This is a genomic window from Thermogemmata fonticola, assembly GCF_013694095.1.
Lineage (GTDB): Bacteria > Planctomycetota > Planctomycetia > Gemmatales > Gemmataceae > Thermogemmata > Thermogemmata fonticola.
In genome coordinates this window covers 57,672-254,785 of record NZ_JACEFB010000005.1, presented here as the reverse complement: position 1 = coordinate 254,785, position 197,114 = coordinate 57,672, and the positions used below count along the sequence as shown (strand labels likewise).

General features: G+C 58.2%; 145 protein-coding genes and 1 pseudogene (1 of these 146 only partly in view). 53 read left to right on the top strand and 93 right to left on the bottom strand.

Features of this window, described 5'->3' with window-relative positions; genetic code table 11:
- Nucleotides 1-62: 62 nt before the first annotated feature.
- The 8 genes from H0921_RS09540 to H0921_RS09505 form a co-directional block, all read right to left on the bottom strand.
- The gene (locus H0921_RS09540; protein WP_194537829.1) at nt 63-3,449 is read right to left on the bottom strand and encodes an Ig-like domain-containing protein; all 3,387 of its coding nucleotides are present in this window, start codon (nt 3,447-3,449) and stop codon (nt 63-65) included.
- A 213-nt stretch (nt 3,450-3,662) separates the two neighbouring features.
- Nucleotides 3,663-5,138 carry a pyruvate kinase gene (gene pyk, locus H0921_RS09535; protein WP_315851870.1) on the bottom strand — a complete coding sequence of 492 codons (1,476 nt, stop codon included), beginning with the start codon at nt 5,136-5,138 and terminating at the stop codon, nt 3,663-3,665.
- Between the two features lie 434 nt (nt 5,139-5,572).
- Nucleotides 5,573-5,815: a 30S ribosomal protein S18 gene (gene rpsR, locus H0921_RS09530; protein ID WP_194537828.1), complete on the bottom strand. Its 243-nt coding sequence runs from the start codon at nt 5,813-5,815 to the stop codon at nt 5,573-5,575.
- A 313-nt stretch (nt 5,816-6,128) separates the two neighbouring features.
- The gene (locus tag H0921_RS09525) at nt 6,129-7,415 is read right to left on the bottom strand and encodes a TIGR03943 family putative permease subunit (protein WP_194537827.1); all 1,287 of its coding nucleotides are present in this window, start codon (nt 7,413-7,415) and stop codon (nt 6,129-6,131) included.
- A 63-nt stretch (nt 7,416-7,478) separates the two neighbouring features.
- Nucleotides 7,479-8,447 carry a permease gene (locus tag H0921_RS09520; RefSeq protein ID WP_194537826.1) on the bottom strand — a complete coding sequence of 323 codons (969 nt, stop codon included), beginning with the start codon at nt 8,445-8,447 and terminating at the stop codon, nt 7,479-7,481.
- A 166-nt stretch (nt 8,448-8,613) separates the two neighbouring features.
- Complete coding sequence (locus tag H0921_RS09515; RefSeq protein ID WP_194537825.1) at nt 8,614-9,600, bottom strand: metal ABC transporter permease; 987 nt, start codon at nt 9,598-9,600, stop codon at nt 8,614-8,616.
- Nucleotides 9,591-11,240 (bottom strand): aminotransferase class III-fold pyridoxal phosphate-dependent enzyme, encoded by a 1,650-nt coding sequence (locus H0921_RS09510; RefSeq protein ID WP_194537824.1) that lies wholly within the window; start codon nt 11,238-11,240, stop codon nt 9,591-9,593. Before H0921_RS09510 ends, H0921_RS09515 begins: the two co-directional genes overlap by 10 nt.
- Before the next feature lie 161 nt (nt 11,241-11,401).
- Entirely contained in the window at nt 11,402-12,691 is a 1,290-nt protein-coding gene (locus tag H0921_RS09505; protein WP_228499308.1) for a Gfo/Idh/MocA family protein, read from the bottom strand.
- 648 nt (nt 12,692-13,339) lie between these two features.
- Between H0921_RS09505 and H0921_RS09500 the strand changes: the two genes are divergently transcribed.
- A complete protein-coding gene (locus H0921_RS09500) occupies nt 13,340-18,427 on the top strand; it encodes a hypothetical protein (protein ID WP_194537823.1) in 5,088 nt (1,695 codons plus the stop codon).
- Nucleotides 18,428-18,488: 61 nt separating this feature from the next.
- On the opposite strand, the gene H0921_RS09495 is transcribed toward H0921_RS09500, so the two are convergent.
- The 7 genes from H0921_RS09495 to trhA all read right to left on the bottom strand — a co-directional run bounded on the left by H0921_RS09495 (nt 18,489) and on the right by trhA (nt 29,045).
- On the bottom strand, nt 18,489-19,742 hold the full coding sequence (locus H0921_RS09495) for a M16 family metallopeptidase (RefSeq protein ID WP_194537822.1): 1,254 nt from the start codon (nt 19,740-19,742) through the stop codon (nt 18,489-18,491).
- A gap of 118 nt (nt 19,743-19,860) precedes the next feature.
- Nucleotides 19,861-20,019 carry a hypothetical protein gene (locus H0921_RS09490; RefSeq protein WP_194537821.1) on the bottom strand — a complete coding sequence of 53 codons (159 nt, stop codon included), beginning with the start codon at nt 20,017-20,019 and terminating at the stop codon, nt 19,861-19,863.
- 105 nt (nt 20,020-20,124) lie between these two features.
- Entirely contained in the window at nt 20,125-21,393 is a 1,269-nt protein-coding gene (locus H0921_RS09485) for a M16 family metallopeptidase (protein WP_228499336.1), read from the bottom strand.
- A 29-nt stretch (nt 21,394-21,422) separates the two neighbouring features.
- Nucleotides 21,423-22,061, bottom strand: a complete 639-nt coding sequence (locus H0921_RS09480) for a GNAT family N-acetyltransferase (RefSeq protein ID WP_194537819.1) — start codon at nt 22,059-22,061, stop codon at nt 21,423-21,425.
- A gap of 132 nt (nt 22,062-22,193) precedes the next feature.
- Nucleotides 22,194-26,477 carry a neutral/alkaline non-lysosomal ceramidase N-terminal domain-containing protein gene (locus H0921_RS09475; RefSeq protein WP_194537818.1) on the bottom strand — a complete coding sequence of 1,428 codons (4,284 nt, stop codon included), beginning with the start codon at nt 26,475-26,477 and terminating at the stop codon, nt 22,194-22,196.
- A 434-nt stretch (nt 26,478-26,911) separates the two neighbouring features.
- On the bottom strand, nt 26,912-28,213 hold the full coding sequence (locus H0921_RS09470; RefSeq protein WP_194537817.1) for a hypothetical protein: 1,302 nt from the start codon (nt 28,211-28,213) through the stop codon (nt 26,912-26,914).
- 115 nt (nt 28,214-28,328) lie between these two features.
- Nucleotides 28,329-29,045 carry a PAQR family membrane homeostasis protein TrhA gene (trhA, locus tag H0921_RS09465; protein WP_194537816.1) on the bottom strand — a complete coding sequence of 239 codons (717 nt, stop codon included), beginning with the start codon at nt 29,043-29,045 and terminating at the stop codon, nt 28,329-28,331.
- 285 nt (nt 29,046-29,330) lie between these two features.
- On the opposite strand from trhA, the gene H0921_RS09460 reads away from it, so the two are divergent.
- A complete protein-coding gene (locus H0921_RS09460) occupies nt 29,331-30,584 on the top strand; it encodes a serine hydroxymethyltransferase (RefSeq protein WP_194537815.1) in 1,254 nt (417 codons plus the stop codon).
- Between the two features lie 151 nt (nt 30,585-30,735).
- Nucleotides 30,736-31,167, top strand: coding sequence for a ubiquitin family protein (locus H0921_RS09455; RefSeq protein WP_194537814.1), 432 nt, complete (start codon nt 30,736-30,738; stop codon nt 31,165-31,167).
- Nucleotides 31,168-31,501: 334 nt separating this feature from the next.
- Here the strand turns inward: H0921_RS09455 and H0921_RS09450 are convergent, their stop codons facing one another.
- Nucleotides 31,502-32,668 carry a DUF6263 family protein gene (locus tag H0921_RS09450; RefSeq protein WP_194537813.1) on the bottom strand — a complete coding sequence of 389 codons (1,167 nt, stop codon included), beginning with the start codon at nt 32,666-32,668 and terminating at the stop codon, nt 31,502-31,504.
- Nucleotides 32,669-32,998: 330 nt separating this feature from the next.
- On the opposite strand from H0921_RS09450, the gene H0921_RS09445 reads away from it, so the two are divergent.
- Both H0921_RS09445 and H0921_RS09440 read left to right on the top strand, forming a co-directional pair.
- A complete protein-coding gene (locus H0921_RS09445) occupies nt 32,999-34,033 on the top strand; it encodes a DHH family phosphoesterase (protein WP_194537812.1) in 1,035 nt (344 codons plus the stop codon).
- Nucleotides 34,034-34,080: 47 nt separating this feature from the next.
- Nucleotides 34,081-35,241, top strand: coding sequence for a hypothetical protein (locus H0921_RS09440; RefSeq protein ID WP_194537811.1), 1,161 nt, complete (start codon nt 34,081-34,083; stop codon nt 35,239-35,241).
- 204 nt (nt 35,242-35,445) lie between these two features.
- Here the strand turns inward: H0921_RS09440 and H0921_RS09435 are convergent, their stop codons facing one another.
- A complete protein-coding gene (locus H0921_RS09435; RefSeq protein WP_194537810.1) occupies nt 35,446-36,423 on the bottom strand; it encodes a hypothetical protein in 978 nt (325 codons plus the stop codon).
- A gap of 268 nt (nt 36,424-36,691) precedes the next feature.
- On the bottom strand, nt 36,692-38,431 hold the full coding sequence (locus H0921_RS09430; RefSeq protein ID WP_194537809.1) for a hypothetical protein: 1,740 nt from the start codon (nt 38,429-38,431) through the stop codon (nt 36,692-36,694).
- Between H0921_RS09430 and H0921_RS09425 the strand changes: the two genes are divergently transcribed.
- From H0921_RS09425 to H0921_RS09415, 3 genes are all read left to right on the top strand, one after another.
- Nucleotides 38,430-38,576 carry a hypothetical protein gene (locus tag H0921_RS09425; protein ID WP_194537808.1) on the top strand — a complete coding sequence of 49 codons (147 nt, stop codon included), beginning with the start codon at nt 38,430-38,432 and terminating at the stop codon, nt 38,574-38,576. The genes H0921_RS09430 and H0921_RS09425 overlap by 2 nt on opposite strands.
- 133 nt (nt 38,577-38,709) lie before the next feature.
- Entirely contained in the window at nt 38,710-39,597 is an 888-nt protein-coding gene (locus H0921_RS09420; RefSeq protein WP_194537807.1) for an SDR family oxidoreductase, read from the top strand.
- Between the two features lie 227 nt (nt 39,598-39,824).
- Nucleotides 39,825-40,742 carry a hypothetical protein gene (locus H0921_RS09415; protein ID WP_194537806.1) on the top strand — a complete coding sequence of 306 codons (918 nt, stop codon included), beginning with the start codon at nt 39,825-39,827 and terminating at the stop codon, nt 40,740-40,742.
- Here H0921_RS09415 and H0921_RS09410 read toward each other — a convergent pair.
- Nucleotides 40,725-41,561: a segregation and condensation protein A gene (locus tag H0921_RS09410; RefSeq protein ID WP_194537805.1), complete on the bottom strand. Its 837-nt coding sequence runs from the start codon at nt 41,559-41,561 to the stop codon at nt 40,725-40,727. The two genes, H0921_RS09415 and H0921_RS09410, sit on opposite strands and share 18 nt — an antisense overlap.
- 22 nt (nt 41,562-41,583) lie before the next feature.
- A complete protein-coding gene (locus H0921_RS09405; protein ID WP_194537804.1) occupies nt 41,584-42,876 on the bottom strand; it encodes a glucose-1-phosphate adenylyltransferase in 1,293 nt (430 codons plus the stop codon).
- 357 nt (nt 42,877-43,233) lie between these two features.
- Here H0921_RS09405 and H0921_RS09400 point away from each other — a divergent pair, with 357 nt between their 5' ends.
- A complete protein-coding gene (locus tag H0921_RS09400) occupies nt 43,234-43,812 on the top strand; it encodes a hypothetical protein (RefSeq protein ID WP_194537803.1) in 579 nt (192 codons plus the stop codon).
- Nucleotides 43,813-43,862: 50 nt separating this feature from the next.
- Here the strand turns inward: H0921_RS09400 and H0921_RS09395 are convergent, their stop codons facing one another.
- Nucleotides 43,863-44,828, bottom strand: a complete 966-nt coding sequence (locus H0921_RS09395; RefSeq protein ID WP_194537802.1) for a GDP-mannose 4,6-dehydratase — start codon at nt 44,826-44,828, stop codon at nt 43,863-43,865.
- Between the two features lie 26 nt (nt 44,829-44,854).
- Complete coding sequence (gene gmd, locus H0921_RS09390; RefSeq protein WP_194537801.1) at nt 44,855-45,850, bottom strand: GDP-mannose 4,6-dehydratase; 996 nt, start codon at nt 45,848-45,850, stop codon at nt 44,855-44,857.
- Nucleotides 45,851-46,173: 323 nt separating this feature from the next.
- On the opposite strand from gmd, the gene larE reads away from it, so the two are divergent.
- The 5 genes from larE to H0921_RS09365 all read left to right on the top strand — a co-directional run bounded on the left by larE (nt 46,174) and on the right by H0921_RS09365 (nt 52,426).
- Nucleotides 46,174-47,052: an ATP-dependent sacrificial sulfur transferase LarE gene (gene larE, locus H0921_RS09385; protein WP_194537800.1), complete on the top strand. Its 879-nt coding sequence runs from the start codon at nt 46,174-46,176 to the stop codon at nt 47,050-47,052.
- A gap of 52 nt (nt 47,053-47,104) precedes the next feature.
- The gene (locus H0921_RS09380) at nt 47,105-47,374 is read left to right on the top strand and encodes a hypothetical protein (protein ID WP_228499306.1); all 270 of its coding nucleotides are present in this window, start codon (nt 47,105-47,107) and stop codon (nt 47,372-47,374) included.
- 675 nt (nt 47,375-48,049) lie between these two features.
- A complete protein-coding gene (locus H0921_RS09375; protein ID WP_194537799.1) occupies nt 48,050-49,120 on the top strand; it encodes a hypothetical protein in 1,071 nt (356 codons plus the stop codon).
- A gap of 243 nt (nt 49,121-49,363) precedes the next feature.
- The gene (locus tag H0921_RS09370) at nt 49,364-50,596 is read left to right on the top strand and encodes a S9 family peptidase (RefSeq protein WP_228499304.1); all 1,233 of its coding nucleotides are present in this window, start codon (nt 49,364-49,366) and stop codon (nt 50,594-50,596) included.
- A gap of 582 nt (nt 50,597-51,178) precedes the next feature.
- A complete protein-coding gene (locus tag H0921_RS09365; protein WP_194537798.1) occupies nt 51,179-52,426 on the top strand; it encodes an amidohydrolase in 1,248 nt (415 codons plus the stop codon).
- 139 nt (nt 52,427-52,565) lie between these two features.
- On the opposite strand, the gene H0921_RS09360 is transcribed toward H0921_RS09365, so the two are convergent.
- Entirely contained in the window at nt 52,566-53,405 is an 840-nt protein-coding gene (locus H0921_RS09360; RefSeq protein ID WP_194537797.1) for a hypothetical protein, read from the bottom strand.
- Between the two features lie 108 nt (nt 53,406-53,513).
- Between H0921_RS09360 and gluQRS the strand changes: the two genes are divergently transcribed.
- On the top strand, nt 53,514-54,482 hold the full coding sequence (gene gluQRS, locus H0921_RS09355; RefSeq protein ID WP_194537796.1) for a tRNA glutamyl-Q(34) synthetase GluQRS: 969 nt from the start codon (nt 53,514-53,516) through the stop codon (nt 54,480-54,482).
- Between the two features lie 52 nt (nt 54,483-54,534).
- Here the strand turns inward: gluQRS and H0921_RS09350 are convergent, their stop codons facing one another.
- Both H0921_RS09350 and H0921_RS09345 read right to left on the bottom strand, forming a co-directional pair.
- Entirely contained in the window at nt 54,535-55,626 is a 1,092-nt protein-coding gene (locus H0921_RS09350) for a hypothetical protein (protein ID WP_194537795.1), read from the bottom strand.
- Nucleotides 55,627-56,942: 1,316 nt separating this feature from the next.
- Nucleotides 56,943-57,302, bottom strand: coding sequence for an FHA domain-containing protein (locus H0921_RS09345; RefSeq protein WP_194537794.1), 360 nt, complete (start codon nt 57,300-57,302; stop codon nt 56,943-56,945).
- Between the two features lie 455 nt (nt 57,303-57,757).
- Between H0921_RS09345 and thrC the strand changes: the two genes are divergently transcribed.
- The 4 genes from thrC to H0921_RS09325 all read left to right on the top strand — a co-directional run bounded on the left by thrC (nt 57,758) and on the right by H0921_RS09325 (nt 62,376).
- Nucleotides 57,758-59,152 (top strand): threonine synthase, encoded by a 1,395-nt coding sequence (gene thrC, locus H0921_RS09340; protein WP_194537846.1) that lies wholly within the window; start codon nt 57,758-57,760, stop codon nt 59,150-59,152.
- A 200-nt stretch (nt 59,153-59,352) separates the two neighbouring features.
- Nucleotides 59,353-60,120, top strand: a complete 768-nt coding sequence (locus H0921_RS09335) for an SIR2 family NAD-dependent protein deacylase (RefSeq protein WP_194537793.1) — start codon at nt 59,353-59,355, stop codon at nt 60,118-60,120.
- Nucleotides 60,117-61,040 (top strand): bifunctional 5,10-methylenetetrahydrofolate dehydrogenase/5,10-methenyltetrahydrofolate cyclohydrolase, encoded by a 924-nt coding sequence (locus tag H0921_RS09330; RefSeq protein ID WP_194537792.1) that lies wholly within the window; start codon nt 60,117-60,119, stop codon nt 61,038-61,040. The genes H0921_RS09335 and H0921_RS09330 overlap by 4 nt, the downstream gene beginning before the upstream one ends.
- 148 nt (nt 61,041-61,188) lie before the next feature.
- Nucleotides 61,189-62,376 carry an AI-2E family transporter gene (locus H0921_RS09325; protein WP_194537791.1) on the top strand — a complete coding sequence of 396 codons (1,188 nt, stop codon included), beginning with the start codon at nt 61,189-61,191 and terminating at the stop codon, nt 62,374-62,376.
- A gap of 62 nt (nt 62,377-62,438) precedes the next feature.
- On the opposite strand, the gene H0921_RS09320 is transcribed toward H0921_RS09325, so the two are convergent.
- The 3 genes from H0921_RS09320 to H0921_RS09310 form a co-directional block, all read right to left on the bottom strand.
- Nucleotides 62,439-64,661, bottom strand: a complete 2,223-nt coding sequence (locus H0921_RS09320; RefSeq protein WP_194537790.1) for an SUMF1/EgtB/PvdO family nonheme iron enzyme — start codon at nt 64,659-64,661, stop codon at nt 62,439-62,441.
- A gap of 542 nt (nt 64,662-65,203) precedes the next feature.
- Complete coding sequence (locus tag H0921_RS09315; protein WP_228499329.1) at nt 65,204-66,157, bottom strand: DMT family transporter; 954 nt, start codon at nt 66,155-66,157, stop codon at nt 65,204-65,206.
- Nucleotides 66,158-66,466: 309 nt separating this feature from the next.
- The gene (locus tag H0921_RS09310) at nt 66,467-67,513 is read right to left on the bottom strand and encodes a DUF1559 domain-containing protein (protein WP_194537788.1); all 1,047 of its coding nucleotides are present in this window, start codon (nt 67,511-67,513) and stop codon (nt 66,467-66,469) included.
- 340 nt (nt 67,514-67,853) lie between these two features.
- Here H0921_RS09310 and hemP point away from each other — a divergent pair, with 340 nt between their 5' ends.
- Entirely contained in the window at nt 67,854-68,072 is a 219-nt protein-coding gene (gene hemP / locus H0921_RS09305) for a hemin uptake protein HemP (protein ID WP_228499300.1), read from the top strand.
- Between the two features lie 294 nt (nt 68,073-68,366).
- Here the strand turns inward: hemP and H0921_RS09300 are convergent, their stop codons facing one another.
- Nucleotides 68,367-69,338, bottom strand: a complete 972-nt coding sequence (locus H0921_RS09300) for a hypothetical protein (protein WP_194537787.1) — start codon at nt 69,336-69,338, stop codon at nt 68,367-68,369.
- 484 nt (nt 69,339-69,822) lie between these two features.
- Here H0921_RS09300 and H0921_RS09295 point away from each other — a divergent pair, with 484 nt between their 5' ends.
- The 5 genes from H0921_RS09295 (at nt 69,823) to H0921_RS09275 (ending at nt 76,384) form a co-directional block, all read left to right on the top strand.
- Nucleotides 69,823-70,545, top strand: a complete 723-nt coding sequence (locus tag H0921_RS09295) for a 3-keto-disaccharide hydrolase (protein ID WP_194537786.1) — start codon at nt 69,823-69,825, stop codon at nt 70,543-70,545.
- Between the two features lie 64 nt (nt 70,546-70,609).
- Complete coding sequence (locus tag H0921_RS09290; RefSeq protein ID WP_194537785.1) at nt 70,610-71,272, top strand: NADH-quinone oxidoreductase subunit J family protein; 663 nt, start codon at nt 70,610-70,612, stop codon at nt 71,270-71,272.
- Nucleotides 71,273-71,551: 279 nt separating this feature from the next.
- The gene (gene nuoK, locus H0921_RS09285) at nt 71,552-71,845 is read left to right on the top strand and encodes an NADH-quinone oxidoreductase subunit NuoK (protein ID WP_261345467.1); all 294 of its coding nucleotides are present in this window, start codon (nt 71,552-71,554) and stop codon (nt 71,843-71,845) included.
- Between the two features lie 150 nt (nt 71,846-71,995).
- Nucleotides 71,996-74,437, top strand: coding sequence for an NADH-quinone oxidoreductase subunit L (locus H0921_RS09280; protein ID WP_194537783.1), 2,442 nt, complete (start codon nt 71,996-71,998; stop codon nt 74,435-74,437).
- A gap of 72 nt (nt 74,438-74,509) precedes the next feature.
- Nucleotides 74,510-76,384: a complex I subunit 4 family protein gene (locus H0921_RS09275; RefSeq protein ID WP_194537782.1), complete on the top strand. Its 1,875-nt coding sequence runs from the start codon at nt 74,510-74,512 to the stop codon at nt 76,382-76,384.
- 140 nt (nt 76,385-76,524) lie between these two features.
- Here the strand turns inward: H0921_RS09275 and H0921_RS09270 are convergent, their stop codons facing one another.
- The 7 genes from H0921_RS09270 to H0921_RS09240 form a co-directional block, all read right to left on the bottom strand.
- Nucleotides 76,525-77,460: an ABC transporter permease gene (locus tag H0921_RS09270; RefSeq protein WP_228499298.1), complete on the bottom strand. Its 936-nt coding sequence runs from the start codon at nt 77,458-77,460 to the stop codon at nt 76,525-76,527.
- Between the two features lie 15 nt (nt 77,461-77,475).
- On the bottom strand, nt 77,476-78,558 hold the full coding sequence (locus H0921_RS09265) for an ABC transporter ATP-binding protein (protein ID WP_194537781.1): 1,083 nt from the start codon (nt 78,556-78,558) through the stop codon (nt 77,476-77,478).
- Between the two features lie 108 nt (nt 78,559-78,666).
- Entirely contained in the window at nt 78,667-79,926 is a 1,260-nt protein-coding gene (locus H0921_RS09260) for an AAA family ATPase (RefSeq protein WP_194537780.1), read from the bottom strand.
- Nucleotides 79,927-80,289: 363 nt separating this feature from the next.
- A complete protein-coding gene (locus tag H0921_RS09255; protein WP_194537779.1) occupies nt 80,290-81,591 on the bottom strand; it encodes an MFS transporter in 1,302 nt (433 codons plus the stop codon).
- Between the two features lie 4 nt (nt 81,592-81,595).
- Nucleotides 81,596-82,609 (bottom strand): bifunctional heptose 7-phosphate kinase/heptose 1-phosphate adenyltransferase, encoded by a 1,014-nt coding sequence (locus H0921_RS09250; protein ID WP_194537778.1) that lies wholly within the window; start codon nt 82,607-82,609, stop codon nt 81,596-81,598.
- A gap of 67 nt (nt 82,610-82,676) precedes the next feature.
- Nucleotides 82,677-83,744, bottom strand: a complete 1,068-nt coding sequence (locus H0921_RS09245; RefSeq protein WP_228499296.1) for a hypothetical protein — start codon at nt 83,742-83,744, stop codon at nt 82,677-82,679.
- A 165-nt stretch (nt 83,745-83,909) separates the two neighbouring features.
- Nucleotides 83,910-85,139 carry a patatin-like phospholipase family protein gene (locus H0921_RS09240; protein ID WP_194537777.1) on the bottom strand — a complete coding sequence of 410 codons (1,230 nt, stop codon included), beginning with the start codon at nt 85,137-85,139 and terminating at the stop codon, nt 83,910-83,912.
- Between the two features lie 736 nt (nt 85,140-85,875).
- Here H0921_RS09240 and H0921_RS09235 point away from each other — a divergent pair.
- Entirely contained in the window at nt 85,876-86,886 is a 1,011-nt protein-coding gene (locus H0921_RS09235; RefSeq protein ID WP_194537776.1) for a peptidylprolyl isomerase, read from the top strand.
- Nucleotides 86,887-87,022: 136 nt separating this feature from the next.
- On the opposite strand, the gene H0921_RS09230 is transcribed toward H0921_RS09235, so the two are convergent.
- The 23 genes and pseudogenes from H0921_RS09230 to argJ all read right to left on the bottom strand — a co-directional run bounded on the left by H0921_RS09230 (nt 87,023) and on the right by argJ (nt 114,345).
- Entirely contained in the window at nt 87,023-87,868 is an 846-nt protein-coding gene (locus H0921_RS09230) for a BON domain-containing protein (RefSeq protein WP_194537775.1), read from the bottom strand.
- Between the two features lie 302 nt (nt 87,869-88,170).
- Entirely contained in the window at nt 88,171-89,952 is a 1,782-nt protein-coding gene (locus tag H0921_RS09225; protein WP_194537774.1) for an ATP-binding protein, read from the bottom strand.
- A 336-nt stretch (nt 89,953-90,288) separates the two neighbouring features.
- On the bottom strand, nt 90,289-91,680 hold the full coding sequence (locus H0921_RS09220) for a DUF1501 domain-containing protein (RefSeq protein ID WP_228499294.1): 1,392 nt from the start codon (nt 91,678-91,680) through the stop codon (nt 90,289-90,291).
- Between the two features lie 153 nt (nt 91,681-91,833).
- Nucleotides 91,834-94,128 carry a DUF1549 and DUF1553 domain-containing protein gene (locus tag H0921_RS09215; RefSeq protein WP_228499292.1) on the bottom strand — a complete coding sequence of 765 codons (2,295 nt, stop codon included), beginning with the start codon at nt 94,126-94,128 and terminating at the stop codon, nt 91,834-91,836.
- A 295-nt stretch (nt 94,129-94,423) separates the two neighbouring features.
- Nucleotides 94,424-95,371 (bottom strand): 5-oxoprolinase subunit C family protein, encoded by a 948-nt coding sequence (locus tag H0921_RS09210; protein WP_194537773.1) that lies wholly within the window; start codon nt 95,369-95,371, stop codon nt 94,424-94,426.
- Nucleotides 95,372-95,422: 51 nt separating this feature from the next.
- Nucleotides 95,423-96,181, bottom strand: a complete 759-nt coding sequence (locus H0921_RS09205) for a 5-oxoprolinase subunit PxpA (protein WP_228499324.1) — start codon at nt 96,179-96,181, stop codon at nt 95,423-95,425.
- A gap of 157 nt (nt 96,182-96,338) precedes the next feature.
- Nucleotides 96,339-97,904, bottom strand: a complete 1,566-nt coding sequence (gene cysS / locus H0921_RS09200; protein WP_194537771.1) for a cysteine--tRNA ligase — start codon at nt 97,902-97,904, stop codon at nt 96,339-96,341.
- A gap of 100 nt (nt 97,905-98,004) precedes the next feature.
- A complete protein-coding gene (ispF, locus tag H0921_RS09195; protein WP_194537770.1) occupies nt 98,005-98,547 on the bottom strand; it encodes a 2-C-methyl-D-erythritol 2,4-cyclodiphosphate synthase in 543 nt (180 codons plus the stop codon).
- Between the two features lie 206 nt (nt 98,548-98,753).
- Nucleotides 98,754-99,824, bottom strand: a complete 1,071-nt coding sequence (gene moaA, locus H0921_RS09190; protein ID WP_315851869.1) for a GTP 3',8-cyclase MoaA — start codon at nt 99,822-99,824, stop codon at nt 98,754-98,756.
- A gap of 47 nt (nt 99,825-99,871) precedes the next feature.
- Complete coding sequence (locus H0921_RS09185; protein ID WP_194537769.1) at nt 99,872-100,324, bottom strand: molybdenum cofactor biosynthesis protein MoaE; 453 nt, start codon at nt 100,322-100,324, stop codon at nt 99,872-99,874.
- 274 nt (nt 100,325-100,598) lie between these two features.
- The gene (locus tag H0921_RS09180) at nt 100,599-100,874 is read right to left on the bottom strand and encodes a MoaD/ThiS family protein (protein ID WP_194537768.1); all 276 of its coding nucleotides are present in this window, start codon (nt 100,872-100,874) and stop codon (nt 100,599-100,601) included.
- Between the two features lie 30 nt (nt 100,875-100,904).
- The gene (locus H0921_RS09175; RefSeq protein ID WP_194537767.1) at nt 100,905-102,677 is read right to left on the bottom strand and encodes an ArnT family glycosyltransferase; all 1,773 of its coding nucleotides are present in this window, start codon (nt 102,675-102,677) and stop codon (nt 100,905-100,907) included.
- Between the two features lie 220 nt (nt 102,678-102,897).
- The gene (locus tag H0921_RS18320; RefSeq protein WP_194537766.1) at nt 102,898-103,962 is read right to left on the bottom strand and encodes a peptidylprolyl isomerase; all 1,065 of its coding nucleotides are present in this window, start codon (nt 103,960-103,962) and stop codon (nt 102,898-102,900) included.
- 302 nt (nt 103,963-104,264) lie between these two features.
- A complete protein-coding gene (locus H0921_RS17880; protein WP_228499316.1) occupies nt 104,265-104,525 on the bottom strand; it encodes a methylated-DNA--[protein]-cysteine S-methyltransferase in 261 nt (86 codons plus the stop codon).
- A gap of 290 nt (nt 104,526-104,815) precedes the next feature.
- A complete protein-coding gene (locus H0921_RS09160) occupies nt 104,816-106,510 on the bottom strand; it encodes an outer membrane protein assembly factor BamB family protein (protein WP_194537764.1) in 1,695 nt (564 codons plus the stop codon).
- Nucleotides 106,511-106,894: 384 nt separating this feature from the next.
- Nucleotides 106,895-107,395 (bottom strand): carboxypeptidase-like regulatory domain-containing protein, encoded by a 501-nt coding sequence (locus H0921_RS09155; protein WP_194537763.1) that lies wholly within the window; start codon nt 107,393-107,395, stop codon nt 106,895-106,897.
- A gap of 158 nt (nt 107,396-107,553) precedes the next feature.
- Nucleotides 107,554-108,306 carry a purine-nucleoside phosphorylase gene (locus H0921_RS09150; protein ID WP_194537762.1) on the bottom strand — a complete coding sequence of 251 codons (753 nt, stop codon included), beginning with the start codon at nt 108,304-108,306 and terminating at the stop codon, nt 107,554-107,556.
- Nucleotides 108,303-109,034: a cytidylate kinase-like family protein gene (locus H0921_RS09145; RefSeq protein ID WP_194537761.1), complete on the bottom strand. Its 732-nt coding sequence runs from the start codon at nt 109,032-109,034 to the stop codon at nt 108,303-108,305. Before H0921_RS09145 ends, H0921_RS09150 begins: the two co-directional genes overlap by 4 nt.
- 75 nt (nt 109,035-109,109) lie before the next feature.
- Nucleotides 109,110-110,084 (bottom strand): hypothetical protein, encoded by a 975-nt coding sequence (locus tag H0921_RS09140; protein WP_194537760.1) that lies wholly within the window; start codon nt 110,082-110,084, stop codon nt 109,110-109,112.
- A 47-nt stretch (nt 110,085-110,131) separates the two neighbouring features.
- Nucleotides 110,132-111,109 carry an ABC transporter ATP-binding protein gene (locus H0921_RS09135; RefSeq protein WP_194537759.1) on the bottom strand — a complete coding sequence of 326 codons (978 nt, stop codon included), beginning with the start codon at nt 111,107-111,109 and terminating at the stop codon, nt 110,132-110,134.
- A gap of 23 nt (nt 111,110-111,132) precedes the next feature.
- On the bottom strand, nt 111,133-112,068 hold the full coding sequence (locus H0921_RS09130; RefSeq protein WP_194537758.1) for a hypothetical protein: 936 nt from the start codon (nt 112,066-112,068) through the stop codon (nt 111,133-111,135).
- Nucleotides 112,065-112,979: pseudogene (locus H0921_RS09125) on the bottom strand (ABC transporter ATP-binding protein); the annotation flags it as partial. The gene H0921_RS09130 and the pseudogene H0921_RS09125, both read right to left, overlap by 4 nt.
- Before the next feature lie 160 nt (nt 112,980-113,139).
- Nucleotides 113,140-114,345, bottom strand: a complete 1,206-nt coding sequence (gene argJ / locus H0921_RS09120; protein WP_228499290.1) for a bifunctional glutamate N-acetyltransferase/amino-acid acetyltransferase ArgJ — start codon at nt 114,343-114,345, stop codon at nt 113,140-113,142.
- 225 nt (nt 114,346-114,570) lie between these two features.
- On the opposite strand from argJ, the gene pckA reads away from it, so the two are divergent.
- The gene (gene pckA, locus H0921_RS09115) at nt 114,571-116,145 is read left to right on the top strand and encodes a phosphoenolpyruvate carboxykinase (ATP) (RefSeq protein WP_194537756.1); all 1,575 of its coding nucleotides are present in this window, start codon (nt 114,571-114,573) and stop codon (nt 116,143-116,145) included.
- Nucleotides 116,146-116,189: 44 nt separating this feature from the next.
- On the top strand, nt 116,190-116,645 hold the full coding sequence (locus tag H0921_RS09110; protein WP_194537755.1) for a hypothetical protein: 456 nt from the start codon (nt 116,190-116,192) through the stop codon (nt 116,643-116,645).
- A gap of 28 nt (nt 116,646-116,673) precedes the next feature.
- Here the strand turns inward: H0921_RS09110 and H0921_RS09105 are convergent, their stop codons facing one another.
- The 4 genes from H0921_RS09105 to H0921_RS09090 form a co-directional block, all read right to left on the bottom strand.
- Nucleotides 116,674-116,991 carry a hypothetical protein gene (locus tag H0921_RS09105; protein WP_194537754.1) on the bottom strand — a complete coding sequence of 106 codons (318 nt, stop codon included), beginning with the start codon at nt 116,989-116,991 and terminating at the stop codon, nt 116,674-116,676.
- Complete coding sequence (ilvN, locus tag H0921_RS09100) at nt 116,988-117,494, bottom strand: acetolactate synthase small subunit (RefSeq protein WP_194537753.1); 507 nt, start codon at nt 117,492-117,494, stop codon at nt 116,988-116,990. Before ilvN ends, H0921_RS09105 begins: the two co-directional genes overlap by 4 nt.
- A gap of 157 nt (nt 117,495-117,651) precedes the next feature.
- Nucleotides 117,652-119,151: a hypothetical protein gene (locus H0921_RS09095; protein ID WP_194537752.1), complete on the bottom strand. Its 1,500-nt coding sequence runs from the start codon at nt 119,149-119,151 to the stop codon at nt 117,652-117,654.
- 75 nt (nt 119,152-119,226) lie between these two features.
- Nucleotides 119,227-120,504 (bottom strand): FG-GAP repeat domain-containing protein, encoded by a 1,278-nt coding sequence (locus H0921_RS09090; RefSeq protein WP_228499288.1) that lies wholly within the window; start codon nt 120,502-120,504, stop codon nt 119,227-119,229.
- 168 nt (nt 120,505-120,672) lie between these two features.
- Between H0921_RS09090 and H0921_RS09085 the strand changes: the two genes are divergently transcribed.
- On the top strand, nt 120,673-122,013 hold the full coding sequence (locus H0921_RS09085; RefSeq protein WP_194537751.1) for a hypothetical protein: 1,341 nt from the start codon (nt 120,673-120,675) through the stop codon (nt 122,011-122,013).
- Nucleotides 122,014-122,042: 29 nt separating this feature from the next.
- Here the strand turns inward: H0921_RS09085 and mscL are convergent, their stop codons facing one another.
- The 3 genes from mscL to H0921_RS09070 form a co-directional block, all read right to left on the bottom strand.
- Nucleotides 122,043-122,474, bottom strand: coding sequence for a large conductance mechanosensitive channel protein MscL (gene mscL / locus H0921_RS09080; protein ID WP_194537750.1), 432 nt, complete (start codon nt 122,472-122,474; stop codon nt 122,043-122,045).
- 37 nt (nt 122,475-122,511) lie between these two features.
- On the bottom strand, nt 122,512-122,736 hold the full coding sequence (locus H0921_RS09075) for a hypothetical protein (RefSeq protein ID WP_194537749.1): 225 nt from the start codon (nt 122,734-122,736) through the stop codon (nt 122,512-122,514).
- 147 nt (nt 122,737-122,883) lie between these two features.
- The gene (locus tag H0921_RS09070; protein ID WP_194537748.1) at nt 122,884-125,076 is read right to left on the bottom strand and encodes a hypothetical protein; all 2,193 of its coding nucleotides are present in this window, start codon (nt 125,074-125,076) and stop codon (nt 122,884-122,886) included.
- Between the two features lie 215 nt (nt 125,077-125,291).
- Here H0921_RS09070 and H0921_RS09065 point away from each other — a divergent pair, with 215 nt between their 5' ends.
- Nucleotides 125,292-126,746: a hypothetical protein gene (locus tag H0921_RS09065; protein ID WP_194537747.1), complete on the top strand. Its 1,455-nt coding sequence runs from the start codon at nt 125,292-125,294 to the stop codon at nt 126,744-126,746.
- Between the two features lie 206 nt (nt 126,747-126,952).
- On the opposite strand, the gene H0921_RS09060 is transcribed toward H0921_RS09065, so the two are convergent.
- Entirely contained in the window at nt 126,953-128,143 is a 1,191-nt protein-coding gene (locus tag H0921_RS09060) for an acyl-CoA dehydrogenase family protein (RefSeq protein WP_194537746.1), read from the bottom strand.
- A 282-nt stretch (nt 128,144-128,425) separates the two neighbouring features.
- Here H0921_RS09060 and H0921_RS09055 point away from each other — a divergent pair, with 282 nt between their 5' ends.
- Nucleotides 128,426-129,130 (top strand): hypothetical protein, encoded by a 705-nt coding sequence (locus H0921_RS09055; RefSeq protein ID WP_194537745.1) that lies wholly within the window; start codon nt 128,426-128,428, stop codon nt 129,128-129,130.
- Between the two features lie 42 nt (nt 129,131-129,172).
- Here the strand turns inward: H0921_RS09055 and glgA are convergent, their stop codons facing one another.
- Together glgA and H0921_RS09045 are read right to left on the bottom strand one after the other, a co-directional pair.
- A complete protein-coding gene (gene glgA / locus H0921_RS09050; protein ID WP_194537744.1) occupies nt 129,173-130,702 on the bottom strand; it encodes a glycogen synthase GlgA in 1,530 nt (509 codons plus the stop codon).
- A gap of 195 nt (nt 130,703-130,897) precedes the next feature.
- Nucleotides 130,898-132,238 carry a hypothetical protein gene (locus H0921_RS09045; protein WP_194537743.1) on the bottom strand — a complete coding sequence of 447 codons (1,341 nt, stop codon included), beginning with the start codon at nt 132,236-132,238 and terminating at the stop codon, nt 130,898-130,900.
- A gap of 1,229 nt (nt 132,239-133,467) precedes the next feature.
- Between H0921_RS09045 and H0921_RS09040 the strand changes: the two genes are divergently transcribed.
- Nucleotides 133,468-135,273 (top strand): sigma-70 family RNA polymerase sigma factor, encoded by a 1,806-nt coding sequence (locus H0921_RS09040; RefSeq protein WP_228499286.1) that lies wholly within the window; start codon nt 133,468-133,470, stop codon nt 135,271-135,273.
- Nucleotides 135,274-135,430: 157 nt separating this feature from the next.
- On the opposite strand, the gene H0921_RS09035 is transcribed toward H0921_RS09040, so the two are convergent.
- Complete coding sequence (locus tag H0921_RS09035; protein ID WP_194537742.1) at nt 135,431-136,072, bottom strand: hypothetical protein; 642 nt, start codon at nt 136,070-136,072, stop codon at nt 135,431-135,433.
- Nucleotides 136,073-136,340: 268 nt separating this feature from the next.
- Entirely contained in the window at nt 136,341-137,894 is a 1,554-nt protein-coding gene (locus H0921_RS09030; RefSeq protein WP_194537741.1) for a serine/threonine-protein kinase, read from the bottom strand.
- A gap of 524 nt (nt 137,895-138,418) precedes the next feature.
- Between H0921_RS09030 and H0921_RS09025 the strand changes: the two genes are divergently transcribed.
- The gene (locus H0921_RS09025) at nt 138,419-139,456 is read left to right on the top strand and encodes a hypothetical protein (protein WP_194537740.1); all 1,038 of its coding nucleotides are present in this window, start codon (nt 138,419-138,421) and stop codon (nt 139,454-139,456) included.
- Between the two features lie 231 nt (nt 139,457-139,687).
- Here the strand turns inward: H0921_RS09025 and H0921_RS09020 are convergent, their stop codons facing one another.
- Nucleotides 139,688-140,119, bottom strand: coding sequence for a BON domain-containing protein (locus tag H0921_RS09020; RefSeq protein WP_194537739.1), 432 nt, complete (start codon nt 140,117-140,119; stop codon nt 139,688-139,690).
- A gap of 485 nt (nt 140,120-140,604) precedes the next feature.
- Here H0921_RS09020 and H0921_RS09015 point away from each other — a divergent pair, with 485 nt between their 5' ends.
- Entirely contained in the window at nt 140,605-142,671 is a 2,067-nt protein-coding gene (locus H0921_RS09015) for a YXWGXW repeat-containing protein (RefSeq protein ID WP_194537738.1), read from the top strand.
- Nucleotides 142,672-142,781: 110 nt separating this feature from the next.
- On the opposite strand, the gene H0921_RS09010 is transcribed toward H0921_RS09015, so the two are convergent.
- Nucleotides 142,782-143,633 (bottom strand): phytanoyl-CoA dioxygenase family protein, encoded by an 852-nt coding sequence (locus H0921_RS09010; protein WP_194537737.1) that lies wholly within the window; start codon nt 143,631-143,633, stop codon nt 142,782-142,784.
- A gap of 251 nt (nt 143,634-143,884) precedes the next feature.
- Between H0921_RS09010 and H0921_RS09005 the strand changes: the two genes are divergently transcribed.
- Complete coding sequence (locus H0921_RS09005; RefSeq protein ID WP_194537736.1) at nt 143,885-145,102, top strand: response regulator; 1,218 nt, start codon at nt 143,885-143,887, stop codon at nt 145,100-145,102.
- 103 nt (nt 145,103-145,205) lie between these two features.
- On the top strand, nt 145,206-146,108 hold the full coding sequence (locus tag H0921_RS09000) for a S8 family serine peptidase (protein ID WP_194537735.1): 903 nt from the start codon (nt 145,206-145,208) through the stop codon (nt 146,106-146,108).
- Here the strand turns inward: H0921_RS09000 and dnaB are convergent.
- Nucleotides 146,103-147,503: a replicative DNA helicase gene (gene dnaB / locus H0921_RS08995; RefSeq protein ID WP_194537734.1), complete on the bottom strand. Its 1,401-nt coding sequence runs from the start codon at nt 147,501-147,503 to the stop codon at nt 146,103-146,105. The genes H0921_RS09000 and dnaB overlap by 6 nt on opposite strands.
- Nucleotides 147,504-147,870: 367 nt before the next feature.
- Here dnaB and H0921_RS08990 point away from each other — a divergent pair, with 367 nt between their 5' ends.
- Nucleotides 147,871-148,419: a putative molybdenum carrier protein gene (locus tag H0921_RS08990; protein ID WP_194537733.1), complete on the top strand. Its 549-nt coding sequence runs from the start codon at nt 147,871-147,873 to the stop codon at nt 148,417-148,419.
- 108 nt (nt 148,420-148,527) lie between these two features.
- Here H0921_RS08990 and rplI read toward each other — a convergent pair whose 3' ends face one another.
- From rplI to lpxA, 6 genes are all read right to left on the bottom strand, one after another.
- Nucleotides 148,528-149,106, bottom strand: a complete 579-nt coding sequence (gene rplI / locus H0921_RS08985) for a 50S ribosomal protein L9 (RefSeq protein WP_194537732.1) — start codon at nt 149,104-149,106, stop codon at nt 148,528-148,530.
- Nucleotides 149,107-149,337: 231 nt separating this feature from the next.
- The gene (locus H0921_RS08980; protein WP_194537731.1) at nt 149,338-149,847 is read right to left on the bottom strand and encodes a single-stranded DNA-binding protein; all 510 of its coding nucleotides are present in this window, start codon (nt 149,845-149,847) and stop codon (nt 149,338-149,340) included.
- A 459-nt stretch (nt 149,848-150,306) separates the two neighbouring features.
- Complete coding sequence (gene rpsF, locus H0921_RS08975; protein ID WP_194537730.1) at nt 150,307-150,831, bottom strand: 30S ribosomal protein S6; 525 nt, start codon at nt 150,829-150,831, stop codon at nt 150,307-150,309.
- Between the two features lie 149 nt (nt 150,832-150,980).
- The gene (pth, locus tag H0921_RS08970) at nt 150,981-151,790 is read right to left on the bottom strand and encodes an aminoacyl-tRNA hydrolase (protein WP_194537729.1); all 810 of its coding nucleotides are present in this window, start codon (nt 151,788-151,790) and stop codon (nt 150,981-150,983) included.
- A gap of 165 nt (nt 151,791-151,955) precedes the next feature.
- The gene (locus H0921_RS08965; protein WP_194537728.1) at nt 151,956-152,600 is read right to left on the bottom strand and encodes a 50S ribosomal protein L25; all 645 of its coding nucleotides are present in this window, start codon (nt 152,598-152,600) and stop codon (nt 151,956-151,958) included.
- A gap of 433 nt (nt 152,601-153,033) precedes the next feature.
- Nucleotides 153,034-153,891 carry an acyl-ACP--UDP-N-acetylglucosamine O-acyltransferase gene (gene lpxA, locus H0921_RS08960; RefSeq protein WP_194537727.1) on the bottom strand — a complete coding sequence of 286 codons (858 nt, stop codon included), beginning with the start codon at nt 153,889-153,891 and terminating at the stop codon, nt 153,034-153,036.
- Nucleotides 153,892-154,139: 248 nt separating this feature from the next.
- On the opposite strand from lpxA, the gene H0921_RS08955 reads away from it, so the two are divergent.
- Entirely contained in the window at nt 154,140-158,117 is a 3,978-nt protein-coding gene (locus H0921_RS08955; protein ID WP_194537726.1) for a WD40 repeat domain-containing serine/threonine protein kinase, read from the top strand.
- 230 nt (nt 158,118-158,347) lie between these two features.
- Here the strand turns inward: H0921_RS08955 and H0921_RS08950 are convergent, their stop codons facing one another.
- Both H0921_RS08950 and H0921_RS08945 read right to left on the bottom strand, forming a co-directional pair.
- Nucleotides 158,348-159,748 carry a NupC/NupG family nucleoside CNT transporter gene (locus H0921_RS08950; protein ID WP_194537725.1) on the bottom strand — a complete coding sequence of 467 codons (1,401 nt, stop codon included), beginning with the start codon at nt 159,746-159,748 and terminating at the stop codon, nt 158,348-158,350.
- A 97-nt stretch (nt 159,749-159,845) separates the two neighbouring features.
- Nucleotides 159,846-163,001, bottom strand: a complete 3,156-nt coding sequence (locus H0921_RS08945; protein WP_194537724.1) for a c-type cytochrome — start codon at nt 162,999-163,001, stop codon at nt 159,846-159,848.
- 749 nt (nt 163,002-163,750) lie between these two features.
- Between H0921_RS08945 and H0921_RS08940 the strand changes: the two genes are divergently transcribed.
- The 3 genes from H0921_RS08940 to H0921_RS08930 all read left to right on the top strand — a co-directional run bounded on the left by H0921_RS08940 (nt 163,751) and on the right by H0921_RS08930 (nt 166,791).
- Entirely contained in the window at nt 163,751-164,932 is a 1,182-nt protein-coding gene (locus tag H0921_RS08940; RefSeq protein ID WP_194537723.1) for a M24 family metallopeptidase, read from the top strand.
- Between the two features lie 92 nt (nt 164,933-165,024).
- Nucleotides 165,025-165,795, top strand: a complete 771-nt coding sequence (locus H0921_RS08935) for a TIGR04282 family arsenosugar biosynthesis glycosyltransferase (RefSeq protein ID WP_194537722.1) — start codon at nt 165,025-165,027, stop codon at nt 165,793-165,795.
- 507 nt (nt 165,796-166,302) lie between these two features.
- Entirely contained in the window at nt 166,303-166,791 is a 489-nt protein-coding gene (locus H0921_RS08930) for a DUF2203 domain-containing protein (RefSeq protein ID WP_194537721.1), read from the top strand.
- Between the two features lie 758 nt (nt 166,792-167,549).
- Here the strand turns inward: H0921_RS08930 and H0921_RS08925 are convergent.
- Nucleotides 167,550-168,608, bottom strand: coding sequence for an LOG family protein (locus tag H0921_RS08925; RefSeq protein WP_194537720.1), 1,059 nt, complete (start codon nt 168,606-168,608; stop codon nt 167,550-167,552).
- A 438-nt stretch (nt 168,609-169,046) separates the two neighbouring features.
- On the opposite strand from H0921_RS08925, the gene H0921_RS08920 reads away from it, so the two are divergent.
- Nucleotides 169,047-171,083, top strand: coding sequence for a preprotein translocase subunit SecA (locus H0921_RS08920; RefSeq protein ID WP_194537719.1), 2,037 nt, complete (start codon nt 169,047-169,049; stop codon nt 171,081-171,083).
- A gap of 95 nt (nt 171,084-171,178) precedes the next feature.
- Here the strand turns inward: H0921_RS08920 and H0921_RS08915 are convergent, their stop codons facing one another.
- From H0921_RS08915 to H0921_RS08895, 5 genes are all read right to left on the bottom strand, one after another.
- Entirely contained in the window at nt 171,179-172,231 is a 1,053-nt protein-coding gene (locus tag H0921_RS08915) for a class I SAM-dependent methyltransferase (RefSeq protein WP_194537718.1), read from the bottom strand.
- Between the two features lie 195 nt (nt 172,232-172,426).
- Nucleotides 172,427-173,005: a coiled-coil domain-containing protein gene (locus H0921_RS08910; RefSeq protein ID WP_194537717.1), complete on the bottom strand. Its 579-nt coding sequence runs from the start codon at nt 173,003-173,005 to the stop codon at nt 172,427-172,429.
- A 28-nt stretch (nt 173,006-173,033) separates the two neighbouring features.
- Nucleotides 173,034-173,702, bottom strand: coding sequence for an anti-sigma factor (locus H0921_RS08905; RefSeq protein ID WP_194537716.1), 669 nt, complete (start codon nt 173,700-173,702; stop codon nt 173,034-173,036).
- Nucleotides 173,692-174,237: an RNA polymerase sigma factor gene (locus H0921_RS08900; RefSeq protein ID WP_194537715.1), complete on the bottom strand. Its 546-nt coding sequence runs from the start codon at nt 174,235-174,237 to the stop codon at nt 173,692-173,694. The genes H0921_RS08905 and H0921_RS08900 overlap by 11 nt, the downstream gene beginning before the upstream one ends.
- Complete coding sequence (locus H0921_RS08895) at nt 174,234-175,034, bottom strand: MJ0042-type zinc finger domain-containing protein (RefSeq protein WP_194537714.1); 801 nt, start codon at nt 175,032-175,034, stop codon at nt 174,234-174,236. The genes H0921_RS08900 and H0921_RS08895 overlap by 4 nt, the downstream gene beginning before the upstream one ends.
- Nucleotides 175,035-175,399: 365 nt before the next feature.
- Here H0921_RS08895 and H0921_RS08890 point away from each other — a divergent pair, with 365 nt between their 5' ends.
- The 3 genes from H0921_RS08890 (at nt 175,400) to H0921_RS08880 (ending at nt 178,016) form a co-directional block, all read left to right on the top strand.
- A complete protein-coding gene (locus H0921_RS08890) occupies nt 175,400-175,957 on the top strand; it encodes a peroxiredoxin (RefSeq protein ID WP_228499284.1) in 558 nt (185 codons plus the stop codon).
- Between the two features lie 115 nt (nt 175,958-176,072).
- Nucleotides 176,073-176,321, top strand: coding sequence for a hypothetical protein (locus tag H0921_RS08885; protein WP_194537713.1), 249 nt, complete (start codon nt 176,073-176,075; stop codon nt 176,319-176,321).
- A gap of 420 nt (nt 176,322-176,741) precedes the next feature.
- Nucleotides 176,742-178,016: a PQQ-binding-like beta-propeller repeat protein gene (locus H0921_RS08880; RefSeq protein WP_228499282.1), complete on the top strand. Its 1,275-nt coding sequence runs from the start codon at nt 176,742-176,744 to the stop codon at nt 178,014-178,016.
- Nucleotides 178,017-178,154: 138 nt separating this feature from the next.
- On the opposite strand, the gene H0921_RS08875 is transcribed toward H0921_RS08880, so the two are convergent.
- The gene (locus H0921_RS08875) at nt 178,155-179,006 is read right to left on the bottom strand and encodes a DUF1559 family PulG-like putative transporter (RefSeq protein ID WP_194537712.1); all 852 of its coding nucleotides are present in this window, start codon (nt 179,004-179,006) and stop codon (nt 178,155-178,157) included.
- 292 nt (nt 179,007-179,298) lie between these two features.
- Nucleotides 179,299-180,294 (bottom strand): acyl-CoA desaturase, encoded by a 996-nt coding sequence (locus H0921_RS08870; RefSeq protein ID WP_315851868.1) that lies wholly within the window; start codon nt 180,292-180,294, stop codon nt 179,299-179,301.
- A gap of 280 nt (nt 180,295-180,574) precedes the next feature.
- On the opposite strand from H0921_RS08870, the gene H0921_RS08865 reads away from it, so the two are divergent.
- The 3 genes from H0921_RS08865 (at nt 180,575) to recD2 (ending at nt 184,817) form a co-directional block, all read left to right on the top strand.
- The gene (locus H0921_RS08865; RefSeq protein ID WP_194537711.1) at nt 180,575-181,345 is read left to right on the top strand and encodes a CoA-transferase subunit beta; all 771 of its coding nucleotides are present in this window, start codon (nt 180,575-180,577) and stop codon (nt 181,343-181,345) included.
- Nucleotides 181,346-181,659: 314 nt separating this feature from the next.
- Nucleotides 181,660-182,277, top strand: a complete 618-nt coding sequence (locus tag H0921_RS08860) for a hypothetical protein (protein ID WP_194537710.1) — start codon at nt 181,660-181,662, stop codon at nt 182,275-182,277.
- Nucleotides 182,278-182,396: 119 nt separating this feature from the next.
- Entirely contained in the window at nt 182,397-184,817 is a 2,421-nt protein-coding gene (recD2, locus tag H0921_RS08855) for an SF1B family DNA helicase RecD2 (protein WP_228499280.1), read from the top strand.
- Nucleotides 184,818-184,911: 94 nt separating this feature from the next.
- Here recD2 and H0921_RS08850 read toward each other — a convergent pair whose 3' ends face one another.
- Nucleotides 184,912-186,159, bottom strand: coding sequence for a hypothetical protein (locus tag H0921_RS08850; protein ID WP_194537709.1), 1,248 nt, complete (start codon nt 186,157-186,159; stop codon nt 184,912-184,914).
- A 667-nt stretch (nt 186,160-186,826) separates the two neighbouring features.
- Between H0921_RS08850 and H0921_RS08845 the strand changes: the two genes are divergently transcribed.
- Together H0921_RS08845 and H0921_RS08840 are read left to right on the top strand one after the other, a co-directional pair.
- A complete protein-coding gene (locus tag H0921_RS08845) occupies nt 186,827-190,324 on the top strand; it encodes an isoleucine--tRNA ligase (protein ID WP_194537708.1) in 3,498 nt (1,165 codons plus the stop codon).
- A gap of 139 nt (nt 190,325-190,463) precedes the next feature.
- The gene (locus tag H0921_RS08840) at nt 190,464-191,321 is read left to right on the top strand and encodes an inositol monophosphatase family protein (RefSeq protein WP_194537707.1); all 858 of its coding nucleotides are present in this window, start codon (nt 190,464-190,466) and stop codon (nt 191,319-191,321) included.
- A gap of 184 nt (nt 191,322-191,505) precedes the next feature.
- On the opposite strand, the gene H0921_RS08835 is transcribed toward H0921_RS08840, so the two are convergent.
- A complete protein-coding gene (locus H0921_RS08835; protein WP_194537706.1) occupies nt 191,506-192,768 on the bottom strand; it encodes a GTPase family protein in 1,263 nt (420 codons plus the stop codon).
- Nucleotides 192,769-193,093: 325 nt separating this feature from the next.
- Between H0921_RS08835 and H0921_RS08830 the strand changes: the two genes are divergently transcribed.
- Together H0921_RS08830 and H0921_RS08825 are read left to right on the top strand one after the other, a co-directional pair.
- Entirely contained in the window at nt 193,094-194,032 is a 939-nt protein-coding gene (locus H0921_RS08830) for an ABC transporter ATP-binding protein (RefSeq protein WP_194537705.1), read from the top strand.
- Nucleotides 194,029-195,225 carry an ABC transporter permease gene (locus H0921_RS08825; RefSeq protein ID WP_194537704.1) on the top strand — a complete coding sequence of 399 codons (1,197 nt, stop codon included), beginning with the start codon at nt 194,029-194,031 and terminating at the stop codon, nt 195,223-195,225. Before H0921_RS08830 ends, H0921_RS08825 begins: the two co-directional genes overlap by 4 nt.
- Nucleotides 195,226-195,306: 81 nt before the next feature.
- Here the strand turns inward: H0921_RS08825 and H0921_RS08820 are convergent, their stop codons facing one another.
- Nucleotides 195,307-196,440 (bottom strand): 5-(carboxyamino)imidazole ribonucleotide synthase, encoded by a 1,134-nt coding sequence (locus H0921_RS08820; protein ID WP_194537703.1) that lies wholly within the window; start codon nt 196,438-196,440, stop codon nt 195,307-195,309.
- Nucleotides 196,441-196,567: 127 nt separating this feature from the next.
- Here H0921_RS08820 and zwf point away from each other — a divergent pair, with 127 nt between their 5' ends.
- Nucleotides 196,568-197,114: the start of a glucose-6-phosphate dehydrogenase gene (gene zwf / locus H0921_RS08815; RefSeq protein ID WP_194537702.1), read on the top strand. It continues 908 nt past the right edge of the window; only the first 547 of its 1,455 coding nucleotides appear in the window; it begins with the start codon at nt 196,568-196,570; its stop codon lies off the right edge, out of view.

Genomic DNA, 197,114 nt, shown 5'->3' with positions numbered 1-197,114 from the left:
ATCACGTGGGTACCTCAGCTTTTTATGCTGAAGGCAGTGAGGTTTGGAATAGGTCCAGGCCCTCAATTGCGCATCAGGATGGCGCCCTCACCGTTACGCAGTGTGATTGTGGTGATAGGAGGACCGAGTGTTCCATCAGCTTGAAGGCGGCGGAATGTGCCTCCGAGGGAATGCGTGGTGGCTGTCGCATCATCCGTCGTTCCGTTGCCCACCCCCAAGGTATAGGAGAGGGGCTTGTACAACACGAGAGCTTTGCTGTAGTCCCGTGCGTAGATGCGATAACCGAGGCGGGGATTGGCGGGATCATTCCCGCTAGCGAACAGGCGCATCGAGCCAAGTGGTTGGCCGACATCAACTGCTGCGGCAGGCGACCAGTGTTCGCTCCAGGATGATGAGGGATTGTATCCTCCGAAAAACATGAGGAAGGTGCGCTGGGGATCGGCGAGCAGGTAGTAATAGGCCAGGGTGGCCAGTTGCGTTCGTGGATCGGTGGGGCTGGTAGCACCTGGGTGGCTGTCGAGCACCAGATAGGCAGAGCGGCCCGGCGCCAACCTTGCACTGACCAGATCGGCTACATCCAGCACCTGAGTCCAGTTGGTTTGGAGGGGGCGTAGTAAGAATTCCTCAAAGCTAGCGGCTGCGGCAGTGGTGAGAGGTACGGCATCGTAACCCCCGCCTGCGGTGTTGAGCATCACCCATTTCGGGGCAATGGCACGACTGATGGCGGCCACCAAAGCCGCAGAGTCAATGTCAAAGGCGGCGGTGGCTTCCTGTACGCTAATGCCGCTGAAGGGAACACGCCCAGTCGCATTGTCGAGGAATAAACCATCGGCTAAAGGGTTGGCTTGCAACAAGCGCAAGTGATAGTCCGCAGCCCAACGGCGGACGGCTACATCCGAAGGGTTGGTGACAAAGCGCATCTGCCCATAGTAGGGGTAGAAGAGTCGAGTTTCGTACACAAATCGTGCCTCGTATCCGGGGCGGCGGCGGGCATATTCTGTATCGTTGAGATAACCGTCGCCATCGCGGTCCGCTGAAGCGTCAAAGGCAGGGATGACGCCACTAGTTCCGCCATTAGCCTGGACATAATCTCGCCCGAGCGCACTCTGCCAGATGGCTTGGGCTTCACTCGTGCCGGCAGTCACGCGGAAGCGGACATAGTAGAGGCGCGGCCCTCCGGAGAGGGAGGCCGGTTGCCAATCCCGCGGGGGATCGAAAGTCAAACGGCCGTTCTGCCGCTGCCCCGCCGTTGTGTCTGCCAAGAGTGGCAAAGGTTTCCAGGAGACCACTTGTCCTTGGGCATTGACAGTGGCGGCGTATTCCCACACTCCGCTCCATCCGCTCTCTGCCGCTTTCTGCAAGGTTAGGTTGATCTCGCGAAATGGATCGGGATATCCCAAAGCTGTAGTGGTTCCCGCCCCTCCGAGGCGGACGCCGCTTCCCCCTCCGCGGGCTGCTGTCGTGACCGGAATGTTGTTACCCGCGGGAGTCGTTTGCACGGCGGACCAGAACCAGGTCACCGGCTGTGAAGCTGGACTGGAACCGCGGAACGGCGTCGCACGGGTCACATGGTAGAAGGCCAGCTCACGCGACACTCCCATACGATCCGCATAACTGAGCCAGTCTGTCAGCAGGTCTTGGTACAAATTCGAGACGTTGCTGTAGATCAACTGAGGTGTAGCCGGAGCGATTCGATCGATCAGGCTCAAATAGCGAATGTTCGGGACTACGAGGTCCACAGAGGTTTGCAGGAGCTGTTGTTCCACGCTGCCCATCGGGTTGCCGCTGTAAGCGAGCTGGGCGACGCGGATGTGGGGCAGATGCCGGGGAATATCGGGGACAAAAAGGGGGTCCTGACCGTCGTTTTGCGTCGTGAATGAATACTCCGCTACACCTAGGTTGCCTTCGCTATCGTAGGCCCGAACCTGAAGCAGGTGAGAACCGTTGGTTAGGGTGGCGGTGTCCACAGTCCAGCGAGCGGAAGCGTTGGGAAAGACTGCACGCAAAACCCCATCCAGCCGGAACTCCAGGCGGGTAATTGTGCCCGTTGCCACGGCCTGGAAGGTAACATCGCCGGAGAATGGGCTACTCCCTGATACAGGAGCGACCGTCACGGCCGGATTGCTGTTACTGTCAAGGGCATGAGCGCGGAAATCGTCGAAGACCAGAGTGCCAGCATAGGCCGCAGCTCGGATCAGACCAGCCTGCCCTCCGGAAGGCAGCGTTCCATCGCGTATCTCCAGAGCGAAGTCTGGAGTATCTGACCAGCTTCCATCCGCCGAGAGCCACTGTTGCGTATCCTCGCGGATGACAGCCACGCGCAGGCGGTCCCCGATGGCGCTCACTTGGAGGCGGACCCATTGATGGCTCAGCCACTGCTGAGACCGAAGGGTGCCCAAAACCACCTCCTGCCCTTGGGCGACGCGGATCAGCGACACTTCGACGCCCCGGCGCAATTGAGCGGCATAGTAGGTGGGAGTGCTACTGTTCCAACCGCTACCCCGGATAAACACCCGCGCAGGGATGAGGCTATCTGCATAGATCAGGGCTGAGGCGGCGACATCTGCGGGCCAGTTGATGTCAGGTCCAATAGCGGCAGCGGTAGTTGAGCCGCCTTCACTGGCTAAGGCACGAGGCAGACTGGCAGCGCGGGCCGATGTGACGGCCCAACTTCTTGCTGCCCCGGTCACGACCGGCTGCCAGCCCTCCGGCAAGGCACCCTCTGGGACGCGATCAAAGTTCTCAAATACACCCGGAGGTTGAGGGATTTGCCAGAGAAAATCATCGATGGCGACATCTCCGGTATAACGAGGCAGGCGTCCGATTCCTATGCTTCCGGTCTTAGGACACCAGCGGGTGGTGACGGTCAAGGCACTGGTTTCAGTGTTACTCCAGGTTCCTTGAGCGGTCAGATATTGTCCAGTATCCAGACGCACCACCTGCACCTGCAGTGTTGTTCCCTGTGGTCGAAGCCAAACCTGAACCCACCGATTTGAGAGATACGCCGCCGGGGTATTGCTGACTTTTCCCAATACCGTGGCCTGGCCATCGATCACTTCCAGCACTTCGACATTCAGTCCACGCGTGACACTCACCGCGAGGTAACTGGGAGTGGCTGAGTCCATGTTCGTACCGCGGACGAAGACATACACGGGCACGAGAGTGCTAGCCAACACACTAGCGGCCACCGCTGTGTCAGCAGGCAGAGTGAGCAGTGGTCCAGTCCAGCCCCCGCTGCGACTACTGCTCGCACTGCTAAGTAGGCCGATACTGCCGTTGATCCCCGCGGAGTTGGCTGTACGGAAGGAAGCAGCGGGTTCGTTACTGCTACTCCAGTTGTCCGGCAAAAGGGGTGGTGCGGTGGAGTCGAATGTTTCCACCATCCCTGCGGGAACTTCCCGACTTTCCAGGCATTCCAAGCGGAGGAGGGCAGGCGGGGTTTGCCTCATGGCCGGGTCGCTCCTCGACGGTGTGCGTCAGTGTGTGAGCTAATTCGGCCAAAGTGCTGGTCAACCCTCCATGAGAATGGGTCCGAGCCATCCCCCAGCATACCCAAGGGGTCAAGATGATGCGCGCAATATCTACAATGTGTCGGATCGTTACCCTTGCTGTAGGTGTTGATCTTGTTTCGACTGGCGAAAACTTCCCTGGAAATGGGGTGTTCAGGGTTCGGCGGGTTGACCTGCTGGGCCGACACGGAGCAATCGCAACGTCGGATGGCGTGGCCCGCCTTCGATAGGGTGACCTGCCATGACGACGACACGCTCTCCTAGAGTAACAACACCGGCGGCAAAGGCGTCCGCGACAGCGGCCGCCATGCGGTCTTGTCCTACCGTCACCGGGCGCATCAGCACACCCGTCACTCCCCAACTCAACGTCAATTGTTGGAGAACCGCCTGCCGGCTTGCCACCGCTATAATCCTCACCCAGGGTCGATGGCGGGCGACCAGTCGGGCTGTTCGACCCGTTACGGTCGGGATGATTAAGGCGGTGGCTTTTTCTTCAACCGCTAGTCGGCATGCGGTAGCCGTAAGTGGTTCCTCACCCTCGTGGAGGGCTGGTGGTGCCGGCACATCACCTCCCAAGGCTGCTCCGTTGGCCCGCATGTGCTGTTCTGTTTCCTCTGCGATCCGCACCATGTAGCGCACAGCATCTACGGGATACTGCCCCACTGCAGTTTCTCCCGAAAGCATCACGACATCGGTGCCATCGCAAATGGCGTTGGCCACGTCGCTGACCTCAGCCCGTGTGGGGCGGGGATTGCTCCGCATGGAATCGAGCATGTCTGTGGCGATGATGACTGGCCGAGCGGCTGCACGTGCCCAAGCGATGAGCCGCTTTTGCACCATGGGGACTTGTTCGAGGGGGATTTCGACACCCAAGTCTCCACGCGCCACCATGATGCCATCGAATGCCTGGAGGATGCTTTCGATCTGTTCTACGGCTTCCGGACGCTCAATTTTGGCTAAGAGGGGTGCTTCCAGACCCACTGCTGCACAGGCTGCACGCGCTGCTTCCGCAGCAGCAGCCTGGCGGACGAAAGAGAGCGCCACCCAATCCACCTTCTCCGCTGCGGCTACTTCCAAGGCTCGGCGATCCCGTTCCGTTACCGCGGGAAGTGACAGGCGGGTGTCCGGTAGATTGAGTCCTTTGTTCGGGCTGAGCATGCCGCCGATGGCCACGCGCGCTGCCAGCCATCGCCCTGCCCATCCTGTAGCCTCCCATTGCATCCGCCCATCATCCACTAAAAGACGCTGGCCAGGCCGAATCTCCGCCAAAACCTGTGGTTCGGTTACGCCCACCACGTGCGGTAAGCTCCGCCAATCGTCTCCAGGGGTCAGATAAATCCAGTCCCCCGACTGAAGAGATACTGGTGCTGGAAGCAACAGCCGTAACTTAGGACCCGGTAAATCTGCCAGTATGCCCGCGATCCGCCCGGTCTTGGCCGCTGCTTGGCGCCAGGCCCGAATGCGCCGAATGTGATCGTCTGGTGTACCGTGAGAGAAGTTGATTCGTGCGACATCTGCTCCCGCACTCAGCAAGGCTTCCAGTTTCTCTGCGCTATCCGTGGACGGTCCCAGGGTAGCAATGATCCGTGTCCGCCGCTGGTTATTCCTCATCACTTGGTCCCCATTCACAGAACTGTTCTCTGAGCGGCGAGGATTGCTTGTCTCACCAGCCCTACCCTTCCTGCACGCAAGCTCGCACCGAGCCGGAATAGTCGCGGTGTGAACAGTTTGTGTTTGTCTGGTCTCGCTGCCGAGGAGTGCTTATCATTCGCCGCCGATGCAGGGGGGTAGGTGTCGGCTGGTACTTTCCGTTCCGGAACTGCCGGACTCGGATGGCAAGTGCTTCCGGGGGAGAAACGACGGACACGGGCCGGTAGGCCGGCATGAGCTACTCCACTTCAGCTATGTGGAGGCACCGGGTGAATGATCCGAATCCCGGCTCATACTGAAAGCGATAAAGTTTACTCCACACAGACCAAATCAGTCCCGATGGCAAAGAAGTGCACCACGGGATTCACCACGGCAGAACTTCACCGGGCGGGAGGCCGCACGTCTCAGCGGGCCTACTCTCCGACGTAAGGAAGCAAGCCCATGAAGCGCGCCCGCTTGACGGCTTCCGCCATCGCACGCTGATAGGTGGCGCACAAACCGCTCCGCTTGCGCCCGAACAACTTGGCATTGCTCGTCATCATCTTCTTGAGATTGGCCACGTCCTTGTAATCGACAAAGGCCGGCCGAGGACACCCCTGCTTGGTGCAGTAACGGCACTGCAAATGACGGTGGCGTCGTAACTTCTTCGGTTGCATGATTTCCTCGCTCCTCTTCAAATCAAATTCCAGCGGTTCATTCTAATGGTTTATTCTCTTCCCGGAGGGCAGGCCATCCCTTCAGGCCATTCCGTGGGGGCGGAGGTTATGATGGCCGCTTCTGCCGAAAGTCTCCGTACCGACTTCCCCTTTATGCTGTACGTCTCATGGATTGGGCCGGGACGGAGCTGGATGGCGGACGAAATACCCTCTCGCCCGTGGCTATTCCTCACGGGAATAGTTAGCGTAGTGACCGCAATGACCGCGAAAAGAGGGGAGAGGATGAGGGAAACAATATAACCGCAAGGCACTGTTACAGCTCGTACTCCCCTTTCGGTTCGGTTTTGCGAACATCGGTGATGTCGGCCACTATGATGACGGGGAGATAGCGCTCCTGCCCCGGTACTTTGACAAATTGGATTTGTCCTTTGACTTCCACCCAATCGAAATCTTGGAAACCACTGAGGGCTTGGGGGACGACAATACGAACGCGTAGGGGCACCGTATCGGCGGCACAGCAAGTCATTTTGAGGCGGAAGAGGGTAAACTCCTTGTCCCCCAAGCGGCGAAAGCGGCCTTCCAAAATGGCGATCTGTCCCTGGAGGCTTTGCCGTTTGGCTTCGTCAAAGGCTGCATCATTGAGATCATTGAAGCGCATCCGCCGGCCCTCGCCGCTGAGAACCTCCAAGCGGGGCTGGCTGCCATCGGGTTTGCGTGTCTCGAGGAGCCGCAAGCCAGTCTTCGTCTTCAACGTCCGTTGAAGACTTCCGTCCTCTAAGGTTTTTTCTGCGACAACCTCGGCGTCTTTGGCCAACTCCTGGAGCAATTCTGTCCCGATGGACGATTCCTGACCCAGCATACGAAGCTGGCGTTCCTTGCTATAGGTGGCGTTGGGAAGACCGAGGAAATACAGGGACACCGGGAATATCAACACGAGCATACGGGCCATTACCCACGATAGATCGTGGCTGTGCCCGTGGTCGGCCTCGTGTTCGTCTTCTTCTTCAGCGTTTGCATCACTGCGATCCGGTTCGGGAGTGGGTTGCGAAGGCGAGGATTCCCTGCCAGTGGAACCATAGGAATCGCTTGCAGCAGAAGGTGAATCCGTCTGCGTAGGAACGCGCTCCTGCTCCCCATGAGAATGACCCTCGGCTGACGCGGGGAAATGCGTGTGCGCGGCATGAGTGCAACCGGGGTGGTGCTCGTGCTCGTGATGATGGTGGGCGTGGTCATGATGATGGTGTTCGTGCTCATGATGATGGTGGGCGTGAGAGTGCACGTGCAGATGGCCATCGTGGATATGCACATGGCCGGCATGAGCATGCACTTGGCTGGCTTCATGCCAAACGGCGACCGCCCGGAGAACCACCAGAGCCAAGATCGCAATGCCGCCACCGAGAACCCAGGCATGGAACTGCGGAGCCAGCAGATTATTTAGCATTCCGCCGCGATACATCTGAATGGCGACGAAGCCGAACAGACCCGCTACCAGAATGGTGAGCAACTGCTCTGTGAAATACGCACTGATGGCTTCACCATCGTGGTGATGGTGATGGTCTGAGTGGTCGTGAACTTGGGTCTGGTGATGTGCATCTGCCATAGTCTACATCTCGTGTCGTTTAAGAGTTTCGTAAGCTTAGTGGTAATCGTTCCTGGACGTTGGCTAACCAGGTAAACCCGTCCAGCCGTTGAGCTGGTAGATCAGGTGGACGATAGCGGTGTAGAGGAACACTTGCGTGGTCACCGCCACAAGGATGATCAGGATCAACCGGGGGCGGAAAATCCGGGTGTACATCATCATTAGCTTGATGTCCACCATCGGGCCATAGACGAGGAAGGCCAATTTGCCCGAAATGTGCAGGCTGGTGAAGCTCGCGGCGACAAAGGCATCCGCTTCACTACACAAGCACATCAGGGCTGCCAATAGCATCATACCGGCAATGACCAAGAGCGGAGCTTCCCGCGACAGGCGCTCGACTTCGTCCGGCGCGATATATTGCTTGGCCACAGCCGCCAACACGGCTCCTAGAATCAGAAACACTGTGATATCGACAAAATCGTGCAACGCGGTGGCCGATATATGACTGAGTCGCTGGAACAAGGATCGCCGTGGGGCGGAGCCGGAGGCGGAGGAGGTGGAAGATTGGCTCTTTCCTGGGGGGCCAGGATGTGCCAGAGGAGTCAGCAAATCGGCACCATACTTGCGGTACTGTCCGTGCACGATCAAGGCGGTGACCACGGCCACCAGAAACCCCAGGCCGCAGCGCAATCCCACCATTTCCGGTCCGATCTTGTGATCCCGGAAAGCAAACCAGGTACTGAAAATGACAACCATGTTGATGATCGGCCCGGCTAGCAGATAGGCGATGCAGCAGGCTAGGGGAAGTCCCTTACGCAGCAGCCGGCGCATGACGACGACGATTCCGCACTCGCACATCGGGAAAACGAGTCCCAAGCCAGCCCCTACCATGACGGAAGGGAGTAGGCGGGGCGGTAAAATGCGGGTGATGAATTGCTGGGGCAGAAACTCTTCCAGCACCCCAGCAACCATCGCTCCCACCACGATGAACGGCATCGCCTCCCACAAGATGGCGCTGAAGGTGAGCAGAAAATCCAGAAGCGTTGGATCCACGAGTCACCTCAATCCGCGAGCGGAAAATCACCGGCTCGAATCATCCCGGCGGGAGGAAGCACTGCCATACTTGCTCGACAACACGCAGGGATTATGGCGGTGGCTTCCTCACCGGGTTTCGTTCCGTTATTGGCATTGTCCGAAGGGCTGCGGCGGAGAGCAAGCCTCAAGAAGTCTCGTGGTGCAGGGGAGGGTGATCAGTCGGGTGGTCCGGCAGAGAGGAACAACCTAACAGCGGAGCGAGGCGGTTCCAGACCCGGCGTAGGACCATAGTGCCAAAAAAGAACACGACCGTCAGCACTACAATGAGACCACTGGGGCCAAAGGGAATCGGTTCTCCACCGCCCAAGCGTAGCTCGACACTGTTACGCAGCCCGAAGCCGAGCAGGCCGGCTCCCAGGCACAGAGCAATCGTGAGCCAAAACATTTGCCGCAGATTTCGGGCCAAATTGGCCGCGGCGGCTGCCGGTACGACCAACAACGCATTGATGAGCAAAGCCCCAACTGCCTTGATCGAAAGATTGACCACAAGAGCCAAAAGCACGATAAACAGGTAGTCGTTGAAGCGCGTGGGCAAACCGCGAGTGCGGGCCAAAGTCGTGTTGAAACTGGCGAAAACAATCTGATTGTACCGCCAGGCAAAGAGCGGCGCGACCAGGACCAGTACCAGGAGTAGAAGGAATAGGTCCTCATCGGGAATCAGGACCAAGTTGCCGAAAAGGAAGTACTCCGGGTTGAAGCTGCTCTTCACCGCCAGAATCTGGAAGAGCATTGCACCGAAGCCGATGGCAAAGGCGAAAAAGACTCCAATGACCGTATCGTGAGCCAGGCCGGTGCGTTCCCGAACGTAAACCATACCGATACCCGCGGCAATGCCGAAGGTGACCATGACGAGCGGCACGACCCAGGTGGCCACACTCCGATCGGCATGGGTGAGCAGTACGCCGAGATACCCCAAGGAGACGCCGGCGAAGGCACAGTGGGCCATCGCATCGGAGAAGAACGCCATGCGATTGCCGACGACCAGAGAGCCTACCATGCCGCAGAGAGTGCAGACGATAATGACAGCGAGCACTCCCTTGACAACAAAGAGTTCCGCCCCGCTTTGCTGGGCGAGCAGTTCGACCAGTTGGCCCAGGGCCTTTACGAGCATGGCAGGCACTTCTGGTGCAGGAGGGTTCGAGCGCCGAGGTGCAGGATTTGCAAAGCCTGTTGCGCCTGTTCCGCTGTAATGACCAGTGGCGGTGCAATCCGCACAACCTTCTTGGCGAGCGGTCCGAGAAGATGAACGCCTGGTTGCTTGGCTCCACTGCCGCGATAGGCAGCCAGAACGAAAGCATTGGCCCATTCGCTGGCGGACCGGCCATCATAATCCTGCATTTCCACACCCCACACCATTCCCCCTTTCTCGCCACGCACCGCTGCCACAAAGGGGTATTCCCGCAACGCGACCAAACCGGCTTCGATCTGCTCGGAGACGGGGCGCATCGCGGCCAGTACGTCCCGGCTCTGATATTCCGAGATAGTGGCGAGCACTGCGGCGCAACCGAGGGGGTGGGCGCTGTAGGTGTCCGAAGCATCGCCATAATTCAGCGCAGCGAATACATCCGCTCGGCCTGCCGCCGCCGCTACGGGAACACCATTGCCCAATCCCTTGCCCAACACCACAATATCTGGCTCTAAACCGTAGGTTTCAAAGGCGAAAAGCGATCCTGTCCGGCCGAAATTAGATTGCACTTCATCCAGAATGAATAAGATGTCGTTCTCCCGGCAGAATCGCTGCAAGAGTTGCAAGTAAGCCTTGGGAGGATGGAAGGAACCGCCGCCTCCCAGGTACGGCTCCGTGATCAGGGTGCCGATCTTGCGCCCAAATTGGTGAAGCACCTGCTGCAATTCCCGTTCGTAAGGAGTGGGGTCGAAAAACTGATCCCGCTGGCGGACATCCCGGCATTCCTCCATGGGGAACGAGATGAAGCGCACGCGGGGATCACGTTCCGGATCGGTCTCGCAGCCGGTGACGGCTTGGGCGAGTCCCTTTTTGCCGTGGAAGCCGTAGCGGGTGGCCAGGATCATCGGGCGATCACGCTGGAAGGCAAGCGCCGCCCAAAGGGCCTTTTGAATGGCTTCCGAGCCGGAGGCCGCCCACAGGACTTGCTCCAGCCGCCGTCCACCCGGACGGGATTGCAGCAACTGCACCAGAGCCTGCACGGCGTGGGCTTCCACTGCCGTCATCGCGTTGTAAGCCGTCAGTGGAACTGCTAGGCCGAACTCCTCCGCATTCCCAGGAACAATACCTGGCCTGGGTCCGGAGGCTGCCGATGGCCACCATTCCCCCTGGGAGGTGGTGTTACTGTCAGCGGAACCTGCCTCTGCTGGCACAGGCCAGCCCATGAGGGCAAACCACTTCCGTGTCCACGTCCGGGGATAGTGTCCCAGATTGGCTACCAGAACACCGGAGGTGAAGTCGTAGAGGGGGCGGCCATCGGCAGTCCACAGCAGGACACCACTGGCACGTGTGAGGGCAGCTTGCGTCGGGGTGTAGGTCCGCAGGGACTTGGGTTCCCCGAAGTGAAGGACATGCCGGATCCGATTCCCTTCAGGTTCCTCGGGGTGTTCGATCTGCGGGGGCAGCGTCGGCTGGGTGTGAATCGACCAGCCGAGGCCGCCTGCGTCCTGGGCGATGTCCGCAGAAGACACTGTGGTTCCATTCGCTTCGGCCAGGACGGATGTATTTTCCGCACGACGGGACAGTTCAGCGGTCCCAACCGACAAGGAATCACGGGCTGGTGTCATGGGCGTTTCCCCATCTGGGTATGTACGGGGTGACTGCTTTTAGGATAGCAGAGGCAAACAGGGTGCTAGGTCCCCTTCTTCTCCGCCGCCTCTCGTGGTCCGTATGATCGCTCTAGCGAGAAATTTGGGATGTCCATATCGCCTGCTGCGCCGCCAGGGAATCAGACGGAGGGGGCGTACAATACGACTTTCTCCGGGCAACCCGGCTCGTAAAGGACCAGCCCCCCATCAGGTCCATTGACTCGGACAACGCAGCCGGTTTTCCCTCGTGCAGCACGTTCCAGGATGGCCTCCAGGGCTTGCACGATGGCAACGCATCGCCGGTCTGCTGCAAGATCGTTATAGTCCAATTGCTGCATAGCGCGTAGCCTTTGGTCCCGTTGTTGGGGTGGCCCGCCGTACTCCACGTAGGCTACCTCCCGGAAAAAACGCTCCAGAACTTCAATCCCGTAACCCCGGCGGCGCCGCTGGCCCCAAGGCTCCAAAAATTCCGCATTATAATGATGGTTCGGCGTGATTTTGAATTCCCGAGGGTTATGCCCTTCGACCGTCACCTCAACCCCCCGCTTGCGTTGGTGAGCGTTCCAAACCCCATTGTCAAACCGGAACTGGACCTCCTGTTCCACGTAACCGGGGAAATTGTCGGGGTTGACCCAACTGGTATGGATGTCAAAGGCGGCCTCCCGCTGATCGGGGTGTCGATACACCACCTGAAGTTGGACCGAATCCCACGTATAACCATCCGGACTGCCCACCAATCCGCGCTGGCCAGTAGCCGTCACACGATCCAGCGACCAATCGGGGCCGAAGGTGAAGTCGATCAGCTTCAGGTAATGGACCGCGACATAGGTCGCCGGATTGCGGCCGTGAATCCATTCGGCGAATTGGCTGCCGCTGATGGATTTGGGTTCCAGCAGAGAGCAATAGCCGTTGTTGACGTGCCTCAGGATGCCGTCACAGACCAGGGTACGCAGGCGTTTGTGGTCCGGGTCCAGCAGTTTATGATAAACGACTTTGGCCAACACGCCTTGACGCTGAGCCAAGGCAACGAGTTCATCCAGTTCGCTCAAATTCAGAACCGAGGGCTTTTCGATCAGCACATGCTTGCCGGCTGCCAAGGCGCAGCGGGCTGGTTCGTAATGCCGATTATCTGGCGTAGCGATGCAGACCACCTCAAGAGGTTGACGAAGCAATTCCTTCAAGGCTTGAGCACCCGCCAGATTCTGGCACGAGGGAAAGAGGTTGGCCCGGTGTTGTAGGTATCGGGCAGCACGTTGACCCGTGCGGGACACCAAAGCAGCTAGCTGCACCTGCACCGGGCCGGTCGCTACGTCGTAAAGGGGCGTCTCTGCCGCGGTCTCGAAGAAGGGGGCATACGTCTCCTCGAATATCATGCCCACGCCCACCATTCCCACGCGGAGTTGAGGCATCGTTTGTGACGTAGTTCCCATGGGACACCTGCCCGAGGTTCCTTGTAATCCCTTGAAGACACCGGCTGCTGGGGCGCGGCTTACTTACTCACGCCAGCTCAAAGCTTCCTCTTGATTCTGGCTACTTGCGCTCCCCGTCTGGATTACCAGGTTATTTCTAGGAAATAGGCTAGTGGATGGTGCCTCAAAAAGTTCGGTAGCATGATCCTGAGCAGAAAACGGCCTGCCGGTAGTTAGGAAGGCAATCTCCCAGTCTACAGCCCAGCCATCCCAATTACAGCCCAGCTATCCCAAAAGTTCGTTCCCAAATGATATAGACACTCTCATGGCTGACCCGGCGGTTATCTGGGCCACGGGCGGTTAGAAATGGGTTCTCTCATGCGTCCATGCAAGTGAAGGCGTGCCGGACCTTGCTGGGGCGAAGGTACGCCATCCAACCCCAAGGGAAGTGAACCCTGCGGGAAGCAAAGGAACATTCCCCCAAATGGCGACCTTAGCAGGGTGGTCCGTCCGAGCCGAGGAAACGTCCTTGCCAAAGCCTCGAAGGTGCGTCACAATCCATACAACGAACCTTATGAGATGAGAAAGCAGAGGTTGAAGGAGTTGTGGGTGCCCGTCGAGGAAGTACCGGACCGCTGTGGCTAGCAAAAGCGAGACAGGGCTATGGTCATGAAACCACGCAGGGTGTGGACCTACCGAATCCGATATGGTGGTGCTTTGCTGCTCATAGGCGCTATAGCTCTGGTCATCGGCTGGAGCGACGTGCTCATTGGTCAGGTCCAAATTCAACTGGCTCAACCCCCGTTACCGGGCAAGCCGGATCAGCAGGACGAGGGCAAAAAAGACAAAGACCCGGCAGAAGAGCGGTCAGAGGATGAGGAGGACGTGCCGTTTTCCTTCCCCTACGATCGCAACGTGCGGAATTATTTGCAAGGTGCCCGTGAATACCTGGCGGGCTCAAAGCAGCCTCCGTGGCAGACCGTCACGGCGTTGTTGCAGAACATCCTGGAGTCCAAAAGCGATTCGTTTTACAGCACCTACTACACAGTGGGCGGCAAGAAGAAGTTGCATCGGGTCAGTGTGCGGACCGAGGCCAACCGGATTATCGCTTCTTTTCCGAAAGAGGGATTGGAGTTCTATCAACAGGCATACGGGCAGACTGCTGCCGCGCAGTTAGAGGAGGCCATCCGGAATCATTACGATCTGGCCCGCCTGACGGAAGTGTCTCAGAAGTACTTCCACACTCGTGCCGGCGGGGAAGCCACCGTGTTGCTGGCCTCCTTGTATTTGGAACGGAGCAATTACTTGGAGGCCGCTTATGCCTTTGAGCGCCTCTGGCAACGCCCCAATAGCGACGCGTTTAAGACACCGTTGACCCTGTTCAAAGCCGCGCTAGCCTTTCAACGCAGCGGCGATCCACGCCATGCCGAGTTGCTCAAAATTGTCTTGGCCGACCTTCAGCGACTCACCGAGCGCCGCGGGGGTTTGAAGATTGGCGAGCGGGTCTATACCTACCAGCAATTGCTTGCGGAGATTCAACGCCCTGTTGAAGGACTGAGGGTTGTTCAGACGCTCAGTGAATGGCCGATGCGCGGCGGAACACCCACGCGTAACGGCGTGACAGCGGGTGGACCGCCGTTTCTGGTCCCGTTATTCCAGTTCCGCCTCTTGCCCTACGCCAGCAGTCCTGCGGCTCAGCAAGCCAGCGATTGGATCCGAGTCCAATTGGAGGATTTGTACAGGCAGCCTACCCAAGGGAGTTCGCGGTCGGAAGTACGCCTGCCGGGATTTTTCCCGATCACCACGGGGGATGCGATTCTCTTCCGAACTTACGACGGAATCTATGCAGTGGCAGCACGGGATCAGGTGGTCCACGGCCGCGCGGTGCGCGCCGGAGAATTGCTCTGGGCTTCCCGCACGGAAGCGGGCTTGTTCCAACTGCTCTCCTCCGATGAATTTCAGGATGAATCCAACCCCGAATCGAAAATTCGGGGTTGGTGGGAGCAGATCAAACGGACACCGCTGTCGAGCATGCTTTACGAGAATCCGCTGGTCGGGAGTCTTTCGCACGATGGTGAATACGCCTATTACGTGGATGACATCTGGCTTGTGCCTCCCTCCACCCGAAGCGACCCCAATCTGGGAATTGTCGTTCCGCCAAGTTATCGCCGGGAATCGACGTTGGGCAAGTATGTCCACGCTGGGCAGTTAGTGGCCGTCAATCTCAAAACCGGCAGCCGGGTTTGGCAGTTGGGGCGAGTGATCGAGCATCGCTTCCCCGGCGATCCGTTACCGCCGCCCCTTCCCCCTCCCCTCAAGGAGGAGGAGGCGGACCAAGCGACCAGCGCTTTCCACCTGTGCTTGGATGCGATTTTCCTTGGCCCACCCTTACCACTCCATGGGAAGCTCTACGTGCTGATCGAACAAGCCGGTGTCATCCGCTTGTTGTGCCTGGACCCCTTCAACCTGGAGCCGGTACCGGGACGTCCGCACATCCGCACACCGGTGTTGCTTTGGAGCCAGCGTTTAGGCCAGCCGGCTCAAACCCTGCCCGACGATGCTGTGCGGCGTTTCCAATGCTGCCAATTGGCTGCTAGTGACGGCGTGATTGTTTGCCCGACCAACTCGGGAGCTGTCATCGCCGTGGACTTGATGTCGCACAGTTTGCTTTGGGCCTACGGCTACGGCCGGGCCCGTCGTGATACTCCAGTTAGACCGGGAGGGGGTGTTATCATCCGGCCCGGAGTCCCGCCGAACTACAACATGGGATTGAAAACAGACCGCTGGCATGCGGCTGTCCCGATCATTGCCTCCGGTCGGGTACTGTTATCCGCTTACGACTCAGACACCCTCGATTGCCTCGATCTGCGCACAGGGCGTCTGATCTGGTCCGTTCCCCGCGATGTCAACGATTTGTATGTGGGCGGTGTTATCAACGACAAGGTCATCGTAGTGGGACGGAATCAGGTGCGGGCCTACCACCTCTTCGGTGAGGATGTCCAGCAGCAACGCCCCCGCTTGGCCTTCGACGGCGTGGTTATTCCTACCCCGACTGGCCATGGCGCCGCAGGGAAAGGTGTGTACTACATTCCCGTCCGACCGGAGAATGCCGGCAAGGGAGAGAATCCCTCCGCGGAAATCTGGGCCATCGATGTCGAAACTGGAACGGTGCGATCAAAAACCGCGGCCCGCTTGATCGGCAACGACGTGGAACTGGCCCGCCTCGGCCTTGGAAATCTGGTCTACTTGGACAACCTAGTTATCGCTCAATCCGCCTGGGAACTGGCCGCCTACCCCTATCTGGAACAGAAACGCCAGGAAATGGATCGCCTCCTGGCGGCGAACCCGAATGACCCCATTGGCCTGATCACTCGCGGCGAGTTGCACCTCGACGAAGGCAAAATCCTCGACGCTATACGTGACTTTGATGCTGCCTTGCGGAACAATCCCCCCGAAGAAAAGCGGCTGTTACTGCGCGAGAAGCGTTACATCGCCCTTACGGAACTTCTCACCAAAGACTTCGCCGCCGCAGAAAATTATGTGAACGAATATCGGGCCTTGTGCGAGTTGCCGCCCGTGCCTGGCGAACTCCCTGAGGACAAAAACCGCCGCCTGGAGGAAACTGAACGGCGTTTGCGCAAATTCGAGTATCTCATGGCTCGCGGGCGGGAAAAGCAAGGCCGATTGGTCGATGCCTTTGAGCACTACCTGCGCTTGGCCCAACTCGGAGATGCTCAAAAACTCATCGACATGCCCGATGAACCGAATGTCCGCGTCCGTCCGGATGTCTGGGCACGGGGACGGCTGGAGGCTTTGCTTCAGAATCACACCAACGCCGAAGCTCGGCGCCAGCTCGAACAGCGTCTGCACCAGGAGTGGAGCGACATCCGCCAGAGCAACGATCTCCTCCGCTTGCGCCGCTTCGTGAGGATCTTCGGCCCGCATTCTCCTCTCGGAGCAGAGGCTCAGCTTTACCTGGTGGAACGCCTCCAGGAAACGCGCAATGCGGCGGACTTGCAGGAAGCCCAGCACCTGCTGTTGCAATTGCGGATCGCCGCTCCCGATCGAACCTTCCGCGCCCGCGCTATCGAACGCTTGGCTAGCATTCTAATCCAGCAGCGGCATCTGGAAGATGCTGTGGCCCTTTATCTGCAACTGGAGCGGGAATACCCAGATGTCGTGATCCGAGACAATATGACCGGGGCGGACTTTGCTATCCGTCTGCTGACGGACAAGCGGCTATTGCCTTACCTGGAGCCGCAACGCTATCCGCTTCCCGCTCGCTACAAGGCGGAGCTGCGGCAGGAACCGCAACCCATCCAGCCACAATTTGAATTGGAACCGCTAGGGGAATTGTTCCCCATGTATCGCCGATTCCGCTTTGTGCTCGATCAAACCGTTGCCGGAAACGGAAGCTGGTCCTTGCGGGTCTTTGACAAGGTGACGGGCAAGGAAGAAATGCGGTTTACCAGTATAGCGCCCCAAGCCACTTTCTACCTGCCCAACGGTTCGGGGGTGGCGCGGAGCCTCCAAGCCTGCGGACACCTCGTCCTGCTGCACTTTGGCTACATGATTTACTGCTACGATCTGAGCCGGGGGAAGGAAACCAAGACGGAATTGTGGAAAATCAATCTGCTGGGCGAAGGAAACGGCCCCAATCCGAATCGGGGCATCCAGGCCCAAATGCTGCCTAACGGCGATATCGTCATCCGTTACGACAATAATTACTCCATGACCGTCGGCAAAATGGCCGTGATCCAACCAAGCTATGTCGCGGTGCTGACCGCCAATGGACTGGAGGTCTGCGACCCCCGTTCCCTGGAGCAGCGTTTGTGGATCCGGCAGGACATCAAGGACCGTACGCACCTCTTCGGGGATGACCGTTATCTCGTCCTTGTGGAAACCAATCCGCAAGGCCGGCCTACGAGTATCCGCCTGCTCCGAGCAGTCGATGGCGCCCCTGTTCCCGAGGCTCCGGATTTGGGACCGACCCTCGCTGAGGCTACGAGTTTTATCATCAGCGGGACTCAGGCCCTGATTTCTCAGGGTGGAGGGGAGCAAGCGTTAATCATCCGCCGCTTGGACTTGGTTACAGGCAAAGAAATCTGGCGCAAAGAGTTTCCCGCCTCTGTCCTGCCTATCCAATCCCTTCGTGCGGAGTGGGTGGGTGCTCTTCACACTAAGGATGGGACTGCTACGATCGTGGATGCGCTGACAGGTCAGGTCCGAGCGACTCTCCGCATCGATGCTGAAAATCTGGAGGCGCACGTCAAGCCGTGCACCCGCGTCCAAATGCTCGTTGATCCCCAGCGATTCTACCTCGTTCTGGATCAAAACCCCAACAAGCCCGCTCCGAATGGCCGACGGCGAGCGAATATCGGGGGTGGGCAAAGCCTCAACGTCTTGAACATCAACGGGCCGATTTACGCTTTCGACCGAACCACCGGCCAGCGGCTCTGGTTCCATGGCGAGGGCGTATTGGAGCAGCATCAACTCGTGCTGGACCGCTTTGAGGAGCTTCCCGTGATCATTGCGGCGGTGCCCTGCCACAACCGCCAGGGTGCCATCACTTACCAGGCCACCGTGATTGAGAAGGACCGCGGGCGGCTGCTGTTCGACCAAACACTGCCCTGGCAGGGATTCTTCCAGAAGCTCGATGTCAACCTCAAAAACGGTGAAATCATGATCGGTACCTACAATCAACGCATCCGCCTGATTCCAGACGATTCACCGAGCCGTTCTGCCAGCCGGCCTTGAGTGACACGATTCGAATTCTCTGGGACAGCCCTGGATTCCCTGCGGTGAGGGCTTTGTGGACCTATACCGGCTGGGCGGTCAGGCCAAACAACTGGGTTGCTGGTCCAAAGGCCACTACAGTACAAGACTGGATCGGATAGAGATCAAGACAAGTGCGGATATCCTCCAATTGGACGGCTTCGTAGAGGCGAAGCTCCGTATCCAAATCATGATAGCTGCCGGTGGCCCACCACATTCTCGCAAGCGAAACCATGTGGCCCATGGGGCGCTCCGACACCCGCGCTACCCGCGAGGCAATTTTATTTTTAGCAATCTGCAACTCTTCGGCGGTAATGCCGTGACTTTGCACATCGTCGAGGATACGCTGGACCCGTTCGCGGTTGGCTTCCGTCTTCTCAGCCTCGCAGGAGTAGGAAACATGCAGGCAGCCGCTGCCGTCGTGTTCGTAGTAGTTGCAATCTGCGGAGTCGGCATGTCCCGGATCGACCAGCTCCCAATAAAGCCGGCTGAAGGTGCCATCTCCTAAGGTCATGGCCAGAATGTCGCAGGCATATCGCAAGGGGGAATCGGCCGGGGGTGCGGCAGTGAAAAGCATAACGTGTTCTTGCACTACCTTTTCGCGCGTGAGCACATAGGTGGCGGGAGGACGCCGCCATTCTCGCCGATCGGTGCGCTCGGAGTTGCCCCGGAACCACGCCGCACAGTGCTTTTCCGCAAGTTGGGCGATCTGCTCCCCACTGACCGGCCCGGCAACAGACAGAATGATATTCTCCGCCCCATAACGGCGCTGAAAGTAAGCGTACATCTGCTCCCGTGTTAGGGCTTGGATGCTCTCGAGACTGCCGAGCACGCTGTGGCCTAACGGATGCCCGTCGTAATACAGCTTGCGGGCATGTTCCCAAGCTACCGACTCCGGCACATCCTCGTACATTTTGATCTCTTCCAGAATCACTTGCTTTTCTGTGTCGAAATCTTCCTGACGGAGACTCGGACGGAGGATGTCCGCCAGGATGTCCATAGCCTGAGGCAGATATTCGGGCAGCACCACAGCATAAAAAACGGTGTTCTCTTCACTGGTGTAGGCGTTGTAGGCGGCTCCAATCCGGTCAAAGTCCCGATTGACATCCCACGCTGTGCGACGAGCAGTCCCTTTGAAGGCCATATGTTCTAGAAAATGAGAAACCCCAGCTTCATCTTCATTCTCATCGCGAGCGCCGGTATTGACGAAGAAGCCGAGAGCTACTGAGCGAGCCGTGGGAAGTATCTCTGCCAGCACAGTCAAGCCATTGGGCAATACAGTCTGGAAGAAAGGCATAGATCACCTCGCCGCAATGCGCACGTTTGGATTACGTACAATGGATCCATCATTCCTGTGTCTCGCCTCCAGCAGCACCCAAGAGTGTGGCTGCCTGAAGGCGCGGCTCGAACCAGTGTCAGGCATAACCCCGCTGCCAAAACACCCACCAGAGCACAGCGGCCAGCCAAAGGACAACTAGCCCGATGTAGGCGAACACATAGGGGGCTGCTACCTCATCCGCTTCGCGGGGCGTGGATGAAGCGGTTGAGGCGGTGTGGAGGGCGGTGTTTCTCATGGGCATCTCCAGCATGCGCAGGCATGTCTCATATTGGTCGTCAAGAGTAGTCGCTATCTCCTCCCGGTCATCGTTCCCCCGTGATCGCTTTCCTTCATCGGTTGGCTAGGGAGCCTTGGGAACGAAATTGGGTTGATAGGGGTGGCAGTACGGCGGCAAGGTCAACGGATGGGGTCCGAGAGTGGCCACTGTGACCGGCTCGCAGGGGAAGGCTCGCACATGCTCCAGGATCATCTCAGGGGTGAGTTGATCGATGATCTGTTGCATTTCATCGAAGGTACGGACCCGGCCGAGGAAAAACCAATCCGAGGCCATAATACCGGCACGGGATTTCGTCGATTCCTGTTGCATGATCAGGCCCGATTTGAGACCGGCTCGGATGCGGTCCACCTCATCGGCTTCCACCCCTTCCGCTAGGCGCCGCAGTTCACTTAACGTGACTTCCAGGGTCTGTTGTGCCCGATCCGCTCCGGTCCCCGCATAACCGACGATCGCAGCGACATGCCGGAATGTTTTGTGTCTCAGAGAAATCGAATAGCACAATCCCCGTTTCTCCCGAACCTCTGTGAAAAGGCGGGAACTCATTCCGCCGCAGAGAACCGCCTCGGCTGCCCGAGCGGCGTAATACTGCGGATGATTCACTGGCACGCTCGGATAGGCAAAAGCAATGTGGGTCTGATGCGTGTCTTTGAAGAGATGCCGGGAATAAGGTGTATGCGAACCGATGGCAAGTTCTGGCAGCGGTCCGGCAGGCCAATCGCCAAAGAGACGTTCTACCACGTCGCGTAGCGGTTCCCATTGGATGTCTCCCGCGACGGCCAAGATAATGCCGTTGGGTTTGACACATCGTTCATAGTGGTTTCGCAAACTCTCCGGGGTGACAGCACGAATGCCCTCAGCGGTCCCGTAGGAGTCCTGGTTCAGCGGCGGGGGAAAATGGCAATGGTGCAGTTCAATCCGGACCTGGGAGGAGGGGTTATCTTCGAGAGAGTCTAGGTCCTGGAGGGCGAGGGCTTGCACAGCGGGGAGTTCTTCCGGTGGCAGATGGGGACGGCGGAGAATGTCGGCATACACTTCCAGCACCGCGGGGAGATGGCGGGCTAGCATTGAGCATCCCAGATGCAAGGCGATGCGGCCGGCTGATTCCGAGCGATCTGTTCCCAGCGAATTGAGCACTGTTGACAATTCCCGGTGATTGCGGGACCCAGCGCCGCGGACGATCATTTCCGCGAGCAGGCTGCCTATTCCCCGCTGTTCCGGAGGATCGTAGGCCGAGCCGCCGGGGAGCAGGAAGTTGAAGGCCGCCGAGCGAACATGTTCCATCCGCTCCGCGATCAGAACCATGCCGTTGGCAAGCGTGTGCTGGAATAGCATCTGGCTCACAGGGCGTTCCATCCTCAGTATCAATTGGATGTCGCCGGGGGGAAAGACGGTTCCCCCGCTTCCGCAGGAGCACCTTCTCGATCGGCAGCTCCGCTGCATCCCGTTCCCGGCTTGCACGCGGCCCCTTCTCCTGCGATCGCTTCACGATACAGAGTTTTGTAGCAACGGAAATGGTGGCGGCGATACAAGTTCAAGGCAGCCTGATTGCTGGCAGTTACTTCCAGATAGACACGGCGGGCACCAGCCTGGTACAGTCCCTGCAAGCCGCGACGCAGTAAAGCGGTCCCCAAACCTTGTCCCCGGTGCGGCGAGAGAACTGCCAGATTGATGATCACCCCATGATCCCTGGTGTCCAAAGCGGCCTGGAGGCAGGCTACGTCTTGGCTGTTCTGGTAAGCGATCAACCAATTAGCCGCGGGACAGAAACCACGCCAGCGTGCCAAGGTACGAACGAGAACCAGACATCCGGTCACGGTCCCCAGCGACGGAAGTATGGTTGCATCAGGGGAATCCCGAAAACTCTCATACAGTACCGCGGCATGCCGTTCCACCACGGCGTCCGACCACGGCACCCAAACATATCCCGGCGGAAGCCGTACCTCCCACCCTGGCTCCTCAGACAAGGCACATTCCATCATGTAACGCTTGTGATACTTCACGCACGTTGTCCTGCAGAAGCCCATGTCAGATACTTTTTTCGTTCCTCGGCACGGGTGGGCGGATCATGAATCCTCGGCTTCCCCCGCTTGGGGCATTCGCCGGTTTCCAAGAGTCGGGCGAGGGAAAGAGCCTTACTGGTCCCGGCGCCCCGCGGTCCGCAGATAGGCGAGCAAGTTGGCTACGTCTTGAGGTTGGAGTTCTTTTTCCAGCCCTTCAGGCATCAGCGATACCGGAGTCGCCTGGAAGGAGAGGATCGCGGCACGCAGGAGGGTATCCTCCGCCCCATCAGGCCGTCGGAGCGTGATGCTGGTCGGAGTTTCAGCGGTAAGGATGCCGGTTAGGACTCGCTCATCGGCTGTGGTAATTTGGTAGGCCCGGTACCGTGGGTCCACTTCCCGATTGGGATCAAAGATAGCAATGAGGAGGTCCTCTCCGGATTTGTTTCCCAGTACGGCCAGCAAGTCGGGACCGACGGGATGGCCCACTCCGTCCAAGCGGTGGCAGGACGCACAGTGCTTTTGGAAGACCTGTTTTCCGGCGGCGGCGTCTCCCCGCATCTGCAAGGCGCCTTGATAAGCTGCAACCACGCGAGCGCGATCCGGATTGACGGCAAGCGACAAAACTGCTTGGGCTTTTTGCCGGACGGAGGCGGTGGGATGCGTGCGCAACTGCTGGACCTGGGCGGAGGATAACTCGCTGGCGGGCAATCGTCTTTGTTCAATGGCGCTCAACAAAGCCAGGATGCGATCCGGCCGGCTCAAAAGGATGTCCCGCGCCAGGGTGCGTGTCGCCGGAGGAAAGGCAGGATAACGTTCCAGGAGCAGAGCCGTCACGCGGGGGTCGTTATGGGAGGCCAAGGCCTGAAGCGCCGTCTGCTGAACCGTCGAGGGTACAGAGGGTTGGAGCGCTTGCTGGAGAGCCGAAAAGCTCCAATCCAAGGGAGCGTAGGCTAAAAGTCGTGCCGCAGCTAAGCGGGCGGGAAGAGAAGCCTGTTCATCCCCGACAGTGCGGCAAGCCTGCTCCAGACGTGCCTTGATAGTGGCGACTGCTTCTTGAGCATCTTGCGGAGGCTGCGCGAGCCACGCCGCCAGATTGATGCGCGCCTGCCGCATCCCCTGTCCCAAGCCTTCCAGCAGGTTGTGCTGGAGGGTCTCACTCCGCCGCTCCTTGGCGATCAGGCTGATGATAGTGGCGATTTCTCCGCTGTTTCCCCGCGCTCCGATCAAAGCAGCCAGCCTCTGGCACAGAACAAGAGGAGGGGACGGGTGGGCTATGAGCTTCTGGAGCAGCGGGATTTCCAGACCCCGGCTGGAGCTGAGAGCCGCCGTGACGAGCCAAGCGTCCGAATCCTGTCGCGTCAGTAGATGCTCCAGGACCTCTACGGCGGTGGAGGGGGGCAGGTAACCCGCGGTGAAAGCTAGTTGCAGCCGGACCATCGGGTCGGCGTCATTCTTGAGGCGTTGACAGGCCTGAACAAGTGAGGCGTGCTGTGGCAGAAGGGTTTCGGCCAGGCGCAGACCGTGTTCCCGCACCCCTGCTAAGGGGTCCTCCAGAAGAAGCAGAATATCCTCCGGGCGGAGCGCTCCCCAACCCTGTAAAGTCCAGGCGATGTTAACACGCGCCGGCCGGCCTCGCGTTTGCAGGAGCAATTGCCGCAGGCGAGGTGCCAGATGGGGAGTGGGATTTTCAAAGAAGAGACGTTGGGCGGTCATCCTTCGCCAGGGATTGGCATGAGCTAACTCCTGGGCCAGTTGTTCCGGGGTCAATTGTGTCAGGTCAGGGAGGGGGCTGACTTGGTATCCTTTCGGCGTGATGCGCCAGATGCGCCCGCGCCCGCGGCTTTCCAAGTTCAGTTGCTGCTTGATGTCATCGGGAAGGGATAGGGGGGTCTCGATAACTTCCCGGTAGAAATCGAGCACATAAAGGGCGCCTTCGGGTCCCACGGTGAGAAAAACGGGCCGGAACCAATTATCTGTGGAAGCCAGAAATTCGCGGTCCGCATAAGTCCGGACGGCACGGAAAAGGGAACCATGAGGGACCAAACGTTCGCGATGGATCAGATTGTTGGCCGGATCACAGACGAAGTTGTCGCCGTAGAATTCCGGGGGAAACAGATCGCCGGTGTAGATGCACGGGCTGCACGCGGAGGTGAAGTAACCTCCCGGCACCAATTCCGTAGTGGCGAAACGTCCCGCATCGCTTCCTCCCGCTCGTCGGGCTGTGCGTTCCACGCGCCATGGTTCAAACGGGGAAATGCGGAAGACGCGAGCCGCGGGACCATGCTCAGGAATATCGGCGGTGACCGCTGTCACAGGCAAGTGAGGATGGCGGCGCAAGTAGTGGTCGGGAAGCACGATTTGCCGTAGATGCTGGCTGTTGGTTGCCGTGAACCAGTGCTGAAAATCATCCGCGGTCAGCCCGTATTGTCCCCCACCGCTGGTCGGTTCCAGACTTGCCGGTATGTCTGGGCGGAAGCGCAAACCCCGATTCCGCAAACTCACTGCCGGAGATTGAGGCTTTTCGGCGGATCGGACAGTTCCCCCGTCATTGCCTGCACAGCCATAAACCCAATGGTCCACCCCCCACTGCAAACTGTTCACCATCTGCTGGATGTTAGCGAGGTTGAAGCCGGTGTACAGCACGCGCTTTTTATCCGCTACGCCATCCCCATCGGTGTCTTGCAGAAAGAGGATATCCGGTGCCACCGCAACTATGACGCCGTCTCGGTAGGGCGTGATCCCCATGGGAAAGCGCAATTGGTCAGCATAAATGGTGGACCGATCAAATCGGCCGTCTCGATCCGTGTCGATCAGGCAGCGAATGCGTCCGCGGGTTTCCGGGCCGGTTCCGACGCCTCCGTTGGGGTATCCTCGCATCTCGCAGACATAGAGGCGGCCTTTTGCGTCAAAGCACATGGCTACGGGATCGACCACGTCTGGCTCCGCTGCGACCAGTTCAATCTGGAATCCCTCGACGATGCGAAAGGAGGCGAGTTCCTCCTGGGGTGACAAGGGGCCGGGCGCCTGGGGCAGTTTGCCGGTGACCCCCGCCTGTTGTTTGACTTTGGTGATAATCAACTCCTCGATAGCGGCGCTCCATTTTCCCGGCATGCCATAGTAGATTTGCGAAAAGTCGGCTTCGTATCCCCCTTCTCGGAGCAGTCGCGCTGTGGGAATGTACGCCATGACGTCGTTGGCATAACCGGTGACCCATATTGCCGGCTTGTGCGGCAATTCCTTCTTCAATCGCAAGGCATAATCGACCACCACTTCGCCGCCTAAAGCCACCCAGTGAACCTGATCGCCCAACATCCAGGTTTGGACTGGGTAGTAGGGGTAGGTGTCTGAGATGCGCCCGCGGCTTTCCAGCTCTTGCAGCAGGCGCTGGGCGCGGCGTTGGACCGCCGGGTTCTTGCTCAACAGATCGGCATTGAGCTGCTCGCGAGTCGGGACTGCTTCGATCTTGAGGGTAATGGTGTCGTAACGGGTCGAAAAAGGCCCGCGGATCGTCTGGAGTTTTCCCAAGACGACCTTGCGTACCGCTTCGGCGAGTTCCTGTCCGTGCTTCTCACATAGCTCTAGAGTGCCTCGGGGATGGGGATTGGCATCTCCGCCACAGCCACTCCAGAACATGGCCACGGCTCCAGGAAATGCTTTCTCCACTTCGAGCTGAGCAAAACCGGCGTAATCCCCGCACCACTGATAGAAGCTCAGAGTGGTGTTATGACAGGCGTAACCGAACACGATGACCCAGGGTTTGCCATCACCTTGGCGCACGACCAATACCGGCACCGAGTGATCGACAGGACCTTCTCGATTGACCCCGATGACAATACCCTTAGGTGTCGGCTGGCGTCGATTGATGGCGAAACCGGCCGCTCCTTCGCCGAATTGGAGTTGCACCGGTTCGAGCTTCTGCACCGCGGAATCGATCAAATCGATCAAGTCCTGGGAGAGTTTGTCAGTGTACACTTCGACTTTGCGAGCCTCTTGAGGATTGAGGCCATACATGTCAATGAGATTGGCTCGGAGAACTGGTCCGCAATGCGTGTGAGAGGACGTAAGCATAATGGCGGAGCGGGGAATGCCGTGTTTTTTCTCGATAGCTTGAGTCACCTTTTCCGCCAACGGGCGTGGGATGCCGATTAGGTCCGTCGTGACCAGGATCAGTTTTTTGCCCTGCGCATCCTGGAGGCACAAGGCTTTGGCGTACAAGTCATGAACCTTGCCTTCTGCTGGTTTGTTCCGGGCGGCATAACCTGCCATCCACATTGGCTCCACAGGTGTGATGACCTTGACAGCCACACCCGCTTTGTATTCTCCCTCCGCGGCGACCCCGACGGCAGACGTGACATTCCAGACGCCACTGATCACCCAAGCGATCCCAGCGATGGACAGAAGCGTACAGGTGCGCATGATTTTCTTCCCCCATAGAGGAAAAACAGCGAGCAGCAAGATCAGGGTGCAGCCAGATTTTCTGGGGGGCCCTGTCGGGCAGCTCTGCTCGTCTGGGGAAATACCTCGCGGGTTCAGCCCCCACCCCCAGAGAATCTAGTTACACCCCAAGATCATACCCCAATGATTTTTCCTATTATCTCTGGGATTTTCATCATATCCTCGAAACCAGGCAGGGGACTGTTTTTAGATGTTCCGCTTCCCGGAGAACAGATACTAGGCAAGTCACGGAGTAACTGAAGCAAGAGGTCTTTATGGTTATCATGTTTTCCTAACATAAGGCCGGCAAGGAACACAGCATACCATAGAGATTTTAGTTCAGATTGCAGTATGGATATTTGCAAGACCCTACCGGTATCCGGAGCCTGGCGTTTGTTGCGGCCGTCCCGGAAGGATCATTCTCCCGGCGCTTTGCCGAGCAGTTCGCGGATGGTTCGCAAGAGAAGTTCTTCGCTTTCGGGGGCGGCCAAGGCGACTGTGGGTTCATAGCCGCCTTCGAGGAAGGCACGGGCTGTGGGAATGTATCCCATTCCGCCGTCGCCGTAAGCTACGGTGAACACGAAGGCATCTGGCCGCATCTTTTGGGCCGCTAGTTGATATTCGACAAAGGCTTCGCCTGGCAAGAATAGGGCGAGAATGCGGTTGTCGAAGTCCAGGCAGTTGATCTCAATGGGGATGTGCAAGCGCTTGCGCCACGCCAGTTGGAAGGCGGCGTTGTTGCGGCGGGCGGGCGGAGCTTTGGGGTCTTCCAGGACCTTGCGGCTGGCAGCGTCGCCGAATGACTCTTCCCGCCGCGCAGGAAAGCGGATGGCCTTGTACCGCCAGGACCAGCCGCGCAGGGGTTGCGTCGTGGTGGCTTTCCAGGCGGCTGCCATCGCCGCATGAATGCGATCCCGCAGCACCCCCCGATTCTCCTTGGCGCCGTCGTTGTACTTGCCGGCGGTGATGTTCCCGCCGCAACCGTTGAAATAGACCTGAAAAACGCCGGTTTCCTGCCGTCGTTTCTCTCGGGCCAGGCCGCAAAAATCGGCGCTGACCCGCCCGTCTCCGTAATAGCTCATGGGATGGCAGGCATAACTGTGCAGAGCCGCCAGAGGGCGATCCTCGTGCCAGAAGCTGATCGTGCGGAGTATGGGATCGATCAAGCCTTCCGGGGCGGCGCGGGCTTCGGGGTTTTTCGTGGCACTAGTCCGCACATACTGGACTTTGCCATCGGGTCCGAGTACCCGTCGATTCGAGGCTACCTTCTCGACCCGTGCCGCTCCGATGCCGATGTGCGTCCAGCGTTGGGCGCGGGGTAAGGACGCCTTCAAAGCTTCTGCACAGCGCTGCACGCAGTCGGAAAAAAACTTCAAATCCAGGGAATCGGGTGCCCCGGCAGCGGCGATCAGTTTCTGGGCTTCCAAGTCTGCAAACGGGGTATTATGCGGATGTACGCAATGCACCGATACATACTCCGGCACCGTATGGGCAGCGTCCGCGAGTGCCTGCCGCCACTGCCGGTAGGCTTCGTTGCGCAACCCTGTCCAGTCCACCGCACACAATACGATTGGCTTATCTCCGCCCAAAAGCACCACTCCCAAAGCCCGCAAGGGATCGTCCACCCCGCGGACCGGCTCAATCCATCCGCCGCAAAGAGGATGGCCCAGAGGAGGAGTCACATCACACTCGAAGGTCGCCACATGAAACACCGGCATGGCCCGTTACCTCAAACTTTGCATCGTCGGCTTGAGTTATATTCGCCTCGGCAAGTGGAGTGTGCAACCCGCCGTGAGCATCCTCCCATAGCCCGCGCTGGCTGCGAGGCTAGCCTTAGCATAGCCGATTTTGGCTAATGAAGTGAGTGGGCAAGACAGGATATTTTCCGCTGATGCCGCTTGGGGAGGCGCCTGGCCTCAGAAGTACGTGGCGAACGATGAAAACAAAAAAGGCCAAGCTGCCGGCGCTGTCGCAAAAGTGGAGCACCTCATGGGGGCCAATCCAACCGGGAATCAGCACGGGCCAGCGGCTTAGCTCGCACACCGCACCGAAGGTGTAGCAGGCAGCACCGAGCCAGGCCCAGTTCATCGCGCGCGCTCCCAACGCCTGGTAATACCAGCGGATCGGTATAATGCCGATCCACCCCATCGCCAAGTAGACCCCGACGACCAGAGTGTGGGGCGGCTTAGGCAAAGCCCAGAGGGACGCGATACCCAGGCACGCCATCAGCCAGACACCACCGAGGAACCATCGCCGCCACCGCCGCGGCAGCAGGATCGCCATGATGGGCGTGTTAGTCCCAGCAATGAGCAGATATATGGCTGATTGATCCAGCTTCTGGAACAACCGATGCTGGGCGGTGCTCTCGTAATACAACCCGTGGAAGAGGCCGCTTGCCGTGTAGAGTAACACCATACTCATGCCGTAGATCATCGCAACGGTTCGGGATGGCTGCGGAGCCAGGCGATACATCAGGGCAGTCGCGAACACGGCCCAGATTGCTGTGAGCAGGTGGGATAAGGAACTAACTGGGTCTCGCAATTCGATCACGTTGGTGCACCTCTACGATTGGCACGCCATGTTCTCTGGCCTCTTTTCACCGTTCCGATTCGATTGAGAGTATGGGGATAAATAGTAGTAGATATTGTTTCGGTTCGTCCTGTCCATAGAAAGTGCATTGTTTGCCGAAGGTCGCAGAACAAGTCTCGATTTGTCCCGTCCACCGGAGGGGTGTTGGCCGTAGAGCGGAATCGTCCCTCAGCCGTTGCCAGGAACTTTTGCTAAAACGACTCAACAAGCTGATAACGTGGACCGGAGTGAAGGAGTCCTGAATCCATGAGCGTGCTTGAGCAAGCGGATCCAGAAGTTTATGCCGCCATCGCTGGGGAACGGCGCCGACAGCAGTACGGCCTGGAGATGATCGCAAGCGAAAACTACACCAGCGCTGCTGTTCTGGAAGCCCAAGGGTCTGTTCTGACCAACAAATACGCGGAGGGGTATCCCGGCAAGCGTTACTACGGCGGTTGCGAATATGTGGATCAGGTCGAACGCTTGGCGATCGAACGGGCGAAGCAACTCTTTGGGGCGGCTCACGTGAATGTCCAGCCGCATTCCGGCGCGCAGGCAAATATGGCGGTCTTTTTCGCTGCTTTGCAGCCCGGCGACGTCATCCTTGGCCTGGATTTGGCTCATGGCGGCCACCTGACCCACGGCATGCGCTTGAATTTCTCCGGCAAATACTTTCAGGTGATCAGTTACGGTGTGCGCCGGGAGGACCACCGCATCGATTTCGACGACTTGGCTCGCAAGGCTAAGGAGCACCGCCCGCGTCTGATCATTGCGGGAGCCAGCGCCTATCCCCGGCAGCTCGACTTTTCCCGTTTTGCGGAAATCGCTGAGTCCGTAGGAGCGCTCTTGCTCGTGGATATGGCCCATATCGCCGGCCTCATCGCCGCCAAACTCCACCCGGACCCGGTACCTTACGCTCACTTTGTCACCAGTACGACGCACAAGACCCTTCGCGGGCCACGTTCCGGATTCATCTTGTGCCAGGCGGAATGGGCTGACCGCATCAACGCGGCCGTTTTTCCCGGCATCCAAGGCGGACCGCTCATGCACGTCATCGCAGCGAAGGCCGTGGCTTTTGGAGAAGCCCTCCGCCCCACCTTCCGAAACTATGCCGCCCAGATTATTGCCAATGCCCATGCCCTGGCGGAGGTTCTCTTACGTGCTGGATTTTCCCTCATCTCCGGCGGTACAGATACGCATTTGCTTCTGGTCGATGTGACAGCCAAGGGCTTGACTGGTAAGCAGGCGGAACAGCTCCTCGATGCAGCCGGCATCACCGTCAACAAAAATATGATTCCTTTTGATACTCGCAAGCCGTTCGATCCCTCAGGAATCCGCATCGGTACACCCGCTCTGACCACCCGGGGGATGAAGGAAGACGAAATGCGAAGAATCGGGAGCTGGATCGATCAGGTCCTATCCCATCCCGGAGATACCACTGTCCTGGAACGGGTTCGAGCGGGAGTCCGGGAATTGTGCGAGCAGTTTCCCGCTCCGGCAGAGAGTGCAAGAGCCTGCTGAGATGTTCTCCCCCGAAGAGGAAGCAGGGGGCTTGATCCTTCGGCTGTCAGGACCGGCATTGCTCCTTGACATCCCCGCACATGTGGTAAACTTCACACAAGAGTGTGCTCTCGGTTTGCTCTTCCAGTGCGTTCCGATTCTTTGAGTCAGTATGAATGCTGCCGTTATTGTCCTTTTATTCTGCTGCGGTTTGATCACCTTGGCCTTGGTGGCGGTGTACCTCCTCACATTTGCCTTCCGTTATGCTTGTGTCTTGTGCGGACTTCCCAAGCCGTCGATGTGGACGGCCTTTGGGATGTTGGTGCTGATCTGGATTTGCAAAACCGTCGCTGAGGCCATCATGAAAACGATGGTGGAGCAGGGATGCCAACGTTTTGGCTTACCGCCTTGGGAGGGCTGGTTGATCGTGTTCCTACTGGTTTTGCCTATAGACCTGTTGATCTCCGCTTCCATGCATGCCGTCTTTATGGGTATCCGCATCGGTAAGGGGATCGAAGTTTGGTTTGTGCAGTGGCTCATGATCGGCGCCATTCTCGCAGCCATCGCTGGGGTGGCGGCAGTCTACATCCTCGCCGCTGCCTAACATGTAATTCTCTCCGCTGCTAGCAACGAATAACTGCGGTGGCTTCCTGCGGGAAAGTGGGGTTGTCGGTTCTGACAAACTCGAATCCCTTCAGCGTGGGTTTGCGGGATACCTTAGCGGCCAAGTTCCTGCACTTCAACTTTCTCTTTGAGTTCTCCCCTCATTGGAATTGGCAAGGACGAAACAATGGTAGGAAGCAAAACGAAACAGGGCAGCCGTCAGACTGCCCTGGGGAAGCGAACGTTACGTTGTAGGCCGTATTCTCATTCCAGCCAATGAGAGTCTAGGACATTGGCCACAATTGGACGAATGCTAGAGGCTAAACTGCCGCTAACTACTTCGATGTGGACGGAGACGAGAGGAAGCTACTGTCGCCTGTGCGTAGTATCGTCTTTTGCTCCTGGTAGATTTCCACTTTGGAGTCCGTGGCGCCGATATTGACGGTCAACTCCCCTTTCAACTTGAGCGTGATTTCTGCTGAAACGATCCGCTGCGTTTTGGGATCGTAATAGATCACACCCTTGGGAGGTTGCTCTCCCATGCCTTTCGGTTGTTCCAATTTTCCTTCCTTAATGCGGAAGAATAGGCCATCGGTTCCCGGTTCTTTAGGAACGGTGTAGGTCACATCGGTCTCCACTTCAATCTTGTCGTATTCTTTCTTGCCTTCCTCTGTTCCGGGGCCGACATACTTGAATTTATACGTAACTTCGTACTTGCCGATGGGTCCCAAGGAAATAGCAGCTTTCTTTTCCCACGTATCCCCAGGCTTCCGCGGTGAATCCGGAACAAGGTAGAAGGTGGGGTCGCACATCTGCTTGAGGGAGTCATCCGTGACGATGTTGCGGAAGAGGCTATCCAATTGGTTATTCCCGCCGGAGAGTTTGCGAATAAATTCGTCCTTGCCACTCACCGCTTCCACCTTGAAGGCCTTGTCCAAGGTGACGACGAATTTGGTGCCGACGAGCTTACGGAAGAACTCCATCAGGGTCGGATTCCCAGCGGTGACACTGGCGTCCGGCTGCGTCGAATCGTAGTTGATCGTGTTGCCGGAAATGTCAATGCTGACCTTCAGCCCTTCCACTTCCTGTTCCAGTTCCCATTTTTCCCCCACTTGCTTTAGCGGATTCCACTTGAAGTAATAGGTGCTTTCCTGTTTCTGGGTCACATCCTGACCTTGTACTTTGATCACCTGGGATACTTGAGTTTTGAGTTCCTGGTAGAACTTCTTGTCCTTCTCGAACTTGAGTGCGAAAGTCCGGGCATTAGGATCCGCCTTTGGTTCCTCCTTTTTGGGTTCCTCCTTTTTCGGCTCTTCTTTCTTGGGTGTTTCCTTTTTGGGTTCCTCCTTCTTAGGTTCTGTCTTTTTCGGGTCCTGGGGGCTGGTGGTGGATTTCGCGGGCTGTTCCTGGGCGGGCGGTTGTGTTTTGACGTCTTGCGCCGCAGTGAAAGCGACGAACACCCCTAGGGCCAGCGAGGCAATCATCAGGCGGATCCGTGACACGGTGTCTACTCCTGCAATGGGACAAGCCCCCGGCTAAGGAAGGGGGGCAAGTCTTCGAGGTTAGGTGAGGCATACGGCAGTAACGTAACAGAGGTGTTGTACCTGTAAGCTGCGGAGAAGCAAGGCAGAAGCCGGAAAACTGGTAAACTGTTACACGTGCCGAGGAAAAGCGTCCAAGCGGTCTCGTCGTGGCTCATTAGAAACTAGCAGCGGCGTCGAACGAAGCGAAGTTGTGGAAGAAGGATAGCGGAGAGTAGCGGGTTTCCCTGTTCCGAATGGGAAGGGTGGACTACAATTCCAGCAACCCCACCGACCCTGGCGGAGCACTTTATGCCCGTGGACTGGTCTGGATTGGTGACCCTGTTGCGGCAACGGGATCGACCCTTGCTGATGACTCATGTGCGACCAGATGCCGATGGGCTAGGCTCCCAATTGGCCTTGTATGAGATGCTTCAAGTGATGGGGAAGCATCCGCGCGTGGCGATCGCGAGTCGTTTGCCCCCACGTTACGCCTTTCTGGACCCTGAGCGCCGGATCATCGAGGATTTCAAATCCGCCGACTGGCAGGACCGTGATTGCGTGCTGATCCTGGATACTGGGACTTGGGCCCAACTGGGGGATTTCGCAGATTGGCTTCGCCGGTCCACGCTGCCGCGGGTTGTTATCGACCATCACCGTACCCAAGACGATTTGGGCGGATTGGCGTGTGTCGATGTAACCGCAGAAGCGACAGGCCGTCTGGTTTATGAGTTGATTCAGGCGTTGGGTTTGCCGCTGCGACCGGGTGCGGCTCAAAATCTGTTCATGGCCCTGGCCACGGATACCGGCTGGTTCCGGCACGCCAACACGACGCCCAACACGTTCACCCTGGCAGCCACGCTCATGCAAGCAGGGGCACAACCGACCATCCTCTACGAGAAGCTTTACGAAACAGCAACTTTGGCACGCCTGCGACTCGTAGGTCTAGCCCTGGAACGCTTGCACATCGCCTTGGGCGGCAAAGTGGCCTATACCGAGATTTACCTGAAAGATTACCCGCTGACCGGGGCCGTACCAGGCGACACGGAAGAACTCATCAACTACCCCCGGAGCCTGGAAGGGGTGGAAGTAGCTTTAGTGTTCATCGAGCAAGCCTCCGGCGGAACCAAAGTCAGCTTCCGCTCCCGAAGTGTGGATATTTCCCGCTTGGCGGAACGTTTCGGAGGAGGAGGCCATCCCCTGGCCTGTGGCGCTACTCTTCCTCTACCTTTACATCAGGCACGGGAAACCGTCCTCGCTGCCCTCCAGGAATGGCTCCGTCCCTCGCCGTCTCCCGATGCTGCCAGCCCTCTGCTGACCTCCCCCCAGGAACCACCCCACCACTAAGCCTGCCTTCCGCCCGCCTGAGTGACGGACTTGTTGGAGACAGCACGATGTCGCATCTACAAAACAGCTTGACTCTCCGGTGTTTACCGGGACCCGCTCGCCTTGTCCTGACCGTCTTCTTGATCGCAGTGGGACTCGGTTATCTGGCTGCCCTTGTCCAGCTTCACGTGCAGGATAGCCGCAGTGGGACCCCTTTGCCTACCGTGGCCGATGTCATTCTCAAGTACACGGGCAAGCAATGGTTGGATACCGCCCCTCCGCCGCCGGTGAGCCAGCTTGAAAAGCTCATCATGGGGCCGATCGAAGGGGCGCCCTGGAATGGTACCGGAAGCATGGCCCCGGCCTTCTTCCACAAGGACGGAGCCGGTTTCAAACGGGAGTACGAGCAGGCGGACCCGGAGACGCAGAAGCGCCTCATGGCTGAACGTAACGGGGAACGCGAAGCCCTTCGCCTTTGGATCCGTACACCCGATGAGCAACGTCGGGCGGCCTACGAAGCCGATCGCTTCGTTCCGCCACCCCAAGCTGCTCCCACTCACATTACCCCGGATTATCGTCATCCCGACGGAGCGATTAAGGTCAAGTCGATCCTCAACGACCGCTGCGCCCGCTGTCATGCCGCCGGAGCTGAGCAAGAGAACTATCCCCTGGAAACCTACGAGCAAATTGCCAAATACCTGGTCGTTCCGCCGAGTATCGAAGTGCCGCCGGGAGGGGGTTGGGTCGCGGTGTCCACACCCATAAGTATCGAAAAATTGGCCCAATCCACGCATGCCCACTTGCTAAGTTTCGCTCTTCTCTTTTCCGCCACAGGCTTGCTCCTCGCCCTGACCGACTACCCCCCCCTGCTGCGATACATTCTCGCACCTTGGGTCCTGCTGGCTTTCTTGGCAGACATCACCTTGTGGTGGTTGGCGCGCCTCTCTGACCTCTACGGTCCGTATTTCGCCATGATGATCCCGCTGACAGGAGCCGTTGCGGCGCTGGGATTGACCCTCCAAATCCTCCTGACACTTTTCCACCTCTACGGCTCAAAAGGTAAGACTGTCTTGGGCGTTGTGCTTCTCCTGTTGGCATTGGTGGCTGTGTTTGTTTATGCTCAGCAAATCCGGCCAGCGCTCCAAGCGAAACGAGAACGTCTGGCGAATAATCCGCCAGAGTCTGCTCAGCCTTCTCCGCCTGCCGGCTTAGCTCCGAAAACGGACTAACCCAATTCGGCAGCTTAGTCCATACCAGATGGATAGGCCGGGAGAATGAAACATCATGGGGATTTGATGAATCTCGGAAATCCGATGAATTCAAGTCATTAATGACGTATTATTCCAAAGTAAAAATCCATCAGTATGGATATACTGATGGATTAATAGTACATCAGGTTAATGTATCAAAGTGGCTCTCATCTATCTAGCTCCTTATTGGGCTAGCTCTCCGCTGAAACCGATTTTTCCTCCGAACCCGCCAAATCCCCCGATGCCTCCAGCAATTCCCATCATATTGAATCCACCTATACCCATCATATTAAATCCTCCCATCCCCATCATTCCCATCATGTTGAATCCCCCCATGCCCATCATGCTAAATCCCCCCATTCCCATCATATTGAATCCACCCATCCCCATCATGTTGAATCCACCCATGCCCATCATGCCCATCATGCCTCCCATCCCCATCATTCCCATCATGTTGAATCCCCCCATCCCCATCATGCTAAATCCCCCCATTCCCATCATATTGAATCCACCCATTCCCATCATTCCCATCATTCCGCCCATGCCCATCATGCCCATCATGCCCATCATGCCCATCATGCCACCCATTCCCATCATTCCCATCATTCCGCCCATTCCCATCATGCCCATCATGCCACCCATGCCGCCCAGGTAGCCACCGGGGATAGTTGGCAGCATTTGAATACCACCTCCGCCGATGCCACCAAATCCACCGCCGATGCCACCAAATCCGCCGAACCCACCTCCGATGCCACCAAATCCGCCACCGATGCCACCAAATCCGCCGAACCCACCTCCGATACCGGCAAAACTCCCGAATCCACCTCCGATCTGAAATCCGCCGAATCCGCCTCCGATCTGGAATCCGCCTCCGATTTGGAATCCGCCGCGGTTACCAAAGTTCTGAAAGCCTTGAATGCCCTGATTCCCTTGGATCCCTTGATTTCCCTGGATGCCTCGGTTGCCTTGGATGCCTTGGATCCCTTGGTTTCCCTGAATACCAGCGGGGCGCCATTCACCGGGTGGAACATAGGGCAAAAAGCCGGGGCGAAGGGGACCTTTTCCCGGCTGAGCTTTCACACCTGTCACCCAAGGTACCACGGCACAAACGCTCATGACACCGACCACCATAGCCAGCCCACGGGGTAGAGTACGCAACATTGCTGCTCCTTCACCGGACAGAAAGGATGGTCCCGCAATTCGACAACGAAAAGGAAGCACCACCGGCATTGACCCTTGGGATGACCTGACCGCCAAGTCTCTCCCACCAGGGCAAGTATTGGTTCAGCATACAGGCTGACAAGAAAAATGCGCGGGGAAAATTTCAAAAAATATAAAAAAGTTGCTCCCGATCTACCTTTCCTTGCCATATCGGGTGTCTTGAACTGATGGGATTGATCAGGAGGGGAGAAAAAAGTGTAGGGTCGGTTTACTCTCCCAATCGGAAATCAAAAAACATTTTCAGGGACGCAAGGATCAGCCGATCGTAAAATCGTATCGTCAGCCGGAGTTGTTCTCCGCCCTCGAGCTGAATTTGGTATCCCATCATGCTATTTTTCTCTTGGCCAAGCCGGTTGCGCACTTGTTCGCCGACTTCTTCATCACCCGTGAGTATGGTTACCAAGGCGGCAAACTGTTTCGGTTGATAGTGCCACTCAAAGGCGGCTCCTGGACCTGGTTGCAGTTGGCTGATCTGTCGCAATATGGTCAGGGCTTCGGGTCCGACAGCTAAACCCAAGGCATCCGGACCGCAGGCGACGAAGAGGGCAGGGTTCTCACCGAAAAGTCGTTCACCGTGATCTCGCACTTCGGCAGGCAATAGGGGCCAAACCTTCAAACGGTGCACCGTCCATTCTCCGGCCTTGGCGGCATCCATCTCGAACATCGGTGCGAACGAGCGCTGCTGGGCCAGATGCTTCAACGCCTTCTCCACGTTCTTGGAACCACTGCAACTCAAAACCGCAGCGGCACTGTAATGGCCTTTGGCATTCGGTTCCCGCAGTAGAATAGCGCTTTCCAATTTCCCCTCCTCGCTGTCGCGCTGCCAACTCCGAGCGATTTCCAGAAACACCTCGGCTACCTCCTTTGGCCAACCCGCCCCCTTGATTTCCTCCTGGGCAATCTCTCCAATTGCGCTCCAGAGCTTTCGCCATTCCGGGGCAAATTGAGGGGGTTGGATCACCAGGGCCGTTGTCGTGGAGGGGATTTGGGCAAGACCAGAGAAACGCTGCTGGCTTTGCCCCCGCTGTTGCACCACACGGGCAAGAGGAGTACCAGGCCGGGGGAGCAGAATCGCATCCAGGATCACTTGACCGCCGGGATCATTGAGTTCCCAGCGGAGCTGAATCTCAAGCTCCTCCGCTTCCTGGGCTACGCTCTGGATATTCCGCACCAGCCATGACGGCACATCCTCATAAAGAACTTTGGTGAGCTTGGCCTGGCTACCCTTGTCTCCCGCATTTCCCGCAAACAGACCTCGCATTTTAGCAAAACCGTTGTTCACTCCCTGGATGAGTTCCTTGACCGAGTCTTGCGGTACTCGTCCCGGATACAATCGCAGGCTGATGATCGTTTGGGGTTGGTCTCGCCACAATTCCTCAGGCTTGGGCAGGGCCAACGCTGGCCACGGTGAATCGACATTCAGCAAAAGATAAGCCCACTGGTTTGGCATCAACCGAAGGTAGGAGCTTTTGGAAATCAGTGAGGAGGGAAAATGAATTTTGTATAAAAACTTGTCTTTGACATCTTTCTCGGCGCGAATCTCCAGGCGCTGAAGTAAATCGAGAAACGCCTCAGTATCCGTGATGGGCAGAATCAAGGCAAAAGCAGTGTCCTCGGATTTGGCTCTCCAGATGGCGAAACCGCCCCAAGGCCGGTTCAGGTCCAAACCCGCGAACCCCTTGTCTCCGAGTTGCTTCTTGAGTGCCGAGTCGAAAGATTCCACCAGTTGGGGGCCTTCTTCCTTGCCCATTCGGCGGAGGGCCTCGCGAGCTAACGCAAGCAGTTGAGCCACCGGTTGCCCTTGGAACACTAATGTGGGTTGGAGCTTGGCAGGTTGTTCCTGAGCGGTTTTCTGTAAAGCATTTCTCGCCTCCAACTCCGCGCTGATTCCCACAACCCCAATCAGGCCCGCGAGCAGCCCTCCCAAACGGAAATGCCACGTTGACATGGTTGGTTCTCCGAAATGCGGCTGTTGGGACCGTCCCCTCCACTTCAAGCATCATAACCCCCGCCTGCGGCTCCTGCAATCAGGCAGTGGTGTGCGCCGCTTACCTTTGCAACACGTGTATCGCATCATTGCCGGCACTGCATGAAGCAATGTGGGCAAACGGCATGGAGGGTTAAGCGTGCTTGCCTGACGGTAACAAAGGCGATATACCGCATGAGAACCAGGTACCTTGGCAGGAGAGAGCATTCTCCTCGTGGTTTACGGGAGGCATGGGAGTCATGGTTCCGATCGATTTGAGCGGCAAAGTCGCTCTGGTGACTGGTGTGGGAGATAACCACAGTTTTGCCTGGTACATTGCCAAGCGTTTGCAAGAAGCCGGGGCGACGATCGTTCTGGCGTGCCATCCGCGGGTGGTCAATATTGTCGAGGGGTTACTCCGCAGCCAGCATGCTGACGACGTGGAATCCCGCAGACTTTCCAATGGCCAGGAATTCCAACCTGCACGGATTTATCCCTGTGATGTTAGCTACGACACCATGGACGATGTTCCTCCGGAAGTCAAAAACGACCGGCGTTATGCCCGATTTGCCGAATATTCGATTCAAGGGACCGTGGATGCTATCGGCAAGGAATTCGGAGGAATCGACATCCTCATTCACTCGATCGCATTCAGTCGCGAGGTCACGAAACCACTGATTGAAACCAGCCGAAAGGCTTATCACGAAGCGATGGGGATTTCTGCTTACTCGCTCACGAGTCTGGTGCGGGCCGCAGTCCCCTACATGAGCCATCGACCATCCGGGGGTAGTGTCGTGGGATTGACGTATGTTGCGGCGGAACGAGTGGTGCCCCATTATGGGGGCGGCATGGCGACATGCAAGGCAGCCCTTCAGATCGACGCTAAGCAGTTGGCTTGGTTCGTAGGCGATCGCAACATTCGGGTCAATTTGATCTCAGCGGGACCTTACGGCAGCCGTGCAGCGCGCGCGATCAATAAGGATTTCGACAAACTGATCCAGCATGCCGCTGAACACTCCCCCTTGCGCCGGCCTATCAAACCGGAGGAAGTCGCCGATGGCGTGCTCTTCCTGTGCAGCCCCTTGGCCAGTGCCATCACGGGGCAAATCCTGTACGTGGACTGTGGCTACAACATCATGGCCACGTGATACGGCGGCTGTTCCCCGTTTTGTAACAGCCACTTCCGTTTCACCTCCGCTTCGCTTATACTACTGTCGCCCTTCCTCATCCTGGAGTCATTGCCATGGCTATAGCGGTAGTCTGTCCGCAATGTAGTTCGCGTTTGAATGCACCGGATATCGCAGCGGGAAAGCGTGTCAAGTGCCCGAAATGTCAGACTCTGGTGAACGTTCCCCAAGCCGCACCAGCCTCTTCGATGGGATACGTTGAAGTCGTTCCGTCGCCTGCACATCCGCCGGGTCGCGCTCCAGGAAAACCGCCGGCATCCCGTGTCGCTGTTGCCGTAGGGGATGATGAAGATGAGGTGCCTGTTCGGAAAAAAAACAAAAAATCTTCGGACTCCGACAGCAATGTGATGCTCATTCGCAATATCATCGGGGGTATTGTTCTGGTTATTCTCCTCGGTGTTGCTGGGTATATCTACTACACCAAATTTTTCGCCAACAGAGATGGTGATGATCAAGCATCAGCCAAGTCGGATAGCAATACGGCGACTCCGCCGCCAGGCGGCTTTGTTCCGTTGGATAAGGCTCAAAATATAGGGAAAGGCCCTCCTCTCATTCCCATCATCCCTGGCGGTCCTGTGGCAGGCGGTGTGCCGAAAACGGGCGGAGGTGCTCCCACCACCAAAGGTGGCGGCGGGGGTGGCTCTCCGCGACCCAAAGATGGCACCACTCCGACTATCACCACGCCTGTGGGACTGACTGTGACGTTTCCCGGCCCGCCGCGGAAATCGGATTCCCTCGCCCGGCAACTGCTGGTCAAGCATGGACTGACAGGGGATGTTTACCTCTGGAGTGATGGAGGAAGTGCTTGCACACTCGTGGTCGCGCAACTACCCGCGGGAAGCACAGAAGAACAGGGTAGAAAACACACTGAATCCATCATCCGAGAATTGGCGAATCTGGACTCTGGATATAAGCTGGTGGAACGCAATACCATTACACACGGTGGCCGAAACTTTGATCGACTCCTTAGCCGTAGTCCAGATGAAAGTAGAAGTATAGAATCATGGGCGCTGGTTTCTGATCAAAACATCTTCATAGCATCCACAGAAATTACAAAGGATGAAGCCTCGATGGCGGTGCAACAATTCCTAGCCAATATCCGATGATAGAGGAACATGTGGCTTCTCGGAGTTCCATGCTATCTCCGATTGATCGCCAGGATTCTTGAGTGCAAGAACGATGTTCCCCTCTTGATCGCTGATAACATCGACAACAAACCGGCGGATCAGTTCAAGTAGGGCTAGGAATAGCCCGATGAGTCTCATGCGTATGTAAGGGGGCTGAAATATGTCTCTGAGTGGAATCTGACGAGGGCCTTTCAATGACCGGATGATTTCATTTTCATAGACGTGTTGAGGAACGTCATCTTGGGAAAGCGGGATAGTTTCAACCGGTTGAATCTCGCGGAGAATCCGGGCAAAGGCAGCGATAAGGTCCCACAACTCTACCGGCCGGATCCTCAGGGACGGCGAGTGAGGCGTAGGGGAGGGGGTGGCATCCAATCGAGGATGGCGAGTGTTATGAACTTCAGCTTGAGATTCCAGGATTTGCGCCGCTTCCTTGATTTGTTTGTATTCGAGAAGCTGTTGGATGATATTTCTTTGTGACTCCTGGAGGTTAGCGGAGTGGGCCTCCTCGTTTTCATCACCGGGTTCCTGGATCAACAGCCGGCTTTTCATTTCCATCAGTCGTGAAGCCATGACCAGGAATTCACCGGCTACTTCCAGTTTCCAGAGATTCAACTCTTCCAGGGTTGTGATAAAATCTTTGAATTGTTCAGCAATTTGAGCGACCGCGATTTCCTGGATTTCGAGTTCATTCTGGCGGAGGAGATACAGAAGCAGGTCGAGAGGGCCGTAGTATTTGTCCAGTGTTACTTTAAAGAGATGATGATCTGATGGGAAATATGGATGATCTGACTTCATAAAGCATTAAGGGTTGAAGTTATTATATAATCGTGCCGTCTGGGATGATGGAGCCACGCGGGATGCATATGATACCATCTCGGATATAGTAGAGGCCATTAGGGCCGTCATAGTGCTGGCGGCCTTCGCGGTTGATGAGCTGAACGTAACGCCCGATGCGGCTATCTTTGTCGAGGATGGCTCGTTCGATAATGGACCCATCTCCGATGTTGAGGTTGGGGCGCTGAAGGCGTACATTTTCTAACTTTTGTTTGTCCGACTCATAAGCATCGGAACCTAACATGACGGTTTCACGGAGAACACAATTGCGTCCGATGATGCTACGCACACCCACTAGGCTATGTTCAATTCGTGTGCCTTCTCCGATGACGCAGCCATCAGCAATGAGGCTGTGTTCGAGTACGGCACCGTTGATTCGGCTCGCCGGCAAGTTCCGCATGCGCGTGTAAATAGGTCCATCGGGACTGAAGAAATCGAAAGGCGGATTGGGTCGGGCCAAGGCGATACTAGCTTCATGGTAGCTCTTGATCGTCCCCAAGTCTTCCCAATAGCCGTCAAAGAAGTGAGCGATCATGCGTTTGTTTTTGTAATGGCGGGGGAAGACCTCCTTGCCGAAGTCCGTCGCTAGCGGCCGGGCGGTTAGCACTTCGTAAAGAACGTCGGTGCGAAACAGGTAAATTCCCATGTTGGCTAAATAATGCCGGTTGTTGCAGGGTATACCTCGGCGCTCAAGCCATTCCGCAGGAACATAGTAAGGAGCGCGTTCATCCTGGGTCTTGGGTTTCTCTACAAAACCTGTGATGCGATTGTGTGTATCCACACTCATCAGTCCGAAACCACTTGTCTGCTCCTCCGTCACAGGAATGGCAGCGATAGTGACATCGGCTTGAGCACTGTGATGAGTTTCGATGAGATGCCGGAAATCCATGCGGTAAAGCTGATCTCCGGAGAGGATCAGGACGTCATCAGGGTTTTCCCTCTCGATGTAGGGAATGTTTTGCCGAACAGCGTCGGCGGTGCCTTGATACCAATCCGTGCTTTCGTTGGTCTGCTGAGCAGCGAGGATCTCGACGAACCCCTGGCTAAACATGTCGAACTTGTATGTGTTGGCAATATGACGATGCAGACTCACGGAGAGAAACTGTGTGAGCACATATATGGATTTCAGACCACTATTGATACAATTGGAGATGGGAATGTCGATCAGCCGGTATTTGCCGCCCACGGGTACCGCGGGTTTGGATCGGGAGCGCGTGAGAGGGAACAAGCGGGTGCCTCTTCCTCCGCCGAGAATCAGAGCCAATACTTTTCGCATAGTCGTTCGCTCAGAATGGTCAGGACGACCAGAAGTATGCCGCGCAGCTCCAGTGCCTCCCAGTATTATTAGCAGATGGGCGGGTGAATGCCAGAAGATGCCTGCCAATATCGCAGGGATGCCGTGACTGGCCTTCGGGAATGTTCTACAATCGGTTTGTCTAGCTACGTGATGACAATCCAATAGGGCGAGAGCGACTAGGATTATTGGGTTTGCTGTCAGGTTCCGATTGGGGTGGGGCTTCCGTGTGTTGCTGGATCGAGGCAAGGGATGTGCCATGTAGCTCACCTAATGGTGTAGCGATTGATGGAAGTGTGGCCATGATGTTTTTTCCCATCTGGAGGGGGAGGATATTCTATGGTTCGGCAATCTACCCTCAGGGTTAGTTTGTGTGTGCTGGCCATATTTTTTTCGGGAACAGTTCGAGCGGATGAACACCCTTATGCTCGTGTGCGTGTAGGCGATTATGCCACCTATACACTCAAAATGAAAGTTGCCCATTTGACTATGGAGGGAGTGGTGACACAAACTGTCATAGCGAAGACAAATCAGGAAGTGACTATCAAGACGACGGGCAAATTGAGTTATATGGGTAGTCCACAAGTTTTGCCACCACGGGAGCAAAAGATCGACCTGACGAAGCCCTATGATCCGACAAAGTTTAGCCCACAACTCCCTCAAGGGGCGGAGGTGCAGGTCCAAAAGCTACACGAAGGCCGGGAGAAAATAGTGGTTGGAGACAAAAGTTACGAATGTACATGGACGGAGTATCGGATTCAGGCCAAATCGCCCGGTGTGAATCTCAATTCCCATGTCAAGGTATGGATGTGCAAGAACGTACCGATGGAGATGGTGAAAATGGTTTTGAAAGTTTCGCTGCGGGATCAAAGTATGGAAACCGTCATGGAGTTGCAGGAGTCGGGGAGTAGCCGTTGAGCGGGCCGATGGTTTCCAGACCCTGGTGAGGGCGCCCTGCCGTCGGGCTTTTACTCACCTGCGACGAGCATTTTTTTGCGCCAATCGTTGAGGATGTCCCGGAGGGTTTGTTCGATGGGGATTTGGGGTTGCCAGCCGGTGCACTGGTAGAGCTTTTGTGTGTTGGCTTTGGTGACTAAGGTGTCGCGGCTCCGGCGGGCTTCTTTGCGCTCGCGAATTTCGAGGGGAATGCGGGCGAGTTGGATCAATTGGTCGAGCAGGTCGCCGACGCGGAAGGCTTGGCCGCGTCCTGCGTTGTAGGCTTCCCCGCTGCGACCGTGCTGTAGTAGTAAGGGGAAGGCGGCGACCATGTCGCGGACGTCGGTGATGTCCCGCTGAGCGGAGAGGTCGCCGGTTTCGATGACAGGGGCCTGACGTCCGGCTTCGGCGGCTGCGATCTGACGGGCAAAGTTAGCGATGGCATAATCTGCACTTTGCCGCGGACCGATTTGATTGAAGAGCCGGATGCGGACGATATCTAAGCCAGGGTAGCGGGTGTATTGGTAGCTCAGGATATCCGCCGCGGCTTTGCTGGCTGCGTACGGAGTGGCTGGCTTGAAGGTGGTGCGTTCATCGCACGTGCCGCCAGGTTCATCGGGTTCTCCGTAGATCAGTCCGGTCGAGACGTAGAGGATGCGGGGTCGTTGTCCCGTGCGGATGACGGCCTCGTAGAGGGTGCGGGTGCCCTGCAAGTTGTCGCGCCAGCATGTATCGGCTTCGGCGTAGGAGCGGCCTGGATTGGCATATCCGGCCAGATGGATGATCCAATCGGGTCGGGCCTGTTCCAGGATCGCGGCGATGCGAGGGAGGTCCTGAAGTTCACCGGCCAGCAACTCAACCTGACTGGCCAAATGGGACAAGGCAGCCGGCCAACGGCCCCGGCGGCACATCCCAAAAAGATGATGGTTTTCACCTACTAATTTCTCCAGCAGGTGGCCCCCGACAAATCCCGTAGCTCCTGTGACGAGTATGCGCATACCCCTTGCTATCCGTCCGTCGATGATCAGATGCCCTTGGCTTTGAAGTCGGGCATGGGTTTGCCCTCCAATCGTGCCAAATCGGCCAGAACCATGCGTTCCACTAGCTGTTCAAAAGTGACTTCCGGTTTCCATCCCAATTTGGCGCGGGCTTTGGACGCATCGCCGATGAGCAGGTCTACTTCAGCGGGGCGGACCAAGGTGGGGTCGATTTCCACGTATTTCTGCCAGTTCAGGCCGACGACATCGAAAGCCAGCTCCACCAGACGCCGGACCGTGTGGGTTTTCCCCGTGGCGATCACATAGTCGTCGGGTTGGTCTTGCTGGAGCATGAGCCACATGGCCCGGACATAGTCACCAGCAAACCCCCAATCGCGCTGGGCTTCCAGGTTGCCGAGCTTGAGGGTGCGGGCTAGCCCTAATTTGATCCGAGCTACGCCGTCACTCACTTTGCGTGTCACGAACTCCCGTCCCCGCCGCTCGCTCTCATGATTGAATAATATCCCACTACAGCAGAACATGCCGTAACTTTCCCGATAGTTGACCGTAATCCAATGGCCATACACCTTGGCCACGCCGTAGGGACTGCGGGGATAGAAGGGCGTCGTTTCCTTTTGAGGAACCTCGACAACCTTTCCGAACATTTCGCTGGAGGAGGCCTGGTAAAAGCGGATGCGGTCCCGGCCGAGGAGGCGGATAGCTTCCAGCATCCGGGTGACGCCAATGGCGGTGAATTCCCCGGTGAGAACGGGCTGTTTCCAACTGGTCGGTACGAAACTCATCGCCGCCAAGTTATAAACCTCGTCCGGCTTGACCTCTCGCATCACGTCGATAATCGAAAGCTGATCCAGCAAGTCCGCTTGGTGCAGGTGGATCTTCCCGGCTAGATGGGCGATCCGCTCGAAGTTTTCTGTACTGGAACGGCGCACGATGCCGTGGACTTCGTATCCTTTCTCCAAAAGAAACTCCGACAGATAGCTGCCATCCTGCCCGGTAATGCCAGTAATCAATGCTCGTTTCATGGCTGTCCACCTTTCCTTGGCTCAGAGAAAGCGCTCCGGGACTCTCAGGGAGGTCCGTTTCCATAAGCTCTTGAGTCTCTCCAGAATGAACTGCTCCTACTCTAACCCAAAAAACCTTTTCGACCAACCCCGCTTCAGCAGGCTTTCCGAGCGGAAAAGATGCCTTCCCGATAAAGTATGTTTTCATGATAGGATCGGGCTGTCTATTCTTCTGTCCACCACAACCTTCCACTTCATGCATTTCCAGCCAAGAGCGGCCATACGGCGGAGCTCCCGTTAGGCTGGACGCTGTCAGACTAGTAAAGGGTGGGTAGAATAAAGGTATGGAACTCGCAGCAGAAATAGCGGCGAAACGGGATCGACTGTTGGCATGGCTCAGGGAACATACCCGTGTAGCAGTCGCATTCAGCGGCGGAGTGGACAGCGCGGTTGTGGCTCAGGCGGCTTGGCTGGCCTGTGGTTCCGCGGCGCTGGCCATCACCGCGGATAGTCCGAGTGTGCCCCGCGCGGAGTTGGCAGCAGCCCAGCAATTGGCCAAGCAGATCGGAATCACGCACATTATCCTGCCGACCCAGGAAGTCGAGCAGCCGGAATATCGCCGTAACGACGGTTTGCGCTGCTATTACTGTAAGACGGAGTTGTACACCTGCATTGCCCAGTATTTGCGCAGCCACGGTGAGTTGGAGAATCAGTGGACGATCGTAAGCGGGGCGAATCGAGACGATGTAGGGGATTTTCGCCCCGGTTTGCAAGCGGCGGCAGAGCAGGGAGTACGCCATCCCCTGCTGGAAGTGGGTTTAGGTAAGGCTGAAGTGCGTGCGCTAGCCCGGTATTGGGGCTTACCGATATGGGATAAGCCCGCTTCGCCATGCTTGTCGAGCCGATTGGCGCCGGGCGTGGCCGTGACGGTGGAACGCCTGCATCGTGTCGAGGCAGCAGAGGCTTTCTTGCGGGCCCAAGGCTTACGGGATTGCCGGGTTCGCTATCATGCGGATGATCTGGCCCGTGTGGAGGTGCCGCTGGAGTATCTGCCGATGCTCGCCGCCGAGCCGTTGCGTTCCGCGCTGACCGAAGAGTTGCTGCGTCTGGGTTTTCGGTATGTGACGGTCGACTGGCAAGGTTTACGTTCGGGAAGTCTGAACGCTCTGGTGCCGCTGGAGATTCGGAAGCGCTTCAGTGGCCCAGCGGTGGAACAACGCTGACCTGGAGGCTGCTACCCGCCGTTCACCGAACCGCAATAAAGAGGAGAAAAGGATGATGAGCCTGAGCCGGTTGACAGCTTCTCGAGCGCTCGATCTGTATTTTCTGGAGGCGCGCGCGAAACTCCTGGATCTGGCCGCGATCCTGGATCGCTTCCAAGCGGGAGAAGGGGCGGAAAACCTGCCGCAGGATAGCCGTTGGAGCCAAATTCGTGATGCCTTGGCCGTGTTGAACTCCGATGCTCCAGACAAAGCGGAACGCATCCAGATGATTTTCTCGCAAGCTTACGATCCCTCTTGGCCTCGGCCTCAACCCCGGCTGTAACTGGACGCTTGCCGTTTATCGCCACGGATTCCACCTTCCCTTCCCTTGGCCCTGATTCCTTGAACCAAAACAGGCCGGAAAAAGGATTTTTCGACGCACGGTTTTGGTTTCGGAAGATTGGGTTTTGGCCCCCTAAGTTGCGTAGTAATCCTGTCCTTGGCGCATTCGTTGAAGTCTCATTCCTGGAATTTTCGATAAATGCGGTAAGATCGCCAGTTCTGGGGCCGGAATTTGCATGGCGAAATTTTTCACCGACTGAATACCCGTTTGATGGATGAGGCCAAGGTCGGCAGCTAGCCCAGTGTATCGTCAGGTGCGGCGCTGGGAACGTCAGCAGAGGGGCGGCCTTTGGGTGGGGCGGTAGAGGGGGATTGGCAGGGGTAGGGCTTCAGCGGACGGTTCTGAGGTGCACTCCAGCGTTGGGAATCGAAGAGAGGGTATAGCATGGCGGTGCGATACCTTGCATGGCTCTTGCTCACGGGGTTCGTATTCGGGTCTGGTCCATTGGAAGGGTACGAGGGTGGATCATTTGAGGGATGGGGAGCAGAACAACGAGCTGAAAGGACCATACGCAGCGCAAGTTCGGGTTTGTCCGCAGGGACTGCCCTACCGCACTTGCCACTTGGGGCTGATGTTCAGCCGTCCCCTCGCCCACCCGGAGAGGCTCCCCCTGGGATGCCTCCTGCTGTTCCTCCTGGAATGCCGCCGGTTGCCCCTCCGCCACGGGTGCTGGATGAGTTGGTCATGCCCTTTGCCGTTCCCACTGCCGCTGGGGGATTCCAGGGGCGGTCATTCAATGAATCGTTCGATGGCGATTTGCTCGCGGCCTTTTATCGCCGGACCATTGTCAGCCGCCAGACGGAAATCCGACAAGTCGATACGCGAATCATCCGAGATTATCAGGGAAACGTCATTCGCCTTCCAATCTTCGCTCCTGTGGTTGTCGAGCATCGGCGGCAGGTGCTCATTCCTGTGGGCACTCGTTACAACGGCATTTCTATCACCGACAATGACAGTCCCCGCCCGACGGATCGACTTTACTACCATCACAGTTACTACGACGGGATTGCCGCCCAACTTAATCCCGGCTTCGGAAATGTGACGCTGCATCGCCCCTTGATCGGCTTTGAGAAAACCTTTCTGAATGGGGATGCCTCAATCGGCGTGCGCCTGCCGTTTGTGCAAATGCATACGCCGGGAGGCTTGGCCGACGAGCAGGGAGCAGGCGACCTAACCATTCTGACCAAGTATGCCTTTATCAACGATCTTGTCACAGGCGATGTGGTCTCAGCGGGTTTGATCATCACGACGCCTACAGGTGTAGGAAATGTCCTGCTAGCGGATGGAACGCGGGTGCCACGTTCGACACTCCTCCAGCCGTGGGTGGGGTTTATCAACGTGTTTGGTGGGTGGTATGTTCAGGGTGTCTCGGCGATCATTGTTCCGACGGATCGGCGGGATACCACGCTACTAACCAACAGCTTAGCGGCAGGGTGGTGGTTGTATCGCGCTCCGGCGGACCGCCTCATCCGCGGCGTTGTTCCGGTAGTGGAAGTTCACCTGCGAACGCCCCTGAACAACCGCAATCGTGACGGCGTGGTCTTCGTGCCGGATATGCTCAACATCACGAGCGGTGTGCATATTCGGTTTCCCTTTGCCACTCTTGGCGGAGCCATCAGTGTGCCGACTATCGCTCCGCGTCCCTGGAATGTGGAAGCCCTCGCCAACCTGACGATTTGGTACTGAGTCGCAATGCGAGGCTGGCTGGGGGAGATCACAAGCTCCAAGGTTAGGTCCAAGCTCAGGCTCTAATATCTCGCTTCGGAATAGACTTATTTTCTCAGAGGGAAGATAGGCGGACCGTTTTCTGCACTTCTCGTAGGTATTCCCCCGCATAGTAAATCCCCAGAATGCTAAGTCGAGGCGGATCACAGCTCCTTGATCCGGGGAACTTTCTTGGGTCAGCTAACTCAGGGGGGAGGATCAGCCATGGGGAAGGTGGCGGTACCAAAAGTGGCGGTAGGCGGGCACGACCGAGGTAGGATTGCGGGTTACGGTAAAGCGAGTCTCTGGCTGGCGGGTTTGCTGATGGTGGGTCTATCGGGAATCTCCACCGCGGGAAGCAGTAAGACGATCGAAGAGGAGAAGAAGGCGATTGATCCGCTCGGTCCTCCTCCGCCAGCGTTGGCTCCCTTTTTCCGCCCGCCTTCAGACGTCAAGCTTATCCCGGAGAAGTACCGCTCGCCGCTGCTGTTCGATGATGGCTCCCCTGTGCGGACATCGGCCGATTGGCTCCGTCGGCGCGAGCAGATCCGCCGTTACTGGTGGAAACTGCTGGGTGACCCCCCGGCACTGCTCGACCACCCCCAAATCGAATATCTTCAGCAGCAGGATAAAGGCAGTTACAAGCAATTTCATCTGCGGTTGGAGACAGCACCCGGACGGCTGACGGACGATGCCTACTTGCTGGTACCGAAGGGCCAAGGGGTGTATCCGGCGGTGATCGTGGTCTTCTACGATGCTAAGACGGGGATTGGAGAAGGGAAGAGACCGCACCGGGATTATGCCCGGCTGCTTGTGCAACGCGGTTTTGTCGCGCTTTCTCTAGGAAGCCCGCCGGAAACATATTATCCTAATGCGGAGCAATGCCGCTTGCAACCGCTAGCTTTTCATGCTTACGAGGCGGCTAATGCCTGCCGCGCCCTGCAACGGATGAAACAGGTCGATGCCCGGCGGATTGGGATTGTAGGGCATTCCTACGGCGGTAAGTGGGCCATGTTCGCCGCGTGCTTGTATGACGATTTTGCCGCGGCAGCCTGGTCTGATCCGGGAATCGTCTTTGACGAACGACGCCCAAATGTCAATTATTGGGAACGGTGGTATCTGGGATTCGAACCAGGACGGCCCAAACAGCGCCCCCAAGGAGTACCCAGCGAAAAGAATCCCCGCACTGGTCCGTACAAGCAGTTGATTGCTGATCAGCGAGATTTGCACGAACTGCATGCCCTCATGGCCCCGCGTCCCTTCCTCGTCTCCGGCGGAGCGGAAGACCCACCAGAGCGCTGGTCTGCCTTGGTCCATTCCGTGGCCGTCAATCAACTCCTCGGCTTGACCCATCGGGTCGCAATGACCCATCGCCCGACCCATGATCCCACTGCGGAGGCCAACGAACTACTCGCCCAATTTTTTGAATGGGCGCTGCAAGCGAAGAACCGGAAGTGAACGGCCCCCTTTGAGCCTTGGTGCTGGGATTTGGTAGACAATTCGGAAGGTTGGAGACCTGAGAACCGAGACAGCTAATCCGTCGCCTGGAAGAAAAAAGAGCCGCCGCCCGGGGGAAGGCGGCGGAGGGGGGAAGGTGTGACAGAAAGAAAAGAAAGTATGGAATTGAACAACGTTCAGGAGAGGGGGGAACTCTCCTTGGTTCCACTTCTGGGGGAAACGAAGCGGAACCGCTTGGGATCAGTCTCCGGTCGCTTGGGGGATAGCGTCGTTGCTTGAGGGGGGACAGCAACTTCACTTTCCGGAGGCTGAGTCGCGATCCGCTGGGGGAGAGCGAATCGCGGACGGGTGATAGTGGTGCAGAGAGCGTGCCAAACCTGTTCCCTATTCATGCCCTGTGCGGTTCCCTCGAACAAAAAGCCGCAGAGGTGTGGCTTTTCCCCTGGCACATCTTCCTTTTCTTCCCGGCATACGTTCTCCTGGTGAAGCCGAAACCCAAACCCCCTTTGTAATTTCTTCCTGAAAATTGTAAGACTTTCCTTCAAGCCTCTTGTTATTCTTACCTGCTTTGCGGAGGTTGTTATGGACACCCTGGTTGCCGATCTCCTCGCGGGGCTGGAAGAAATTCCCCTCATTGACCCACATTCCCACATCGATCCCTTATCACCGGTGGCTCGGAGCCTGGAGGATATTCTGGGCTACCACTATTACACGGAATTGGCTCATTCTGCGGGCATGTCCCAGCAAGTCCTGCAACCTCAAGTTCCTTCCCGCGAGCGTGTGCGGGAAATCCTCCGCTTCATGAGTCATTACGACAACACTGCCCAGTATCGCTGGTTTGTGGAGATTGCCCGAACGTTTTTGCACTTTCCCGGACAACGTGTCACAGTAAACGATGCTGATTGGCTCTACGAGACTGCCGAGAGGGTCTTCCAGCAGCTACACTGGGAGGCGGAGGTCCGCCAGCGCACTCGCCTGGAGAAAATCTTTCTCACGAATGAATTTGACGATCCGTTGCAGGGCTTCGACACCACCGTTTATGTCCCCTGTTTGCGCACCGACACTCTCGTCTTTCAGTTTCACCAGCCGAACACGCGGCAGCGACTGGCCGCTTGCACTGGCATCGAGGCGGAAGATGCTGGCCGTGTCCGTCGCGCTTTCCTGACCTTGATGGAACGATTTGTGAATCGGGGAGCTAAAGCCTGCGCCATTTCCTTGCCGCCTCAATTTGTCCCTGCCCCTCTAAGTGATGCGGAGCTGGATAACGCCCTGCGCCGAGCCGATTCCGCCGCCCTTGCTCCCGCCCTGTTCTGGCTGCTCGCGGAATGTTGTCGCACTTTCCAACTCCCCTTCGACCTCATGATCGGTGTGCAGCGGCGTGTCTATCGCCACGGGGTGTTTCAAGGCCAAGACCTCTTCGACCAGCGCACCAGCCTGATCCAGTATCAGGAACTCTTCAACGCCTTCCCGGAGGTACTGTTTCCCATCTCTGTACTAACCAGTAATCAGAATCAGGAATTGGTGGCATACTCTTGGATATTCCCCAATGTGATAGTCAATGGTCATTGGTGGTATTCCAACACACCACCCTATATTCGGAAGGATTTGACGGAGCGCATCACTGCTGTACCCAAAAATAAATTGATCGGTTACTACTCCGATGCCTACAAGCTGGAATTCGTCTTGCCGAAATATCGAATGTACCGGCAGATTTTGGCCGAGGTGTTGGCGGCGGAGTTTGTCCGTCCCGGCTTGCTCTCCGAAACGGAGGCTGTCGCTCTGGGGCGACAGTTGCTCTATGACAACGTGCGCACGATCTTTCGATTATGACAAGACAGTGTCATCGCCATCTGCTGGGTATGAAGAAAGCGGCGCACTGACCGCTTCCACAATGAAGCAAAATCTCGATTAGGACGCTTGTAGCTAAAATGAAAAGGCGGATTGCCCAGGCGGTACAGGCAGACAGCGATCACCGGTTTGCTGGGACGGTCTTAGTCAGCTCAACGCGTTCGTACCGGCCACAGATCATGTGGTGTAAGAAGGAAGCGATCTCTGTGTTGTCCATGCCAGCCAGCCGCAAGCTACTGATCACGAAAGCATCCTGATAGAGTGCAACTTTGGCCACCACGGCGGTTTCCACAAATGCCTGTTGAATGTTCCCGATCTCTTTCCATGCTTTCAACCCATCTTGTCTAATACTCTTATAAGAGATGATGTCGATATTGGTAATGTAGCATAGAATTGTACGCTGATCTTTGAGGATAATGTATTCTGCCAGGACATAGATTTTTATGGGTTCCAGATTGGGGTTGCGAATGTCCATTTCCAGGCTGAGATGGTCTGGTTTGATTTGCAGGATGCAGGAGAGCAGGTCTGTTTTCCGTTGCCACGTTCCCAGGACGGGGAGGTCGGCCTTAGGAGGGGCTGTTTGGGACCGATCCACCGCTTGCGGAGGAACGGAGGCCGGTGAACAGGCAGGACACGCACCCATGGGGCAGCTCAAAGGATAGACAGGATTCATGGGAACTGTGCCGCGCTCTGGCGTTCGGGGAATGGGCAGTTGGTTAGCCGGTCTCTGGGGCGGCATGGGTTTTGGAGAGCTATCGGCGGCCTGCTCAAGCATCTGTTGGAAAATGGCCTTCATCATCTGATAATCCTCAGGTGGGATGCGTTGCACCATGTCGGGACGAAGAGGCGGAACTTTTGGCACAGGCGAGGGAAGGGTCTGTTGTCCGAAGAGCCACGAAGCGGTGAGGTTACTCAGAGTAAACGCCGCGAGGGCCAGCATCAGGAATGGTCGCATCGACATGAACAGGCCTCCCGTTCAGGATACACTGCGGGCGACTCGAAGGAACATGACACATTCTCTCGTTCGAGACAAGCCCAGGCTGAGAGGGGTCATTAGAGGAGAAGAGCGATGCAACCGGAGGTTAGCCGAGGCAGCCGGGTGGTGGGTCGCTTGGCTCCGTCGCCTACCGGGGCGCAACATGTGGGCAACGCCCGGACCTATCTGATCGCCTGGTTGTCGGCGCGAAGTCAAGGGGGGGAACTTCGCTTGCGGATCGAGGATATCGATTCGCCGCGAGTCAAAGCGGGAGCAGCAGACCTACTAGTCGAAGACTTGCGATGGCTCGGTCTGGATTGGGATGGCCCGATCGTCGTGCAGTCCCAGCGATTGTCCGTCTATAGGCAAGCCTTGCAACACTTGCAAGCTCAGGAGTTGGTTTATCCATGTACATGCAGTCGTAGTGACATTGCTCTGGCAGCTAGTGCTCCTCATGCGGAACATGAAGGGCCGGTGTATCCGGGAACATGCGCCGGAAGACAGGTGGCGGATGCGAAGCTGTTGCAGCAGCAGGGGCGAGCTTACGCCTGGCGATTCCGCGTGCGGCACACCCCCGTATTTACGGATCGACTGGCGGGAGAGGTCCATCTGGACCTGCGGCGAATGGGCGGAGATTTTGTAGTCTGGAAGAACAATAACACCCCCGCTTACCAGTTGGCAGTGGTGGTGGATGATGCGGCGGGGGGAATCACTGAGGTCGTTCGGGGAGATGATTTGATTCCCTCCACACCTCGGCAATTGCTGCTGTATGAAGCTTTGGGATGGGTGCCGCCTGCTTTCGCTCATGTTCCTCTGGTGGTGGGCACAGATGGACGACGCCTAGCGAAACGGCACGGGGATACCCGCCTGGTACAACTGCGACAAGCCGGGGTGCACGCGGAAGCGCTGCTGGGATTACTTGCCTGGTCCTGCGGCTGGCTGGACCGGATCGAACCCATCCGTGTCCAGGAATTGCTCCCCTTATTCCGCTGGGAGGCGATTCCGCGCCAGCCGTTCGTACTGCTACCAGAGCATCTCCAAGCCATCGGTTATTCGGCTTAGGTGGTCCTACATCTGACTACGAGGTGTTGCGAGTTGTTTTCCGGCAATCTGATTATTTCTTTAATCCCTCCGGTGTCAGGAACAGGCAGGGCAATGGTTTTTTATCTTGGAACCGTTCCGCAAATTGGGCGTAGTCATCCAACGGCAAAGTGAGGCAGCATGCCCTGGTGCGGTTCTGGGGTTCCTTAGGATCGGGCAAGAGATACCAGAGATGACTGCCGTGACTTGTTACATAAGGAACGGGGCCGCTTTCCGGTTGGAGTAAGGCAAAGGGGATGAGATTCCCTTCGTCATGTTCCAGCAGCACGATGCCGCGGGTGGCTCGGAGGATAGCCGTCGCCTCGCTCCAAGTTGCACTGATGGGATCACCGGCCTCTTGTGGCCAGCCCAAGATACGGAACGATTTTTGCCCTTGATGTGTGGCAAAGAGAATGATACGGACTTGGCGGGCGGCCTCACCGGCATCAAAGACATAAATGACGCGCTCGCCTTCCGCCGCCACAGCCCAGGAACGTTGCACATCACCGCCGAGGGGGATTTCTGCCAGACGGGAAAGCTGGCTGTCGCAGCGGAAGTGGTAAAGATGTCCGCCGATGGCGATGGCAAAGGACTCCTGTTGGCTATTGGAGGAAGTGCTGCGGAGCCAACGGACACGCCCCGGTTGCGGTTGCGGCGGGTGGAATTGGTGTATGACTTTCCCTTGGGAACGGTCATACACGACGGCAAGGCCCGAGGAAGCAACGGCGATGAAATGTTGCGGGTCCCGCACGGCATAGAGGGCAGCAATTTCCGCCGTTTGGGCATCCGGCAGGCCGGCGAATGGGGCCAGGTTGTCGTTCACCACCTCTTTGTTGTTCAGGTCCCAAACACGAACACGGTTGTGAATAGCCGCCAGGCAGAGGGATTGTTTCTCGCCCCGGTGGACAGCGACGAGAGGAACAGGCCGATGGTCCTTCTCCCACTCCAAGCGGACGACACTTGTCCCCACTGAACTGATCTGCTCCAGAACCCAGCGCGGGGGTTGGATTCCCTCGGTACCGGGTTGTTCATACACCACGAAAGCGTCATCCGTGTTGGGGTTGGCGGGTGGTAGGAAATACTGAATGGTCGAGGCGGGTACAGGCAGTGTTCGTTCGTGACGCACACGATCAGCCATCTCTCTCGGAGCCGGTGCAGGAGCGAAGGTGAATGTGCGGATCGAAGTCGGCAATTTCAACAAGGTTGCTTGAGGAGGCGGTCCGGGGTCGTGATCGGGAGCCAAGGGCGTCTGGGAAAGTTGGGACGAAGTCTTACCACCGGGACTCGTCGAGGTTTTCCCATCTTTCGGCCTGGATTTCGTGGATTTGTCTTGGTTTTGGGAATCTTTCTTGGAAGAGACAGAGTTAGTCGATTGACTGGAATTGTTGGAGGGTAATTTCCCGGGGGGTGATTGAGTTGGCGGCGAATCCGTTTTTTCCTGGGGCACGAGCGGCTCGTTGAGGGGGGCGGGGGTGTCGTTGCTTGCTGCGTCTGATGCGCTTTTCTTGCTTTGTTGAGCTTCCGCTGCGCGCCGGCTGCTGTCGAGGAAAATATACACACTGACCACACCCAAGATCAGAGCGAGGAGTGCTCCGGCGAAAGAAACGTAGAGCAAGCGATTAGAAGCGGGTTGATTCCTCGCCATTCGGTATCGGGACGCGGGCGGTTCCGCCGGGGGCTTTTCGGAAGCGGCGGCTGGCTTGGTGTCACGCTGGGAGTAACGCGAGGGCTTGGAAGGGGGAGGGGAGGTCGCAGACGGGAATGGCGCCTGTTCTGAGGCAAAGGCGAAGGGGGAAGCAACATCCGCCGAAGGCGACGTGGCGGCTGGGGGGGGAGGATTGGCCGCAGGTGTGGAAGCGGAAGCAGGGGGGCGAGACGGGTTGCTCGGAGCCGGAGCGCCAAAGTCAAACGGGTTTTCGCTTTCCGACAGGGTCGGAAAAGGTTCCGGTTCCCCGGTGGGTGGCGGCAGCGGAGTACTCGAGGCAGTCGAAGGGGGAGTTACTAGCACAGGATTCCGGCATTTTCCACATTTGGCTCGCTTGCCGATAGCAGCATCCGGAGCTTTCAACTTGGCACCACATGTCGGACAAGTTACTTCGACAGGCATAAGAACAACCCTCCCTTTACTTGCCTGGCCTTCTCCGTGATCCTCCTGACGTGTTCCTCATGTTTAGAAGTGGCAGTTCCGGTGAGGAACCGGAGCGGCGCCGTGAATGCTGTTGTGAAATATTTAGATCATATTTGGGGTTTTGCGTTCCCCACCTGATCGTTTTTGGTGACCGCTACTTTCGCGGTACAGTCTGCATCATCGGGGAGTACTTTATTCAGGCGGCCGAATCATCTGAGAAACCAGCCGCTGGCCGCCAATAGCTATTGGCCCCAATAATGCCATACTGTTCCTGTCACGCCCCACGATAATCCCCACTGTCCCTGTTTTTCGCCCTAACTCGTGAGAAAACGTGGCTCCGGCGGAACTGGCAAAAAGTCGTTCGGCTGTTGAGTTTCTCCCGGTTGTTCTGTCGTTTTATGGATCAACTGGTAGAGGAAATGTGCGATTTGTAACAAGTCGCCCGGTTGAAGTAATTCACAGGTTATCCGCACACCATTGATACGGATGCCATTGGTACTGCCCAAGTCCCGGACGAGCAAGGCATGCCCCCGCGAAACCAGCACACAGTGTCGGCGAGAGACCTTGCGGGAGGGAATAACCACATCGCATTCGTCACTGCGGCCCACGAGCAAAATTGGCTTGTCGATCGGGATGTGGGAACCCTCGGAAAGTGCTAGCAGGAGAAGGGGCATGGCCGGTTACTTCCCCTTACCAAGCCGCTGGTTTTTCGGAGGGAAGAGCCAGAGCGGCCAAGCGGTTTCGGCAACCGAGCGGATTTCTTCTATAGCAAAAAATTCATCTATCAGCATATAAAACTCCATGCTGATCAAGGTGTTGGTTAGTATTATGTTATTTCTATCACATTGCGGGGAGCTATACCAGAGCAAAGCGGGAAAACCCCATGATCGGACTGTGTAATGGCGATTGATCCAAAGGGAATACCTGATCCAAGTGGAAACGAACAGGATGGCGTGGTTGACCTGCTCCGGAATGAGCGCACGGGTACCGGGACTGGGCAGGGCGGTACTAGTCTGGCAGCACGGGAGGCTTGAAATACGACTGCGAGGTCAATCCCGGTGTCCAGCAAGCATGTGTTAGAGGGACAATCGAGGTGCCCAACGGGGCTGCGGAACACTACAACAGCGGCATGAGGGAATGGGCGTTTCAGCGCTGTATCATGCCGCAGTGCCGGGCGACAGTGGACTTGGGAGAAACTACATTTCGCTGTCCCCGCTGTGGCAGCCTGCTCGATGTGGATTACGAATGGGAACGTTTACCGTTGCCCCAATCGCTGTCGGCGTGGGAAGGGGCGTGGTCGCGGCGGCGCGAACCTCTGGATTTTTCCGGGGTGTGGCGCTTCCGGGCCTTATTCCCTTTCGCCTCCGAAGGGCATGTGGTGACCATCGGGGAAGGCCAGACGCTGTGCCTACGGTCTGATCCTGTCGCTACGTATGTCGGATTGCGTCCAGGACGGCTTTATCTGCAATACGAAGGCTTAAATCCCAGCGGCAGTTTCAAGGACAATGGCATGACAGCCGCCTTTACCCATGCCCGGATGACGGGGGCCAAGCGAGCAGCCTGCGCTAGCACCGGTAACACCAGCGCCAGCCTGGCATTGTACTGCGCCGCTTCCGGATTGATGCGCGGCATCATCTTCATTGGTTCTGGCAAGATCAGCTATGGCAAACTCTCCCAGGCGCTGGAACATGGTGCCTTGACCATCCAGATTGCTGGCGATTTTGATGATGCCTTGCGTCAGGTCCAGGAGATCGCCCGCCAATTGGGAATCTACCTGGTCAACAGTATCAATCCCTTCCGCCTGGAAGGGCAGAAGACCATTATGTATCGCGTGCTGGAATCGCTACACTGGCAGCCTCCCGATTGGATTGTGGTGCCGGGCGGGAATCTGGGGAATGTCTCTAGTTTCGGCAAGGCGTTCGGCGAATTGCAGCAGTTGAGCTTGCTGAGCCGGCCTCCCCGCTTGGCAGTGATCAATGCCCAAGGGGCTAACACGTTTTACGAATTGTACGAACGCCGCGGGTTGCGTTGGAATGGCGGCCGCTATGATCCGCAAGTGATTCAGATCTATCTGAAGGAACTGGATGCAGCGGCCCGGCGAGCCGACACGCTGGCCAGCGCCATCGAAATCCACCGCCCGGTCAATCTGCCCAAGGCGCTGCGTGCTTTGGAGATCTGCGGTGGAGTTGTGCGGGAAGTCAGCGATCAGGAAATCCTCGATGCTAAGGCCCAAGTGGGAGCCGGCGGATTGGGATGTGAACCGGCTAGTGCCGCGACTGTAGCCGGCCTGCGCCGCCTTGTGGCTGAAGGAGTAATCCAACCGGAGGAAACAGTCGTCTGCATCCTAACCGGCCATGTGCTCAAAGACCCCGATGCCACCGTCGCCTACCATACAGATGATCGCGCTCTCTTCGACCAGAAGTTAGGCCGCCGCGGCGTCAAGCGGGCGACTTACGCCAATCGCGCCGTCCAGGTCCCCAATGATCTCGCTGAAATTATCAAAGCCATTGAGCTTTACGCCTGAACCATGCCTAGGCCCGTGGAGCCACACAACACGGCTGGAACTACACAAAACGCTGGAGCTAGGGGAAGAAGGAAGGGGGGAACTAGGACGGATGACGGACCCCAATGCGCTTTAGGTGTGAAACATGGCGCTTGTTGGGCTGCCAACGAGGCGGTAATCTGGTTATGAGGAACGACAGGCGCGGTCAAGGATAGCCCTCTATGACAACGAGCACAGGAATCGTGGCGGGATTGGAGCAGGCGGCCCAGTGGCTCCGGCAAGCCGAGCGTATCTGCGTGCTGACAGGCGCGGGGGTGTCTGCGGAAAGCGGGGTACCGACGTTCCGGGGCAGCGATGGTTTGTGGGAAGGCCATCGTATCGAGGACGTCGCAAGTCCGGAGGGATTTCGCCGCAATCCCACCTTAGTGTGGCAGTTTTACAATGCCCGGCGAGCCAATCTGCGGCAGGTCCAACCTAATCCGGGGCATTACGCCTTGGCGGAGCTGGAGCGGCGCTGGGGGGACCGCTTCACGCTGGTGACACAAAATGTGGATGGTCTGCATCAGGCAGCTGGGAATCGCCAGGTCCTGGAATTGCACGGAAATCTGCGCCGGACCCGCTGCCTGGGGTGTGGCGAGGTGCGCGATCGCGGCTTGGAACCGCTCGATCCGCTTCCCCGTTGTCCCCGTTGTGGCGGGCCGCTTCGCCCGGACATCGTCTGGTTCGGTGAAATGTTGCCTGAGGAAACCTGGGAAGCTGCCGTTTGGGCGGCCCATAGCTGCGATCTGCTCTTGGTGGTGGGAACCTCTGCTGTTGTCTATCCCGCGGCGTCGCTCATCCCTATCGCCCGGCGCGGGCAGCCTCCGGCTAAGGTTGTGGAGATCAACCTGACGCGCACCGAAGCCACTCCCCAAGCGGACCTGAGTCTGCATGGCCCATCAGGGGTCGTGTTGCCAGAGTTGGTCCGGGCGATGGAGAGCATGCCATGACGGCCCGGCTGTTGGATGGCAGGCAGACAGCGGCGGCGATTCGGGCCGAGGTGGCAGCTCAAGTGGAGCGGCGCCGGCAACAAGGTCTTCCACCTCCTGGCCTGGCCGCGGTGCTGGTGGGTGATAACCCCGCCAGTCAAGTCTATGTCCGTAACAAGCACAAAGCCTGCCAACAAGTGGGCATGGCCTCGTGGGTCCACCAACTTCCCGCCGACATTTCTCAAGAGCGGCTGCTCGACTTTCTCCAGGAGCTAAATGCCGATCCGCGGGTCCATGGGATTCTAGTGCAATTGCCCTTACCGCGGCATATTGACGAGTTTGCGGTTCAGCAAGCGGTGCTCCCCTCCAAGGATGTGGATGGCTTTCATCCTGAAAACGCCGGACTGCTGGCGTTGGGACGCCCCCGCTTTTACCCGTGCACTCCACACGGTGTGCTTCAGTTGCTTTGGCGCGCAGGTTATGACACACTAGGGAAAGAGGTGGTCATTGTCGGCCGGAGCAATATTGTTGGCAAACCGTTGGCGTTGATGCTCTTGCAAAAGCGCACCGCCCAGAATCCGGCGGGTGGCGAGGCGACGGTGACTGTGGTTCATACCCGTAGCCGGGACCTGCCTGCTTTGTGCCGGCGGGCGGAAATCCTCGTGGTCGCCGCGGGGGTCCCTGGGATCATCACCGCGGAGATGGTGGCTCCGGGTGCGATTGTGGTCGATGTGGGGATTCATTCCGTGGAGGGCCGGTTGGTCGGCGATGTGCATCCCCAGGTGGCTCAGATTGCCGCAGCCCTTTCCCCCGTGCCCGGTGGAGTGGGACCGATGACCATCGCCATGCTCTTGGTGAACACATTACAAGCTGCTGAACATATAGACAGTAGAGGATCGGCTTCGGAGCTGTTCCCTCGCAGTTTCCGCTTGGGTCTCTGAGCACCGCCAGCAGCCAATGTCAGGATGACCCGCAAGAGGCGGCTCCCGACAGCGAACCACTCTTCAGCAGGTCCGGCGCCCGAATGCCCCAGAGTTGTAGCGGGGCTGGGTGCAGCGGCATCATGACATGGGAGGGAGCAAAGCGGTTATGATGGTCAACCTGACGACAGCCACCCGCTTGGGCCTGAATCTCTCCGTGTTTTTGGGAGTATCCCTGCTTCTGTATCTAGGGCGGAGCATCTTCATCCCTTTAGTACTGGGCGTGTTACTAGCGACCGTTTTGCATCCGCTAGCCCGCTTCCTCCAACGGGTGGCTTATCTGCCCCGCTTCTTCGCCTGTGTAGGAGCGATCCTGGTCTCATTGCTGCTGCTGCTGATCATCACGGTCGCACTGGCTATTTCCGTGTCGCGGACCATCGAGGGTTTGCCAAAAAGCGAGGACGAATGGAAGCAACAGTATCGCGAAGTGCAGCAGAACCTGAGCCTGCTCTTTCCTTATGGGGTGGAGCGTTGGCTGCCACCGGACCCTGATCAATCCAACGTCTACCGGGCAGCCCGTGATTTCTTCGCTGGTTCCAAGATTTCCGATGTTCTGGCGGCCTTGCTGGCTCGGACCAGTGAGTATGTTTGGTATGTTATCCTAATCCTCTTCATCACCCTGTTCCTACTCATCGAAGGGAGCATGTTGACCGAAAAAGTGCGGGCGATTTTTGGACCAGCGGAGGATATTCAAAATCGCGTCACGGCGGCAGTTCGGGAGATGGCCGAAGCGATCCGGACCTATTTGGTCTGGCGCACCATCATCAACATCATCTTGGGGATCGTATTAGGGGCCATCTACAATGCTGCTGATCTCAAATATTGGTACCTTTGGGCCATCCTGGTCATTCTCCTCAGTTATGTTCCGTATTTGGGCACAATCGCCGCGGGTATTCCTCCGGTGCTGGACGCCATGCTATTTGTCAATCCGCTCATGGGGTTGATGATTCTGGTCATTTATTCGGCGATTGTCACGATAGAAGGGTACTTGATCGTCCCATGGATCATGGGCCGGAGTATGGACCTGAATGCAACCACGGTGATACTGGCTTGCTTGTTCTGGCAGGAGTTGTGGGGTGTAGCTGGTCTTTTTCTGGCGATGCCAATCATGTCGGCGATTCGCGTTGTTTGCATGCAAGTAGAAGGTTGGGAGCGATGGGGACAGCTTTTGAGTTCCGGACCAGCCCAGCAGATGAAATTGAATAATGGGGAGACGCATTACGGGGGAGACCAGGAGAACAAAACCCTGCCGTCACGTGGGACCAGCGGTGGTGTGGCGGCTGGACCATCGCGTTGACGTGGGGTTGGAGAACTGGAACGGCGGGAAAAGATTGAGCCACCGTTATGGGAGACTAGTGGTTAGGCGATGACGAGCACGACGCGGAAACCGATGGTTTCTGAGGGCGCATCAGGCATGTGACCGCGCCGGGCCGCACTACGGCAGTCGTGCGCGGGGGATTCCCAGCAGCCGCCACGGATGGTGCGCAGGGTTCCGGTTTTCGGGCCGGTTGGGTCCTCCGAGGGACTGTCGAAGTAGTAGTATTCGTCGAACCAGTCCTGCACCCATTCGAAGACGTTGCCATGCATGTCGTGCAGGCCCCAGGCATTAGCCAGGGTCTGGCCGACCGGAGCTGTGCTTTTGCCACCATATTTGCCCCCGGAACCTGCGAAGATGGCGTACTCACCGGTCAACTGCTTGCCGCAGTAAAAGGGCGTGGTGGTTCCGGCACGGCAGGCATACTCCCATTCTGCTTCCGTAGGCAGGCGGTAAATGCGATGGTGGATTTCCTCTTCCGGCATGCGGCTGAGGCGATCGCAGAAGCGCATGGCCTGGTCCCAGGTCACATTTTCCACGGGATGATCGGGTCCACCGCCGCGATGCCGCCGGAACCGGCTAGGATTTTTGTTCTTGACCTTCTCGTATTGCTCCTGAGTCACGGGAGTTACAGAGATATAGAACGGCTTGGTGATGCGGACTTCATGCTGGGGCGATTCCCCCTCGCGCCGCCCCGGTTCATCCTCCGGCGACCCCATGAGGAAGGTGCCCGGATTGATCCGGACGAAGGTCATTCCGATGGAGTTACGGATGATCCGCAGTCCGGCGGTGGTGCTGGAAGGACTGGTAGAGGCAATGGCAGCCGCGGCGGCCCCGGCAGCAGTGAGAATGGCGGCAGCGGTGTGGGCTGCCGCTTCACTCGCTTCCGGCTTGCCCCGGATCGTCACCGATGGAGCATGAATCACGGACGAGCCAGGATCCCGTAGGGAGATCAGGCGGGAGCCATCGGGTATTTCGCTGGGCGGAGCTACCGTGACCTGCGCCAGCATCTCCCCAAGCGCCACCGCGTCCTTGGGTCGGCGGTCCGGCCGGGTGGACAGGCAGGCTTGCAGCACGCGTGCTTGCGAGTCGGTAAAACCGTAGGGGCGGAATTCCTCGATCCACTCATTGCCGACCGGAGCAGAAGCAGCGGGATCACGGCTGAGCAGTTGATACCAGATCATGCCTAAGGCATGCACGTCGTCACTGGGGGCGGGAGCTTCCTTCTTCATCTGCTGGGGGGAAGCATATAAAGCCGTGGCGGAACCCCGCTGGCTGAGCCGCAATTGCTCGGCCCGCGGCCCGACCCGGGCAATCTCCAGGGACCGCATGCTCTCGATCTGTCCCCAGCCGTAATCGGCGATCCAAAGCGTGAACTTGCGGTCATCCGTTGGCTTGAGCAGAATGTTGCTCGGTTTTAGGTCTCGATGTATGATGCCCCGCTTATGAGCTTCGGCCACGACTGCGGTGATGCGGCGCATCAGTTTCAAAGCGGCTTCGGGCTTGGGAGTGTCGTAGCGCCATTTCCACTCGTAAAGTAACCCGCCCAGATCGTAACCAGATAGGAAGGGCGACTCCAGAGCGGCCGGCTCTTTGACGTCGTGAGGCAGATAAACCGAACGCAACGGGACGATGCCCGCAATGCCGTTGAGGGTAAACACTTTTTGGAATAGCTCCGCGCTGCTGCGAACACGCTCGTTGCTTTCGGGGTCCACCGCCAGCTTGATCACCGCTGGAGAAAGCTCCGGTTGGCTCGGATGCTCGGCAACCCAGGTCTCCGAACATTCTCCGAAACCTCGTAGCTCCACGAGCTTCCATCCTTCCAGAATCGGCGGTTGATCTCCGGGGCGGTAACGGGGAATCCGTGGAGGTAGGAAAGCCGCGAGTTCCTCCGCTTTGAGAATCTGAAACTGCTCGGGAGCTGTTCGCCCTTGTGGGTCCGAAGGACGCCGGAACATCTGCCGGACCGTTGCCGGCAAGGCCCGCAGGTAGTCCCGCAACTGTTCTTTGGGCACCGCATGTGTCAACGACAAATCCTCAATCAATTCACTGAGGCGGCGTTCCAACTCCGGCCCTTCCACTGCCGCGCACATCTGAAAGGCTAGCCGCTGATCGGGACCGACCAGCTTGCGGTGCAGATAATCGAAGGCCGTCCGCGTGACATCTGAAAGTACGTCAGCAAAGGGCCATTGACCCAAAAGGGCCTTGCGCCCCTTCTCGCACAAGGCCTGAGCTACACTTTCCAACAATGCTTGCAGCAAAGGCATGGCACGCCCTCCTTATGAAATTGATGGAGCGGCTGACTTCCAGCGAGTGCTCTCCGGGCGTGGCGAGTCTATCTCTACTGTAAAGCTTCTCGCCCGCCTGCACAAGGCGATCTCGCCTTTTCTGGGGAAACACTCCTTTCCGCCTCACTGGCCAGAACCGCTAAACCAAAGATGCTCGCAAAATGCGACTTCTGGTGGGTCTTTCGTTGCCGGTAGGCTGTGCGCTTGCTTCCGCACCGCCCCCTTGTGATAACTCGCGCTTACTAATTCGACGTTCTTGGCACCGGAGAAGTTCAAAAACTCTCCACCGGGGACTCAGCTTATTCTGGCGAAAACACCTGCGCATTCTCTGAGGCCCAGGCTTTCTCCTAGGTGACTCCGGAAAAAACGGAACCGCGAATCGGCAACCGGCTGAGGTAGCGTATGGTAGGTCCAGTTTTCCTGCGGCTCAAGGCAAAAAAACATGCCTGAAGGTAAGCCCAGAGGATGTACCGCAAGGAAACCTTCGCTTTCGTGCGGAACGGGTGAAGGCGTCCTTGGCCTCACTTCTCTGCGCGGGACTGTTCCAGCGCCATCGCAGGCGCAGTGATTGCTGCTGTGGAATGGGCTTCCCGCGGAGGCGGTGAGGAGGCGGCCACCTCTGATGGTGGCGAAGCGGAATGAAGGCGCATCGGCCGTGCCAATAACCAAGCTGTCGGAGCTATGACCAGTACCATCCCCAACAGGGTCAGCACATTGACTCTATGGCCAAAGAGCCACACGTCGAATGCCAGAGCAAACACGATTTGGGTGAGGCCCACCACCGAGACCGCAGCGGGAGCACCGCCGACAAATGCTAGCGTCAGGAAGATCTGCCCCACGAGAGCCGCCAGACCCATACCCAAAAGTTTGATCCAGGCAAAGCCTTCCCCCAAGCGGTTCAAGGAATGCTCCTGGGGTGTGAAGAGGAAAACTACAAAACAGACACCGGTAGCCACGGTGGAGAAATGCACGACCACCGCCGTCGGGTCGATCCCTTTGAGAGCGTGGAGGCCTAACATAGCGACCGCAGTAAAAAGTGCCGCCGCTAGAGCCGCCACTACACCCCAGTTCCGTTCTGCAAAATGGGGTTGCTCCACCAGAGCAACGCCGACAATGCCCGCCACGATGGCCATAAGAATCGCCCGGCTTGGTCGTTGCCCGTACAATGGCCACGATAACAACGCTACCCATAGCGGAAACGTGTTCGTCAAGGTGATCACATCCGCCGTGGGAAGTTTACCAAATGCGTAAAAGGTGCAGACCATGCTGCAACTGCCCGCACCGCTCCGTACCCACAGGCGCCACGGTGTCCAGACCAGCCGCACCCCCGCTGCCCGTGCCAATAGCACCGCAAACACCGCCACCAGGCCGGCCCGAAAGAGCGCGGTGGTTTGCCAGTCACACGTCCGGGACACCTGCACCACGTCGTGCACCAACACCGCCATAATGGTGAAGGAAAAGCTGCCGCACAACATCAGCAAATAAGGCCGGATCTCCGCGCTGCTGCTCATGGAGACAGATTAGGCATTGGCAGTAGCTCCGGCGCGGGGCTAAACCTGCGTGAATGATCGGTATCTGAACTTTGTCATCGGAAGGTGTCCCTCTTTTCTACCAGAACACGTTCCTCCTTTCTGCCTGAAAACGTTGACTTTCCACCGCAAAGCTTCTGCTAGTCTAGAGGAGAGCACGAAACAGGTTCTCCCATGCACAATAAATGAGCGGAGGAGAGGCCTCCGCTGTCTGCTAGATGTCACCACGAAGTTACATCGCGGGAAGAGAGAGGTTCACTCCCAGCTCCCCACGATTTCTCCCCCGCTGCGTGTGCCCAGAGCACGCCAAGTAGCCAGCGGTATATTGCTGCTCACGAAGCGCACCGAACCATCCATGAGCAGCACGTTAACGCCATTCGGATGATAGCTCCGGCTGGTGATCACCGCGTAGGTGTCCCCCAGGTTCGGTTCCCGTGCGCTGACAAAATTGACGTCATAGCCGCCGTAATACATCGCCGTATTCGGGGGAAAGACTGTCGTAAAACCCGTCTCGTCCACCTTGCCGTCCACCCACTCCACATGGCAGACCTTGCTCGGATCAAACGACAGGCTGATCCCGCTCAGCCCGAAGGTATTCGCCAACTCCCCTGGAGTAGTCGGTGGTGGCATCGGGGTCGGAAAACTGACGGTATTCGGGGAACCTAGTACCTTAGGCGTGAATGCCTTGACTTCAGCGATTCCCAGCGTGTTGCTCATACCGTCGGTGAAGTCCGTCGCGCGATAACCGCGGTTAGGCCCAAAGGCGCCGTCTCCTAGATACATCCCGCCGCTTTTGCGAATGAATACGGCCCAACTCCCCTGATTGACCGCATAGTTGATGATCCAATGCTTGTGCCCATAGATCGGGTCCGTGCCGTAACCTTGATCCTTGACCTCGGAGGGACAAATGAAGGTGGCGACACGTTGGGAAGATACCCCCGGCTGGAGATTGTAACTCTGCGTGAAATCGATATTGCGGAACAGATTTTCCTGTTCGATGTACGGAAGTATCCGGGACATGGCGGACCAAGCATTGGTCGTCACAATCATGCCTCCGCTGGACATGTAATTTCCATTAGCAGGCAAGCCATTGTTCACATCCATATAGTTGTGCATCGCTAGCCCAATTTGCTTGAGATTATTGGCACATTTGATACGTGCTGCCGCCTCGCGCACCTTCTGGACCGCAGGCAGCAGCAGCCCAATTAGGATGGCGATGATCGCTATTACCACCAATAGCTCGATCAAGGTAAAAGCTTCGCACCGCAGAGGGACGCGTGAACAACGCTGTCGTAGTGGCATCACCAAGACTCCTGAATAGTGGGCAGGAAGCGGAAGTAAAGTGACTGCTTGGCGGCGGTAGGTGAGCACCGGGGGTGGTGGTCTTCGGCTCCTATCCTCGTCGCACAGGTGAAGGTGGAGCCATCGGTGCCTCCCAGAACATTGGCTTAGCAGTCAGCGATGGAATCCAAGCGACGGTCACCCGGACCCCATGTTGTTGCGATTTAGTCGCAACAACACCTTTACTTTAAGTGCTCGATGCCGTATAGTCAAGGTTTGAGACTAGCGATGCAGCGAAAAGGCTATCTTGCGTGGGGGAAATAGTTGCAATTGCATCTCAGTCGCATAAGGAGACCAAGAAATGCTCATGCCAACTAATCCCAATTCGGGGCGTAACAAGAATAACACAGATCAAACGCCGTTGCCTTCATCTCATCAACGGGAAACTGCACCGCCGACAGGTCGCGTCCTCCGCAGCGAAGATATTCTGGCCGGTCAGCGGGAAGTGCAGATTCTGCATGAGGGGCAAACATATCGGTTACGCGTGACACGCCGAGGCAGACTGATTCTACAAAAGTAGCCGTACATCCAAGAGGGCCGAATAAAACGAGACCTTAAGGGCAGTGGTATTTCTGCCAATGATTGGCCCTTCACCAGCTTTCGAGATGGCCCAGGGATAAAGCTAGCCTTGGAATGAATGGCTACCCAAAAGTCAACCAATATTCCCCTCCTTTTGAGAGAAGGGGATCGGAGGCGCCATTTTTGCGGATGGACGGTGAAATGGTTGGTGAATGCGGCGGTCAGGAAGAAGTCACAGCCGGGGTTCGAGCATGCACTAAAGTCGGGATTAGACTATGGACCCCGGCAGGCGCTTTTAGTTGCAGCAAGCGACGCGAGCTCGACTACCACAGCATCCCCGTAAGCCCTTGCAGCGTGGAGCCGGTGCCGGACAGGAGTACACCGGCACTTTCACAGTCGTTTCGTAGGGTACCCATTTGACGAACGTCTGCTTGACGACCTTCTCCACGGGTACACATTTTTTCACCACACGTACGCCGGTCTTTTCTACCAGCTTGTGTGTGCATACATCCATTTCCTTTTCCACGGTTTCATAATAGCAAACCTTGCGCTTGCCTTCTTTCTGGACAGGAACACACTTGCAGACGGTGACTTCCTTTTCAACCCATTGGGGTTCACACACGGTGACTTTTCGTTTTTCTGTCTTGGCGACCCGTTGCAAGGTAGTGACTTCTACTTCTACTTCCTTAGTCACCCGCTGCTTTTTCATGACGGTGCATTGCACGGTTTGGGGGCAGGGCGCATTGCAGGGATCCGCCTTGCGGCAACAGGCCAAGAGGCAGCAGCCACGGGGTTTGACTACGACTTCCACTGTCGTAGGCACGCAGACCGTTTCGCAGACCAGTCGCTTCTGCTTCGTCTTGACTGGTACGCAGTCGTAAGTCACAACTTCAATCTCTTTAGTCACAGGCTTCATTTCACAGACTTTGACTTTTTCTTTGACATATTGCCGTTCCATCACCGTGTACTTGTATGTCTCCTCCTTGGTGCGTGGTTCTAGGACTTTGACTTTTTGTTTCGTGATCGCAGGTTCACAGACGGTGTACTTGTACTCTTCACGGACATCACGCCATTCGTGAACAATGACTTTGACCTCCTTGGTTTCGGTCTCGCATTTGTACGCCGTCACCTTCTGCTCAACGTAGCTGACGGGGCAAGGAGTCGCGCAGGAGGCGGTGCGGCCTCCAAAAGCCGACGCCGCTGCCGGGAAACTCAAGGCTAGCGTAACAGCCGACAACAAACCCCAACTCCACAAACGTCGCTTCATTGGACCAGACTCCTCATCAGATGGTGTACGGGGGTCCCTGACATTCCCTGTACAGTTCCCCCCAAAACCCAGTCACCCTTCCAAAGGGACCATTACCGTCATCCGGTATTTCCTCAATTCTGGGCGCTCATTCGCCCCTCCCCGAAGAAGGTATGTAATAGCTCTGTCTTGGCGATTTCTCCCATTTTCTCCAATCTTCCGCCCCGATACAAAGCCTATGGTTTATGCCGTCGAAGGGCAACAGCAAAATGGGATAAATGGGGCGATTTTTTCCTCCAAGCAGCTAGCGGGGATGTCCGAGTGAAAGTAGTCCTGGATAATTGCCTCTGGCCGGAGCTTTCCTCTCCGGGTACGATCACGGCACCGCCCACGTACGATGCGGATTGGTCCTGAAAATATCCAAATTTTTCTCAGTATCGCTTCCCGCGAGCGAGTTAGGCAGGGGTGAGCACCGTTAACAACATATGACGAAGGAGTGACACTCATGAAACTCTGGCGTATTCCAGCTCACGCTTTTCTGGTTGCTCTCATGGGGGGAATCGCCGCTTGGCCGATGGCGGAATTGGCGGGACAACCCCTCCAAGAGAATTGGATTCCGTTATTCAACGGCAAAGACCTAAGCGGCTGGAAAATCCCCAACCCACCGAGTTCCCAATTCCGGGGGGTGCGGGAGGTCAAAAACGAGGCGGGCAAGGTGACCGCTTTTGTGGGCATCTTGAAGAATGGCCAGGAGGTCACCCTGTGGCAGGTCCGAGACGGTTTGCTCATCGGGGGCGGGCCAGCCAGCCATATCTTCTCGGAGGTCGAAGCGGAGGACTTCCACTACCGCGTCGTGGCCAAGATCAATGATAAAGGGAACAGCGGTCAGTATTTCCGGACCCAATTCGGTCCCGGTTTTCCCAAAGGGTATGAGGCCCAGATCAACGCGACTCACACGGATCGCATTCGCACCGGCAGTTTGTACTTTCCCAAGATCAAAGAGGTGCTGGTACTGGATAAAGCTCCTCACAAACCGGATGAGTATTTCACCCAGGAAGTCATCGCGATCGGCAACCACATCCAGGTCTTTGTCAACGGCAAGAAAACGGTGGATTGGAAAGACCCGAACTTCACATACAAGAAAGGGCATTTTGCCTTGCAGGGGCATGACCCTGGCAGCGTGATGACCTTCAAAGTCGTGGAATACAAACCAATCGCTGGCAAATGAACAGAAACGAGTCCGAGCAATTGAGACCGCAACTGGAACGACGCGGAAGGGGGGATGGACGCCGATGACGCTTTCCGGGGTGTTGTTTGTGGTGATCGCAGCGGTGGTGGCTGTCTCGGCCCTGGGAGTGGTTCTGAGCCGCCACATCGTCCGTATGGCTGTGTGGCTGCTTTTTACCCTGGTCGGCGTGGCCCTCTTGTACTTCCTATTGGGCGCGGAGTTTCTGGGGGCAGCTCAAATGATCGTGTATGTGGGCGGAACCCTGGTATTGCTCGTGTTCGGAGTGATGCTGACGGCTCAGGGTCCGCTCCGGGAACTGCGGACAGCACCGGCGGAATGGGCGGTGGGCGGGATTTTAGCGGGCCTGTTGTTGATTCTGGTGGCTTGTACTCTTTGGCGCTTGCCGTCGCCTCAAGCCAGCATAGGCCCTCTGCCGGGGACAGCCCCGCTTGGTCTAGGATTGCTCGGTGTTCAAGAGACGACCCCAAGCGCTACTCTTTCCGGGCTGCCGGAGAATAGCGAAAAGTTAGGGCGTACCCCCGTAGCGTATCTGCTGCCGTTCGAGATTGTTTCAGTCCATCTGTTGGTGGTCTTGATCGGTGCCGCCTATCTGGCCCGTGCACGAAAAAAATTGGTGCACAGGCAGGCATCGACAGAGTTGGACCGGTCAAACGAAGCAGAATCTGGGGCATCCACGAATCATGGTGCTGCTCCTGAGCAGACGTGAGAGGGTTCATTGGGCCATCGGACGGTGGGTAGCAGCGGGAGATCAGAGCCTGGAGTCTCGGCTTGTGGAGTCTCTTGTCGTGCTGATTTTTGCGATCCCGTGCTGGAAGTCACCTTACCGCCGAAGACGTTGATCCATGATGATTAGCCATCGTTTGGGAGAAGGTGGCTGCCCGGCTCCGACGAAGCTGATCAGAAGGAGGATGGAATCAAGTGGAGGTGGCCTAAAGGACATAACATAACCCACGGAGGAGGCAGAATGGGAGATGCTGGTTTGCACATGGTACTGCTACTGGGTGCGTGGGTTTTCGTGTGCGGTGTGGCGTGTTTGGCGTTGAAGCGCAATGCCTTGGGAGTTTTGATGGGTGTTGAATTGGTGCTAAACGCTTCGAATATCAACCTAATCGCAGTGGCTCATTACAATCCCGCCTTTCGCCTGGAAGGTCAAATATTCGCTCTACTCGTGATCGTGCTGGCGGCAGCAGAGGCCGCGGTGGCATTAGCGATCATTTTGCACTACTACAACACTTATGCCACAGTAGATGTTGATGCCGCCCAGCAGTTGCGCAACTAGTTACGCCTGGAAGAACACGCTGTGCGAATGAGGCCACTGGCCGTGTCGTGCTCCCCGGACCACGCAGGTGCGAGGAGCTTGCCGAACGGAAGCCTGCAGAACACGTGAGAGTAGCCTCGTGCTGCGATAGCAGAGGAAAGTGGACAAGCCATGATACCAGGTTGGGAAGCGACACCCGGACGATTGTATGTTGTAGCGACGCTGTTACCGCTGGCGGTGGTGCTTGTGCTGGCGACAGCCGGGATGCTCCGGGCCTGGATTCGCCCTCTCCGCACGCCGGGAAGCTGGACGGAAACTGTGTACTGGATGCTCGGAGGAGACGTTCCTCTCCGGGCGGGGGCCTTTCTGTCAGTCGCCGCTATGGCAGTAACCGCCTTCCTGAGTTTGGTGGGTCTGGTGCAGTTTCTGTCAGCGACGGACTCCGCCGAACCCGTCCGTTGGGCAGAACGGATCGATTGGGTCCGGATCGGTCCCTTGTCGGACAATCTGACCGCCGGAACGGGCGTGGATCATGCCACCCTTCCTGCCCTGGTTCTGCAAGTGGGATACCGGATCGATGCTTTGACGGCGGTACTCTTCGCCATGGTCGCGGTGGTGGCCTTGGCGATTTTCATCTTCGCTCTGGGATACATGGCGGAAGAAACCCAAACGGTAGTGGAAGATCACGAAGCCCAGCACCAATATCACCGGGATCAACCTGTCGAGCGGCGGGGGCGCTTTGGGCGTTTCTATCTGTTCTTATCCCTGTTTTGCTTCGCCATGCTCCATCTGCTGATTGCGGATAATCTGTTCCAAATCTTCGTGAGCTGGGAGTTGGTCGGCGTCTGCTCGTTTTGGCTCATCGGGTTCTATCAAGAGCGGCCGAGTGCCAGTTACGCGGCTAACAAGGCATTCATTATCAACCGGGTGGGGGATGCGGGTTTCCTCATCGGTATCGCTATCGCCTGGACCCAATTGGGAACGCTCAACCTGGAGGAGATATTCCAACGCCTGAGAGGGGGGACTGATTCCGATGGGAGAGTGCGATACGCCCGCGTGGTCGCGGAGGCTGAAGGGACCGATGCTTTGCCGATAGGGGCAGCGGGTGAAGTTCGCAGAAGAAGCTATGAGGTGGGCGCGGACCGCCAGGGGGGGACCCATGTGCTGCTGCATCCGCTGTCAGGTCGGGGATCTGACGTACCAGCACGCGTGCGCGTTTCAGAACCGATGAGCTTGCAGGACTACGCGGTGATGCCCTACTGGTTGTGGGTGGTTATGGGTGTGGGGATTCTTTTGGGCTGTATCGGCAAGAGCGCCCAATGGCCGCTGCACACGTGGTTGCCGGATGCAATGGAAGGCCCTACGCCCGTTTCCGCCTTGATCCACGCGGCGACGATGGTGGCGGCCGGCGTCTATCTGGTCGGTCGTTGCTATCCCCTCTTTGCTAGCGAGGTTCTGTTGATCACGGCCTACATTGGCGCTATCACCGCTTTTTTGGCGGCCAGCATCGCCTTGGTGCAAACCGACATCAAGCGAGTCCTTGCGTACTCCACGTGTAGCCAACTGGGGCTGATGTTTCTGGCGTTGGGATTGGGAGGGTGGATCGCGGGATTGCTCCATCTGCTGACCCATGCCTTCTTCAAGGCGTTGTTATTTCTGGGAGCGGGAAGCGTGATCCACGCCTGTCACCACGTTCAGGATATGCGGCAAATGGGAGGCCTCCGCCGGAAGATGCCTATCACCGCTTTGACCATGCTGGTGGGGGTGCTGGCCATCTCAGGGGTACCATTGTTGAGTGGATGGTACAGCAAGGAACGCATTCTGAGCCAGGCGGTGGGGTGGGGCTTGTATCAACCGCAGCATGTGTTGCTGTGGCTGTTGCCGTGGCTAACCACGGTGCTGACGGCCTACTACATGTTCCGCTTGTGGCTATTGACCTTTGCGGGCACGCCTCGAGACGAGCAGGTGTATGAGCAGGTGCAGGAGTCGCCTGGGGTGATGACCGGTCCGCTCGTTGTCCTAGCCGTACTGAGTGCAGGTGGGGCTTGGGGCTGGCCGGTGTGGGAAGTGGAGGCCAGTTGGCTGGGCCGGGTGCTGGAACAGGCTCAACCGGCGATGGTTCAGGAATATGTTGAGGTGACAGAACGGGGTCACCATTATCACCTGCTGACGGCGGGTTTGGCTCTGGCCTGTACCCTGGGCGGAGCGGGGCTGGCCTATCTGTGGTTCGGACGGACAACGGTGACCGCGGAACAGTTTCAAGTGCACAGTCAGGTCGGTCGGTTTCTGGAGAACAAATGGTATTTCGACGAGATTTACGATGCGGCGGTGTTGCGTCCCGTGGTCCAAGCCGCTCAGGTGATTGCCCAAGCGGACAAACGCCCGACGGAAGTGGAGGTTTCAGTCCCTGCTCCTGCGGCGCTGGAAGAGCCACCGCCCCGCCGCTTCGACTGGGGAACTCTAGATGGCTGGCTCAACGCCGTGGGCGACCTGGCTGCGGCCGGGGGTGAAGTTCTCCGCCGATGGCAATCCGGCCGCTTACGCTGGTACATCGGGATGCTGGCCTTGACGTCGGTGCTCATTCTGGGAATGCTCGCGGGTTGGAACCGCTGAAGGAAGGTAGCATCCATGAGGGCCACGTGATGATGTTCTGATCACGTGCCCCTATGCAGGACGAGGATGACCATGCTGGAAGCCGATCTGGTCTGGTTGACCGTGTTGATTTTCCTGCCCGCGGGGACCGCTTTGCTCTTGGCACTTCTGCCATCGCGATGGCTCGAAGCGATGCGGTGGGTGGCGTTGTTTGGTGCCGCGGCCACGTTGTCCGTCAGCTTGTGTGTGGTGGTGGGGTATTATCTGCTGCTGGATTCGCGCCTGGATGTGCATGGCCGCCCGCTTTACAGCGCCTTATCGCGCCTGGATGCTCGCGCCGATCAGGCGGCTTCCGATGCTGCCCAGCCGGTTCCCAAAGCCTTGCTTTCCGATGATTGGATCGCGCGCCGACCCTGGATTGCGGCTTTTAGTATCGACTACGCTTTGGGAGTGGATGGGATTGGCCTTTCGCTAGTGGTTCTAACCGCTTTGGTTACTTTGACAGCCTTGGCGGCGAGTTGGAACATCGAGCAGGGAGTGCGGGGCTACCTCATGCTCGTGTTGCTTTTGGAAACCGGGGTGATCGGAGCCTTCTTAGCCCTGGACTTTTTCCTGTTTTATGTGTTCTACGAATTGATGCTGATCCCGATGTTCGTTTTGATCGGCTTATGGGGCGGCATCCGTCGGCGCTATGCAGCTTTTAAGTTTGTGGTTTATACTCTCGGCGGCAGTGTGGCGATCCTGGCGGCCCTTTTCGCCTGCCATAGTGTGGATGTGCGGGATTTCGTGGATCAAGCCGTAGTCCAGCAACGCGTGCGGGAGCTGGCCAAGGAACGGAATTGGAACGAGCAAGATGCGGACAAACATGTGCGGATTCACACTTTTGACATCGTCACGCTGACGAAGGTCGGGCGAGCCGTCATGCTGATCCTCAACGGCGAGGAAGAAAGGTTGGCGGCTCGCGACTCTATCGCGGAACAGGCCGTTTGGGGCGGAGGAAACACGGGACCGGTCAAAGTGTTCGCGCCGGGAGTCGATGTGTCCGCGGCGATTGCCCGTCTTAAGGCTCAGCCGGTGTGTACCCGCCCATTCCAGTATCTGGTCTTCGCCCTGCTTTTTTTGGGCTTTGCCGTCAAGATACCCATTGTGCCCCTGCATTCCTGGCTGCCGGATGCCCACGTGGAAGCGCCGACACCCATCAGCATGATCCTGGCCGGTGTGCTCCTGAAACTGGGGGGCTACGGCTTGGTGCGCCTGGTTATACCTCTATGCCCTTGGGCAGCGGCGCAACTGAGTGTGGTCCTGGGGTTGATCGGCGTAGTGGGCATCCTCTACGGCGCTCTTGTCGCCATGGGTCAGACGGATTTCAAAAAACTGCTGGCGTATTCATCCGTCAGCCACATGGGGTTTGTCGTCTTAGGTGTGGCGGCGTGGTCGTCGGGGAATTCCGCCCAGTACTGGCAATGGGGAGTCAATGGTGCGGTGTTTCAAATGCTCTCCCACGGCATCACCGCGGCCGCCTTGTTTTTCGTAGTTGGAGTGGTCTATGACCGTGCCCATCATCGGGACCTGCGGCGTTTTGGTGGATTGTGGGAACCAATGCCTCTTTACTGCGGCTTCAGCGCTGTGCTTTTTTTCGCCAGTATGGGGCTACCGGGCTTGTGCGGTTTCGTGGGAGAGTTTTTCGTACTACTCTCGGCGTGGCATTTCTCTCCAGTATTAGCGATTCCGGCTATACTGAGCGTGATCCTCACCGCGGGTTATCTTCTCTGGACCTGGCTGCGAGTCTTTACCGGTGTCAATGATGCGACACGCTCCTACCCTGATCTCTCTCCCCGTGAGGCTATAACGCTTTTTCCCTACGTGGTTTTGGCCATTTTGTTGGGGATCCTTCCTTACACCCTCGTGCTCCAGTGGGTGGATCCGGCCATCACCGGGTGGGTGGCGAATCTCGCTTCGCTCCGTTGAAATGGATTCTTCAGGGTACACTGGCACCGCAAGCTATTGGCCCGCCTTCCTTCTCTCTCTTTGCTTCATCGGGATGAAGAGGAGTGGAAGAACAAGAACGGAGGAAAAACAAGAACCGACCGGTGTGGGTCCGCGCCGATTTACTGCCAGCGGAGGGTAAGGGTCCCCTCTTCGCGGCTTCGCCGTTCCAAGTGCCTTAGGCTTAGCCGGGCCGCTCCGAAAAAGCCAATAGCCAGGATGATCAAAGCGGCGGCTTCTCCCCACAAAGGCAGCACTCCCGGCATGTGGAACAATACTTGGCGCAACGCGTCCATGCCCAGGGTCAACGGGACGATGCTGGCTACAACGATGACAGCCTTAGGGAAAATGGTGAGGGGGAAGTTGGTTCCGCTGAGCAGGTAGATCGGCTCCTGGAAGAGGCTGACCAGATGCCAGGCCTCCCGACCCCACCGCAGGAAGAGCGAGGCGAAGAGCATACCCAGCCCGTAAAGGGCGGCCAGGGTCAGGAGGAAAAAGCTGATCAGAAGCCACCAACTGCTGGGACGAATCGGGATGTCAAAGAGCAAGACGCCGGTTAGAGTGATCGCCGTGGCCCGTACCAGAGTCGTGATCATTCCGCCGAGAGCCATACCAGTCAGGATTGCGGTCAGTGGAGCGGGAGAAAGTACGAACAACTCCAGATTTCCCGCATCCCGTTCCCAATACAGTTGTGCGCCCATACCCCAAAGTACGTTGAGCCAGAAGGTGGTCAGAGCGGCTCCGAGCACGACGACACCAGCATACGCGGGGGGCGCCTGCATCGCCCGATAAGCGTAAACGAAACCTGCGGCGGCCAGGACGGGCAGAACCGTCTCCTGGATCAACCAAATACGGCTGCGGAACAACCAGGCTACCCGCGGATAGGTGCGGGCCAAGGTCGCCATCACAAACAATCGGATGGGTTTCCCATTCATCGCAAGTACCCGAATGCCGGTAGCATCTGTTCCTGAAAAATCGCTGGGGACGGTAACGCCGCCTCGTCGTTGGGCTTCCACATCCCTACAGGTTCCGTCCAGTTGCGAATGGGTAACTGCCATCGCTCGATCCTGTTCTCAATCGCTAGTTTGGACTGGAGCGGTTAGCAGTTCCTCCTCCTGATCGTTCAATTGCCGGCCCACCAATTCCAAGAAGACATCCTCCAAGGTTGGCTCTAGCTTTTGGAGGCTGAGGATGCGGCCGCCATGTTGAACGACGGTCTGGACTACGGAGCCGATGACAGCATCTTCCAGCAGGGAGAGCTTCAGGTCTGTGGTCGCAGTTGTGGTACGAATTTGCAAACTATGGACGCCCGGAATCTGGCTGAGACGGGACCAACCGTCTGTGCTAGGGGCCAGATGAATGAGATAACGCGGATACTGCTGGACCTGCCGTTTCAGGGCCGTGGGCGTATCGCAAGCGAGCAACTGGCCATGATCGATGATGGCGATCCGGTCGCACAGTTCCTCGGCTTCTGCCATGTAATGGGTCGTCAGTAAGATGGTGCGCCCCGGTTGCTCTTGCAGCCACTGCCGGATGAAAGTGCGAATCGCGCGGGCACTTTGCACATCCAGCCCCAAGGTGGGTTCATCGAGGAAGAGGATTTTCGGATCAGTGATGAAACCGCGGCAGAAGTTCATCTTTTGACGTTGTCCGGTGGACAGGTGGCTGATGCGTGTCTGGGCCTTATCTTCCAGGCCGACGATTTGGAGCATGCGGTCGATCCGCTCATAAGCCAGGCGGCTGGGGACGCCGTAGAGGCGGGCGAAGAGCCAGAGATTCTCGCGCACGGTGAGAATACCGTAACCGGAGCTTTCGCCACCAGAGACCATGTTGATGTGCGGACGGATCGCTTCGGCCTGGCGGACCACATCCCAGCCATTGACCCAGGCTTGGCCGGAGGTTGGGGAGAGCAGAGTGGCCAGGATTTTGATCAGTGTGGTCTTTCCCGCACCGTTTGGGCCGAGGAGGCCGAATAATTCCCCGTGCCGCACTTGTAGATTGATTCGATGCAATGCGATAAAGGTTCCCTCATCCTTGACGGGACTGGAAAGTGAGGAATTGGCCGCAGCCGCCTGGCGTTTCCGCCAATTACGGCGGCGCACTTTGGTGAAGGTACGCGTTAGCTCTTCTGTAGCAATCGCCCAGGTAGCACTCATGTTGTTATCTTAGGAGTGCCGCTGGATGTCTTGGGAGGGTGGGCGAAGACGGTCTGAGGAACTGGGGTCTCTCGAAGGTTGGCTTTCTGGCAGCAGGATCGGACGAAGTCAAACTTCCGCTACGCAGGAGCGCAATCGCTGTCGCCAATCTTCCCAGAGCGGCTCCAGGACGGGCTGAAACGCTTGGACCAGTTCCTGTTTGGTGCGCGTGCGTTCCAGACCTTGCACTGTGCCGATCCACAGATCGCCTTGGCGGGTAAGTTGCAGCGTGGGGGGTGCCTCAGGATGGGAGCCATACAGGATGACCCGCAAGCGGTGGGCCAGGCCGTGCCGGGCCAACTCATCATGCCATAGTTTCCAGGTGACTTCCCCTTCGCGAGCTACGAGGATCAATTCATCGAGCTGCTGGAAGAATCGCTCCCGTCCTGGAGGAATCCGTTGGGGTGGATCCGCTCCGAGGTCTCCTCCCGGTTGGTCCGTGATCACCAACTCAAAGAAGCGGCGCAGACCTTGGAGAATGCGGACAAAGTGATCCTCCATGGTGGGGGTCCACCGGCGGCGCTCCTTGAGAATGTCGCGATATTGCCGGGCGAGTTCGACATGTCCCTCCTGGAGCAGGCTGAGATACCACGCAGGGGTGGGTGATTGGCCGTCGCAATCCAAAATCCACAAGCGCCGCTGCTGAGAGATGACTCGGCTCAGGAGACAAGCATAAAGAGCACGGGCAAATACAGACTTCCCGGAGTTGGGGTCCCCGATGACGCCGAGGATCATGGATTTTTGCGGCTGGGGTACGAATTGCTCTAGCCATGGGAGGGGAAGGCGTTCCCCTAATTGCGAGTCCGAAGTGCTGTAAACCAGAATACAATCGTGGATCGGCGTTAGGCAGTAAAGGTGCTGGCATCCCGCGGCTACAGCCTCCCAGGCCACGCGGGCATAAACTGTGACGGGGGCTTTGCCGGTCAGGCAGAGTTCCCGTGGACGTTTCTCTCGGATTTCCTTAAGGGTAGGTTCTAGTAGGCTCTCGATGGCTTCGGGTTTCAGGTCCTGCACCGAATTGAGTTGCATCTGCCAGAGATAGCAGCCTGGATGTTGGCGTGACTCTTCGAGTTTGCACAAGCACTGGCGGATATCGGACGAGTTCCCGCGGATCAGTTCCTTCAGGTGGATCGACGCCGCACCTGCTGCTTGGGCCATCGCACCTGCGTGGGCATACATCCACACCGCTCCTTTCCCGCGGATGGAGATCGGCCGGCCCCGCATCGCTTCGAGCCGCAGAGGGTGCTGCGACATGACCTGTGGCGCCCAGAATCCTTCCGGATTGTCCTGAAACTCGATGATATCATCACGCTGGATGAACCACACCATGATTTGTACCCTCCAAAACTCGCTACCGGTTGCCCCGAGGCATGCCTTCAGGAATCACGTCTTGGGTACGCTGGTGGGTATTTATTCTCTCGTGTTCGCTTGGCTCAATAAAGGCTTGGGTTATCATGGAATTCGTCCGCAGAAAGCGAGTATTGATAGTTTCCTTCATATCTGATTCGCATGACTATCACTTGTCCACATGGAGGACCTTCAGGCAAAGCCGGCAAGCCAGGAGAATTGCCAGGTAGCGGGGATGCCAAAAGCGTGTGGGTATCCTTTGGGAGGCGGCTTTGTCAGAGAAACTAGTTATGATGGGGCGGGGAGGTGTTATGGTCCGATTTGGTATGTCGAGAAATTGCCACATCAATCTGAAGAAGGGGGAGGGGGTTCCACGTGGCCGGTACGGGGAATGAGCAGCACGGCGCCGAGGAACATGAGGATAGCAGCGGTCGCATAAGCATAGGGTTGACCTAGTAGGAACAAGCTTCCAACAGCGGCGCTGGCAATGAAGTCTCCCAATCCGTTGACGGTAGCGAGCACGCCCATCGCTGTGCCACGGAGAGATCGGTCGCGGACCAGATCGGCGGTGATCGCAGGTTCTAGTGCTTCTTCCATCGCAATGTAAACACCAGCCAGGGTGAAGAGGAGAATCAGAATGACAGGATGGGTCCAGCCATTGAGGGTCAGGAGCGTAAATCCGAACATGACGGCAGCGGCTAGGAGATAAGCGGCGACAAGGACGCGTCGGCGTCCGAAGCGATCGCCTAGCCACCCCGCCGGATAAGCAGTCAAAGCCCCGGCGGTGTTGCGAATGGCATAAAGCACGCCGGCCCAGACCGCTGCCGAGGGCATGCCATAAAGCGGGGTGAGCAGCAAGCCTGCGGTCAGGATCAGTAGGGCGTGGGAGAAATCCCCAATGCCAAACACGAACACCGGCAGCAGGTAACGCCGGAAATCCTTCGGTAGGGAACGGAGGGAAGCAGTGAAACGCAAAGCCGGTCGGGGAGTAAAACGTTGTTCACGGACCAGAACGGCAAACGCGATGGCTGCTGCCAGACCGGGGATCAATGTGAGCAGGAAAATCAAACGGTAGGGTTCATCGGGTTGATCGAACCACTCCGGCGGGAGATAGGCAAGAAGAGCGGCTCCCAATAGTGGCCCGATGATGGCTCCCAAGGTGTCCCCGGCACGATGGAAGCCGAACGCTTTGCCGACGTGCTGCGGCGGTACGGCATCCGCCAAAATGGCGTTGCGCAAGGGACCGCGCAATCCTTTGCCAATCCAACCTATCACCTTGGCCGCCAGTACCAAGGGCCAACTGACTGCTACAGCGCACAGAACGAAGGCGACCCCGGTCAAGGTATAGCCGGCGACCACGTAGGGCTTGCGGTGGCCGATTCGGTCAGAATACCAACCCATGATCAGCTTGACGGCATTGGAGCTGAGATCGGCGATCCCTTCGATCCAGCCGAGAAGCAGGCCCACGCTTTCGGGGGGAATGTGCAGCAGCCGCAAGAATGCCGGCAGGATCGCCGAGGCCATTTCGTAGCTGACATCGGAGAGAAAACTGGTCAGGCCCGCTCCCCAAACCGTGCGATTGAACCAGCCGCTAGAGTCAGAGGGCGGAGGGGTCGGGCACTCGGAGGTAGAGGGAGAGGGGGCCATGGAGCTACTTTACGATCTGCCACCGCTGCCGGACCTGCTGGGGTGTCGCCGTACCGGTGACTCCGATCTGCTGGATGGTGATAGACGCAATCAGGTTCCCGAAAGCCGCCGCTGCTGCCCGGTTGCCTCCCGCCAGGACAGCGCTGACAATCCCAGCCGAGCAGCTATCTCCTGCACCGACAGGATCGATCGGGCCAGTGACGGGGTAAGCTGCAACCCGCTGGAGGCGGACACGGCCCTCCTGCTCTTCTCCTAACAAAATGCCTGCTTCCCCTTGAGTGCAAAAGACGGTTCGCCCACCACTCCGGACCAACTGCTCGACGCAGTGTTCGATCGGGGTTTCCTGTCCCGCACCACAAGCCCGGCGGCATTCCCGCTCATTGGGCTTGAGACTGACGTGGCGGAACAGACCGATCCGTTCCCGGCTGTCGGCCAAGACGAACTTGGTGGGGTCCTGGGATGCCAACTGGGCCAGCAATTCACGCACCCGTCCCGTCACCACGCCGCAATCTGCCTCGCTGACTTGATCCAGCACCAGCCAAGCGTCTGCCTCGTGCCAGCACTCCTGGAGTTTTTCACAAAGTTTCTCTTCGAGGAGGGGAGGTGTTGGAGTGCGGTTTTTGATGTCGAGCCGATTCAATTCCCGTCCGTCGAGCATCGGTTTGGTGTAAGTGGGGGTGCGGCGCTCTGCCGTAATGAGGATATGGCGGCCATCGACATTCGCCCAACGGGCTAGGGCTTGGCGTAGCTCATAACCTTCTCCATCATCTCCGATGAAGCTGATGGGCAGGATACGCCCCGTTCCCAATGCCGCCAGATTGTTGATCACCGTTCCCGCGGCTCCGGCGTAGCTGCGGATGCGCACTACCTGGTAGGCCGTCAGACCTGTTTCCAGTGAGGGTTCGTTCAAATGGGAGTCGATGTCCAGGTACCGATCCAGAAACAGGTCGCCCAGTACTCCGATGGTACAGCGGGGTAAGTGAGCCAGTATGCGATCGATCACCGAGTCGTTGAGCATAGCAGAACCCGGAATGTCTCGCGTTCCAGATCGAGGGTGTCTGAGAGAATAGGTGCTGCCCATTGTACTAGGATTGGGCGGCGGGAGGAGTTGGGGTATCCGTGATCGAGGTCGAGGCGGTAGAGCCTTCGGCGGTGCGCGGTGAGGGCGCAACGGATGGATCAGGTGCGGGCTGAGGGTCCAAGCGCTGCACAGCGTGCCAGAGAGCAGGAAGCGTGTCCTTGTGATCCCCGGCTATGTAAAAGCTCTCCCCCCCATCCGCTACGGTACGGACCAGAATTGTCTTCCAAGGGCGGAAGTAATAGCGGGGATCGGATTTCGGAGCTTGGCGGCGATAGTCGTCATCCAGAGGAACCAAATCAAAGACCGCCGTGGTGAAGCGGGCGATTCGTTGGCCGTGCTGATGGGCGACATTGCGCGCCATAGCTAGAGCCTTGAGATACACCTCCGGTCCCATGACAGCCGAGCCAAAATTGAGCACCACGCCGCCTTCCAACTGGCGGATATGCTCGGCGAAGATGAGGAAATCCGTGTAGCTGGCCCGGCCTAGCACGGCGCCATCGGCGTTGGGATGCTCATGAATGATGTCGTAGCCGATGCCGATGTGCACCGTAACGGGAATGCGCAACAGGTAAGCCTGGGCGAGGACGGAAATGTCCTTGTAAGGGAAACACCCTTCGGCGATGGCCCGCCCGATCCCTTCTCCCAAACCCATGCCGGCCCGCACGCCTTGAACCACGGCGTCATTGATGCGGCCCGTCTCTTCCCACAAGCCGAATTCTCCGCTGGAAACATAACGGGCGACGCTTTCCGTGGTGGCGCCAATGAGAGCAAATTCCCAGTCGTGGATGGGACCGGCGCCGTTCATGGCGATCAGGGAGATCAGACCGCGCCGCATTAAATCAATCAAAAACCGTTGGGTTCCTGCTCGCAGCACGTGGGCGCCCATGAGCAAGATGCGGGCTGCTCCTCGTTGCCGGGCCTGAAGCAGTCGTTCTGCCAGAATTGGTAAAGCAGGATGATGGAAAGAGGGAACGGTACTAAGAGGTTGGATGACATCGAGGGTCAGATCATGCTGCCGTTGGGACAGCGGCTGCAATCGCAACTGCCGGCGATCGAATTGCGGGTACGGCATGGCGATGAACCCCTGATCCATCTCCAGGGTGGCTGCCTGAGCGTGAGCTTCCGATGGCGGGTATCGTGCGCGCACTGCTGATGATGTAGGACTATCCCAACAGCTTGCCAATGACATCGCAACAGGCGGACAGAAGCACATCCCTGCAGATGGACCCAAGGGGAATCAGGGACGCGGGGTGACAAATTGAAAGCCAGTCCGCGGAGGAGAGGCTTCGCCGGGAAGGGTATCCGGCGGCACACTGCGCCAATCCTGTCCCGAGGCGGCCATCTGATACCCTAGCCAGAACATCCGCTGCAACTCTTCGGGGTCGAAGGCAAAGCTGCTAGTTTCGGCAGGAAAATCCTGGGGCAATGCAATGAGGCGGAATTGCGACCCTGTGACAGCACAGAGGGCGTAGAGCTTGATCAGGTCGGAACGGAACAGGGCATAAAGGGCATTGGAAACGCCTCCGCCGAGTAGGCCGAACACACGGGGTCGGTCCTTGAGGGGATCGCGGTACACCTTGCCAGCAGAGAGGACCCAGATGGTGGAACCTGCCGGGATCGGGCCGGTCGTGCGTACAAATGCCTGGGCCATGTTTCCCGCATCGGCGTGTAGCTCCCGGTAGCGCACTCCGTTGACTTCCACATCGAATTCAACAGGCGCGACCACGCCAGGTACTGCGCTGGAAGCCAGTAGGATTTTTCGCACGAGCACGGGCGCGTCTGGTCGGCCGCTGGACGCTATGGCTGTTAGGTCCCACACCGTGAAGCGGTTGGTCAGGATGTTGCCCGTGCCAATGTAGAGCCGGCGCCCGTCGTGGTATGCCTGTTGCAGTTCGCTCATCAATTCGGGGGTGATTTCGCGGGCCAACAGCTCTTCCAGCGGGGCGGCGGACATCAAGCCGGTACCGCGGATCAGACCGCGAATGGGGCGCCAGACGAACAAGTCCGAGCGGCGCAAGGTGGTAAAGCCGTTGCGAAGTTTATCATCATATTTTGGGCCGAGAAAAGCGAGAGTGGCTACGATCGCTCCGCTACTGATGCCGGTGGCCACATCAAAGACCGGTCGCTGACCGGATGCAGTCCAGCCTACCAGAACACCCGCAGTGAAGGCTCCGTATTTGCCGCCCCCCGAAAGGACCAGGATATTCAAGGGCCGGCCAGCAGCGCGCTTCGGGGCTTCGCCGGCGAGCACCTGCGACAATCCAACGACCGTCTCCACGTCACCGTCCCGGCTTGGTGAAGTGGGACCCACATTGAGCCATGGTTGCTCAATAATGGCGAGCGGGGGAGGATGAATTTCGGTTCGCCAGCAACCCACCAGGGCTGCGCCCACCCCGATAACCACGAGTTGGGCGGCGGTCCCATACGACATCACCCCTTTGGGCTGGTGCCTTGGCTTAGCTGCCATCGACGCCTCACCTGCTGGATTCTTCCCCCTGTAGAATGTCCGACCCCCATAATCATGCCCTTTTCTCACGTCAAGGGGTTTTCCGATCAAGCGGTCTAGGGGAAAGAGTCGATGTCCCCAAGTTAGAGAGCTTCCCAAACCAGGGTGGGCGGAGTGAAACCTGGCGCGGTGATAGGGATTGTCCGCTATCGTCTCAACCTACTTGTCCAGTGCGTTGATCTCGTGACCACGAGCAGAAGTCGTCAAGGCAAGTTTCGGTTGATCCCATTTTGCAACGTGCAGTCTAGCTCCAGACGGACGGGCACCATGCGGAGTGAACGAAAGTCGAAGGTGGCGGCAGGGTGGGGAGATGGAAATCAATTTGTGCTTGCGTGGAAACCGGCGGGAGTTATAAGGCGGTGTTCGGGCGGGCGGATGAGGAATCTAAGTGGGTGCTGTCATGAGAGTCGAACCAGTGCGGCGGTGGGGAGTCTGGCTGACGATTGCAACCGTAGGATGGCTGAGCGGTTGCAAGTGGTGTCATAAGGTTCCTCTGCCCACAATTCGGGGTCAGGCACCGTCGTCCTCGACTGATAGTTCAGAATTAGCACGCCCCCTGTCGCCTGCTGTGCTGCCCCCACCCTTGGAGTGCGGGAATGAGGGGCCGAAGGCGGCAGCCGGTAAAGGACCCTCGAATCTTTCTCCCCACTCCCTCGCGACCTCGACCCTGAAGGCAGAGCAAGGCGCGGAGGAGGTGATGCCGGCAAGCCTAAGCTGGCCTCAGACCGCAGTTCGCCTCCATGAATTGTTGCAACGGGCGACACCGCGCATCAAAATCGTCGCCCTGATCGGTTCCCATACAGTCGTGACTGACCAAGAGGTACGGGAGGCTGTGTATCAACGGCTGGCCGAGTATCGCCACTTACCCGGACCTTTACGTGCGGCGAAGCAACAGGAATTATATGCAGCCGAATTGCGGCGGATCATCGAACGGGAATTGCTCTTAGCCGATATGCAGGCCCGGTTGAAAAAAGCTGGCAAACTCTCGGCCATGGAGGAAATCCGGGACTATGCAGAGAAAACCGCGGATCGTGCCCTCCATCAGATCCGCAAAGCCTACGGCACGGAAAGCGACGAGGAGTTTCTGAACATCTTGCGGGCGCAGGGATTGACCTTACAAATTGTCCGGCGGCAATTGATCCGACAGATTATGGCGGACGAATATGCTCGGACCTTGCTCAAAGACCGCGTGCGCACTCCCGGCTTTGCTGAGATTCGAGCTTATTATGAAGCCCATCCCGACGAATTCCGGACCGAAGATCAGGTCCAGTGGCAGCACATCTTTTTCAGTTTTGCCCGCTATCCCAGTGAAGCAGCGGCCCGCCAGCATGCCGAGCAGGTGCGGCAACTGGCTCTCCAAGGTGTGGATTTTGCCACGCTTGTGCAGCAGCACGACCAGGGGCTAGCCGCTGGCAATGGCGGTTGGGGGATCGGGCATCGTCGCGGCCAAATCCAGCCCGCCGATCTGGAAAACGTGGTCTGGTCCTTGCGGCCCGGCGAGATTAGCGAAGTGATCACCACCTCATCCGGCTGCCACCTCTTGAAAGTCGTCGAGCGAAAATACGCCGGTATTCGCCCCTTCGACGGTAAACTACAGGATGAGATTCGGGAGAAACTACTGCGGCACAATCGCGAGAGCGAATATTCCCGGTTGATTGCAGAATTGTGGCGGACTGGCGGCGTGCAAGTAGTCGCATCCCCACCTTGACTCACCTCCCACTATCGCCTTGCCTTTCCCCGTGGAGGGTGTTAAGACTCATTGATCACCGGCTGGTAAGAATGGCGTCCACCTCTTGAAGCTGGACCACCCCTTGCCGATGTTCTCTCCAGGTGATGGCACATTGTCATCGAGTGAGCTGGAGCTTTCCCACGACGACACGATGCACGCCAGGGATTTGCCGTAATCGGGCCGCGAGTTCCCAGGCATCGTCGGGCCGGCGGACGCTTCCGCTGATCCAGAGGGTCTGCTCTCGAAACTCGATGTGCAACTGAGCGAACCGTGGCTCCGAGTGCAGGAGTTGTCGAGCTATTGTCAGCGGGTCATCTCGGCCTGTGGCCGTGAGGGTGCCGGGCGCCACCAACGGCACATCCCGTGCTGGAAGGGCGGAAGGGGACTGAGGCGGCACGGGTGCGCCGAGCACTTCCTGGCCACCCGGTAGGGCTTCGGCTGGGCGACGGGCTATCACCGTCTTTTTTGTGTCCGGTCCGCGAGCCACGCTATGCAGCGGGAAAGGCGAAACCGGCGGCTGCCGCTCCCACACGCCGGGCACCTCCCAGGAACGTGGCTGTTGCTCCGTCCAGCTTTTGTCTGTCACGGCACGCAGTAGAGGATCAGGACCTTGAGAGACGAAGCACGTGTTGCGGACATCACGGATGCCTGGCACGGCGCGAACGGCTTGCTCCGCTCGCTGAGCATGGACCGGCGACGGGACCGGCCCGCCTATCACCGCTATCCCGTCTACTACACTTACCACAAGATTGATACCGCGGAGTTCCGGGACCTGATCCAGTGCAGCCAGAGCAGAACGGGCCAGCACCACATCGCTGAAACGGGGAGAGGAGCTAGCAGCAGGTTCAGCCCCGGACATTAAGGCCAGAGACAGTACCATCAATCCGCCCGCTTGGAGGCGGCGAAGAGGTACCCAATGAACGGAGTTGGAATTGTGCTGCTGCAGGGATGGCCGGTTCATGTGCATACACTCGTGCCGAAGGCCGGAGGTCCGTCTCGGGCGCCGCATCCTGTGTCATCATCTTCCGTCACAAACCACCCGCCGGGGAGGAAACTTGAGAAAAAATGGTTCTTCCTGAGGGCATCTCAGTTCCCAAGGAATGGCGTGGGTAAAGAAGCGAAAGGGGCCAAATTTTGCGGTCTGTGCAGTCTGTAAGGTGAAGGGGGCGGCTTGAGGTGAGGTGTCCCGCATTGCTCCGCTAACGTGAGCGTGAATTGAGAGGAAACAACGAGGGTCGCCCTAAGATGCAACTCCTTGTCAGCTCAAGGCTGGGTCTGACCCGAGGACAAGGCCGGGGAGGGGGCGGTAGGTGGGACGTTCGGCGGGTCCAAAGGAGCCGGTGGATTCTCCGGGGCCAAGGCCGGCTCCGGAGCGGCCCAACGCAAGGGAAGTCGCAAAATGAAACAACTGCCCTGTCCCACCACACTCTGCAGGAGAACATCACCGCCGTGCTCCCGCAAAATTTTCCGGGAAACCGGCAGTCCCAGTCCTGTACCCCGGCTCCCCTTGCTGCTGACAAACGGCTGGAAGATGGCCTCCTGCTCCTCCGGCGGGATACCCGGACCATTATCCGAAACGCGAATGACAGCCCATTCCCCTTCTTCACCCTCAACACCGGTTTGTACGACTACTTGGCCGTTAGGCCGTCCCTCAACGGCTTCCACCGCGTTGCATACGATGTTGAGCAAGGCGCGATGAATCCCTTCCGGATCGCACAGGACTTGCTCCACGCCGCTGCCCTCGTGCCAATGGAGTGCCACTTGTGCTTCCTGAGCACGCCCGCGCACCACCTCCAGGACGTCCTCGCAAAGGGCGTTGAGATTAACAGCTTCCAGAATCGGTTCCCTTTCTTTGGAAAACGAGAGCATGTCCAGAATGAGCTGGTCAATTCGTTCCTGATTGCGCTCGACCAGTCGCCAGCCTTTCAGGAGGAGTTCGCGGTCATTGTCTCTCAGGGCGGTACGAACCAAATCAGCTCCGAAGCGTATGCCCTGCATGATGTTTTTGATGTGGTGGGACAAAGCGGCGATGGTTTGTCCAATAGCAGCGAGCCGTTCAGCTTGCAACAAGGCTTGGTGATAGCGGCTTTCTTCCACAGCAATGGCAGCCTGGTGGGCTACAGCGATGACCAGGGTCAGGTGATCTTCGCGGAACTTTCCCCCCTCTTTGTCGCGCGCCAGGACTTCCTTGAGGGAAGATTGGGTATCAACGAATAGGACGCCGACGGTCTCGCGCCGTCCCCGAAGCGGCACGCAGATGACTTCGCTGACATGATGCCGGTGCAGGCTATCGACGCTCTGGAAGCGTTCATCCGCTGCGACATCGCTAATGAGCAGCCCTTTGCCTTCACGTAGAACATGTTCGACAATGGTACGGCTGACCGTCCATTCCCGATCCTGAGGGACTCCTGGCCGATAACGCACGGCGCGGGGAACGAGCTGGCCTCCATTGTCCAGCAGGACGATGCAGCCATGATCCGCTTCGGTCGTTTGCAGGACCAATTCCAGCAGTTTGTCGAGCAATTGGTCCAGGTCCAGGATATGGCTGACAGCTTCTGCAGCCTCGTAGAGCATGGAAAGACCAGCTAAGCGCAGGCGGACCCACTCGCTGGCGGTCTGAGGATCGCGGAAGATGCGGCTGCCCCACTCGCCGGGGATGGTGCGGATCAGCTCCGGCGGATAGTCTGGTACTGGCGCACCGGACACCCAGCGGACGCGTTCCGTGCGTTCCACGCTGCCCCCCCCGCCGCCGGGACCGCCGCTGACGTACAGCAGCACCGTTTGCCCAACAGTGATGGTGTCCCCGTTGCGCAAGAGCGCTTCCAGCACAGACCGTCCGTTCACCCAGGTGCCGTTGCCGCTGCCCAAATCGCGTAGGTGATGGGTTCCCCCCTCGTTTGCCCGCAGTTCCAGATGCCGGCGTGAAACCTGGATGTCATGCAATATGACGGTGTTGGAGGAGTGCCGTCCAACCGTTACCACGGGATCGACGAGTTCAAACTGGCGCCCCTCATCTACACCACGGGTTACGATCAATCGGGCCACGTCTGCTACCCCTTCGGCCCTGGACCATTCCGTCGGGAACCTTTACCGGCGCGTGGCAGGAGATTCGGACCTGGCCGGTTTGGATTCCCGGATGGAAATCCGTTCTGATCCGGGTCTGTCCAGAGATAATTTAGCAATCATGGGGCGTGAAACCTATCAGTCCGCCTGCGTGATCAAGGTCCTGCGCGATCAAGGTATCGTTCAACCGGCAGGTTGTTGCCAAACTGAGTGCTAGCAGGGCACACTTCAGAGACAATGGGAATAAAACCCCCTGGCATCGAAGTGCCCTCATTTCTCGGCGAGGCAGGACTGCATTTATTGGGTTCCGTCGCCGCCTTAGGCGAAAAGCTGACGGACCGGTTGGCCACGGGCAACGGGCAAGGGGCGATTCAAACGATCGCGGATTTCTGTTTCCGGATCGATGCCCAAGGCGGTGAAGATCGTGGCGGCCAAGTCTTCGGGGCGCACCACTCCCATGGTGGGGTACGCACCGAGTTTGTCGCTGGCTCCGTGGACATAACCGCGGCGGATACCACCGCCAGCCAGGACAGCACTATAGCATTGCGGCCAGTGATCTCGCCCTCCGTTGTTATTGATCCGCGGGGTGCGGCCGAACTCTCCCACCCAGACTATAAGCACCTCGTCCAACAAGCCCCGGTTTTCCAAGTCCTCAATTAGGGCGGACAGAGTCTGATCGGTGATCGGGAGCAGTTCGTCCAGCCGTTTGATGGTGCTTTCGCCGTTATTGCCGTGGTAGTCCCATCCGCCGCCGATACCGCCTATAGAACGCGAAAAATAGACATTGACGAACCGGGCACCGGCCTCGATGCATCGGCGCGCCAACAGGCAGGCCTGGCCGTAGGTGGTGCGCCCGTAACGCTCCCGCAGACTGCGGGGTTCCTGCGACAGATCAAAGGCTTTCCGGAAGGAAGGAGACAGGAGCAGAGCGGCTGCCTTCTGATAGTTCTCCTCGATGCCGCGGGCCAAAAGGGAGTATTCGATCAGCCGGCTTTGTTCGTCGATGAGTTGTTGCAGGCTGCGGCGGTGTTCCAAACGTTCGACGGTCAAGTTGGCGGGGAGTGACAATTCGGGAAGCTGAAAGTCGGGTTGATTGGGGTCGCGTGTGATGAGCAAGGGATTGTGGGCTTTGCCGAGGAAGCTGGCGTGTTGGCCAGGGGTGACCGAACCATCAGCGATCACGTGGGGAAGGGCGACAAAGGTGGCCGTCCCTGTCGGTGCGGGGCGGAGATAGCTGACGAGGCTCCCGTATGCCGGGCAGAGGTCCAACGAGTCGCGCAGGCGAATATCGTCACTGGGTGGGGGGACACCGGTCAAGCTGTAGTAACCGGCGGAGTTGTGGTTCTTCATCCGGTGCTGCATGCAGCGGATGACGGTAAGCCGGTCGGCGAGAGCGGCGAGTTTAGGAAGTCTTTCCCCGAAGCGGATGCCGGGAATACGCGTTGCTGTCACTCCAAACCAGCCGCGTACCTTGTCCGGCGCATCAGGCTTGGGATCGAAGGTTTCATGGTGGCCCGGTCCGCCCCATTGATGCAGAAAGATGACGCCGCGGGCGGTGGCTTTTTGCCGAGCGCTGGGAGTGCTGGCCCAAGCGTGCATGTCCGCATAGCTCAAGCCCAGCAGTCCCATTCCTCCCACGCGGAGAACGGCTCGCCGACTCCACAGCCGACCCTGGCTCCGGCATGTTCCTGGCATGATGACGGGTGACATTTTTTTCCTTCTCCTGCTACTGCTGTCCTTCTTTTCCCGCTTGTATTGTCTCTCTCGGATCGTGATATTTTCTCGTTCGGCTGGACTAGCTTCCTAGGTGGGACTCGCGCGGATCGCGCATCTTTGCGGTCCCTGGAGGACGGTCGTGGGGATTCAGCGCCGGAGTAGGAACTCCTTGCTGTTGAGTATCGCCCACAGCACATCTTCCCAAGCAGCTCGACGGTCAGAAGCCTGGCCCACATGGCGCAGCAGACGCTTCTGTTCCTCCGCTGTGGGATAGCGGCACAGGGCGGCAAGATAGAGTTCGGTTAGAATCTCCTGATCCTTGTGTCCGGACTGCAGGAGCTGTCCGAGCCGGTTATTCGGTTCCGTCAACATTTGATGGATTAGGTCGCCGCTGAGCAGTTGGAAGGCTTGCAACAGATGGGGGTCGGTGTGGCGTTCGCATTCACAGGTCAACAGGCGATCGGGTTTGCCGAAGGTTTTGAGGAATCGTTCTGCTGGTCTGTCAGCACCCCGGCGTGCGGGAAGGGGCAGCGCCGGCAATTGCTGGGCGCGTAAACCGGCGGGGTAACCCTGAAATGCCACCGGCACTGCACAGACTTGCGAACAGGCGTCCAGTAACTCTTCCGCAGTCAGGGGGCGTATGATGGCCTGGGCATGGTAGATTTCCGCCTCGGCACTGTTGGCAGAATGCCCCTCCGCCGGCTGGCTGGCCGCCTGATACGTGCGGCTAGTCATGATCCGACGCACCAATGGCTTGAGCCGACCGCCCTGGCGGCGAAAATCCTCGACCAACCAAGCGAGTACTTCCGGGTGGCTGGGAGGATTATTCAGGCTCATATCGTCATTCGGCTCGACCAGGCCGCGCCCCATCAGGTGCTTCCAGACCCGGTTGACTTGAGCGGCGGCAAAGAATGGATTGTCGAGGTCGGCCATCCATTGGGCGATAGCTCCCAAACGGTCGGCATCTGGCGGCAGGGGGGAAGGGCTTCCCAACAAGCGAGGGCGGGCCGGTTGGCCTGTCCGCGGATGGATCAGTTCTCCTTCCCGCTTCTGAAATACCACCTGTTCGCCTACGAATTCGTGTCCATCGAAGCGGTCACGACGATTGTTTTCCAGGATGCGGTAGTCGATCCGTGCAAAAAGGGCGGCGAACTGATAGTAATCATCCATCGTCCAGCGATCGAAGGGATGGTTGTGGCAGCGAGCACATCCGATGCGCAGGCCGAGGAAGACCTGGGCCACAGATTCGGCCCGCGCCAGCGGTTCGCGGATGGCACGCCAGAAATTGGCCGGCGGGTGGGCGTAGGTGCTCCCCGTGGCGCCAAGCAACTCGCGGGCCATTTCGGGGAGAGGCCGGTCGATGGCCATCTGGGTCGCGAGCCAGCGCTGGAACACCCCCACCCCCTTACGATCCAGGGTTTTCTCTTCATTCCGCAGGACATCCGCCCACTTCAATGCCCAGTGCTCCGCGAATTCTGGACGTGCCAGCAACTGATCAATCAGTTTCTCTCGCTTGTGCGGATCAGGATCGGCCAGAAAGGCACGGGTCTCTTCCACCGTAGGCAACACACCGATGGCATCCAAGTAAGCCCGGCGGAGAAAGACCTCATCACTTGCTGGAGGTGCTGGAGGAAGGCGCAATCGCTGCAAGCGTTGGAAAATGAGCCGGTCGATCTCGTGTTCACTGGCCACGGTCGCATCTGGCACGGGGGGTCGATTGGGAACGAAGACGATGCGCAGTGGCTGAACCTGATTCCAATACCGCACCAGCAAGACCGTCGTGCCGTAGCCTTCACGCACCACTTCTCCGGCGGGAGTCAACCGGGCCACCCCCAAGGTGGTGAACTCGGCAGCGATCAAATGAGTGACATCCTGACGGCTGCCATCGCTGAACTCCGCGGTTACCTGGAGGCGAAAACTCTCCTGAGGAGGATAGATGTATTGCTCCCCGGTTGGCGTCACCTGCAAGCGGCGGAGGGTTACCTGGCTAGCATCTTCTCTAGGGCATCCGCTAGCAATCCAACGGTGAAGCAGCCGGTATTCCGGACTTTGAGAGGGAAATCGAATTCCTCCCTCGTGGGGGACCATTCCCGTGGCTTTGAGTAGGATCAAGCTTTGTTCTGGGGCGTGGACATTTGTCCGTCGTCCACCCAGGTCTCGTGTCAGAGCGGCATAATCGGCGGCGGGGTCTTCACCCTTGAGCGATAATTTGAACCCACCCTTGCCGTTGAGATTCCCATGACAGGCGCCGGCATTGCACCCGGCACGGGTCAGTACCGGTAAAACCTCTCGCAGAAAGGACACCTCTCCCGCCGTCGTCGGACCTGAGGGTTCCAAAGGGGGGGTTGTCGCTGAGACGGCGGCGAAGAGAGCTGCCAAGCCTGAACCCATAACAGGGGTCGGCGCGGCTTGGATGGCTACGGCAAAAAGAATCGGCAGCATGGCGAATCAATGGTTTTGAGGGTGGGCGAGATCGTTGGAAGCGTCACTCTACAGTCCGGGACGGCTAGGGGAGCAGGCCTCCAGACCATCCACGATCCGCTAGGGAACAATCGCAGGGTGGGGGATCATCGGCGGGATGATCCTGAATACTTTCAATCGCAATCTCATTGTACCACGCTAGTCGAGACGTGCAACGGAAAAGTCGCTATCCGGGGCGCTATCCGAGGGGGAACGCCGGGTTGGTGTTTAAGCAGGTATCGAAAGCAGGGGGGAGGTAGGGAGGTGCAAAGGGCGTTTAGAAGCTGTTGGAGTCCAGAAAGGCGGGTGTGCCTTCAGCATGGGTAAGGCGAACGAGCCAATGATGGAGCCAGCGGTCGCGCGCTTGGCCGGCTTGTTCCGCCTCTTCAAGGCTAACACGAACAAAATGTACGGTATCACCGGGGCGGAGTTGGCCGAGCAGGTCGAGATCAGCCCGGATAACATGAGCAATTTTGGGATAACCCCCAACGGTTTGGCCGTCGACCCCCAGGATGACCGGCTGGCCATCATGGGTCACTTGGACAGCTCCTGGAGCGACAGGCTCGGAGAGCAACTCTTCCCGAAGGGAGGCGAGAGTCGGTCCCTTCAGGCGCAGCCCCATGCGGTTGCTCGCAGGCTGCACGGTATAGATATGACGGAAGAACGCGTCATCCGGGAAGAAGGAACGTTGGGGGCCGTCTAGCACGCGCAAGGAAATAGGGGTGGCAGAAGGAACGAGAGATTCCAGCAAATCATCGGGCAGCCTTCGGCGGGGGACCACAGCCGGGCGGCAGGGCAGGAGCTGTCCGCGGTGAATCGGTTCCCACATTGTGCGGCTTCCCAGTTGTAGGGGTGTGAGCAGGCCGCCGGCGACGCATAGGTAGAGGCGAGCGCCGCGCTGCGCCCCGCCAATGGCCAGACGTTGACCGGGTTGCAACGTCCGGGTGATCCCCACAGACCATTCCTGGCCATCCACCGTGACATCAAAAGGGGCGCCGCAGAGGGCGAGAGCGATGGGACAGGTGGCTTCCAGAGTCGGGCCAGAGAGTGTGATTTCTAAAGCGGCAGCGTTAGCAGGGTTGCCGAGGAGGGCGTTGCCTAGTTGCCAAGCCGCGCGATCCGCTGCTCCTCCCCGCGGAATGCCCCAATGGCGTGTCTGCGGCCGCCCTTCATCCACCACGAGGCTGTATAACCCTGCTGCCACGACACGCAAGCCTGCCGACATTCTGCCCCCCACTATGGCCCTTCCCGTCTCTCAGGCGGTTAGCTCTGCTTTTCAGCCGGTTGGTTCTTCTCCTTGCCGGTTGGCTCCGCCGCTTCGGGCCGCTTTATTGGAATGAACAAACGAGCGGATGAGATACCCTTGACGCAAAAGCTCGGCCCGAACATTGCGAATCAAGGCGACGGCTTCTGGGGTATCCCCGTGGACGCAGAGCGTCTGAACACCCCAGTGCTGCAACAAGCGCTCAGCCTGGGCGATTGCCTGCTGGGGGTCCAGGATCAAGGCATCCGCTTCGTGGCGCGGTACCAAACTTCCATCCGGACGATAGCGCCGATCCAGAAAGCCTTCGCGGATGAAGGGAAGGCGGCCCTGACATGCAGCTTCCAATTGGCTGCCGGGCAATCCCACGATCGGCAAGTGCCAGTGCTCCAGCACCTGCACGCATGCCTCAGCTAGCGGCCGTTCCCGGCACAATTGATGGTACAAAGCGCCATGGGGTTTGACGTAACAGACCCGGCCTCCCATGGCTTCGGCCAAGGCCTGCAGTGCACCGACCTGATAAAGCATCAGATGCTGGACCTGCTCGGCTGTCACCGACCATTCACGCCGCCCGCAGTGCTCTCGGTCGGCGTATCCCGGATGTGCTCCAATGACCGCCCCCGCGCGCATCGCCTCGCGAATGGTTCGGGCCGACTCTTCCACTCCCCCCGCATGCAGGCCGCAACAGACATTTGCGGAGCTAATCAAGGGCAGAATCTCGGCGTCCGAGCCTGCACCTTCTCCCACGTCGGCGTTCAAATCGATCACCTTCATCGCAGTCAAGTTGCCTGTTCCCGTGACCCGCCTCCCAGAAAATTGTAGCAACTCCCGCAAACCAAGCCTTGCTGGGAGGGAAGGCGGTCCCAGAGATGATCTGCGAACAGATACTCTTCATCCTGGACCAACACCCAGGGACCGATCAAGCTCAGGATCAACGGCTGAAGCGCCAGGAAGTCCCTGTGGGACGATCTTCCAGGATGATGCCCAACTCGAGCAGTTGGGCACGAATGTGATCCGACAGTTGAAACAAGGTCCCCCGCAAAGGGTTATCCTTGGGTGCTGCTTTGGCACTGTCGCGGAGTTTCTCCCGCAACTGAATGAGAAGCTGAAGCAATTGCGGTGTCAGTCCCTGATCTGCCTCCCATTTTGTCGCCGGAGCCTGGAAGGTCAATCCCAGAATGTTCGCCATCTCGCGAACCAGCGTCACTCCTTCGCGGAAAGTTTCCCGCAGTGCCGGGTCTGCGCAGGCAGGGTCTTCTAACTTACCGCGATCCGCCACCCGATTGAGATGATTGACGAGTTCGAAGAGAACGCCCACCGCGCCGCCTGTGTTGAAATCGTCATCCATGAATTCCCGGAAGCGTTGGAAGGCCGCCTGATGTTCCGGCTGAGTCACCGTGTGCGGATCCGAGGCTCTTTGAGGAGCAGGAATCTGGTCGAAGGGTACGTGGAGAATCCGCTGGACTCGCTCGGCAAAGCGGACGAAAGTGTCGTGAGCTTTGCGGGCTTCCACCAGACCCTGGGGAAGCGGAGTGGCCGGATTGTTCCAGTCCCAGATGCCGAGGTCAATGGGGGTGCGGTAATGGGTTTTCAGGATGAAAAATCGCAGGGCATCGCCGCTGAGATGCCGCAGGGCGTCCATCACATTGAGAACATTGCCCAATGAGCCGGCCATCTTGGCCTCGTGCCCCTCCTTGTCTCGCAATTTCAACAGTCCGTTGTGCATCCAGATTTTGACGAACTCGCCACCGGTATAGGATTCGCTCTGGGCTAGCTCATTTTCATGGTGAGGGAATTGCAAATCCAGACCGCCGCCGTGGATGTCAATGGGTGCGCCGAGCAATCGCAGTGACATTGCGGAGCATTCGATATGCCAGCCGGGACGTCCAGGTCCGAATGGACTATCAAAGCGGACTTCAGGAGGCTCATCCGGTCGGGCACCCTTCCAAAGGGCAAAATCGCCTGGATTCCGTTTTTTCGGATTGATTTCCAGACGAGCGCCGGCTGCCATCTGCTCCGGATCGCGATGGCACAACTTGCCGTAATCCGGGTCCCGGCTGATATCGAAGTACACATCTCCATCGGCACGATAGGCGTAGCCTTTGGCCTCGAGATCGAGAATGATGTCAATCATCACGGGCACATATTCCGTGGCCCGCGGGAAATGATCGATTCCCGTGACGTTCAACGCTTGCAGGCAGCGGAAGTAGTCCTCGGTCATCTCGCGGGCCAACGCCGTGACGCTCTGCCCCAGTTCCCGGGCGCGCTCAATGAGTTTGTCATCCACATCGGTGATATTGACCACCCACGTGACGCGATAGCCAAGCCAGGTGAGATACCGCTTCACAGTATCGAAGATCACCGGCCCCACCATATGTCCGATGTGGCTAGGCTTATAGACTGTTGGGCCGCAGACATACATCGTCACCGTTTCGCCCGGTTGCTTGTGAAACGGCTGCTTGCTGCGGCTAAGTGTGGAGTAAATCTGCAATGCCATGCGATCCCTCGCCAACTGACAACGTTAGACTCTCTGCAAACGAATGCCTCTCCCTGCTAACTTTTTTACCTATCGGTAGGTAGGTCGTGCCTCTGTCGGATCAGGCTGTATCGGGTGGTTCTGAGGAGGGCGTGGGGGCTAAGTCCTGGTCCGGGACGGAAAGTGGCGGTCGCTGGAGCAGGACAACGACTTGTGCTGCCAATGCTTCACCACGGCCAATATGCCCAACCCCTTCCCCAGTTTTCGCTTTCACGTTGATGTTATCTTCGGGAAGAGCTAGGAGTCTGGCGAGGTTCCGCCGAATGACAGCTTTCCAGGCTCCCAGTTTCGGTTCCTGAGCGAAGATGATCGCATCGATATTGACCACCTTCCACCGGAGGGCCTGGAGACGTTGTAGGGTCGCATCGAGGAAAATACGGGAGTCTGCCCCTTGCCAACGCCTATCATCGTCGGGAAAGGCTTCGCCGATGTCTCCCAGTCCTGCTGCGCCCAACAAAGCATCTGTCAAAGCATGTAAGAGCGCATCGGCGTCCGAATGCCCCACTAGACCACGGAGATGGGGAATGCTTACCCCACCGAGAATCAAAGGGCGTCCCTCGACCAATCGGTGCGTATCGTGACCCAGCCCGATGCGATATTCCACGGCGGTTTTAGCCTCCCGATGCCTAGCCGCTTCTTACAACGTATTGCGGAAATTGTAGGAACGGCGCGAGGAATAATACACTTCCCCCTGCTCCACACCGGTCCAGAAAGTTCATGCATCACTTCCTACAGGGCTGCTCTACACCTGCTCGGCCAGTACCGCTCCTTGGCGCCAATGAACGGAGACCTGACGTAACCACCTCGTGATTATCCGCCGATGGCGTGCATGGTCCGCGTGGGCTTGACGAACTCGGCAGAGTGGATTTGATGTCCTGGCCATTTGGCCCAGACGGTTTGCCGCACGAGCTGTTGCACTTGTAGCAAATCCGGTGGAGATTGCCTAAGAAGCGGCTTGATGTCCGTCTCTTCGAGTGCGAACAAACAATAGCGGAGCTTCCCCTCCGCCGTCAATCGCAGACGATTGCAGTGGCGGCAAAAAGGCCGTGAAATTGAGGCAATGATGCCCACTCGTCCTTGGCCATCCAAATACTCGTATTCCTGAGCGGGAGAGGTCGGATCATTCGCGATTGGTCGGAGTGGTGCGATCGACTCTTCGAGCCATTGTAGACATTCTTCGGCAGTGACGACTTTATCCCGTTCCCATTCTTCGGCCCCGATCGGCATGTATTCGATAATGCGCAGCTCCAGACCCCAATCTCGGCACAAGCGAGCCAACGGAACTAGATCCCGTTCTGCGAAGCCCCGAAGAGCCACCATGTTGATCTTGATCGGCGAAAAGCCCAGTTGCCGGGCAGCCTGAATGCCGGCTAACACCCGCTCCAGTCCATCGCGCCGGGTCAATAACCGGAAGCGCTGAGGGTCCAGGGTATCCAACGAGATGTTGATCCGGCGGAGTCCCGCTTCATAAAGCCTCGGAGCCTGTTCTTCCAGAAGCAAGCCGTTGGTTGTCAGGCTCAGATCGCGCAGACCCGGTAAGGCGGACAGCATCCGCACTAACTTGTGCAAGTCCTTGCGGAGGAGAGGCTCGCCACCTGTCAGGCGGATTTTGTCGATACCCAAGGGAAGCACCGCCTGAACGAAGGTGGTGATCTCCTCGAAGCTCAAAAGTTCTTGTCGGGGCAGGAAGACCACCTCCTCCGGCATGCAGTAAAGGCATCGGAGATTGCACCGATCGGTGACTGAAATGCGGAGATTGTTATGCCGCCGGCCATATCGGTCCGTCAGCTCACCGGAGGTGGAGGAAAACGGGGAAGCAAAAACGCTTTTCCCGCTTTCAGAGAAGGTTTCGCCTGCCAGAGGTAACTTGTACCGTGTCACGGTGCCTGCCTATTGACCAGAATCCTTAGGGCGACCAGGCATACATGTCATTGTAGTGAACCTGCGGTAGTTGCCGGGCTACCTGTTTTTTCCTCTGGATGGACCCATTGTTCCTTCCCTTCCGGGTTGATGTCCTTTTTCCAAATCGGCACATCGGCTTTGATCGCCTCCATCACGTAGCGGCAGGCCGCGAATGCCTCAGCACGATGAGGGGTGCTAACGGCCACGGCGACGCTCACTTCACCGACATCTAAGACGCCGAGCCGATGCACTATGGCTACTTTGGCTCCAGGCCATTGTTGCTGGACCTGGGTTAGGATCTCCTGGAGTTTCTTCTTCGCCATTGGTTCGTAAGCTTCATATTCCAGACGAAGCGTTCGATCCTCGCCCGTCAAGTCCCGCACCGTGCCCAGAAAAAGCACCACAGCACCGTGATGAGGGTCTCGCACCGCTTCGGAGATGCTGTGATAATCGATCGCCTCGCGCGTCAGTTGGATCATGATCAACGCCGTAGCTAGGGTTGTTTTCCTCGAATGATCAAGGAGGTTCTCTGGAATACCGCATGGTTTCCACAGCAGGGATGTCCTGTGGGACTCCCCTTATTTTAGCTGTCCGTGTAGTCATTCAATATATCTGTAGGGTCATGGGATCCATTAGATGAGCGCGGATAGTGTTGCCCAGATGATGCCTTTGAGGAGGCATGCACGTGGGGTGATGGAAGCTGGTTTACGCCAATTTGAGTCTGGGGAGTTTACGGGAGAAGAAAAGGACGTATCACGGGATGGGGGAGAATGGTTGGCCTCCACTCACGGGGGGGATCAGAGCCGCTTCATCGCCGGATGAAAGAACGTGGTTATCAGAAGCATACTCTTGGTTAATGGCGATAGCGCTTCGTTCCAGGAGATTTCGCAGAGTCGGCCAGCGACAGTACAGCGCTTGCCGCAGGTCGGCGACCGTGCTTCCAGCCGGCAGTTCCACAGGTATCAGGTCGGCTCCAAGGGTATCTCGGAAGACTGCGAACAGGCGTAGATGCACGAGCACTTGGGTCATGCTCTTATTGTAGAGTTTATTCTCATCTTGTCACCACAAGGTACGGCGAACGACCCGCAGGTAGTCTTCTGGCGCGGGAGGCAAGGGTTGGGTAAAGTGGATCCGATAGAGAACACGCCGTTGGTCGGGATTTTTTTCCCCTCGTGTCCGAGTGCTTTCCAGTACTGTCTCCACTGTACCAGCGCGGCGGTATAGCGGCAGGTCAAGCCGGCGGGCGAGTACATAGGCTGTTGACGAATTCTGGCCTCCATTTGCAGTTTTTTCGGCCGCTTGCCAGGGATCGCGAATCAACACGCCAGGACGCCGCATGTGGTAGAGCACCCAAAAGGTTTCCAAAGGCGCGGTCCAATCATACTGCACCAGCACTGGGACATCGTTCGGGATTAGGCTTTCCGCACCTCGGAGAAAAACCAGGTCCTCTTTGTAGTCATCGAGATAGCTTGCTTGGTAGGGGACCCAGAGCCAATAGGCGGCAAGGATCGGTGCGAGGATGCCGACAAATGCTCGTAACAGATGGCGCTGCTGGCAGGCAGTGAGGATTACCCAAGTGGCAAGGCTGATGAAAACCACCGCTCCAACGATTGTGCCCCATCTTCCAGGAATTCGAGAATACCACAAAATACCTCCCGTACCAGCGAGTAATGCCATGGCAACTGCGCCCAACGCAGCACTATAAGGGATAAGGCGGAGCTTGTCCTGAAGCCAACCCCAGAGTGGTGCCAATCCTACGGCGGCGAGGATGGCCCATCCGCCTAGGCAATGGAGCAGATAGTGATGGTGCTTGCCATCTGCCAGTGAAAGGAGCAAAGGAGCGGAAAGCGCCCAGCAGCAGATGAATCGTTCTCGGCCGGCGTGTTGCCATGCCGCTCGGGCTGAGCAAAGAAGTCCTACCAGCGCGGGTAGAGTCCAGGGTAAGAGCACGTAGGGCACTTGAACCGCGTAATACCACCATGGTTCCCGTAGATATCCGCGATGCAACCGTCCCAGATAATGTTCCTGCCACAACTGGAGGATTTCGGGATACTGACCAATAACTGCTACCGGCCAGGCCAAGGCGGCAGCCCCCGCGATCAGCCAGCCCCAGCACCAGAGATAAGGACGCAGAGGATGAAAGGATCGCTCCTGTAAGGCCCTGCCCAGCAAATACAACACGATCGGGGCGGCAGCCATGACCGTACCGAAGAGCAGCCCTTTTGCCCAATTCGTGGCCCCAAGCAACAAGAAAAAGCCGGCCATAGGCCAGGGACGCGTGCCGAAAAATGACGGCTTTCCTGAGCCAGCGACTGCACCCGTAGTTCTGACGTGTGGGAATTCCATCGAGACGAAGAGGGCCAGCACGGCCGTTACAATCAGGCAAAGAAAAATGTCCGCTTCAGGATTGATCGCGTAGGAGTAGAACTCGTGCATGGTGGCCAGGATCAACCCTGCCATCACCGCTACACCTTTCCCGAATAATCGTTTGGCTATTCCTACAGTCAGAAGAATTATGGGCAGGGCAGCCAGAACAGCAGCCAATCGTGCGATTGAATCAGAAGCTTTTACTCCTGTGACGGTGTACACGATCCCGATCCACCACATGGGCGGCGGCGGCCGTTCTAACCAGACATCCCCGCCAATCGTGGGAATAAGCCAGTGACCGCTGCTGAGCATCTCCCGGCTGGTCTGAGGTTGTACGGATTCGTGCCCCGTAAGCGTTCGCCCCCACACCACGGGTACCAAATACAGCCCACCTGCGACGCTGAGAAGCAGCACCGCTGTGGCCCAGGACCATTGCCAATTTTGCTTCGGGCTTATCTCCTGCATCGTCTTCAGCTCGAATCACAAACGGTGTGTCAAGAGAAGTTCCAGCCGCAACCCCCTGAGTAACGGACCAATGGCGGGGCTGGCAAGAGGAGTTAGCCGCGGACCGCCAGGAGAAGTTATCCGCCGGCTGCGGGATGGAGGAAGCATGCTCCGATGAACGTGACCCGCCAATGAAAGCCCTGTTCTGATTCTCCGCCGGATCGCTTGCGGGCGGATTGATCTACTTCTTTTCCTGGGGTGAGTTGTTGTTACTAGAGTCGGTTGAAGGAGGGACTTGTAGGCCAGCGGCTTCGATCAGGCGTCGGGTTCCCTCCGAGAACTCTTCCGGGGTCGGTGGGCCTTTGAGGAGCAACTGCGGCCGAGCTTGGTCCTTGAGTTCCCCAAAGAATCTAGGGATTTCCGCATTCAGTTTTTTGTCAAAAATCTCCTTTTCGAGTTCTCCACGGACTTGCTCCAATTTTACACGTGGATCTGGAGGGATGATCTTCACACATTTTACGCACATAATACCTGCCGGAGTTTGGAATAGCTGGCTGATTTCGCCTTCCTTGAGACTGAAGAGCATTTTTTCCACCGCATCGCTTTTGCCTTCGCTATCTACCCAAGCATATCTTCCGATCGGAGCGACTAGCCCACAAGCAGCCGCTAGGTTCGGGTCCGCTTGCATGCGTGCGATACGGTCAAAATCTTCGTCACTCCGCCGGGCCTCATCCCATTGCTTTTGGGCTACTTTCAATTCCGCGGGGCGCCAAATGATGATCTTGGCTTGCCGACGCTCTCCGTATTTATTCTCAAAGGCACGTTGTATGTCTTCCTCATGGACTTTGACGCGATCTCGGCACATCTTTGTTAACAACAATCTCGGTTTAATAACATCTTCTGTCCACTCATAAAGTGTTTTACCATAATGGGGAAGGACTTTGTTGACGAAATCTTCTTTACTGATACCTAAAGTGCGTAGATTTTCATTGAGGGCAGCTTGAACTTCTTCCGGTGTTACGCTGAGATTGCGCCGCGCGGCTTCGATTTCGATGATGCGCTTATTAACCAATAGCTCCAACTTTTGATATCCGCCACGTGCAATCAAAAACTCGCCGAGTTCTTCACGCGTAACTGGTATTCCATTATAAATATATGCAACTACTTGTTTATTATTACTTCCATGATTTTGAGACTGTGCGAATAGCAAAGCTCCGGTACTCGTTATACTGCCGATACCATAGCCACACACTGCGGCCAAAGCCATCGCGATACCCCACCAGGAACGGAAACGATTCGCAGACACAGGCCCGATGAACGTCCTGCGATTCTGATTCTGCCGATTCCGGATGAGCCTTTTCATTTTGTTCCCCAGTATCTCTTCAATAGCGACCCTAATGGCCCTGCCGCCTGTGGCAGCGGCATGCGTGGCTATAGCGTGTTTTCCAGGTCAGGCAAGAGCAGTTCTGCCGGAGCTTGGTAATTTGACTGACAGGCAATTCAGCTTGAGGGATTATATGGAAGGGTCAATGCTCTTGATAATAATATGCAGACTGCTATATTTATATGAATCAATGTAATCCATATTGCTGAAAAAATAGCATGTGCCTATAATTGAGATTCATGTTGGAGTATGAGGCGTTTACGCCGCTGTCCCCAGCGATAGCCCCCCAATGAGCCATCGGATCGTACCACACGGTGACAAGGAATGACCAGCGCGAGAGGATTAGCGGCACACGCCTGAGCAACGGCACGGACAGCCGACGGCCGGCCTATCTCCCGCGCCACTTGGCCATACGTTCGGACACTCCCGCGAGGTATGGTTTGTAAGGCACGCCAGACTTCTTTTTGGAAATCGCTTCCCCTCATATCCAACGGAAAAGGAAGCTCACCTTCCAGAGTAACCAGCCACTTCCTGAGAGCTTCCCTGTAATCCCGCAGTCCCAGCGCATCCTCACGCCAGACTATTGATCGCCGTTTTCTCGGGTGGCAGCGCAGAAAGTCCTGGAGATTTTGGGCGAAAGAAACCACTGCCAATCCATGAGCCGAGGCAGCAAACAACAGCGTCCCCACCTCCCAACTCAAGCGGGCGTAATGCAATCGCGTGGGTAGAGTGACCATACGCTGTTGATGAAGATGCTGTCAGAGTCGGCTGCCAATCACGATTTGCCGTCTTTAGGGGGATTCTGGCCTTCTTTGAGTGGGGCGGGTTTGATAAGGGGTGTCGGCCAGACACGAACAGGTGCCGCATACTTGGGAGCTTTATCGCGCATGCAGAGAATTGTTCCCCCTTTGGTGGCGAGATAAACCCGATCAGAAACCGTGTTAGTAATGACGAGGTTGTAATCGCCGGCCTCGAGTTCGGCTAAGGGGAGAGAGCGTCGACGGAATGGATCCGTTGGCCGACCAGCGTCGAAGACCAAAAGATTGCCAACTCGATCGCGGGTATAAACGAATTCCTCATTAGCGGCGAAGACGGTGTCAACGTCCTTGTCCGATTGCCAAAGAACTTGTCCGGTGCGGCGATCCAAACAAATGACCCCAGTCTCATCCCCGGATACGTAGACATACTTGTTCGTGATAAATGGGGAATGATTATTGCGGCCAGGAATCGGGGTACGCCAGAGCAACTCAAGGCCGCTGTCGGTACCACCCAACTCTCCATTGACTGCCAAGAGAGCATTAGCAGTGGGAATGTAAATAGTGTTCTCAGCTTGGACCGGTGCGGCGGTGATGTTGTCGACCAATCTGTCCGTCAACTCCAAGGTTCGATCCTTTTTGTTGAAGGCATAGGCGTACTGGGGAGAAAGGAAGACCCACACACGCCGCTGCGTCAGAAGCGGAGGATACTCGATACGCCCCCGCAACCCGTACTCCCAGCGTATCGACGGTTGGATTGGCTTGGGTCGTAGGTCTGTGAGCGCCAGGGCTGCCGCCACGGATGGAGGAATGGTACCTATCGATGGCGTGCTCTGAATATATTTGCTCGATTCCGTACGAAGATGGTATGGTTGTCGTAGTGAAGGAAGTGCATTCAATGATGGGGTATAATTTTCATTGGTCAGCGTATATGGTGGAGTGATACGAGGCAAAGGGGAGAGAGAGGGTGTGCGACTGCCGGTGTAGCCACCCGTGGGTTCGGTGTTGGAGAGGGAGTAAGGTCGGATCACTGGGATTGGCTCGCCTCCGTTGGCGGGACGTGTACCTGGAGCATAGCGTTTCATGACTTCATCCACGGGCGAGCCGTAGGCATCTTTGATCCAAGGACGTTGAGGATCAATAGGACCCACGCGTTGCTGTGATGGTACAGGAATTGGATTGAGTAAGTTATAGACAGTGATGCGATGGGCAGCACTATTACCAGTCCGCATCCCTAATACACAATACACTCCAGTATCATCGGCAGCTAATCCAGCTGTGGGGCCGCTGCCCAAGTCGATCTCAAACTCCACGTTGCCTGTGTATCGGTGAAATGCATAAAGTTTGGTGACAAAGGTAACGAAAACGAGACGTTCATTAGCTGCAGCCGGGTGCATTACCGAATAGCCACCGTTGCCCAATTGTTTCTGCCACTGAATTTGCCCCGTGCGGCTATCGATAGCGAAAAAAAGACCCGTTCGTGTTTGGACAAAAAGTTGCTCGTCGATAGTTTGCGCTTGCATGATGGCATCACGGTTGATTTCCATCGGCAATTGGAGCGACCACTCAGCCCGCAAGTTGAGGCGATCTAATGCAGATACCGATGGCAGCCCTAATGGACCCAGTCTTCCGGATTGGCCGTGAATCCCCGTTGCTAAGGACACCATAGTAACGATTCCGGCCCCGAAAGCTAGAATGTGCGCTGTCCGCTGCATAGTGACTTCCTCTTGACAGCAGATGACTTTTCAGGATTCAGGATAGTACAACCAACCTCACTATTACCGTCCCATGTTGGAAAATGATGGAATAGCAATTTGGCTGCCAATCCTTCAATTTGTTCCCGCCACTTGCCCCATATCTAGAAGTAGCATATCGCAACGGATCGATGTTGGGAATCGCTTTTGTGCTCGCTCCAATGTGGTGTGGGAGCAAACGGGCCGAGAACTCTGCGGATAGCAAGTGTAGCAGTTCTGCGAGTTCGGGCTGACGCCTCGATAATACCGCCAATCCTGGGGTGCGTTATGGCTAGAGCGTCATTGCTCCCTACCGCTCCCTTTCCCCGAAGACCTCCACTCGCCTCGCGTGAATCGTGCCCTCCATTAGGTCAATCCGCCTTCTTGATTGGCGTCCATCGGTGGGCTGTTCCGAGGAGATCGTTGACGCCGACGCAATCGCCACCAGCTTATCAACACGAGGACTAGTAATCCGCCGATCCCTACGAAGAGTCCAGTGCGGCGGTTCGGCCGCCAACTTTGATATTCCCCAGGAGCATTTTCAACAACAAACTCCACACTAGCGCGATGACCTGTTGATGTCACTTCAGCAACGTACATCCCTGGGGGAGGGAGAGAAAAAGTGCATAAGCCGCGATCATCCGTTGTTCCTTCAAAAACGATGCGCTGATTGGCATCTCTGATAACGACTTTAGCACTCGGGGCAGGTGTGTCATCGTCGTAACCGGCCTCGATGACTAAGGCAGTGTTGGTCACCCGCACAATCGCTTCCAAAGCGTGAGCGCTAGCTAGGTCCGGCGATAATAGCATGATTCCCATACCAGCGATGAGGCTCAGATGGCATTGAAGGGAGCTTCTTAAGCCCATGTGCTCGGCCTCTGCGTGTGATGAATCGCATATTTATCATACGCCTGAGGTCAGCTCTTGGATAGGGAGAAGAACGAAGTGCTGGCGGAAAGCTGTAGAGTTTCACAAGATGCGGTTTTCCGAATCTTGATATGTGATATATAAATTTCTGATAGTTTCTACTCAATCAACTTTGATATATGATGGAATAATTTGTCATAGGACCGACGGGATACTTCCATCACTTCTTGATGAGCAGGAGTAGAGCCTTGTATACCTGTAGCATAATTGGTGATGCAACTGAGTGCTGCGACTTCCAGGCCGAGGTGGTGAGCTGCTTCGGCTTCCCAAGCTGTGGACATACCGACGGCATGGGCCTGACACCTACTCAATGCTCGAACTTCCGCAGGAGTTTCATAGCAGGGTCCAGGAACGGCGGCATAGGTTCCCTGGGGAAGATCAGACAGGCGTTGTAATAATTGAGATGTATAAGGTCGCTCATTCGGGGTTTTGGAGAGCAGATGCTTCCAGGCTGTCGACCCTACTAACATGTAGTGTGCACGGATGGCCATCAAATCACCAGGTTTCAATGCGGGTGTAAGACTACCAGCAGCGTTGGTAAATATGAGCCGTGGAATATTCCAAGTCGCTACCAAGCGGACCAGAGCAGTGCTTTGTTCCAGGGGATAACCCTCGTAATAGTGAAGTCTTCCATAAAGTAATAGCACACAAACCCCTTTCCAGAACCCAATGGACAACCGATGAGCATGTCCTGGAACAGGAGGGTGCAGCAGAGGCAGAAGCTCCTGGTAAGCGCCGCTTACGACCTCGACGTAGCCGGGGGGAGGATGGCCCAATCCCGATCCCAAAATAATCGCGGCACGAGGCTGAGGTGCCCCCCGCCGGGTTAACCATGATTCCGGGGACGTCATGAGGGTCGTTCCCAAAGACCAGAGTCTGGAAGTAACGCTTCTCGGTCCGAGGCCCACGCCGTCAAAGCCTGGCGAGTACGGACCATCCAACCCAGAATCTGAGCGCAGGCTTCAACTCCCAAACGGCTGGAATTGAGAACGGCGTCGTAACGGGTGGGATCCGCAGCTTCCTGTCCAAATACTTGCGAGAGAAACCGCGCACGGCGGCGATCCCGTGCTTGGACCTCTTCTTCGGCCTGCTGTTGGGTCAGGCGGAGGAGTTGGGCCAGCCAAGCGACACGATCCGGGAAGGGAGCCACAATCCGCACATGGATGGTGCTTTGCGGGGGCAAGAGGAAACCCGCACCCCGACCGACGATGACGGCTTCTCCACGGGCTGCAATCACGAGCAGCAGATCCACTAAGGTTTTTGCATCTTCCGATGGCCAGCGTTGGCCTTCCAAGCGCTTCCGTTGCTCCGCAAGCCAGTCCTGAGAGGAAATAGATAACTCGGTCTCCAACTGCTGGCGGGCATTCTCCTGTTGGAGCAGATAATCGATGCTATCTTGGGCAAAGACCTGCCAGCCGAGAAGATCGCCGACTTTGCGAGCAATGGTTCCACCCCGTGCACCGGCTTCACGACTAATGCACAACGTCAAACCCGCGGGTAATACTTTCTGTGCCTGAGGGACACGATCCCCCTGATATCCGTGAAGAGGCGATTCGTAGACAACATCTTTGGGATTCATTGCTCTTCCCCCAAGATATTCGTATTCCATGCACGAATCAGCATTTTCGACATTCTCGTAATTGGATCCGTCGACTCAAATGATTTCTCTTCGTTCCCGGTAACTCGATAGCCATGCTCCCAGCAATGTCAACAAGACAGTAACAAATAGCAAGAATCCCACAGCGGCTTCCCACGTGGCAGCTTCGGGAAACAAGAGGAGTTCTACTTGATATCCCTCCGCTTGGGCTGCCCTATACATGAGGCTACGAATATGGAACGTCAAGCTTAACAGCTTAACACTACCGGGCAAGTTGCCCACCAGTGATTCGAAGAAGAATACATATATCAGTCCAATAACAACAGGCCGCCGAAATAGAATATGGAAAAAATGAAAAAGGGATGCCAAAGCGAAGATACCCAGCATGATAGATAGCGAATATAGGAATAGTGATCTCCGTCCATATGTTCCACCGGCTAATGCTAACGCTGTCAAAACACCGAAATTCAGGAGAAATATCCACGGCAATGTGCCTATCCATTGGGCCAGATAAATGCTGCTACGAGGAAGGGGTCGGGACCATAGCCACACCCAAGCATCATTTTCGGGATCAATCAATGTATTGACACAAGATAATGTCAATAATGGCATTAGAAATCCTAGATATACGCCATACATTATCCAGTAGGAATAGTGCATGAAACCTAAGTGAGATTGAATTTGGTTCAGGCGCAGGAGGGTGGAAGGTATCAGAAGTGGCACCGCGCCGGCAGTCCCTGCGGGGAACTGAGAAGATAGGACCGCATACGCTTGTTCCATGATGGCGCGATCCAGGATCTGTCCATAAGTGGGGCCAGCCCGTGCTATCCGGCGCTGGCGCAGATCCCAGCGATCACGTTGGGTTTCGATGCTGACCCACAGCACAACCACCCCGGAAAGTATTGTAGATACCCATAGGGTGAGACTGTTACGGCGCAGTTGACCCGCGAGTATGAACCAGATCAAATAAAACCACGATAAAACTATATTTCTATATTTAAACGTGAAAGAGACAGTATTGTCTTGTAGCATAGGGTTTTCTAAATCTCCAATTTTTGACATAAGATGGTAATTTTATTTCAAGTTTTTCCAGAACCACCGAGTATATATCCTAATAATGCATGAGCAGATTCATCAATAGATTCAAAACATGTGATATCCCATGATGTATTCTGCGCGAGAAACTGCGTAAGACGCTGGAAAAACTCTCTGGGTCGATGCACACGAACGAGTAGTGTGTTGCAGGATGTATGTTGCGAGGAAGCAGGCCATTCGATGGCACTGACCTCCGGCCAGTCGATAAGTTGGCGGGCCAACTCGCGAGGAGAGCTGACTGTTATCCGAATGGTAATGGGATATTCCGAGAGCTGATGGCGGATTTCTGCGATCGTACCAGCAGCCGCGAGCCGGCCTCGACTCAGGATGAGAATCTGGTCCGTAAGCTGCTCCAGAGTTTCCAATTCGTGACTGGAGATGATGAGGGAGTGACCTTCCTGATTCAACTGTCGAAAGAGACCGATGAGTTCGTGTCGTCCTAACGGATCGATTCCCGCCAAAGGCTCATCAAGGATCAGGAGAGGGGGGTGGTGTACAAGAGCCTGAGCTAATTTGATCCGTTGGCGCATGCCCTTAGAGTACCCATAAATAGGTCGGGTTGCCAAATCGTGCAGGCCTAGACGCTGTAAGATCGCTTCCGTGCTTTTTCGTGCCTCCCGCCGTGTCATTCCGCATAGACGAGCCATGACCAAGACGAATTGCTGTCCGCTCAGATCGTGAAAAAACGCGTCGGTGCTGGGGCAATACCCTATTAAGCGCCGACTGCGCCAGTCCCACGCGTCATGTCCCGCAATTTTGACTTCCCCCAGAGTCGGCCGAAGCAAGCCAGCGGCCAGGCGCAAGAAGGTGGACTTGCCAGCTCCATTAGCACCGACCAGTCCTACGATTCCGGACTTGAAGGTCCAGGTGATCTGACTTAAAGCCAGGATAGGACCGAACCACTTGGAAACGTCGATGAATTGCAGCAATGGCTCATCTTTGTAAAGAGCTGAATTATACATTTTGATTCAAAGTAAATAATAACTCATTTATATAAATATTTCAGATAAAAATTTATATACATCAAACATAGTATTATTATTCCCACTATCACTAAACAAGCCGCGTCGTAACTTGGCTGAGGAACCGGGCGGATCGTGGCATGGTCAACGCCGAAGCACCATAGCCCGCATAGATACAGGTTGTTCCACAAATCCAGCAATCGCCAACTGGCATCTTGGGTGGCCAAGGTCAACCAATTCGATATCAGGCGGAGAAGGACGAAGAGGCCCATCCAAGCGAGCACCAAGGGAGTGGTCCGGCGAAACAACAAGGCAGTAGCAGCGGTCAAGAGACTGAGAGTCAGAGCTATAAGGGTCGAATATCCTGTGATTCCTAGCAGGAGATGATAGTTTTGCATATAGTATGTTTTCCAATCGAAAAGTAATCCTGCCTCGATCCAGAGTATAATAGCGGGTATAAAAGTTGTCATGAGTAAAAGTAAGGCTATGGTGCAACATTTTCCGTAAAAATAATGCCATAGAGATATGGGCTTGGAATAATAAAATAACATAGATCCATATACAATATCGTTACCAAAGAGTTGCGATCCGCTGAAAGCTAGCAGAATCACAATAATGTATCCTTGAAACCAGATGAAGTTGCCATAAGTATGTGCAGAACCATTCAGGGCGAGGCGATCTAGAAAGCGCAAGAGGTTGGAGACACTGACAGGGAAGCCTGCGATCCGGATCGTCTCTTGGGCAAGGTGTTGGCTGATCCAAACGAGGAGATATTGGGCGTAGAAAAAGAAGAAAAAGGCCAGTGCCGCTAGCGCTAAGAGTGCCCAGAAGAGGCGCTGGCGGACTATGAGAAGCAGCGAGATACGGAGAATCGCCACGGCTGCGGCATGTCGCCGAGTGTGATTCCCCTCCCATGGAGTGAATTGCAAGAGTTGTGAATCAACTCCCTTCATCATCATTTCTCGCCGGTGGAGAGGGATGGAGGGCCGGCATCCTCGCCCCTCTTCATCTTATTGGCCGAGAGTAAGCGAAGGAAAAGCTCCTCCAGAGTTTCTTCATCCGGTACAAGGCGATGGATTATGGTCTGGGATTGGTGGGCAATCTTGAAAAAATGTTGGGGTTTCCAATCCGCCGGAACAAGGACGCGCCATGCTCCTGGTCGGTGGTGATCTAAGACCGTGATGTTGTGAAGCCGCAGTTGGGTTGCGAACACCTCGTCCTCGCCGTAGGTTTGGAGTCTGTAGCGATTGCCGCGAGGGTCCTTGAGGTGTTCTACCTGACCGGCTGCACACACTTGCCCTGCGGCTAGAACAACGACTTGATCGCAGATCCTCTCGACGTCAGCCAGCAAATGGGTGGAGAGTATGATGGACTTGTTGTACTGAGTGGCAATGTGCTCCAGTAATTGGAGCAGAGCATCGCGGCCAGCAGGGTCGAGACCGGCTGTGGGTTCGTCGAGGAGCAGCACAGGCGGGTCATGTACCAGAGCCTGGGCGAGTTTGACTCTTTGCCGCATACCCGTGGAGTAGCTTTCCACGGGGCGGTAGCGTGCCTCGTCCATTTCGAGAAGATGAAGGATCTCGTGGGCGCGGCGTAGGGCATGGCGTCGTGGCAGGCCGCATAATTCTCCTGCAAAAGCGACGTACTCGACTCCTGACAACCCTGGGATCAAGGCATCAGCTTCCGGCATGAAACCCACCCGCTCACGTAACTGACGGCGGAGGTGGGCTGGTGCAGTCAGTTCCACATTCAGGAAGCGGCCGGTGCCTCGCGAAGGGGGCAACCACCCTAACAGGATTTTCAACAAAGTGGATTTTCCGGCCCCGTTAGGTCCCAGCAATCCGATCCGCCCTGGGGGTAATGTCAAGCTGATATCGGACAGGGCTGTTATCGAGCCGTAGTCGCGTCCCAGATGATGCAACTCCAGTAAAGGGGAGGACAGCGGGTAAACCATGAGGACTCTCGCATCAGGCCGGGTAACGCCAGCCAACCCTCGAATGAATGCTACGCAAACATGACTGTTGATGGCATTAGGTCGTGTAATCTGCATTGAGACGCACGTATTCCGTGGTGAGATCACACGTGTAGAATGTGCATTTTCCTGGACCAAGATCGAACTTGAGGCGGATATGGATATCGCGGTTCTGTTTCAGATAGGCAGAAGCTGTGAGAACGTCAAAAGGACACGGAGTCCCCGCTCGATACAGCAACATGTCGCCAAGCCAGAGGGAGAGATTCTCCTCCGCAAACTCGACTCCCGCATAACCCGCGGCGGAGACAATCCGCCCCCAGTTGGGATCATGTCCGAAGATGGCGGTCTTGACCAATGGGCTGTCCGCGATGGTTTTTGCGATCCGGCGGGCTTCGCTGTCATTCCGGCACCCTTCCACCTCGATGGTGATGAAATGCTCTGCCCCTTCAGCATCACGGGCAATTTTGCGTGCCAATTCGAGGCAGACGCTAGTAACCGTTTCTTGGTAGAGCGCCAACTCTGCTCCCTCCAGCCGCGGGCCTGTGCCGTTGGCGAGTAATAACACGGTATCGTTGGTACTGGTGTGACCTTCCACGGAGATACAATGAAAACTATGTTCCACGGCTGTGTGTAGGGTCTGCTGAAGATCGTCGAGGGAAAGATGTGCATCCGTGAGGAGGAATGCAAGCATGGTGGCCATGTTGGGGCCGATCATGGCCGCCCCTTTGGCGAAGCCAGTGAGGGTAAAGGAAGGACCTTGACGGGTGGCGACTTTGATCCCCGTATCCGTGGTGAGGATGGCTTGGGCTGCATGACGGAATGCTTCGGGACTTGCCACAGCGGAGCGGACTGCTTGGGGGATCGCCGCTTCTAAAAGGGGCATCGGCAGGAGACGGCCAATTACGCCCGTGGAAGCGACGAGGACCTGTTCTGCCTCACATCCCAATTCTTGGGCTACCAGAGCCGTCATCCGTTGAGCATCGGCTAGCCCTTGGGCACCGGTGCACGCGTTCGCGTTTCCAGAGCAGATGACGATGGCGCGGGTCCGAGTCGAGGGCAGGCGCTGCCGGCAGACGCGCACAGGAGCCGCACAAATCTGGTTTTTGGTGAACATGCCCACGGCCGAGGCCGGTGTGTCACTGATGATGACAGCGACGTCCCGCCGATCCGGTTCATTTCGTAGCCCGCTGACCACGCCTGCGAAACGGTAGCCGCGTGCCAAGTGCCATTGTTGCTGTTCCTGGGTCATGGTCGTCCTCAGCATTCATCGGGTATTCCGAAACTCGAAGAGGCTCGAGTGTTCTGGGTATGGTGGCTCGTCACGAGCGTGGATACAAGGGGGAGGCTGTGGGAAGATCGTTGGGCTGTCCTGGTGCTCATGGGTCTGAGACGGTAGGATCGACGGGAACGATCAGCTATAATACCTATCCATCATCCCGGCGGCATATTCGAGAATCGGATACTTCCAGGCCGTGGAGGCGCGGGTGTTATGACGTCGTTGGTCGATCAGTTGCTGGAAGCTGTGCCGCCGTTTGATCCGACGGTACTGGAGATTCCGCAACCCGGTCGTGTTTATGCCCATTTGACCTCCGCGGTTCTGGTGGAGCATGCGGTGCGCCGGCGGGAAGGTGTATTGACGGAGCGGGGCGCTTTTTCCGCCTTTACCGGTGCGCGCACCGGCCGTTCTCCCCAAGACAAGTATATAGTGCGCGACGCCCTGACGGCTTCCCAAGTGGACTGGTCGGCCAATCAGCCCCTGGAAGCCGAACAATTCCGGCGTTTGCGGGAGCGCTTCCGGGAACATTTCCGCGGGCGGGACCTTTACGTCTTTGATGGCCAAGCCGGCGCGGATCCGCGCTACCGCCTCACCTTGCGGGTGGTGACCGAAAAGGCCTGGCACAATCTCTTCGCGCGTGCCCTGTTCCTCCGCCCTCCTCTGGAAGAGTTAGAGAGTTTTACCCCGGAATGGACGGTTTGGCACGCAGCGGACTTCCATGCGGATCCCCAACGTGATGGCACGCGGTCCGACGCTTGCATCGTCATCAGTTTCGAGCATCGGATGGTCCTAGTGGGGGGAACTCATTATGCCGGCGAAATCAAGAAGGCCATTTTCACCGTGTTGAATTTTCTGCTCCCGCAACGGGGCGTCTTTCCGATGCACTGTGCCGCCAATGTCGGATCGGATGGAGATGTTGCTCTGTTTTTTGGGCTTTCGGGAACGGGGAAAACCACTCTCAGCGCTGATCCATCCCGGCGGCTGATCGGAGATGATGAACACGGTTGGAGCGACCAAGGAATCTACAACTTTGAAGGAGGGTGCTACGCGAAAACAATCCGCTTGTCAGCGGAGGGGGAGCCGCAAATCTGGAATGCCTTGCGCTTTGGCAGTGTGTTGGAGAATGTTACTGTTCATCCTTACACACGTGATCCGGATTTTGATGACGACCGGCTCACGGAAAACACGCGGGCTGCTTATCCGCTGCATTACATCCCGCATGCGGAATTGAGCGGGCAAGGAGGGCACCCGCGGCACATCTTTTTTCTCACGTGTGATGCTTTCGGGGTCTTACCGCCCTTGGCGCGTCTGGATGCGGCCCAGACCCTGCGTTACTTCTTATGTGGCTACACGGCCAAGGTGGCTGGCACCGAAACCGGCATCACTCAACCTGTCCCGGAGTTTAGCACCTGTTTTGCCAAGCCTTTCTTGCCGCGCCCTCCGCAGGTTTACGCGGAATTGCTCCGGCAACGCCTGGAACGGTATCGCCCTCAAGTTTGGCTGCTCAATACGGGTTGGACGGGCGGCCCCTACGGAATTGGTCGCCGCATCCCCCTGGACTGGACGCGCGCGATGCTCAGCGCCGTTCTGGAGGGACATCTGGAACACGTGCCCTATGAGACTGAGCCGATATTTGGGCTGGCGATTCCCAGGGAGTGTCCGGGGGTGCCAGAGCGGTTATTCCATCCGCGGCAAACCTGGCCGGACCCGACTGCCTATGACAAGACGGCTACCGCTCTGGCGGAGAGATTTGCTGCGGAACAAGATAAATTCCGTTTGCCCCAATGAAGGGTGTTCTCCAAGAGAAAAGCAGTGGCAAGAGGGGACGGTTCATGCGGGTGGATTTCTACGGTCTGATTCTCGAAAGCCCTGGAGTGACGGTCTACCTGCGTTCTCCCTGGCGGTGCACTCTTCTGGAGCATAAGCTCTTCGAGGTCGTTTGCACCATCCCCGGAGTGACCGTTGAACGGCAGGCGAATGAGTGGCGGGCCTATCTGAGCGAACCGCGCCTCTGGCAGCACGCCTTGAGCCATATTGCCCGTGTCCTGAAAGGCTGGCAGGAGGAAGCCGCTGATTCAACTCGCGAGGAACGGCGGCGCTGGCGGTGGATGCTGGAAGCCGACGTGGATGCCTCCGGTTACGACCTCCACGGCATGCGGGCTTGTTTCTGGGCGTATCTCCGCTTGTCGATCGATTACGGCGGGCCGGCCGATTATGACAAGGAAGGGGAAGACATCGACTTGCACGGCTTCGAGGTTTGCATCTGGGGCAATGCAGAAGCGGAGTAACCGAGGGCATTCTAGGATCGCTTCATGGTCAAGACGGTGGAGCTAACCGCTCGATGCGGGTGTTCTCATCGAGACTGATGCTGCTCAACTCGCCATTATCTTTCACAAAGCGGACAACCGGGACGACAATGTCGTCTTCACGCACACGTTCCGTTGTGATACCGGTTTCCAAGTAGCTTATGTCGCGGAAATGCCCTTCGACGGTGGTCGTCCAGAGGCGTTTTCCCACCCGGACTTGTTGCGTGATGCGGATGCGGTCTCCCGGATGCAAACGGCTCAGTACTTCGGCCAGTGCCGGTGGAAGATGCCGCGTGGGCAGGAGAATTCGTTCCGGCAGCACAGTCATGTCCCTTCCTCCGCGACCTGGGGTTTCGGCTCCCCGCGTACCAGAGCAATACGGCCTGTGCGAGCCAGTTCCAGTATCCCATAGGGACGCATTAGCTCGATGAAGGCCTCCACCTTCGCTTCCGTACCGCTGATTTCGATGATGACGTTGTTGTGCTGGATATCAACGACACGCCCGCGGAACGTCTCCGCTATCAGGAACACCTCCGGACGTTTCTCCGCTGGGCAATTGACTTTGATGAGCATCAGGTCGCGTTCGACGTAATTTTCCGAACTGATGTCGTCCACCCGCACCACCGTGACGATCTTATCCAACTGCTTGCGAACCTGATCCAGGACCGCGTCATCACCATGGACCACGAACGTCATGCGGGATAGGTCATGATGCTCGGTTTCCCCCACGGCCAGGCTATCAATGTTGAAACCGCGAGAAGCCAACATGCTGGCGATGTGAGCGAGCACGCCTGGTTTGTTCTGCACTAAAGCGGACAAAATATGCCGCATCGCTTTCGGTTACCTCCCCGTGCCGGTTCGAATGTCCCTGACCTGAAATGTGTCAGGGATATTGCCCATAGAAATGTTACGAATTCTCACGCTCGCTTCAATCAAGCTAGTCGCTCACCTCGGACTGCTAGTGGCTGGTCGCGGAGTTGGGACGGTGTTATTTCTGTGGATGCATACGGGTGAGCAAGGCGAATCGCTTGAACTGCTGACTCAGGCGGAAGGGACGGAGGTCTTCGGCAAATTCCGGCCACTCCAGTAAATCATTGTCATGCCATTCCGGTTTGACAATCACGTTTGCCTGGGCAATTTGCTGGCGAACTCGCTCCATTTCCCCAGGGGTAGCGATCGAGCGGATCAAAACCCAGACGCGGGGGCCATCGACGGGAGGCGAGAAGATATGAGCTGCATTGGTGCGGTTCAGGACAAGTACCCGCTGTGTTTGGGACAGACGCATTACCTCCGCCCAGGCCTCGCGGTCCTCTCGATCGGCGTACAACATATTTGTCTGGGGATTACGGCTATGAGTTTTCCAAAGTTCGATTCCATTAATTCCCATCCAGAAAAATACTACAATAAAAAGTAGAAATCCACTCAGAGTTAATCCGATAAACATGCAGGAAAGTTGAACCAACTTATTGCTATATTTTAATCCGCGATCTATCACTAATGCTGCACCGATAAACAGAATGTAGGGATAGTAAATCCAGGACCATTCATTGCCGAAGAGAAAACAGACAAAGACCAAATGGAGGATGCCACAGGTGACAATAAATCTTCCGCTTGTGGTATGCAGATATCGCAAACTGACTAGGGTACCGATCACTAAGACGATACTAGCTGTGATCCAAGCTCCAGCGATGGTGAAAAAGTAATGGGCAGGTGTCCATTCTTGAGGCCGCCACATTTCACGACCCACACCGTAGAAAAAGCCGAATCGAAAGTCCGCATAAGCCTGGCTTGCTGTCCATGGGATTTGCGTTTGGAGGAAGCGATCGATACCGAAGTAGGCGGCCACAATGGCGGAGATCGCAGCACCTACGCCGGCGGCAGGCAGCAGCATGGAGAACCGCTGACGCCAGGGTGGACGATGGGCTTGCTGGGGTAGCCAGCCGCCCAGGATTTGGATGATGAGAAGCAAACCGTACACGTAAGCCAACGAGGGCTTGATCAGAGCAGCTAGAGTGGTTAGTGCTAAGGCCGTGGCATAACGACCACGCACCTGGGCGGCTAGAGCATTGATCAGGAGGGCAGGTTCTAGGATGTGCACCGGTGTCAGAAGCAGGTGTCCGGCGTTGACCATGATGGGACCAGCGACCACGATGATAAAGTTGGCCAGGCGATCTAGCTTCAGTGCTGTCACGGTCTGGATAACACCATACATCGAGGCGATGATGCCGACGATATACATGTAGAGCAACGCTTCAGGTGTGAGGCCGAAAATGCCAAACCAGATTTTGTTGATGAGTAATACGATCAGTCCATAAAAGTAGGCGAAATCGGTGACCGGCATCAAGCCTTCCCGTAGCATCATCTCTACAGTGTATGGCCATCCGCTATCGCCAAAGTAGAAACGGTGGAATACCATCGTGTGGGGATACATGGCCAGAAAGTATCCACCACAAATTAGGATGAAAGCAAGGATGTGCGAACGTTGCATGGGCGACTCCCGGTGGATAGGAGATATGGAGATAGGTAAGACTCGATGTTTGAATTATCCTTGATCTGTATGAGTTTATCTTTGCTGTAAGATAACAAAGACTCCTTTCTTGTTAGACGTGATCACATCTTTGAGTCCGTCGCCGTTGAGGTCTGCCACGACGAATTGGGTGCCGATGCCGGAATCGCTGTCGATCAGGTAGGGATGGAAACTAATCACCTTATCGGGATGGCGGATGGATTTGAACCAGTAGATGGCGGCATTCCAGGAGGAACCCGGTTCGGCCCGTCCGTGGGACCACCAGCGTTTGCCGGTTACCAGGTCCGGCAAGCCATCCCCGTCGATATCGGTCAAGTGAGCGGCATGCGTTTCGGAAACCAGCAAGCCAAAAAGAGTATGGGTGGTCCAGGAAGTGGCCCCGGTTTTGGGATCCCGGCGCTGTTTATGCCACCAGATGCCGAATTTATGGGCGGAGGTGCTCAGAACATCGTTTAGACCATCCCCGTCGATGTCCCAAGCGAACATATCAGCACAGGCCTCGCCGAGGGGGGCCGGATGGAAGGTCCAGGGCGTTTGGCCATCGACTTTCGCTGGCTGTTCCCACCAGCCGCCTGTGCAGAGGACATCAAGTCGGCCATCCCCATTGACATCCCCCACTCCCAGGCCATGACTGAAGCGATGGGTGCCGGGGACTGGCTTGCCCGGTTGACTGGGCGGGCTGATGGGATGCATGATCCACGGGGCATAAGGGTCTTTGGGGTCTGGTGTGAAATAAGCCATCTGGCCTTCATTGTCCTTACCCTTGGGCTGCCAGCCCATCACCAGGACACGGCGGCCGGTGCCGAGCAGGTCCACATATTGCGGCGTTTCGTTGCAGGCAGAATGCCAGATCATGTGCTTTTTCCAGTGCAGTGGTTGCCCTTCAGCCCGTGCTTTGCCTTTTGGGTTTTCCATCCAGTAGCAGGGGGTGCCCGGAAAGTCGATCACAATGAGATCGGGATAGCCATCGGCATTGAGATCGTCGCTCCAGCAGGCGAAAACCCGGCTGTAGTTGGCCAGGCCATCCTTGAAATCCGCCGGCGGCTGCATCTCGTGCGGAGTCCAATCCGGGGCTTCGTACCAGTATTCCCCGTTGAGCACGTCCAACTTGCCGTCCCGGTTGACATCCGCGATGGCCACACCTTCCGCCCGGAACTTACGATCCAACACGATCTTTTTCCAGCGGATGTTCTCCGGGGGCACCACCTCGGCAGCCCCCGTGAACCACGGGAGCCAAACCAGGAAGAGGGCTGCAAGAAACACAGCAACCTTGGGTGTTAGCAAAGCAGACATCAAGCGGGAGAGACCGAACATGGCAGTGATCCTTGAAACTCGACTACGGAAAGCAACGCTTGCTGTGCATTATGCAGGGTTCCGAAGCAACTGCAAATAGGAAAGCCCCATCTCTGCCTTGACAGCCGCGGATATTCTGCGTTTTAGTGGAACCGGTTATCTCAATGGACTGCCACAACGGGGACAAGGATGAGCCTGCTTTTTACTCTATGGCTGTTTGACACCTTATTGACGTGGGGAAAATGGCCGCTTGGAGCGGATGCGGAACCTTCCCCAGCGGTGCTCCTGCGAGAGGAGATCAAGCCGGAGGAGTGGCGCGGCTATGTCATGACCACCACCGTGGAAGGGGAACTGCGGGGTGAGGGAGAGCAAAAGTCGGCCCCTGTTCGCATTCGAGGGAACGGGAAGCATGAACTGGCCGAGCGGATTCTTGCCACTAGTGGCGGATTGCCGAACCGAATTCTCCGCTCCTACAAGCAGGCTTCCGTGGAGGTGCACGTCGCCGGGGAACGCTTGGTCAAGACCTTACGGCCGCAACGGAGTTGTATCCTCTACGGCCGGTTGCCCGATGGGACGCGGGGATTCTGCCCCCAAGGGCCTTTGACCCGAGACGAGTTGGAAATCGTGACGGAGCATCTGGCCCCGTCGATGCTGGCTGGCTTACTGCCAGGCAAGGTCGTGACAGTCGGCCAGAGTTGGAAAATCAGCGATGCGATCCTTGGCGAGGTCTGCTTGTTGGACGCTGTGGTCGAAAGTCAAGTCGAGGGGAAACTCCTCTCAATCGAAGATGGTTTTGCAGAGTTCACAATTCAAGGGAAAGTCCGGGGGATCGATAAGGGTGCGCAAGTCACTTTGCAGGTGGACGGAAAAGGGCGTTATGACCGGCAAAGCGGGCGGATTGTGGAATGCCGTTGGGTCCAAGAAGATGAACGAACGGCGGGGTGGTGGAATCCCGCCTCACGCCTGCGAATCCAAGCCCACGTCCAACACCAGAAGCGAGAAGTACCAGAGAGTGAATGTTCCCGCTCGGTTGTGCTCAATCCTCAGATGTGGCAGCAACCGAAAGCCGAACTCTTGCGGCTCGAAGTGGAAGGACCGAAAAAGAGCTATCGTCTCACCTATGGTCGAGAGTGGTACATCCTCGGGGAAACCGCGGAGCATCTGATGATGCGGCTCGTGGATCGGGGAGTTCCCATCGCCCAGCTTACCCTGACTCATTGGCGGCGAGCCATTGGTACCCGAACAGAGCAAATAGCAGAGTTCCGGAAAGCTGTGGCGGCTACGCCGGGATGGAAGCCTGACAAACTGCTGCACGAAGGGGAAGTGGAGGCCGGGGGGCAGTCCGTCTATCGGATCATTCAGGAAGGCAAGATCGGAGAGCAGAGGATCATCCAAAGATTCTGGCTCATCACGACCCCCCGCGGAGACCAGTTGGTCATGACGGTGACCCTGCCTCCGGAACACCAGCAGCGCTTCGGCGACAAAGATGTTGAGCTGATGAAGAACCTCACATTCTTCCCTTCCCCATGAGTCAGCGATGAAGCGAGGAAATCCCTTGTTCAGAGAGCGGCAGGGGGATTGGCCGGGGACGCGGAGGGTTTGGAAGCTTGTTCGCGGAGAAGATCGCGGATTTCCCGGAGAAGTTTTTCCGTTTCCGCCGGTTCAGGGGGTGGAACAGCGGGAAGGGGTGCCCATTCCCGCACGCGGTTCATGGCTTTGACCACGAGGAATAAGCAGAAACCGATAATCAGAAAAGTGATCGTGGACTGGGCGAAGTTACCCCATCCTAGCCGAGCGTCTCCGTAGAGAGTAATCGTTTGGCCAGAAAGGTCGAAACCGCCGGTGAGTAGTCCCAAGATGGGCATGAAAATGTCTTTGACCAAAGAGTTGATGATGTTAGTGAAAGCGGCCCCAATGATCAGGCCCACCGCCAGATCGACCACATTGCCGCGGAGAATGAACTTCTGGAATTCCTGGAGAAATTCACGCATGGGCATACCTAGGGGCAAGGAGCGGGAGCGGATTCATTCAACTCGGTGATGTATCATCCGCTCGGCTGATAAGCCAGATGATGAATATCGCGATGAGTGTGATGCCAGCGATAATCAGCAGTCCAAGCAGCGGATTACCGGCGGGAGCGGAAGGAGGAGGGTCCCGCCACGCTGTGGAGGAGGTCGGATTTTGACTCATGACCTGCTGGGGGGTGAGAAGCCCAACCAGGGACGCCAGCAGGTACCAGAATTTGAGCCGCATGATGGAGTCCCCTCTTAAGGGGAGTAAGTTTCGTCTCTTCCCTCCTGCTTACCGTCTACTTCATTATTCGCTGTCGGTTGATAAATGTCATGGAAAAACCGGTCGATCCACGCTAAGAGCAGGACCGGCGGGCAGGAGCTGAACACGTTACTGCTTCGGCGGGGAGGATTGCAGGCTACTCTTGAATTCCTCCAGCCATTTATTCCAATTGGCGAGATAAGTTTTATAAGTCTCCGCGTCTCTCTGAGTTAGGGGAATATCGATAAGTTCCTTGCGGTTGACGATATTGGGGTCGAAATAGGCAATCAGGTTGCCCAAAGCGGCCTCCCGCACCACGAGGTTGGGATGGTTAAGCCATTGCACCAGTTGTTCAGCAGCAGCCGCGGCATCCGGCCGTTGGCGTGAGGAATAACCCCGCAACAGGAACAGGATTAAGTCAGCTTCCTCGGGGGGCAGTTGCTTTTTGTCGGTCAGGACGTTCCTGAAAATCTTGGTGTTTTGACTGTCCCGTGCCAGCCAAGCGCTGGCAGCGGTGATCGCGGCCCGCCGGGCGTAGGGGCGGTCGCGGTCAGACAACACGTCGAAAAGGTGGCCTGCCATGACCTCGACATCCGCTCCTTCCGTAATAGCGGCGTAGGAGTAGATCGCGAGGGTCGTTGGTAAGATGTTGCCCGGTAAAAACGGAGCCTGGAGTCGGCTCTCCAGATGGACCCGCAATCCTTGAGGTTCCTTGAGACCATCGGCCAGTTCGGCCAGAGCAGCCTGAAGGGGCTTGCCTTGCTCTGCGGATAACAGAGGAAAGCGCTCGTATCGTCTTTCCCCTTTGGGAAGCGGTTGCGGTTCCGAAAGTTGGCCGCTGATGCTATCCCAAGACACGAGATTTCCTGCGGAGGCGGTGAACTTTTTGAACCGTTTGGGCGCTCGGAACTCGCTTTGACCGCGTGTGACGAGCCAGACGGCTGTGACTCGCGGGGGTTCGCCTCCCTCCACGGCAAAGGGTGTGCCGGGGACAAAGGCCTTATGCACTTGCACCATCATCTCCGTATTGGCTTCGCGGGAGATGCAATCCCAAACTTCCCCGTTTTCCCCGTTCAATCGCAGGCGGATGTGAGTGTCCGGCTTTTGGCAGGTGATGTAAATGCGTCCGGCCTCCAACGTCAGGTCGGCGTGAAAGTTTTGGGAGGGCGGATGTAGGCGCAAGCGCACTTCCAGGGGCGTCTCGAAGGGAACGGCGTATTGTTCCGGGACGTTTCCCCAGAGGTGCAGAGCTACCTCATGATTCAGTTTCAGGTCAGCCTTGTAACCTGGCAATGCCACAATGATGTCATTGGTGAACAGATTAGCGTTGCTCTCATCCACTTTGAGCCAAGGGGCATCCGGACGGGGTTCTCGCGTTACGAGCAGAATCGGAGTATTCGAGCGGAGCCATTCTCCAGCTACTTTGCGTGCCTGTTCCGGTGGCGTGACCGGGGTAAAGTCTTTGGGAGCCGGTTGTTTTTCCGCGGAGATGTCCGGTTTTTCCGCGGGCTTTTTAGGCGGTGGGAGTATTTCCTCGGGGCTGGCTCCTTTCCCTGGTTCCACGGGAGGCGGGGGTGTGGTGGTTTTGGACTGGCTATCCGTCTCAGGGATTTTATCTGGGGCAGGGGGGAGGGAGTCCGTCGGGGTTTGGCTGCTTTTGGCCAGATCACCGCTGCCGGGGATCACGCGTGCTGTGCTGGTGGGCGGGGAAGGTAAAGCCATCCAAATGGCGATAGCTAGCAGAATCACACATCCCGCAATCGCACCGAGGAGCATGGATTGTCCGCGCCACGTGTCGCTGGAGTCATAGCGTTTCAATCCCAGAAGTAGGGCAACGTCCGCTTCCTCGGATTCCAAGTTGTCCGGCGCCGGTGGAGGCACAGGGGTCAGGGTGGGGGCTTTGCCAGGTTTGCGTTGATGGTTGGCCAGCGGAGGGGGCAGCAGCCGGTACATACGCTGGTAAGCCGGTGGCGGCACGCGGACGGGTTCCGTCAGAACCAAGGTCAAAATCTGATGGCAGGCTGCGACCTCAGCGAGCAGAGCGTCAGATTTCAAACAGGCGGCCTCAAATTCTTTAATGGATTCCGAATCCAAGCGATTATCCAAATACTCCGCCACCGTATTTGGATCAGAGACTTCATCCTCATCGCTGATAGGGGGTGGGGCGCCCAATCCCCGGCGGCGTGTCACCCGCTTGATACGCTCGATGAGTTGCTGCACCTCGGGATTTTCTGCGATCTTGAGTCCCAGATCGCGTGCCTCTTCAGGCTCTAAGGTGTCGTCCAGGTAGGCGAGTAGGGTTCGCAGCGTGAGCCGTGGCATGAGGTCACCCCTTAGCTGCCCATCAGGAACTTCAGGAAGGTGGAGTCTTCCTCATAATCATTAGTGGCGCGGGACTGGGAATTTCTTTCACGACTTGGGAGTATCCGTACCGCTCGGCTTCAGGTATGATGGCCTGAGGAACAAAATATGGCCATCTTCTACCCCGGCCGCAACGAGCGGTTTGGACCGCAGTGAGGGAAGGGAGGGGGCATCCCATGTTGAGCATTCCTGGTCGATACATATTCCTAGCGCTCTGCGTGATAGCCGGTGCTTTCGGGAATGGACGGACCTGCGAAGTTGAGCCCGGTGGGGCAGGAGGTCGGCTTCGGGCGGGAGCATACGCCCAGGACATTACCCCTCAGAAGTTTCCCATCTCGGTCAACGGAGGGTTTCAGGATCGACAAGCCACACGTGCTCATGACCCCCTCCACGCACGCTGCCTGGTGCTCGAGGATGGGAAGACAGCCCTGGTTTTGGTGGTCGTAGATAGTTGCATGATCCCGCGGGACATTCTGGACAAGGCCAAGGCCTTAGCTGCGAAAAAGACCGGGATTCCTCCCGGCAACATGCTGATCTCCGCGACGCACACCCATACAGCTCCCACCGTGGCGGGGGTGTTCCAGAGCGAACCCGATCCAGACTACGTTCAGTTCCTCACCGAACGGATTGCCGAGGGAATCATCCAAGCTCATGCCCGCTTGGCCCCTGCTCAGATCGCTTGGGGGGTGGCTGAGGAACCCCACCAGGTTTTCAATCGCCGTTGGAAGATGAAGGCAGGCGTGATCCATCGCGATCCTTTCGGGGGAACCTCGGATCAAGTTCGCATGAATCCGCCGCGTGCCAGCCCGGATTTGCTCGAGCCGGCAGGGCCAACTGATCCGCGGGTGACCGTCTTGAGTGTGCAAACCGCCCAAGGCGAACCGCTGGCGTTGTATGCCAATTATTCGTTGCACTACGTGGGGGATATGCCTCCGCTGTCGGCCGATTATTTTGGAGTCTTTGCCACGGTCATGCGGACCAAGCTCAAGGCTGGCCCGAACTTTGTCGCTCTGTTGTCGAACGGCACCAGTGGAGATGTCAACAATATCAATTTCCGTGAGCCAGCTCCCAAGCGCCAGCCGGGGGAACAGTCCCGTTTGGTGGCCGAAGCGGTAGCCAATGCGGCCCTACGAGCTATTCAGAAGGCGACTTACCGCAGCGATGTGCGTCTGGCTGTGGTCAATCGAGAATTGACCCTCGGAGTTCGCAAACCGACGGCTGAGGAGGTCCGACGAGCGGAGGCTATCCTGGCTCGCGCGAAAGAAAAGGTCCTGCGGACGCCGGAGGAAGTTTACGCGCGGGAAACCGTCCTCCTCGCCAAATACCCCTCAGAGGTGACTTTGCAACTCCAAGCGATGCGTATAGGAGATGCTGCGCTGGCGGCCATTCCTTGTGAAGTCTTCGTGGAAATCGGTTTGGAATTGAAACGGACGAGTCCGTTTGCTGTGACCGCGGTGGTGTCGTTGGCCAACGGCTACCACGGCTATTTGCCCACGCCGGAACATCACGCCTTGGGTGGATACGAAACCTGGCGGGCACGTTCCAGTTATCTGGAAGTTCCAGCGTCGGTCAAAATCACCAGGACTTTGCAAGAGATGCTTCAGCGACTCGCCCAGGAAACAGGGCCGTGAGAGACCGTGCCGCCCGCCTGGCGTTGGTAGGCACTCAAACGGCCCGGCGCGAGATGGAATCGAGTCAGTTACAATCCCGCTTTCGACACTCCCGCTCGGAGTCGTTCCAGTTTAATGAAGAAACAACTTTCTCGAGGAAAACTTTCTGCATTTCAGCGGACGAGAAAGCCCCGCCAGAAGGAATTTTTCCCACCATGAGCCTTCTGTCAATGGAATGCTTCCCACTCTTTACCAAGCACGGCGGCGGCGATTTTTAGCTTGAGGATTTCATCGGTTCCCTCATAAATGCGGCACACGCGGACGTCAGCGAGGTGGCGAGCCGGGCGGTACAAGGTACTCCAACCACGGCCTCCGAAGACCTGCACCGCGCGATCGGCGGCGTCCCAAGCGGCATGGGAGGCGAAGAATTTGGCTTGGGCTGCTAGCAAGTCCGCCTCGCGGGCCAGGGCCGGGTCCTGGGGGTGAGCAGAGGCCCGATCCTTGGCTAAAGCCGCCTGATGCACGAGTGCGGCAGTGGCGACTCGAGCCATCTCGATCATGGCGATATGTTCCTGCACCAATTGATGACGTGCAATCTCCTTGCCGTGTTGAACCCGTTCCTTGGCATACTGACTGGCCTCGGCCAGGCAGTCCTCAATCACACCAAGGCAGCCTGCTGCCACACTCAAGCGGCCGCTGACTAGCGTTCCCATGGCAATGCGGAAGCCCTCGCCTTCATTTCCCAAAAGGTTTTCTGCGGGAATGTAGAGTTCGTGCATGGAAAACATGGCGGTGTTGGAGGTGGGCAGCCCCAACTTGGCCTGAGCGGTGAAACTTTCCGCCTCGAAGCCGGGGACATGCGTGTCGATCACAAATGCCGAGATGCGGCGGCGGGGGTCCGACTCAGGCAGGTCCGCGGGATAGGCGAAAACCACAATCGCATCGGCAATGCCACCGTTGGAGATCAGATATTTGACTCCGTTGAGTACGTATCCTTCACCTTGGCGGCGGTAGGTGCTGGTCATCTGGCGGGGATTGCTACCCGCTTCCGGTTCTGTTAGGCCGAAAGCCAAGATGCATTCCCCTTTGGCTGCACGGGGTAGATATTTCCGCTTCAAGGTCTCGCTTCCCCAGGTTTGGATGGGATAGGCTCCGATGCTCAGATGACCGGAGAAAAATGTGCGGACCGTGGTTCCCTCGCGTCCAATTCGGCTGAGAGCTTTGAGGTAGGTGACGGTATCCGCTCCCCGCCCCCCGTAGGCGGGATCAATGATCATGCCAAGCAAGTTGTGTTTTTGGGCCAAAGGAATGACCTGATCGTTGTAACGCCGCTCCGCGTAGGCCAGCTCTTCGATCGGCCGGATTTCCCGACAGAACGCCTCGACGTCCTCCAGCAAGCGCTCCGCATCTCGTTCCATGATTCCCGCTCCCGTGCCGCTCGAATTCCTCACGCCTGTCCCACAGTTATGATAGGGAAGAGGGCCAAGCTCCCAGCGTGGTTCCCAGAAGGCGGTGAATCCCAAGGTTCAGACCGCAGGCATGGAATTATTTCCCTCGGTGGGTGTCGATGCACCTCTGGGACTTGGCGAATCAACGGTTGTCCCTAAATTGGCAACGCGAAAAGGTAAGACTGCAAGAATTTCCAGTCGCTTCGCCCGTGACGAAGTTCAGTGCAGGTTTCCAGTCCAGGAGGTATTGCCATGCGTCTTGCAGTCGCAACCGTGGTCCTACTGGGGGTAAGTTTTTCAGCGTTCGCGCACTTTGTGTTTGTTTATGTGAGTAGTGAGGCAGGGGAGGCCCGTTTGGTTTTTGGTCACGCTGCCGCACCGGATCCGAAGACGCCAGCCACGCGAGCCGAAAAAACCTTGTTGACTCTCCGCAGTGTGAATGGCCAGGACTACAAGCTCGTCGTGGAAAAAGGGGCCGGTAATTATTATCGTGCTCTTTTGAAGGAGCATCAACCGCGCCTCATTTTTGGAGTAACGGAAGCAGCGGTGACTCAGCGAGGGGATAACCCGCCGATGTTGACGTGGTACTATCCCAAGGTTATCGTGGGGGACCCGTTTGCAGCCGGCAACGCGGTGGGCGAGGCGTTGCCGATGGAAATTGTTCCGCTGCGTGCCGATGGCGGGGTGCGGTTTCAGGTGCGGCGTCAGGGTAAGACAGTGGCCGATGCGGAGGTGAGCGTAGACCTCTCCGAAAAAGCGGAAAAGGGCGAAGTCAGCAGCACATCGGTCAAGACGGATACCCAGGGCTTGACCCCGATCTACAAGGAAGGCGGTCGCTACTGTGTGGCAGCACGTGTGACCGAACGACGAAGTGGCGAGTGGGCCGGGAAGAAGTACGAAGCGGTGCGTCACATTGCGACGTTGGTGTGCGATGTGCCGCCCCTGAACGGTCGCTAGTGGTGGTGCCCCCAGGCAGCCAGTTGCGTCCGCGGGGTAGCGTTACCCGTGTTGCAAGCGTGCAACCGTCTGGCAAAGTCGGTCGTACAAAGCGACATACTCCCGGGCGCTGCGATTCCAGCTCCAGTCCTGCCGCATCGCGGTCTGCATAATTTGCCGGAAGTGATGAGGGCGATGATGATAAAGTGTCAACGCCCAGCGAACGGTTTCGTAGAGGGCACTGGCCGTGTAGTCGTGAAAGGCGAAGCCAGTCGCCGTGCCGGCTGCGATATTTTCCTCCGTGGCATTGACGACAGTATCGGCTAACCCTCCGGTGACCCGGACCACCGGCGGCGTGCCATACTTGAGGCTGTAGAGCTGATTAAGACCACAGGGTTCGTAGCGGCTAGGCATGAGGAACAAGTCGGCCCCAGCCTCGATGACATGCGCAAGACCTTCGTGAAATCCCAAGTACAAACCCACCCGGTTGGGGTGTCGGCTACGAAACGCCTGAAGCTGGTCGTGGTATTCGCGGTCCCCTTCTCCCAAAAATACGATTTGACAGCCCAGGTCGAGGAATCCCGGTGCTGCGCTAAGTACCAGATCGATCCCCTTCTGGTGGACCAACCGGGCGATCATTCCCAAGACAGGGGTGTCCGCCATCACCGGCAGGTCGAAGCGGCGTTGCAAGTCTGCTTTGCAAAGCGGTTTGCGTTCTACCACAGTGTCCGGAGTATAAGTGGCGGCGATGTGGGGATCATGGGCAGGGTCCCATTGTTCGTAATCGCAGCCGTTCACAATGCCCGTCAGTTTATGCTGCACGCTGGCTAGTAAACCTTCCAAGCCGTAACCGTATTCTGGCGTCTGGATTTCGCGAGCATAGGTGGGGCTGACCGTATTGATGGCGTCAGCGTAGATAATCCCCGCCTTCAGGAAGTTGAAAAAGCCGTGATACTCCAACTGCGTGGGATTGAATAGCCAACCCGGCAGTCCGGTCAGGGGCAAAACATCCCGGCCAAAAATGCCTTGATAAGCCAAATTATGGATGGTGAGGAGGGTGCGCAGATGGTTGTACCCTGGCCGGGAACGGTAGGCTTCCGCCAGAAACACCGGCACGAGTGCCGTTTGCCAATCATTGACGTGAATCACTTCGGGTCGGAAATCCAAGTGGGGTACCAGTTCCAACACCGCCCGGCTGAAAAAGATAAAGCGTTCCGCGTTGTCGGGATAGTCGGCACGATAGCCGCCGAGCATGACTTGCTGATACAACCCGCGGCCCAGGCGAGGATCATCCCGTTCGAAAAAAGGGGAATGCTCGATGAAGTAAATGGGTACTGAGGAGCGCGGGAGCAGGGAACGGTACACTCGGCAAGCTAGAACGCGGTCCCCCAACGGCACGGGGAGGACGAATGGGGTCCGTTCGATCGGTTGCCCACTCCGGCGGACCGCGTTGTAATACGGCATGACGACGGCGACGGCGGCCCCCAATTGCGCCAAGGCACGAGGCAGGGAAGCGGATACGTCTGCCAATCCCCCGGTTTTGGCAAAACCGGCCACTTCAGGCGTGGCAAACAACACGCGCGGTCCTGTCACAATCCCCCCTTTCGCCTCGCATTTCCCGGTCGTACTCTGGTCGCCGCAGACACACAGGTGAGCATGGAGACTATCAACCCAGAGAAAAAAGACTTTCCGTATGGCCTATCGTATGCCCCGGCAAAGTGTAAGGGGACTGCTGCACTCCCCCACCGCCTCGCACGCTTCCTCAGTTCTTGCGTGCGCTTGCCGCCATCACGGGATACGGCGCGTCACCTGAATGGATCGAAAAATTCGTTCCACTTCGGGAAGAAGAACTTCTGCCTGGTTAGAGGGCAAACGAGCCGCGGCGATGACACCTCCTTCGGTCTGGCGGATCATAGCGTATTCCAGATGTTCCTCGCCTTTGTCCCATTGGGCGCGGATGCCGAAACGAATCGGGGCACTCGGCGTCTCTCCCCTCGGCTGGGGATCGTGCAGCTTCTGCCAACGAGCCTGGCGTTGACGCAAAAATCCAATGACTTCCTGGTAATACCCCTCCGGAGTCGGCATTTTGTCGGCAGACTCCAATGTCAAGAGAATGCCTGCTCCTTGGGCGTGATCGATCGTTACTTGGCGTCCCCGTACCATGCCGACACGCCAACTGCGCGGGTAGAGAAAACGTAACCCCAATTCGGCATCCTCAAACAGTAGCAGAGTATTCTCTTGATTGGGTTGGAGATTTAGATCGGCCAGCGCGTTATCGCGCAAGAGGGCAGGCAAGTCACGGGCGGCAGCGCGGTTGAGGGTGAAATACCCCTCAATCGTCCCTGCGGGCTGGCCTTTCTCGTTGAGCAAGTGATGGGTTCCTTTGAGGGAAAGATAAGTAATGCCGGGCCACTGAGGGTCGTAATAGATCGTGCCGTCCAAGTGATGGACATGTTGGCCGTCGGCGTTACTCCCGCGCACCACCCCGCTGAGCTTCAACCGCAAAAGCTGTTTCTGCTGCACGGGAGTGGGACCCAAAAGTTCGACCGCCAAGCCCCCTTCGTGAATCACCTCGAGGTCCGTCAATTCCCGGACGGCGGCGGATGTCACCGGCCACTTGTCCCCGACCGCAACAGCCTTTTGTGGCAGCAACCCTGCCATCAGAATCGGACAAAACGGGTCGGTGCGGATCAAGTCCAGTTCACTCCAAGTAAGAGGTCCGTCTGGAGAAAACGGCGCCCGTTTTCCTTGCTGAGCGAGGAGAACGAGTCTTCTGACCCCCGGTCGGAGTGTGGCCTCCTGAACGGTTTCCCCGGCACGCCGTTGCATCTCTACCTGCTGGTAGAGGCGCACTGTGCGCATCACCGCCCCCTTTTCCAAAGGGGCAAGGACCCGTTCGGTGTAGCGGATGCGGCCTTCTCCCCGGAGCGGAATGTCCCGCGTTGCCCCTGTAGCTTGACCCGGAAGGGACAATCGACCCTGTAACCGCACAGAACTCTCGACAGAATAAGATGTTCCCTCTTGGAAAGATTCGTGCAGAGTAAAGGTCGCATTCGAGAATGCTGACAGTCCGGGGGCAATGGCCGAAAGCACCCCTAGCACGATCATCAGAACGAATTTGGTAGGCATGTAACAAGCCTCATCCTATTTGCTAGTCACAACTGAGCCGATCATTGGGCAGATAGGAACCCCCATTATCTCCAGCCGCCGCCGATTGTTTCCTAAAATTCCGCCAACGAAATCCCAAAAGATTGGTTCTCCAATATACACCGCATGCTGCGAGTGCCAGCTTACTTACTTGGCCCATTCCAAAGGACATAGGCTAGGAGGAGTTATACCGCGTGTTTTCCCTAAATCGTATGATTTCTTTCCTCCCTTCCTGCCTGACCCCGTGTCGGCCTTGTCACTCCCTGGGTATTGTAACGCAGGAGAACACTCCGACTCAGACACGGTGGGTTCTAGCCGCATAGCTTTCGTGACCTCTGCCATCCGGTCCAAGTCGTCTCGAACAGAAAAGTTTTTGTAACAGCATAATTCGACAGAGCTTAAAGACTGCGATGCTGTCCGAAAGTTTTGCCCAGTGTCGAGCAAAAATGCACCGGGAACGGGAAAAATCAACCACCGCTTTTTGGAGATCATGGGAGGTTGGGTTTTCAAATGAGCAGCGGGCTCTCTTAGTGACTCGTATATAACCTATTGTAATCCAAGGAGATAAGGAGAATTGTATCCTAGGGTTCCGCCACGTATTGATTTTGGCACGTGATCTGCACTCGCTGACTGCTGCGATGGGACCTGCCGACATCGCAGGGGCATCGAGCCTCGATCATAATGACAAATGCGGCTCGGCTCCAAACGGGAACCACCCGGAGACAAATGGCTTTGGCGCAGTCCTATGCTTTTGGAGTGAGGGGAGAGTGGCACCTGGACAAAATTGCCCCCTTACTCTGAACCAAAGACAGGGATACCACCATCCAATATTATGCAGTCCCTTGTCTGCTGGTTACCGTAAGTTCCCTTTAGCCTTGCAGATGCAAAACTCCTTCCGTGGGAACGGCAACTGGGGCCACCGGTAGCGAACCAAGGAGGTCTTACCGCCCCCTGGAGTTAGCCTGAACAATAAGGTGCAACCACGGAGGGAGTTTAGGATCCAGCACGGAGCGTCCGCCAGGAAGGAATCCGAAGATAGCGCAACTCTTTAGGAAATCGGCGCTATTTCGGTAAGAGGTTGAGGAAAAAAAGGTATGTTGGAGTGAAGGACAAAAGTCGCACTGAATTGGTGCGAATAACCATAAGGGCACACTCCACTGACAGATAGGAAACCACTGACTGATTAGGAAAGAAAGCGACAGGAGTAGCGAATGGTCACCCGCAAGTTGGGAAAAATCCTGGAGGTTTGGAATCGATCCCGGCAACGACGGGAAGAGAATACAGCCCGCATTAGCAGTCGGGATGATCATGGCGGCGAGAGCAACCGCCGGGAGGACACGGTGAGCGAGTTCCGAATCGCCGCGCTTAGGGAGTTAGCGGAGCAGCAGACCCGCTATGCTCCTCCAGCTCGGCGACAGGCGCAACGGGAAGCCGCTTGCCAGCTTTTGGCCGAGATTGATCCGGCCAAGAGCTATCCGTACCAGTACGTCTGCTTCCGGATTACGGATTATCGCTCCGAGGCGTACCCGGACCTGTTGATTTCTGGTGAGGACCTGCGGCACGATTTGGAATTGTTCATCCGGCGGTTGGAAAAGTCCCTGCCAGCCGTGCCGGTGGAGCAAACCATCGAGCCGATGCTCACTCTGGAAGAGGTCAGCCAGCGGCTCAACGTGTCCACCAAGACGATTTCGCGCTGGCGGCTGAAAGGCCTCGTCGCCCGCCGGATCAAGATCAATGGCCGCAGCCAGCTAGGGTTTCCCCTCTCGGCCGTGGAGCGATTTGTGGCGGAGCACCGGGAGTTGGTGGAACGCGGCGCCCGGTTCAGCCATCTCAGCGAGGCGGAGAAGGAAGAAATTCTACGCTTAGCACGCCAGTGTAAAGAGGAAGGCTTGAATTTGACCGAAACCAGCCGGCGCATCGCCGCTCGGCTGAAACGCAGTCCCGAGGCCATCCGTTATACCATCAAAAACTTTGATCGTGATCACCCGGACTTGGCCTTGTATCCGCACAGTGGACCTTTGGACCCCAGCAGCAAGCAAGGAATTGCCCTGACCATGACTCGGCACCTGATGAGGGATGAAACCGTGGATACCCTCGCAAAGCGTCACGGACGGAGCCGCTCCAGCATGTACCGCATTGCCAATGAAATGCGGTTGCAGGAGTTGCTGCGGACACCGATCGACTATATCTACAACCCGGAATTTGACGATCCAGCTAAGGAGGCGGAAATCCTCGCGGAGATGCCGGGGCTGGCGGAGTTTGAGGCGAAGCGAGCGGCCCGGACCCCCCCGAAGGATGTGCCGGCCTATATGGCCCACCTCTACGAGTGGCCCTTGTTGACCCGCGAGCAGGAGCAGCATGTATTCCGGAAGATGAACTTCCTCAAATACAAGCTGCACAAGTTCCTCCAGAGCCTGGAGCCGTCCAAGGTGCGAGCCTGCGACCTGCAGCGGATCGAGGAGCTGAAGCGGGAGATCAAAAAGTGCCGCGACTTGCTGATCAATTGCAATCAGCGCCTCGTGTACGCTCAGGCCAAGCAGCGGCTCACTCCGGGTGAGAGCATCGACGATCTGGTGAGCGACGGCAACCTGTCGTTGATGCGGGCGGTCGAGAAGTTCGACTACAGCCGGGGGAACAAGTTCAGCACCTATGCCACGTGGGCCATCATGAAGAACTTTGCCCGCAGCATTCCGGATGAGAAAACGCGGCGGCAGCGATTCATGACCGGCCACGATGAATTGTTCGAGACCCAGGCGGACACCCGCGGCGACGAACAGGAAGCCATCGCCACGGCAGATGCGGCCCGCGACCGCATCAATCGCCTCCTGGAGCACCTGGATCCCCGGACCCGTGAGGTGATTCGCATGCGCGCCGGGTTGGATGGCCACGAGGAAATGACCCTCGAACAGATCGGCCAGCATTTCGGAATCACCAAAGAACGGGTGCGGCAGATCAATGTCCGCGGCATGCGCTTGCTCCGCGAGTGGGCTGCCAAGGAGAAGGTGGATTTGCCCTGACGGACCCCTGAACATTCAGGATGTGATCGCCGAACAACAACACCGCCCGCTCGGTTCCCTCAAGGGGACTCACCAGCGGGCGGTGCGCGTTTAAGGTTCTAGCCCACTTTCCCCAACCTCCTGCCGCTCTCCTACCGCTCTCTGGTGGGATCCGAGATTATTTCTTCTCCCCTGGTGATGGTTCTTTGGCGTCCTGGGAAGGTTTCGATCCTTTCGGCGGTTCACTCTCGTGCTGGTGGGCATGCTGGCGGGGGACGAAATCGGCAAAGGTGACACGCTTGAGTTGCCCCTCATACTCTACCGTGATGACCACGGTGAGCTTGTCGTCTTCCTTCATCCACGGAGCAGAGGCAGAAAAACGTGAACACCGTCCGGCGGGGTCATTCGGCCTTTCCTGGGCCGGTGCCGGTTGAAAGCTCAGATGGTACGGTTTGTCATCCCCTTCTCGTGTGACGCGAGCTGTGATTTGGGCCGATGCCGGGATTGCCACCGGCTTTGGCTCCTTATCCAAGGACTCGAAGAAGACATCCAATTCATTCCCCTTCGGGTCCAAATGGGCACTCAGACCCGCATGGCATTTCGTTCCATCGGGTAGGGTCATATCTTCCAGCATGGCATCGGCCCGACTGTGCTCATGATCGTGATCGTGTCCCCCTTTGCTTTTGAATACTTTGGCTGTTGGCGAGGTGGACTGAGCGGACGAGCATCCTGTTGGGCCAAGCCCCAGCACGGCCGCCATTGCGAACCAAATGAGCTTTTGCCAGTCTGCGGATCGGGCCGCCGCATTCCCGCGTTGCATGGGTTGGATCCTCCTCAGCCTCGGTTTCTCATTGCATCCACTTACCGACTCCTCTGGATTGGCTAGGGCATATCCTATGGACAAAATGGATTGGATGGGTCCAAGAGGCAGGAATGATGGTAACCCGTATCACATACCCACTCAGACGGTGTTTTCCTGGACGAAGGGCGAGTGGAGATCGCCGAGGCGCTCCGCAGGCCGGCAGACCTCGGGTCGGCGGCATCTATGAAGCCTTTTGCCTGAGCATCGAATGACCGTGTTGCTGGGGTTAGAAGCAGAAGCCCCATGCCGCAAGAGCGCCACCTGCTATCGAAAGGAACAGGAGGATGAAAAGGAGTAAACGGATCCAGCGGCGAGAGGTTTTCGAGCGGGAAACAGCTGCTGGAGTTTCCGCCGTTTCAAGCCGGGAGTCGGGAGCTGTCGGAGGTTGCGGACCCGAAGTACGGGGGGCAGGTGGAGAAGGCTGCCGGTAAGCACAGGGCGTTTGATCCAGCGCCGCTCGATCAGTGTCGAGATTGGAGCGTAGCGTGCCATCGCGAGTAGTGGCGACCGGCGGCGGGGTCGTCATGATACCCGGAGGGGGGACGGTCGCCACAGCGGCCTGATGCCAAAGTTTAGGAGGGCAAGCGGCCTGGGCCACAGCTTCTTTCACGGCGGCGGGGTGGATCGTCCCGCGGTGCCTCGGCGGCGGGGTGCGGACCAGGTTAGGATTGGGCACACCCGCTTCACCCAGGAGACGCATAACCAGGGGGCTGTACCGCGGCATCTCTTCCACGGGTAATGCTGGGGGGTCAAGGGGCAAAAGCGGGAGCAAGGCGGCTTGCAATTCGGCGGGTGTTTGGTAGCGTTGCCGGGCTTCTTTGGCCAACATACGCATAACCACCGCTGCGAGTTCTTCGGGAACATCCGGGCGAATCTGACGGATGGGTGCCGGCTCCTTAGTTCCGTGCCAGATCAGTTTTTGGGAAACTGTTCCGGTCGGGAAAATGGGGTGGCCCGCCAAAAGGTAGTATGCCGTGGCGCCGAGGGAATAGATATCCGCACGAATATCCGCATGGTGACTATTGGCGATCTGCTCCGGTGCCACGTAGTCCGCCGTGCCCAAGACCATCTTGTCGTCATACATGACGGTGAGGTTGTCCTCTTCGTCGTGGCAGAAACGTGCCAATCCTAAGTCCAACAGCTTGGCCCGGCCATAACGGTCGATGAGGATATTACTCGGTTTAATGTCCCGGTGGACCAATCCCTTCTTGTGGGCATAGTCTAAGGCGTCCGCGATGTGGTACAGATAGGTGACAGTACGTTCGATGGAGAGCGGGCCGGATTTTTTTACAACATCCAGGAGATTCGGACCGTGAATGTATTCCATGATGATGTAATGGAGTTCGCCATCCTGTCCGATGTCGTGGGTGCGTACCAGATGGGGGTGATCTAACGAGGCCGCAGCACGGGCTTCCCGATAAAACCGGCCCAAAGCGGAAGGCGAGGAGGCTTTCGACGGCGGAAGGACTTTCATGGCGATCAGCGAGGGCAATTGAATATGACGGCAGAGAAAGACTTGCCCCATGCCGCCGCTGCCGATCCGCTCCAAAATCCGATATTTGCCAACGTGGAATCCCCGCCATTTTCCTTGAAGCAATTGGTCAGCCTGGAATTGGGTGAGCAACCCATCCCGAACGAGGATTTCCGCCACAGAACGTGCATCCCCTTCCTCGAGGTCGATCCCCAAACCCGTCAAATGATTCCGAATGGCTCGCTCGTCAGCCACCCCACTTTGCTGAATCAAACGCACAAATTCCGCAACATGGATTGGTGCAGTCATGGAACCTCGCCGGCGTAGGATGTAGGCCAACGGGCGAACCGACACAAAGGGGCGAACCGGGCCAAATCCTGGGACCCTCTGCACCCTCAACTTTAGAACACCCCCTCTTGTCCTGCGATGTAGCAGAGGCACAAAAATGCCGGAATCGGAATTTCTTGACTCATTTCTCCACCTGAGACCTGATTTTTGACAATGCTGCGCAAGGGGGACTGTTGGCCTTCTTCACGTTTCCGTAGCAAAATTCCTCTCCCCGTCAAAATTCCTCCGTCCCATCCTACATGCCTTGGCGGTACTACGCACTCTGTATGCCAAATGCTTATTGGGGCAAATCACAACAACCGCAGCGTTTGTGCTAGCCAAGGGGGAGGAAATTTCAGTCAGTTTTTTAGGGCTTTTCTGTCCGCTCGGAATGAGCAAATTGCATAGTGACAGTGAGGCCTCGAAGCATCGCGCATTGGGCGGGGTACATATCTTGTGTATCCGCGTGGATGATCGAGGCCAGGGTTTAACCAGAGGAGGGAAAAATGCTTCGCAGACGCTCGCAGTTGCACGTGGAAATGCTCGAAGACCGCAGTGTTCCTGCCGTCACTGTGCTGGGCTTCAACACGGCAGACATCAAGATCACAGGGGACAATCAGTCCAACGACATCGACATTACGATGACCAATCAGGGTATTGAAGTACAAGCCAATGGAGCCACCACATTGGCATTGGATCCTAATACACCAGGAAGTTGGGTGGTTACCAATACACCAACATTGATAGTTTTGAATCCCAATGGCCCGAATAATCCGCCAACTTTGGATAATTTGTTTGTCGACATGCTCAATGGCGATGACAAAGTGACAGCCACGAGCTTGAACGCCACCGGTAACGCTTACTTCACGATGGGCAACGGCAATGACATCCTCCGCATCGGCGCTTGCCGATTTGGCAATAATCTCTTCATCCGTGATCCGAGCGGGAACGATACTGTCGTGATCGATAATACAACTGTGGGGGTGAATACTTATATCTATCTGACCAGTGGGCTTGACCGGGTATATATTGCTGGGAATGGCACTGTCTTTGGTAATGACCTTTTCATCAATACAGCCGGTGGAAACGATTTGGTTCGCTTCATTCCGGGTTTGTCCCAAGTCGGCAACAACTTGCTGATTTACACCGGTGGCGGCAATGATCGAGTGTTTGTCGATAACGGCACCTCGGGGACTGCTACCCTCCAGGTGTTTGGCACCACTGTGATCCGTACCGATGTCGGTGACGATTTGGTTCGCTTTGGTGCACCTAGCACGACGGTGGGTGGGCCCACAGTCGATCTACAGACAACTATAATCGACACTGGAGATAACAACGATGCAATATTCATGGAGGATGCTATCATGAGCTTGCTTATCGCGCTGTTGGGTAATGGTGATGATAAGGTTCTAAATAATTGGGGTGCCTCCAACGTGACGGTCGGTTTTGGATCACTTCTGGATGGCGGGAATCACGTGGTGGGGGATACATTGCCGACACCCTGGACCGCGCCAGCCAACTTGACGGTCATCAATTTCCCGTGATGACTTGAGCTGTAGTACGTTTTATGGGTCCGCTGCTCGCTGGATGTCCAAGCTTTGGCCGTCAAATCAGGGCATAATTCGGGTCACGATGGAGTTAGTCGTGGCCCGAATTTTTTGATTTCAAATGCCAGACGATGATATGTATGATGTTCAATGTTCGGAAATAATATGCTGCCCTTTCCTGGAAAAGTGTTTCTGGGCACGGAAATGTTGAATATGTCTTATTGTCAATCAATGCGAGGTAAGATTTTCCGGGGATGGAGCCGCCTGAGGGGCGACGACGGCTAATTCATCGACAATGGCTTCAATTCCCAGCGTATGTGTGGCCAGTTCTTGGATGATTTGACGGATTTCTTCGGAAGGTACAATCCCACGTAAGCGTATGGAGTTGTCCTCGTCGACGATGGTGACGGCGATCCCTTGCAATCGGGCATCCGTCGCCAAGCGATGCCGCAAATCATCCACAGGCCGATGTGGCCAATGGTGCCAGCACTCACCGGCGAGTTGCCGGAATCGTTCCGTCTCAGGGAGGAGGGGTTGGATCTGTCGCTGGAGGACACTGCCCACAGCGGTGAGCCGCTCCAAATCACTGGCCTGGAAACGAGCGGCCACCAGGACGGTGAACAGAGCGGCCAAAAGCAATAAAGCGGCTACACGCGGCATGGCGGATGGTTTTTTCTCGGCCAGAGTTCGTGGGTAGTCATTCCGCGAATCGACTCCTCGGATGTCTGGGAATCCTCTACGTCATCCATTGCATTCTCAGCTTCGATCCCGCACAAGGGCAATTCCTTTGGGGCACTCGTGCGGGTCATCGATCGAGCTAGGCGCTCCTGTTAGCTTCCGTATTGTCCGTCCTTCGGGAATGTTCGGCTCAGATCACGCGAGCGCCAGTGCAGCCAGTAGATCGGTGATCCAAAAACATGCTTCGGATAGGGATTGAGCAGGGAGGTAAGCGGGTGAACAGAGGACTTACCCGCGTCATTCCTGCGTTTCGACACTACTCCGGAAATTCCAGCATTGGGTAGCGCGGACTCTGGAGAGCGGGGGTACAATGAGAATGAGATGAGAGCATCTCTGGTAGTGGGGGGAAGATTATGTGCCGCCGACCCTGGGATTTCACCCCCGTAGTCATTCTCGGATGGGGTTTCGTGAGCTTGCTGGTTGGAGCCGGTTCAGCATGGGGCCAAGAAAATCCATCCTCCTTGCCGGCACCGCGAGAGGCGGCCCCGGCGGCAGAAGCGGGGGTTCAACCCCTGGAGAAGGGGCCGATTCACGAAGCCTTTGCGGAGCCGGGAGGTCCGACACGCGGGGAAGGGTTGACGGCCCCCAAAGCTCCTCCGCCGCCCGTACCGGAAGAGCCGCCGGAGAGCAAACCGGAAGGCGAAAATGTCCAATGGATTCCCGGTTACTGGTACTGGGATAAGGAACGGCAGGACTTCATCTGGATTAGCGGCTTTTGGCGGAATGTTCCGCCGGATCGGGTTTGGGAACCGGGGAAGTGGTACGCGGAGAATGGCCAGTGGGTGTACCGCCCCGGTTTTTGGCGTCCAGCCAGCATGAGTAGCTGGCGTGTGGACCTACCGCCGCCGCCGTCGCCGGTGGAAAGCGGACCGAGCACGCCGCCTCCGAGCGACACTGCCGTTTGGGTTCCGGGCCACTGGGAATATCGCGATGGGCGCTATGTCTGGCGAGCGGGGTATTGGGCTTATGCTCATGGCGTGATGATGTGGCATCCACCCCAATACCTGTACACCGGCTCCGGCTATTTGTATGTACCGGGCTATTGGGATTACCCGCTGGAATGGCGCGGGGTGGTTTACACACCGGTCTATTTCACCCAACCCGTCTGGTTGACACCCGGTTGGCGGTGGCGGCCACGCTTGGCGTTGAGTCTAGGGTTGGGTTGGGGCTGGGGTTGGGGCGGGTTGTTTTCCTCGCTCTACATTGGGCCGGGTTGGAATTACTACTACTACGGCAACTGGTGGGATCCGTGGTGGTACACACCGTGGTGGTGGTATCCGAGTCTCTACTGGCCGCCGATTTGGAACGTGGGTGTAGGGATCGGATTGTGGTATGGCGGATGGTGGGGTTGGCCGGGCGGTTACTGCCCCTGGTGGTGCTGTCGATTCGGATGCTGGAATCCCCTCTGGCGGCATTACTGCTGGCTGAATCGGAATAATCCCAACTGGCGGGGACGAGTGCAGACCGCTGCGTTGGCAAACAGCATCGGGACCGGTCAGCGGGCAGTCCGTTCGATGTCGGGACTTGTTTCCGCCAATAACGGGGTGATACAGCGCAGTGGCATAACAGCCGGTGTAGCGAACGCGGCGGCAGCCGCGGCGAGAGCCACGGCTCGTCAGGTGGTCCAACGTGAGCAAAACCGGGTGGTCCAACCGGCCGAGCAAGTGGTCCGCACGCTTCAACAAGCCAACACAGTACGTCGAGTTCAGCAGCCTTCTAGACCTGCCGCGGTTTCCGGTGTACCCGCCACGCGCAACGGGACCAACGCCACCACTCAGTACCGTCCCCCCGCAACGAGTGGTATTCCCGGTGCAGTGGTTTCCAATCCCCCGCCGAGTGTGCGGCCTAATCCTTCGACGAATAGTCCGGCTGCGGGGCGAGTCGGACAGGTTCCCGGCGCCGGGAACAGTTCCCCACCAACACCTCCCAATCGGCCGGTTGTGCCCCCCGCTGGTTCCAAAGGCCCAAGCGTTTCCCAAGGGCCAGGCGGCAGCGCCCCTCCGCCATCCGTGCGTCCCCATTCCCCTCTTACCTCTCCCGCTCCCAATCCGCCGCCAGCGCCCCGACCAACCCTGAACCCGCCTTCCTCACCTTCGCCGGGCCTCATAACTCCTGAAGAGAACAACCGACCTGGAGGGCCGATCACGCCCCGGCCCAGTTCATTTGTACCACCGGCGAGCCGTCCTGGACCTGCTCCTGTGACTCCAGCAGGGGGGACGAATCCTCCGCCAAGTTCTGGTGTCATCCGCCCCCCTACTCCGAGTTCACTACCTCCTGCGGTGCGTCCCTCGTTGCCAGGAACCGTGCCGCCGGCGGTGCGGCCGTCGTCGCCTGGCACTATTCCTCCTGCGGTGCGTCCGAGTGTCTCCGGGATTCCCAGCATTCCTGGCGGTGGCATTCCCCGCGGCGGCCTGCCCGGAGGCGTTCGGCCTGGCGGCGGAGTCCGGCCTGGTGGCAGCGGGCCGCGGCGATAAACCCGCAGCACGCTTCAGGGCGGGTCACCTTCGGAGGCTGTGGAGCGCTGCACCGGGAGTGCCTGCATCACAGGGAAAAAGCCTGAGCCTCGAACGACCAGTGGCGAAGGTTATTGAGGCTGCTCGGCGAGGGAACGGGCGCTGACATCCCGGTTGCCGTCCAGCCAGGCGACAGCATCGTCCGGTGCGAACCGGCGGATACCGACCTGTTTGATGGCCGCATCGGGCACGACGTGGAGAGGGGTGTAACGCGGATGATGGCTTTCCTTATAGGGATCATTCCGGGCGGCGTTGTAGCAACAGATCATTGCCCAGCGCGGCTGATCGCTTTTGTTTTGATCACTGCGATGCAGGAGGTTGCAATGGAAGAATAAGGCATCCCCCGGTTCCATTTCAATGTAGCGATGGGGGAATAGCTGGGGGCGCTTGAGCAACTCCTGGACGCGTTCGCGGTCCGCCCCGGCTTGCTCGCCGGTGAGAACGTGATTGATCCGTCCGCAGTGGTGAGAGTTCTCGATGACTTGCAAGCAGCCATTCTCGCGCGTACACGGGTCCACGGCGATGAAAACGCTGACCAGCCAGGGTAGCAATACGCCGTTTTGATACCAGTAACCGTAGTCCTGGTGCCACGTCCAGGCTCCCCCCACTTTCGGGTCTTTCAGGATCATCTTCGAGTGGTAATGATAGACTTCGCCGCCGAGGATTTTTTCGCAACTGCGGACCATCCGTTCGCAGCGTGCGAACATACCGTAGATGCCCTCGCCGGGATGGTTCCACAGCGAGAGACGAACAACGCCGCCTTCTCCATCTGCGCGCCCGAATGCATGTTTGTCCAGATCGTGATCCTCCTTGGCAGAGCGGCGCAGCAGATCGATCTCTTCCGCATCGAAAAAGCCGCGAGCCAGGTAGTATCCCTTGTCGTGGTAGGTGCGGATGGCTTCGTCGGAGAGGATGGCGGTCATCTCTTCAACTCCTGTACTTGCTGGGAAAAAACTCATCGCCGAGTCGCCGGATGCCTTGCGAAAAGCCTGCCGAATGGTCCCTCTATGTTGTTCAATATACTGCAATGATGCTAGTTCGGCGGATCGACCTGCGTATGATTGTAACGGATTGCAGGGTGGACGATGGAAACCAGGCTTGCGGTCCGTGCGATTCAGGGCTTTCGTTCCGCTTGGGGAAGTGAAACGATCCGCGGCAAGTGGTAGCAGACTCCATGAGTGAAGCTATTTTGGTCGTCGATGATGAAGAAAGTGTCCGGCGGACTTTCACGGAGTGGCTGGCTGAGCTGGGACCTGGAGTCACAGTTTTCAGCGCAGCGGATGCTGAGGCTGCCTTGCGGATCGCCAGCCAGCAGGTCATCGATTTGGCCATTCTGGATTGGAATCTCGGTTCGGGCAGCGACGGTTTGCAACTTCTGGAAGACCTGGTGGAGTTTCAACCGGAAATCACAGCGATTCTGGTGACAGGCTTTGCCCATCAGGCCACGCCTCTGCAAGCCTTGAGGATGGGGGTGCGGGATTATCTGGACAAAAATGTGGACTTGACGCGCGAGTCGTTTCTGGCGGCGGTGCGGCGGCAGTTAGCACGTATCCGCCCCCTGAAGCGGCAACGGGAATTGCAACGCTCCTTGGCTGCTTTCCGGGACGCCGTCGAACAAATCATCCCCTATGTCCAGGCGGCCGCTGTTCTCCAAGACCCCGTTCCCATTCCCGACGCAGCGCGGGATCTTCTCCGCTGGGCCATCCGAATCACCAAAGCGGCCGATGGGCTATTGGTGGTGTATGTCAGCCCTCCGGAGGGGGTGCCGCTCGGCGGTCGATGGATGCTGTATCAGCCCGATGGTGCGCTTCTGGAAGTCGAGGCCGTGCCGTTCCGCCAGACGTTGGTAGCCGCCGCTCTGAGCCGCCAGGAACCGATCCTGCTGTCCGAGCCGATACCGAGTGCCAGCGAGGCTCTCCAGTTGTTGCCCGTGGAACGGGAGCGCCGGACGCTGCTGATCGCACCCATGGCCATCGGCGAGGGCATCGTCGGAGCCATCGAGTTGTTCGACAAGGCCGGCGCTGAATTCAGTCCGGAAGATATGGAAGTAGCACGGGCGACAGCCGATCTAGGAGTGGACCTGTTACGGCGAAGCCTGGCGGAACGGCAGGGACAGAGGTTGCTCATCGATGCCCTAGCTGCGGCTTTGCAAGCCAGCGAACGGGTCCGCGACCTGCTGCACGAAGACAAACCGCCGCCCGAAGTGCTGGAGCACATCAAACAAGGGCTGGCGCAATCGGGAGCAGCGGAGAAAGATTCCGAGGCTGTGATCCAGTTGCTCGAAGAGGTGCGAACTCTCTCCCGCCAGCACGGCGTGCGGGCCGTGGAATACTGCACACGCATGATCCGGGACCTCCGGCAGCTACTCGACGTGAGTTGGACTCACTCTTGATGCTCGCCAGAGGATGAGAACCTGTCCGTCACGGCCCGTAGGGGCAGAGGGAGAGTCACCAGCCACGGCATTCTTTCTGCTTCCGCAATGACTCCGCTTGCTTATGGAATCCCTGAACCTGATTGAGTCTGTGCTTCTCCAACTGACTCCGGAACGACTGCTTCAGGACAGCCGGGCCACGGGGGAGGGAATCCGGGTGGCCGTGGTCGATTCGGGAATCGAGTGGTCTGTGCTTGCGGAACGCGCCCGCCAGCGGGGCAGGGAGCCTCCACACGTGGAAGGGGCCATCTTCCGCCCTCATGGCCCGCCATTACCCTACCAGGGGCGGCAATCCAGTCCACATGGGACCACAGTGGCGGACATCATTGTGACACTGGCTCCGCGGGTTCAACTCTTCTCGGCGGACGTTTTCGCGGTGGGGTCAGGGACCACTATTGAGACAGTTCTGGCGGCACTCCGGCACGCTTTGGATGTGTGGCAGGTGAAAATCATCAATTTGTCCCTGGGAATCGTGGAACAGCGCCTGCAACCCCCCGCGCGGCGCTGGCAATTGCTCCAGATGGTCGAGGAAGCCTATTATCGGGATGTTTTGGTGGTCGCGGCGGCCCATAATGACCATCCTTTCACGCGCAGCTACCCCGCGGCGTTTGCCCCCCCCTTGTTGTCCGTCGATAAGGCCCTTTTCCCGGATCCGCTCCAATTCGCCTATTGCTTGCGGGATCAGGTGGAGTTTCAAGCCCACGGGCGCGGCTATCTCGGTCCCTTTGCCACAGAACCAGCGACGAGTTGGGCTGCCGCTCATCTCACGGGCATCGCCGCCCGACTTCTTTCCCTCAAGCCGGACTTGAAGCCTTTCGAGGTGAAAGCCCTTTTGTATTGGTTGAGTCGACCGCGGCCGTCATCCCAACCCGGCTCGGCGTCTTCCTTCGCTCCGGAACCGACGCCGTCCGAACACGCTCCAGCGGGCGAACCGGCCAGAGCAAACCGTCCTGAGGAACGGTCATAAGCCGTCTCCGCTGTAACTGATATCCGCGATGTAATTCTCGTAGCGGTTGTAGGGCTTGAGATAGGTGAGGGTGATTTCTCCGGTGGGGCCGTTGCGCTGCTTGGCGACGATGACCTCCAAGATATTGTCCTCCTGCGAGCCTTCGTAACGTCCGGGGCGGTGGAGGATCAACACGGTGTCGGCGTCCTGCTCGATGCTGCCGGATTCGCGCAGATCGGCCAGGCGCGGTTTATGGTCTTGCCGTTCTTCAGAGGCGCGGTTGACCTGCGCCAGGGCGACGACGGGAATGCCCAGCTCTCGCGCTAGGAACTTCAGGCGCCGGCTGATCTGCGCCACCTGTTCCTGCCGGGGATCACGGCGATTCTCTGGCTCGATCAGTTGCAAGTAATCGATGACCACCAGGCGTAAACCGCCTTCCTTCTCGTGTTTTTTCATCAGCCGTCGAGCCAGAGCGGCGATCTGCATCATGCTGCGGGAGGGGGTGTCGTCCAGATACAATTTGGCCCGGCGTAGCACATCGCCCGCGTCCATCAACTTTTGAATATCCTCGGCGTGGAGTGTGCCTTTGCGAACCTTGTGGCTATCGACGCGTGCTTGGCAGCACAGGAGGCGTTCCGCCAGTTCGATTCGGGTCATCTCCAAACTGACAAAGAGTACCGGCGGACCCGCTTCACCCCCATGAGTGGCGGCATCGTAATTGGTGATGACATTGCGGACGATGTTGAGAGCAAAGGCGGTTTTTCCGACCGACGGACGGGCAGCGATGACAATCAACTCGGAGTTCTGCAATCCTGCCAGGAGGTTGTCGAGGTCCACATAACCGGTGGGCAGGCCGCTCACCGCCAATTGACTGCTGTCCCGTCCTGTCCGGGCATCGATGCGGGCGAAGGCTTCATGGATGGCTTCCGAAAGGGTCTTGGTTTCGCCAATCAAGCCCGCCCTGGCGATGTCCATGATGCGGCGTTCCGCCTGGGCGACCAACTCATCTGCCGATTGTGTGCGTTCGTAGGCTTCCCGGAGGATTTCCGTGCCCGCGTGGATGAGGCTGCGCACCATGGCGGCATCCCGCACGATGCGGGCATGGTATTCCGCATTCGCCCCTGTAGGAACCGCCTCCCACAATTCGGTCAGATAAAGGGCGCCTCCCACATCTTCCAGTTGTTTGTTCCGCTTCAGCCGCTCATGGAGCATGACCAGATCGATGGGAAGGTTCTCGTTGGCCAGCTCCAGGATGGCAGCGTAGATCTTCTGGTGCGCATCGAGATAGAAATTGTCAGGACGTAACAACTGTTGCACGGTCGGCAATTCGTCAGGGTCGCGGAGAATGCCTCCCAGGACCCCTTTTTCCGCTTCAAGGTTATGGGGTAAAGCACGCTCATTCAGTCCGTCGGACATCTTACTCTGCCTTCCGGCGACATCAACAACTCAAACTCTGGGGCAGGACAGGGCGGTCCGGGCGGCGAATCCCGCTCGTTGCCGCGGACCTTACACCCTAACCTGTCCTGCTCCGCGGGTGCCTAACATATCCTGATTGTGCTAGACGGGGAAGGGCGATTGCAAGGTTGGTGGTGTAGTCCATCCGGCGTCGCTGAGGCCGGGGCCTGGCCATCGAGTGATCACACGAGCGCTACCGTCAGATCAAAAGACAGTTGTGCTATCGCTGCTGTAGAATAAACACAAGGGGGACGAAGCCTTCATTCCATCATGTCCAGGTTCGTCTTGCCAGCGGGGGGGGTATCCAGGACTTCCGGGGGGTGCAATCATGGCGGCATTTGAGTTGAAGCGGGTGATTTCCGGGGGGCAGACGGGTGCGGATTTGGGAGGTTTGAAGGCCGCTAAAGCCTGTGGCATACCTACGGGCGGCTGGATGCCGAAAGGTTTTCTGACCGAGGATGGCCCGAAGCCCGAATACGAGCGGCTCTACGGCATGCTGGCTTTACCCACAAGCGAATACACCAAGCGAACACGTCGGAATGTGGAATTTGCTCGGGGCACGCTCTGTATCGCCAGTCGCTGGAATGCGGATGGTGTGGCTGCCACTCTCCGCTATGCCGAAGAACTCCAGCGGCCCTTATTGAAAATCCCGTATCCGAAATCCCCGCGTTCCAAAGTGAAAGTGACGCCGGAAGAGGTGTTCCAATGGCTGGTCCAAAATAACATTTTTGTGTTGAACGTGGCGGGGAATCGCGAAAGTAACGCCGAGGGGATCGAGGAATTCACCTACCGCTTTTTGGTGCAGGTTTTTCAACTGGTCAAAAACCAGTCAGCCGGGGGAGTCAGCGCGCCGCCCATCGTGTCTTCCGGAATATAGTCCTTGGGCCTGGTCTTTTTTTTTCCGACCCTGGTGGGGGAATGTGCTGGCCCACGCCGCTGGGAAGGCTTGTGTTGGCTGTTGTTCCCGGTTCGTCCTGACGGCTTTTCAACGCCGGGTCGCGGCGATAACGGCGACCTGAATCTTGGCTTCGATGGAATAGCCCAGGTGCACCGGCACTTCGACGATGGTGTTGGCCTCCTTGATGTGCTGCTCCATGCGGATCATTTCCGGTTCGACAAGCAGATTCTTCCCCTTGAGGTATTTGCTGATTTCGACCGGACCGATCGACCCATAGAGATGGCCTTCTTCGTTGGCGTTGGCTTCGATGGTGATAACGGGCAGGCGGGAGAGTTGCTCGGCCAACACCTTGAGGTCCGCGATTTTCGCTTCGCGTGCTTTCTGGACCTGAATCTTGTACTGTTCCAAGCGGCGGAGGTTTTCCTCGGTGGGGGGTACCGCCAATCCGTAGGGATACAGGTAATTGCGGGCATAGCCGGGACGAACCCGCACGACCTCTCCTTGCCGTCCGAGATGAGGAACATCCTGGACTAGCACGACGAAGACGTTGCCATGCGGGTCCTTTTTCACCTGTTGCCGCTTTTTGATTTTCTTTTTGGGCTGGCGTTGGGTGGAAGCGGTTGTCGCGGCTTGACCGGCTGCCTTGGCTGAGCTTTTCTTGGCCATGGAAATTACTCCTTAGGAATCCGCCGCGGATGCGATGCCGGGCGGACTCTTTTCCATTGGGTGAGCTATGTCCCCTCGCGCATACAGTACCGGGATTTGTCATCTTAGGGATCAATCCGGCCACTGTCCGCAGGGGGGCGTAATTCCTCCCGGCAGGTCCTGCTCGTGGCCTTGGCTTAAGCCAGCGGCCACGCTTCAGGGGCGGATGATCTGCGTATCAGAATCTGCGGATCAGAAAGGAATGGGGTCCTCATCCTCTTGGCCGGTGGAGGGGGTATCCGGGGTATAGGAGTCCGGCAATTCCTCATCGTGGGGAGCAGAGGCGGTCACGCGGGAATTGGAACGGTTGGCCGGGGCGGGAGGCGGGCCATCGGGATTGCGGCTGCCCAGGAATTCGATGCTTTCCACCACGACTTTGTGTTTGGAGCGTTTGCCGCCGCCGTTTTTGTCTTCCCATTGGTCGAGTTGCAACCGCCCCTCAATGTAGAGCGGGTCTCCCTTGCGCGCATATTGGTAGATCAGTTCGGGCAGATTGCGGCGTGTGTCCGGCCGGCTGTAGGCTTCACAATCGATGTAGAGGGGGTTGGGATCGTTTTCCCATTGCCCGGTTTGGGGATTTTTGCGGCTGCGCCCGACGGCAAAGCGGAACTTGATGACCGTGTTGCCGCTGGGAAGGGTGCGTGGAGCTTCCGGATTGTCGGTCAGCCGGCCAATCAACATCACTTTGTTCAACGTCGCCATGGTGCGACCTCCTCTCGGATGGGTCTCGCTAGGGGATACGGTTCAGACTCTGGGAAACGGTTGAGACGCCATCCTCTTACCAACTATCCCACACCCACCTGTCCATCGCAAGGTCCGTAGGTGGAAAAAAATCAGCCGAGGGGTTTAGAACATCGGATACCCCGTAGGTGCGGGCGTCGGAGAAATTGACTGCCAGCACAATCCTACTATTCCGGGAAGGGCGGGAAGATGGAACAACTCCAAGGATCAGGCAGGAAGAAGCGAGCCTGTTGCCTTACCTCGCGCGGAAAAAATGGCATCAATCCTATCTTACCGGAGAAACAGGTAGGCAATTCCTTGCCCCCGCTCAGGTAGAGGCCATCGAGCGGGACGGAGCGATGAGAACGATGGTTTCGTCAACAACGGTGGTTTTGTCAATACTCGCGGGAGCACGAGAACTTCAGGGTGGGTGTATGCGGTTTATTCCGATTTATCGGCACCCTCCGCGCTGCGGCGCGAGCGGCGGGTGGGTGCAGGCGTCGGGGCCGGAGTCGGAGTGGAAGCTGGAGGAGCTTCGGCGGCTCCGCTGTCCGGGGTCGCTGAGGGAGGCACGTCTTCTGCCAAAGGTACATCTTCACGCATGCCCCGCAGAGCGAAGGCCGTCGAATGATCCTCGCGTGCCACGTTGAGCATGGCGTCCACCCATTTGGGATGCAAACGGATTGTCAGATGGCGCAGGACGAGGCCTTCCTGGAGTTTGATATCACGGTCCAGTTCCCGCTGTTTTTGGCTGTCCTGCTGATAATAGATGACGTGATACGCCCCTTTTTTGAACTTGCGAATCGGATAGGCCAATTTGTGGTTGTAGTCCCAAGGGCGGCTGACGAGAATCTTCGCCTCATGCCGTTCCCAGAGGGCATGCAAATGCTTGAGGACTCCCTCGCTGTCCGTACTGACCTTGGTGGGGTCCAGGAGCAACATCGTTTCGTAGGTGTTGACTGGCATGGTTAGCCTCACTTTTGGGACTGCCAGCGCAGGCAGTCTGGAACCGTGGATGCAACGACAGAACACGGCCGCTGTGAAACCGGTCCGTCGCTGACCTCTTCCTCCCCGAAGCGGAAGAGGGGTTGCCACATACGTAGGGGAATATTGATCTATGAAGTGGCCGGAGGATTGCCAGAGGTGCCGAAATCTGAAGGGGAGGCGGCCTCGTGGGAAGGCGGAGAGGAGTCTTCGGAGGGGGCAGGGGGGGGCGCCTCCTGCTCCGGCTGTGCGACGGGGATGGGCGCGGTCATGACGGTCAGAGTTTCCGGATCGGGGTTAGCTTTCGAGGCGGGCGGCGAAGAGGCGGAGGAAGGTTGGGGGGAGGGCCGAGAGCGGGCAGAGGAGCGTTTCGCTGGTTTGTCCGGAGCATTGAAGCGGTTCATGGCCGCCTCGAGGCCTCGTTCGGCCCAACATTCCACGGCTTGGGCGGCGCGCGCGATCGCCTCGGCTATGATCGGTTGCTCGCTGGCCCGGAAGCGGCTGAGCACATGATCGACGGCCTCTCCCGGTTCTGGCTCCCCCACCCCGATGCGCAGGCGCGGATACTCTTCCGTGCCCAAATGGAGTTGGATGTCCCGCAGGCCATTGTGTCCCCCGTGGCTACCGCGGGGACGCAGCCGCAGTTTGCCCAACGGCAGATGAATGTCGTCACAAACGACGAGCAGGTGCTGGAGGGGGAGCTTGTAAAAATCCAGGAGAGCACGCACCGCACGGCCGCTCAAGTTCATGTATGTCTGGGGCTTGACAAGCAAGAGGGTGTCATCACCCCGTTTGCCTTCCGCGATGAGGGACTCAAATTTTTCTCGAAAGGAGCCAACTTGGAGATGGCGGGCCAGGGTGTCGATGACCTCGAAGCCGACGTTGTGGCGCGTGCCGACGTAACGATTGCCGGGGTTGCCCAAACCGACGACGATTTTCATGGATCAATCCGTTCGCTTGCCGGAAAGTCCGCCGGGGAGGAAGCAGATTAAAACCTGCCAGCGGAGGGCCGCTGCCTCCAGTGTATGGCCCAATTCGCGCCGCCTTCCTCAGCGCGAAGGGGGACCGTTATTGGGTCCAGCGAGCGAGGCCTGGGGAAGAAAAGATTACTTCTCTTCCGCTTCCTCCGCCTTGCGCTCTTTCTTGATGACTTCCGGGGCAGTGGGAGCGGCTTCAGCAGCCGGCGCCGCGGCAGTTTCGGCAGCCCCTGGCACTTTCAACTGTACGACCACTGCCTCCGGCGACTCCAAAATCTTCACGCCTGCGGGAACCACCAGGTCTTTGACGTGGATCGGATGGCCTACACTCAGATGCGTAATGTCGACCCGGATCGCCTCCGGAATGTTGCCCAGAGGGCATTCCACGTGGACCGTGTGCAGGGGTTGATCCAGGACCGCTCCGCCGGATTGTTTCGGCACGTTGCGCAATTCAATCGGGACGACGACTCTCACCTTTTCCGCGGCACTTTTTCGCTCGAAGTCCACATGAATGATCTCACGGCCGAAGACGTCCCATTGCACTTCGCGGATGAGGACCGTCTCTTGTTGGCCGTTCACATCCAGGGTGATCATGCGGGCATGCTGAACGCGGACGATATGGTCGATGTCATGCCGGGAGACGGCCACGGCCACATTCGCCTGCTTGTGCCCGTAGATGATGGCTGGGACCAATCCCTGTTGGCGCAACTTGCGTGCGGCACGGGTGCCCTGGGCGTTTCGCACAGTTGCCTTGAGTGTGGCTATCGTTTGCATCGCTTCCACCTCCAGCGTGGATATGCCCCTCGCCGCCTTCACGCCTCATGCGACGCCCCTGGAACCTCACCAAGGAGATGGTGATTCTGGACTCCCATAACGGCCGAAACAGGTTCTCCCTGGCGAAAAACAGCACGAACGGCAGAGGCGGCTACTCACACATCCCACGCATGCCTGGGTCTCATGATTCAGAGGGTCGTCCAAGTCCGAACATCGATGGCCCTGGTTGCCTCGTCTTGAATATCGTAGGGGCGGTAGCAGTGGCGACAAGGAAAACCCAGAGAGCGGCCTGGCAGAGGGAGCCGCCTTTCGTGGATCAGGATGGACAAGTGCAGCAGGCTCATCCGGGCTGGGCTAGCCTGGAAAAGGCAGACGAGGTGCAGAAAAAACGGATTGCTGAGGGGAAGGATTGGGGATTGTCAGGGGCGAGCGGTCAGGCGGCGGAACGGTGGGTCTCGATCGGGGGTTCGTCCGAGCCGCGGTAGCGATGGGCGCCGGGAATACCACGCTGAGAGGTGCGAATAAATTCGAGAACTTCCCGAACAGCCGGCGAAGTCTCCGCAAGCTGGGTGTTCTGTTGTAACAGCACGCTCAGGGGAAGGCGCTGGCGGTACATGAGGGTAAAAAGGTGCCGGACTGCTTGAATGTCCGCCGTGGATAGCCCCGCGCGCCGCATGCCAATGACGTTGACTCCGCATACTTCATTGTGGCGTTGCATGACCCAAAAAGGCGGAATGTCTTGACTGACCGCCGACACCCCGCTCAGCAGGGCCAAGCGCCCGATGCGGCAGAATTGGTGGACGGCAGAATTGCCGCTGATGAGAACCCGGTCGGCCAGGGTCACGTGACCGGCGAGCAGAGCGCCATTGGCCAGGATGCACTCATCCCCAATGGTACAATCATGCGCCACATGACTGCCCACCATGAACAGATTGCGATGGCCGATCCGCGTTACCCCGCTGCCGTGGCCTGTTCCTTGGGGCAAGGCCCGGTGGACGGTAACGTGTTCGCGGAAGATATTGCCGTCGCCAATTATGATCTGGGTGGTTTCTCCGCGATAACCCAAGTGTTGGGGAGCGCCTCCGAGCACGCAACCGGTCCCGATCTGGTTGTTGCGCCCGATCGTCAAAGGACCGATCAGGTGGGCGTAGGGACCGATGACCGTCCCCGCCCCGATGATGACGGGGCCTTCCACAATGGCATAGGGGCCAATCCGCACATCGTCCCCCAAGACGGCTTCGGGGCTGACGATGGCCGTCGGATGAACCCCAGGGCTGTTGGGTTGGCTCATAGGTTGGCGTCCTTATTGCAGGGGATCCGTGAGCGGGGGGTAATTACCAACTTTCCGCAAAAAACTCCAGAGCAACTGGAAAGCGCAATCCCCAAAACCTGGGAGCGAACAGAAAAGGTGAGGAGCAAACAGGAGGGAAAAGAGGGCTGAAATCATCCCACAAGCCTGGAGGCCGGCTGTTGAGGTTGGCTTGCCGCAGTCTGGGGAACGTGGATAATGAAGCTACTTGTGTCGGCTGAGGCGATGGCATGACGAATCAGTACCGCTGTGCGGAGGGCCATACGTGGGTGATGCCGCTGGACGGCCATCTCCCCCGTGCTTGCCCCGTGTGCGGCACGGAGCAATGGGAAAGTCTGCCGTCTCAGCCCCAGCATGAGGATCAGACCGGCTTACCGCGGGTCGATCCGGTGGTTTTGGCCGCACCGGTGGAACAACTGGACCCGGTGGGCAAAGGACTGACCCGAACTTTCTTCCCTGGCCGCTTGCAAAGGCTGGAATCTTCGTCCGCCTCCGCCCCCTCGGACAGTCCGAGCTTAGATCATGCCTTTGTGGTAGAGAGTACCCTGCCTCCGCCAGACCCAGGCTATGCCCAGGAACCCGGAGCACTGACCTCAACCGGGGATAGTTTGGTTCAACTGTTGCCGGAAGGTGGGGAGACGGCTAAGGGGCAATCGACCGGCAGCGTGGCGCGGCTGGAGCCAGTGCCGCAGGTGCCCGGCTACGAATTGCTCGGCGAGTTGGGCCGCGGCGGTATGGGCGTGGTGTACAAGGCCCGCCAACTGAGCCTGAACCGGATTGTCGCCCTGAAGATGATTCTGGCAGGTGTGCACGCCGATGCTGAGGCCCGTGCCCGCTTCCGCCGGGAGGCCGAGGCCGTAGCGGCCTTGCAGCATCCGAATATCGTTCAGATTTACGAGATCGGCGAAGCGGGGGGGCATCTGTATCTGGCCCTGGAGTATGTGGAAGGGGGGAACCTCGCGACCCATTTGCAGCGCGGTCCCTGGCCGGCCCATCTAGCCGCCGAGCTGGTCCTGCTGTTGGCACAAGCCACGCAGTATGCCCACAGCCGGGGGGTGATCCATCGGGACCTCAAGCCGGCCAACGTACTCCTCCGGCGGGTCAATGGGGCAGCTCCCTATCCCTCCACCGAGGTATTTTCCCCCGAGAGCATCACGAGCGATTCCCCCCCTTGGCCCTTACCTCGTGATTTGGAACCCAAAATCACGGACTTTGGCCTGGCCAAGCGGCTGGAGGAAAGCGGGAGTGGCGGGACCCGCAGCGGGGCCGTCATGGGCACTCCAAGCTATATCGCTCCGGAGCAAGCCGCGGGGAGAAACCGGGACATTGGACCCGCAGTCGATATTTATTCTCTCGGCGCCATCCTTTACGAATTGCTAACCGGCCGGCCCCCCTTTCTGGGGGAAAGCCCCCTCGACATCATCCTGCAAGTTCTGCATGACGAGCCAGTTCCCCCGCGCCGTCTCAGGCCAAGTATCCCTTTGGACCTAGAGACCATCTGCCTGAAGTGTCTGGAAAAGCAGCCGTCCCGTCGTTACCCCAATGCCGCCGCGCTGGCGGAGGATCTGCGGCGTTTTCTCGATGGCGAGCCGATCTTGGCACGCCCCTTGTCCGGTCCGGAGCGCATCGCGCGGTGGGTCCGCCGCCATCCGGTCTGGAGCGCCTTAGCCGCTGTCTCGGTCACCTCCCTTGTCATCTTGCTGGTGGGCTTGACCACGGCCTATCTTCAGGTGCGGGCAGCGGTCCGCCAGCGCGAAGCCGAGGCCGAAGCGGCGCGTCTGGCCCGGCAAGATGAAGCCCAAGCCCGCCAGGAAGCCGAACGCCTGGCCCTGGAAAACGCCCAAAAACGGCGCGAAGCCGAAGAGAGCAATGCCCGCTTGCAACGCGAGATCGAGGAACGCCGCCGCTCCAACTACGCCTTGCAACTGATGCAAATTGCGACCGTGGTGGAATACGACCCCTACCGTGCCGTTCGGTTGCTGGAGGACCCCCAACGCTGTCCCCCCGAACTCCGGGATTTCACCTGGGCCTACCTCCATCGCTTGTGCCAACGGCAGGTGGTGGAATATCAGCATCTCGAAACCAGGCCAGCGCCGCCTATCCGCGCTGTGGCTTGGTCCCCCCGCGGCAGCTTCGTCGCTAGTGGAGATGATCGGGGACATGTCCACGTCTGGGACCCGAATAGCGGCCGGACCTGGTTAGTCGGCTCCGCCCATTCGGGTCGGATCACGGCTGTGGCCTTCACTCCCGATGAAGCCTTGCTCATCACCGCGGGAGAGGACGGAGCCATCCGGCTGTGGGAGTTGCCCGTGGCGTTGCTCCAGCAGACCCAACGCTCCCTGGACCTGCTGCGCCCGCTACGTCCGTGGGTACGTCCCCTGCGCCTGAAAAGTCCGCGTTGGGAGGTGCTCCAAGCGCATGGAGGGGCGGCTGTCACCGCCCTCGCAGTCAGTCCGGATGGCCGGTTGCTCGTCAGTGGCGCTGCGGATGGAACGCTCTGCTGGTGGAATCTCGCCGCGGTCCATCCTCCCTTGGCTGAAGTGATGGCCTGGAGCGCTCTGGTGGGTAGTGCCGCTCCGGCTGTCCGCTTCCCGCCGCGTTCCGACCGCCTGCCCATGCTGTTGGACCGTCCCATCGAGGCCCACCCTGACCCCAACAAAACGAAGGTGGAGGGACGACCCTTCATCGCGGAGGTCACCAGTCTGAGCTTCGCCCCGGATGGCCGCCGATTGGCCAGCGGCGGAACGGACGGCTACGTGCGGGTGTGGGAAGGGAATGGCAGCCGCCTTCAGGTGGAATTCAAATCCACGGCTCCCATCCGCGCTGTCACCTTTTCCCCGGACGGCCAGCACCTGGCTTTTGCTGACAGTGGAGCGACTCCCCTGATTCAACTGATTCGCCTGGCCCATCCCGAGCGCCCGCCCCGGCGGCTCAGCGGCCATACTGCCGCCATCTATTCCCTCGCTTTCAGTCCTGATGGCGAGTGGCTGGCCTCCGGTAGTTTCGACCGGACGGTGCGCCTCTGGGATACAACGGGCCGAGAATTGACCGTGCTCCACGGACACGCCCAAAGTGTGGTGACTTTGGCTTTCAGCCCGGATCGCCTGCAACTGATCTCCGGAAGTAGTGACGGCACGGCGCGGATATGGAGGACACAACCTCAACGTTGTGAGACCGTGGAATTGTCCCCGGAGGATGTGGTCGAATTGGTAACGGCTAGTGCCAATGGCCGATTGATTCTCATGGCCTCCCGTGGGGCGCAAGGAGAAGGAAACATTGTCGCCGGACTTTGGCCGTCCCACTTGCGCGATCGATTCCGTCTGCGGCAGATTCTCCTTCCTCTGGAACAATGGGATTGGGGTCCAGGGCGGCCAGGTCCCCATGTTCTCGCTCTCGCCTTGACGCCCAATGGCCGACTGGCCCTCACTTCCTTCGAGATCGGGACCGAGGCGGGTAAAAGGAACCTCGTGGCGTTATGGCTGCGAATGGACTGGTCAGGGGGGGAAACACTCAGGTTTCACGACCCGCTGGCGATTCCCTGGAATAGTCCGGTATATGCCGTGGCCGTCGATGCCGCGGGCCGGACGGCAGCTCTGCTCGAGGCGGGCGGAGTTTGGCTCTGGGAGCTGCCCGCGTGGGACCCTTTGCGTCTGGGAGCGAAACCGGCCGGCAAAGGTAGCTCCCCCCGCCGCCTTTACACCACCGAGAAGCAGAAACCCGCACGGGAATGCGTCTTCGATCCCACAGGCCGCTACCTCGCGTTGGCTATCGAGAACCAACTCGTGATCCTAGATCGAGAGGGTCGGGTGGTGTTAGAGCGGCAGCTACGCGAACGCATCACCGCCTTGGCTTGGGGTGGCCCTCAAGGCAATTGGCTGGCCATCGCCCAAGCCGACGGCCTGGTCCGAGTCGCCTCCTGGAAACCATCCGAGAGGACCTTGGACTGGCAGGCCGACATCACAGGACACGATGGAGCGGTCTATGCCCTAGCTTTTAGCCCAAACGGACGTACATTGGCCAGCGGCGGGCATGACCGCGTCGTGGTGCTCAGTGATCCCCAAACCGGACAGGAACGTGCCCGGTTGACCGGTCATGTCGAACGCATCATCCGCCTGCAATTTCTACCCGATGCTTCGGCTCTGTTGTCCTTTGCCCGCGATGGCAGTGTCAAATACTGGCCGGCTCGCAGCCAGGCACCCGGCCTCTGATGCCAACTCTGCTGGATTCAGCCCCGGATGGCAACTCTGCTGGATTCAGCCCCGGATGGCAACTCTGCTGGATTCCAAATCCTTCCCCAGGACGATGAGCTACGATAGCAGGGGTGAAAGAAAGGAGGCAGCCAAGCGTAACCGTGGATATGTCTGGATCAAGGCGGTGCGCCGATCAGCAGGTAGAAGAGACGGAGAGGCACCAAGGTGTGGCCGAGCTTTAGCTCCGCTCAGGGAAGGAGCAGGCCTGCCCACGCCGCGTTGATCAAGGTGGCGAGAAAACCTCCGAGCAGGGCTAACAGGCCGAGTTGAGCCAGCTCGCCGCGCCGCTGGGGAGCCATACTGCCGATTCCTCCCAACTGGATGCCAATCGAAGCGAAATTGGCAAAGCCTGTCAAGGCGTAAGCCAGGAGTGCAACGGTCCGCGGCTGGAGTTGGTCCCCATATTTTTCGGCCAACAGGACGTAGGCGACGAATTCGTTGAGGGCCAGCTTGACGCCGAGGAGTTCTCCCGCCGCTGCCGCATCGCCCGCGGGAACGCCCAACAACAAGGCCACGGGGTAAAAGAGCCAGGAGAGCAACCGTTCCAGGCTGAGCGGTCCGGACCAGCCGGCTGCGGCTTGCAATCCGAGCCAGCCATCGATTCGAGCCAATACGTGATTGATCAGGGCCACAAACGCAATGAAGGCGATGAGCATGGCGGTGATATTCAGCACCAGTTTCATGCCCTGGCTGGCTCCTTCCGCTGCCGCATCGATGACATTAGCATGACTGCGTTCCACACTCGCTTTGACTTGACCCCGTGTCAGCGGCTCTTCCGTCTCTGGAAGCAGGATTTTCGCCAGGTAAAGTCCGCAGGGGGCCGCCATGACGCTGGTCGCCAAGAGGGCATAGGCCTGCTGCCCCATGCCGATTTTGTCCAACATGGCGATGTAGGCCACCATGACGCCCCCGGCTATCGTCGCCATGCCCCCGATCATCAAGGCGAGTAGTTCCGAACGGGTCATCGCCGGGATGTACGGCCGCACAATCAGCGGAGCCTCCGTTTGACCCATGAACACATTGGCGGTGGCGCTAAGACTTTCAGCGCCGCTGGTTCCCATGATCCGCACCATGATCCAGGCAAACAGCCGGACGACCCGTTGCAGAATCCCCAAATGGTACAAGACCGTGAAAAACGAGGAGACGAAAATGACAGCGGGCAAGGCCTTGACGACAAAAATGAAACCGCCCCCCTGAGACAGTCCCAGCCCCTTTTCCAATTGTTCCGCTTGCACCAATGGCCCGAAGACGAAGGAGGCACCGGCGTCAGAGAATTCGATGAACTTCCGGATGACATCACTGGTCGCCACGAAGAAGTCATACACGGCCGGGACGCGGAGAATCAGTACCGCCAGAGTGATTTGCAGGATCATTCCCCCGACGATCGGTCTCCATTGGATTGCCTCCAAGCGCGTTGAACAGGCGGCAGCCAGGCTAAGAAAGGCGATGACTCCCAAGAGGGAACGCCCCTGAGGCGACTCCGGGAGTGCCCAAGCCGTAGCAACACAGAGTCCGATGACCGCAAGGAGAACTCCGCGGACGGGCACTTTCCATCCGCGGCGCGGCAGAGTCAAAGCCTGGTTATTCATGGCTCGATACGCCTGGCGCAAAAGGAGGGCGCGCCGCCCCGGAGAAACTCCGGCATGCCGGGGTCCAGTCGATCCCGCCCTGCTGGACTATGCTGTATCATTTCCCCAGATCGCGGAGCAAGGCGTCCTCATCGCGGGGCAGGCTCCAGATGGCCACGGTGATCTGGCCTTGCCAGCGCTGCTGCTGAGGTGGGAACCGGAGCAGCAAGCTCCCGCCGTTGTTCTGCTTCACCCAGTGCCAGCAAGTGCCAGGAGGGGCTTGGTGAGCTTCAAGAGCTAGTACTCCCCCGCCGCTTTGGGGGAGAAGTACTCGCCAGCCGGTCGCCGCTAACTCCGCTCCTTCGCTGGAGACATTCCAGGGGCGGATGCGGCCCGTAGTCACGTCCTGCACGCGGGGCGGACCGCTCGCCGTGGCGGCCAGAAACCACAGGGTTCCTTGCGGGGGTGCCTCCCATTGAAACTGTCGGGCCAGACCGGTAGCGACCGCCGAGCGCAAAGGTGCAGGGGTCTCGGTGATATGGACTTCTTCCTTATTCCCGGCTTCCGTCTGGATTGCATAGCGGAAAGCCGGTCGGCCTTGGGCGTCCAAGGAATAACCGTCGAACCGGACCAACCGCGGGCCGCTGTAGACGCGGGGCGGCTCTTGGGGAAGGGGTGCGCCCCATGCCGGGTCTTGCAGGCGTTTCTCGAAAAGGGGTGGTTCTGCGCCCGAGGAAGTCCACCCCCAGGGATGCACGGGCGGGGCCGTCCAAAACTTGGGACCGAGCAGTTTCGCCGGGGCGCCGCCGCGATTGTTCCAAACGGGAGAAACGTCCAAGAAGTTACCGCTCCAGGCATACACGAGGCGGCATTGTTCGGCGCTGAAAGCCAAATGCACCCCTTGGGGATAACCGATGGCGATGGCGCGCGCTCCGGTTTCGGGCAGGAATGTCCGGAGCAATTCGGGACGCTCCCGAACGGCTAGAATCAATCCTTTCGGCGGTTCCAACCCTTCCGGCAGGGGTAAACCGGGTCCGAGCGACAGATAGGCCCACATCGCTTGGGCTTGCGCTTGGGGATTTCCTCCGAAGGCTGTCTTGAGTGTGGATTGGCCATCCACGAATGCCTGGGGCATGCGCGTACCGGGGGCCATGCGCAGGGGCTGGTGAAGCCAACGCTCGTACCACTCATAGCGGACGCGCTGCTGGATCGTGGCCAAGTCAGGACCGCGGGTTCCTGGATTGGCAATGCCGCTGATGTCGTGACAGGAAATGCAGCCCAAGCCACTTTTCCCGATGATCTGCCGGCCTTGCGCGATCAGTTCGGTGCTCAGCGGGACTTTGCGAACCTCGTCATCCGGAGGCATCCCTTCCAAGCGGGGCAGGGCGTCCGGTAGGGTGCCGACGTGGTCCGCTCCGTACTGCGGCATGCGCAGTTGCATCCAGGGTCTGGCTCGCTGCCCCTCGAGCAACACGGCCTGAAGCCAGCTCCGGCGCGCTTTATGCCCTATGCCTGTCAACACAGGAGGGCGGATATCGTCGGCGTTCTCCGCTTTCTCCAGCAGGCGCATCCGTTCCGCCAGGGGATTCGGGATGCCGCCTTCCCCGTCCCGCACATGGCAATTCAAGCAGCCGTAACGGCGCAAGGCCACGCGAGCCACATAAGCTGGCGACCGAGCGGCGGAGACCTGCCAGCCGTCCCGCAGAAACGCTTGCAGGGCGTCGCGTTGCTCCGGGGTGAGGGCATAGCGGGGTGCCTTTCCCTGCTGTTGCTGCTCGTTCAGGCAGCCGGGGTGCTTGGTGGCCAGGACGCGTTCCAGGGGCACGGCTAGGCGGGCTGGCAATGGCTTGCCGTTGACCTCGATGTCATGGCAATTGACGCACCCTTTGGCCGCCAGCAGCATCTCCCCAGCCGCCCCCCATTGTCTCTCGGCGGGAAGCTGGTCCCAGCCATCGGGCAGAGGCTGGCCATGCAGAGCAAACAATTTCTGAGGTGCCACGGAGGGTAGGGGGGGAAGGTCCGCGGGGATCGAGTCATCCCGGTTCAGGCACAGGAAGCGGGCGAGGTCTGTGGCCTCTTGCGGCTGGAGTTGCATCTGCGGCATGCGTCCGCCGGGGTGAAGGGTGAGCGGATTGCGCAGATAGTCCGCCAGCACTTCGGGCCGCGTCTTGCTGCCCAGTGAACCCAGGACGTACTTGGGGGTGGACCCTTGGGATGTCCCTAAGCCGTACAAGGAGTCCTCAGGCCGCAGCGGCTCCCGCCCTTCCTCCTCTTCATTTTTCTCGGCAGCCTTTTGTTCCTGATGGCAAGCCGCACAACCGGTAACGAAAAAGAGCGTTTGCCCGCGGTTGATGCTCTGCTTCCATTCGTTATTAGCCAGCAAGGGGGGACGAAACTGAGGCAGGGGCGGGCCGGCCTGCTGGAGGAAAAACTGGACGATGGCATAACGTTCCGCCTGGCCGACAGCATCCTCTCCGAAGAGTCGCGGCATAGTGGCCTGAGGGCGTAGCTTCTGCGGATGGTCCAGCCAGCGGTCGAGCCAGCCGGCGTAAACGCGCCGTCCCAGGTTCGTCAGCTTCGGGCCGCTGCGATCCGCCAACGACCGAGCGAGCAAAGCCGCGGCAGTAGGCAGTGGAGGATTTTTGTCTTTACCAGAAGACGGGGCGCCACCGACTTCTTGGGCCGGACGGTGGCACCGCATGCAGGCCAATTCCTCAAATAAAAATCGCCCCTGTTCGCGCTGCACCTCGGCGCGAAACTGCGTTGGCCGTTGGGACGGTAAATGCCCCAAATAATGGCCATTGAGCGGCTCACGAATGAAGCCCGGTCCCTCCCACCACAGGGTGCACCGAGTCGGTGTCAAGTGACAGGTCCATGCCACTTCCAGGAGGCGGACCCCTCCGCCGAGGGAGACTTCCGGTCCCTGGATGGTCGTCTCTTGCTCGCCGGCTTGGCCGCGCAACACCTCTTTCCCATCGACCTGCACCACCACTGTTCCGTGGCGGATCGTGGCACTGAAGCGGTAATTCCCGCCTCGCACCACATTGACATACCCCAACCAACGCGCGCTACCCAAGGCTTCCAGCCGTGGATGGACGGTTTCCCCGCGATCCAGGAGCACCGCTACCGTGCTTTCCAATCGCACGACGCTGCGAGGCGGTCCCTCCTTGCGGCTTCCCGTAGGTTCCTGATAAATGGCCACCAGCCCCGGCTTCAACTCCGCAGGTTCCACCGCGGAGAGCGGACCGCTCCCCCCGCAGAACAGGCTCAGCATCAACAAACCGGCTCCCCACGCTGACCAGGACCTCCGCAGAGTGTGGCGATCCCTGCTGGCGGTAAGCAGCCTATTCCTGGGGGGCTGGCCGCTTCCCGCGAGGACGTGGGCCAGCTGTTCCACCCGACGATGGCCGCGACCAAGAGGGAGGCGGCAGGCTCTCCGAAGGAAAGGAGGCGGCATCCTTCGAGTTCGCTCCGCGTGGAGAATCACAGGATGGCTGGAAGTGGCCCATCGTGTCGCATGGCAGGTGTGATGCATCGGGACCCTCTCAATTTCAGGGGGAAATCACCGCTCAATCGGGTAGCCTGCACTCAACCGCTCAATCTTGGTAGCCTGCATCGAGCGCAAATCGGGCACGGATTGGCCCAGAAGCGTGGCGAGACTCTCCGAAGCCGGGGATGGATCAATCACTCGCGGGGGTCGATCACGGCGGGAGTTCCTGCTTCCACCGGGGGCACTGGCCGGTCGGCCTCAGTTTCAACATTTTCTGTGGGAATCGCCGCACTCCCCTGATCTCCACGGCAGATCGCGGCACTCCCAGGATCTCCAAGGCAGGACGTATCCTCAGGTTATCGCGGCTGGTATGATGCTGATTATGGTGAGGAGGGCTGGAACAGCCAAGGTCTGGGCCGGGTCCCAGCAGCAGGCCAGGCTGTGCCGGGTCTCCGCGGCACGCGGCTATCCCCGGAGAGTGGCTAGCCGGAGCGCGCTCGGATTCCTTTACGGGTTGATTCGAGGTATTGCCCATGCTCGACATCGCGGCCGTTCAGGCGGCATTAAGGGAGTACGATTGTGATGGTTGGCTGCTGTACGATTTTCGCGGCTTGAATCTTCTCGCTCAACGCCTGCTGGCCCTGGAGGAAAAAAAACTGTCCCGGCGGTGGTTCTATCTCATTCCGGTGCAGGGCGAGCCGCGCAAGGTGGTTCATGCCATCGAACCGTGGGCTTTGGATCACCTGCCGGGGCGGAAAATCGTTTACCGCCGTTGGCAGGAATTGGAGCAGGGGGTGGGGCAGGTTTTGGCGGGCTGCCGGCGCGTGGCCTTGGAATACAGCCCGCGCAATGCCAATCCTTACGTCAGTCGCGTGGATGGCGGGACGCTGGAGCTGATTCGGGCGTGCGGTTGCGAGCCGGTGTCCTCTGGGGACCTGATTCAGTTATTCGAGGCGGCGTGGGATGCGGAACAGGAACGTTCCCACTTCGAGGCCGCCCGCCTGTGCCGGCAGGCGTTTGATGCCGCTTTCGACTTCATTCGGACGCAGATTCGCCAGTACGGTCGGGTGACTGAGTCTGCCGTGCAGAAGCACATTCTGGAGTTTTTCGAGAGTCACGATTTGACCACCTACAGCCCACCGATTGTGGCGGCCAATGCCCATAGCGGCGATCCGCACTTCGAGACCAGTCCGGAGCAAGATGTGGCCATCGGTCCGGATACCTACGTGCTGATTGATCTGTGGGCCAAAAAGAAGCAGCCGCGCGCCGTGTATGCCGACTACACCCGCGTCGCCTATGTCGGAGAGCGCGTGCCGGAGGAGATCGAGCGCGTCTTCCGCGTGGTGGTCGCGGCACGGGATGCCGGCATCCGCCATGTGCAGGAGGCTTTTGCCGCACGCCGCCCCTTGCAGGGGTGGGAAGTCGATGCTGTGGTGCGCGATGTCATCGACAGTGCCGGCTATGGAGACTATTTCACCCACCGCACTGGCCACAACATCGGTCAGGAAGTCCACGGCAACGGAGCCCACATCGACGGCTTCGAGACCCGCGAAGAACGCCGCCTGATCCCGCGGACCGCCTTCAGCATCGAGCCGGGGATTTACCTGCCCCAATTCGGCGTGCGCAGTGAAGTGAATGTGTATATCGATGCTGCGGGGACTGTGCACATCACCGGGGGCGAACCGCAACAGGAAATCCACCTGTTGCGCCCGTGAGTCATTCCCCTGCAACGCCCGTGAGCCATTCCCCGTGGGTAGGCTGGGCCTCTTGGAGTTGAGATCACGGCTTCCCTCTGGGTTTTTGGGACATGCACGCTCTCTTGGCCATGCCTGCACTACTCCCTTCCCTCTTGGTTTTTCTGAAGTATCCCGCCGCGGGAAAGGTGAAGACACGCTTGGGAGCCGCGGTGGGTTTCCAGGAAGCCGCCGCGTTGTATCGCACCTGGATCGACCGCTTGCTGCAAAACATCCAGCCGCTGCGGCGGCAGGCTCGGCTCATCGCCCTTTACGATGGTGCTCCGTGGGAGGACTTTGCTCCTTGGCATCATTTGTGCGACCTCTGGTGGGTTCAAAAGAGCGGCCCGTTGGGCGAACGGCTGGCAGCCGCTTTTCAACAGGCCTATCTTTTGGCTCAAAAAGAAGCTCCCCTCCCGTCCGATCTTCCGTCAGTCTCTAATTCCGCGGCACTCGAACAGCTTCACGGCGGGGCTGTTGAAACGGCGTCATCGCTGGAGCTTTCTAAGCACTTCCCGGTTTGTGCCATCGGGACCGATTGCTTGGAACTGGACGTTCCCCTTCTTCAGAAGAGCTTCGAGCTATTGCAACAGTATGATGTCGTGATCGGTCCCTCCTTCGACGGCGGCTATTATTTGATCGGCACGGCTTCGTTCCGTCCCCGTCTGTTCGACAACATTCGTTGGTCTTCTCGCTGGACCCTGGAGGATCAAGTCCAGCAGTGCCGCATCTTGGGTTGCTCCGTGGCTTATTTGCCCCCGCGCTGGGATATCGATACTCTTGAGGACTGGCAGGCTTACTGCCAGCGCTGCCAGAGTTCCGCTAGCCAGGGGACTCCGTCCTAGGCAGTTGATCGGGATGACCTGGGCATATCCAGAGGCTATTCCGATGGGTCCGCCAAAGAGCATGCGGCCGTGAGGGGGGTGCATCCGCCCTAGGGGTGAGTCTCTGTGCTGTTGTTACAAGCCTGCTGATTGTAACTCCAGTGGGCATGTGCAATCCGTCACAAGTACCACCGCTGACCCAAGCGAGGGATCATGCCAGCATACTGAACTCCTCGTGGAATAAGCAGTTGCCCGCGTTGATGGAATGCGAACTGTTCCAACGTGCACTGGGGTTGAGGCAACCGACCTTCCCGTTAAACCGATGAAGATGGTAGAAGAGTGGGGTGGGTGCGAACCCGCAGGGCCTTGGTAGGTTTCCAAATATATGAGCCATGCCAAGGCGGACGAAGCGGTCCTTGGCGGATTTCTGAAAAAACGTTGTCCTGAAGCATTCCCTTCGGGGCAGCGCTCCTAGAATAGGGTAAGAGGGGGATACAGTTTGGTCTCCCTCGCTCAGCGGGAGCAACTATGAGCCAGACACCCCATCGTGCTACCAATCCGGCAGGCAAGCCACGATCCAAACCGATCGTGCTGGATTTGAAAACCGCTCGTCGGATGTTGCCGTTGGTAGCCAGCATTGTCAATGACCTGGTACAGCACCGGCGCACGATCCGCCAACTGACGCCGGAACAGGAACAGCTTTACCGCAATCGCCGTCACTTGGATTGGAGGGGTCGGCAGCGCCGATACCGAATCAATGAGGAGATCGCCTCCGCGGAGCGCTCGTTTGCGGATGCTCTGAGCGAGTTGCAGGGCTTGGGCGTACAATTGGTCGACGATACGGTCGGGGAAGTCGACTTCCCCACGAAGATCCTGGGTCGGCCTGCCGCGTTCTCCTGGCGTCTTGGTGAAAACAACGTGTCCTACTGGCACTACCTGGGGGAAACCACCCGGCGCCCCATTCCTACTGAGTGGGAGCATGGCGTGCCGACCGCGGCCAACCGCCCGGTACGCTGAGACTTCTTTCTGACTCTCCCAAACACGTCCCTCCCTTGAGCCAACCTGATCGGCGGGAGGGACACAATCCGTCCATCGTAGCGTTTGTGACGAAATCTGGGGCCTCGGTTCGGGACCGCTCCCAACCTTCGTGCCTCTTGCTCTTCTGGCCTTTGCTCTCCTGTCCGTTCCGCAGCAGCATCCTTTCGTCGGTTCGCCGCAGGCCATAGTTCGTCCTCACGAGATTTTTTTTGTTCTCCCCAAAAAGCTGTCGGTGATTTTTGCATTTTTTTCCCTCAGTTCGTTTGCATCGCGTCCTGCCGTGATCTAGGTAAGAGATGTCCGGTGGTGATCCAGGGTCGACCGGTGCGTTGGGAGCAGCCGCACGAGCCAGTCGACATGCCTGATTTGCCCCGGATGCTGAAGGAGGATCAGGCAGCTTGCCGGCTTCCTACAGCTATCTCGGTTTAGGCTTATTCCGTTCCGAGGGGGGGACGGATAAGCAGCCAGGCTACCCAAGGGATGGACGGGACCCGTAAGTAGGCTTGGTCACGGGGTGGGGCGTTCCCGCCCCGTGTTTTTTTAAGCCAACCAGACTCTATAATCGCTAGCCCCGGTTCTCTCTTGGATGTCGAAGACACTTTGGTTCGAAGACACACCCCCTCCTTCATCCCCTCCTTCCGGAGGATGCTTCGATGTTCCGGCGATTCCGGTCGGGAATGCACCTCACTTTAGAGGAGCGGAGATCAGGCTTCGGCTGCACTCTGGAAGGGCAGGGATCAGGCCTCGGCATTGATGAGGTCCACAAGCTGCCGGAGGCGTCCGACGGCTTGCCGTTGGAAGCGGAACTTCAGGCGCGGCAGGTGGGCTAGCTCCGGTTCATTGCTCTCTTCAGGAAGGGCGCCAGGGAGAAGCTCAAAATCTCCTCCGCTCAGAATGTCCCGGAACTCTTCGCGGATGCGTTGCAACAGGGCGGGAGGTAGCGGTTGTTGCAGGCGCAGAACCAATTCCCCCCGCACGTAGCGTAGACTGTGATAGACACGGTAAAAGCTGGTCACTTGCCGCACCGCTTCCTCGACTGAGTCGGTGATACGGTAGAGGGAGGTATCATGGCGGGAAATGTAGCCGCGGTCCACGAGTCCTTCCTGGATGAAGCGTTGCCATAGTTGCCAGTAGTTTCCTCCCGGTTCATCCACCATAACGATGGGGAACAGGTGTGATTTGCCGGTTTGGATCAAGGTGAGCGCTTCAAAGCATTCGTCGTGGGTGCCGAAGCCGCCGGGAAACAGCACCACCGCGTCGGATTCTTTGATGAACATCAACTTGCGGGTGAAGAAGTAGCGCATGGTGACCAGTTTGGGGTCGCCCTGGACCACGGGATTGGCCGCCTGCTCGAAAGGCAGCAGGATGTTCAATCCGAAGCTGGCGTCCCGTCCCGCGCCGCGATGTCCAGCTTCCATGATGCCGCTGCCGGCGCCGGTGATGACCATCCACCCTGCACTCGCTATTCGCCGTCCGAACTCTTCCGCCGCCTTGTAGGCGGGATGCTGCGGCGGGGTCCGAGCAGAACCGAAGATCGACACCTTCCGCCGGTGGCGATAGGCAGAAAAAATCTTGAAGCAATAGCGCAGCTCCCGGACCGCTGTGGCCAGCAGGCGCATGTCACCCCGGCTGGCCTGGTCGTGCAAAAGCTTGTCCGCCGTTTCCTTGATCTGGAGGGCATAATCCTCTACATCCGGTGGTGCGGTCGAGGAACGCGCGGCTGAACTTTCCCCGCCTTCACCGTCCAGGGAAGTATGAAAGGGAGTGCGCGGTAGCGGTTGAGACTCCTGTATCATTGTGATTCCATAAAACAATATCGTGGTTGAGGTTCGCAACAGATAGACGTTTCGCCTTGTGGCCTAAGACGGTATTCGCTGGCCCCCAAGGGGTATGACCGGCAACCTTCCCCTCTCTAAGCCGGGATGTTCCGGAAGGTTGGATCACCCTAACCATTCTAGGCCACAATTGACAAGGTGAGGTGGAACAACCCGTCCTATCCCTGATGTTGACAGCCGCAGATTTGCAGAGGTAGAGCGGCTTGTCCCGGTCCACCGCGGGTACGTGGATGTCTGACTTCGCTGGGATGGTGGGGGTGAGCTTGAGCAGCGGGAGGGGATGGGATATGGTTGGTAAGTGGGAGGAGGGATTCCGTTTGGGTAGGTTTCGCCTCTTGGGGATTTCGAGCAGGTTGCAGGGTGGGGAGCGAGTGCTTCCGCGTGAGATTGGGTGAAGTTATGGGATGGACGCTACCGACCTCGGCCGTATCGGCACTTCTCCCAGCGGAACGGGTGGCCCACGAGCACAAGCCGATCGAGAACGTGCCGGGGCGGTTAGGGCCGTTATGGTGGAACCGGATATTGGCGTGGGTGGCTCCGCCCTGGCGCCGCCGCCTGGCCCGTGCTGCGCTTGTGATTCCGCAGATTCGCTACTGGGAGGAGCGGTTCCGCGATACCAGCGATGAGGAATTACTGGCAGTCAGCCAACAGTTGCGGGGCAAAGCGCGGGGACGCTGGAATCTGGACCTGCTCTTGCCGGAGGCCTTCGGTTTGGTCAGCGTAGCGATCCAGCGGACCCTGGGCTTGCGTCCCTTTGACGTGCAACTGGCCGCAGGGGTTGTGATGCACTTCGGCGGACTGGTGGAGCTGGCCACCGGAGAAGGGAAAACCCTGACGGCGGCGCTTCCCGCCTACCTCAATGCCCTCACGGGTAAAGGAGTTCACATCGCCACGGTCAACGATTATCTGGCCCGGCGCGACGCCGAGTGGATGGGACCCGTTTACGAAAAACTGGGTTTGACCGTGGGCTACTTGCAGCAGCGCATGGACGATGAGCGGCGCTACCAGGCCTACCGCTGTGACATCACCTACGGCACGGCCTCGGAATTCGGCTTCGACTTCCTGCGCGATCGCATGAAGCTGCGCGGGGGACAGGCGGCAGCGGCGCCCTTCTGGGCACCCTGGCTTCCTCAGCACAACTCGGCCCGGCTGGATCCCCGTGTCCAGCGCGGACTGGTTTATGCCATCGTGGACGAGGCCGACAGTATTTTCATCGATGAAGCGCGCACGCCCATGATCATCGCCAACCCCACACGCCTAGCCGAGCCAGAAGAGCAAGTGGTCTATCTCTGGGCCGACCGCGTGGCTCGGACGCTGGTTCCCGATGAGCACTTCTACTTCGTTCCCAAAAAGGAAAAACTGGAGTTGACGGACGCGGGGCGGCGGCAGGTGCGCTATTCTGAACCGCCGACCGGCAAACATGCCAAAGCAATGGACAAAATGTTTGAAGCGGTGGAACGGGCTTTGTTGGCTCATTACCGCTACCGCCGGGACCAGCACTACATGATCAGCGCGGAAAAAAAGATCGTGATCATCGACGAGGGCACCGGCCGTCCCATGCCAGATCGCCACTGGCGTGACGGCCTCCATCAGGCCATTGAGGCAAAAGAGGGCGTGCCGATCAATATGCCCAGCGAGCATGCCGCCCAAATTACCTACCAGAACTTCTACCGCCTCTACACGAAACTGGCGGGTATGAGCGGGACGTTGATGCCGAATTTCTGGGAACTGCGGCGGGTCTATGGGCTGTGGGTGACACGTGTGCCGACGAATCGGCCCTGCCGCCGCATTTTGCTGCCGGACCGCATTTTCCCCACAGAGGATGCCAAATTTGATGCCGTCGTGGCCGAAACGCAAGCGATGCTCGCTCAAGGCCGGCCTGTCCTGATCGGCACACGCACTGTCGAGGCCTCCAAGAAACTGTCGGCGAAACTCACCGCGGCGGGTATCCCTCATCAGGTGCTCAACGCGGAACAGAACCAGCGGGAGGCGGAAATCGTGGCCCTCGCCGGCCAACCGGGCACGGTCACCGTGGCCACAAACATGGCCGGCCGGGGCACGGACATTAAGCTGGGACCGGGTGTGGCTGAAAAAGGCGGCTTGCATGTCATCGCTACGGAACGCCACGAAGCAGAACGCATCGACCGCCAATTGGTCGGCCGGGCAGGACGGCAAGGCGACCCCGGCAGCGCCCAATTTTTCCTCTCCCTGGAAGACCATATCTTGGAAGGCTTGGGGCAAAAGAAACAGCGCCGCTTGCAAGCCCTGGCGCGTTCCGGCCAGAATCGCAATTGGAACGCCTTTGCCCCCCTCTTCCGCAAGGCCCAACGGCGCATCGAAAAACGCCACTACCGCCAGCGCCTCGATCTGAAAAATTACGATAAAAACCGCCAGGAATGGCTCAAGGACATCGGCGCCGACCAGTACGTGGATTGATCCTCGTCTTGCCAGCGACTGGCTTGCGAAGATGTAAGTTCTTCCTCTGTTGATTACTCGCCTGGCGAAACGCCGTTGCTTTTTGTTCGCTGCCTCTATCGTGGGAATGATGATGGGCCGCGGGTAGCACTGATGACGGAGTAGCCGCGGTTTTCATGGACGGAACAATCTCCGAAGGTCTGGAAGATCATCGGAACAACGGCGGTAGGCATTTTCGTGACCAGGTAGTATCGGCCGCCGGGAGCGAGCAGAGGCCGGGCGCCGGCGATGAACAAGCGGGTGATTTCCGTCAAGGCGTAGTAGGGGGGATTAGCCAGGATGACATCGAAGCTGGCCGGTTCTAGCCCCTCCAGTCGAGCCGCGGCGAGAAAGCGGGGTTGCGGAGTCTGATTCGCTGTCGCATTCCGTTGGGCCAAGGCGATGGCGCGCAGGTTGCTGTCCACAAAGGTGACGCTTCCCGCTGCTCCCACCCGTAATCCGGCCAGGCAGCCGACCGCCCCGTTGCCGCAACCCAGGTCCAGCACCCGATCCCCCGGACGAATCTCGGCAATTTCCAGCATGGCACGGGAGCCTTCATCGAATCGGCCATAGCTGAACGTGCCCGGTTGAGAGACGATATGGACGGAGGGGCCGTTCCCGATCCGGGCGTGGAAGGTGATCTCATGTCGGCGACGGGGGCGGTTGTCCGCGGTCTTGGTGGCAAAAATGGCGGTCCCTTCGGGACTGGCTGGCGTAGCGCCGCAGCGCCCGTAGAGCTTCTTCAGCCACGGGGCAAAGAGATGATCCCGTTCGTACTCGGACAGGGCAATGAAAGTGCCCCCCGGTTGCAAAATATGGTAAGCCTGCTCGACCACATCCTGTTTCAAAGCCCGATCGGAGTGAGCCGCCGCGGGGAAAATGACCGTTGCAAACCGCGCCGGCAGGTCCCACAGGTCCGCCACAGTTTCTACCTGCGCACGGACTTGCAACTCCTTGAGGCAATCCCGCAGGCGTTCCGCTTGATGCAGGTCCATCTGCACGCACACGGTGTCGGGTAAGGCGATAGTCTGGACCAATTGGGCGACCGGCCAAGGAGGACCCAAAGCGATACAGACCGGCGGTTGCACCCGTGCTGCGACTTTGGCGTACAGGGGGGCCAGATGTTTCATCGCGCGCTTCATGACACTTTATTTTATGCCACCGCTGATTCCCAAGAGATGAATGGGAAACTCGCGCATGAGAAACAAAGCCACAAGGCCGGAAGCGAGAGCGGCGGTAGGCGGCGATCTTGTTGATCGCTCTCCCCGTATTCGTCGAGGGAGGCAGACCTGACCGCGGGGAGACGAACCGGCGATCGTGCGGCGTCAGGGTTTCTTCTTCCGGGCCTTTTCCAGGAGAGCTTCGTAGCGTTCGCGCGCCAAGCGGTCGATTTGATCCCGATGTTTGGCCAGTTCTTCTTTATGGAAAGCCAACTCGGCCTGGAGCAATTCGATGCGGCACTCGATGGCTTGGGCTTCGAGTTCGATCAGTTCGCGGGCGAGGTGTTGGAGGCGTTGATCGAGCGAGTCACGTTCTTCGGGTTTGGCAGTGGTGAGCTGGGCTACAAGGACCATCGCTTGATTTTCGGTTTTCCAGATGCGGAGTTCGACCTCATAACGTTTGGGGTCGTCGAGCAGGTCTGCCAGAAGTTCCGTAACCTGGAAGGTTTCGAGGATTTGCCGTTCGTAGAGAGGCCGATTGGTCCGTTTGAGTTCTTCGAGCAGGGGGAGCAATTCTGGACAATGCTTGCGGACGAAGTGGAGAGCGGCTGCTTCCCGCTCTTCGGTGAAGCGGGGAAGCGGGGCAGCTTCCGCCGGAGGGATGGAAGGACATAGGCAGGTCAGCGCTGTCAGCGAAGTAACGAGGACCGTAGCGGTCCCCAAGCGGTGACAAATACCCCTCATGGTTGGCAATCCCCACAAGGCAGGGCGGTCAGCGTGTCTCGATGGCAGCGTCCGGGGTGGGAAAGCGGGGGGAGGCATAGGCTCCCCGTTCGCGGAGTTTCTGCCGCCAACGCAGCTCTTCGTCGCGGGTCTTTTCCACACGTTCGGGAGTACTCATGTCGGCCCATAACTCAGCCACGCTCATGGGAGGATGGTCCTCCTCGGTGTTCGGCGCAGACCGGGCGGCTACTGCGGTCGCCGAAGGTGGTTCCTCGTCTCTCCGGGCGGATAGCGCGGTGGAGGAGAGAGGTGAATCGGGCGCCGCGGCGCTGTCGGGGGAGGAGGCGGGCTGCGCAGGATTCGGGATCGGGGACGGAGCCGGCCGAGGGATAAGCGTCAGAAGCAGGGCGAAGGCAGTGATCGTGGCAGCTCCCAAAGCGGCCCAGAGGAGGGGATGGCCGGGGTAGGCCCGCCGGGAAAGCCAACGCGGGCGGCGTGGGTGGAGCAAACGCTCACAGGCCGCGGCGCGGAAAGAAGCATCCGGTGCGGGTGGGGGACAATGGAGAACGGCGGCGGACAGGCGGACGGCTTCCGCTACAGCTTCGCGGGCTGCGGGATCACTGGCCAATCGCGCCTCGAAGGCGGCCGCTTCGATCGGAGAGAGTTCCCCCGCGGCATAACGCAAGGCCTGATCTCGGAGCGTCGCGTCAGCGGCCATGGCGTTCCTCCCACATCTGCCGGAGTTTCTTCAATCCCGCGTGGAGCCGGGCCAACACGGTGCCTAAGGGACACCCCAAAGACGCGGCGATTTCTCGAAACTTTTTCCCCTCATAGTAGCGGGCGTGCAGCGCCTCTTGTTGCACGACAGGGAGCAGCCGCAGGCTTTGCCGAATCCACACGCTTTCCTCCGCCTGCTCCAACTCAGCTTCGGGCGCAGCCGTGGAGGGGAGATCGACATCCTCAGCCAGTAATGCCGGCCAATTCCGGCGGCGGCGCTTCCACAGCGCGGCTTGCTGATGAGCCACGGTAAAGAGCCAGCCTCGAATCCCCTCAGGCCGGACCCCCTCCAAGGAACGCAGCGCCTGGACGAAGGTCTCCTGAAGAACGTCCTCTGCGGCGTGATGGTCCCGCAATACGCCGTAGAGAAAGCGAAACAGGGGTTCTTCGTAACGGCGGAGCAGCTCTTCCAGGGCCGCTGCCTCGCGCTGGCGGACAAAGCGCTCGACCAGTTCCGCATCCGTGGGGGGTGTCATTCGTCGTCCTCATCCTCGTCGGAATCGTCGTCTTCCTCATCGTCGTCCGGTCCGGCTTCGGCTTCCTCAAAGCCGGCTTTCACCTTGGGGTTGAGCAACATGACAATGCCGTACAAACCGATCAATAACGGCAAGATAGCCGCGATGGAACCGACCATGGCCCAAAGGTAAGAGTTGACTTGCTGCATTTCACTGGCGCCATACAGGATGAGGGCGGCCCAGCCGAAGGTCAGCAAGCCCAAAATCATCGTGAGTACGGCCTCTTCCACCTCTTCATCACTGGGCGGCGCGTCATTGAAGACCAAGGGCCACATTCCGTAGATGAAAATGCCGATCGCTGCGACCAGCGTAATTAGCCCTTGCATGGTCAGCAAGTTGCTGGGAAAGACCAGCATGGCCTGGGCGGGACCGCGGGCGCTTTTCTTGAAACGGTCCTGGATGTCGAACTTCGGCTTGTTTTTCTCGATTTTCGCTAGCTCTTCCTGCGATTCGACGATGACGCCGTAGGCTTTCGGCCGTCCCCCTTCTTCCTCGTCGTCGACAAAAGGCTTAGGCGGAGGGGGCGCCGGGGGGGGATCATCATCCGCCAATTTGAAGACGTCCGGTCCGGGCGGCTTCTCCGCTTTGGCCGCGGCACTCGCGGTCGCAGCGGCGGCCCCGGTTGAGGAAGGGTTCCGAGCAGCGGCCGGTGCAAACACATGACCGCATTTAGGACACTTGATCGACTTACCGGCTGGGACCGCTTGGGCAGTCCGCAGCGTTGTCCGGCAGGACGGACACGTATACGACACAGCCATAAGACCGTTCCATAGAGGACAGAGGTTCGGAAAAACAGATTAAACGCACGAGTATAAAGCCGATTCCATCTTACACCAGTTTCTCATCCTTTGCCAGGGGGAGAGTCTGCCGGCATGAAGCCGCTGCAAGGGCGTGGCCAACCCCTGTCAGGGTAGTCAGGGGTAAACGGAACAGTAGTCAGGGGTCAACGACAGGTTCGCGCCGGGGTATTCCGTCGAGAATCGACTCTTCCCCCCTTGTCGGGGAGCGTCGCTTTGCGGACAATGGCAACGCCCCTGCATGAGCCGGAAGATGAATTCGGCTTGGATACAGGGGACCCGCCGAATTTGCCTTTCCGTATCCGTATGTGTAAGGAGTCCATGCCATGACACGCTGCATGCGCCTGGGGAGTCTGACCGCTGTTGTGACCTTGTGTTGGGGGTTCACCGCCGTGGCGGATGATACGCAACTGAAAGTGAAAGTGGGAGACCCCTTCCCGAACGTGCCGCTGGAAGCAGTGCAGATCGAGAAAGCCGGTATTACGGGCAAGAAGACCCTGTCGATCGCCGACTTGAAAGGGAAGACCGTCGTCATCTTCTTCTATCCGAAGGCGTTGACGAAGGGATGCACGGTGGAATCGTGCGGCTTCCGGGACATCATCGGCGAGTTCCCCAAGGACGTCGTAGTGCTCGGAGCCAGTGCGGATGACCGGCAATTGCAGCAGAAGTTCATCGACACCCACATGCTGCCCTATCCCTTGCTGTGTGACACCAACTTGGAACTGATCAAGCAACTGGGCATTCTCTCCAGCCCGACGGGTAAGACCCCCAAGCGCGTCACCTTCGTCATCGACAAGCAAGGCAAGATCGCCAAAATTTATGACAAGGTGAACGTCAACTCGCACCCCAAGGAGGTGCTGGCGTTTGTCAAGAGTCTGTCCTGAGCCGGGGGAAATGGAATCGGGACGGCCTCCGGGGAAGACCTCCTGCGGCGGTGGGTGACCGTGGGCGGCGGAGGGCGGAGGCAGCCCCCAGCGGCAAGGATTTGGGGAGTGCAGCATGATCTGCCCGGTCTGCCACGGCCAGCACCTGATCCGTGTCAACGGGCAACTGCTGCCCTGTCCCGAATGCGGCGGCTTCGGAGAGTGGAACTGCTGCGAAGGGTTGCAGGAACAGCCGCCTCTGAATCCGGCTACTTGCCCGGTGAATCCTTCCCCTTCCGTTTCTCATCCGCCGCAGCCGGGACCGCCGACCCCTTCCCCTCCCTCGTCGGCTTCCCCCAGACAGGCCAGGGACCCGCCGGCATGAAGCGCTCTATTCGGATCACTCCGTGTTCCGTGTTTGTGGCATGAGGTTGGGAGTGTGTTTTGCTGCCCCTGTGAGGGAAGACTTGGAAATCCTCGGCCGTGGCAGCGCTGGAGTGGGAAATCCCCAGCCGTTTCGACGCGGAAATGGCCAAGCTCTGTCCGATAGCTTCCCGCCTGGCGGAGTCGAAGATCGTCCGGAAGTGCGCCAAATATCAGGCCAGGCTGAGGAGGGGCGGTCCGAAATCGGGCGGTCGGGGCGCGATGGAGTCAACGCGTCGGGACGTTCCAGGATATGGGGACTCCTCAGAAACGCAGGCTGAAACAGAATACCCGGTGAAACAGAACAGCCGGAGCAACACAGGTGCAATCCTGGGACTTTGTCAAGGGGCTTGTTCACCAAAAAGAGGGGAGCATGTTGGTCATGTTCAGAAAGCGAATGGTTTGGGTCGGCGTGGCAGGCGTAGCATGGCTTGCGGGAGCTGTGGCGGGCCTGGGGGCGGAGTGGTATCAGTTTCGGGGTCCGACGGCGGATGGGCAGGCCGGCTCGGCTCGGCTGCCGCTGAATTGGAGCCGCACGGAGAATATCGTCTGGCGCCAGGAGATACCCGGCAAAGGTTGGTCGTCCCCGGTACTGTCCCAAGGACGGATTTACGTGACCACAGCGGTGCCGCAGGGGAACAACGGAGATCATTCGCTGCGTGCCCTGTGCCTGGAAGCCGCGACCGGCAAAGTGCTCTGGGATGTCGAGGTGTTCCATCAGGATGGGGCGACGGCGCCGCGGATTCATCCGAAGAATAGCCATGCGAGTCCGACGCCGGTCGTGGAGAGCGGGGAGGTGTTCGTCCATTTCGGGCACATGGGCACGGCTTGTCTGGACGCTCAGACGGGGCGGTGTTTGTGGCGGCAGCAAAGCCTGCGCTATCAACCGGTGCATGGAAACGGCGGTTCCCCCGTGCTGGTCGGCCGACATTTGATTTTCTGCATCGACGGTGCGGATCAGCAACTGGTCGTAGCCTTGGATCGGCGCGATGGTTCCATCGCTTGGCGCACGCCTCGCAATGCCCGGCCCAAAAAGCCGTTTTCTTTCTGCACGCCCACGCTCATCACCGTCCAGGGACGGCAGCAGCTCATCTGTCCGGGCAGCGACGTGGTCATGGCCTTGGACCCGGCCACGGGTCAAGAAATCTGGCGCGTCCGTTACGAGGGTTACTCCGTGGTTCCCCGGCCGGTGTATGCCCACGGTTTGGTCTTCCTTTCCACCGGGTATGACTCACCGCTGCTCTACGCCATCCGCCCCGATGGACGCCGGGATGTCACCAATACCCATGTGGTTTGGATGAGTAAGAAGGCAGTGCCGCGGAATGCCTCGCCGTTGGTCGTCGGAGATTACTTGTATTTGGCCTCTGATGATGGCCAGGTGACTTGCCTGGAAGCCCGCAATGGGCGGGAGGTCTGGAGCGAACGGGTGGGCCGGGCATTTTCCGCCTCCCCCATACATGCCTCGGGCCGCCTCTACTTTTGTGACGAGGAGGGGGTCACGATCGTCCTGAAGGCGGGGAATACCTTCGAGGAACTGGCACGCAACCGGTTGCCGGAGCGCATTCTGGCCAGCCCGGCGGTCGATGGCGATGCCTTGATTCTCCGGACAGAGAAGGCGATCTATCGCATTGCCGAAACCACGGCTTCCCGACACTAAGCGGAGTGGGAAGAAGGGGCTTCCGCTGCTCGTCTTCACCTGGGAAGGCGAAGCTAGGTTCCACTTGGCAGCAGGAAGCCGAGCCGCGGCAGCGAAGCGAGAACCGATCGCGGTGCCGTTTTTCCCGATCTCCGCAGACTAGTCGTTGAGCGGAACGACGTGCCTGTCGTTACGGACGCAGGCCCGGCGCCAGATCTCGGACGGAATGGTATAGCGCAGGAAACGAACGGAACCATCGGCAAAGGCGGCGTAGAAGCCGTTGGCATGAGCGGAACCGAATACACGGGACCCTTCCAGACGGCCTGGAGCGGAATAGTCCGGAGCAGGCGGCTCGGCGCCCCAGCGATACACGTCCCAGTCATCATTCCAGCCGGTGATGGGATACGGCTCGTTATCGTCCGCCGCATAGCCCAGCATCGCCCGGTTGAGCTGTTTTTCCCCGATTAGCACAGTATGACTGCTGCCGTCGAGAATGTCCGCCACGCGAACGACCCCGTGGCCGGTGCGCGCCACCAGGCCATTGAGACCTAGCGGATGATCCCCGGCGTTGCCTGCATAGTCTATCCGGGCATAGCCATCGTATAACTGCGGCTTGCGGCGCGTCGGGCAGTAGTAGATAGCCACAGCCGTTCCCTTGACTACGTGGCTGTTCGGGTGTTGATAGAGCGTGGACTGCTCGAGGAAGGGCAGGATGGCGTAAGCCCAACTCCAGGAGCGCAAGCGGGCCGCCGGGGTCACGGCTGTAAAATCCGCCGTGGCCGGGAAGCGCGGCGGCACATGGGTGCCCCCCAGAGGGTAATAACCGTGGGCGTCATGATGATGATGGAAACTCAAGGCCATCTGCCGCAAATGATGGGCGCATTGCAACCGGGCCGACGCCTCGCGCACTTTCTGGACCGCGGGCAGAAACAATCCCAGCACCACCGCTGCGATCGCCACGGTGCATAGCACTTCCAGAAGGGTCATCCCCCGGCGGGACCGCCGGACCATGGGAATCTCCCCGTGGAGAGTTACTTCAGGGGCTGCTCCGCTTCCACACGTTCGACCTGGACAGGTGCACGCCATCCAGCCGTTGCTGGGCCTCCGCCTCACAAACGGCCGGATAACCACCCTCAGATCAACAGTGCGAGTCGCTGAACGTGTGGCTCGTGATTATCTAGGCAGCTTTTGCCACGGATGTCAAGCGACAAAATGAGAAAATCCTGAAAATGGTCCCCTCTGACCGCGCCGACCCCCTGGCCTTTTATCACTCCCGAGCGGTGGGTCATTTGGGAATTGTGCCTCACGGCGCAGGAACTGAGGCTGTGCCATTGTTCGGCGGCTTGTGGTACTCCGGCGTGCCAGAGCCATCTTGGCGGAGATGAGCGGGAACGCGGACCGGAGCCACGTCCCAGGCCAGTCCTACCAGTTCCAGGAGGCGGACGAAGGAAAAGGTGAGGTCGATCTCCCACCATTTGTGGCCTTGAGCGCAGGCGCGGGGGGCGGCGTGGTGATTGTTGTGCCAGCCCTCGCCATTGGTCAGCAACGCCACCAGCCAGTTATTGCGGCTCTGATCCGCCGTCGGATAGTTGCGATACCCCCAGCGATGAGCGGCGGAGTTGACCAGCCAGGTGATGTGCCACACATAGACCGTTCGCACCAGCACGCCCCAAACAAACAACTGTAAGGCCAGTTGGATCATTCCCGCCTGGTCCGAAGCCAGCCAGGCCGCCGCGGCCCAACTCAGCCCTCCCAGCATCAGGACATGCAGCAGCCACACGATCAACCAACGATTGCCGCGATGGAGCCAACGCAGGAAACGGTCGCTTAGAAGGTCGGGAACGTAGCGGGCATACACGTCCAAGGAATGCCGCCGCGGATCGTCCGTGTAAATCCAGCCCATATGTCCCCAGAAAAAACTCCGTCTCGGACTGTGCGGGTCCTCGGCGTCGTCGCTGTGTTGATGGTGCAGGCGATGGGTGCACACCCACCACAAGGGAGACCCCTCCAGGCTGCACACTCCAAGCAGGACCCAGAGCCGCTCCAGCGGACGCGGAAAGCGGACGGCCCCATGCGTCAGCATCCGGTGATAGCCCAGGTTGATTCCCAGCGAGCCAAAGATGAAGTTGCCCACCCAAACCAGCAACAAGCCCCACCACACAAACAGATACGGCGTCAACGCTGTCAAAGCGAGCAGATGAATCGTCAGGATCACCACCAGAAACCAGCGCACATACCCGCGGGGGGTTGGTGCCGCTTCTGGAGATAAGGTCATGCTCGCCGCCAGAGAAGGATTCACGATGAGTTTCCTTGTGTTATGCTGAGGCTAAGAGGCCGTCCCGTGCATCAAACTGTGGCAGAATATGGATCGCGGCTAGCTTTGTCCGAGAAAAAATTAAACAGGGGGTGGGATTGTGAGGGTTAGCACGATGGTTTCGGTCAGCTTTGCGAGATGGGGTGAGAGGGATTCGCCGCAAAGAGTCAGAGTGTACAGGGGAAGGGAAGACTGAAAGGACGAGGGCAGGAACGACCCAAGCGAAAGTGGTGCTCTGGCCGGAACTGTCTGATGAGGGGGAAGCATGGAATACACCGCGACGGAATTGATGATTTGCTGCGCAGCTCGCGCATTGGAAGATGGCAAGACGGCCGCGATCGGCACCGGCTTGCCCTGCGCGGCGGCGATGCTGGCCCAGCGCCGGCACGCTCCCCATTTGGTCATCCTGTTCGAGGCGGGAGGGGTGGCACCGCACCTGCCCACCATGCCGGTGAGTGTCGGGGATAGCACCACCATCCACCGGGCTGTTATGGCCACCTCCATGGCGGACGTGATGCAATTCTGCCAGCGGGGACTCATCGACTATACGTTCCTCAGCGGGGCGCAAATCGATCCGTATGGCAATCTTAACTCCACGTATATTGGCGGCACGCACCGCCGCCCCCAGGTCCGCTTGCCGGGCAGCGGGGGAGCCAACGATTTGGCCTCGTTTTGCTGGCGGACTTTGATCATCATCAAGCATGATCGCCGCAAGTTCGTCCCCAAACTGGACTTTCTCACAACTCCGGGTTATCTCACCGGTCCCGGAGCGCGCGAGGCGGCAGGACTCCCTCCCAACACCGGCCCCCACCGGGTCATCACCGATCTGGCTGTTCTCGACTTCCACCCGGACACCAAACGCATGCGCCTGCGGAGCCTCCATCCCGGAGTGACCCTGGAGCAGGTGCAAGCGGCTACCGGCTTTGAGTTGCAAATCCACGAACCGCTTCTGACCACTCCTCCGCCGACCTCCGAAGAATTGGACATCCTGCGCCGCGAAGTGGATCCCCACCGCTATCTCCTCCAGCGGGGCTGATCCTGTACCGGGGCTGAACGACCTTCCCTTTCTCAAAGATCGACGCCGTGCCTCGGGAGTCAAGTAGCGAAATCCTTGGGACGCCCTTTCGGCTGGCAGGATCGTTGCAAGCGTTGCCAATCTTCCGATCGGACTTGTAGGGAGCGAAAAATAGCCGGGCAGGGACGCCCGAACGCCGCCGCAGGGATTATGCTTGTTATGGAACGCTCTGGCCTGCCGAAGTGAGCACCCCGACGGACGACCGCACCCGGCCAGACGAGCCGCCACGGAAGTGAACATTCCCTTGCATGGACCCAAGCGTTACGGGGGGTGCTGTGAATTCCCGATCCCTGACTCATCGGTGGAAAGTTTACGGCCCGCCATCCTTTCAATTGACTCAAGCCGTCCGCCCGGCCCCGCAGGCGATGCTGCAACCGCAGCAAGGGTATCGCCTGGCAGTCTTTCAGGCCGGAACCCTGCGCATGCCAATGCTCTCCGCCGCGGTGTCCGCAGAGCATCTCTTCGAGGTGTTCTTGGAACTAGTTTCCCTCATCGGGGACTGTGGGGATGTTGTTGTGGAATCGACCCACGGCTTGGGGTGGGGGCAGTCCCGTCTCTGGCGGCGGGAGGGAATCGATCAGGTCGTGTTGATCAGCCATCTGTGGGAGTTTGAACAATTGCTGATGCACGATGGCTGCACGGCGATTGCCGTGATCAACCGGCGCCGGCCCGCCGAGTTGCAGCTCGATGAACACAAACTCGTGCATGTTTACTCCCCCCATCTGCGGCCCTTCCAGCGCTGCTTGAGCCGGTGGGGGATTCCCCGCTGCCGCCGCTTGCCGCTGATCTGCGAGGCGGATCATATTCACCACACCCAGCCCCATTTTGCCCAGGAGTTAACCAGCTTCCTTTACCTCCTGGGGGCTGAAGAGGAGCGACAGGCCCGCCGCTGACTGGCTGGAACGAGAACAACCGACATCGCTTCCGCACCCAGGGTCGCTACGCTGGAAAAGGAAAACTCCTCGATGAAGTGGCTTAGGATAGATGGCGCGGGATCGTCGGGAATCGCGGGATGGAGACGGTGCCAACGGTGGCGGAGCAATTGCAGGGAGTGATCGAACGGATCACCTTCCATAATCCGGAGACGGGTTATTGCGTCCTGCGGGTTCAGGTGCGGAACCAGCGGGAATTGATCACCGTCGTGGGTTACAGCCAGCAGGTGGCGGTGGGCGAATATCTGACCGCCATCGGGGAATGGGTTCTGGACCGCAATCATGGCCGCCAATTTCGCGCCTCGGAACTGCGGACCACTCCACCCCACACCATCGAGGGAATCCAGAAATACCTAGCTTCGGGACGCATCAAGGGGATTGGCCCGCAACTGGCCCGGCGCATCGTCGCCCACTTCAAGGAGCGCACCCTGGAGGTGATCGATCAGTCCCCCGCTTTTCTCGCCCAGGTGCCGGGGATCGGACCGAAAATCATTGAACGCATCCGCCAGAGCTGGGTTGAACAGAAAACCGTTCGTCAAATCTTGGTGTTTTTGCACAGTCACGGCATTGGGACGGCCCGCGCTCATCGCATCTACAAAGCCTACGGGGAGCAAGCCATCGAGTTGATCCGCGCCAATCCTTATCGGTTGTGCACGGACATCTGGGGCATCGGCTTTGCCACCGCGGATGCCTTAGCCCTCAAGCTGGGTGTGCCGCCCCATTCGCCGCATCGTGCCGAGGCCGCCGTTCGCCACGTCCTGAACGAGGCCACAAATGACGGCCATGTCGCCCTGCCGGAAGAAGTGGTGCGCGAACGGGCTGTCGCCCTGACACACATTCCCTCCAGTATCATCACCGCGGCCATCAATCAACTCTGCTACCGCGACGAAGTCATCCGGGACAGTCCGGGGCGTATCCGCAGAGCACCGAAAGGAACCGGGGGGTTGTATCAACTTGAGACGGACGAGGAGGCACAGTCTCGGCTTCATGCCTCGGCTTCCCCCTCGACGCGGGAGGCGACAGGCACGCCCTCTTCGGAGGCCGTGGGGTCTTCTCGGCACACGGCCAATGGGCAGGGGGAAGAGAGCGATCCTGGCGGCTGGGACGAGGATTTACCCGATGAGGAGGGGCGCGATGCCACGCTCCTGTTCCTCAAGCCACTTTTCCTGGCGGAACACGGACTGGCCCACAGGTTGGCCGAATTGTTGCGCTCGCCCCATCCCCTGCCGCCGACTGATGTCGCAGCCGCCATCTCCTGGGCAGAGCAGAGCCTGGGATTGCAACTGGCGCCGGGACAGCAGGCCGCTCTGCGGGCCGCCGTGCAGCACAAAGTCCTCATCATCACGGGCGGTCCGGGGACGGGCAAGACCACGCTTGTGAAAGCTCTCCTGCACCTGTTCGCCGCCAAGGGATTGCGCATCCATCTGGCAGCGCCGACGGGTCGCGCAGCTCGGCGCCTCAGTGAAGCCACCGGCCGTGAAGCTCGGACCCTCCATCGCCTGCTAGAGTATGACGCCGCCACCAACTCCTTCCGCCGCCACCGCAATAACCCGCTGGACACCGATCTAGTTGTCGTCGATGAGACCTCGATGGTCGATGTGGTTCTGATGCATCGCCTGGTGCAGGCGGTACCGCCCTGGGCGTGCCTGGTCCTCGTGGGGGATGTGGATCAACTCCCTTCCGTCGGCCCCGGTGCGGTGCTGGCGGATTGCCTCGCGTCCCAGGTGGTTCCCGTCGTGCGCTTGACCGAGGTGCACCGCCAGGCCCAGGGAAGCTGGATCGTGCGGGCGGCCCATGCCGTCTTGCACGGCGAGCTACCGGCTTCCGCACCAAGCAGCGACGGCGATTTCTTCTTCATCGAAGCCACGGACCCACCCGCCATTTTGCAAACCCTCCGGCAACTCCTCGTGGAACGCATCCCCCGTAAATTTGGCTTCGACCCTGTGCAAGACATCCAAGTCTTGACACCCCAGGTCAAAACAGAACTTGGCGCGTTGAACCTCAACCGGGAATTGCAGCAGCTCTTCAATCCACCGGCCCCTGATCGTCCCGAAGTCCGCCGCTATGAGACGATCTATCGGCTGGGGGACAAGGTCATGCAAATCCGCAACAACTATCAGCGCGACGTTTACAACGGCGATATCGGCCGGATTCACGCCATCGATGCCGAAGAGCAAATCGTACTCGTCGATTTCGACGGGCGACTGGTGGACTATGACTTCGCGGACCTGGATGAGTTACAACTGGCCTACGCCTGCACGGTGCACAAAAGCCAGGGGAGCGAGTATCCCGCCGTCGTCATGCCCTTGCATACCCAGCATTACACGATGTTGCAGCGCAACCTGTTGTACACCGCCATCACGCGGGGCCGGCGCCTGGTCGTCCTCGTCGGTTCGCGCAAAGCCCTTTGGCGAGCCGTGATGAACTGCGAAACCACCCAGCGCTGGTCCTTGCTAGCCTATCGCCTGCAACGCCTGCTGCCTCTACAGACATGGGGATGACGGCGGTGGGTTAGGGGTGCTTCCGTGCAGTATGCCTCGCGGATGGGCCTGGGTGGCTTCAGGCGGGCGGTTTGAGGTTGACGGGCGACGTCACTTACTTCCCGCCGAAAATCTCCTTTTCGCTGACGCCTGCCGCTTGGAGCGCCTGCACTTTCAGCAGATGCATCTGAATCACAAACGCCGCACACTTTTTCCAATCAGCACGCCCTAGTAAGCCTATCCCCACAATCGCTCCAACTGCGATTAGAACCCAACCTACGGGGCCAGAGAGTAGGGCGACAAGAGACGAGGCACCGATGTAACCGGCGAAGGGAATAGTAAGTCCAAAGAAGCCGGCCACGGTGTATATGACGACAGACATGGTTGTGTAGAATGCAAATCCTGTGAAATATACGGTGGCTGAAAGGGCGGCGAGTGCGGCGGCACCGGATAATGCGGCTATACCGGCTTTATCCTGGATTTTTCCATTGGGGTCGAGTTGGTTGAGTAATTCTTCTCTTTGTTCCTTACTGAGTCCATCCCATATCTTGACAAACATCTGTTCTAGAATCTCTCGTTCTAGCATGAAGGTTGAATAATTCGCGATCTTCTCCTTGTCGATTTCGAGCTTGCCTGCTACCCATTGCACAATCTCATGATAGTCTATATTGTTCGGATCTTTAAACCAACGTATCAATATATTATTTGATGCATTTAGTAGCTCTTCCTTGATTTTGTAAGAATTAGCATTATACGTTAGATTTGGTTTTTTATTTTCATCAATCAATCCTAGCGATTGTTTGAGTGACAGCAGTGATAATTTTGGCAAACTGTCAAGAAACGTGTTGAAATCCTCAGTCGTCCAATAATCATTGGGTTTGACAAGGGGAGCTATGCCAGCCAAGGCCTTCTTGTATCTGTTATAGTCAGGAAAAAGCGTCATCGTAGCCCATCTTGCCTCGCCTTTGCTGTTGTAAATGACCACATTCCCGTCATTTTGAACGACTAATTTTCTACCTCCAAATCTCCAATTGGCCCAAATATCTTTACCTGCCTTATTGTAAATAACGAAATGGCCATCATCCTGTTGCAGGATGCAATAGCTGCCAGGATGACCACAGCTGCCGCTATCCCATACGGCCTCACGTGCTCCTTCCCAAACCTTGTACAAGACGAGATTGCCATCGTTTTGCATGACGAGTTCAAACTGGCCGTTTTGCGAGACCAGCTTTTGCCCCGGCTGCAAGGACTCTCCCTGCTGGAGGGTATCCTTGGTTTCCTGGGCCCAGGTTAGTGATGGGAGCAGGAACACACAGGCCAAGCTGGACCCCAGCACAACAGACAAGGAACTGGTGCGGTTCATGACAAGCCCTCCGGTTACTAGGAAGTCACAAATCCCATTCCTAGTTCATCACCATTCCAACGCCCCAAGGGGATGGTCAAGGAGCAACCCCCAATCTTTATGGCTTCTGGGGTGGGTATTCGCTTGCGCTGTGAGATTATTTGGAGAAAAGACCGGGATTTTGTTTCATGCTTTCCCCAAGCTTGAGGTCGATTGCGGTTTACTTCTTCTTCCCGAAAATCTTCTTTTCGCTGACGCCTGCCGCTTGGAGCGCCTGCACTTTCAGCAGATGCATCTGAATCACAAACACCGTGCACTTCATCACAAACGCCGCACACTTCTTCCAATTAGCTTGTCCAAAGAACCAACCTAAACCAACACCTATCGCAATCAAAGTCCAGCCTACCGGACCAGAAGGCGAATGACGAGCGCCCAGAAGGCGATTGACTTGTGCCTGGGCAACTATGGAAGTTGGGGAGGTATATTGATCAGCATCGTTTTATGTCTTTACATCCTACGCATTGCTATTGAGGAGGATAGGGAGCGTGGACGGCTTGCGTGGTGCGGGTAGATTATCTCTCCTGAAAGTGTTGAGCCGGGGGGTGAGAGCGTGGTCTACGCACGATGCTATTCCAGCTTGTTCTTTGCGCTATGCCATCCCGGCTGAGGGCAGGCGAGGTGGACTATTATGGCTTTTGCGAAGGTTGAGACGGCGGTGGATTTTCCGGCCCTGGAACGTGCCATATTGCAATTCTGGGACGAACGGCAGATTTTTGCCAAGCGCAAGGCGCTCAATGCCGGCAAGCCCCGCTGGAGTTTTCTGGACGGCCCGATCACGGCGAACAATCCGATGGGGGTGCATCATGCCTGGGGTCGGACTTACAAGGACGTGTATCATCGCTTCTTTGCCATGACCGGCCACGAGATGCGCTATCAGAACGGTTTCGACTGCCAGGGCTTGTGGGTGGAGGTGGAGGTCGAGAAAGAGCTGGGTTTGAAGAGCAAACGCGATATTGAAAACCTGGTGCCGGGGGACGTGGAGGCCAGCATTGACCTGTTTGTGCGTCACTGCAAGGCCCGGGTGGACAAGTACGCCCGGATTCAGACGGAGCAGAGTATCCGCTTGGGCTACTGGATGGACTGGGACCGCACGGATGAGGATTGGGCGAAAAGCCCGGATGAGCGGAAGTCGTATTTCACGATGTCGGAGGAGAATAACTACACGATCTGGGCGTTTCTCAAGAAGTGCCATCAGCAAGGGTTGATTTATCGGGGTTACGACGTGATGCCCTGGTGCGGGCGCTGCGGGGTGGGCATCTCCGAAATGGAGATGAAGGAAGGGTACAAGCTGGTCGAGCACAAGGCGTGTTTCGTGCGTTTCCCGCTCTTGGGCCGGGATAAGGAGTATCTGCTGGTCTGGACGACGACGCCGTGGACACTCACGAGTAATGTCGGGGCAGCGGTGAATCCGGACCTGACTTATGTGCGGGTGCGGGTGCGGGATGAGATTTACTACGTGGCGGAGGGTGCTTTGCGCCTGGATCGGATGGCGAGCTTGGGGGAGAGCCGCACGGGTGAGGGGGAGGAGGAAGAGGAAGGTACGACCCAACGGGGTCGACGGGCCTGGCTGCCGGGGGTTCCGCCGCTGCGCCGCATCGAGCAATACTTCGTCGATAAGGGGGGGGCGGAGGGCTACGAGGTGGTCGGTGCGGTCCGCGGGGCGGACATGCTCGGTTGGCGCTACGCCGGTCCCTTTGACGATCTACCCGCTCAGCAGCACCTCTACGGCTATCCCGAAGAGGTGGCCCGTGTCACCCGCCAGGCGGGTCACTGGCCGGCGGTGAGTGCGGCGGAGGCGCACCGGGTCATCTCCGGCGGTGATGCGGTCACGGCGGAGGAAGGGACCGGCATTGTCCACACAGCGCCGGGTTGCGGCGGGATCGACTACATCTGGGGTAAAGAGAATGGCCTGCCGCCCATCGCCCCGCTGGCTGATGATGGCACCTTCCTGGAAGGATTCGGCGTTTTCACCGGCCGTTCGGCCTCGGACCCGGCGACCGCGGAGCTGGTATTTGCCGAGCTAAAACGCAAGGGCCTGCTCTTCGCCGTGGAGCGTTATGTCCACCGTTATCCCCACTGCTGGCGGTGCAAGACCGAGTTGCTCTACCGCTTGGTGGATGAATGGTTCATCCACATGGGGCCGAAGCACAGCCAGGAAGGGTTCCGCGGGAAAATCATGGAGGTGGTTCAGCGTCCGGAGGTCCGTTTCCTGCCGCCGGAGATCAATGGCAAGGCGAGGGAACTCGACTGGCTCCGCAACATGGGGGACTGGATGATCTCCAAGAAGCGCTACTGGGGTCTGGCCTTGCCGATCTGGGTGGATGAGGAGGACCCGACGCAATTTGAGGTCATCGGCAGCAAAGAGGAATTGCAGGAGCGGGCCATTGAGGGTTGGGAGCAGTTCGCCGGTCATACTCCGCACCGGCCGTGGATCGACAAGGTCAAGATTCGCAATCCGCGCACAGGGCGGCGCATGCACCGGATTGCTGATGTCGGCAATCCCTGGCTGGATGCCGGCATCGTGGCCTTCTCAACGCTTCGCTGGAATACGGACCGATCCTACTGGCGGCAGTGGTATCCCGCCGATTTCATCACCGAGAGCTTCCCCGGCCAGTTTCGCAACTGGTTTTACGCCCTGCTGGCGATGAGCACGATGATGAGCGACGGGGAGCCGCCGTTCCGCACCTTGCTGGGTCACGGCCTGGTCCGCGATCAGTATGGCCAGGAGATGCACAAGAGCGCGGGCAACGCCATCGAGTTCATCGCCGCGGCGGATACCGGCGGCGTCATCCGCGATCCCAAAGGCAAAGAGATTCCCTTCCGTCCGATGGGAGCGGATGTGATGCGCTGGATGTACGTGCGGCACAATCCGGCCAGCAATTTGAACTTTGGTCCGGCCCCGGCGGACGAGGTCCGTTCCAAAGTCTTCTTCAAGCTCTGGAACACCTACGCCATGTTCTGCAACTATGCCATCGGGGATGGATATGATCCGCAGACCGTGCCGCCAATTCCGCCGGCCGAACGGCCGGATGTGGATCGCTGGCTGCTCTCCAACTTGCAATTGCTGATTCGCACGGCCCGGCAGGCTTACAGCGACTACAACGTGATGGCCTTTGCGCTGGAGTGCGAGAAATTCATCGAAGGGGACCTGTCGAACTGGTATGTCCGCCGGAATAAGGACCGCTTGCACAGCCGCCATGCTGATCTGGATGAGGTCGGACGCCGGGACAAATGGGCGGCCTATCACACGTTGTACACCACTTTGCGCACCCTCTGCCAGCTCATGGCGCCGTGCGTGCCCTTTGTCACCGAGGCGATGTGGCAGAATCTGCGCCGCCCCGCGGACCCGGAAAGCGTGCATCTGTGCGATTTCCCCGAAGTCGATGAGTCGCTCATCGATCAGCAACTGTCCGCCGATATGGCCGTGGTCCAGCGGATTGTGACGTTGGGACTGGCGGCGCGCCAAATGGCCCGGATCAATGTGCGCCAGCCGTTGCGGACGCTGCTTCTCGCCCCGGCTTCTGCCCAGGAACGCCGCGCCATCACACGCTTCCAGGACCTGATTCTGGACGAACTCAACGTCAAAAATCTCACCTTCCACGAGCAGCCCACCCCCTTGCTGACAGTCCGCTGGCATCTGAACAAGAAGACTGCTGCCCCCAAGCTGGCGGCCCTCCTGGCTCAGGCGGAACAGGAACTGGCTCACTACCAGGGCGAACAACCGCCGGCGGCCCTGGCAGGAGTCGAGTTGTCGCCGGCAGACTTCACCCCGGAGTATCTCGCTCCGGAAGGATATGTCGGCACGGCGGAGCGCGGCACCCAACTGGCCCTGGACACGAGGATCACAGAGGAGCTGCGCCGCGAGGGATTGGCCCGGTTGATCATCCGCCACATTCAAGAGGCGCGCAAAAAGGCCGGTCTGGACTTGCTCGATAAAATTGCCCTTTACGTGCATTCCCCGACGCCGGAATTGGCGCAGACCCTGACCAGCCATCGCCAGGCCATCGCTACTGCGGTGCAAGCCTTGCACTGGTGCGATCAGCCGCTGGATCGCCAGAGCGATACCTACCGGGAAACCATCACGCTTTCGGAGGGCACCCTCCAGGTCGAGTTGCGCAAGGTGTGAGTGGGTCCGTTGCGCGAGATGATCCGGGCGTTGGGTTTCCAGATTGGGTTTGCAACGCAGAACGCTAGCAAGCCTGGGAAGCAGGCGGTGCATCCATCGCTGCGCTGCCCAGCCTGGGCGGGTTTCCTAGGATGTCCGCATGAGCAAGCATGCTGAGGTGTTTTCCTCTCAGGAACTGGATCGATTGCTGGAAGTGGCTGTGGCTGCGGCTTCTCAAGCCGCCCAGGAACTGGAACGCTGGCGATCCGCGTTTGCCGTGCGGGAGAAAGGCCGGGCCGATCTGGTCACCGATGCCGATCATGCGGCCCAGGAAGCGATCCGGCGCACCATCCAGGCCGCGTTTCCGCACCATCGGTTCCTGGGCGAAGAGGATGCCGTGGGGTGGACGCCGGAGCAAACCCGACCGGCCGACGATGCACCGCCGACGTGGATCGTCGATCCGCTGGATGGCACGTCGAATTACGTCCATGATGTCCCGGCCTATTGCGTTTCCATCGGCTTGTGGTTCGCCGGCCAGGCATGGCTGGGTGTCATTCACGATCCGCGGTTGCAGGAGGTTTTCACCGCGGTGCGCGGGCGGGGAGCTTTTCTCAATGGCCGGCCCATCCACGTGAGTTCCACGCCGCTGTTACGCGACAGTCTTCTTTCCACAGGCTTTCCGGCGGATCATCGTCGGCAGTTGCGGAACCTCGCGGCCTGGCAGTACCTTTCCGCCCATGCTCAGACTCTGCGCCGTACTGGCTCGACGGCGCTCAACCTGGCCTACGTCGCGGCCGGCCGGCATGACGGCTACTGGGCGTTCGACAATTACGCCTGGGATGTTCTGGCCGGGGCCGTCCTGGTCCAGGAGGCGGGAGGAATAGTTACGACTGTGACGGGCCAGGCGTTTGACCCTTTTCGGCCGGACATTGTGGCGACCAACGGCCGCATTCACGCCGAGTTGCTCCGCTGCCTGGCGGACGTCCCCTACCCCCAGCAGTCCGATCCCGCCGCCTGAAACATTCTCTGGTGCGAAGGGTCTTCTTCCCCCCTTGGCGCGATCGCTTCCTATCTCTCGCTCTCGCCTCCCCCCTATCTTCTGTTCGTTCCTGCGGCGAGCGGCACTGATACCTGGCCGCAGTTGCCGTCTTGGCGACGGTTCATTTGGGGGGATTGATCTCTCGATTGACTTTCGCGGGAATTCATCGCTGGGGTTCAGACTCCCGACTGGTCGGGGCGCTGCGGTGGAAAGCGGCTTCCGCCGCGGCAAACTGCTCTTGGTACACTCGCCGGAGGATTGCGGCATCTGGGACGTGACCGGCGGCGACTGTCTCGAAATAGTAGCAAAGCGCCCGGCCTAAGGCATAAGTCGAAGCGAAGGCCACTGCCCCCCCTACGGCTGAACCGACCACCGGGATCAGCTTCGCCAGTTGCCGGGTCAGTTGCCGGGTGACGAGGCTTACTCCCAGGATAGCCGCCAACTCGCGATAATTGTCGAAGCGCAGCGATTGGCCGTAGATTCCCGCGAGATGCCGGGCCATGCGCACGTGCAAGCCGAGCAGCAGCGGCAAGTCTGCCAGCGGAATAGGCAGGGTGCCGATCGTTCCCGCCAGCATGCTGTAACCGATGACCACGGGCAATGCCTGCTGGAGATGTAAATCTTTCAACTCGGCCAGGAGCGATTCGAGTTGCAGCAGCGTCTGGCGGTAGGTGTGCGGCAACACGTGGGCCAATGCCTTTTTGAGAGCTTCCCCGCCGTAGTCGGGCACGGGGTAGCCGTCTTCCGGCCGGGTCAAGTCCAGGGGTACGAAAAGATCGTACAACCCGGTGAATTGCTGAATCTGTCTATCGAGCTGGAGGCGCAGGGGGCCGGGGACTTCGGCGGGCCACTCCCACTGCTCCGAGGCTGCCACCGGGCGAAACGGATAGGGTTGCGGCAACGGCGTGGTGATGTCCGCTTCATGCAGGCAGGTCAAGCAAAGCACAATGGGACGGTCCGGCCTTTCCCTGCGGAGAGATTCCAGCAGGCCACGGAGGGTGGCTTGCGCGGGGTCCGTGACTTTGACTGTCGCAATCACGCAGTGGGCTTGGGCCGAGCAGGCTGCGATGTCTGGGCGGGGATCGTATCCCGGTTCATCCAGGCCGCGCGTATCCAGAAATGCCAGGAGGGGGGCCTCAACGGTTGGGAAATCATAACGGTGGGTGGAGCGAGTCGTGGGGCGAAAGCCTGCTCCGATGATCGCATCGCTCGCACCTGTCAGGTAACGAATGATTGACGTCTTGCCGGACTGCGTTTTCCCCACGAGCCAGAAGACGGGCACCGGAAGCCGATCCCGCCAGGTGGAGAGCCGAGCTTCCCATTCCGCCGGGCGCGTGCCTTCCCCCTGCAAGATTTGCCGGACCACTTCGCGCGCTTTAGCAACGGCTGCGATCCCGCGGCTCCAGGACTTCCACCATTGGCTCATGCGTGATCTCCGGCGCACGCCGCGCTGGAAGCGGGCCACTCCCAGGTCTTGAACAGGCAGTCCGTTTGCCTTCGCCCCCGCGGGGATTCGCCACTTTCCGCCTCGTCTCCGCTCTCTTCTTCCTGCGAATCCCGCTCAGTTACCCTCCATTTTATTGGATGGGGATGCAAGGGATTCTCTCCGGGCTATTCTCTCTCCGATTCACGGTGTACCTGCACGGTGTACCTGGCTGCTCGGCGTGGGATTGGACTTCCCAACGGGGGAGGTTGTGGTTATAGACGCTACCTCCAGATAAGGACTAATGTGGGCCGGGGGAGTGGCTGCCATGCGGGGGCCGGATATGCGGGGGCCGGATGGCGCGGTGCTGGTGTGGGAGGAGGTCAGCATACGTTACGGCTCCTGCCGGGTGGTGGATGGAGTCAGTTTAGCGGTTCACAGCGGGGAACTTGTGGCGTTGACAGGTCCGAACGGTTCGGGCAAGAGCACATTATTGAGTGTTGCTGCGGGAGTGCGTGAAGCGGACGCCGGGCGGGTGCTAGTCCGCGGTCTGGAGCGGAAGGCGGACCCGGTTGCCTATGCCCGCCAGGTAGGCTGGTCGCCGCAGCAGTGCGGGTTGTACGACGAGCTGACCGTTGAGGAAAACCTGCGTTTTTTTGGGCGCTTGCAGGGATTGGGTGGCAACCGCTTGCACCAGAATCTGCAACGTGTGATGGGCCAATTGGGTTTGGGGAGTCGGCGCCGCCAACGCGTGGGGACGCTCTCCGGCGGCTGGAAGCAGCGGGTCAACATCGCAGCGGCTTTGGTACACAACCCTTCCGTCCTCTTACTGGATGAGCCAACGTCGGGTCTGGATGCGGAAAGCCGGGAACGCCTGCTAGCCGACATCAGCCGCTTGCGAGATGAGGGATGCGCCGTGGTCCTGGCGACCCATCAGGGGGACGAAGTGGCCGCCGTCGCGGATCGTGTGGCTCAGCTTCACAAGGGGCGCCTGGGGGAATCGGCCAGGGATCCGTCCCGCCAGCCTTCGATTTCCCCACCGCTACTGCTGTACGGACAACTTCGGCACCCTCCGCCCCGCTTCCTCCTGCGTCTGGTCCGCCAACGCCTGCCCCATGGCGTCGAGTTGGAATTGATCGGCCGCCGGCTCCGCTTGCGTGCCGAAACGGCAGAATCGTTGGGCTACGCTCTGGCCGAACTGCTCCGGGAAGGGGTGGCCTTTGAAAGTTACCGCACAGTGGCCAGCTCGGCCGCGAGGCTAGCATGAGGATCGGCAATTGGCAAATCCTGTTCGCCTTGATGGTTAAAGACTGGCTGCTATTTTGGTCAGATCGGCGAGCATTTCTCTTCAGTTTTTTGGTTCCGATAATTTTAGCATCAGCTTTTGGCTATATATTTGAGCGTCCTGCATCTGGCTCGGCATCTGGACCCCGCCTGCCGGTGTGTCTGGTTGTCGAAGACTCGGGGCCGTTTACAGAGGCCCTGGTGCGCGAGTTGCTGGCTTCCCCCCGCTTGCAGGCGCAGCCAGTGGATCGCGCGGCAGCGGAGTCGGCCCTGCGGCACCAGCGAGTTCCCGTGGCGATCGTCATTCCCGAAGGATTTGCCCAGACTGCGGCACGCCTCGGCACTCTTCAGGAGGCCTCGAAGGGAGGCCTCCTGCCGCAGATCGTGCTGCTCCATGACGCCTCGCGGCATGCGGAGGTGGAATGGGCCAGCGGCATCGTGGCCGAGATCGTCATGAAACAGCTCTGTGCTCACCACCTGAGCCGTTGGCTGCCCGCCGATTGGCAATCCTGGAGTATGCCTTTCCAGGTGGTGCCCGTCCCTGTCTCGCGCCATCCCGGCCGTCGTTTCAACACCTACACGCATAGTTTCTGCGGGATGACTCTCCAGTATTTGCTGTTTTGGGGTATGGAGAGCGGCCTGCTCTTTTTGCGGGAACGGAGAAGCGAGACTTGGCGGCGGATGCGGGCGATGGCTGCTCCGCTCAGGACGCTGCTGGCGGCCAAAGCGCTGACCACGGCGGGGGTGGGCTGCTTGCAGGTGCTCGCCACCTTCACGTTCGGCTGGCTCGCCTTCGGAGTGGCGATTGAAGGTTCATTGGGAGGATTTGTACTCTTGAGTCTGGCGGTGTGCCTTCTGGCCGCCGCGGTCGGATTACTGGTCGCGGCCTGGGGAAACGCCGAAGCGCACGCCCGCAACATCAGCATTGTGGTGATCCTCGGTGTTTCGATGCTCGGCGGACTATGGCTGCCAGCCTTCCTTTTGCCGGAATGGGTACGCGAGCTGGCGCTGGCTCTGCCGACAGCATGGGCGATGCAGGGGTTCTCGGCGGTCACCTGGCAGGGGGCCTCCTTCCTGGCGGTGCTCCCGTGCATCCTCGCTGTGTTGGCGTTTGCCCTCCTCCTGCTCGCATTAGCGGTCGGGCGGCTGCATGTCCTCGAAAAACGTGCCGGTTAGAACATGGGCGAGCTGCGGTCCCAAAAGCCTCCGCCTTCCACTCCGGGACATTCCGCGACGCTGAGATTGTGATGACGGCTTTTAGCTCTCTGAAGGCCCGCCCTCCGGGTTTTCCCGATAAGGGCGGCGGGCAAAGAGCTGATCCCACTGCGGCAGTTTCTCGGCCAATTCTTCAGGATCAAGGGTGATCAAAGTGACGTGTCCGACCTTTCGGCCTGGGCGGGCGCTTTTGCCGTAGACGTGGACGGACGCTTCCGGCGTTTGGAGGATTGCGTCCAAGGCCGGAACTGATCCGATAAAATTGTACATTACAGCGTGGTTTGTCAACATGCCGCAGGGACCGAGGGGCAAGCCGGTGATGGCGCGAATGTGGTTTTCGAATTGGCTGGTTCGAGCGCCTTCGATGGTCCAGTGGCCGGAGTTGTGCACGCGCGGGGCCATCTCATTCGCCAGCAGGCGCGGTCCATCCTGGAACCATTCGATGGCGAGCACGCCGACGTAATCAAGTTCTTCGAGGATACGGCAGGCATAATCTGCGGCCCGTTCGAACAATTCCTCGGACCCGCCCGCCGGGGCCAGGGAGCGGTGCAAGATGCCGTCGAGGTGTTGATTTTCCACCAGGGGCCAGCACTGGATTTGGCCCTCCCGGCTGCGGACGGCGAGGAGGGACAGCTCACGCTCGAAGGGGATGTACTCTTCAAGGAGGAGAGGCCGGCCGCCGAGGCGGAGCCAGGCACGCGGGCAATCTTCGGCACTTTGCAACACGACTTGCCCTTTGCCATCGTAGCCGTACATGCGGGTTTTCAGGACCGCGGGAAGGCCCACTTGACGCAGGGCGGCGTAGAAATCCGCCTCCGTTTCCACAGCACAATACTGGGGTGTGGGAATCCCCAAGCGGGTGAAAAACTCCTTCTCGGCAAGGCGTTCCTGTCCCACGGCTAAGGCGCGTGGCGGAGGATAAACCGGTTTACGCTCGGAGAGCCATTCCGCCGTGGCGACCGGGACATTCTCGAATTCGTAAGTGATCACGTCAGCCCATTGGGCCAGTTCGTAGAGTTTCTGGTAGTCGTCGTATTCACCGCGGATGTGAGGACAGACTTGAGCGGCACAGGGATCGGCAGCCGGATCGAGGACGCAACAGCGAAATCCCAAAGGATACGCGGCCAATGCCAGCATGCGCCCCAATTGTCCGCCGCCCAGGATGCCGATACGCATGGTTACAGATCAGTCGGTTCAGTGGTACCTTCGGAATGCTCCCAAGGCCGGCTGACCCCGCCGGTCAGCTCCTCATGGCTTTCATAACATGGGAGTGTCACGGAACAATGTGGGAGAAAAACGCGAAATGGCAACACCCTTGACCCTGGTCATTTTTGGCGCCTCGGGAGACCTCACGGCACGCAAACTGATTCCGGCACTGTATCAGCTCGATCTCCGCGGGCGCTTGCCGGAACAGTTGCGCGTGTTGGGGGTCTCACGTACAGCCTACACGGACGACAGCTTCCGGGAATATCTGGCGGATCGCCTGCGCGATGAAAACGGCGGCGAAGCCTTTGACCCTCTGCGTTGGACCAGTTTTGCGCAACGCCTGCACTATCTGGCGGCCGACGTGACCCAAGCGGCGGGAATTCAGGCTCTGGCCCAATGGTTGAGCCAACAGGAGGACTCCGGCGGCCAGCGCTTGTATTATCTAGCGGTGGCGCCCGAATTGTACGCCCCGCTGAGCCTCCGCTTGGGGGAGGCGGGCTTCCATCACGAAAACGGCGGTTTCCGGCGACTGGTGATCGAGAAACCCTTCGGCCAGGATCGTGCCAGTGCCGCGGCCCTCAATGCCGCCTTGCATCGCTACTGGCGGGAAGAGCAGATCTACCGCATCGACCATTATCTCGGCA

Bases quoted from the DNA above. Each gene is read 5' to 3' on its own strand.
- H0921_RS09540 (WP_194537829.1), bottom strand. From the start codon at position 3,449: ATGAGGCAAACCCCGCCTGCCCTCCTCCGCTTGGAATGCCTGGAAAGT.
- rpsR (WP_194537828.1), bottom strand. From the start codon at position 5,815: ATGCAACCGAAGAAGTTACGACGCCACCGTCATTTGCAGTGCCGTTAC.
- H0921_RS09525 (WP_194537827.1), bottom strand. From the start codon at position 7,415: ATGGCAGATGCACATCACCAGACCCAAGTTCACGACCACTCAGACCAT.
- H0921_RS09515 (WP_194537825.1), bottom strand. From the start codon at position 9,600: ATGCTCGTAAAGGCCCTGGGCCAACTGGTCGAACTGCTCGCCCAGCAA.
- H0921_RS09510 (WP_194537824.1), bottom strand. From the start codon at position 11,240: ATGACACCAGCCCGTGATTCCTTGTCGGTTGGGACCGCTGAACTGTCC.
- H0921_RS09505 (WP_228499308.1), bottom strand. From the start codon at position 12,691: ATGGGAACTACGTCACAAACGATGCCTCAACTCCGCGTGGGAATGGTG.
- H0921_RS09500 (WP_194537823.1), top strand. From the start codon at position 13,340: ATGAAACCACGCAGGGTGTGGACCTACCGAATCCGATATGGTGGTGCT.
- H0921_RS09495 (WP_194537822.1), bottom strand. From the start codon at position 19,742: ATGCCTTTCTTCCAGACTGTATTGCCCAATGGCTTGACTGTGCTGGCA.
- H0921_RS09490 (WP_194537821.1), bottom strand. From the start codon at position 20,019: ATGAGAAACACCGCCCTCCACACCGCCTCAACCGCTTCATCCACGCCC.
- H0921_RS09485 (WP_228499336.1), bottom strand. From the start codon at position 21,393: ATGCTATTCCAGCACACGCTTGCCAACGGCATGGTTCTGATCGCGGAG.
- H0921_RS09475 (WP_194537818.1), bottom strand. From the start codon at position 26,477: ATGCGCACCTGTACGCTTCTGTCCATCGCTGGGATCGCTTGGGTGATC.
- H0921_RS09470 (WP_194537817.1), bottom strand. From the start codon at position 28,213: ATGCCGGTGTTTCATGTGGCGACCTTCGAGTGTGATGTGACTCCTCCT.
- H0921_RS09460 (WP_194537815.1), top strand. From the start codon at position 29,331: ATGAGCGTGCTTGAGCAAGCGGATCCAGAAGTTTATGCCGCCATCGCT.
- H0921_RS09455 (WP_194537814.1), top strand. From the start codon at position 30,736: ATGAATGCTGCCGTTATTGTCCTTTTATTCTGCTGCGGTTTGATCACC.
- H0921_RS09445 (WP_194537812.1), top strand. From the start codon at position 32,999: ATGCCCGTGGACTGGTCTGGATTGGTGACCCTGTTGCGGCAACGGGAT.
- H0921_RS09440 (WP_194537811.1), top strand. From the start codon at position 34,081: ATGTCGCATCTACAAAACAGCTTGACTCTCCGGTGTTTACCGGGACCC.
- H0921_RS09435 (WP_194537810.1), bottom strand. From the start codon at position 36,423: ATGTTGCGTACTCTACCCCGTGGGCTGGCTATGGTGGTCGGTGTCATG.
- H0921_RS09425 (WP_194537808.1), top strand. From the start codon at position 38,430: ATGGTTGGTTCTCCGAAATGCGGCTGTTGGGACCGTCCCCTCCACTTC.
- H0921_RS09430 (WP_194537809.1), bottom strand. From the start codon at position 38,431: ATGTCAACGTGGCATTTCCGTTTGGGAGGGCTGCTCGCGGGCCTGATT.
- H0921_RS09420 (WP_194537807.1), top strand. From the start codon at position 38,710: ATGGTTCCGATCGATTTGAGCGGCAAAGTCGCTCTGGTGACTGGTGTG.
- H0921_RS09415 (WP_194537806.1), top strand. From the start codon at position 39,825: ATGGGATACGTTGAAGTCGTTCCGTCGCCTGCACATCCGCCGGGTCGC.
- H0921_RS09410 (WP_194537805.1), bottom strand. From the start codon at position 41,561: ATGAAGTCAGATCATCCATATTTCCCATCAGATCATCATCTCTTTAAA.
- H0921_RS09405 (WP_194537804.1), bottom strand. From the start codon at position 42,876: ATGCGAAAAGTATTGGCTCTGATTCTCGGCGGAGGAAGAGGCACCCGC.
- H0921_RS09400 (WP_194537803.1), top strand. From the start codon at position 43,234: ATGGTTCGGCAATCTACCCTCAGGGTTAGTTTGTGTGTGCTGGCCATA.
- H0921_RS09395 (WP_194537802.1), bottom strand. From the start codon at position 44,828: ATGCGCATACTCGTCACAGGAGCTACGGGATTTGTCGGGGGCCACCTG.
- gmd (WP_194537801.1), bottom strand. From the start codon at position 45,850: ATGAAACGAGCATTGATTACTGGCATTACCGGGCAGGATGGCAGCTAT.
- larE (WP_194537800.1), top strand. From the start codon at position 46,174: ATGGAACTCGCAGCAGAAATAGCGGCGAAACGGGATCGACTGTTGGCA.
- H0921_RS09380 (WP_228499306.1), top strand. From the start codon at position 47,105: ATGATGAGCCTGAGCCGGTTGACAGCTTCTCGAGCGCTCGATCTGTAT.
- H0921_RS09375 (WP_194537799.1), top strand. From the start codon at position 48,050: ATGCCTCCTGCTGTTCCTCCTGGAATGCCGCCGGTTGCCCCTCCGCCA.
- H0921_RS09370 (WP_228499304.1), top strand. From the start codon at position 49,364: ATGGGGAAGGTGGCGGTACCAAAAGTGGCGGTAGGCGGGCACGACCGA.
- H0921_RS09365 (WP_194537798.1), top strand. From the start codon at position 51,179: ATGGACACCCTGGTTGCCGATCTCCTCGCGGGGCTGGAAGAAATTCCC.
- H0921_RS09360 (WP_194537797.1), bottom strand. From the start codon at position 53,405: ATGTCGATGCGACCATTCCTGATGCTGGCCCTCGCGGCGTTTACTCTG.
- gluQRS (WP_194537796.1), top strand. From the start codon at position 53,514: ATGCAACCGGAGGTTAGCCGAGGCAGCCGGGTGGTGGGTCGCTTGGCT.
- H0921_RS09345 (WP_194537794.1), bottom strand. From the start codon at position 57,302: ATGCCCCTTCTCCTGCTAGCACTTTCCGAGGGTTCCCACATCCCGATC.
- thrC (WP_194537846.1), top strand. From the start codon at position 57,758: ATGAGGGAATGGGCGTTTCAGCGCTGTATCATGCCGCAGTGCCGGGCG.
- H0921_RS09335 (WP_194537793.1), top strand. From the start codon at position 59,353: ATGACAACGAGCACAGGAATCGTGGCGGGATTGGAGCAGGCGGCCCAG.
- H0921_RS09330 (WP_194537792.1), top strand. From the start codon at position 60,117: ATGACGGCCCGGCTGTTGGATGGCAGGCAGACAGCGGCGGCGATTCGG.
- H0921_RS09325 (WP_194537791.1), top strand. From the start codon at position 61,189: ATGATGGTCAACCTGACGACAGCCACCCGCTTGGGCCTGAATCTCTCC.
- H0921_RS09320 (WP_194537790.1), bottom strand. From the start codon at position 64,661: ATGCCTTTGCTGCAAGCATTGTTGGAAAGTGTAGCTCAGGCCTTGTGC.
- H0921_RS09315 (WP_228499329.1), bottom strand. From the start codon at position 66,157: ATGTTGTGCGGCAGCTTTTCCTTCACCATTATGGCGGTGTTGGTGCAC.
- H0921_RS09310 (WP_194537788.1), bottom strand. From the start codon at position 67,513: ATGCCACTACGACAGCGTTGTTCACGCGTCCCTCTGCGGTGCGAAGCT.
- hemP (WP_228499300.1), top strand. From the start codon at position 67,854: ATGCTCATGCCAACTAATCCCAATTCGGGGCGTAACAAGAATAACACA.
- H0921_RS09300 (WP_194537787.1), bottom strand. From the start codon at position 69,338: ATGAAGCGACGTTTGTGGAGTTGGGGTTTGTTGTCGGCTGTTACGCTA.
- H0921_RS09295 (WP_194537786.1), top strand. From the start codon at position 69,823: ATGAAACTCTGGCGTATTCCAGCTCACGCTTTTCTGGTTGCTCTCATG.
- H0921_RS09290 (WP_194537785.1), top strand. From the start codon at position 70,610: ATGACGCTTTCCGGGGTGTTGTTTGTGGTGATCGCAGCGGTGGTGGCT.
- nuoK (WP_261345467.1), top strand. From the start codon at position 71,552: ATGGTACTGCTACTGGGTGCGTGGGTTTTCGTGTGCGGTGTGGCGTGT.
- H0921_RS09280 (WP_194537783.1), top strand. From the start codon at position 71,996: ATGATACCAGGTTGGGAAGCGACACCCGGACGATTGTATGTTGTAGCG.
- H0921_RS09275 (WP_194537782.1), top strand. From the start codon at position 74,510: ATGCTGGAAGCCGATCTGGTCTGGTTGACCGTGTTGATTTTCCTGCCC.
- H0921_RS09270 (WP_228499298.1), bottom strand. From the start codon at position 77,460: ATGGCAGTTACCCATTCGCAACTGGACGGAACCTGTAGGGATGTGGAA.
- H0921_RS09265 (WP_194537781.1), bottom strand. From the start codon at position 78,558: ATGAGTGCTACCTGGGCGATTGCTACAGAAGAGCTAACGCGTACCTTC.
- H0921_RS09260 (WP_194537780.1), bottom strand. From the start codon at position 79,926: ATGGTGTGGTTCATCCAGCGTGATGATATCATCGAGTTTCAGGACAAT.
- H0921_RS09255 (WP_194537779.1), bottom strand. From the start codon at position 81,591: ATGGCCCCCTCTCCCTCTACCTCCGAGTGCCCGACCCCTCCGCCCTCT.
- H0921_RS09250 (WP_194537778.1), bottom strand. From the start codon at position 82,609: ATGCTCAACGACTCGGTGATCGATCGCATACTGGCTCACTTACCCCGC.
- H0921_RS09245 (WP_228499296.1), bottom strand. From the start codon at position 83,744: ATGCCGTACCCGCAATTCGATCGCCGGCAGTTGCGATTGCAGCCGCTG.
- H0921_RS09240 (WP_194537777.1), bottom strand. From the start codon at position 85,139: ATGGCAGCTAAGCCAAGGCACCAGCCCAAAGGGGTGATGTCGTATGGG.
- H0921_RS09235 (WP_194537776.1), top strand. From the start codon at position 85,876: ATGCCGGCAAGCCTAAGCTGGCCTCAGACCGCAGTTCGCCTCCATGAA.
- H0921_RS09230 (WP_194537775.1), bottom strand. From the start codon at position 87,868: ATGAACCGGCCATCCCTGCAGCAGCACAATTCCAACTCCGTTCATTGG.
- H0921_RS09220 (WP_228499294.1), bottom strand. From the start codon at position 91,680: ATGTCACCCGTCATCATGCCAGGAACATGCCGGAGCCAGGGTCGGCTG.
- H0921_RS09215 (WP_228499292.1), bottom strand. From the start codon at position 94,128: ATGCTGCCGATTCTTTTTGCCGTAGCCATCCAAGCCGCGCCGACCCCT.
- H0921_RS09210 (WP_194537773.1), bottom strand. From the start codon at position 95,371: ATGTCGGCAGGCTTGCGTGTCGTGGCAGCAGGGTTATACAGCCTCGTG.
- H0921_RS09205 (WP_228499324.1), bottom strand. From the start codon at position 96,181: ATGAAGGTGATCGATTTGAACGCCGACGTGGGAGAAGGTGCAGGCTCG.
- cysS (WP_194537771.1), bottom strand. From the start codon at position 97,904: ATGGCATTGCAGATTTACTCCACACTTAGCCGCAGCAAGCAGCCGTTT.
- H0921_RS09185 (WP_194537769.1), bottom strand. From the start codon at position 100,324: ATGATCCAACTGACGCGCGAGGCGATCGATTATCACAGCATCTCCGAA.
- H0921_RS09180 (WP_194537768.1), bottom strand. From the start codon at position 100,874: ATGACCCAAGTGCTCGTGCATCTACGCCTGTTCGCAGTCTTCCGAGAT.
- H0921_RS09175 (WP_194537767.1), bottom strand. From the start codon at position 102,677: ATGCAGGAGATAAGCCCGAAGCAAAATTGGCAATGGTCCTGGGCCACA.
- H0921_RS17880 (WP_228499316.1), bottom strand. From the start codon at position 104,525: ATGAGGGGAAGCGATTTCCAAAAAGAAGTCTGGCGTGCCTTACAAACC.
- H0921_RS09160 (WP_194537764.1), bottom strand. From the start codon at position 106,510: ATGCAGCGGACAGCGCACATTCTAGCTTTCGGGGCCGGAATCGTTACT.
- H0921_RS09155 (WP_194537763.1), bottom strand. From the start codon at position 107,395: ATGGGCTTAAGAAGCTCCCTTCAATGCCATCTGAGCCTCATCGCTGGT.
- H0921_RS09150 (WP_194537762.1), bottom strand. From the start codon at position 108,306: ATGACGTCCCCGGAATCATGGTTAACCCGGCGGGGGGCACCTCAGCCT.
- H0921_RS09145 (WP_194537761.1), bottom strand. From the start codon at position 109,034: ATGAATCCCAAAGATGTTGTCTACGAATCGCCTCTTCACGGATATCAG.
- H0921_RS09140 (WP_194537760.1), bottom strand. From the start codon at position 110,084: ATGCTACAAGACAATACTGTCTCTTTCACGTTTAAATATAGAAATATA.
- H0921_RS09135 (WP_194537759.1), bottom strand. From the start codon at position 111,109: ATGTATAATTCAGCTCTTTACAAAGATGAGCCATTGCTGCAATTCATC.
- H0921_RS09130 (WP_194537758.1), bottom strand. From the start codon at position 112,068: ATGATGATGAAGGGAGTTGATTCACAACTCTTGCAATTCACTCCATGG.
- argJ (WP_228499290.1), bottom strand. From the start codon at position 114,345: ATGCTGAGGACGACCATGACCCAGGAACAGCAACAATGGCACTTGGCA.
- pckA (WP_194537756.1), top strand. From the start codon at position 114,571: ATGACGTCGTTGGTCGATCAGTTGCTGGAAGCTGTGCCGCCGTTTGAT.
- H0921_RS09110 (WP_194537755.1), top strand. From the start codon at position 116,190: ATGCGGGTGGATTTCTACGGTCTGATTCTCGAAAGCCCTGGAGTGACG.
- H0921_RS09105 (WP_194537754.1), bottom strand. From the start codon at position 116,991: ATGACTGTGCTGCCGGAACGAATTCTCCTGCCCACGCGGCATCTTCCA.
- ilvN (WP_194537753.1), bottom strand. From the start codon at position 117,494: ATGCGGCATATTTTGTCCGCTTTAGTGCAGAACAAACCAGGCGTGCTC.
- H0921_RS09095 (WP_194537752.1), bottom strand. From the start codon at position 119,151: ATGCAACGTTCGCACATCCTTGCTTTCATCCTAATTTGTGGTGGATAC.
- H0921_RS09090 (WP_228499288.1), bottom strand. From the start codon at position 120,504: ATGTTCGGTCTCTCCCGCTTGATGTCTGCTTTGCTAACACCCAAGGTT.
- H0921_RS09085 (WP_194537751.1), top strand. From the start codon at position 120,673: ATGAGCCTGCTTTTTACTCTATGGCTGTTTGACACCTTATTGACGTGG.
- mscL (WP_194537750.1), bottom strand. From the start codon at position 122,474: ATGCGTGAATTTCTCCAGGAATTCCAGAAGTTCATTCTCCGCGGCAAT.
- H0921_RS09075 (WP_194537749.1), bottom strand. From the start codon at position 122,736: ATGCGGCTCAAATTCTGGTACCTGCTGGCGTCCCTGGTTGGGCTTCTC.
- H0921_RS09070 (WP_194537748.1), bottom strand. From the start codon at position 125,076: ATGCCACGGCTCACGCTGCGAACCCTACTCGCCTACCTGGACGACACC.
- H0921_RS09065 (WP_194537747.1), top strand. From the start codon at position 125,292: ATGTTGAGCATTCCTGGTCGATACATATTCCTAGCGCTCTGCGTGATA.
- H0921_RS09060 (WP_194537746.1), bottom strand. From the start codon at position 128,143: ATGGAACGAGATGCGGAGCGCTTGCTGGAGGACGTCGAGGCGTTCTGT.
- H0921_RS09055 (WP_194537745.1), top strand. From the start codon at position 128,426: ATGCGTCTTGCAGTCGCAACCGTGGTCCTACTGGGGGTAAGTTTTTCA.
- H0921_RS09045 (WP_194537743.1), bottom strand. From the start codon at position 132,238: ATGCCTACCAAATTCGTTCTGATGATCGTGCTAGGGGTGCTTTCGGCC.
- H0921_RS09040 (WP_228499286.1), top strand. From the start codon at position 133,468: ATGGTCACCCGCAAGTTGGGAAAAATCCTGGAGGTTTGGAATCGATCC.
- H0921_RS09035 (WP_194537742.1), bottom strand. From the start codon at position 136,072: ATGCAACGCGGGAATGCGGCGGCCCGATCCGCAGACTGGCAAAAGCTC.
- H0921_RS09030 (WP_194537741.1), bottom strand. From the start codon at position 137,894: ATGACTGCACCAATCCATGTTGCGGAATTTGTGCGTTTGATTCAGCAA.
- H0921_RS09025 (WP_194537740.1), top strand. From the start codon at position 138,419: ATGCTTCGCAGACGCTCGCAGTTGCACGTGGAAATGCTCGAAGACCGC.
- H0921_RS09020 (WP_194537739.1), bottom strand. From the start codon at position 140,119: ATGCCGCGTGTAGCCGCTTTATTGCTTTTGGCCGCTCTGTTCACCGTC.
- H0921_RS09010 (WP_194537737.1), bottom strand. From the start codon at position 143,633: ATGACCGCCATCCTCTCCGACGAAGCCATCCGCACCTACCACGACAAG.
- H0921_RS09005 (WP_194537736.1), top strand. From the start codon at position 143,885: ATGAGTGAAGCTATTTTGGTCGTCGATGATGAAGAAAGTGTCCGGCGG.
- H0921_RS09000 (WP_194537735.1), top strand. From the start codon at position 145,206: ATGGAATCCCTGAACCTGATTGAGTCTGTGCTTCTCCAACTGACTCCG.
- dnaB (WP_194537734.1), bottom strand. From the start codon at position 147,503: ATGTCCGACGGACTGAATGAGCGTGCTTTACCCCATAACCTTGAAGCG.
- H0921_RS08990 (WP_194537733.1), top strand. From the start codon at position 147,871: ATGGCGGCATTTGAGTTGAAGCGGGTGATTTCCGGGGGGCAGACGGGT.
- rplI (WP_194537732.1), bottom strand. From the start codon at position 149,106: ATGGCCAAGAAAAGCTCAGCCAAGGCAGCCGGTCAAGCCGCGACAACC.
- H0921_RS08980 (WP_194537731.1), bottom strand. From the start codon at position 149,847: ATGGCGACGTTGAACAAAGTGATGTTGATTGGCCGGCTGACCGACAAT.
- rpsF (WP_194537730.1), bottom strand. From the start codon at position 150,831: ATGCCAGTCAACACCTACGAAACGATGTTGCTCCTGGACCCCACCAAG.
- pth (WP_194537729.1), bottom strand. From the start codon at position 151,790: ATGAAAATCGTCGTCGGTTTGGGCAACCCCGGCAATCGTTACGTCGGC.
- H0921_RS08965 (WP_194537728.1), bottom strand. From the start codon at position 152,600: ATGCAAACGATAGCCACACTCAAGGCAACTGTGCGAAACGCCCAGGGC.
- lpxA (WP_194537727.1), bottom strand. From the start codon at position 153,891: ATGAGCCAACCCAACAGCCCTGGGGTTCATCCGACGGCCATCGTCAGC.
- H0921_RS08955 (WP_194537726.1), top strand. From the start codon at position 154,140: ATGACGAATCAGTACCGCTGTGCGGAGGGCCATACGTGGGTGATGCCG.
- H0921_RS08950 (WP_194537725.1), bottom strand. From the start codon at position 159,748: ATGAATAACCAGGCTTTGACTCTGCCGCGCCGCGGATGGAAAGTGCCC.
- H0921_RS08945 (WP_194537724.1), bottom strand. From the start codon at position 163,001: ATGCTGAGCCTGTTCTGCGGGGGGAGCGGTCCGCTCTCCGCGGTGGAA.
- H0921_RS08940 (WP_194537723.1), top strand. From the start codon at position 163,751: ATGCTCGACATCGCGGCCGTTCAGGCGGCATTAAGGGAGTACGATTGT.
- H0921_RS08935 (WP_194537722.1), top strand. From the start codon at position 165,025: ATGCACGCTCTCTTGGCCATGCCTGCACTACTCCCTTCCCTCTTGGTT.
- H0921_RS08930 (WP_194537721.1), top strand. From the start codon at position 166,303: ATGAGCCAGACACCCCATCGTGCTACCAATCCGGCAGGCAAGCCACGA.
- H0921_RS08925 (WP_194537720.1), bottom strand. From the start codon at position 168,608: ATGATACAGGAGTCTCAACCGCTACCGCGCACTCCCTTTCATACTTCC.
- H0921_RS08920 (WP_194537719.1), top strand. From the start codon at position 169,047: ATGGGATGGACGCTACCGACCTCGGCCGTATCGGCACTTCTCCCAGCG.
- H0921_RS08915 (WP_194537718.1), bottom strand. From the start codon at position 172,231: ATGAAACATCTGGCCCCCCTGTACGCCAAAGTCGCAGCACGGGTGCAA.
- H0921_RS08910 (WP_194537717.1), bottom strand. From the start codon at position 173,005: ATGAGGGGTATTTGTCACCGCTTGGGGACCGCTACGGTCCTCGTTACT.
- H0921_RS08905 (WP_194537716.1), bottom strand. From the start codon at position 173,702: ATGGCCGCTGACGCGACGCTCCGAGATCAGGCCTTGCGTTATGCCGCG.
- H0921_RS08900 (WP_194537715.1), bottom strand. From the start codon at position 174,237: ATGACACCCCCCACGGATGCGGAACTGGTCGAGCGCTTTGTCCGCCAG.
- H0921_RS08895 (WP_194537714.1), bottom strand. From the start codon at position 175,034: ATGGCTGTGTCGTATACGTGTCCGTCCTGCCGGACAACGCTGCGGACT.
- H0921_RS08890 (WP_228499284.1), top strand. From the start codon at position 175,400: ATGACACGCTGCATGCGCCTGGGGAGTCTGACCGCTGTTGTGACCTTG.
- H0921_RS08885 (WP_194537713.1), top strand. From the start codon at position 176,073: ATGATCTGCCCGGTCTGCCACGGCCAGCACCTGATCCGTGTCAACGGG.
- H0921_RS08880 (WP_228499282.1), top strand. From the start codon at position 176,742: ATGTTCAGAAAGCGAATGGTTTGGGTCGGCGTGGCAGGCGTAGCATGG.
- H0921_RS08875 (WP_194537712.1), bottom strand. From the start codon at position 179,006: ATGGTCCGGCGGTCCCGCCGGGGGATGACCCTTCTGGAAGTGCTATGC.
- H0921_RS08865 (WP_194537711.1), top strand. From the start codon at position 180,575: ATGGAATACACCGCGACGGAATTGATGATTTGCTGCGCAGCTCGCGCA.
- recD2 (WP_228499280.1), top strand. From the start codon at position 182,397: ATGGAGACGGTGCCAACGGTGGCGGAGCAATTGCAGGGAGTGATCGAA.
- H0921_RS08850 (WP_194537709.1), bottom strand. From the start codon at position 186,159: ATGAACCGCACCAGTTCCTTGTCTGTTGTGCTGGGGTCCAGCTTGGCC.
- H0921_RS08845 (WP_194537708.1), top strand. From the start codon at position 186,827: ATGGCTTTTGCGAAGGTTGAGACGGCGGTGGATTTTCCGGCCCTGGAA.
- H0921_RS08840 (WP_194537707.1), top strand. From the start codon at position 190,464: ATGAGCAAGCATGCTGAGGTGTTTTCCTCTCAGGAACTGGATCGATTG.
- H0921_RS08835 (WP_194537706.1), bottom strand. From the start codon at position 192,768: ATGAGCCAATGGTGGAAGTCCTGGAGCCGCGGGATCGCAGCCGTTGCT.
- H0921_RS08830 (WP_194537705.1), top strand. From the start codon at position 193,094: ATGCGGGGGCCGGATATGCGGGGGCCGGATGGCGCGGTGCTGGTGTGG.
- H0921_RS08825 (WP_194537704.1), top strand. From the start codon at position 194,029: ATGAGGATCGGCAATTGGCAAATCCTGTTCGCCTTGATGGTTAAAGAC.
- H0921_RS08820 (WP_194537703.1), bottom strand. From the start codon at position 196,440: ATGCGTATCGGCATCCTGGGCGGCGGACAATTGGGGCGCATGCTGGCA.